Source organism: Micromonospora musae (assembly GCF_003626635.1).
GTDB classification, from domain to species: Bacteria; Actinomycetota; Actinomycetes; order Mycobacteriales; family Micromonosporaceae; genus Micromonospora; species Micromonospora musae.
The window spans coordinates 115,344-336,191 of record NZ_RAZT01000010.1; the positions used below are offsets into that span (position 1 = coordinate 115,344).

Genomic DNA, 220,848 nt, shown 5'->3' on the forward strand with positions numbered 1-220,848 from the left:
CTCGTCCCCCAGGCTGCGCCGCATCGCCTCCAGCTTCCACATCGTGTGCAGGGCGTTCTCGCGGGTCTCGCTCGCCGACAGCGGGCCCCCGCTCCACCCGCCCCGGCCGCAGCCGTCGTCCAACTCGCTGTAGCTGAAGTGGCGGGGTGTGCAGTCGTTGTCCTGGAGTTCGTAGAGCTTGGCGTACGTCTCGGGGCCGGCGATGCCGTCCACTCGCAGCCCGTACGCCTGCTGGAACCGCCGGACCGCAGCGTGGGTCTTGGGTCCGAAGATGCCGTCGAGCTCGACGATGTCCCGGTTGCCGGCCCAGCCGGCCACCCGGATCTGCAACTCGCGGACGTCGGAGCCGGACCGCCCCTGGTAGAGGTTGCGGTTCCACGTGTAGCAGCCGTCGGCATGGGCCGCTGGCGCGGCGACCACCGCGGCGATCGCAGCACCTGGCAGCGCCAGGGCGATAGCGACGGCAGCCCGCTTCAGGGTGTTTACGCGCACAGAAGTCCTCCCGATAGGAGCGTGAATGGGGTGGGCTTCGGGACATTGACCGGAGCGTCCCGCGATTTCCACCCTGGCAGCTATCCGGCCGGTTGGGGGCGATTAACGAGAATCGTCCTCATGATTTGCGGTTGCTGAGCAGTCGCTGTAAATGTCATGGATCCACGAATCAGCCATTTACGGCGTGAGATGCCGAGTGAAGCGGAAACGCGGCGAACCTCACGGAACGCCCCAGCGAGGGTGATGTTCTCCGGGGTTGGGTGAGCGGTAACGTCAGGCCCCGGGGGGCGACGCGCGGGGGAGGTGGACGTGGCGCGGGGAGGCATCTTCTGCGTCGAAGGTCAGTGGCACCGGGACCTCAACGAACGAGGATCGGTGCTGCCCACACTCGAACTGCTCGAGCGGCTGGGCAAGATCAGATTCATCCACAAGGACGCGGCGACCCGCGACGAGCTCTTCTACTTCCTCGACCGGTGGCTGCTCAAGCAGTACGCCGACCACCGGGTGGGATTCTTCGCCATGCACGGAGAACCGAGCCGGCTGCGCCTGACCGACTGGAACTCCGTCGAACTCGCCGACGTCGCCGAACTGATGGCCGGGCGCTGCGAGGGGCGGCGGCTCTACTTCGGCAGCTGCTCGGTGCTGCGCGCCTCGGACGCCGCGCTGCGCGAATTCCTCGAGATCACCGGAGCCGCTCTGATCTGCGGTTTCACCCGCGACGTCGACTGGGTCGAATCGGCGGCCTTCGAAACGGTACTGCTCGACGTGCTGGCCAACGGCCAGCGGCACAACGCCGCGGAGCTGCGGATGGGTTCGGCGCACTGGGCGCCCCTCGCCTCGTACCTGGGATTCCGGGTGATCTACGCCAACGGGCGCGCCTGGCGGCCCCCGGTACGGCCCCGCGTGCCGGCGCAGCAGGTCGCGGAGCGCACCGCCGCCCGCCCGCACTAGGGTCTGCCCGGACGCGCCCCGGGGCGGGCCTGGTAGAAACGACCCGTGGCACGCAGCATCGCGACGAACACCAAGGTCGACCGCGACGGCCTGATCGAGTTCCTCCGCCCCCGGCACCGCGTGGTGCTGATGACGACCCGGGCGGACGGGCGACCCCAGTCCTCACCGGTCACCGCGGGCGTCGACACCGCCGGCCGGCTGGTGGTCTCCACCTACCCGGAACGGGTCAAGGCGGCCAACGTACGCCGCGACCCGCGGGTCTCGGCCTGCGTGCTCTCCGACGACTGGAACGGGCCCTGGGTGCAGCTCGACGGCACGGCCGAGGTGCTGGACCTGCCGGAGGCGCTCGAACCGCTGGTGGAGTACTTCCGCTGCATCTCCGGCGAACACCCCGACTGGGACGAGTACCGCGCCGCCATGGTGCAGCAGGGCAAGTCCCTGATCCGGGTGACCATCGAGCGCTGGAGCCCCATCGCCACCGGCGGGTTCCCCGCCCGCCTCGCCGACTGACGCTCGCCGCCCCCGGCGCCCGTCGAGCTCAGTACGCGACGCTGAAGCGGGCGTTCACGTGCCGTGGGTCCTCGATCTCGTCGACGATCGCCACCGCGAGGTCCTCGTAGGTGAGCACCGAGCGGCCCTGATCGTCGGTGACCGGCTCGTCGGTGCCCGTGCGGTAGTGCCCGGTCCGCTCCCCGGGGTGGAACTCCAGCGGCGGCGGTGAGACGTACGTCCAGGTCACCCCGTCGGCCTGGGCGCGGTAGTAGGCGAGGGCGTCGGCCTGGCCCTGCGCCGAGTCGCGGTACTCCTCGGGGAAGTCCGGCTCGTCCAGGTACGACGTCCCCCTCGGGGTGAGCAGCGTCGACCCGCCGCCGAGGTGGATGATCCGCGGCGCGTCCGGCATCCTCCGCAGCGTGCTGACCAGCGCCCGCGCCGCGTCGAGCCACAGCTCCCGCTCGCCCCCGCCGATCGCGACCACCAGGACGTCCGCCTCCGGGGCCAGCTCCCGTACGCTGCGCTCGCTGGTGGCGTCCCCGGTGACCACCTGCACGCCCGCGGGCAGGTAGGAGGTGGCCTCCGGACGGCGCACCGCAGCGGTGACCCGGTGCCCGCGTGAGACCGCCTCGGCGCTGACCCGGGAGCCGGCGGTGCCACCCGCGCCGAACACCACGATGCTGCTCATGACCGCCTCCCGCCGGACGTGACCTCCGGCCCTCAAGGCTATTGACCGGCTCGCCCGCCGGTGGCGTTACCGCGAGAACCCCCGGCGGGGTTACCGCGAGAACCCGAAGCCTGTCACTCCACGAGCGCGGAGTAGACCAGCTGGCGCAGCTGCGACCGGATCGGGTACGTGCTGGAGGGCAGCAGCTGGGTGAAGAAGAGCGCCGTGATCTCCTCGGCCGGATCGACCCAGAACGCGGTGCTCGCCACGCCACCCCAGTAGTACTCGCCGACGCTGCTCGGCACCCGGCTCGGGATCGGGTCGTCGACCACCGCGAAGCCGAGCCCGAAACCGACCCCGTCGAGCAGGCTTTCGGCGAAGCCGCCGGTGGAGAGGGTGCCCAGGTCCTGACCGTCGGGCAGGTGGTTGCGGGTCATGAAGCGCACCGTGCGCGGGCCGAGCAGGCGTACGCCGTCCAGCTCGCCGCCGCGCACCAGCATCTGGGTGAACCGGTGGTAGTCCGCGGCGGAGCAGATCAGGCCACCGCCGCCGGAGTGCAGGATCGGCTTCCGGTACGCGAGCGCGCCGATCTGGTCGTAGCGCATGGCGTGTCCGGTGCTCGGGTCCGGCGCGTAGAGCGCGGCGAGGCGGTCGGCCTCGTCACTCTCGACGTACCAGCGGGCGTCGGTCATCCCGAGCGGCCGGAGGATCCGGTCGGTGAAGAACGCGTCGAGGCTCTGCCCGGAGACCACCTCGACCAGCCGGCCGAGCACGTCGGTGGCGACCGAGTAGCCCCAGGCCGTGCCGGGCTGGAAGAGCAGCGGAAGCCGGCCGAAGGCCGCGCAGGCGCCGGCCAGGTCGACGCCCGACGGTGGGTAGAGGTCGTAACCGGCGGCCCGGTAGAGGCCGTCGACCACCGAGGTCTGCATGAAGCCGTAGGTCAAACCGGCGGTGTGGGTGAGCAGGTGCCACACCCGGATCGGCTCCACCGCCGGCACCGTGTACGGCTTGAGCGTCGAACCCTTCGAGTAGACCCGCAGGTCGGCGAATTCGGGCAGCCAACGGCTGATCTCGTCGGTCAGCTCGAAACGCCCCTCCTCCCAGAGGATCATCGCGGCGACCGAGGTGATCGGCTTGGTCATCGAGTAGATCCGCCACAGGGTGTCCGCCTCGACCGGGAGCCCCGCCTCGCGGTCGCGCTGCCCGTACGTGGCCGAGTGGACCACCTCGCCGCGCCGGGTCACGATCGCCTGCCAGCCGGCGAGCCGGCCGTCGTCGACGTACCTGCCGAAGTGCTCGTCGATGCGCGCCAGGCGCGCCGGGTCGAAGCCGATCTGGTCCGGGTCGATGCTCCGCGCCACACTCACCTCGCCGAACCTACTCGGCGGTACTCCGGCCGGGAAGAGGCTCCGACCACACATGTCGGTGCCCGTGGGTAGCCTGGCCCGATGCCCGAGGTGACCGAGGACGAGACCTTCCGCAACGAGGACTGGTACGCCGAGGAGCTGGCGGACCGGCGCTTCGTCCGCTGCTCGTTCTTCGATGTCGACCTCACCGAGGCGGTCAGCCGGGGCGCGGTCTTCGACGGCTGCACCTTCGGCAACGTGAAGTTCAACGCCTCCCGGCACACCGACTCGGCCTTCACCCGGTGCGCCTTCCGGCGGTGCAACCTCTTCGAGGTCGAGTTCATCGGCTGCAAGCTGGTCGGCAGCACCTTCACCGAGTGTGACCTGCGGCCGTTGACGATCGCCGGGGGCGACTGGTCGTTCGTCGCGCTGCCCGGGGCTGACCTGCGCGGCGTGCGGATCACCGACGTACGGATGCGGGAGGTCGATCTCACCAAGGCCAACCTGACCGGCGCCACGGTCACCGGCGTCGACCTCTCCGCCGCGCAGCTGCACGGCTCGCGGCTCGCGGGCGCCGACCTGCGGGGCAGCGATCTGACCGCGCTCGACCCGACAGCCGTGGAGCGCGCGGGGGCGATCGTCGACGTCGGGCAGGCGGTGATGATCGCCCAGGCGCTCGGCTTCGAGGTCCGCTGACCGAGGCCGCCGGCGCCCGCTCCGGCGAAAGTCCCGTGGCGGATCCGCCGAGGGCGGTCCGAGATTCCGATCCGGATCGATCTCCGCTACCTTCCTTCCCGTACCAGCCGGGCGCGCGACCGTCCGGTGTGGAAGAGACGAACCGTCCGGAGCGCCCGCGTGGGTGGTGCGCGCCGGGTCGATGACGGCTGGCGGGACCGGGAGGGTCGGGGTGGCCGAGGAGGACGTGCCGCAGGCGGACGCGAGTTCGTCGGGTCGGGGGGCTGCCCACCGTGCGGCCCGCCCGCGCCGGCACCGCTCGACCGTCGGCTCCGAAGGCCGCGAGGTGCTGCGGCGGTGGCTCACCTCGATCCGCCGGCCCGGCCGGACGCCCGCCGGACCCGCCGCACCCCCCGGCCGCCGGTGGACGATCGCCGGGCTCGCCCTGCTGGCCTGCCTCGCGGCACTGGTCGGGTACGTCGGCAACCGCTCGGATCCGGAGCCGGCGCCACCGGGCGGGGTCACCGCGGAGGCGGTCCGACCGAGCGGCTTCCCCGCGGCGGAGGCGAACCGGACGGACACCGGCCCGGCCGTTCCGGGGCTGCGCCCCCGCCAGCGACCGACGGGCTCGCCCAGCCCGTCCGCCACCAGCCTCGCCGCGCCCGGGCCTCCGGTGCTCACGGTCAGCCAGGGCGAGATCCCGGCCGAGGTCGACCTGACCGCCGCCGGGCCGCGCGACTGGGTGCACTGGGGGCTGCGGGGCGGCGGGTCGACGGTCCGCAAGCAGAACGGCTCCGGCGAGATCGTCGATGCCGGTGGCGCCGGTACCCGTGGCGGCTGGGACGGTAACCAGGAGCTCTTCGGTTGGCGGGACGGGGGCTCGGTGCGCACGGTCGGCGCCACCGCGAACGGGGTCTACACCTGCGGCATCGGCAACGGCTTCAAGCTGGCCGTCGCGGGTAGCGGCGAGCTGCGCACCGTACGGCTCTACGCAGGGCTCTGGATGGCCCGTGGCCGGCTGGAGGCCCGGCTCTCCGTGGGTGGCCCCACGACGACCCTGCGGATGGAGGATCCGCACACCAGCCGCAGCGCGGAGTTCACCCTTCGCTTCCGCGCGCCGAAGGGGGCCCAGCTCCTGATCTCGTGGACCACCGAGGCGACCTTCTCGTACGACTGCGGCAACGTCGGCCTCCAGGCGGTCGCGCTGCGCTGAGCGGCGCGTACGTGGCCGACCGCCGGTGGTCGCCTCCGCAGCCAATCGCCTCCTTGGCCGGTCGCGAGCCGGAGGCCCCCGCCGGCGGTAGCGTGGGCCTCGGCCGTGAAAGATGCGAAGGGAGTCGCCCATGACCGCGAGCGAGGGCGTGCTGGACAGCCCCACGAGTTGGGTGGCCAGCCACATCCGTCAGTACCTGGAGACCGACGGGGCGGAGGGGCACGAGTGGCGGCCGGGGGTGTTCACGCTGCTGCTGACGACCCGGGGCCGACACAGCGGCAAGCTGCGCCGCACCGCGCTCATCTACGGGCGCGACGGCGAGAACTATCTGATCGTCGCCTCGCAGGGCGGCGCTCCGCAGCACCCGGCCTGGTACCTCAACCTGCTCTCCGAACCGCAGGTCGAGGTGCAGGTCGGCGCCGAGCGGTTCACCGCTCGGGCGCGGACCGCCACCGCCGAGGAGAGGCCCCGCGTGTGGGCGACGATGTCGAAGATCTGGCCCGCGTACGACGAGTACCAGACCAAGACCGAGCGGGAGATCCCGGTGGTGGTGCTGGAGCGCGTCTGATCCGCCGGACCTCCACCCGGGATGCGGGACAGTTTGTCCGTCGCCCTCGGTCGATGGCGTCGTAACTTTCTGCTGTCCCCGTCCGACCATCCTGTGTGGAGGATGCGCAGATGAGTACGAGCACCGCCCACCGTGTCCGTCCGACCGCCCCGGCCGGTGTCGCCGAGCCGCCCGACGAGACGCTCCGGGAGATTCCGCTGCCCCCGTACGTGACGGGCGAGGACGCGCAGTTCGCGGTCCGGGCGGTGGTGGTGCACGCACCTCGGCACTGGTCCGGCGGAACCATCTGCCGCAACGACGCGAATCCCCACCCCTGCCGCCTGCACCGGTGGGGCACCCGGGTGCTGGAGCTGCGCGGGCTGCGCGACGCCGACATCGCCGCGCTCATCGAGCGTGGCGACCCGACCGCGTCGCTCCCGCCCCGCCCGAGCGCCTGACGTGCCGGGCCCGCACCCGGGCCCGGCACGTCAGGCCGGCGGTCGACGGCTGCCGGAGTGCCGGCGGCCGGGGAGACCGGACGCCGGTCAGCAGGCGATCGGCTTGACCCAGGAACACTCCCAGCCCTCGGGCAACTGCGGCGCCTCGGGCGTCGTGGGCGGTGCGACCCGCGCCGGGCTCACCGTCTTTTCGCTGGGCCTGGCGAGCTTCTCGCTGTGCCCGGCGAGCGCGACCGCGATCTGGTCCTCCAGCCCCTTCACGGAGGAGGCCAGGTAGTTGTTCAGCAGGATCGAGAAGACCAGCACCCGGCCGTCCGCGTCGGTGACGTAGCCGGAGAGGCCGGACGCGCCCGTGAGGCTGCCCGTCTTGGCGTGCACGTTCCCCGCCGCCGCAGTGCCCTGCATGCGGCTGCGCAGGGTGCCGCCGACGAACCGTTCCGGCTCCCCGGCGATGGGCAGTGCCGCGTACCAGGCGTCGAACCAGGGTTCGGTGCGGACGGCGGCGAGCAGGTCGACGAACTCGCCGGCCGGGATCATGTTGCGCCGGGACAGGCCGGAGCCGTCCCGTTGCCGCAGCGCGCCGGTGTCCACGCCGGTGCCGGCCACCCAGCCGTCGATCGCGGCGATCCCCGCCGGCCAGCTGCCCGAGCCGGAGACGACCCGACCGATCTCCTTGGTGAGCACCTCGGCGTGCCCGTTGTTGGAGAGCTTGAGGAACGGCACCATCAGCTCGGCGAGCGTCATCGAGTCGTGGCGCGCCACGGTGGTCGCCCCGGCCGGCGTGGGCCGACCGGGCACCGTCGGGCCGAGCACCCGTACGCCGTGCCGCCGCAGCGCCTCGCGGAAGACGTCGGCCGCGTAGCCGGTCGGCTCCCAGACCGTCACCCAGTCGCTGGCCGGCTCGGCGCCCGCCGCGATCTGGCCGGTGACCACGATCGTGTTGCTGCCGTGCTCGCGCTCGAACGAGATCGACGTCTCGCCGTCGGCCACCGTCTTCGTCCGGTTGTCGAAGCGGAGGTAGCCCGTCTGCGGGGTGGTGGTGAGCACCGCCGCCGCGCCGGCCCGCTTGCCGGGTGCGGCGTGGACGATCACGGTGCCCGCGTCGTAGTCGGTGTCCGGTGCGACGGTCAGCGCGGAGACCTGCGCGGCGTAGTACCAGGGTTCGTCGTCCCAGGTCCAGTCCGGCCCGAGCCGGGTGTGGTCGAAGCGGGTGTCGTCGGCGACCAGTTCGCCGGTCACCACGCGTACGCCGGCCGCCGCGACCTGCGCCGCGAGCGCGTCGTAGTCGGCGGCGAGCAGGGTCGGGTCGCCGCCACCGCGCAGGTAGAGGTTGCCGGTGAGCACCGAGCCCCGGTGCTTGCCGCTGGTGCGTACCTCGGTGTTGAACCGGTGCTCGGGTCCGAGCAGCGCCAGCGCGGCCGTGGAGGTGAGCAGTTTGGTGTTGGAGGCGGGCACCAGTCGGCGGTCGCCGTTGCGGTTGTAGAGGGTCTCGCCGGTCTCCGCGTCCGCCACGACCACCGACGCCTGGGCTCCGTTCAGCCGGGGGTCGGCGAGGATCGTGTCGAGGGTCGCGTTGAGGCGGGTCAGGGCGGGGGCGGGGGCTTCGGCGGTGGCGCCGGGGGCGCCGGCGGTCGCGGCGGCGGCGACCAGCGCGACCAGGGCGAGCGTCCGGGGGAAGAGACGACGTTGCATGTGTCGATGCTGCCATGGAGATAATCGCCGGGAAAGTTCCAGCAGCGAAGGTTTTTGCCGAACGGGTTCAGTCGGCGAGCCGGGCGGCGGAGACCGTGGTCGCGTCCGCCTCCGGTGTCAGTACGGCCACGGCCCGGTCGACCAGGCCGTCGTCGACCAGCACCAGACGCTCGCAGCGGGGGTCGCCGGTGCGTTCCGGCAACCGGCCGGCCAGCGCGCGGACCTTGTCGGCGGAGGCGTCGTCGAGCACGAAGCTCTGCTCCCGCCACCGCCCGTCGACCGCGAAGAACGCCTTGCTGTCGCGCTCCAGGTCGCCGTTGAGCACCACCGTCGGGTCGTCGCCGCCGAGCTCGCTGGAGGACTCGTTCAACCCCCAGACCTGGTACGACGCGGTGCCCTCGCCCGGCGGGTCAGCCACCCCGACGCCCTCGCACCCGGTCAGCAGCAGCGCCAGCGCCACTCCCGGAATCAGCAACCGCCAGCCCTGCCGTCGCGCCATCACGCCTCCCCAGCCGCCACCCGGTACCGCCGGATCAGACTCCCCGGCCGGCCGGACGGTTCCGCGGCCGACGTCAGGCCGGTGGGGTTCCGGGGCCCGGCTCTTCGGTGCCCCCGAGTGCGGACGGTGGTGCGTACGGCTGGGTGAGCAGTGGCGCCACGAGCGCCGCCAGCACTCCACCGAGCAGTGGGAAGACGATGAACACCCACAACTGGCGCAGGGCGATCCCGCCCTCGAAGACGGCCGGGCCGAACGACCGGGCGGGGTTGACCGAGGTGCCGTCCAGCGCGACGCCGACCAGGTGTGCCACGGCGAGCGCCAGCCCGATGGCGACCCCGGCGACGGCGGTCTGCTCGGCGCGGCTCGTCACCACGAGCACCACCAGCACGAACAGGAAGGTCAGCACCGTCTCCAGCAGCGCCGCGCCGAAGCGGTTGATGTGCGCGCCGTAGCCGTTGGTGCCCAGCGCGCCGGTCTGGTCGGCGACGTCACCCCAGCGGGTGAGCACCCACAGCAGGAAGGCGGCGACGGTGGCGCCCGCGAACTGGGCGATCCAGTAGGCGACCGCGCCGAGGGGTGAGATCCTGCCGGACAGCAGCATCCCGAGGGTGACGGCCGGGTTCACGTGGCTGCCCGAGAGCGGTCCGATCGTGTAGACGAGGACCAGCATGACGAATCCGAAGGCGAGCGCGACAACCACGACGCCACCCTGGATCCGGGCGGCCACCGCGCTGCCCACGCCGACGAAGACCAGCAGCAGGGTGCCCAGGAACTCCGCAGCGCCGCGCTGCATGTCCGTCATGTCGGCATTTTATGGGCCCAGGCTCTCCGTCATCGTGAGGTTCCTGGGCGAGTCCGGCCCGCAAATGTGAGCGAAACGACGGCGTCGCGGGGCAGAGCGGACCGCCGCTCCCCGTTGCACGGTACGTGGACGCGCGCTCGGTCGACGTGATGGTGATCGGTGCCGGTCAGGCCGGCCTCTCCGCCGGGTACCACCTGCACCGGACCGGCTTCACCCCCGGAACCGGCTTCGTGATCCTGGACGCCGACGACGGCCCGGGTGGGGCATGGCGACACCGGTGGCCGACGTTGACGGTGGACCGGGTGCACGGCTTCCACGACCTGCCCGCCATGCCGTTCCCCGCCGCCGCACCGCAGCGACGGGCCTCCGAGGTGGTCAGCGGCTACTTCTCCGCCTACGAGCAGGAGTTCGACCTGCCGGTGGTGCGTCCGGTCCGGGTCGAGGCGGTCACTTCCCTGCCCGACGGACGGCTCGAGGTGCGTACGGATCGTGGCCGCTGGACCGCGCGGGCCCTGATCAACGCCACGGGCACCTGGAGTAGACCGTTCTGGCCGCACTACCCGGGTCGCGCCGAGTTCCGGGGCCGGCAGTTGCACACCGCCGACTACCGGGGGCCGGAGGAGTTCACCGATCAGCGGGTGGTGGTGGTCGGCGCGGGCACCTCGGCGGTCCAACTCCTCGGCGAGATCTCGCCGGTCGCGGCGAACACGACGTGGGTCACCCGCCGCCCACCGGACTTCCGCGACATCGACTTCACCCCCGAGCACGGCCGAGCCGCGGTCGCCCTGGTCGAGGCCCGGGTGCGGGCCGGTCGGCCGCCGAGCAGCGTGGTCGGGGTGACCGGGCTCCCCGTGACCCCCGAGGTCCGCCGGCTACGCGCGCAGGGCGTACTCGACCGGCTACCCATGTTCGAGCGGATCACGCCCGACGGGGTCGCCTGGTCCGACGGCCGATTCGTCGGCGCCGACATGATCCTCTGGTGCACCGGCTTCCGGGCCGCTCTGGACCATCTCGCCCCCCTGCACCTGCGGGCGGCGGGCGGTGGAATCGAGATGGACGGCACCCGGGTGATCGCCGACGAGCGGATTCACCTGATCGGGTACGGCCCCTCGGCGAGCACCGTCGGGGCCAACCGGGCGGGCCGCGCCGCCGTCACCGAAATCCGTGCGCTGCTCGCCCGCGCCGCCGTTCTCGACTGATCCGGGTCTATTTGACGGATCGCCCGACGGCGTGCAACGTAGGGGGTGACGGGGCTCTCACCTGCCCCGACGCGGTAGCGGCGATGGGAACGCCGCATGTGCTGGCGGCGACGAATCGTCGCGCGATCACCTCCCACGTGCCCCGGACGCGGGCCAATCACCGGTCTGCGCCGTTTCGACCGCGATCCGAGAGAATCCACGAGGAGTTCCACCATGCTCACCATGACCGACAACGCCGTCCTGGTCATCCGTGATCTCGCGAACCAGCAGGACGTCGGGGAGGACGGCGGGGTGCGCATCGCCGCCGACGCCACGGCGGGCTCGCTCACCGTCGAGCTGGTCGCCGGGCCGACGCAGGGCGACCACGTGGTCGACAACGAGGGGGCGCGGATCTTCCTCGACTCCGACGCCGCCTCGATCCTCGGCGACGCCTCGGTCGACGCGACCGTCGACGACCAGGGCATCGTTCAGTTCGGCTTCACCGAGAAGCCGTAACCCGCACGTCGCACCCCGCGGGCCTCGCGGCCGCGCGGGGTGTCGTCTGCGCTCCCACCTGGCCGGTCCCGCACGTCGTGGCACCCGTACGGTGTCACGACGTGGGGGAACCCGCCCGGCGGAACCGGGTCGGGTCAGTCGTCGTCGTCGCCATCGTCGTCGTCCTGCTCCTGCTCCGCCCGGAGCACCGCGCCGTTCTCGCGGTCGACGTCGATGTCGTGCTCGACACCGCCCGACACGATCTCGACGCTCCACACCGGTCGGCCGTGCTCCTGCTCGGCCTCGATCTCCTCGATCCGACCGCCGCCCGCCTTCGCCAGCGCGATCTCCCCGGCCCGTTGCGGACCGATGCGGTCACCGCCCGACGTGCCGGTGCTGCCCGACGGGGCGCTGCTGCTGGAGGGAGCGCCGCTCGGCGTACCGGCGGTGCTGCCCGGCGTACCGGCGGTGTTGCTCGGCGTGGCGCTGTCGTCCGGCGTGCCGCTGGTGGCGCTCTCATCCGGCGCGGTCGGTGCGGCGGTGACCGCGGCCAGCGTGGTGCCCCGGTCGCGCCGCTCGTCGGCCACGGCGGCGCCGATCGCCACGCCGGCCACCGCGAGTACGGCCGCCCCACCGGCCGACGCCAGGAGCATTGAACTGCGCTTCATCGTCTCCACCTCTCTCGCTTCCTGCCATCGAGAATGGGCCCGAGGCGGATAGGGCGGCGCTGTCGGAGGACTAAGGCCGGGTTAAGCCCGCCGGAGGTCGAGGTCGGGCGAGCCTCGGTGCAAGCGCATGCTCGTCGAGCCGCGCGACCGCCGCCGAATCTGGCTCTTGTGGGCTCGCCGTCGGCCGTTCAGGCACCCCGAACGGTGGCGGCCGGGAGCGCCGGTGGGCCGAGCCGGAGCAGCACCTCGGCACCGCCGCCCGCCGCCGTACGCAGCTCCAACCGTCCGCCCGCGGCCTGCGCCGCCCGGCGGGCGATGTCCAGACCGAGCCCCGTCGAACCGGCGGCGCTCGCGCCCCGGCGAGCCGCGTCGGCCGGCAGGCCCGGGCCCTCGTCGGCCACCGTCAGCACCGCCTGGCCGCCCGCATCGGCCAGCCGCACCGCGAAGGGTGTGCCGTCCGGGGTGTGCGCGAAGACGTTGCCGAGCAGCGCGTCCACCGCGGCCGCCAGCTCGTCGGCCGGCACGCCGACCGGCAGCGGACCGGAGGCGAGGTCCAGCGTCACCGGCCGGCCGGTGTCCTCGGCGAGCACCGACCAGAACGCCACCCGCTCGGCGACGATCGCCGCCGCGTCCGAGCCGGTCGGACCGGCCGCCGGGGTACGCCGCCAACGAGCCTGCCGGATCAGGCCGGTCACGGCCCGTTCGAGGCCGTCCACCGCGGCCGTGATCCGGGACGCGTCGTCCGGGTCGCGCAGGGACTCCGCCTCCAGCCGAAGCGCGGTCAGCGGGGTACGCAGCCGGTGGGACAGGTCGGCGACCTGCTCGCGTTCCTGCAACAGCAGCACCTGGATCCGTCCGGCCAGGTGGTTGAGCGCGCCGGCGACCTCCCGCAACTCCGGTGGCCCGGACGGGGTGACCCGGGCGTCGAGCTCGGCGTTGGCGAGGCGGTGCGAGACCGCCGACAGGTCCCCGATCGGCCGCACGAGGGTACGGGCCAGCCGATCCGCCACCACCAGCCCGATGAGCACCAGAAGCAGCCCCAGCAGGGCGAGCACGAGCCAGGCGAAGGTCACTCCGTCGGTCAGCTCGCCGCGCGGCACCGCGACCCGGATCACCCCCGTGCCGTCCGTCCGGCCCTGCACGGCGATCACGATCTCGCGGCCGGACGCGGACTCCCCGGTCAGGCTCTGGCCGCGGGCGGCCAGCGCGACCGCCGGCGTACGCGGCACGGGCGTGCCGAGCACGCTGCCGTCGGGCAGGTAGACGCTCACCGGCCGGCCGGAGTCGGCGGCCAGCTGCTCGACGGTCAGTCGGATGGTGGCCGTGTCGGCGGTGCCCACCACCGGAACCAGACTCTGCGCGTCGGCGGTGGCCCGTACGGTCGCCCGGTCCTCGGCGACGGTACGCACCAGCAGCGCGAGCGGCACCAGGAAGGCGACCAGGATGAGCACGCTCACCGCGGCGACCATGAGCACCAGTCGGCGCCTCATCCCGTCGCCCGCGGCGATTCCAGCCGCACCCCGACCCCCCGCACGGTGTGCAGGTAGCGCGGCTCCTGAGCGCTCTCGCCCAGCTTGCGGCGCAGCCACGACAGGTGCACGTCGACGGTCTTGTCGGCGCCCCCGTACGGGATCTGCCACACCTCGCTGAGCAGCTCACGTTTGGTGACCACCTGCCCGGGCCGGGCGGCGAGGTGGTGCAGCAGGTCGAACTCGCGAGGGGTCAGCTCAACCTGGGCTCCGTCCAGGGTGACCTGTCGGGACCGGGGATCGACCCGCAGTCCACCGACGACGAGCGTCGGGTCCGGGGTGCCGCCACCGGGCGCCCGGCGCAGCACCGCCCGGGCGCGGGCATCCAACTGCGCGGCGGTGAAGGGCTTGACCACGTAGTCGTCGGCACCGGCGTCCAACACCCGGACGATCTCCGTCTCGTCGTCCCGGGCGGTGGCCACGATCACCGGGACCGCGCTGACCGCGCGCAGCATCCGCAGCAGCTCACGACCGTCCAGATCGGGCAGCCCGAGGTCGAGCACGACGAGGTCGGGCCGGTCCTCGAGCGCGTCCCGCAACCCGGCCATCGCCGTCGAGGCGGCGGCCACCGCGTGCCCGCGTTCCCGCAACGCCCGGATCAGCGGGGTGCGGATGGTGAGATCGTCCTCGATGAGCAGCAGGCGGGCCACGCTGGCAGGCTAACCGGTGCCACCGAGTTCGGCCGGATCGTTAACCGTCTCTTAGCGTCGTGCCATGCCGCGGCCAACCTCCGGTCGGGCAGACTCGCAGCATGCGCCGCCGTTGGCTCCTCATCGTCGTCGGGTGGTTGGCCACCGCTGCCCTCGCCACCCTGATCGGCCTCGGCGCGATCCGGCTTGTCGGCGAGAGCCTGACCGGGACCCCGGGCGGCGTGCGGGGCGAGGACGAGATCGCCCGGGCGCTCTCCGCGGACCCGCCTCCGCTCACGCCGTCCGGCGCCCCCTCCGCCTCGTCGCCGTCGGGCGTCCCCGCGTCGCCGTCGAGCAGCTCGTCGGCGCGGCGCAGCTTCGCCACCGCGGGCGGCACCGCGGTGGCCGAGTGCACCCCGGAGGGGGTCCGGCTGGTCTCCTGGGCGCCGGCGCAGGGCTTCCGGGTGCGGGACGTCGACCGGGGCCCGGACGACGACGTCGAGGTCAAATTCGAGGGGACCGGCGGGGAGTACGAGCTGAAGCTGCGCTGCCTCGGCCGGGAGCCGGTCGCCGTCGAGGACGACTAGGGCGTGTGTCGAAGTCCTCGGTCGAGCCGAGGCGGAGTCCAGGCGGCGGTCCGGCAAGGCGGGGATTCGTTCGGATACCGGTGTTGTATCCGGACGAAGCGCCGACGCCGCCGGTCGTCGTCTGGGCCCGCCGCAGGCCGGCCAGGGACTTTGACACATGCCCTAAGCCCGTCGACCGGTACGCCACGCGAGACCGGGCGGGGACGAGCGCACGGCGCCGCCCGACCGAAAGTCGGAACGTCGCCGCGCTCTGGCCGTCTCCCACCGTCGCAGCCGTTCGGCGGTACGCCAGCGGGGACCTGGCTCAACCGACTGATCGCCGGTCTGAAACCTCAATCCCCGGCCGGTACGGCTCCAAACCTCGGCGAAGTGGGAAATTCCACCATCCGTCAGTCCCGGCGTGGCGCGGCCACGGAACGGGTATGGGGCCCGCCATGGAGCATTTCACGATCGCGACGGTCGCCGAGAAGAGTCCCGACTTCCGGCGGGTGCTGTGGACCGGACAGAACACGCAACTGGTCATCATGACGATCCCGCCGGGCGGTGAGATCGGCGAAGAGGTGCACGAGGGCATCGACCAGATCCTCACCTTCGTCAGCGGCACCGGTGAGGCGCGGGTGGCCGGTGAGAAGCGGGAGGTCGTACAGGGCGACCTGGTGGTCGTACCGGCGGGCACGAAGCACAACTTCGTCAACACCGGACCCAACCCGCTCGTGCTGTACACCGTCTACGGCCCGCCGGAGCACGCCGACCAGGCGGTGCACCACACCAAGGAGGAGGCGGACGCCGCGGAGGCCGCGGGCGACGACGAGCCACCGAACTGAAGGAGGCGGGACCGGCTCGTTGGATCCCGGTCGATCGGGGTACCCGGGGCGGGTGGAGCAGCCGGCGATCTCCGACTACGGATTCCTCTCCGACTGCCGCTCCGGCGCGCTGGTGAGCCGGGACGGCTCGATCGACTGGTGGTGCCCGGACCGCTTCGACGGCTCCGCCATCTTCGCCCGGGTGCTCGGGCCGCAGGCCGGCCACTTCCGGCTGGCGCCCGTCGGCGCGGGCGGGCCCGGGCACCGGGTCGAGCGGTCGTACCACCCCGACACCCTGGTCCTGCGCACCGTGCACCACACCCCCGACGGGAGCGTCGCGGTCACCGACGCGCTCGCCGCCGAGATCGGGGCGCGGGCGCACCAGCTCGGAATGGACTCCCCGGGTGTGCTGATCCGGGTGGTCGAAGGGCTGCGCGGCCGGGTCCGGATGGCGCTGGACTACGTGCCCCGCCCCGCACACGGCCTGCTCACGCCCTACCTGCACGAACAGCCGGACGGCAGCGTCCTCGCCACCGCCGGCCCGGTGGTGCTGGTGCTGGGCTGCAACGGGCCGCCGCTGAAGGCCGGACGGGACCGGGTGTACCAGGAGTTCGAGGTCTCCGGCGGGCAGTTCGTCGGCTTCGACCTCGCGTACGGCGAGGCCTACGGCAAGCCGCCGGTCCGGCTCGACCCGCTGACCACGCTCGCCGAGACCATCCAGGCGTGGGAGGCGTACCGGGAGACGCACAAGTACCCCGGCCGGTTCCCGGAACTGGTCCGCCCCAGCGCCACCGTGCTGACCGGCCTGACGTACGCGCGCAGCGGCGCCATCGCGGCGGCGGCGACGACCTCGCTCCCCGAGCAGCTCGGCGGTGAACGTAACTACGACTACCGCTACTCCTGGCTGCGCGACTTCTCGATGACCCTGCGCGCGCTCTGGGTGGCGGCCTGCCCGCACGAGGCGTCCCGCCTCTTCGCCTGGGTCACCCGCTCGATCGGACGCATCGGCGACAGGCCGGTGCCGGTGGTCTTCGGGCTGGAGGGGGAGCGGGACCTCACCGAGCACGAATGCCCACACCTGGCGGGCTACGCCGGCACCGGGCCGGTCCGCATCGGTAACGACGCCTGGTGCCAGCGGCAGCTCGACGTGCCGGGCGAGATCATGACCTCGGTCTGGCGGCTGCGCGACTACCTCGGGAACACGTTCGACGAGGAGCTGCGCGAGATGGTGCTGGGGTTGACCGAACAGGTGGCGTCGACCTGGCAGTTGCCGGACCGGGGGATGTGGGAGACGCGCGACGAGGAACGCCACTACCTGTCGTCGAAGGTGAACTGCTGGGTCGCCCTGGACCGGGCGGTCAAGCTGGCCGACCGGCTCGGCGAGCGGGCCGATCCGCGACGCTGGGCCGCGATCCGCGACGAGATCCGCGAAACCGTGCTGCGCGACGGCTGGAACGACCGGATCGGCGCGTTCACCGGCGCGTTCGGCTCCACCGAGCTGGACGCCTCGGCGCTCTTCCTGCCGGTGGTGCACTTCCTGCCGGCCGGCGAACCGCGGATGCGCGCGACCATCGCCGTCATCGAGCGCGACCTGAGCACGGAGGACGGCCTGATCCGGCGCTGGAACACCGACCCGGCCGGCTTCCTGCTCTGCTCGTTCTGGCTGGTCGAGTGCCTGGTGATGACCGGTGAGCAGCAGCGGGCCGAGGCGCTCTTCCAGCGGATGGCCGGGTACGCCAACGACGTCGGGCTGTTCAGCGAGCAGATCGACCTGACGACGGGGGCGCAGCTCGGCAACACCCCGCAGGCGTTGTCGCACATCGGGCTGATCAACGCGGCGTGGCGGTTGACCGACCCACGAGCGTTCTGACCGTTCCCGCCGCGTTCGCCCGCCTCAGGAGAGCACCGGCACGTCGGACACGTCCACCGTCTCCGGGTACTTGAGGCCCGCCCCGGTGTTGAGCACCACCACCCGCTCGCCGGCCCGGATCCAGCCGCCGGCCCGCAGCTGCCGGGCGGCGGTCAGGCAGGCCGCCCCCTCCGGACAGAGCAGCAGCCCCTCCTGCGCGGCGAAGGCCCGCAGGTCGGTCAGGATCTCCTCGTCGGGAACCGCCACCGCGGTGCCGGCGCTGTCCCGCAACGCGGTCAGGATCAGTTCGTCGCCGAGCGGCGCCGGCACGGTGATGCCGAAGGCGATGGTGTGCGCGTCCGCCCACGGCTGGGCGCGCTCCTCACCGGCCGCGAAGGCCCGCACGATCGGTGCGCAGCCCGTGGACTGCACCGCCACCAGCCGGGGCAACCGGTCGGAGATCCAGCCCAACTCGCGCATCTCGTGCAACGCCTTGTGAATGCCGATCAGCCCGACGCCACCGCCGGTCGGGTAGATGATCACGTCGGGTACCTGCCAGCCGAGCTGCTCGACGATCTCGTACCCCATGGTCTTCTTGCCCTCGAGCCGATACGGCTCGCGCAGCGTGCCCGCGTCGAAGATCGCGCCGTCGGAGTCGCCGACGAGCTGCGCCACCCGGCGGCCGGCGTCGCTGATCAGCCCGTCGATCAGGCTCAGGTCGGCGCCGGCGGCCACGCACTCGCGTCGACAGATGGTCGGGGCGTCGAGCGGCATCACGATGGTCGCGCCCATCCCCGCCCGGGCCGCGTAGGTGGCCCAGGCTGCGCCGGCGTTGCCGTTGGTGGGCATGGCGATCCGCTGCACGCCCAGCTCACGGGCCCGGCTGATGCCCACCGCCGCGCCGCGGGCCTTGAACGAGCCGGTGGGGATGAGGCCCTCATCCTTGATCAGGAGGTCGTCGACGCCGATCTCGGCGCCGTAGCCGGGAGCACGCAGCAGCGGCGTCCAGCCCTCACCGAGGCTGGTCACGTGGCGCAGGTCGGCGACCGGCAGCAGTTCGCGGTAACGCCACAGGTCCGCCGGGCGCAGCGGGAACTGTTCGGGGGTGACCGCCGCGGCCACGGCGGCGAGGTCGTAGCGGGCCAGCAGCGGCGAGCCACAGACGCAGAGGTTCTGCGGCCGGTCCGCCGGATGCTCCTTGCCGCAGCGCGGGCACTCCAGGTGGGTCAGGTACACGTCGCTCCTCGCCGTCAGCTCGCGTCGATGCTCAACCAGCGTCGGCTGCGTCGCCCCGGCTCGTAACCCGAGTCGAGGCGCTTCGCCACCACCCCCGGGAGCCCCTGCTCTCGGCTGGTTCGCAGGGCCTCGGCGCCGGTACCGGGGAACCACGGCGGAGTCTGCCAGTGCGCGCCCGCGAGCGCCAGACCGTCGAGCAGTTCGCGGCGCTGGGCGTACGGCAGGTCGACGCAGGTCGTGCCCTCCAGCCAGAGCAGGTCGATCAGGAGGTACTGCGCTCCGGCGGGCACCCGGGCGCCGGAGGTCGGCGCGGCGGGACGCACCCGGCCGCCGCCGTCGATGCGGACCAGCAGCCCATCGAGCACCGCCTCGGTCGGCGCCATCGCCTCGGCGAGGTCACGCAGCCACGAGTAGCCCCCGGTGATCTCCTCGTCGGTCCCGGAGAGCAGCCGCAGCCGCCCGCCCGACACGTAGGCCGTCGCGCGGGTCCCGTCCCACCGCAGCTCGTACCCCCAGTCGGCCTGGTCGCGGGGGAGGCGGGCGGCGGGGGTGGGACGCATCGGACGGACCAGCTCGGGCATGCTCGTCCAACCCTCCGGCGGCGGATCCATCCGCCGGACCATCCAGTCCCGGCCACCCTTGCCGCCGGTGGCGAAGAGGGCGTACCGCCCGGACGTCCGCTCCCCGTCGAGCACCACGATGACCTCGTCGTCGCGCCACTTCTCCCGCCGGTAGGTCCCGCGGTCGTGGATGGTCATCGTCCCGCCGCCGTACTCGCCGGCCGGGATCTCCCCGTGGAAGTCGAGGTACTCCATGGGGTGGTCCTCGGTGTGCACGGCGAGGTGGTTGCGGCCGGTGTCCCGGGGCAGGCCGCGCGGCACCGCCCAGGAGGCGAGCACGCCTTCGTGCTCCAGCCGCAGATCCCAGTGCAGGCTGCGCGCATGGTGCTGCTGGATGACGAACCGGCCGGTATCGTCGTCGCCGCGCCGCCGGTGGCGCCGCTTCTTCTCCGGCACCGGCTCGGGGGTGCGAGCCGCATCCCTCCGACGTCGGTACTCGTCAAGCCGGTCCGCCACATCCGCATTCTCCGGCAATCCGGGCGTCCCCGCTGGGCGGCTCGGTGCCGGGTTTCGCTCGCATGCCGGGGGTCAGTACGGGTAGAACGGTCGTCATGGACCATGACGATCAGCCCACCGTCCTCCTGCCGGGTGAGGTGCGGATGCCCCTGCTCGGCTTCGGCACCTGGCGGGCCACCGGGAAGGCCGGCTACGACGCCGTACTGGCCGCGCTCGACGCCGGCTACCGGCACCTCGACACCGCCACGGTGTACGGCAACGAGAAGGAGGTCGGCCGGGCGGTGCGGGAGAGCGACCTGCGCCGGGAGGACCTCTTCATCACCACGAAGCTGCCGCCGGATCGGGTGGGCCGGGAGCGGGAGACGCTGGAGGCGAGCCTGCGGGCGCTCGACACCGAGTACCTCGACCTGTGGCTGATCCACTGGACGCCGTCCGCGCCCGCGGACAGCATCCCGCTCTGGCGGGAGCTGCTCGCCGCGCGGGACGAGAACCTGGTCCGGGCGGTCGGGGTGAGCAACTACAGCACGCCGCAGATCGACGAGCTGATCCAGGCGACCGAGGAGAACCCGGCGGTCAACCAGATCCGGTGGAGCCCGTTCCTGTACGACCGGCAGCGGCACGCCGAGCACCGGGACCGTGGCGTCGTGCTCGAGGGGTACAGCCCGCTCGACACCAGCGACCTCTCGCATCCGGTGCTGGCCCGGATCGCGGCGGCGCACGACGTGTCGCCGGCTCAGGTGGTGCTCCGGTGGCACATCGACCACGAGATCGTGGTGATCCCGAAGAGCGTCACGCCGGAGCGGATCCAGGCCAACGCCGACGTCTTCCGCTTCTCGCTCACCGCGGAGGAGATGCGCGACCTCGACGCGCTCGGCTCGGCCTGACCGTTTGGCAACTTCCTTCAGCCGGACGGCTGGCATTGAAGGGTATCGACATCGACGTACGTGGGGCGGTAGCGTGCCGCCATCACGTACGTCGATACGTCGTGACCCTCTCCGCCTGCCGGACCTGCTGAAGGAGCCTCATGGTCACGTCCCGATCCCTCCGTCTTCGCCGCCGGAGCCTGCTCGGCGTCCCAGCCCTGATGGTCGCCGCGATCGCCACCGTCGTCGCCCGGCCGGGCGCGGCGGCGGCCGCGCCGCCCGCCGCACCGAAGCCCGAGTGCCTCGCCGACCTGCTCGGCGGTGCCTGATGGCCACCATTCCCTGGCTCGTGGACGTGCTCCGGGGCGCCGGCGTCCAGGTCGTCGTCGAAGGGGACTGGCTCAACCGGATGCGCCCCGGCAGCTTCGACCCGATCGGCGTGCTCTGGCACCACACCGCTGCCACCTCCAGCGCCACCAACCCGCATCCGGCGTTGAACATCTGCATCAACGGCCGACCCGACCTGGCAGGCCCGCTCTGCCAGGCCCTCGTCGACTACCACGGCGTCTTCCACGTCATCTCCGCCGGCCGCTGCAACCACGCCGGCGCCAGCCGAGGCAGCGGACCGATCCCGGCCGGCGACGGCAACACGCTGATGATCGGGTGGGAGATCGACTACAACGGCGTCGACCAGGAGATGACCGCGGCGCAGTACAACGCCTCGATCGCCGCGACCGCCGCCGTGCTCACCCGCCTGGGCAGGGACGCCAGCCACGCCCGCGGTCACCGCGAGACCAGCACCACCGGCAAGATCGATCCTTCGTTCATCGACCTGAACGTGATGCGCAGCGACGTCGCCGCGAAGATGGCCGGCGGCACCGCCTGGAGCTCCATCGTGGACAACTCGACCGCCGGGCGCTTCACCGCCAGCGCGAACTGGGGGATCTCCTCGTACTCCGGGCAGCGCTACGGCGCCGACTACCGCTACGCCGACCCGGTCGCCGCGAGCGACCCGGCCTGGTACCGGTTCAACGTCCCGGCCGCCGGCAACTACCGGGTCGACGCCTGGTGGCCGGCGAACTCCGGCTACAACAGCGCCGCGCCGTACATCGTCGCCACCACCACCGGGAACCGTACGGTCACCGTCGACCAGCGGGTCACCGGCGGCCAGTGGCGCACCCTCGGGACCTTCGCGCTGCCCGCCGGGGACGCCAACCGGGTGGCGGTGAGCCGCTGGACCACGGGCACCGGCCTGGTCATCGCCGACGCCGTGCGACTCACCCGGGTCTGACCTGACCTGACCGGCCGGTCCGCAGCCTGAACACCGGGGGCGCGGGCCGGCCGCCGCCGAGAACCGGCCGAGGTGTCGCCCTGCCCGCTTCGTCCTCTCTGCTTTACCCTAGGGATACCACGATCCTTGTCTAGAAATAGCGGAGGCGGGAGCCTTGGCGCGTTATTTCCTGCGCGGCTTTCGTCGGGTGCCATCTCGCCTTGGCTGGCCAGTCCCGTTGTCCGTCAAGGCGGTGTCGGCCGACCGCCTGCAGCAGCTCATTGATTTGGCTTCTTCTTCAGGGTTCAGCAGGAAAGGGGCTGGGATGCGGGTTTCACGCGAACTCCGATACATCCTCGTTCCCTATCATCCCGAGCCATCGCCGCAGCAATCATGGATGTGTGTGGTGGTCGGCTTCTCGAGAGCTGGCAGCCTTCGGGATGGACAGCGACCCACTGTGGAATACGCGACACTCGATGTAAGGGTGGAGGATTTTGCTGCCTTGCGACGAGTCAGCAGAAGCACGCGTGACGAGGTGCTTCATTGGATTGCGTTCGACGCTGCCCGCAGTCGTCGATCAGAGGCGACTGGGCAACCGTCCGAGTGAGTAGATGAAGGGCGTAGGCCTCGTGCTCACGCCCCTTCATTGGTTGGCCTCGTGGTCAGCAGAGGCGAGCCTCATGGATGGCCCAGCGGAACAGGCCGACGAGATTGAACGGGAAGTTGGCGCCCGACCGCGGTGGGGTGTCGGGGGCAGCAGAGGAGCTTGGCGAGGAATCTCCATCCCTTGACGGTGGCGACGGCACGTTCGCCGAAGGCCCGGATCGTGGCCCAGTGACGGTTGACGGCCAGTCGGTCCCTCGTTCATGAGCTGAGTCGGGCTGTTAGAGGTGCTCATGGCGACCGCCGCGCGCCGACTGTACGGTCGCGCGGTCCACGAACTCCAATGGCTGAGTCGGCGGTTGGTGAGCGTGGGATGCAAGACGTGCGCGTCGACGTAGCCCGGGGCTCAACCGAGCTGGGCTTCGTCACGCCCGATTAGGGTCGGCCTCTGCCGGCCACTGCCGTAGTACCTCGGTCTGTGCCGGTGCTGCCGGCCATACCTGTAGTCGGACTCGCTCGGTGGTGGCCTCGTCCTCGTCCGAGTACTCGCCCGCGTCCTTCGCGGCCTGAAGGTTGCTCTTCGAGACCCGTACCCGGACCGATCCTGGAGCCAGGTCGAATCGTGGGGCGTCGGGCGCGTAGTCGGAGCAGCCCACGACCACCAGACGGCCTGATGGCACATCCAGGCTGCCTTCCACGACGTGGTCGTACCGCCCCAGGTCGATCTGCGGCGGGTGCTCCAGCACCTCGACATCCACCAGCACGTCCGCGCTGCTCATCGTGACGACAACTGCGGCATCCCCGACGGCGGAGAACTGAGTGTGCTCGACCGTGTCGGTCCAGGCCTCCTCGATGTTCGCCGCTGATGCCTCGTCGAAGAGATGAAGCTGGCGGTAGTCGGCATAAAGCCTCAGCGTCCCGGTCATTGCGAAAGGGTGTCAGGTTCGGCTCGTGCCGCCGTTGAGCCTCCTGTTCCGCGTTCCTTGCCGTTAGTGGGTTGAACGGCCACCGACCCGACGGGGTCTCCCCCCAGCCGGATCGCGCGGCTGAGAGGCCAGACGGGCGGGCGGGCGGTCCTCCGGGTTGCTCGACAGCAGCGGAGAAGGGTGCCTGCGGGACCGATCAGCCCTGGTGTGCGCTGGTTGCAGCGAGTAGTGTCCTGTATCCGACGCGTGCCGAATCCCCTCCCGGAGGCGTACCGCACCATGCGTGGCTCCCCCCTGCGCATCCTCATCGTCGGCGCGGGCATCGCCGGCCTCGCCGTGGCCCGGGCGCTGCGGATGGCGGGCTTCCGCCCCGACGTCACCGACAAGCTGCCGCCGGGGGAGTCCCACGAGACCGGTCTCTACCTTCCCGGTAATGCCGCCCGCGCGCTGCACCGGCTCGACCTGCACGACCCGGTGCGGCCGCTCGGTCACGTCGTCCACCGGCAGCGCTTCCTGGACGCCGCCGGCGAGCCGCTCTGCGAGGTCGACCTGGACTCGCTCTGGGCCGGGGTCGGCGAGTGCCGGGCGCTGCCCCGGGCCGAACTGCACCGGGTGCTGCTCACCGGCGCCGGGGGAGCGGTGCGGCACGGCGCCGAGGTGCGCAGCCTCGACCTGCTGCCCGCCGGGATCGGCGTGACCTTCGTCGACGGCACCAGCGCCGAGTACGACCTCGTCATCGGCGCCGACGGGCCGCGCTCCTCGGTGCGTACGCTGGCGGCGCTCGGCGGCCCGCCCCGCCCCGCCGGCCAGGTGGTCTACCGCACGGTGCTGCGGGACGCCCCACCCGTCACCGAGTGGACCGCGCTGCTCGGTCAACGCTCCGGTTTCCTGATGGTGCCGATCGGCGCCGGGCGGCTGCACTGCTACGCCGACGAGGCCGGCACCGAGAAGCCGGCCGACCCGGTGGCCCGCTTACGGGAGGTCTTCGGCTCCTACGGCAGTCCGGTGCCGGAGGTGCTCGACGCGGTGCAGTGGGTGCATGTGGGCGTCACCGACGAGGTGGAGCTCGGGCGCTGGCACCGGGGGCGGGTACTGCTGGTCGGCGACGCCGCGCACGCCACCGCGCCGACGCTCTCCCAGGGCGCCGCGATGGCGCTGGAGGACGCCGTCGTGCTCGCCGAGTCGCTGACCGCCGCCGGCAGCGTCGAGGCGGCCCTGACGGCGTACGAGAGTCGTCGTCGCCCGCGTACCCGGTGGGTGAGCGACCGCACCCGCGACCGCAACCGGACCCGGGACGTCTCGCCGGCGCTGCGCGATCCCCTGCTACGCGGCCGGGGCGGCCGGATCTTCGGTGAGCACTACCGATTGCTGCTGGGTCCGCTCTGAGCCGGCCGGCGCGGCCGATGATCGTAGCTGGCCACCCCACGCGGCGCTGCCACCTGCCGGGGACTATCCTCCTTGCGGATGACGGCTCGCCAGTTCAGCGCGTGCCGAGCGGGACAACCGAGAACCGGAGGCCACTCGTGACCACCGTCGCACCCAAGCCGGTCGTGACCCGGCCCTGGCCGGTCCGAGAACCGGTCAAGGGGTCGGCCATCGCGCGGCTGTTGCGGACCACGGACGCGAAGCAGATCGGGATCATGTACATGGTCACCGCGTTCGCGTTCTTCATGATCGGTGGCCTGATGGCCCTGATCATGCGGGCCGAGCTGGCCCGTCCCGGGCTGCAGTTCCTGTCGCCGGAGCAGTACAACCAGCTCTTCACCATGCACGGCACGATCATGCTGTTGTTCTTCGCGACGCCGATCGTGTTCGCCTTCGCCAACTACATCGTGCCGATCCAGATCGGTGCGCCCGACGTCTCCTTCCCGCGGCTGAACAGCTTCGCCTACTGGCTGTACCTGTTCGGCGGCACGATGGCGACCGCCGGCTTCATCACCCCGGGTGGTGCCGCCGACTTCGGCTGGTTCGCGTACGCCCCGCTGAGCAGCGTCGAGCACTCCCCGGGCGTCGGCGCCAACATGTGGATCATGGGTCTGGCCATCTCCGGTCTGGGCACCATCCTCGGCGCGGTCAACATGATCACCACGGTGCTGACCCTGCGGGCGCCCGGCATGACCATGTTCCGGATGCCGATCTTCACGTGGAACATCCTGGTCACCAGCCTCCTGGTGATCCTGGTCTTCCCGCTGCTCGCCGCCGCGCTCTTCGCGCTCGCCGCGGACCGGCTGCTCGGCGCCCACGTGTACGACCCCGCAACCGGCGGGCCGATGCTGTGGCAACACCTCTTCTGGTTCTTCGGCCACCCCGAGGTGTACATCGTCGCGCTGCCGTTCTTCGGCATCATCAGCGAGATCATCCCGGTCTTCTCCCGTAAGCCGATCTTCGGCTACAAGGGCCTGGTGGCCGCGACCCTCGCGATCGCCGCGCTGTCGATGAGCGTGTGGGCGCACCACATGTTCGCCACCGGTCAGGTGCTGCTGCCGTTCTTCAGCTTCCTGAGCTTCCTGATCGCGGTGCCCACCGGTATGAAGTTCTTCAACTGGATCGGCACCATGTGGCGCGGCCAGGTGAGCTTCGAGACGCCGATGCTCTGGGCGGTCGGCTTCCTGGTGACGTTCCTCTTCGGCGGTCTCACCGGTGTGCTGCTGGCCAGCCCGCCGCTGGACTTCCACGTCTCCGACTCGTACTTCGTGGTGGCGCACTTCCACTACGTGCTCTTCGGCACCATCGTGTTCGCGGTCTTCGCCGGCATCTACTTCTGGTTCCCGAAGATGTTCGGCCGGATGCTCGACGAGCGGCTCGGCAAGGTGCACTTCTGGCTCACCATGATCGGCTTCCACACCACGTTCCTGGTGCAGCACTGGCTGGGCGCCGAGGGCTTCCCCCGCCGGTACGCCGACTACCAGCCCGACGACGGCTTCACGACGCTGAACACGGTCTCCACGATCGGCGCCTTCATCACCGGCATCTCGACGCTTCCGTTCATCTACAACTGCTGGAAGTCGTACCGGACCGGTCCGGTCGTCGAGGTCAACGACCCGTGGGGCCACGGCAACTCGCTGGAGTGGGCGACCAGCTCCCCGCCGCCGCTGCGGAACTTCGACCGGATGCCGCGGATCCGCTCCGAGCGGCCCGCGTTCGACATGAAGTTCCCCGAGCTGGCCGCCGGTGGCCAGAGCCTGGCCGGGCCGCCGGAGGGCGGTGCCAAGCCGCTGACCAGCGAGTCGGACGGCGGGGCCCGCTACACCGAGGACACCGCCAGCAACATCGACCGGGCCTGACCGCTCGGATCCCCGGCACCCACGACGGGCGCCGCTCCCCGGACCACCCGGGAGCGGCGCCCGTCGCCTTTCCAGTGTGTTTGGGCAGCCTCTCAACTGCCGGGCGGACGTGATCAACTCGACTTCACGGAAGTCGGGGCATCCCGGGTGCCGGGACAGGCCGACTTCCGTGAAGGCGAGTGGGTCACCTCGGTGGGCTGCTCATCGCGCGGGTTGAGCACCCGGAGAGTCGATCCGGCGACCCGGTGAGGCCGGGTCCGGCCTCGCGCGTTCGGTTCCGGCCGCAACAGGCCTACTAAGGCCCGTCCCGCCTCGGCCTGTTCCGGTCCGCCTTGCCTTGGTCCCCGCTCGGCCCGGCTCGGCCCGGCTCGGCCCGGCTCGGCCCGGCTCGGCCCGGCCCAACCCGGCCCAACCCGGCCCAACCCGGCCCAACCCGGCCGACCCGGGCCGGGCCCGACCCAACCCGGCCCAACCCGGCCGACCCGGGCCGGGCCCGACCCAACCCGGCCCAACCCGGCCCGACCCGGGCCGGGCCCGACCCGATCCGTACCTGACCCGCCTCGGCCCGGTCCCGGCTCGGCCCGACCCGGCCCGGCCCGTACCTGACCCGCCTCGGCCCGGTCCCGGCTCGGCCCGACCTGGCCCGACCCGATCCCGGGCCCGACCCGACCCGCCTCAGCCCAACCCGAGCCGGCTCGGGTCACTTCGCGCAGGTTCGTCCCCATGGTCCGGCCGAGACCGGGTTCTCGGCCGGTCGCGGCAGCCCTCGACGGCCGGGCGGACGTGATCCACTCGATTTCATGGAAGTCGGGGCATCCCGGCACCGGGACAGCCCGACTTCCTTGAGCGCGAGTGGATCATCGGACGGGTCGGGTCAACCCAGGCCGGTGGGGCCGGCCGCAAGGTGGGCGAGGGTCTCAGTGGTTGGCGGCGGCGTACGCCGGTTCGGCCTGGGCCGCGGCGGCGGCTCGGCGGTGCCGCAGCTGGATCGGGAGCACCGCGAGCGCCACGAGCGCGCCGATCACGCCGGTGACGGCGAAGCCCCACCACGGCGCCCGAGCGTCGATGACCGCGCCGGCGAGCGGGGCGCCGACGGCGAGTCCGATGGTGACCGCTGAGCCGTGCACGCCCATCGCCTCGCCGCGGACCTCGGCGGGTGCGAGTTTGCTGACCGCGTCGGCGGTCGCCGCGAGGGTGGGGGCGCAGAGCGCTCCGGCCGGGATCATCGCGAGGCAGAGCAGCCACCAGTGTGATCCACCCAGCCCGACCGGGATGGTGCAGAGGCTGAGCCCGGCCAGGAGGGCCAGCGGCGAGACCGCGCGGTGCGTCGCCCCGTAGGCGAAGCCGCCGACGAGGGACGCGACCGCCCACATGGCGAGGACGGCACCGGTCCAGCCGGCCTCCCCGCTCTCCCGCAGCACGGCCACCACGGCCACGTCGGTGCCGCCGAGCACCAGGGTGGCGGCGAGGCTGATCGCCAGCACGGCGAGCAGTCGGGGGGTGACCCACTCGCGTCGGCGTACCTGCCGCCGGGGCGTGTCGGGTTCCTGGCGGCCGTCGGCGGTCGGCGGGTTGAGCAGCCAGAACGCCACCCCGGCGGCGACGATGCCGGCTCCGACGAGGTAGAGGGTGTGTCGCGCCGAGATCGTCGTGGCCAGGGCCACCGCCAGCGCCGGTCCGATCATGAACGACAGCTCCACCGACATCGAGTCGAGGGCGTACGCGGGGCGGCGGCGGTCCTCGGGCACCAGCGCGGCGACGGACTGCCGGACCACCGAGAAGATCGGTAGGGCGAGTGAGCCGGCGATGAAGGCGGCCGGCAGCAGCAGGAGGTAGGGCAGCGACGGCGCGGTGGACCAGAAGATCGCCTCGACGATCCCGGTCAGTACGAGCACCGGCCGCAGCCCCCGGCGGTCGATCAGCCGGCCGAGCAGCGGACCGCCGATAGCCGCACCGACAGTGACCGCGGCGCCGACCAGCCCGGCCGCGCCGTAGCCCCGGCCCAGGTCCTGCACGACGTAGAAGGTCAGCGTCACCCCGGTCGCGGTGAGCGGAATGCGGGCCAGCACCGCCACGAGCAGCAACGACCGGAGACCGGGCAGGGCGAGCGCCTCCCGGTAAGGTTTCAAATTCACGACGGTCCGTACCTCCGGCGTCATCCTCGCCGGAGATACGGCGGTCGCCAACCGATTACCGGGTCATGCGGTCCTGATCACAGGTTCGCCGCGGAGGGTGACCCCGACGCCGTCCAGGGCCCGCAGTGCCACGTCGGTGGTCGCCGGGGCGACGGCCGCGGTGAGGTCCAGCAGCACGGTGGTGCTGAAGCCCTCCCGTGCGGCGTCCAGCGCGGTGGCCCGTACGCAGTGGTCGGTGGCGATGCCGACCAGCTCCACCGAGTCCACGTCGTGCCGGCGCAGCCAGTCGACCAGGCACTCGCCGTCGGCGGCGTGCCCCTCGAAGCCGGAGTACGCGGCCGCGTGCTCGCCCTTGTGGAAGATCTCCTCGATCCGCCCGGTCTCCAGCGCCGGGTGGAACTCCGAGCCGGGGGTGCCGACCACGCAGTGCCGGGGCCAGGTGTCCACGAAGTCCGGGGGATTGCCGAAGTGCGCCCCCGGGTCGACGTGGTAGTCCTTCGTCGCCACCACGTGGGCCCAGCGGCCCGGCTCGGCGGCGAGCAGCCGGGTGATGCCGGCCGCCACGTCCGCGCCGCCGTTGACGGCGAGCGAGCCGCCTTCGCAGAAGTCGTTCTGCACGTCCACGATGATCAGAGCGTTGCTCACCGGTGCCCCCTCCTGACGACTGCGGCCCTCCACCGGACCATGTCTACTCCGCGGGTACGACGGTGACCGGAATGGCCGGGTCGCCGCCGGAGAGCTTGAGCCCCTCCCAGGGGATGGAGATCAGGCACTCGCGCAGGTGCTCACGGGACTCCGGCAGGGTGGGCAGCTCGACCGGCTCGCCGGCGACCACGTACCGGCGCTGCAGCAGCCGGTCGTTGGCCTGCCGCTCCGGTACCCCCTGCGGGACGATCACCTCTTCGGTGGCCGTACCTGTCGGCTTGTGCCGCCGTACCGCCGTCTTCCGGCCGCCGATGGTGGCCTTCTGCTCCGAGCGTTTCACCACCGGCCGCCCCTCGACCTCGACCAGCTTGTAGACGAGCCCGACGGTCGGCGCCCCGGATCCGGTGACGACGGCGGTGCCGGCACCGTACATGTCGACCGGCTCGGCGGCGAGCGCGGCGATCGCGTACTCGTCCAGGTCACCCGAGACGATGATCTTCGTCTCGGTGGCGCCGAGCGAGTCGAGCAGCTCCCGGGACTGCTGGGCGATCACCGCGAGGTCGCCGGAGTCGATCCGGATCGCCCGCAGGTCCGGCCCGGCCACCGCGATCGCGTTGCGGATGCCCTGGCTGATGTCGTACGTGTCGACGAGCAGCGTGGTGTTCTTGCCCAGCTTGGCGACCTGCGAGGCGAACGCCGCCCGCTCGTCGTCGTGCAGCAGCGTGAAGGCGTGCGCGGCGGTGCCCGCGGTCGGGATGCCGTAGCGGCGGCCCGCCTCCAGGTTGGAGGTGAAGCTGAAGCCGGCCAGGTAGGCGGCGCGGGCGGCGGCCACCGCGGCGGCCTCGTGCGCCCGGCGGCCGCCCATCTCGATGAGGGTGCGGCCCCGGGCGGCGGTCACCATCCGGGCGGCGGCGGCCGCGACCGCGCTGTCGTGGTTGAGCACGGAGAGCACGAGCGTCTCCAGCACCACGCACTCGGCGAAGCCGCCGGAGACGGTGAGGACCGGGGAGTTCGGGAAGAAGAGCTCGCCCTCGGCGTACCCGTCGATGTCGCCGGTGAAGCGGTAGTCCCGCAGCCAGGCGGCGGCCTGCTCGTCGACCACCCCGGTGCGGAGCAGGAACTCCACCTCGGCCTCGTCGAAGCGGAACTCGCGGATCAGCTCGATCAGCCGTCCGGTGCCGGCGACCACCCCGTAGCGGCGCCCCGCCGGCAGGCGGCGGCTGAACACCTCGAAGACGCAGCGGCGGTCGGCGGTGCCGTCGCGCAGCGCCGCGCTGACCATGGTCAGCTCGTAGTGGTCGGTCAGCAGTGCGGTGCGAAGGGTGCTCACCGGCTCAGCCTAAGAGTTCAGTCGGCGTCGCCGCCCTCGTGCCCCGGGATCGCCCGCAGCGCCGCGTCCAGCTCGGTCCGGCTGGTCACGCCGAGCTTCGCGTAGATGCGCTGAAGGTGGTTCTCCACGGTGCGGGTGGAGAGGTAGAGCCGCTCGGCGATGGCCTTGCTGGTGGCCGACTGCGCGGCGAGGCGGGCCACCTCCCACTCCCGGTCGGTAAGCGTCGGTGTGCCGGCACGCAGTGCCGGGGTGTGGATCAGGTCACAACGGTTCAGCAGCGCGGCGAGGCGTTCCCGGGCCTCGCCGGCGGCGGCGGGCCGCTCCCGGCGCAGCCGGTGCAGGACGGCGGCGGTCGCCTCGGCGGCGAAGACGTTCAGGTCGCGCGCCGCGAACTCCTCGGCGACGGCCAGCAGCTCGGCGGGGGAGCCGGCGACCGCGGCGCGGGCGTGCCGGGCCAGCAGCGGCGGCAGGTCTCCGTCGACGCGTTCGGAGAGCTCGGTGAGGCGCTGCGCGACGGTGCGGCGGCCGCCGTCGGAGCAGATCGGCCCGACCAGGCCGGCCGCGTGGTCCAGCCGGACCAGGTCGTAGAGGACGTGCACCTCGTGGCCGGCGAAGCCGTCCGCGCGCAGCCGGTCGGCCAGGTCGGTCAGCTGTTTCACCGCCCCGGGTAGATCGCCCGCCGCGGCCAGCGTCGCTCCGCGCGCCTGCTCCAACCACGGGTAGAGCACCGCCATCCCGGGCGCCTGGGTGCGGTCCGCCTCGGCCATCGCCTCGGCGGCCTGCGTCGCGTCGCCACGCAGGGCGGCCGCCTGGGCCCGTTCGGCCTGCGCCAGCCCCGCGTAGACCCGGCTGGTGGCCAGCACCGCGCAGGCGCCGAGGCTGGTCCGCAGCGCCGCGTCGCTCTGACCGCGCAGCCGGGCCGCGTACGCCTGGAGGATGGCGAGGTAGCCGGTGCCGAGTCGGAAGTCTCCGGCCCCGGCGAGGTCGGCGAACTCGTCGGCCACGATCGCGTCGATGCCGGCCAGGTCGCCGGCGAGGGTGAGGCGGGTGCCGCGGGCCAGCTCCAGGGCGAGTTGCAGGTACGGCATGTCGGCACGCCAGCGGGCCGCCTCGGAGTGCACCTGGGCGATGGCCGTGCCGCTGCGCTTCAGCTGACCCTGCGCGGCCTGCAGGTAGGCGATGGTGGAGCGGGCCAGCTCGCGGGCGGCGACGCTGGCGGCGGGGCGGTCCAGCACGCCCTGGCTGAGTCGCAGGGCGGTGTCGGTGTCGAGCCGGTGCAGGCGCATGATCGCCTCGAAGGCGCGTATCCGGGCCTGGTCCGCCGAGTCGGTGAGGTTCATCGCCCGCGACGCGATCTCCTCCACCGTGGACTCCCGGCTGAGCCCCCAGTAGGTGACCATCCCGCGGACGGTGAGCCAGCGGGCGAACCGCTGGCTGTCGCCCGGGTCGGGGGAGACGGCGTCGAGCACCTCGATCGCCTCCTCGGGCCGGTCGGCGAACATCAGGATCGTGGCGAGCAGCTCGGCCGCGTCGAATCCGCCGCCGGTGTCGAGGGCCGCGCGGGCCAGCCGCGTCGCCAGCGGTACGTCGTACCGGCTGAACGCCTGCCCGGCCGCCTCGAGCAGCAGCTCCGCGTTCTGCGCGGTGCCGGAGTCGAGCCGCCAGACCGCCACCCGGAGCAGGTCGTCGCGGCGTCGCTTGCCGACCCGCTCGAGAAGTTCGGCGAGGCTGGCCTGCAGTCGCCGGGTACGGCTGACCGGGCAGCGCCGGCGCATCACCTCGCCGTAGAGGGGGTGTGCCAGCCGGACGTTGGTGCGCCGGTCGTGCTGGATGACCGTGATCAGTCCCCGCTCCTCGGCGATCTCCACGTCCTGCCGTTCGACCGCCTGGTCGAGCAGGTGCAGGCCGAGCGGTTCGCCGAACGCGACGAGCTCCACCACCGCCCGGACGCCGGGAGTGAGCTGGCCGATCCGGGTGTCGATCAGGTCGGTGAGGTTCGGCGCCAGCTCCAGCCGACCGGTCCACTTCCAGATCCCGTAGGTGCGGGTCAGCTCCTCGCTGCCGTTGGCGGCGTGCACCAGTTCGCGCAGGAGCAGCGGGTTGCCGGAGGAGAGGCGCCCCAGCCGGGCGGCGGAGCCGGCGTCGACCGGGCCGCCCAGGATCGCGGCGAGCAGCCCGGCGGTCTCCGCCGGCGCCATCGGGCTCAGCTCGGCCTTGTCGACCAGGTCGTCCGTCCAGAGTGCCCGGATCGGCAGGGGGATCTCCTCGCCGTCGCGCAGCGTGCCGATCACCGTGGCGTTCTCGGCGCGGGCGACGAGGTGCACCAGCGCGGCCGACGGCTGGTCGAGCAGGTGGGCGTCGTCGATGGCGAGCACGATGCGACGCCCGGCCGCCTGCTGCTGGAGCACGTCCAGGGCCCAGCGCAGGATGCCGGCCGGGGAGAGGCCCTGCGGCTGTTCGGCGGGCAGCACCTGCACCAGCCCACCGAAGGGCAGGCTGGCGGTGGTGGCGCTGGCCGCGATCGACCAGATGGCGTAGCGGTCGTTGGGCAGGGCCGCCACGCCTTCCCGGAGCAGCCGGCTCTTCCCGATGCCCGCGCTGCCGCTGTAGAAGAGCCCCCGCCCCTCCGTGCCGGTCACTGCCGACAGCAGACGGTCGAGCTCATCCGTTCGGCCGACGAAACTCCACCGACTCATCCCGGCAGCATATCCATCGAAATCGGTCCGCAGGCAGAGCGTCACGCAGCGAAGTTGAGTAATCTCGTGATTACTGCTGAGTATTCGAACTGTTCCGCCAGGACCCCGGGTCGCTCGTAGTCTTCCGGCATCCGGTTCGGTTCACCGGAGTTTCCACGCTGGCCGGCTGTCGCCGGTCCGCCCGCCATGGGAGGTCGCCCTGATGAAGCCGGGTCCTCTCCCCTCGGTCGACGTGCCCGGCGACCTCTCCGGACCGGGCGACATGCCCCGCTGCGCACCGCTGCCCACCCGGGTCGGGGTCACCAAGCCCGATCCGGAGGAGCCGCTCGGTGTGCTCGCGGTGGGCCCGGGCGGCGCCGGCCGCCGCGCCGTGCTCGCCGATCTGCTCGAACTCGACCCCACGCTGCTCGGCGTGCCCGACGGCAGTTGGCTGGTGCTGCGCCACGGCACCACCGCCACCCGGGTGGCCTACGTGCCGGGCTACCGCCAGCCGCACGCCTACGGCGCGGACCGTACGGCTGCCGGCCCGGCGTTGGCACGTCCGCCGCGCCGCGTCGAGCTGCACCTGTCCGACCCGCTGCTGCGCCACTTCAGCCTGGTCGACACGGCCGACACCGGCACGCTCGGCGTCGCCGGAGTGCCGGTGCTGCTGGACGCGGTCGGCCGAGCCGGCGCCCTGCTCTTCGTGGTCGCCGCCGATCAGGCGTTCACCGCCACGGAACTCACCCTGCTCGCCGAGACGGCCCGCGCCGACGTGCCGGTCTTCTTCGTGGTCACCCCGGGCTCGACCGGCTGGTCCGGGTCCGACAGCACGGCGCCGACGGAGGACGCGGGGGCGTCCGTCCCGCCGCCGGGGGCCGGGCTCCCCTCGCCCGGCCCCGCGGTCGATCCCGTCGCCGTGACGGTGGAAGCCCACCGTGCCGCCCTGCTCTCCGCTGTCCCCGGCCTCGTTGAGGCGCGCTGGTTCGCGCTGCACGGCGACGCCGCGGCCGACCTGCGCCGGGCCCTGGTCGGCTGGGCAGTCGACGAGGGGCTACGGCGGGCCAGCTCCGATCCGCCCATGCTGCCCGGCGAGCACGTGCGGGTGAACGTGGTGGCCGACCCGGGTGACTGGCCCGAGCAGCTGGAGCGGCAGACCCGCACCTGCGCCCAGCGGATCCGGCAGCACCTGGCGCTCGAACTGGCCAACATCCACCTGCGGGTCGTCCAGGAGATCGTCTTCGGTGTCGGCTGCGCCGGTCTGCCGCAGCTGCTCGACCGTGAGATGGAGGCGCTGTCGCTGCTCGCCACCGCGCAGTGCGACCGGGCGGTGCGCGGCATCCTCGACGACGCCCTCGGGCGGGTCTTCGGGGCGTCGCTGCCCGACGGCGTACGCCAGCGGGTCGTCAAGGCGGTCCGCTTCGGTCTCACCGAGTACCGGCTGGCCCGGGAGCTCGACCGGGTTCTGCTGGTGACCAGCACCGCCGGGGTGGCCGGTCTGGCCGGCGACGGGGCGATCCACGCCCTCGCCGGTTATCCCGGTGCCCCTCGGACCGAAATCCTCCCACCGGTGGCCGTCGCCCTCTCCGGCGGCTGCTGGCAGCAATGGCGCAGCCCCGGCAACAACGACGTCAACGAGGCCCGGGCCTGGGCGCAGCGGGCGCTGCGCGAGGTCGAGCTGGAGTTGGCCCGGGACGTCTCTCGACGCTTCGAGGTCGTCCGACTCGCTCTGGGTGCGGTGCTTTCCGATGCGGTCGACCACGGCATCCTGCTCGCCTGACGGCGACCCCGGCACCCGACCCGCCGGGCCCGCCCGCCCACCCCTCGGGCGCGGCACCGGCGGGTCGGGGCTGCCCGTGGAGGGCGATCCGGGCCGGTCCGGCGTTCCGGTTCCTCGCTTCCCGGAATCCGGTGGCACGATGGGGGGCATGGCGGCTCCGCAGGTTGCACCGGTCGAGACGCCGGCCACCGAAGAGGTGCCGGTCTCCGACCGGCCATGGGTGACGATCGTGTGGGACGATCCGGTCAATCTCATGACGTACGTGACCTGGGTCTTTCAGAAGCTCTTCGGCTACAGCCGGGAGAAGGCCGAGGAGTTGATGCTCGACGTGCACCACAAGGGTCGCGCCGTCGTCTCCTCGGGCGCCCGGGAACGGATGGAGCATGACGCGTCGCAGCTGCACGCGTACGGGCTCTGGGCGACGGTGGACCGCTCGTGAGCGCGCTGAGTGGGCCGGTGCCGCAAGCGCCACGATCGCGAACGGAGATGGCGCTGTGAGCATGTTCCGCCGCCAGAGCGGCCGCTACGTCGCCACGTTCGCCACCGACGAGGTGCGCGTGCTGCGCAAGGTCGCCTCCGAGGTGGTCGGCCTGCTCACCGACGGCTTCGACCACACCGACCCGGTGGTGGGCCGGCTCTTCCCCGACGCGTACCCGGACGACCGCCGCAGCACCGCCGAGTTCCGCCGTTACACCGAGGGCGACCTCAAGACCGGCAAGATCGACCAGGCGGGCGCCATCCTCGCCGCGCTGCCCGGTGAGACCGGCGGCGAGGTGCGGTTGGACGGCGAGGCGGCCGAGGCCTGGCTACGCGCGTTGAACGACGCGCGGCTCGCGATGGGCGTCCGGCTGGAGATCAAGGACGGCACCGACCTCGGCGAGGAGCTGGACGACGCGGTCGCCGAGGACCCCACCTCCAGCCGCGTGTTCCAACTGTCGGTCTACGCATACCTCGGCTATCTCCAGGAATCCCTGCTCAACGCCTTGATCGACGAGGCGTGACCGCGGCCACCCTCGCGGCTCACATCCGGCAGGCGTTAGGCTGGTTCGCGTGCTGAGCATCGACCGGTCGATCATCGACGCGATCGTGGCCCACGCGCGCCGGGACCACCCCGACGAGGCGTGCGGCGTGGTCGCCGGCCCCGCCGGCAGCGACACCCCGACCCGGCACATCCCGCTGGAGAATGCCGCCCGCTCCACGACCTTCTATCTGATCGACTCGATGGAGCATCTGCGGGTGTGGCGCGAGATGGACGACCGCGACGAGGAGGCGGTCGTCATCTACCACTCGCACACGGCGACCGAGGCCTACCCGTCCCGTACGGACATCACCCTCGCCGGGGAGCCGGGAGCGCACTACCTGCTGGTCTCGACCCGCGAGCCCGACACCGAGGAGATCCGTTCCTTCCGGATCGTGGACGGTGTGGTGACCGAGGAACCGGTGCGGATCGTGGACGCCGCGGTGGACCCGCACGCCGTGCAGTCCTACAAGTTCGGGCAGAGCCCGACGGCGGTCGACTACGAGTGTTCCGGCGCCTGAACCCGACGCCCTAGCACCCGTTCACGTCCCGTCACAGAGGCACACCCGAGAAGGAGCACGACATCATGGCCATCGAGGTTCGCATCCCCACCATCCTGCGCAGCTACACCGGCGGCGCGAAGGTCGTCGAAGGTTCCGGCGACAACCTGGGCGAGCTGCTCGCCGACCTGGACTCCCGGCACGGCGGCCTGAAGGGCCGTCTGGTCACCGAGGCCGGCGCACTGCACCGCTTCGTCAACGTCTACGTCAACGACGAGGACGTCCGCTTCCTCGGCGCGCTGGACGCCAAGCTCAACGACGGTGACAGCGTCACCATCCTGCCGGCGGTCGCCGGCGGCGCGTTCGGCTTCGCGGCGGCCGCGGCGATCGGCACCCACAAGCTGGCGGCGGCCACCGCGGAGTCCGGGCAGCCCGCCCCCGACGCCGCTCGCTGAGGCGAGCGCCATGGCACGGTACGAGAGCCTGCTCGACGCGTGCGGTGGCACGCCCCTGGTGGGGCTGCCCCGGCTGTCACCGACGGCGCCCGAGGGGGCGCCGCCGGTGCGGCTCTGGGCGAAGCTGGAGGACCGGAACCCGACGGGGAGTGTCAAGGACCGGGCCGCCCTGTTCATGGTCCGCGCGGCCGAGGAGGCCGGTCAGCTCCGACCGGGCGACACCATCCTCGAACCGACCAGCGGCAACACCGGGATCTCGCTGGCCATGGCCGCGAAGCTGCGCGGCTACCGGCTGGTCTGCGTGATGCCGGAGAACGTCTCGACCGAGCGGATCCAGCTCCTCCGGATGTACGGCGCGGAGATCATCTTCTCGCCGGCGGCCGGCGGGTCGAACCAGGCGGTCGCCACCGCGAAGCAGATCGCCGCCGAGCACCCCGACTGGGTGATGCTCTACCAGTACGGCAACGAGGCGAACGCCCGCGCGCACTACGAGACGACCGGGCCGGAGCTGCTGCACGACCTGCCGACCATCACCCACTTCGTGGCCGGCCTGGGCACCACGGGCACCCTCATGGGCACCGGACGCTACCTGCGGGAGAAGGTCGACGGCGTGCAGATCGTCGCCGCCGAGCCCCGTTACGGGGAGCTGGTCTACGGCCTGCGCAACATCGACGAGGGGTACGTCCCGGAGCTCTACGACGCGACGGTGCTGTCCCGGCGGTTCTCCGTGGGCACCCGGGACGCGGTCCTGCGTACCCGGCAGCTCGTCGAGGTGGAGGGGATCTTCGCGGGCTTCTCCACCGGCGCGATCCTGCACGCCGCCCTCGCGGTCGCGCACGAGGCGGTGCGCGCGGGTCGCCGCGCCGACGTGGCGTTCGTGGTCGCCGACGGCGGCTGGAAGTACCTCTCCACCGGGGCGTACGGCGGCACGTTGGCCGACGCCGAAGCGGCCCTGGAAGGGCAGCTCTGGGCCTGACCCGACGGGTGCCGCGCCCTCACGTAGCGCGACGGCCGGTGTCGCGAAGCTGTCCGAATTCGGTCACGCGATGCCGGCCGTTCCGGCGGTCGGTGTCACCTTGACGACAACTTTCAACGGATGATTCTTGCGCCCCCGCGTGCAAGCGTAGGCTGCGCTGCGTGGCGTACGCGTCGGTCGAGATCATGAGCCGAGCGATGACCGGCGTAGCGACTACGGAACGTGACAGCGAGACGACTCGATGCGACTGACCGTCCTGGGCTGCGCGGGAAGTTTCCCCGGACCGGAGTCCCCCTGCTCCGCCTACCTGGTCGAAGCCGACGGCTTCCGGCTGCTCATCGACTTCGGCTCCGGGTCGCTCTCCACCCTCCAGCGCTATGCGGGCCTGCACGCCCCGGACGCGATCCTCCTCACCCACCTGCACTGCGACCACGTCCTCGACGCGGTGACGTACGTCGTGGTCCGGCGGTACGCGCCCGACGGCCCGTACCCGCCCCTGCCGGTCTACGCGCCCTCCGGCGCCCCCGACCGGCTGATGGCCGCGTACGGCGACGACACCGGCATGGACGACGTCTACCAGTTCTACGGCCTGCAGCCCGGCACCTTCCCGATCGGCCCGTTCACCGTCACCGTCGACCGGGTCAACCACCCCGTCGAGACGTACGGGGTGCGGCTGGAACACGACGGCCGGGTGCTCTGCTACTCCTCCGACACGGCCCCCTGCGAGGCGCTGCTGCGCCTGGCCCAGGACGCCGACGTGTTCCTCTGCGAAGCGAGCTACCTCGACGGCGTGGAGAACCCTCCGGACCTGCACCTGACCGGCCGGGAGGCCGGCGAGGCAGCCACCAAGGCGGGCGCCCGGCGGCTGCTCCTCACCCACCTGGTGGCCGCCTGGGGCAGCGAGGCGCACACCGTCGAGTCGGCCGCCGCCGCGTACGCCGGCCCGCTCGAGGTGGTACGTCCCGGCGCGAGCTACGACATCTGACCTGCCGGACGGCGACCGCTCTTGCCGTACTGTTCGCCGGGCCGTCAGCGTCCGGTCGCCTCACGCACCCGTGACACCCGCACGGTGTGCACATGCGGATCGCCATCGTGACCGAGTCGTTCCCCCCGGACGTGAACGGCGTCGCCCACTCCGTCGTCCGGACGGCGGAACACCTGGTCGCCCGTGGCCACGAACCGTTGGTCATCGCGCCCGCCCCGCCCGGCGCCACGCGCCACGACACCACCGACTTCCCCTACCCGGTGGTGCGGATCCCCAGCGTGCCGATGCCGCGGTACCAGGGCTTCCGGCTGGGCGTGCCCACCACTCCCCGGCTGACCGGGGTGCTGCTGGATCACCGGCCCGACGTGGTCCACCTGGCCAGCCCGTTCGTACTCGGTGCCCGGGCCGCCACGCTGGCCGTTCGGCACGACCTGCCGACGGTGGCCGTCTACCAGACCGACGTCGCGTCGTATGCCCGCGCGTACCGGCTCAGCTGGGGGGAGACGGCCGCCTGGCGGCGACTTCGCGAGATCCACAACTCGGTCGGTCGCACCCTGGCCCCCTCCACTCGGGCCGCCGCGGACCTCATCGCGAACGGCGTGCAACGGATCTGGCTGTGGCGCCGTGGCGTGGACGCGGAGCGGTTCCAGCCTGCCAAGCGCTCCGCGGAGCTGCGCGCCCGCCTCGCCCCGAACGGTGAGCTGCTGGTCGGGTACGTCGGCCGGCTCGCCCCGGAGAAGCGGGTCGACCTGCTGGCGGCGACCGCCAAGCTCCCCGGCGTGCGGGTGGTGGTGGCCGGCGACGGCCCGGTCCGCCGGCAGCTGGTCCGGGCCCTGCCGGAGGTCGACTTCCTCGGCGTGCAGCAGGGCGAGGACCTGGCCCGGCTCTACGCCAGCCTGGACATCTTCGTGCACACCGGCCCGCACGAGACGTTCGGGCAGACCGTGCAGGAGGCGCTGGCCAGCGGGGTGCCCGTGGTGGCCCCCGCCGCCGGGGGTCCCGTGGACCTCGTGGAGTCCGGCGTCACCGGGCTGCTGGTGCCCCCCAACGACGCGGGCGCACTCGCCGCGGCGGTCGCCGTGCTCGGCGCGGACCCGGCACGCCGGGCCGCGTACGGGGAGGCCGCCCGGCGCGCAGTCCGCCGGCGGAGCTGGGCGACGGTGGGTGACGAGCTGATCGGGCACTACGAGGCGGTACGCGCCGGCTCGACGTCCGCCGCGCAGCTGCCCGCCGCCTCATGACCGCTGTGGCTGCCACCGGCCCGCTGCGGATCGTCCGGCTGGCCAATTTCGTCACCGCCCGCTCCGGCGGGCTGCGGACCGCGCTGTACCACCTCGGGGAGGGCTACCGCGCCGCCGGACACGAGCCGGTGCTCGTGGTGCCCGGCCGGCGCGACGCCGACGAGCAGCACCCCTGGGGACGGGTGATCACGCTGGCCGGCCCGCAGCTGCCGGGCACCGGAGGCTACCGGCTGCTCGTCGGGCGGCACCGGCTCACCCGGCTGCTCGCCGCGCTGGCGCCGGACCGGCTGGAGGTCTCCGACCGGTTCACGCTGCGCTGGACCGGCCGCTGGGCGCGGGCGAACGGTGTGCCGTCCGTGATGGTCTCGCACGAGTCGCTGACCGGCCTGCTCGGACAGTGGGGGGTGCCGGGCCGGCTGCGCCGCGGCGTCGCCGACCGGCTCAACCGGCGCAGCGCCGAGACGTACGACCGGATCGTCTGCACCACCCGGTGGGCGGCGGAGGAGTTCACCCGGATCGGCGTACCCAACCTGGACCTGGCCCCGCTCGGCGTGGACCTGGAGACCTTCCACCCCGACCGCTTCGACCCCGCCGTACGCGGGCGGTACGCCGAACGCGACGAGGTGCTGCTCGTGCACTGTGCCCGGTTGTCCCCGGAGAAACGGCCACAGTTGGCCGTCGACGCCGTCGCCGTGCTGCGTCGGGCGGGCGTACCGGCGGTGCTGGTGATGGCCGGGGACGGCCCGATGCGGGCCGCGCTGCGCCGCCGCGCGGCCGGACTGCCGGTGCACTTCACCGGTTTCCTGCCCGACCGGTCCGCCGTCGCCGCCCTGCTGGCCAGCGCCGACGTGGTGCTCGCTCCGGGACCGGTGGAGACCTTCGGCCTGGCCGGGCTGGAGGCGCTGGCCAGCGGCACGCCGGTGGTGGTCAACGCCGCGAGCGCGCTGCCGGAGGTCGTCGGCTCCGCCGGGCAGGCCGCGTACGGCCGACCGGAGGCCATGGCCGAGGCGGTGACCCGGCTGCTCGCCCGCCCCGACGTGCAGCGGCGTCGGGCGGCCCGGTCACGCGCCGAGGAGTACAGCTGGCCGGCGGCGGTGGCCGGCTTCCTGCGGGTGCAGGACGCCGAGCCGGTCGCCCGGTCCGTACCGGTCTGACCCTCGATCCGAGGTCTGCCCGGACGAGGCCGGGACGGGCCGACGCGGCCCCGGCCGGTGGCCCGCGCCGCAGGTGAGCGGGTCGGGGAGACCGCGGCGCGGACGGATCGGGGAACCGCATAGGGTGCAGGCATGGCGCGACCCGACGGGCGACGGCCCGACCAACTCCGACCGGTGACGCTGACCCGGGGGTGGAGCACTCATCCGGAGGGCTCCGTGCTCGTCGAGTTCGGCGCGACTCGGGTGCTCTGCACGGCGAGCGTGACCGAGGGGGTGCCCCGCTGGCGCAAGGGATCCGGCCTCGGCTGGGTCACCGCCGAGTACGCGATGCTGCCCCGGGCCACCAACACCCGATCCGACCGGGAGAGCGTGCGGGGGAAGGTCGGCGGGCGTACCCACGAGATCTCCCGGCTGATCGGCCGGAGCCTGCGCGCCAGCGTCGACCTCAAGGCGCTCGGTGAGAACTCGATCGTGCTCGACTGCGACGTGCTGCAGGCCGACGGCGGCACCCGGACGGCAGCCATCACCGGCGCCTACGTGGCGTTGTACGACGCGGTGAGCTGGCTCGCCGACCGCAAGGCGCTGGCCGGCAAGCCGGAGACGGTGATGCACCGCTCGGTGGCCGCGGTGAGCGTCGGCGTCATCGGCGGTGAGCCGCGCCTCGACCTCTGCTACGCCGAGGACGTCGCGGCCGACGTCGACATGAACGTGGTCTGCACCGGCACCGGCGACTTCGTCGAGGTGCAGGGCACCGGCGAGGCGGGGGTGTTCCCCCGCAGCCAGCTCGACGCCCTGCTCGACCTCGGCGTGGCGGGCTGCGCGGAGCTGGCCGAGATCCAGCGCAAGGCCCTCTCGTGAGCGCGAGGAGCGAGCTTGCGGCCCCCGCGGCCGCGAACAACGACCATCTCGTGAGCGCGTGCGGTGAGCTTGCGAGCCCGGTAGCCGCGAGCGAAGGCGGAGCGCTATGAACAAGGTCCTGCTGGCCACCCGTAACCAGAAGAAGCTGGTGGAGCTGCAGCGGATTCTCGACGGCGCGCTCGGCGCGCACCGGGTCGCGCTGCTCGGCCTCGACGACGTCGAGGAGTATCCGGAGCTGCCGGAGTCGGGTCTGACCTTCGGCGAGAACGCGCTGATCAAGGCGCGGGAGGGGTTCCGGCGTACCGGCCTGCCCACCGTCGCCGACGACTCGGGCCTGGCGGTCGACGCGATGGGCGGAATGCCCGGTGTCTTCAGCGCCCGCTGGTCCGGCCGGCACGGCGACGACCAGGCGAACCTCCAGCTGCTGCTCGACCAGGTCGCCGACCTGCCGGACGAGCACCGCACCGCCTCGTTCGTCTGCACCGTCGCCCTGGTGCTGCCGGGCGGCAAGGAGCACCTGGTCGACGGCCGGCAGCCCGGCCGGCTGCTGCGCGCCCCGCGGGGCGACGGCGGCTTCGGCTACGACCCGATCTTCGTGGGCGACGGGCAGACCCGGACCAACGCCGAGCTGACGCCGGAGGAGAAGGACGCGATCAGCCACCGCGGCAAGGCGCTGCGCGAGCTGGCCAAGCTGGTAGCCAAGCTCCTCCCCCCAACCACCTGACCCCGCACCCACCCCCGCCCCTGGCGGGGGCGCACTTTCACCGAAAGCGTGGCTATCCGACGAGGAATAGCCACGCTTTCCGTGAAAGAGGCCGCAGACGGGGTGGGGGGTTAGTGGAGGGGGCCCAGGTGGCGTTCGATGGCGGTGCGCAGGTCGGGGCCGCGGAGCACGTCGCGCGCGGCCTCCATGAGCGGGGCGAGGAACACGTCCGGGCCGGGCTCACCGGCCATGCCCCCGAGCGCCTCGACCGCGGCCCGACCGGCGGGCGACGGGGTGAGCGGGGCACGCAGCTGCAGGCCACGGACCGCGGCGAGCAACTCCACCGCGAGCACGCTGGTCAGGTTGTCCAGGACCGTGCGCAGCTTCTTGGCCGCCGCCCAGCCCATCGAGACGTGGTCCTCCTGCATGCCGCTGGTGGGCAGCGAGTCCACCGAGGCGGGCGCGGCGAGCCGGCGGTTCTCCGCGACGATCCCGGCCGCCGTGTACTGGGCGATCATCAGGCCGGAGTTCACCCCGGCGTCGGGGGAGAGGAACGCCGGCAGGTCCCGGGAGCGGGTGACGTCCAGCAGCCGGTCGACCCGCCGTTCGGCGATCGCCCCGACCTCGACCGCCGCGATGGCGAGGAAGTCCGCGGCGAAGCCGAGCGGCGCGCCGTGGAAGTTCCCGGTTGACTCGACCCGGCCGTCGGGCAGCACCACCGGGTTGTCCACCACCGAGATCAGCTCCCGGTCGGCCACCGTACGGGCGAAGTCCAGGGTGTCCCGGGCCGCGCCGGCCACCTGCGGCGCGCAGCGCATCGAGTAGGCGTCCTGGACCGCGTGCGCCAGGTCGTCGCGGTGCGAGTCCATCACCGCCGAGTTCTGCAGCAGCCGGTAGATGTTCGCCGCCGACGTCGTCTGGCCGGGGTGCGGACGGATGCTGTGCAGCTCGGGCAGGAACGGCCGCTCCGAACCGAGCATCGCCTCGATGGCGAGCGCGGCGGTCACGTCCGCCATGGTGAAGAGGTGGGCGGCGTCGTGCAGGGCGAGCAGCAGCATGCCCAGCATGCCGTCGGTGCCGTTGATCAGCGCCAGCCCCTCCTTGGCGGCCAGCTCGATCGGCGCCAGACCGGCCTGGCGCAGCGCGTCGGCCGCGTCGACCCGTTCGCCGGCCGGGCCGAGCACCCACCCCTCGCCGAGCAGCACCAGCGCGCAGTGCGCCAGCGGGGCGAGGTCACCGGAGGCGCCGAGCGAGCCGTGCTCCGGCACCCACGGGGTGATGTCGTGGTTGAGCAGGTCGACCAGCGCCTCGGCGACCAGCGGCCGGACCCCGGAGCGGCCCAGCGCGAGTGAGCGGACCCGCAGCAGCATCATCGCCCGGACCACCTCCCGCGGCATGGGCGCGCCCACCCCGGCGGCGTGCGAGCGGATCAACGCGTGCTGGAGCTCGGCGCGACGCTCCGGGGCGACGAAGGTGTTCGCCAGCGCCCCGAAGCCGGTGGAGACGCCGTAGACGGGTCGGCCGGCGGCCTCGATGCCGTCCACGATCGCCCGGCTGGTCGCCATCGCCTCCGTGGCGGCCGGGTCGAGCACGACCTTGGCGCCGCCGCGCGCCACGGCGAGGACGTCGGCGGGGGTGATCCCGGTGGGCTGGATGGTCACGGTCATGCCGTCGCCTCGCTTCGCTCACCGACGGCACGAGCCCCAGCCGGGCGGTGCCTGACGGTTCGTTCGAATTGCTCACTCACTGTGGTACTCCGTTGTGCAGGACCTGGCGGATCAGGGGCACACCCGGCCGGTAGGCCAGGTGCAGGTGGGAGGGGGCGTCGAGGACGATCAGGTCGGCCCGGGCACCGCGGCGCAGCACACCGACGTCGTCGCGGCGCAGCGCCCGCGCGCCACCGGCGGTCGCGGCCCAGACCGCCTCCGCCGGGGTCATCCGCATCTCGCGTACGGCGAGAGCGATGCAGAACGGCATCGACGAGGTGTACGACGAGCCGGGGTTGCAGTCGGTCGCCAGCGCCACGGTCACGCCCGCGTCGAGCAGCCGCCGCGCGTCCGGGTAGGGCGATCGGGTGGAGAACTCCGCCCCGGGCAGCAGGGTCGCGACGGTAGTGGTGTGCCGGCCGTCCGGGCACATGCAGCCGATCCGGTGCGACGCGAGCGCGTCGATGTCGGCGTCGGTCAGGTGGGTGCAGTGGTCCACGCTGGCCGCGCCCAGTTCGACACCGAGCTGCACGCCGGGGCCGGGACCGAGCTGGTTGGCGTGCACCCGTACGCCCAGCCCGACGGCCTGCCCGCAGGCGAGGATCGCGCGGGCGTGGTCCACGTCGAAGGCACCCCGCTCGCAGAACACGTCGATCCAGCGGGCGTACGGGGCGGCGGCGGCGAGCATCGGCCCGCACACCATCCCCACGTAGTCGTCGGGGCGGTCGGCGTACTCGGCCGGGACGACGTGCGCGCCGAGGAACGTGGTGTCCTCGCTGAACTCGGCGGCGATCCGCAGCGAGCGGGCCTCGTCGGCGACGGTGAGGCCGTACCCGCTCTTGATCTCGATGGTGGTGGTGCCCTGCCGCAGCGCCTCGTCGCGCAGCCGCCGCACGGTGCCGCGCAGCTCGCTGTCGGGGGCGGCGCGGGTGGCGCCGACGGTGGTGCGGATACCGCCGCCCGTGTACGGCTGGCCGGCCATCCGGGCGGCGAACTCGGCCGCCCGGTCCCCGGCGAAGACCAGGTGCGCGTGGCTGTCCACGAAGCCGGGCAGCACCGCGGCGCCGCCGGCGTCGATGCGCCGGTCGGCGGCCGGCGCGCTCCGGGCCGATCCCACCCAGGCGACCAGCCCGTCCTCGACGAGCAGGGCGGCGTTGCGGTGGATGCCCAGCGGCCCGCCCTCGCCGTTGCCGAAGGCGTTGGTGACCAGCTCCCCGATGTTGTCGACGAGCAGACTGCCGCTGTTGCGGACGGTCGGCCGCGCCGGGTCGCCCGGGCGTACCGGCCGGGTCGGCCAGAGGTCCGTGCTCACGAGGTCACCTCCGCGATGGCCGTACGCAACTCGGTGGGCACGTCGACGCTGCGGTGCCGGCCGCCGGCGACGATTGTCCGCCCGTCCACCACCACGGTGTCGACGTCGGCGGCGGTGGCCGCGAAGAACGCGCCGACCGCCGGCACGCCGGCGGTCCGGGCGCTGTCCAACCGCACGGTGACCAGGTCGGCGCGGGCCCCGACCGCGATCCGGCCGGCGTCGGTCCAGCCCAGCGCGGTGTGCCCGGCGACGGTCGCCGAGGTCAGCAGTTCGGCCGCCACGAAGTGGCCGCGCCGCTGGGTGCGCAGCCGCTCGTCCAACTCCACGGCACGCGCCTCCTCGAAGATGTCGATCACCGCGTGGCTGTCGCTGCCCAGGCTGAGCGGGATGCCGACGTCGGCCATCCGCCGAGCCGGTCCGATGCCGTCCGCCAGGTCCCGCTCGGTGGTGGGGCAGAGGCAGACGCCGACCCGGTGCTCGCCGAGCAGACCCAGGTCGGCGCGCGTCGGGTGGGTGGCGTGCACGGCGGTGGTGGCCGGGCCCAGCACCCCCCGGTCGGCGAGCAGCCCGGTCGGGGTGCGGCCGTGCACCGCCCGGCACGCGTCGTTCTCGGCCGGCTGCTCCGACAGGTGCACGTGCAGCGGGGCGTCCCGCTCGCGGGCCCACCGGGCGACCGTGTCGAGCTGCTCGGCCGGCACGGCCCGCACCGAGTGCACGGCCGCGCCGACCCGGGCGTGCCCGCCGGTCGGGGTGAACCCGGCCGCCCGCTCGCCCCACCGGGCCGCGTCGCCGTCGCCGAAGCGCAGCTGCGGCCCGGTCAGCGGCGCACCGTCCACCGACGCGGTCAGGTAGCAGGTGTCCAGCAGGCTGATCCGGATGCCGGCCTGGGCGGCCGCCTCGACCAGCGCCGCGCTCATCGCGTTCGGGTCGTCGTAGCGGCTGCCGCCCGGACCGTGGTGCAGGTAGTGGAACTCGCCCACGCAGGTGATCCCGGCCAGCGCCATCTCGGCGAACGTGGCCCGGGCCAGCGCCAGGTACGAGTCCGGATCGAGGCGGACGGTGAGCGCGTACATCTGGTCCCGCCAGGTCCAGAAGTCGCCCCGTCCGCCCTGGGTACGCCCGCGCAGCGCCCGGTGGAAGGCGTGCGAGTGCGCGTTGGCCAGCCCCGGCAGGGTCAGCCCGGGCAGCCGTACCACGTCGGTGAGGACGTCGACCCCGGCGGTCGGCACACCCGCGCGGGTCAACGGCGTGACGGTCGTGAAGCGGCCGTCCACCGCCTCGATCAGTACCTCGGGGACCGGCTCGGCGTGCTCGGGCAGCCAGGCGTACTCGGCCAGCCAGCGGGTGGCGGTCAGCACGTCAGCTCCCCCAGCACCCGGGCCAGGGCGGCCACGCCCGCGGCGCAGTCGACGTCGGTGGCGGACTCGGCGGGGGAGTGGGACACACCGGTCGGGTTGCGGACGAAGAGCATTGCCGTGGGCAGGTGCCCGGCGAGCACCCCGGCGTCGTGACCGGCCCCGGTCGGCAGCACCGGCGCGTCCAGCAGCGCGGCCAGCCGGTCGGCCAGCCCACCGTCGAAGGCGACCAGCGGCGTCGCCGACTCCTCCGTCAGCGTGACCCCGGTGCCGTCGCGTCGGGCCCGCTCGATCGCCTTGTCGTGCACCGCCTCCACCAGGCCGGTCAGGGTGTCCGGCTCGGCCGCCCGGGCGTCCAGCCACCCGGTCACCCGGGACGGGATCGCGTTGGTGGCGTTCGGCTCCACGGAGACCCGACCGACCGTGGCGTGTGCGCCCCGCAGCCGGGCCTCCTTGTTCGCGGCGAGCACCGTGAACGCGTACGTCAGCATCGGGTCGCGGCGGTCGGCCATCCGGGTCGTGCCGGCGTGGTTGCCCTCGCCGGCGAAGTCGAAGCGCCAGCGGCCGTGCGGCCAGATCGCACTGGCCACCGCCACCGCATCAGGGGTGTCGGCCAGCGCGCGGCCCTGCTCGACGTGCAGCTCCACGAAGGACCGGAACCGGCCCAGCAGCTCCGGGCGGGCGCCGGCCGGCGCGCCGCCGAGCGCCTCGGCGAAGCTCACCCCGTCGGCGTCGCGCAGCACCGCCGCGCGCTCCGCCGGCAGCGCGCCGGTGAGCAGCCGCGAGCCCAGGCACGGTACGCCGAACCGGGCGCCCTCCTCCTCGACGAACGCGCCGACGGCCAGCGGCCGGACCGGGGTGACTCCCGCGTCCCGCAGCTCGTCGACGGCGAGGAGCGCGCTCACGACGCCGAGCGGGCCGTCGTACGCCCCGCCGTGCGGCACCGAGTCGAAGTGGCTGCCGGTCAGCACGGCGTCGCCGGCCTCCGGGTCACCCCACCAGGCGAAGAGGTTGCCGTTGCCGTCCTCGGTGACCGGCATGCCACGCTGCTCGGCCTGGTCCCGGAACCAGTCGCGCAGCCGCAGCTCCGGCTCGGTCAGCGAGTACCGCAGGTAGCCGCCACTGCCGGCGTCCCGCCCGATCGGCGCGATCTCGTCCCAGAGCTTGCGGAACCGTGCCGCGAGGTCGCTCATGCGGTGCTCCTGTTGTTCGCGGCTGCGGGGCTCCGCTGCGCTGCACTCCTCGCGCTCACGCGTTGCCCTCTGCCATCGGGACGCGGACGCCGGTGCGTTCGGCTACCTCGCGGGCGGCGTCGTAGCCGGCGTCGACGTGCCGGATGACGCCCATCGCGGGGTCGTTGGTGAGCACCCGCTCGATCTTCTGGCCCGCCAGCGCGCTGCCGTCGGCCACGCACACCTGGCCGGCGTGGATCGAGCGACCCATACCCACGCCGCCGCCGTGGTGGATGGAGACCCAGGAGGCGCCGCTGGCCGTGTTGACCAGGGCGTTCAGCAGCGGCCAGTCGGCGATCGCGTCGGAGCCGTCGGCCATCGCCTCGGTCTCCCGGTACGGGCTCGCCACGCTGCCGGCGTCCAGGTGATCCCGGCCGATCACCACCGGGGCGGAGAGCTCACCCGAGGCGACCATCTCGTTGAACCGCACGCCCGCCTTGTCCCGCTCGCCGTAGCCGAGCCAGCAGATCCGTGCCGGCAGGCCCTGGAACGCGACCCGCTCGCCGGCCATCCGGATCCACCGGGCGAGGGACTCGTTCTCCGGGAACAGGTCGAGGATGGCCCGGTCGGTCGCGGCGATGTCCGCCGGGTCGCCGGAGAGGGCGGCCCACCGGAACGGGCCCTTGCCCTCGCAGAACAACGGCCGGATGTACGCCGGCACGAAGCCGGGGAAGTCGAAGGCCCGCTCGTAGCCGGCGAGCTGCGCCTCGCCCCGGATCGAGTTGCCGTAGTCGAAGACCTCCGCGCCGGCGTCGAGGAAGCCGACCATCGCCGCCACGTGCCGGGCCATCGACGCCCGCGCCCGGTCGGTGAACTCGGCCGGCTTCGCCGCCGCGTAGTCCCGCGCGTCGGCCAGCTCCACCCCGACCGGCAGGTACGACAGCGGGTCGTGCGCGCTGGTCTGGTCGGTGACGATGTCGATCTCGACGCCCCGGACCAGCAACTCGGGGAAGACGACGGCGGCGTTGCCCACCACGCCGATGCTCAGCGCACGACGGTCGCGCTTCGCGGCGAGCGCCCGCTCGACGGCGTCGTCCAGCGAGTCGGCGATCTCGTCCAGGTAGCGGTCGTGCGCCCGGCGCTCCAGCCGGGACCGGTCCACGTCCACGATCAGGCAGACGCCGTCGTTCATGGTGACCGCGAGGGGCTGCGCCCCGCCCATCCCGCCGCAGCCGGCGGTGAGCGTCAACGTGCCGGCGAGCGTGCCGCCGAACCGCTTGGCGGCGACCGCCGCGAACGTCTCGTACGTGCCCTGCAGGATGCCCTGGGTGCCGATGTAGATCCACGAGCCGGCGGTCATCTGCCCGTACATGGTGAGACCGAGCTGCTCCAGCCGACGGAACTCCGGCCAGGTCGCCCAGTCCCCGACGAGGTTGGAGTTGGCGAGCAGCACCCGCGGGGCCCACTCGTGGGTACGCAGCACACCGACCGGGCGCCCGGACTGCACCAGCATCGTCTCGTCGTCGCGCAGGTCGGTGAGGGTACGCACCAACGCGTGGTACGACGGCCAGTCCCGGGCGGCCTTGCCGGTGCCGCCGTAGACCACCAGGTCCTCGGGGCGCTCGGCGACCTCCGGGTCCAGGTTGTTCATCAGCATCCGCAGCGCGGCCTCCTGCGGCCAGCCGCGGGCGGTGCGCTCGGTGCCACGGGCGGCGCGGACGGGGTGGGACATCTCGGATCCCCTCTCAGTCGAGGAACAGCTGTCGGCGGGCGGCGGACGACTCGAACGCCTCCAGCCGACGCTGGGTGTCGGCGGGCGCGGCGTCGCAGATGGCCTGGAGCAGCACCATGGCCAGGGCCATCGGCGCGGTGTGCAGGTCGAAGACGAGGTCGGCGCCGACGGCGGCGGGCAGCAGCACGTCGGCGTGTTCGGTGGCCGGGCTGACCGGCGAGTCGGTGATCGCCACGACGGTGAGCCCCGCGGCGCGGGCCTCGCGGAGCGCGTCCAGCGTCTCCCGCGGGTAGCGGGGGAGCACGAAGGCGAGCAGGGCGCCCGCCCCGGCCGCGGCGGCCTGCTCCAGGCGGTCGGTGAGCAGGCTGCCGCCGTCGTCGAGCACCCGCACGTCCGGGTGCACCTTCGCGGCGAAGTACGCGAAGTACGCGGCCAGCGGCGCGGCGGCACGCAGGCCCAGGACCGGCAGCGGCCGGCTGGCGGCGAGCAGCTTCCCGGTGTCGGCGATCCGGTCGCGGTCGGCGAGTTCGCCGGCGAGCCGGTCCAGGTTGCCGATCTCGGCGCGTACGGCCTGTTGGAGTTCGTTGCCGCCGTCGGCCCGTCCGTCCGAGGCGCCGGCGGTCAGTTCACGGAGTCGGCGACGGAGCGCGGGGTAGCCGTCGTGGCCGAGCGCCACGGCGAACCGGGTGACCGAGGGTTGGCTCACCCCGGCCAGCTCGGCCACCTCGGCGGCGGAGAGGTAGGCCGTGGACGGAGCGTGCTGCACCAGGCAGTGCGCGATCCGGCGTTGGGTGGGGGTGAGCCGGACGCCGTGGAACAGGTCGAGCACGCGTTGCGTGGGCCCGGCGACGGCTCCTTCATTCACGCCGTGACTCTATGCATGAAAACTTTCAGAGGGCAACCCCGCCGCCCACCGGACGAGCTGTCGGTCGGCCGACCGGCGGGCGACCGGCCGGGCGCGCGCTCGGTAGGATCCCAGGGCGGTCGAGCAGAGGAGTGCACATGCAGTCGGTAGGCCCGTACCGGTTCACCCACATGTTGGGCATCTGCCCGGTGGGTAAGGCCTGGGCTGCAATTGACGGGCAGGGACGGTTCGTCACGGTGGCCGTACTCGACGCCGCCGCCGCGAACACACCGGGTTGGCGGGAGAGCTTCGCAGGCATCGCGAACAGCATGTCGCAGATGCCGGACGGCCTGACCTTCTCGTACGCCGACTTCGCCGCGGCCGAGCCGTGGGTGGCCTACCCGGCGGAGGTCGGCCCCGGCGCGGAGAAGCTGTTCCAGGCCCTGGGCCAGGAGTGCCAGCCGGTACCCACCGAGGAGGACGGGAAGCCGTCGCCGGTCTCCGGGGTGCCGCAGCAGGTCTCCGGTTCACCGGTGTCGGGCACCCCGCAGCAGGTCTCCGGCCCGCCGGTCTCCGGCGCCCCGCAGCCGACCTCCGGCGCGGGCGCGCCCTGGGCCATGCAGACCACCGCACTGCCCACCGTGCCGTCCGTCGAAGGCTGGGCACACCCGCCGGTGGCGCAACCCGCGCCGGCCGTCCCCCCGATCTCCACCCCGTCGGATCCGTTCGACACCTCCGGCGAGACCCGGATCGCCCCGGTCTCGCGGCCGCCCCGCAACCGGACCTGGCTCTGGATCGGCGCCGTCGTCCTGGCCGCGGTCCTGGCCGGCGGGGCCGGGCTCCTCGGCGGCGGGGCGCTCGGCGGCGAGACGCCGAACGACCCGTCGACCAGCGCCTCCCCGCCGCTCTACGAGGCGACCCAGCTCTCCCTGAACAAGGCCAAGTTCGACGCGGAACTCGCCCCGATCGCGGAGCCCTGGCTGCCCGAGCTCGGCGGATGCGCGCTCGACACGGAGGTCGGCGGCCCCGAGCTGCCAGCCGGCGAGAAGCGGCACGTCTTCTGCCGCTACCTCAGCCTGTCGGTGCACTTCGCCCTCTACGAGTCGCTGGACAAGAAGAACGCGGCGCGCACCCACCGCCAGCAGATGGGCGTCGTCAACCGTGCGCTCGCACCGGGGCTGCGTGAGGCGGCGAAGGCCACCGGCGGAGCCAGCGGGGCACCCGGCAGCTACGTCGAGTACGCGGGGAACGGGCACGACGGCCGCCCCGTCTGCGGTGTCTGGTGGGACCGCGACGACAGCGCGACCGCCGTCTACTTCGAGACTCCGTGCGCGGCCGGCATCGCCGGCAACTGGGACGCCCTGCGCGACGTGTGGAAGCGGACCAGCTGACCTCTCCGGTCGGCCGCCCCGCGCGACCGAACGCGGGTGGACGGTTTCCGCTCCACCCGCGTTCGACGCCCCAACCTTCACGTCGACCGCTAGCGGACGCCGCCGCCCCTCGGCGGCGGCACCAGGCAGACGTCGTCGCCCACGGCCGCGGTGCCGGTCAGGTCGAACCGCACCACCCGAGCGCCGCGGAACGTCCGCTCGGTGACGGCCGCCCCACCACTGCCCAGCCGTACGATGAGGTCCCGATTCTGCGGTTCGTCCCAGTCGGTCGCCTGGAACAGCCACACCCGTGACCGCCCGGCCAGCAGCGTCGACACGGGCTGCCCCGCACAGCCGGCGGGCTCGGCCGGGACCACGTAGCCGTCCGGCGGCGGGCCGTAGTAGGCCTGCGCGTTCCACGACACCGGAGTCGCGAGGACCAGGTCCCCGGGGCGAAGTTCGGCGCTCAGGTGACGCAGCGCGGACCGGTAGTCGGCCACATTGGCGCCGCCACCCTGATGGAACGCCCGCGCCGGGTTCGCCGTGACGACCACGTCCATCGCCAGCTGCGGTACCGCCACCGCGACGACCAGGGCCGCTCCCGCACCCCAGCCGACCCAGCCGAGGACCGGTTGCCGAGCCCGCGGCGACGCGACCGCGAAGCCGGCCAGCATCAACCACGACGGCACGGCGTAGAGCGCCAGCCGCCCGTTGAAGGGGTAGATCGACAGGGCGGCGCCGCCGAGACCGACCGCCAACGGGGCGAGCAGGATGAAGACGGCGAGCGGATTCAACCGGCGCCAGCACAGCACCGCGCCGACGACGACCAACGGAACGGCGACCCAGACCGACCAGACCACGAAGGGCACCGTGGCCAGGGTCCGGTAGGTCGCGCCGATCCAGTCCACGGTGGCGGGCACGTCGCTCAGCGGATGCGCCGGGTAGATCGACTTGCCCTGCCAGTAGGCCTTCAACTGCGGATCGCTCAAGCCGGGCCCGAGCAGGCGGACATAGACCCACACGGCGACGACGATCCAGGCCGGCGCGGGCGCGACGAAGCGCACCAGCTCCCGCAGCCGCTCTTCCCGGTCACGGCCCGGGCGGGCCAGCGCGTGAACGACGAGCAGCGCCGTGAGGGCGGCGACGACCGGGATGGCCAGCGTGCTCAGCACCAGCACGGCCAGCGACGTCGCCCAGAACACCACGCCGCCGCGCCAGGTCAGCTCGCGGCGGCTGAGCAGGAGGGCGATCCCGACGAGCAGCGTCACGCAGAAGGCGTCCGCGCTGTACTGCTTCAGTTCGTTCGAGTAGCCGACGAGGAAGGGCGCGATCGCGACGAGCAGCAGCGCGGCGAGCGCCGAGGGCGGTGGCATGAGCCGACGCCCGAAATACCCGACCAGTGGCAGCAACGCCAGCCCGAAGAGCAGCGGTACGAGCCGCAGCGAATGCTCGGAGGCGCCGAAGAGCTGGAGCGAGAGGCGCTCCAACCACAACCAGCCCGGCGGTGCCGTCTGACTGAACGCCAACGGCTCCAGCAGGTCGAGGTAGCCCCGGTCCCGGAGGTTGTGCACGACGTACAGCTCGTCGCCCCAGAAGCTGCGCGCGAACCACCACTGGCGCACCCGCAGCAGCACGCCGAGCGCGATGATCAGGGCGGCGAACGGCCAGTACGGCAACGGGGCCGGGCGGCTGCGCCGGACCGACCAGACCCTGCCGGACTTCGGCGGGGCACCGGCCGGCGAGGGCAGGATCGGCGGGAATGCGTCCGACGTGGATGCCACGGTGGTGGAAAGAGCCCAAGGCGGGCGCGTCTCGGACACGGCGCGACGCTACCAAAGAGCCGTCGACGTCAACGGCCCGCGCATCGCCCGCCCGACCCGGGCACCGCAGTGGCCCCAGGCCCTGCTTCACAAGACCGTGCCCGGCTCGCTCGGGCGAGCCTCATGACACAGGCCTCAGTCGACAGTCGGCCGCACCGGCGCGGGCGCCGGCTCGCCTCGCCGGGGGGCCGGGACGGGCGACACCGGCGAACCGATCAGGCGGGCCGCCTCCCGGTGGCGTCGGGAGGCCGGCGGCAGCCCCGTCAGGAACTCGGGGAACATGCCGAAGAAGGTCCGGGCGCTGCGCAACTCCAGCGTGTGAGCCCGCGACCAGCGGAACGAGTTCGTGGCCCGAGCCCAGTGGTGGGTCCAGCGGACGTCACCGATCAGCGCGACGGGGAGGCCCTTGCGCCAGGCGCGCAGCCCGAGCTCGTGGTCCTCGTAGTAGAGGAAGAAGCGTTCGTTCCAGCCGCCCAGGTCGAGAAAGTCCGCGGTCCGCGCCGCCACGGCCGCCCCCATCACCCAGGCCACCCAGAGCGCCTCACCGGAGGCGGCCGTCAGCCGGTACGAGGCGTGCATCCGGGCCAGCGGCCAGACCTTGCGGTTGCCCACCTTCGCCGTGGCGTAGGGAAAGCCGCGTCCGTTGGGCTGCGCGACGCCGTCCGAGGAGAGCAGCTGCGGCGCGGCCAGCCCGCCGTGCTGGTCGAGGTGGCGCGCCAGCACGTCGAAGCCGTCCGGACCGATCTCGAGGTCCGGGTTGGCGAAGAGGACGTACTCGCCCGCCGCCTGGCGCACCCCGACGTTGTTGGCCCGGGAGAACCCGACGTTCTCCGGCAGCCGGACGACCCGGGCGCCCAGCTCCTCGGCGACCGCCACCGAGTCGTCGGAGGACGCGTTGTCCACGACGATCCACTCGTACGGCTTCGCCTCGTCGCGCCAGCAGCGGCGCAGCGTCTCCGCCGAGTTGTAGGTGACGGTTACGACGCTCCAACGATGTCCTGCCATCACGCTCTCCGAACTGTGAGGTAGCCGTACAGGGATGCGAAGCCGAACCGGCGGCCCTTCCACTGCCGGCGAGCGGCCGGCCCGTCGAGCAGTCCACGCCCGACGCCGCGGAGGAAGGGCCGCAGCAGGCCCTGGCGGGCCCGGCGGGCGGCCAGCGCGAGGTGCGCCACCGCGAGTACGGGGATCGCCACGAGCATCAGCGGCCAGGTGAAGGTGCGGGCCGCGACGAGGAGCCGATTGCGGGCCAGCAGGAACGCGCGGAATCCCTGAAGCTTGTTGTCGCCCTCGACGCTGTGACCGCCGGCGTGCGGGAGCACGAGGTCCAGTGCCCGGGTGCGCGACCCACTGGCGTAGAGGCGGAGGGCGAGGTCGGCGTCCTCGCCCCAGGCGAAGAGGTGCTCGTAGAACCCGCCGAACCGGTGGAACAGCTCGGTGGGGAAGACGGCCGCGCCGCCCGACGGACCGAGTGCCGCTCGCGTGGCTGACGCGGGCCGGTCGATGAAGAGCGAGATGGGGTTGAGGCTGATGCCCACGTACTCGCCGCCGTGCATGGCCAGGCCGACCGCGATCGGCGTCTCGGGGTCCGCCGCGATGGCGGCGTGGATCCGGTCCAGGGCGTCGTCGGGCAGCCAGACGTCGGGATTCAGCAGCAGCACGTGGCTCGTGGTCGCGGCCGCGACCGCCCGGTTGCAGCCGGCCGCGAAGCCGGGATTCGACGAGTCGGGCAGGTACTCGTACCGCGCCTCGTCGAAGTGCTCCGCGATGACCTTCTCGCAGCCGTCCTGGGGCCAGTTGTCGGCGAAGACGAACCGCACCGGCAACTCCCCGGCGCTGCGGGCCCAGGTCGGTAGGGTCTGCGCCAACATCTCGCCGGAGCGGTAGAGGACGGTGACGATCGTGAGGCCCGTGAAGGGCGTCGTGTTCATGTCGCGGGTCTCCCCAGCCGGTGCAGGATCCAGAGCCCGGGCACCAGGCTCAGCCAGGTCGGATAGATGAGCGGGTAGAGCTCGTAGATGCCGAACAGGGCGAAGTACACGATGAAGCCCCGCCCCAGCTGCTCCGCAGGTGCCCTCGAGAACTCGAACCAGCGCTCGCTCGCCCCGACCGCCAGCCCCAACGCGGCGAAGAAGAACAGCGCGCCGACCGGGCCGTAGTCGAGCAGAGGGATGGCCGCGAAGGTCGCGGTGTTCATGAAGTACGGCTGGCTGAGCTGAGACGTCACGCCGTAGAGGTCGACCTCGCCGACCAGCGGCTGGACGCGGGCACCCAGGAAGGTCAGCGAATAGGCGCCGTACGCCGGGTCGAGGTGCTCCCGCTGCGACCAGAGCCGGCCGAACGTCTCGGTCGACGAGCTGAGTGACAGGTCGAGCGAGCCGGCGCTGCTGGCCAGGGCGTTGTTGCCGTACCGGGAGCGGAACTCGGTCTCGAAGGTGCCGGTGCCCGCGAGCGTACGTTGCCCGCCGAGATAGACGGCGGCCCCGAGCGCCACGGCGCCGATGAGCAGGACGACCGTCGTCTTCGGGACGGACTTCGCCGGGAGGAACCGGGCCGGCAGCAACCTGCGCGGCAGCAGCTTGCGGGGCAGCAGCCTCGCCATCCGCAGCGGTGGACGACGCACCGAGAGCGCGGTGATGAGCGCGGGAGCCACCCCGACGAGCACCGAGTTCTTGCTCGCGCCGAGGGCCGCGCCGACCGTGAAGACGCCGGCGAGAGCGTAGAAGACGAGCGAACCCCGTAGCGTCCCGGAGAGGGCGCGCAGCAACGAGATGGCCATGCCGAGCGTCCAGGCCTCGGAGAGCAACCCGATGACGATGTTGGACTGCTGCCGCAGCACCTGCCGCGCGGCGTCCGGGTTCTCGGCGAGCAGCGGCGGAAGCACCCCGCGGTACCGCACCGCCGCGGTCACGGCGGCGATGCCGAGCAGCACGAAGAGGTAGGTCAGCAGTCGCCGGTCGGACGGCCAGGACAGCTGCGGCCGACGCGTCGCGACGACGCGGAACGACGACCCGGTCACCCGTCGGCCGACGGACCATGCGACGAGGAAGACCGTCACGTACCCGGCGAGCACGGGCAGCACCGCGGTGCCGGCCCAGGAGTCGTACGGGCCGGGCAGGGCCCACACGGCCAGGAAGGCCGCGCTCCAGGCCGCCGCGCAGGCGGCCAGCGCCCACATCCGGCACCGGGCGGCCAGCAGCGCGCCGACCGCCAGCCCGAACGTGATCGCGACCCCGACGTTCTGCGTGGCGAGCAGGAGTAGCGCCCCGACGACGACGGGGATGCCGACGGACCAGAGCCGCCGCTCAGCGCCGGTCATCGGCGACCGTGCGGTAGAGCTGGAGCCAGTTCTCTACGCAGCGGGCGAAGGAGTACTCGGTCGCATACTCCCGCGCCAGCTCGCGACGCTGCTCCCGGTAGGCGGAGCGCTGCGTCGCCGCCCGAATGGCCGTCACCATCGCCGCCGCGTTCATCTCCGCCTGGTACGCGAGAACGCCGGTGGCCCGCCGGGTGATCTCCGCGAGCCCGCCGACTCCGGAGTGCACGACCGGCACCCCGAGGGACATCGCCTCCAGGGCGCTGCGTCCGAAGGACTCCACCCGGGACGGCACGAGCAGGCAGTCGACCTTCTGCAGGAAGGCCGCCGCGTCCACCCGCCCGACGAGCTCGACGTTCGGAGCCGACGCCACCGGAACGGTACCGGCGCCCGCGATCAGGAACTCGACCTCGGGCAGCGCGGCGGCGATCTCCGGCAGCAGGTCGGCGCCCTTCTCCTTCTCGATCCGGCCGAGGAAGCCGACCCGGACCGGCTCGTCCGGCCCGAGGGTGGGCGAGTCGTCGACGCTCGGCCACACCGCCGGCAGCGGGTTGTTGATGACGTGCACGTCGCGGACGTGTCCGCGTACCCTCAGCTCCTCGGCCTCGAAGGCGGAGACCGCGACGGTGGCGTGGGGCCGGAGCCGACGCGAGATCAGGTCGGTGCTGATGTTCGCCTGGACGGCGGCCTTCGCCCGCAGCGACTCCGCCGCGTCACGGTACTGCCAGAGGCTGTTGTGCAGGGCCACGACCACCGGCGTCCGGCGCGCCTGCACACCCAACCCCGCGCGGACGTGCATCGCCGCGGACAGCAGGTGAGCGCTCACCACGTCCGGGCGCAGCTCGTCGACGAGCCGCCGGATCCCCCGCGCGTAACCCAGATCGATCCGCCGCGTCGCACCGAGCGGAAGCCAGCGGATCCCGGACGCGCGCAGCGACTCGGCCACCTCGTCGTCGGGGGTCGCGGCGACGACCTCCACACCCTGGGCGGTCAGCGCCGGAAGCATCTCGATGAGGAAACGCTCGGCGCCGCCGAGCTGCCGCCGCCCCGACCCCCCGGTCGTGCAGACGAACAGAACCCTCATCGTGCGGTCATTCCCTCGATGGCGCCCTTGGCCACCGCGCGCCGGGCTGAGCCGCCACCGACCGCCGCCCGCAGGAGCACCCCGACCGTGTACGCGGAGCAGGCGATGCCGCCGCGCCAGCCGGCCAGTTCGCGGCTGGCCCGGATGAACTCCCGGGTCTGCCGGCGGGAGATCTCCTCCACCGCCCACTTGCGCTTGGCGCTCGCGTCGTCCTCGTGCGTCACCACGGCCTCCGGCACGTACGCCAGCCGCAGCCCCAGCCCCCGGACCGCCCAGCAGAGGCGCAGGTCCTCGGAGTAGAAGAAGGACGACTCGTCGACACCACCGATCTCGTCGAGGGTCTGCCGGCGGATGGCGACGAAGGGGCCAGAGAGCCAGTCCCCGTGCTCCGGGGTGGAGACGATCCGCAGCCGCGGGAAGAGCACGCTCAACCCGGTGGCGTGCCCGAGACCGGCGCCGACCGTCAGGAAGCGACCCGCGGCCGTCTGGTCCTTCCCGGTCGCGTCCAGCACCCTCGGGAAGGCGGCGCCCACCTTCGGGTCGTCGAGCCGCGCCATCAACTCCTCGATGGCGCCGGGCCGGACCACGATGTCGTTGTTCGACAGGATCACCCGCGAGCGGGTGCTGTGCCGCACGCCCAGGTTCATCCCCTTGGCGTAGCCCAGGTTCGTCTCCGACCGGACGTACTTGGCGCCGGTCTCGTCGCACATCGCGCGAAGCGCCGCGCCGATCTCGGCGGCGCTGCCGTTGTCCACGACGACGACCTCCGCACCCTCCGGCAGCGACCGCACGCAGCCGTTGGTCCGATCGAAATCTTCCCAGGTCAACACGATGATTGAGACGTCCACCGCTAAGCCATCCGATTGAGGAGAAGGTGCGAAGACCGGTGCAGGCTCTGCCGGGTCCGGAACGCGTACACCCCGTACGCGACGGACGAGGCCAGGGCGGCGCCGAACGCGCCGAGCCACGGAATGAGGAGAAAGTACAGGACGCCCGAGACGGACATCGTCACGAGGGCGACCCCGGTGGTGGCCCGCTCGCCACTTCGCTTGAGGAGGGCGGCGCTCCAGGTCTTACCGGCCGAGAGAGCCAGCGTTCCCGGCAGCAGCAGGAGGCCGAAGAGCCACGCGTGGCGGTAGTCGGGGGCCAGCAGGCCCAGGGCGGCGAGCCCGATCACGGCCAGGGACGCCACCGGCAGCGCCGACTTCACGACCTGTCTGCTCTGGTCCTGGATCGCGTCGGGATCCCGCTCGGCGAGAATCCGCTGTGACCTGACCACCGCCCCCGACTGGGCGAACTCCAGGGCGGCCACGGCGAGGGCGTAGACGCCGAGCGGACCCGCACCGGCGAACCGGGCCACCAGGATCTGACTCAGCCGGTACGTCAGCATCTGGGCGCAGACCCCGACGTGCAGCTGCCCGACGGCGACGGCGTCCGCGCGGTAGTCGGCGCGCCCGGCGGTCGCCGCGGGGATCGGGCGGAACCGCCGCGCCCAGACCAGGACGGCCATGGCGAGGACCGCCGCGGCGACGAGCTGCACGCCGAGCCAGAGGACGCTCCACAGACCGCCGTCGACCTCGCCGCGCAGGAAGAGGATCGCGTAGCCGGCCACCAGGACGGCGCCGCCGGCGGCGCGCATCGAGTACACGAACCAGAACCGCTTGAGCCGCAGACCCAGCGAGGCCGCCGTGTTGAAGACGGTGAGGCCGCAGGCCGCGCCGATGCCCACGGCGTAGCTGCCGATCCCGGCGAACGCGGTGAGCAGCGCCGCCACCGCAGCGGTGAGCACCAGCGACAGCCCGACGATCAGGAAGATCCAGCTCCGACCCCGGGAGAAGATCCAGCCGGCCGGGCGGGACAGCAGGAACGTGTCGAGGGAGAGGCCACCGAGCGCCGCGCCCATCGTGGCGCTCACCATGTTCGCGGCCAGTTCGCCGCGCTCCGTCGCGGGCAGCGTCACCGAGACGAGCGCGGCGAGGCCGGTGAGGCCCAGCGCGGCGATGTAGAGACGTTCGGGTGAGACGAAGCGCCGGAGCAGCCCTAGCACCCGCTGTCCCGGGCGGCCGTCGCGTCCAGGCCCGACCACGATCGAGCAGCGTCGACCAACGACACGCCTTCCACTCGTCTCCCCCGAAGATGCGGTAGATGTGCGGTACGACGAGTCCCCGTCGCTGGCACTTTCTACCCGAACCATGATCTGCCCCGCAATCGCCCGTAAGGCCGAGTGCGGTCGCCGTCGGTCGCGGCCGGGACCGCCCTGGCCCGGTCGGGCGCGTCGGCGCGAAAGGTAGTCTGGCGCTGTTCGAGGGCCGACCCGACCTGGAGCCGTATGTACCTCGCCCGCAACTTCGGCGCACATTGGATCACCATCGTCCTGCTGGCGCTGCTGGGTGGGGTCGGGACGGGCCTCCTGGCCGCACGTCAACCCCCCGGCTACCGATCCGAGGTGCAGCTGCTGGTCACGTTCGTGGCCGAAGGCGCCCAAGAGGGCCACAGCTCCCCACCGCCGGACGCCGGGAAGCTCATGCAGCGCCGCGTGAAGAGCTACGCCAGCATGATGAACACCTCCCGGCTGACCGTCCCGGTGATCGAATCGCTCCGCCTGCCGGACACCCCGGCGCAGCTGGCCGACGACATCGTGGCGTCCTCCTCGCTGGACAGCCTGGCGGTCGACGTCGCCGTCACGTACCGCGACGCCGAGACCGCCGCGCAGATCGCCGACGCGCTCGCCGTCGAACTGCAGCGGATCGCGGACCGGGACCTGCCGCCCGCCGGCCTCACCACCAAGGCGCAGGCCACCGTGATCAAGGCGCCCGCCGTCCCGGAACGCCCCGAGCCGGTGTCCTGGCCGCTGCACGCGGCCGCCGGAGCGCTGGGCGGGCTCTGTATCGGAGTGGGCGTGGCCCTCGCCCGCGCCTACCGGCGGGAGGGCACACCGATCGGCGCCGACGTGAGAACGGTCCGCGAGGCCACCCGCCAACGCTGGCACACGCTGCGCCAACGCTCCGGTGACGCCGCCACCCAGCCCGCCGTCGCCGGCCCGTCCGACTGAGCACCGCCGGCCGTTGAGGCCGGTCACCGGCCGGGGGCCGCCTCGGCGCCCCGGCCCGATGCGCAGAGCCCCGTGCCGGTGCCGCCCGTCAGGCCGTGCCGGCGCCCGAGGCCAGGCCGGCGGTGAACGCCCGGCAGGTCTCGTAATCCGGCAGCAGCCCCGACTCGCGGGCCTGCGCCAACGTCGGCGCGACCGAGTCACGGGCCGACAGCAGCGGCGTCTCGACCGGCCAGTCGATCGCCAACTGCGGATCGAGGGGGTGTACGGCGTGCTCGGCGGTCGGGTTGTAGGTGGTCGAGCAGACGTAGCTCAGGGTGGCGTCGTCGGTCAGCGCGCAGAAGCCGTGACCGAGCCCCTCGCCGAGGTACACCGCCCTGCGGTCGACGTCGTCGAGACGGACGGCCTCCCATCGGCCGAAGCTCGGCGAACCCAGCCGGAGGTCCACCACCACGTCGACGACGGCCCCGCGCACACAGCTGACGTACTTCGCCTGGCCGGGCGGGACGTCGGCGAAGTGGATGCCCCGGACCACCCCCCGCGCCGAGACCGAGAGGTTGCCCTGGGCCAGCCGGAGCGGATGACCCACGGCGGCGGCGAGCCGGTCGAAGCGGTACCACTCCATGAAGAGCCCACGGGGATCGCCGTGCTGCTGCGGAGTGATCTCCCAGGCGCCCTCGATGCTCAACTCCCGAATCTTCACCGGGTCACCGCGCCGCCGTACGCCGCATCCAGCAGGCCGAGCAGGTAGTCGCCGTACCCGCTCTTGGTCAACGGCCCGGCCAACGTCCGGAGCTGCTCGTCGTCGATCAGGCCGGCCCGCCAGGCGACCTCCTCGATGCAACCGATCTTCATGCCCTGCCGCTCCTCGATCACCCGCACGAACTCGGCGGCCTGCATCATGGCGGCGAACGTGCCGGTGTCCAGCCAGGCGGTGCCCCGGTCCAGCACGGTCACCGACAGCTCACCCGCCCTGAGGTACGCCTCGTTCACCGCGGTGATCTCCAGCTCGCCCCGTTCGCTCGGGGTGAGCCGACGGGCGATCTCCACCACCCGGTTGTCGTAGAAGTAGAGCCCCGGCACCGCGTAGCGCGACTTCGGCTTCTCCGGCTTCTCCTCGATCGAGAGCACCCGGCCGTCGGCGTCGAAGTCGACCACCCCGTACGCCGCCGGGTCGGCCACCGGGTAGGCGAAGACGCGCCCGCCGACCGGGTCACCGTCGACGGCGAGCTGTCGTCCCAGGCCGACGCCGTAGAAGATGTTGTCGCCCAGGATCAGCGCCACCGACTCGTCGCCGATGAACTCCGCGCCCAGGACGAACGCCTGCGCGATGCCCTCCGGGCGGGGCTGCGTGAGGTACTCGAGCCGCAGCCCCCACTGGCTTCCGTCGCCGAGCAGCCGCTGGAACTGACCCTGATCCTCCGGCGTGGTGATCACCAGAATCTCCCGCACCCCGGACATGACGAGAGTGGAGAGCGGGTAGTAGATCATCGGCTTGTCGAAGACCGGCATCAGCTGCTTGGACACCGCCCGGGTGATCGGCCAGAGCCGGGAGCCGGTGCCACCGGCGAGAAGGATTCCGCGCACACCGGGGAGGCTACCGGTACCGACTCCGGCCCGAGATCCCGTGCACCCTGCGCCGCGGCAATGCTGCGTAGACTCCTTGACTCGTGAGAATCCTCGTCACCGGCGGAGCCGGATTCATCGGGTCGGAGTACGTTCGCATGCTCCTCGGCGTTCCCGGGGGCAACGCGGCGGGTGTGCCCGCGCTCGAGCCGTCCGGCGTCACCGTGCTCGACGCGCTGACCTACTCGGGCAACCGGGCCAACCTCGCGCCGGTCGCCGGGGACAGCCGACTACGGTTCGTGCACGGCGACATCTGCGACGCCGCTCTCGTCGACGAGATCCTGCCCGGGCACGACGTGATCGTGCACTTCGCCGCCGAGTCCCACGTCGACCGGTCGATCGCCGGCGCCGCCCCGTTCGTCACCACGAACGTCCTCGGCACCCAGACCCTCCTCGACGCCGCGCTGCGCCACGGCGTCGGGCGCTTCGTGCACGTCTCCACCGACGAGGTGTACGGCTCGATCGACACCGGCTCGTGGACCGAGACCTGGCCGTTGGCGCCCAACTCGCCGTACTCGGCCTCCAAGGCCGGCTCCGACCTGCTCGCGTTGGCGTACCACCGCACCCACGGCATGGACGTCGTGGTCACTCGCTGCTCCAACAACTACGGCCCGTACCAGTTCCCGGAGAAGGTCATCCCGCTCTTCGTCACCAACCTCCTCGACGGCGGCACCGTGCCGCTCTACGGCGACGGCGGCAACGTGCGGGACTGGCTGCACGTGCACGACCACTGCCGGGGGATCGCCCTGGTGCAGCAGCGGGGTCGGGCCGGCGAGGTCTACAACATCGGTGGCGGCACCGAACTGACCAACAAGGAGCTCACCGGCCGGCTGCTGGAGTCGTGCGGCGCCGGGTGGGAGCGGGTCGTCCCGGTCGCCGACCGCAAGGGCCACGACCGCCGCTACTCGCTGGACATCACCAAGATCAACGAAGAGTTGGGGTACGTCCCCAGCATCGACCTGGAGCACGGCCTCGCCGCGACCGTGCGCTGGTACCGGGAGAACCGCCAGTGGTGGGAGCCGCTGAAGGCCGGCGGCAAGGCGGCGGTCGTCGCATGAGCCGGCTACTGGTCACCGGCGCCGGCGGGATGTTGGGCCGGGACCTGCAGGCGGTGCTCCGCACCCGCCGCGACCTCTCCGTCACGGCCACCACCCGCGCCGAGCTGGACGTGACCGACGCGGCGGCGGTAGGCGCCGCCGTCGACGGCCACGACGTCGTGATCAACGCGGCGGCGTGGACCGATGTGGACGGTGCCGAGACCCAGGAGGCGGCGGCCACCGCCGTCAACGGCGACGCCGTCGTGCACCTCGCCGACGCCTGCGCCGCGACCGGCGCTCGGATGATCCAGGTCTCCACCGACTACGTGTTCCGGGGCGACGCCACCGAACCGTACCCGGAGGACGCCGCGCCGTCCCCGCTCAACGCATACGGACGCGGCAAGCTCGTCGGGGAGCTCGCCGTGCGGCGGCTGCTGCCCGACGCCGGGTACGTCGTACGCACCGCCTGGCTCTACGGGGAACACGGCCCCAACTTCGTCGCCACGATGCTGCGGCTCGCCGGGGAGCGGGACACGTTGGACGTCGTCGACGACCAACGCGGGCAACCCACCTGGTCGTACGCGCTGGCGGAGCAGCTCGTCGCCCTGGCCGACGCGGCACTCGCGGGTCGCGCCGAACCCGGCACCTACCACGGCACCGCATCGGGTGAGACCACCTGGTACGGCCTGGCGCGCGCCGTGTTCAGCCTGCGCGGCCTCGACCCCGACCGCATCCGGCCGACCAGCAGCGAACACTACCGCCGGCCGGCCCCCCGCCCCGCCTACAGCGTCCTGGCGCACGAGCGCTGGGCGAAGGCGGGCCTGCGACCCATGGCCGACTGGCGGTCCGCCCTCGCCGAGTCGTTGGCCCGACCCTAGGGCTCAAGGCGTCAACGGCCGCCGGCGCGAAACACCTCCGCGACCGTACGCACCACGACCTTGATGTCGAGCCACAGCGACCAGTTCTCGATGTAGTAGTTGTCGAACCGTGCGCGGTCGGAGATGGGGGTGTCGCCCCGCAAGCCACTGACCTGCGCCAGGCCGGTGAGCCCGACTGGCACCCGATGCCGCATCGCGTAGTTCGGGTACTCCGCCGAGAACTTCTCGACGAAGTACGGCCGCTCCGGCCGCGGCCCGACGACGCTCATCTCACCGCGCAGGATGTTCCAGAGCTGGGGCAGCTCGTCCAGGGACGTGCGGCGCATGAACCGGCCGACCGGCCCGACCCGCTGGTCGTGCCCGATGGACCAGTTCGTCTGCGACTCGTGCTCGTTCGCCGGGCGCATGGAGCGGAACTTGATGACCTCGAACGGCCTGCCGTACCTGCCGATCCGCTCCTGGCGGAAGAAGATGCCGCGACCACCCTCGACGAAGGTCGCCACCGCGCAGAGCAGGAGCACCGGGCTCAGCAGGACCAGTGCCACGGTGGCGAAGAGAGCATCGGAGGCGCGCTTGATGGCCCAGCGCGGGCCGGAGAGCGTGGTGTCACCGATCTTCACGATCGGGATCGCGCCGATGTGGTCCGGGTAGCCGCCGAGCGACCGGGAGCCCCAGAGCCGCGGCACCGCCCACAGGTCGCAGCGTGAACTACCCGGCCGCAGGAGGATGTCCATCAGCGTCGACTCCGGACAATCCGGATCGGCGATGACCAGGACGTCGCACTCCAGCATCGTGGTGAGCTGCTCGAGATCGTCGAGCGTCCCGATGAGCGGAACCGATCCGGGGCCCTGCCGCGGGGCCGCGTCGACACAGCCGACGAAGCGGAGGCCGTAGCGCGGATAGCGGCGCAGCAGCCGGGCGAGCTCCATGCCGACCGGGCCGCTGCCGATGACGATGGCGTTGTGCTCCACCCACCGGCGCTTGCGCGCGGCGTTCGCCAGCAACCTGCTGATCGCCCGACCGACGATCACCAGGCCGGCGGAGATCGCGACCCCCCGCATGAAGCCGCCGACGTACGACACCGAATCGTGGCGCTCCGCCGCGATGATGGCCACCACCGCGGCGGAGGCCAACAAGCGTCCGCAGATGCTCGGCAGCTCGTCGAGGATGCCGATGTGCCGGCGCGCCCGGTAGAGCCCGCCGGTCGCGAAGATGGCCATCGTGAGAACCGCGTTGGCCAGGGTCCCGCGCCAGTAGTTCTGAGTCAGCAGCAGCGGCGCCAGGAGCGCGACGACGTCGAAGGGCGCCGTCAGCATCCAGGACCGCAGCCAGCGGGTGCGCTTGGACGCCCGCGAGCCGGCGTAGGGCAGGACGGTGGTCGCGTCGAGATTGGAGCGCTTCTCGACGACGTCCGACGACTCTCCCGCCAGTCGGACGGCGGTGACCACCGCTTCCTTGCCCTCGTCGCCGGTCCCGTCGCGCTGCGCCGTCACCGATCGATCCAGGGCGCTGTCGCGGTGCTCGGCGCGGACGGCCGGATCGCTAACCGCCGGTTGGCTTGACATGGTTGGTCCTCCCCCGTGAGGCCCCACGCCGTGCAAGCCGGCTTATGGGCGATCGCAGGATATGACCAGGTCAGCCGGACGGCTATAGCCAGTGGAACATTTCGACATCCTACTTTCCGGCGGCCAGGATCTCGGGTACCGCATCGTTGCGGACCGCGTTGAAGAGGACCTTGGCCTTCGCGGTGTCCGCGAACACCACGCTCTCGCTGCCCACCCGGCCCGTCCCCTTCGACGGGCAGGTGAAGAAGGCGAGGTTGCCGCCGCGCAGCCCGCGAAGCTCCATCGCGAAGTCCACGAGGGACATCGACTCGTCGACCGCCACCGCGCTCGCCGTGGCCTTGACGAACGAGTTGAGCTTGCCCGGGTTCGCCAGGACGCCACCCGTCGCGGCCTTGTCCAGGATCGCCTTGATGACCTGCTGCTGATGCCGGATACGGGCGAAGTCACCGTCGGCGAAGGCATGCCGCTCGCGCGCGTAGTCGAGTGCCGCGGCGCCGTCCATGGTCTGCGGACCCGCGGGGAACGTCCGGCTACCGCTCAGCGAGTACTTCGTGGTGAAACCCTTCTCGACATCGACCTCGATGCCACCGAGAGCGTCGACGATCTCCTTGAACCCGGCGAAGTCGACCATCGCCACGTGGTCGATGCGGACCGAGGTGAACTTCTCCACCGTCTGCACCATCAGCGGGACACCACCCCAGGCGTACGCCGCGTTGATCTTCGCGTCCCGGCCGCCGTGGCCGTTCTTCGACTTCGGCACGGGCACCCAGGTGTCCCGTGGGATCGAGATGAGCTGCGCGCTCGACCGGTCCTTCGGCAGGTGCGCCAGGATGATGGTGTCGCTGCGGGAGCCGCCGCTGCTCTCCGGATCGCGGGAGTCGCTGCCCAGAATCATGATGTTCATGGCGCCCTTGGCCACCGGCTCGGGACGGGACTCCACCGGTACGTCCTCGAACGCGTCGACCCGGTCGATGTCGGACTCCACGGAGCGCAGGTAGAGGCCGCCGGCGATCACCGCGCCACCACCGAGCAGGAGGACCACCACCAGACTGATCAGGGCGACCCGCCGCCAGCGGCGGCGTCGGCGCGGCTGCTCCGAGCCGTCGGTCGGCTCCGGAGCGGAGGTCACCACCGAACGCTCCGTGCCGAGATCTGTGGTCTGTTCATGTCGAGGCATGGCGCGATGCTACTGATTCAGGTAACGAACCGTGCACCCTCGTCCGGCCAGCACCGCCAACCGGCCGGTCCGATGCCGCTCACTCGATGAGCCCGTCCGCCCCGGAAACGGCTCGCACCCGCCCTCCGGCGATCGGTGCGAGACGGCGGCAGGCTCGACCGGGACCGGCTTTTCCCAGCCATCGATCAGCATTGGCTGCTATCAAGACAGCCGTGGATGCAACGAAGCTCCGTCGGGCCATCGCCCGCACCCCGCTCGCCCCGGTCGCCGCCTTCCCCAAGCGGCTGGCCCGGGTCGCCCGCCACGACGCCAAGGTGCTGCGCACCTCGGCCCGCTGGCTCGTCACCTCCCGAGAGCACCACAACTACACGTACGAGCTGACCAAGCTCAGCCGCCACCACCTGGCCTGGTTCGTCAGCGTCGTCTGCGACCGCCCCGTCGAACAGGTGCGCGGCTACCTCGCCGAGATCGAGTCCGACGACGCGCTGCGCCGGCACATCGAGCAGGCGACCGCCACCGCCGCCCGGCGCGGCCTCGCCGACAAACACGTCCGCTACGCCCGCCGCATCGGCTGGTACGCCATGGTCCGCGCAACCCGCCCCACGCACATCGTGGAGACCGGGGTGGACAAGGGACTGGGCAGCTGCGTGCTGGCCTCGGCCCTGCTGCGCAACACCGCCGAGGGCCACCCGGGGCGGCTGACCTCGCTCGACATCAACCCGGAAGCCGGCTACCTGGCCCGCACCGCCCCCTGGTCCCAGGTGGTCGACCTGGTGATCGGCGACTCGATCGCCTCGATCGCCGCACTGGAGCGACCCGTCGACTTCTTCCTGCACGACAGCGACCACAGCCGGGCCCACGAGAAACGCGAGTTCGAGAAGGTGGAGGGCAAGCTCGCCCCCGGCGCGATCCTGCTCACCGACAACGTCACCACCACCAACGTCCTCGCCGAACACGCCGAACGCACCGGCCGCCGGTTCCTCGCCTACCGCGAGACGCCCGCCAACCACTGGTACCCCGGCGACGGCATCGGCGTGGCATGGTAGCCGGATGCGGCTGAGCGCCATCCACACGTACCCGGTCAAGGGCTGTCACCGGCTCGACCACGACGGCGCGCAGGTGCTGCCGTGGGGCCTCGCCGGTGACCGGCGGTGGATGGTGGTCGACGCCGACGGCGTCGGCGTCACCCAGCGGGAGACCCAACGGCTCGTCGGGCTGCACGCCACGCTCCACGACGGTGGCCTGCTGCTACGGGCGGACGGTCGCCCAGACCTGCAGGTGCCCGAGCCGACCGGAGGCGAGCCGCTGCCGGTACGCACGTTCCGCAGCCGGAAACTACCCGTGCCGGCGCTGCCCGCCGGGCCGGCCGCCGACGACTGGCTCGGCGCCCTGCTCGACCGGCCCGTGCGGCTGGTCTTCCTGGCCCGACCCACCCGGCACCTCGCCGCCGACACGCGGACGCATGACACCGGCGACCAGGTCAGCTTCGCCGACGCCTACCCGCTGCTGCTGGCCAACACCGCCTCGCTCACCGCGCTCAACGACTGGCTCGCCGAGGCCGGCGAGGAGCCGGTGCCGATGAGTCGCTTCCGGCCCAACCTGGTAGTCGACGGCGCGCCGGCCTGGGCCGAGGACGACTGGGAAGGCCGCCCGCTGCGCATCGGCGAGGTGACGTTCCGCGCCGCCGGGTCGTGCGACCGCTGCGTGGTGACGACCACCGACCAGGAGACCGGGGTACGCCACCGGGAGCCGCTGCGCACCCTCGGCCGGTACCGCAACGTGCGGCAGAAGCTCCTCTTCGGACTGCACCTCGTCCCCACCGGCACCGGCCCACTGACCGTCGGCGAGCCGTTGACTCTGCTGGAACGCTGACGGCAGGCCCGCGGCCGACTCACGCCGGGCCGACGTGCGCCGCGAGCACCCGCCAGTCGCCCTCACCGTCGTAGATCCAGGTCCGGGTGTACCGCAGCCGCGCAGCGAACGGTGAACCCGCGAAGCTGCCCGCCACCCGCCCGACGAAGAACGTCACCCCGGTGAAGCCCTCGACCAGCAGCTCCACCTGCTCCTCGACAAGCTCGTCGAGCACGGACGTCCCGCTGTCGTGGGCGATGAGGTCGTCCTGCTTCGTGTACCTGCCGCCGTCCGGGCCGATGGCGATCAGGTGGTCGTCGAGCAGCCCGTCGAGCGCCACGACGTCCCCAGCCCGCTGCGCGGCCTGCAGGCGGCGCTCCGCGTCCAACAGGGCCGCCTCGAGTTCGCTGTCCGGCACGATGCCGCCCTCCTGACCTGCCATCCGCGGACATCCGGCGGGTCTGATTGTGGCAGGAGGCGGGTGGCCGGCGGGTCGGATCTACCGTCCGGCGTCCGGTGCGGTGACGGGCGACAGGTCGAGCCACATGAGGACCTCGTCCCGGTCGTCGCCGGGCGTCACCCGCAGCGCCCGGGGCAGCCGGCCGATCTCCCGGTAGCCGAGCCGGCCGTAGAAGTGGTCGAGCCCGAGCCCGTCCCGCAGGGTCACGTGCAGCGCCTCGAAACCCAGCGTCCGGCCGATCCGTTCGGCCTTCCGCATCAGCTCCGACCCGTACCCCTTGCCCTGGGTGTCGGGGTGGACCATCACCCGCTTCAGCACACACCAGTGCGCCTTGAGCGTGAACCGGTTGTCGGCGAAGATCAGCGCGGCGACGAGCCGTTCGCCCTCGTAACCGAGCAGCAGCCGGTCCGGCCCGCCGGTGATCCCCGCGAACGTCGGATCGGCGAGGGCGCGTACGTCGGAGGTGGTCACCGGCGGCACGAAGCCGACGGCACCGCCGGCGTTGCTGACCTCCGCCCAGAGCATCACGATCTGTTCGCGCAGCTCAGGGGTCAGCTCGGGGTCGAGGACGAAGCGCAGGCTCACACCCGCAATCCTCACTGCGTGAGGTGCCACCTGCCTCGCGTTCGTGATCTTCGCGACATCGTTGTGGTGCGGGAGGGGGGTTTCGAACCCCCACGTCCTCTCGGACACAGGCTCCTAAGGCCTGCGCGTCTGCCGTTCCGCCACTCCCGCCGACCCGATGAGTCTAGAGCGTCGCGCTGCGACGGTCTGCAGTCCCGCCCGCCGCAGCGCGTTCGACACCGTGCCGTGGCTGATCACGCATTCGCCGGCGGTGACCGCACTGATGAGGTCGGCGAGTTTGCGCGGGCCGAGCTCCGGGTTCGCGAGGGCGTGGTGCACGACGACATCGTCGAGAGTTGGTCTGCGCGATGACCCGGCCGCGGGTGCCAGAGTGCCCCGAGCGGCGAGCCGCGCGCGAAGGCGCGCGACGTGATTGCGGTGACATCCGATCCGCCGCGCGGCCTCTCCCGGGCCGAGAGCTCCCCGCTCCACCTGCCGGATGATGTCCTCCTTCTGTTCCGCCGACGGCCGACCCCAATCCGGTGGCGGTGGCGGTTCGACGGCCGGTAGGGATGCGGTGGACGGCCCGGAGGCGTTCTTGCTCCGGCCGGCGTACGTGTCGGTCTGGCTGTGGCAGTTGGGGCAGAGGATCCGCAGGTTGGGCGGCCGGTTGTCCAGGAAGTCGCCGTTGACGTGGTCGACGTGCAGGGTCAGTGGCTTGCCTCTCCACACCGGCCCGATGCCGCACTCCTCGCACTCCTCGGGCACGCCGATCTCGGCCAGCGCCCACTTCAGCCTGGTGCCGGGCGTGCGACGCGCGTCGGTTGGCAGCTGCACGAGCAGCTCCGACGAGCTGGTCCGCCGCGGGCTGCGGTGCCCCTTGTTGTGCGCTTGCCCGGTGAAGTGCGACGTGTCGATGCCGAAGCGTTTGAGCTGCCGGCTGATGTGCGCGTGCGAGCCACCACTGACCCGTACGCCGAGCAGCCGCATCACCTCGGTGATGCTGCGCGCGCCTGCCGCGGCCTCGGCGAGCGCCGCCGGAGAGTATTTGTATCGGACCACTCACGCAAGGTAGTGGTCCGATACGACACGTCAGTCGAGGCCGAGGTCGCGGCGGAGCTTGGCGACGTGTCCGGTGGCCTTGACGTTGTAGAGCGCCCGTTCGATCTTCCCGTCGGGGTCGATGACGAAGGTGGAGCGGATCACGCCGGTCACGGTCTTGCCGTAGAGCTGCTTCTCGCCGTACGCGCCGTAGGCGGTCAGCACGCTCTTGTCGGGGTCGGAGACGAGCGGGAAGGTGATGGCGTCCCGGTCGCGGAACTTGGCCAGCTTCTCCGGCTTGTCCGGCGAGATGCCGACCACCTCGAAGCCGGCGGCCTGGAGCGAGGCGAGCGAGTCACGGAAGTCACAGGCCTGCTTGGTGCAGCCGGGGGTCATCGCCGCCGGGTAGGCGTAGAGGATCACCCGGCGACCGTGTAGGTCGGCCAGGGAGAGCGTGTCGCCGGTGTCGGTGGGCAGGGCGAACTCGGGCGCCGGGTCACCGGGGGAGAGGCGGGAAGCGGTCATTGCCCGACCCTACCGCTGGGGGTGGTCGCCGGGCCGGTGCCGGCACCCGGCCGTTTGTTGATCAACACCGGGGCTTAATGCCAGCTCTTTGCAAGAGAAAGGTTCGGGAAATAGGCTGATCCAGCCGGCGCGGACGGGCCCGCCGACGCGTGGGAGGTCGCGTGGAAACCCTGGCGATGCACATCTCTAACGGGATCATCAACGGTCCCGTGGCCGCGATATTCGCGGCACTCGCACTGGCGACCCTGACCGCCTGCGTGCTGCGCGGGCGACGGGACCTCGACGACCGCCTCGCGCCGATGGCCGGGCTGGTCGCCGCGTTCATCTTCGCCGTGCAGATGCTCAACTTCCCGATCTTCACCGCCGGCGTCAGCGGCCACCTGCTCGGTGGGGCGCTCGCCGCGATGCTGGTCGGCCCCTGGGTCGGCGCGCTCTGCGTCTCGGTCGTGCTGGTCGTGCAGGCACTGGTCTTCGGTGACGGCGGCGTGGCGATGCTCGGTCTGAACATCACCAACATGGCGCTCATCGGCACCGCCGCGGGCTACCTGCTCATCGCGCTGCTGCTGCGGGTGCTGCCCCGTACGTCGGCCGGCCTGGCGGTGACCGCCTTCGTCTCCGCCCTGATGAGCGTGGTGGTCGCGTCGCAGGGCTTCATCCTGGAGTACTGGCTGGGCGGCACCACCGATCTCGGCAGCAACCTGGCGGGCCTGGCCGGCACGATGGCCGGCGCGCACCTGTTCATCGGCATCGGCGAGGGCCTGATCACCGCGACCACGGTGGTCACCGTCGCCAAGGTCCGTCCCGACCTCGTCTACGCGCTGCGCGGGCTGCGCCCCGCCGCCGCGCCCACCGTTGCGGCTGTCGGAGGTGTCCGGTGAGCAAGCGTCTCTGGGCTTTCATCGGCGGCGGCCTGCTGGTCGCCCTGGTACTGGCCGGCGTGGTCTGCAACTACGCCTCGTCCCACCCGGACGGGCTGGACTCCTCGCTGCTCAAGGGCTGCACCGTCGACGCCGACGACAACATCGTGGGCGGCAGCTGCCCGGCCCAGCAGGCCAAGGATCACGAGCTGGCCGACAGCCCGCTGGCCGACTACGGCGTACGCGGCGTCGAGAACGGCTTCCTCTCCACCGGCCTCTCCGGGGTGCTCGGCGTACTGCTGACCTTCGCCATCGGGGGCGGCGCCTTCTGGCTGCTGCGCCGCCGCTCGTCCGGTGCGACGGCGGAGACCGACGGGGAGCCCGGCGGCGACGCGACCGTCGACGGCGCGACGCCGACCCCGGCCGGGCGGAGCTGACTGCGGTGGGAGCCGGTCACTCGCACGTGCTGTACCGCGAGAGCGCGTCGCCGGTGCACCGGCTTCCGCCGGAGGTCAAGGTCGTGGCGATGGTGGTCTTCACCATCGCGGTGGTGGCCACCCCGCGCGAGGCGTTCTGGGCCTTCGGCGGGTACGCCCTGCTGGTGGCGGCGGTGGCGGCGCTGGCCCGGGTGGGCCCCCGCTGGCTGCTCGGCCGGGCCCTGATCGAGCTGCCGTTCGTGCTCTTCGCGATCGCGCTGCCGTTCCTCGGTTCGGGCGAGCGGATCACCGTCGTCGGGCTGCACCTCTCCGTGGACGGCCTCTACGGCAGCTGGAACATCCTGGCGAAGGGCACGCTCGGCGTCCTCGCGTCGCTGCTGCTCGCCGCGACCACCACCACCCGGGACCTGATCCTCGGTCTGGATCGGCTGCGCTGCCCGCAGCTGCTCACCCAGATCGCCAGCTTCATGCTGCGCTACCTCGACGTGCTGGTCGGTGAGGCGCGGCGGATGCGGGTGGCCCGGATCTCCCGGGGCGACGACCCGCGGTTCCTCTGGCAGCTGCGCGGCTTCGCCGCCGGCATCGGCGCGCTCTTCCTGCGGGCGTTCGAGCGGGGCGAGCGGGTGTATTTGGCGATGCTGTCGCGCGGCTACTCGGGCCGGATGCCGGCGGTCTGGCAGGGGGCGGGCGCGGCCACCGCTGGGCAGTGGCTCGTCGCGGCCACGGTGCCGGCGCTCGCGGCCTCGATCGCGGCGACCGCCCTGGTGCTGGGATGATTGGCGTCGTGCAGCCGACACCAGCCAGCCTGGACGTCCACGGCGTCCGTTACGCGTACCCCGACGGGCATGTGGCCCTGCACGGGGTGGATCTCACCGTGCCGCGCGGCGAACGGGTGGCCCTGCTCGGCCCGAACGGTGCCGGTAAGACCACGTTGGTGCTGCACCTGAACGGCATCCTCACCCCCACCGAGGGCAGCGTGAGCGTCGGCGGGCTGACCGTGACGCCGGACCGGCCCACCCTCGCCGAGGTGCGGCGTCGGGTGGGCATCGTCTTTCAGGACCCGGACGACCAGCTCTTCCTGCCCACCGTCGCGGAGGACGTGGCGTTCGGCCCGGCGAACCTGGGGTTGCGGGGGGCGGAGTTGGCCGCGCGGGTCGACGAGGCGCTCGCCGCGGTCGGCATGGCCGAGCATCGGGATCGCGCCCCGCACCACCTCTCGTTCGGGCAGCGCCGCCGGGTGGCGGTGGCCACCGTGCTCGCGATGCGTCCGGAGATCCTGGTGCTCGACGAGCCGTCGTCGAACCTCGACCCGGCGGCCCGGCGCGAGCTGGCGGAGATCCTCCGCACGCTGCCGGTGACGATGCTCATGGTGACCCACGACCTGCCGTACGCCGCTGAGCTCTGCGACCGCGCGGTGATCCTCGACGCCGGGCGGATCGTCGCCGACGCCCCCACCGCCGAACTGCTCGCCGACGCCGACCGGCTGGCCCGGCACCGCCTGGAGCTGCCCTACGGCTTCGACCCCCGGGCCGCCGCCCGCTCCTGACCTCCGGCGCCCGCGGTCGCGCCCGAAGCGGCGACGGCTGTGGCGGTGCCGGGCTCTGCGGCGGCGGCGCTTCCCGCCTCCGCGTCGGGGCTGGTCGCCCCGGCCGCCGATCCCGGCCGGGGCGTGGAGCTGCGTGCCGCGTGCAGGCGCAGGACCCCGGCGGCCGTGGCGCCTACCCCGGTGATCAGGACGGTTGCGACGAGCACTCGTGCGAACGTGGCCGACCAGGGGGCCGGGGCGATGGCGCGGGCGAAGACGGTGGCGTTCGCCGCCCCGGCGAAGAGCGCCAGGCAGGCGCCGGCGAGCGCCACGGCGAAGTCGGCGGCGGGCCTTCGGGCCAGGGCGTACGCGCCGGTCACGATCGCGCCGAGGCCGGTGAGCAGCGCCCAGAGCTGCCCGCTGAGCAGCCCGAGCAGCAGTCCGCCGAACCCCTCGGCGCCGGCGTCCAGCGCACGACCCACGGTGTACGCCACCGCTGCCGTACCGCCGGCGACCAGCAGCGCGCCCAGGCCGGCGATCGCTCGCCCGCCGGGTACGGAGGCGGCCGCGAGCAGCCCGAGCGCACCGACCGCGAGCAGGCCGACGATCGTCGCGGCCCACCAGCTGTACGCGTCGGGCGGCGGTACCCAGTCGAGCGTGCCGTGGATCTCCATCGGCTCCGCCCCGTCGCGCAGCGGCACCGACCAGTCCCGGACCCGGTGTTCCCGGTCGGGGGCGGCGAGCGCGGCGGGCGGCGGCGCGGCTTCCTGGTACAACGCGCGCTGGTCGTGCCAGCGCACGCTCGGCTCGTCGGAGACCCGTCGCCAGGACGGCTCGGCGGCCGGGTCGGCCTCCGGCGGCAGCTTGGTCTCCCCGCTGATGGTGCGGTTGAGGTAGGTCGCGGGGGAGTGGGTGTTCTCGTAGACCCCGTCGGGGCCGACGCGCAGGTACGGCTCGCCGGAGTAGCCGATCACCTCGACGGGTCGGCCGGTGTGGTTGGTCAGTTCGAGCCGGGCGCCCGCCTCGACCGTCCTGATCTCCAGCCCGTCGCGGGCCGGGGTGATGCCGGTGACGGTGGTCCGGTAGTCGGTGCCGTCGGGCGCGTCGGCGCCGTGCGCGGCGGCCGGTGCGGCGGTGGCGAGGGTCGCGGTGAGCGCGGCGGCGGCGACCAACCCGGCCCGCGTCAGCTGGGTGCGGATCACTTGCCGGCCGCCTCCACGGCCGCCCGGAGCCCGTCCGGGCTGCGGTCGGCGACCTGCTCCCCGTCGATGATCACGGTGGGTGTGCCGGTGACGTTGTTGCGGCTCGCAGTGTCGGTGACGTGCTCGGTCCAGGCCTTGAAGGTGCTGTCGCGGACGCAGGAGCCGAAGTCGTCGCGGTTCAGCCCCACGCCCGCGCCGATGTCGATCAGCTCGTCGTCGGTGAGCCCGGCGCTGCCCTCGGGCGGCTGCCGTTGGTAGAGCGCCTTGGCGTACTCGGCGAACCTGCCCTCGTCGGCCGCGCAGCCGGAGGCGGCGGAGGAGCGGGTGGAGTACTCGGTGGTGGAGAAGCGGTTGAGGTACGCCACCGGGTGGTAGACGGCGCGGATCCGGCCCTCGTTGATCAGCTGGTCGACGGTGGCGCCCGTGGTGTCCTGGAACTGCTTGCAGACCGGGCAGAGGAAGTCCTCGTAGATGTCGACGGTCACCGGGCCGGAGCCGACCACCACGCCGGTGCCGCCCTCGGCGGTGTTCTTCGGGGCGGTGAAGTCGTCCGACTTCTGGCTGGACCAGACGCCCCAGCCGATCAGCCCGGCGATGAGCACGACGGCCACCGCGGTCACCGAGACCCAGATGGTGCGGCGGCGTCGGCGTTCCCGGGCGAGCTGCTGCTGGACGACCTTGGCGGCGGCGCCCTTCTGTCCTCTGCGACTACTCATCCTCGTCCTCCACGACGGGTTCTCCCGTCAGCCAGCCGTCCACCGAGACGGGCGTACGGGGCCAGATCAGTAGGAATCCCGCCATCACCAGGAATCCCAGGTCCCGAAGGATCTCCGGGAGGTAGCTCGGCGCCTGCCCCTCGGCGAGCTGCCCGCCGCTGCCGAAGCAGCCGCAGTCGATGGCGAGCCCCCTTGCCCAGGCCGACGCGATGCCCGTGATGAAGATCACCAGAAGGGCTGCGGAGATCCCCGCGGTGAGCCGGGTCGCCAGGCCCAACAGCAGGAGCACCCCCAGGGCCAGCTCGACGAAGGGCAGCGCGGCGCCGACCACTGTCGCCACGTCGTACGGCAGGACCTGGTAGGCGTTCACCGCCCGGCCGGAGGCGGCGAGGTCGTCGACCTTCGACGCGCCGGCGAGCAGCCACACGGCCGCCAGGCCGAGGCGGGCTGCCGTGCCCAACCAGGGCCGGACGGTGGGCCACCGCACGCCCCGGGTGCTCGGTGCTGTCACGGTCATTAGTCGTCCCGCCTCCACCGGAAGTTCCGCGCCCGGTCAGCCGGCCAGGGCGTCGCCGGCCGCCTCGACCAGGTCGTCACGGGCCCGGGCCACCCGGGAGCGGATGGTGCCCACCGGCACTCCCTCCACGGCGGCGGCCTCGGCGTAGGAGAGGCCGAGCAGCTGGGTGAGCACGAACGCGCCACGGCGCTCGGTGGGCAGCCGGCGCACCAGGTCCACCGCACCGAGCTGCCCCGCCGGGTCCGGGTACGGGCGGGCGGTGTGCGCGTCGGCGGCCAGCCGGGCATCGAGGCGCCGGCGGCGCACCACCACGCGCAGATGGTCGGCGCAGGTGCGGCGGGCGATGCCGAGCAGCCAGGTGCGGGCGCTGGAGCGCCCCTCGAAGGCCGGCAGCGAGCGGAACGCCCGCAGGTAGGTCTCCTGGGTCAGGTCGTCCGCGCTGTCCGGATCCACCAGAGCCGCCGCGAACCGCCACACCTCGACCTGGGTGAGCCGGACGAAGGCGGCCTGGGCGGCCGGGTCGCCGCCGCGCGCGGCCAGTGCCCACTCGGTCGCCGGATCCCGGGCAGCGCCGGCCAGCTCGGCGGGGCCGGCGGAGGCGTCGCGCGGGGCGGGGATCACGTCAAACCAGGTTACGCGGCACGTGACGGGCGGCGGGCAGGCTTGGACTCATCCATGGTCTGCACCACGCCGGGAACTTTCTCCGCGTTCGGGCCGACTACCCGCTCGTGACATGCGACCACGTGACCGCGGCGCTGTCGGCACGGCCGGGCGGGGAGGATCCGCAGGCGGAGCCGGCGGTGCTGGACGGGCACCTGCCCAGGTACGCGGGCTGCCGGGCCCGGCGGGCCCGCTCTTCGGGGCGCGGGTGAAGCGGGGTGGCCGCCGACCGCCGACTTCGGCGAGCATGGCCGACATGATCTCAGCCCCTCGCCGCTGGTTCGCCCGGTTCGCCGCCGCCGCCGGACTCCTCGTCGCCGTCGTCGCCCTCCTGATCGCCCCGGCCACCCCCGCGAGCGCGCACGCGGTGCTCTCCAGCTCCGCTCCCGCCGCGTCGGCGGTGGTGCCGACCGGGCCCTCGGAGGTGGTGCTCACCTTCAGCGAGTCGGTGCGGAAGGTGCCCGACAAGGTCCGCGTGATCGCGCCGGACGGCTCCCGTGCCGACCGTGGCGAGCCCACCTTCGAGGGCGCGGTGGTGAAGATCCCGGTGGACCCGGCCGGCGCGAACGGCACCTACCTGGTCAGCTACCGGGTGATCTCGGCCGACAGCCATCCGGTCTCCGGCGCGTTCACCTACTCGGTCGGCGCTCCGTCGCCGCCCCCGCAGGACACCGGCGACAACAGTCGGGCGAACCCGGTGGTCGGCAACGCGGTCAAGGTCGCCAAGTTCTTCGGCTACGCGGGCCTCGCGCTGCTCATCGGGCCGGCGCTGGTGCTGGCGGCGTTGTGGCCGCGGCGCCTCGACCGGCGCGGTCCGGCCCGGCTGGCCTGGAGCGGTCTCGGTCTGGTGACCCTCGCCACCGTCGCGGACCTGTGGTTGCAGGTGCCGTACACCGCCGGTGGTGGGCTCTTCGACGTCACCGGTGAAGGCATCAGCACCGTGCTGGGCGGCGCCTTCGGCGCGGCACACCTGGTCCGCCTCGGCCTGATCGCCGCGGCCGCCTTCCTGCTCCGCCCGCTCTTCACCGGGTCGGCCGGTCGAGCCGACGCGATCATCCTGGCGGTGCTCGGCGTGGCCGGTCTGGTGACCTGGCCGCTGGCCGGGCACCCGGCGGCGTCACCGGCCCCGGCCGTCTCCGTGGTCGTCGACACCGTGCACCTGGGCAGCATGGCGGTCTGGCTCGGCGGACTGCTGATGCTCGCCGTCTTCCTGCTGCGCCGCGCCGACGAGCGGGAACTCGGTGCGATCATGCCGATCTGGTCCCGTTGGGCGGCGCTGGCCGTCTCCGCCCTGCTCCTCGCCGGCGTCGTGCAGGGTCTGATCGAGGTGGCCACGCCGAGCGCCCTGGTCAACACCGCCTACGGTCAGCTGCTGCTCGTCAAGATCGGGCTGTTCGCGCTGGTGATGGGGGTGGCCGCGTACTCGCGGCAGCTGGTGCGCCGGCGGATCGCCGAGCAGCGCCCAGGGGCGGTGCGCCGGGCTGTCTGGGTGGAGCTGGCGATCACCGCGGTCGTGCTCGGCGTGACCGCGACGCTGGTGCAGACCCCACCGGCCCGTACCGCCGCCGAGACGGCCGGCGTCGAGGCCGGCTACTTCAGCAGCACGCTCACCAGCACGCTGCTCAACATCCAGGTCGAGCTGGATCCGGCCGAGCGCGGCAACAACAGCCTGCACCTCTACGCGTACACCAAGGACAACCGGCCGCAGCCGGTGGTGGAGTGGAAGGCCACGGCCGCCCTGCCGTCGGCCGGGATCGAGCCGATCGAGATCCCGCTGCTGCCGTTGAGCGACAGCCACGCCACCGGCGAGATCAACCTGCCCGCGTCCGGGGACTGGCAGCTGAAGCTGACCGCCCGCACGTCCGACATCGACCAGGCCACGGTGACCGCCACCGTGCCGATCCGTTAGAGAGAGGTCCCGATCCCATGACCCGTACCCGCCGTTCTCTGGCCGGCGCCGCGGCACTGGCCGTCGGTGTCGTCGCCACCGCCGTGCTCGGGTTCGCCGCGCCGGCGTCGGCCCACGTCACGGTGAACCCGAAGGAGGCGACCCAGGGCGGCTACGGCCGGATCGCGTTCCGGGTGCCGAACGAGAGCGACACCGCCTCCACCGTGAAGCTGGAGGTGACGCTGCCGGAGAACGCGCCGGTCGGGTCGGTCTCCACGATGCCGGTGCCGGGTTGGACGGTGGCGGTGGAGAAGCGGAAGGTGGATCCGCCGCTCGAGGTGCACGGCAGCCAGATCACCGAGGCGGTGGCGAAGCTGACCTGGACGGCGACGGGCGACGCCGGGGTCAAGCCGGGGCAGTTCCAGGAGTTCCCGGTCTCCCTCGGGCCGCTGCCGCAGGTCGACAAGATGGTCTTCAAGACGCTGCAGACGTACTCGGACGGCAACATCTCGCGGTGGATCGAGGAGCCGACGCCGGGCGCGGAGGAGCCGGAGAACCCGGCGCCGGTGCTCACCCTGGCCGCCGCGTCCGACTCCGCCTCCGCGTCGGCGGCTCCGGTCGCGAACAACGCGCAGGCCACCGGCGGCGACGGCGAGGAGGACGAGGGGAACGGGCTCGCCACCGGGCTGGGCATCGCCGGGCTGGTCGCCGGGCTCGCCGGCCTGGTGCTCGGTGGGCTCGCGTTCAGCCGCAGCCGGCAGGAGCCGGCCGCGAAGGCCTGACCCCTACCGCGTCGCGCGGGCCCGCCGGATCTCCGGCGGGCCCGCGCGCTTTCCGCCGATCGCGTGCCGTGGATATCCGCTGATCGGCGGGCCGACGTCGGTAAGGTCGACCGGGTGTCTGGCTACGGAGGGGGACGGAACGGATGCGGTTCGTGCGCGCGTTCGCCGGAATGCTGCTGCTGATCATCGGTCTGCCGGCGTTGCTCGCCGGTGGTCTGCTCTGGCAGGTCACCCGGCACGCCGACCCGAGTGGCGCGTTCACCGCCCGCTTCGAGACCGTGCAGACCTCCGGCCACGCGGTCGTGGTGACCGACCTGGACCGGCTGCTCCGGCAGGAGGCTCCGTTCACCCGGTTCGGGCAGGCGCGGCTGCGCCTGGAGGCCCGGACGCCGGACGGCCCCGCGCTGCTCGGCCTGGCCCCGGCCGACGAGGTGCGGCGCTGGTCCGAGCCCGTACCGCACGCCACGGTGCGGCGGGTGGCGCTGGCCCGCGGTCCGCTGCCGGTCCGGCTGGAGCCGGCGGGCGCGTCGGTGGCCACCAGCGACCGGGGTGCAGGGGCCATCGGGCACCCCGACTGGGTACGGGAGGGCGTCGGCGAGTTGGCGTGGACCTCGGACGAGTTGGCGGGTCGGCCGTTGAGCCTGGTGGTGATGCGCCCCGACGGCCGCGCGGACCTCACTCTGGAGCTGCGGGCCGAAGTGGACCTCGGGTGGACGGCCCCGGCGATGTGGGGGCTCCTCGCCGGTGGGGTGCTGCTGGTGACGTTCGCCGTACTGCTGCTGTTCCGCCCGGTGCGGCCCCGGGAGGTGGTCTTCGTGGTCGAGCCGGACCAGGTCCCGGTGCTCGCCGGCCGCCTCGGGGTCACCTCGCTCACTGCTCTGGGCGCCCAGCCGAGCGGCGGTGACGACCGGATGGCCCGGGTCCAGCGGCAACTCGTGGCGGTCGGTTCGGGCAGTGTCGAGCGGTCCGCGATCGGCGCGCTGCCCGCCCACCGGCCGGCCAGCCTCGCGGACGTCGTCGAGCGCGGGCGCCCCCACGGTGCGGACGTCGGCCCTCAGTCGGCCGCTGTCGGTCCGCGGTCGTCGACCGCGACCGCCGAACGCCCGCCGGCGGTGTCACTCACCCTCGCCTGGCCGCCCGGGCAGCCGGAGCGCACGGTCCGACCGACACCGCCGGCAGGTCCGGGGCGGGCCCAGGTGTCGACGGAGGAGACCGGAGAGCGGCCCTGAGCGCCGTCCGTCCGCGCCGGCGTGCTCGGCCGGCTCGGGTGGGCTTCGACGGGGGCTCATCGGCGGCACGGCCTCGAACGGCGAGTGGCCCTCCGCGCTGCCGACGCGGAGGGCCACCCTCACCGGGGGATCGGTGCCGCTACCCGAGTTGTCCATGAGGTAGTTGAGGTCAGATTAGCGCTGATCGTCGCTACTCGGGGCCTCTGTCCATTTGGTGCAATTTCTCGGGTGCGGCGGCCGGCCGGGACGGCTCCGGTCGCGGCACGTACGGCCGGGCCGGCAGGGTGACCAGCAGCAGCAGGCTGAGCAGCACGTACGTGTTGCGGATCAGGAACTGGCCCGGGGTGTCCGTGATGACCGGCGCGACGCCCCAGTCGTAGAACGTGACGACGCCGTAGACGATCACCGCGGTGGTGGCGACCGCCAGCGCGGCCAGCCAGCGCCGTCGACCGGCGTCGTCGGCCGGACCGGTGGCCGGGAGGCCGTCCAGGCTCGACGGGCGGCCGCCCAGCGCCGCGTTGGCGAGGACCACCACCGCCGGGACGAACCAGTAGAGGTGGTGGGTCCAGGTGATCGGGCTGACCAGCCCGCCGACGAGCCCGGTCAGGGTCAGGCCGGCGAGTTGGTCTCCGATCCGCGCGGCCCGGGCCGCCCGCCACAGCCCGTACCCGGCCACCACCGCGACCAGCAGCAGCCAGAGCAGCCGGTCCGGCTTCTCCGGCGCGGTGAACCGGCTGAGCAGGCCGAAGAGCGACTGGTTGCCGGTGTAGTCGGTGCGGCCCACCCGGTCGGTGGCCCAGAGCTCGTGCGTCCAGAACCGCCACGAGTCGTTCGGTGCGACCGCCGCCGCCAGCAGCGTCGCCGCCGCGGCGGTCGCGCTGGCCACTGCCGCCGCCCACCACCGGCGGCAGACGAGCAGGTAGACGATGAAGATGCCGGGAAAGAGCTTCAGCGCCGTCGCCAGCCCCACGCCGACCCCGGCCCACCGCCGACCCTGCGGTACGGCGAAGAGCAGGTCCGCGAGGATCAGTACGACCAGGAGCATGTTGATCTGGCCGAAGGTGATGGTCTCGCGGGTGCTCTCCACGGCCAGCACCAGCAGCACCGCCGCGGTGACGACGAACACCCTGGGCAGGCCGTGCTGGGCGATCATCGGGCGGACCAGCCAGCGGGTGGTCGCCACCACTCCCAGCACGGTGAGGATCGTGAAGATGGTGATGGTGGCGCCGAGCGGGATCAGCGCGAACGGCCGCAGCAGCAGCGCGCTGAACGGTGGGTAGGTGAAGTAGAGCTCGCCCTGGACCCGGTCCGGCTGGGCGTAGTCGTAGAGCGGATTGCCGTCCGCCCACCACCGCATCGCCCGCATGTAGATCTTCAGATCGAAGAAGTCGTGTACCCGCCCCGGCAGGTAGAGCGCCGGCAGCACCGCGGCCAGCGCGACGACTGTGACGAGGCGGCGGACCGTACGGCCGCCGGGGTCGTCGTCGGTGACGGCGCGCGGTGCGACGGATTCGGGTGGCACGGGGAAACCCTAGCGGGCTGGTCCCCGTGGAGCCCGCAACCGCGGCCCGTGGGCTGCGCGTAGTCTGTGCCGGTGGCTGATCTTCTCGTCTGGATCGACTGTGAGATGACCGGGCTCGACCTCGGCAGGGACAAGCTGATCGAGGTGGCGGCGCTGGTGACCGACCCCGATCTGAACGTCCTCGGTGATGGCGTCGACGTGGTGATCCACGCGGACGACGCGGCGCTGGACGCGATGCCGGAGATCGTTCGCACGATGCACGCCAAGTCCGGGCTGACCGAGGAGGTCCGCCGCTCGAAGGTCAGCCTGACCGAGGCGGAGGAGATGGTGCTCGACTACGTCAGCACCTACGTGAAGGATCCGCGTACCGCCCCGCTCTGCGGCAACTCGATCGCCACCGACCGCGGCTTCATCGCCCGGGACATGCCCCGGCTCGACCACCACCTCCACTACCGGATGATCGACGTCTCCTCGATCAAGGAGCTCTGCCGCCGGTGGTATCCGCGGGTTTACTTCGGCCAGCCGGCCAAGGGTCTGGCGCACCGGGCGCTGGCGGACGTCCGGGAGAGCATCCGGGAGCTGGAGTACTACCGGCGGACCGTCTTCGTGCCGCTGCCCGGGCCCGACGTGGAGAGCGCCAAGGCGATCGCCGCGCAGCTCTGAGCCCTGCTCCGGGCGCCCGCCGGTAGCGCCGAGGCGTCCGGTGCAACCCGCTGGACGCGGTCGCCGGGTGGGAGGCTATTATTGGTCCGCGCCCGCCCGGGGCGGTAAACCGGGCGCGGAGGCATGGTGGCTGTAGCTCAGTTGGCAGAGCACCGGGTTGTGGTCCCGGTTGTCGTGGGTTCAATTCCCATCAGTCACCCCAGCGAATACGTCAGGCCCCCTCTCCGGAGGGGGCCTGACGCGTTTTAGAGGACGTTCGGCGGGCTGCCGCCGGGGTGCGGGGCCGGGTGGGCGGTTGATCGACTCGACTTCAGGGAAGTCGCGGTAACCCAGCGCCGGGACACCCCGACATCAAGGAAGTCGAGTCGATCAACCGTCGCCGCCTCGACCGTCCCCGTCAGGCCGGCGGATGCTCGGTGACGAAGCTGCCCTTTCCCTGGTGCGTCTCGATCCAGCCCCGCTCATCCAGGATCCGCAACGCATACCGGATCGGTGTCGCGCTTGCGTCGTACTGGGCGCACAGCTCCGCGATGCTCGGCAACTTGTCGCCCGGTTTCAGCTGGCCGGACCGAATCGACGCCGTCACATCGTCGATCACCTGTTCGTACACCGGTTGTCTGGGCATGGGCGGGGCCACCTCTCGTCAGCCCCCCGATCGTGACACCCCACGTAGCACTCTCTGCATCCTTGGTTGACTGTGCATACTTTGCACTCTAAGTTCGAACCCAGGCACTCTCGTCAGCAACGGAGCGCCCGGCCGGGTGAGGCTGGCTCGATCGCCCGATCACCACCTTCGCCCGGTCCTTTGTCGCCGCAGGAGGCACGCGATGGTCGAGCGGTACGAAGAAGGGCCACTCCCGCCGGCACGCCCGGTTCAGGATGGCCGCCCGCCGCTGGTCGACGGGCAGATCATCGCCCGGTCGCCAGCGCTGCTCCCGTCGTGTGACCTTCGCCGTGCCCGGCTCACCGGCGCCTTGGTCGCCCTCGTGGGCCTAGCTGGCGTCGTCATCGGAGTGTTGCGGTGAGCCGGCTCGATGAGCCCGTCGACCGGGCGTCCGTCTTCCACTCCGCTCGACTGACAGTCGAGGCGCACGACGCGGGGCGGCGCTGCTGCCTCGACTGCCCCGGTCAGGCGTGCCGCCAGGACGAGTGGGCACAGAAGGTTCTCAGCCTCCGATTCACCGCGCCCAGCGACCGGCCGCGACCCGCGGCCGGCGACCGGAAGGAGAAGACCGTGGAGAAGCTTCAGTGGCGGACGCTGCGCTGCGACAACAGCGGACCCAACTGCCCCGAGATAGCCGAGCGGGACAACCAGGTGTTCCTGCGCAGCAGTAAGCGGCCCGAGCGCGTCGCCGTCCTCGACGCCGCCGAGTTCGAAACGCTCAAGCAGAAGATCCTCGACGGTGAGCTCTGACCTCACCACTTCGGGGCCGGCTCCACCGGTGGGGCCGGCCCCGGCCGTGCCGGAGTCGCTCTGCATGGGCTGCACCGGGCACCGAATCATGATCAGGGAGCACGATTGCGGCGGCCGTCGGATCCAGGGCTGGCGGTGCGGGTGCCCGGAGCCGGAGTGCCGGCGTCGCCAAGCGGGCGAGTTCCCGCCGCACCTGAACAGCCGGCAGGAGCGTGGAGCGGGTGGGAAATCCACTAACCGGCGACGCTGATGGGCTCTCTGGGCACCCTTCGAACGCGAACGCCCCCTCCGTGTGGAGGGGGCGTTCGTCGTCTTCCGGGACGTTCAGTCGGCCGTCGGGGTGACGTCCGGGTCCGGCGTCGCGTCGGTCGACGGCTGCGTCGCCGGCTCGTACGGCACGGCGCTGCCCTTGACGTACTCGCTCCAGCTCATGTTCCAGTCGGTCCAGCCGTTGCCGTTCTGGAGCTTGCGCTCGGTGCCCTTCACCGTGATGGGGTCACCGATGCGGGTGTTGGTGAAGAGCCACGCGCCCATTGCCATCGACACGTTCACGCATCCGTGCGACACGTTCACGCTGCCCTGCTGCCCTTCCGACCAGGGCGCGGCGTGGATGAACTCGCCACCCCAGGTGAGCCGCTGGGCATAGTCGATCTTCGTACGGTAGCCCTCCTCGGGGCCGAGCTCCTCGAAGGTGTCGAAGACCGTCTTGCGCAGCTTCTCGATCACCACCATCGTGCCGCTCGACGACGGAGTGCTCTTCTTGCCGAGGCTGACCGGGAGCGTCTTGATCACCTTGCCGTCGCGGGTGACGGTCATCCGCTTGGTCTTGTTGTCCACGGTCATGATCAGCGACGGGCCGATGTTGATGTCGACGGTGAGATCGGCCCGCCCGTACCAGCCGTCGGCCATCGGCAGACCGCCGGCCTGCACTCGGTACGAGACCTTGCTGTTGGCCTTCCAGAACTGCTTCGGCCGGTAGCGGATCTCGGTGGGGCTCACCCAGTGCCAGATGCCCTCCTGCGCCGGCACCGACGTCACCGTCATCCGGCGCTGCACGTCGTCGCGGTAGTCCTCCGGAATCTCCCGGCTGAACTTGACGATCAGCGGCATGCCGACGCCGACGGTCTGGCCGTCGCCGAGGAAGCTGCTCACCCGGATCTGCTTGCTGGGCTGGGCCATGGTGGTGAAGTTGCTGGTCGCGGTGGCAGGCCGGCCGTCGTCACCGGTCGCGGTCACGGTCGCCGTGTAGGTCTCGCCGTACTTGAGCGCGCCGCCCGGCAGCCAGCTCTTGCCATCTTCGGCGAGCTTGCCCTTGACCGCCTTGCCGGCGGAGTCCTTGAGCTCGAACTTCGTCTCCAGGGCCTCCGTGGTGCTGAAGGCGATGGCGGTGGACGCGGGCACGTCCTTGGCGTCGGCCTTCGGCTCGCTGATGGTGGCTGCCGCCTTCGGGGCGGGGGTCTCCGCGCCGCCCTGCCACGACGACGGTTTGCCGCCGTCGCCGCTGGTGCAGGCGGAGGTGAGCGCCAGCGCGGCGGTGATCAGCCCCGCGGCGAGAGCTCGGCGTCGACCGACGTGCCGGCCGCCGGGCCGGCGGTCCAGCTGCTCCTGGTCAGCTCGCATGATTTCCTCACAGTCGTGATCCCTCGCACCAGCCATCGTCTCTTACAGACGCGCGAGAACTGGTACCCGTTGCCTGGGGTGAAACGAAACACCCCGAGAACTTTTGCCCGGGTTGTTGCTAGAATTCGCTGTTCGCGAAGGGGACTCGATATCCGACGGGTCCGATCCCGTCCATCGATTCGACAGCGTACGCGACCCCGCGCCGGCTCGACGGTGCGAGCCGGCGCCGCGGATGGCGTCAGACGGCCGGGCCGGCCCCACCCTCAGGGACCGGTAGGGCGCTGCCCTTGACGAACTGTGACCAGCTCAAACTCCAGGCGGTCCAGCCGTTGCCGGCGGCCAGCTTGCGCTCGGTGCCCTTGATCGTGATCGGGTCGCCGACCCTCGACTGCTCGAAGAGCCAGCGGGCGTTGGCGGTGGAGACGTTCACGCACCCGTGCGACACGTTCTGCCGCCCCTGCACGTGCTCCGACCAGGGCGCGGCGTGGATGTACTCGCCGCCCCAGGTGATCCGCTGGGCGAACTCGATGTCGGTGACGTAGCGGTTGGCGGGATCGGGATCGTCCCGGGTGTCGAAGACCGTCTTCTCCTTCTTCTCCATCACGACCATCGTGCCGCTGGAGGAGGGGGTGCTCTTCTTGCCGAGGCTCACCGGCATGGTCCGAACCAGCTTGCCGCCCTCGTACACCGTCATCTGCTTCGTGGCGTTGTCCACCTTCATCACGAAGGACCGGCCGATCTTGCCGGTGGCCTTCCGGTCGACGTCGCCGTAGCGGCCGTTGCTCAGCGGGATGCCGGCCAACGCGATCCGGACGTTGAGCGTCGTGCCCGGCTTCCAGTACTCCGGTGCCCGGTAGTAGGCCTGGGTGCCGTTCTCCACCCAGTGCCAGGCGCCCGGCTGCGGCGGATCGGTGCGGACGAACATGCGCTTCTGTACGGCCGCCCGGTCCTTCTTCGGGATGCCCGGATGGAACTCGGTCACCACCGGCATCGCCACGCCGTACGTCTTGTCGTCGAAGAGGTAGAGCCCTGAGCCGATGGTCGACTTCGGCTTCTTCATGGTGGTGAAGGTGCTGCTGCCCTGACGAGCGGTTCCGTCGGCGGCGGTGGCGCTGACGGTCGCGGTGTACGTGGTGCCGTACTTCAGGGGAGCGTTCGGCACCCACGACGAGCCGTCGGTGCGCATCTTGCCCTGGACCCCATCGCCGGCCGCGTTGGTCAGCGTGACCTTGGTGACCTTGGCGCCGTCCGGCAGGTCGGCGCTGATCTCGGTGCTGACCGGCTTGTTCTTCGTCCCGTTCCCCGGGCTGAGCGGCAACGGCGGCCCGGCCGGGGCGGAGGGTGTCGACGTGTCGCCGGTCGCCGCACCCGGGCTGCCGCCCGATGCCGATCCGCCGACGAACGACGGTTTCTGCTGCTCGTCGCCGCAACCCGTCAGCGCCAGCGATGCCGCCAAAGCCAGGGCGCCCACCAACGCCCCGGCCCGCGTGAACGTGACCATCCCCACCTCTGTTCTCGCGTACCTGGCGGACATGGTGCCGTATCCGGCGCTGTCGCCAGGACCCGCGCGCGGGGAATCCAGGATGTTTGATGCTTTTGCCCGTTAAGCTCGCCCGAAGGGTGGAGCCGGGTATCGGATTGGAACCCCGCTCAGAGCCCGTGCTAATGTTCTCCCCGTTGCCACCGAGCGCCGCTAGCTCAACTGGCAGAGCAGCGGACTCTTAATCCGCGGGTTCGGGGTTCGAGTCCCTGGCGGCGCACAGCTGGTGAAGGCTCTGGCCTGATGTTCTACATCGGGTCGGAGCCTTTTCGCATTCCGGCGCGGAGTATCGGGCGCTCGACGGGCCGAGCAGAATGACGCCATGCGAGCCGCGTACATCGAGCGTCCCGGGCCCGCCGCGGACATCCTGATCGGCGACCTGCCGGCACCACGCCCCGGCCCGACCGACGTCCTGGTGGACGTGCTCGCCACGACCGTGAACCCCGTCGACACCTTCGTACGCTCCGGGGCCTATCGCACGGCGCTGCCGCTGCCCTTCGTGGTCGGCCGCGACCTCGTGGGCCGGGTGGCCGAGGCCGGGCCGGGCGTGACCGGCTTCCGCGCCGGGGAACTGGTCTGGTGCAACAGCCTGGGGCACGACGGCCGGCAGGGCAGCGCCGCCGAGCGGGCCGTGGTGCCGGTCGACCGGCTGTACCGGCTGCCCGCCGGGGTCGACCCGGCCACCGCGGTGACCGTGCTCCACCCCGCCGCCACGGCGTACCTCGCGCTCTTCGTCCACGGCCGGCTCCGGCCTGGGGAGACGGTCGTCGTGGCGGGCGGCGCCGGAAACGTCGGCACCTCCCTGGTCGCGCTCGCCGCCACGGCCGGGGCGCGCGTCGTGGCGACCGCGTCGGCGGCCGACGCCGACCGCTGTCGACGCAACGGCGCCGCCGAGGTGCTCGACTACCGGACCTCTGACCTCGTCGACCGGTTGAGATCGACCTGCCCCGACGGCGTCGATGTGTACCTCGACACGGCCGGCCGTAACGAGCTGGAACCGGTGATCGACCTGCTCGCCCCGCGCGGCCGGGTGGTGCTGCTCACCGGGGGCGCTGCCCGGCCCGTGCTGCCCGTCGGCGCGCTCTACCAGAACGATCGCGCCGTGATCGGCTTCGTCATCTCCCGCGCCACCGTCGACGAGCTGGCCGAGGCCGCCAGGACAGTGAACCGGATGCTCGCCGCCGGGCGGCTGGCCCCGCGTGAGACGCTGCCGCTGCCGTTGTCGGCGATGGGGGAGGCGCACCGGATGCTCGAACAGGGGGAGCTGCGCGGCCGGCGCGTGGTGATCCACCCGTAGGCCATCCCTCCCGCACGGGGTGTCCCGGCGGCCTGTTAATGTCTCTCCCCGTTGTCAGCGAGCGCCGCTAGCTCAACTGGCAGAGCAGCGGACTCTTAATCCGCGGGTTCGGGGTTCGAGTCCCTGGCGGCGCACCAACGAGATAGGCCCTGGCCTGGTGGTTCACACCGGGTCAGGGCCTTTTGGTACGGGACGATGGCGATCGGCAGTTGCCTGCCGATCAACTCGGCGACCGAGGTCACGGCGTTGTCGACTGGCTGAGGGCGATCTTGTTGACCGGTGAGGGCCGACCCGGCTGGCACAACTGGAACGAGAAGACGTAGCCCGCCGGCTGGCGACACGATCGACGCGCGGGGTGGCGTGCCTGCCCTGGGTCCGGACCGGTTGAAGAGACATGCGTACGACCACCGTGGGCGACGTGACGATCCTCCTGCCCGACCTTGACCCGGAAGGCCTTCACCAGATCACCGACCTACCCGACGACGATCTCCACGACGGCCTCATGCAGGACGCCTCCTGGCGAGGTCAGCAGGTCGCGGACCGGAACTTCCGAGGCTGCCGGATCACGGAAGCGGATCTTGGTGAGATCAACTGGGAGGGCGGCGCCCTCTACGGGTGCGAGATCGTCCGGACGGACCTGTCCGGAGCGGCCCTCACGGGCGTCAACATCGAGCGGTGCTCAGTCACCGGCTCTCGCCTCACCGGAAGCAGACTCATCGACGTCCGCCTGAAGGACGTCCTGTTCGGCAACTGCCGGTTCGACTACGCCACTCTGAACCGTGTCAGCGCCGCCGGTTCGGTGGCCTTCACCGACTGCACCCTCGTCCACGGCACCTGGTCATCCTGTCGGCTCTCCGGCGTCGCACTGCGGTCGTGCGACCTGAGCGACTTGGAATTGGAATCCTGCCGCCTCGACGGCGCCGACCTGCGGGGCAACCGGCTGCACGCCTTCGCGGCACCGCTGGACAACTTGCCGGGCGTGGCCCTTACCGAGAACCACCTTCCCGAGCTGGCCCGGATGGCCGTCGACGCTCTGAACATCGACGTCCGCGCAGATGCGTCGCGCGGCCACGGCCGCTGACGCGGCCACGGCCGATCGCGGCAATCGCCGTGGCGACCCGTCGAGTTGGCCGGGCTCCAATCCGGTTCGACCACCTGTCGATGGAGTCGACTCCGATTTCCCGATGGGCGACGATTGGCGACGAGGAGGCGCCGTGTCCGTTGAGCCCGTCCGCGCCGGCAGTTCGGACACGATCCTCGTCTGCATCCGGGGCAATTCCGGATCGGGCAAGAGCAGCATCGCCCGGGAGCTACGGCACCGGCACGGCCGGGGCTGTGCCCTGGTAGAGCGGGACTACCTGCGGCGCATCCTGCTGCGGGAGCGCGACAAGCCCGGCGCGCGGCACCCACCCTGATCGCGCAGACCGTCCGGTTCGCGCTCGACCACGGCTACCACGTGGTGTTGGAAGGCATCATGCACGCGAGTCGTTACCGGAGCATGCTGACCGCTCTGCGTGCAGGCCACCGAGGACGAACGCTCTTCTGCTACCTGGACGTGTCGTTGCCCGAGACCCTGCGGCGGCACCTCACCCGCCCACAGGTCGACGAGTTCACCGCCGAGCAGATGAGCGGCTGGTATGCCGCCGGCGATGTTCTGGGCTGGCCGGACGAACTGGTCCTCCCGGAGACGGTCTCCTTCGAGGAGGCAGTCGAGGTCATCGCCGTGGCGGCCGGACTACCTCAGACCGGACGAGACGACGACCTCCTTCCGTTCGATCGATGAATAGGGCCGAAGGGACGGGAAACGAGGTCGCTCACCGGGTAGACACGGGGTGTGATCCGACTACCTCGCGATCAGAAGCGGCTCGGCGAGCTGGCGGCGGCAGAGTTGACGTACGCCGAGCCTGGTGCCACTCGCCACCGGCTGCCGCCGGGTTACCGGCCGGCGAGCCGGGACGCCCGCCTGGGGGTCGGCCGTACCGTCTTCGACCGGGCGGTCGACGGGCTGCTCTCCTGGGAGATGCATCGCGGCGCCGGCCTGGCCGTGACGGCCTCGGGGCCGAGCGCCGTCGACGGTGCCGTGGTGCTGCTGCGCTGGGGGATCCGCCCGCTCGGTTTCCTAGGGCCCTGCCGGGTGGTTTACCAGGTCGACGAGCCGGACCGGCGGGGCTTCGCCTACGGGACGCTGCCCGGTCACCCGGTGCGAGGCGAGGAGTTGTTCGTCGTCCGGATCGGGCCCGACGGGGAGGCCCGCCTCGCCATCACAGCCTTCTCGCGTCCCGCGTCGCTGGCGGCCCGCCTTGGTGGCCCGGCGGGCCGGAAGGTGCAGGCCATCGTCACCGACCGCTACGTACGAGCGTTGCAGCGCATCGCCGCGGGTGGGGCGCGATGACGACGAAGAGGCGCGCGTGAACGGGCCGACACCGCGGGTCGTACGGGCGGAGGAACTCGCCGCCTTCACCGCCGCCCAGTTGCTGGATATGACGAAGGCCGTCATGGCGATCCTGGCCCTGCCGCAGCCAGCGGCCGACCGTGTCGACGCGCTCGTCGTACCCACCGGTCAGGGGGAGGAGTGGCGCCTCACCCACGCCATCCGGCGCTGGCAGGCCAACCGGAACATCCGGCACCTGCTGGTCGCGAACGGTAACCCGGCGGAGGAGACGTACCAGGAGATCGACCTGCCCTACCTGCGTGGCCTCGGCCTTCGTCGACTCGACGGGGTTCGGCTCCAGGCCGAGCCGGCGCCCAACACGGGCCTGCAGGCCGCCTGGATCGCCGCCCACGTAGAAGAGCTCGATATCGCGAGTCTCGCGCTCGCTGTCTCCGCTTACCACCTGCCCCGGGTCTACCTGACGGTCCTCAAGGCGCTCAGCCGCGGTGGAATCCGCATTCCCCTCGTCCCGGACCCGGTGCCGGTCGCACCCGACGCTGCCGCCCCGGAAACCCGAGCGACCGCCTACGACCTACTGCCGGGCGAAGTGGAGCGAATTCTGAGGTATGCGGAGAAGGGGTGGGTTGCCACGTTCGAGGAGCTGCGGGTGTACCTGCGCTGGCTGTGGGGCGAACACGGCACGCTCCTGACCGGAACTTCGGCCTAGCGTTCCGGTTCGCTCGCCGACCTGCTTCGCAGCTGACGCCGCACCACGACGACGGCCGAGATCAGCAGGGTCGCCGACAGCGCGCCGACCGCCTGGGCCACCCGGTCGATGCGCTCAGTGGTGCAGATCCGGTGTGCCATCTCCCAGTAGTACCGCTTGTCCTCGGAGTTCGGGGCGTTCGCCCACGGGCTGAGGTCCATGCTCAGGGCGTTGCCGCAACTCGCGTACTTCTCGTGGTCGCCGGGCCCGATGCGGATGGGCGAGATCAGCAGGAACGCGACCACGATGGTGCCGAGCAGTACGAGGAGCGGGCTCAGCCAGGTGGCGCTGTGTCTCGGCCCGGCCGCGACGGATCTGATCGCCATCGGGCGATGGTAGACAACCGGAGAGTGCTCGTCGATCGACTCGTGTTCCTGGAAGTCGGGGCATCACACGGTGTGGGACGGCCCGACTTCCAGGAAACCGAGTCGATCAAGCAGGGTGGCCGCGGCCTAGGTGAAGTGGCGTACCTCGGCGGCCCGCCCGGAGTACCCGGGCCAGCCCTGGGCGGTCAGCGCCTCGGCACCGCCGGAGGCGAACGACAACCAGGCCGAGCGGATCGGCGCGCCGCGATCGGACAACTCGCTCCAGGTCAGGCCGGCGAGCATCGGGGCGTCCGCCCAGGCGAGTTCGTCGCCGAAGAGCAGGGGCAGGTCGCTGGTGTGGCAGGCGCGGTACGGCGAGGTCGACGCCGGATCGTCGATGCGGTACACGAAGACCCGCGCGCCGGCTCGGGCGAGCAGCCGGCCGAAGCGGAGGGTGGGCCGGGCGAAGACCGTCCGCGTCACCGCGTCGATGAGCCCATCCTCGACGGCGCGCCCGACCAGCGGCACCCGCCGGGAGATCGGACCGGCGGCCAGGTAGTAGGCGATCTCGCGGCGGGTGGTGCCGAGCACCACCTCCAGGCCCTCGGCGCCCGCCTGGGCGGCGGCTCGCCAGCCCGGGACGTCCGGCAGCGGATCCACGCCGGCGACCGGCCCGTAGACCGGGGCCATGCCGAATCCGGCGCGGCCCGACATGTCCCGCTCACTCGACTGCTGCGCGGCGAGCACCTCGGCCGTGGACGCCTCCCACGGATCCCGTCCCAGCCGGGTGAGGAAACGTTCGGCCACCCGTGCGGCCAGCGCGGGGTTGCCCAGTCCCAGGCCCAGCGGCGGGCTCTGCAGCACGGCCCGGCGCAGTAGCGGGCGCGCCTGCGCCACACCCAGCAGGCAGGCCACCGAGTGGGCGCCCGACGACTGTCCCACCACCGTCACGTTCTCCGGGTCGCCGCCCAGGTCGGCCGCGTTGTCGCGTACCCAGCGCAGCGCCTCGATCTGGTCGAGCAGGCCGAGGTTGCCGGGGGAGACGCCGGGCGCGCGCAGGTAGCCGAGCGCACCGAGCCGGTAGTTGACGCTCACCACGACCACGTCGCCCTCCCGGACGAGCCGGTCGGTGCGGTAGCGATCCCAGGATCCGGCGCCGGAGCGGTACGACCCGCCGTGCAGCCAGACCAGCACCGGCCGCCGCGCCGAATCGGCAGCTGGCGTCACGATCGTCAGGTTCAGGCAGTCCTCCGACTGCGCGCTCACCTCGGACCTGCCGGCGGGCTTCACGGACCGGTCCGCCGGCTGCGGGCTGGCGCCGCCGTGTTCCCGCGCGTCGCGTACCCCGGACCAGGGCTTCTCCGGCAAGGGTGGGGCGAAGCGCTCCGCGGTCGCGTACCGGACGCCGCGCAGGATCGTCAGCCCGTTCTCGCGTACGCCACGCAGGGTGCCGCCGCGCACGGTGACCAGCACGTCCTGCGGGGTCGGCGATGTCTCGGCGGGTACGACGTCGACGCCGGCGCCGTCCCGCGTGACCGGCTCGGACGTCACTGCGACCCGCCCCTCTCGCCGACGATGCCACTGCCGGGGCGGGCCGGACGGCGACGACCCACCGGGAAGACGGCGCAACGGTAGCCCCACGGTCGGGCAGGCGACGATGGCGTACGTCTCCACGAGACGTACGCCATCAGCGGTGTGGGTCAGGCGGGTGCCTTCTTCGCGCTTCGGCGCAGCCCGAAGAGCGCGATGGCGGCGAGCAGGATGATGGCGACGCTGTACTCGTCGGCGGTCATCGGCAGGCCGCCGCCGTAGACCACGAGGAAGCCCGCGATGACCGCGGGCAGGCCGAAGCCCACGTAGCAGACGACGTAGAGCAGGGAGAGGACGCTGGCGCGTTCGTGCGCCTCGACCAGGGGCAGGACGGTCTTGAGGCTGCCCTGGAAGCCGCCGCCGAAGCCGACGCCGCCCAGCGCGACGCCGACGAAGAAGCCGGCGACGAGGTCCATCATGACCGACACCAGCGTGACGATCATGCCCAGGATGAGGGCGCTGATGCCGGTGAGCATGATGGTGCGGGCGGGGGCGTTGCGCAGCAGGAACACGGTGATCGACGAGAGGCTGGCGAAGACGAAGAGGGCCACCCCACCGACCACGATCGAGGTGGGCCCGAGGGTGCGGACGAGGGCGGGGCCGAGCGCGCCGTAGAAACCGGCGAGCGCCCAGGCGGCGAAGAGCACCGGGACGACGGCGAGCACCGGCCCGCGTACGGCGTGCGGCAGCGTGATCTCCGGCCGGATGCTCCGCAGCGCCCCCCTCATCGGCGTGACGGTCTCCGACATCAGCACGATCCCGACGCCCTGGATCAGCAGGATCACCAGCAGGACGATGTACACGAGCCGGGTCGGCGCGGGCAGGAACTGGATGAACAGCGCCGACAGCAGCGCCCCGGTGCCGGTTCCGATGCCAGGCGCGAACGAGTTGGCGAGCGTGCCACGGGAGCGGTTGATGTCGAGCATGGCGGCGCCGATGGCGCCCGTGGCGGCGCCGGCCGCGAGCCCCTGCACCACTCGGGCGGCGAGAAGCGTGGGTACGCCGTTCGCGAAGACGAAGATGAGCAACGAGATCATCTGCACGGTGATCGCGGAGAGCAGGATCGGCCGGCGACCGACGTAGTCGGAGAGCTTGCCGAAGGTGAGCAGGGTGCCGAGCACCGCCACGGCGTAGACGGCGAACACCACGGTGGTGGTGATCGGTGAGAAGTGCCAGTGCTCCTGGTAGATCCCGTAGAGCGGGGTCGGGGCCGCCGAGGCGGCCAGGAAGGAGACCAGGATCGAGGCGAGCAGCACCAGGGAGGCGTTCGGTGAGAGGCGCGCCCCGGCGTTGCTCATGCTGCCTGCTCCTCCGGTGCCCACGGGTTGCCCGCCCGACCGACCTGCACCCCAGGTCACGCCCGGCGGATACCCGCTGCGCCCCGCCGCACTCCGGGCGGCCCGGCCGGGGCGTGCCGACGGTCAGAAGAGGGTCGGCGGCTCGACCGGGAGCGTAAGCGGGAGCGGGACCGGCAGGGGCGCGAGCTCGGGTATCCGAGCCCGTACCTCGTCGTGGAAACGCCGGGCGAGCAGCGGTGCGTCCGCGTTGTCCGGGGTGTGCACGAAGATCGTGGGGAAGCGGCCCTCCCGCAGCCACCCGGCGACGACCTCGACCCAGTGCTGCCAGCCCTCGACCGTCCGTTCGGTGTCGTCGCGCCCGAGGTAGCGCACGATCGGCCGGTCGGTCAGCGCGGCGGATCGCAGCGCCACCCGGGGCTTCTTCACCCAGGCGTCCCGTTCCGCGTCGCTGGTGGGCGGGCTCGAGAAGAAGGCGGTGGTGTCGAACGGGACCCACTCGGCGGTCACGGTGGCGAGCGTCTGCTCGAGGAGGCGTGCCGCTCGCGGGTCGTCGAAGAACGCGGGGTGGCGGACCTCCACGGCGTACCGGTGGGCGGTGGGGAGGCGGCGCAGGAAACGGGCGAGCACGGGCACGTCGGTGGGGCCGAACGAGCCCGGCAACTGGATCCAGAGGGCGTGGGCCCGTGGGCCGAGCGGCTCGATCGCGTCGAGGAACCCGTGCAGCGCGTCGTCGGCGTCGCGGAGTCGACGTTCGTGCGTGATGAGCTTCGGCAGCTTGACCACGAACCGGAAGTCCGGGCCGGTCTGCTCGGCCCACGACGCCACGGTCTCCCGGGCCGGGGTCGCGTAGAAGGTGGTGTTCCCTTCGACGGCGTCGCACCAGCCGGCGTAGTGCCGTAGCCGCTCGTCGGCGGGGAGCGGGTGCGCCAGGAATCGGCCCTGCCAGGCCCGGTGCGACCACATCGCGCAGCCCACGTGGAGACGCACCACTTCCCACCCTCCGACGGACCGACCGCGACCGGCCGCCCGATCCGGGGAGGCGTCGGCGGTCGCCGGAAACGGTATCCCGGCGCCGGTGCCGGCGTGGGGGTCGGTCGCCGGTCGCCGTTTGCCGTCGAGGGCTGTGGGTAGCCACGCATCTCCGGATCGGGAAGGACGGGTCATGGCCGAGCTGAGCTTCTTCGACAAGGTGGCGGACCGGGCCGGCGTCCCGGAGGTGACCGCCCGAGCCCTCACCGAGGCCACCCTACTTACGCTCGCCGAGCGGATCAGCGGCGGCGAGGCGGGGGTTCTGGCCGGTCATGTGGCGCACGAGCTTCGGCCGCTGCTGGCCCGGACGGCGCCGGAGGAGCCCGAGGTGTTCGGGTACGACGAGTTCCTGCGCCGGGTCACCGAGCGCGCCCAGGTGAGCCCTCTCATCGCCGAGCGGGGCGCGGGGGCCGTTCTGCAGACCCTGCACCGCGTCGTGGGCCACCGGGAGTTCCTTGAGGCGCTGGCGCAGTTGCCGACGGAGATCCAGGCGCTGGCCGAGCCGGTGCCGCACACGCCCTGACCGTTCCGTTCGCCGTCGGGCCGAAGCGTCAACTCTGGGTTGACGATCCGGGTGCGTCAACCTAGAGTTGACGCATGACTGATGCTTCCCCGACCAACAACCCGGTACGCCTGGACGACCTGATCCAGGCGATCAAGAAGGCCCGCAGCGAGCCGCTGGAGCAGCTCAGCGACGCCGTCCTCGTGGGAGACCACCTCGGTGAGGTGGCCGATCACCTCATCGGACACTTCGTGGACCAGGCCCGCCGCGCGGGTGCCTCCTGGACGGACATCGGCCGCAGCATGGGCGTCAGCAAGCAGGCGGCACAGAAGCGGTTCGTCGCCAAGGACGCGCCGCTCGACCCGCAGCAGGGCTTCCACCGCTACACCCCGCGGGCCCGCAACGTGGTGGTGATGTCGCAGAACGAGACGCGCGCCAGCGGGCACGCCGAGATCCGGCCGGAGCACATCGTGCTGGGGCTGCTCGGCGAGCCGGAGGCGCTCGCCGCGAAGGCGATCGTCGCCCAGGGCGTCACCCTGGAGCAGGTACGCGAGGCGGCCGTCGCCGCGCTGCCGACGCCCCCGGCCGAGGAGCCGCCCGCCCTCATCCCCTTCGACGCGCAGGCCAAGAAGGCGCTGGAGCTGACCTTCCGCGAGGCGCTGCGGCTCGGGCACAACTACGTCGGCACCGAGCACATCCTGCTCGCGCTGTTGGAGATGGAGAACGGCAGCGGCGTGCTGGCCGGCCTCGGCGTCGACAAGGCCGCCGCCGAGGCCGACATCGTCGCCGCGCTCGAGGAGATCGTGCGGAACCGGGCCTGACCCGGCCGGGTCAGGAAGCGGTGGGGAAGCCGTACCGGGCCGCGTGCTCGGGGTCGGCCGGGTCGATCTGGCGGATGCCGGCGTCGGCGAGGCGCTTGTTGACCTCGTCGAGCTGCTCCCGCACCAACCGGGCCTCCTCCTCGGTCACTCGACCCCGGTGCGGCTTCCCGGCGTGCTCGACGGTGCCGTAGTCGATCCGCTCCGCGGCCTTGCGCGCCTTCGGCGGACGCACCCGCTCGGCGGTCTTGAGCAGCTGCGCCATCGGCGTGTCGGTGGCCAGCGAGTCGAACTCGCTGGCCGTGAGCACCACCCGGCGCGGCTCACCGTCGGGCTGGTCGTAGACCTCGACCACCGCCACGTCCAGCGCGGCGTCGTCGATGCTCTCCACCTCCAGTGGGGTGGCCTCCAGCTGCACGGGCCCGGCGACCAGGTCGGGGTGCTCCAACACCACGATGCGGACCACCTCGTCCTCCGCCTGCAGAACTGTGCCGCTGAAGTCGGAGACGCGGATCGTCTTCTTGCCCATGCGCGGAGCTACTCCTGTCGTCGGCCGGATTCGGGACCAGAAGACGTTACCCGACAGGTGTGCGAAAACCTGGAGTGGACGGGCCCGTGTGTCGCCGCTCGCGCCGTCAGCGGCCGCCGCGCCCGTGCCGCGCGGACGCCCCGGCGGGCAGCTTGTTCAGCTCGGCCCAGCCCAGGGCCCGATCCGGGTCAGCGCAGGCCCGGACACCGCGGTACGGCGGCTGCGCCGGGAAGCGGGCGGCGATCCGGTTGCGCCAGCGGCGCTCGATCTCCTGCTGGTGCCGGTCGTTCGGCTGATTCGGCATGACGTTCACCGTCCCAGAGAAAGGTGTACATGTATGGAAATGGATGTGACGTGGGGATACGGCACCTGGTTCCCTTGCGCGGTAAGCAATCCGGAGCCGAGTCCCGCTACCCACGCCATCGGCTGAGCTGACCGCGCCGATCGACCGGACGTCGCCGCCGGCACCGCGTCCGCCCGTGGGTCGCCGGCCCGGTGCGGCTCGGGAGAGGCCGGTCCGCCCAACCCCGGGCGTCCGCTCGGCGTACGGTGATCGGCGACGAGACCCGCTGGCCGGGGTGCCGAGACGGTGAGCCGGACGCCACCGGGGGCGGGACGGTTCACGGAGGTGGTGGCGTGCTCGACCGGCGACTCCACCTGCACCTGGCGACCTGGCTCGGGCAGTGGCCGGCCGGGCCCGGTCTGCACGTGGTCTCGTCGCACCGGCGCGCCCGCCCGGCCTGGGACGGCCGGCTGCGGCCCGCGCTCGCGGTCGGCACCGCGCACGGCGCCGTGCTCTCCGTACCGCCGGACCGGGTCACGGCCGTGCGGGCGCTCACCGACCTTCCGCTGGATCGGCTGATCCCGGCCCTGCCCGCCGCCGTCGGCCTGCCCGACTGGACCACGCACGACGGCCCGTTCCGGTGGAGCCTGGCGCCCGCGCCACTACCCGACGTGGGGGAGTGGATTCCGCCCACTGCGCCCGGGCTGCCGCCCTGGCTGCGACTCTTCGACTCCGACGTGCTGGTGGTACGCGCCCCGGACGGCCGCTACCTGGCCGGAGCGGGGGTGAAGCGGCACGACGCGTACGGTCACGAGCTGGCCGTCGGTACCGCGCCGGAGGCCCGGGGTCGGGGGGTGGCCCGGCGGCTCGTCGCCCAGGCCGCCCGTCGGGTGCTCGACGAGGGGGCGGTCCCCACCTACCTGCACGGGCGGGGCAACCAGGCGTCGGCCCGGGTGGCCGAGGCCGCCGGGTTTCCCGACCGTGGCTGGCGCTCGTTCGGGGTGTACCCGCGCTGAACTCCGAGGTCGGTGCGGTGCCGAGTCGGGGATCGCCGCACGGTGGGCGCCGAGCGTGGCACCGGCGGCGAACCGGGACGGCTTCGGTGGCCGCGTACAGCGCGGACCGTGGATCCCGGGCCGGATCCACGGTCCGCAGCCTCCCCCCAGGTCCCCGTGGGCGCGACCCACACACGTGCGGCCGCGTCTTCCGCTGATCACGCTACGTATCGAACGCCCCCGGAGCAAGACGCCTCGCGCCGGTTCGACGTGTCGAATAGTGGACTTGACCTGGGGAGGAGGCTGGTCGGCCGGCGCGCCACCCTCGTGACGCAGGGTGCGGGCTGAGCCTTTCAGCCGGCGAGGCCGAGCGCCTCGGCGGCCGCGCGGCCGTTGGCGTGGCTCGCCCCGTACGTGGTGACGAAGGCCCGCACTCCGGCCGGACGCCACTGGGCGGGCCAGCCCATCTCGACCACCGTGACCGGATGCGCCGCGGCCAGCGCGGTGACCAGCTCCGGCCCGCCGGGGAGCTGGTGCAGGCGGCGTCCGACCAGCACGATCGGCCGGTCCCCGGCGAGCCGGCGCAGGGCCGCCGGATCGGCCTCACCGGCGACCACGCGGACCTCCTCGGCGTCGGCCAGATGCGGGCCGAGTCCCCAGGGCACCCGCCCCTCGGCCATGCTCGACGCGGCGTGCAGCTGCACCACCAGCGGTCGCTTCAGGTCGGTGAGCACCCCGTCGATCTTCACGGCCCGGCGCGCCGCCGCGTACCCCAGGTCGGTGCCGCCGCCGGTCGGCTCGCGGCGCGCGGCCCGGGTCCAGGCGGCGAGCGTCGCGGCACGACCGGCCGCCTCCTCGACCCGGCGCCGCTCCAGCCGGCCGTCGCCGATCGCCTCGACGATCGCGCCAGCGACCTCTTCGACGAGGTCGGCGTCGACCTTCGCGCCGATGCAGAGCAGGTCCGCGCCGGCGGCGAGGGCCCGTACGGCTGCCGGGCCGACGCCGCCGGCCGCGACCGAGGCGCCCTTCATCTCCAGCGCGTCGGTGACGACCGCGCCGGTGAAGCCGTACTCGGTGCGGAGCAGGTCGACCAGGACCGCGCGGCTGAAGGTGGCCGGCCCGGGGCCGGTCAACGCCGGCACGCGGATGTGCGCGGTCATGACGGCCTGCGCGCCCGCGGCGATCACGGCGGCGAACGGTGGCAGGTCCCGGCGGCGCAGCACGTCGACCGGCACGTCGACGGTGGGCAGCTCGTGGTGCGAGTCGGCGACCGTCGCCCCGTGCCCCGGGAAGTGCTTGGCGCAGGCCGCCACCCCGACGGCCTGGAGCCCGGCCACGGCGGCGGCGGAGTGCGCCGCCACCCGGAGCGGGTCCGCGCCGAACGAGCGGGTGCCGATCACCGGGTTCTCGTCGGCGGTGTTCACGTCGACCGTGGGCGCGAGGTTGACGGTGATGCCGAGCTCCGCCAGTTCCGCGCCGATCGCCTCGTAGACCCGCCGGGTCAGCGCGACGTCACCGATCGCGCCGAGCGCCGCGTTTCCCGGATACGGGCTGCCGGTGGCGTGCGCCAGGCGGGTGACGTCGCCGCCCTCCTCGTCGATCGCGATCAGCACGTCCGCCCGCCCCACGCGCAGCGCCGCAGTGGTCGCCGCGAGCTGCGCCGGGTCGTGCACGTTGGTGCCGAAGAGGGTGTGCCCGGCGAGCCCCTCGGCCAGCAGGTCGACCGCCCAGTCGGGCGGGACCGGTCCCGGGTACGCGGCCAGCAGCGTGCCGAGCGCGAGCCGGCGTAGTCCTGGATCCAGCCCCACAGGTTTCCCCCTTCGGTGCCGCACGGCACGCAAGTCGTACCCGGAGCTTCCGGCCGTCCCGCCCGCGCAGCCCTGCCGGGTCGACCGAGTACTCCGGGTCGGGGTGGCCGATACGCTACGGCTACCCATTTCCAAGTCGGTTTACAGTTAGCAAACTTTACTAAACCTTGAGGACGCGGCATGAGTGCGACCCGGCTGCCCGGCACCCCCCGCCTGTTGCGGGCGCTCAACGACCGTGCGGCGCTGGAACTGCTGCTCGAGCGGGGCCCGTTGACCCGCGCCCGGCTCGGTGAACTCACCGGGCTGTCGAAGGTGACCGCTTCGCAGCTGGTCGAGCGCCTGGAGGAGCGCGGGTTGGTCGCCCGGGTCGGCGAGCAGGCCGGCGGCCGGGGACCGAACGCCCAGCTCTACGCCGTACGGCCGGGCAGCGCACACGTGATCGGCGTGGACGTCGGCCCGGACCGGGTGGTGGCCGCCTGCGCCGACATCACCGGAGCGGTCATCGGCCGGGTCGAGCAGTCCACCCGGGACACCGACGACCCGGTGGGCGTGGTGCACAACGCCGTCGTCCAGGCGGCCGGCAGTGCCCAGGCGCAGCTGTCGAGCGTCCGCCGGGTGGTGCTCGGCACGCCGGGTCTGGTCGACCCGGGCACCGGGGACATCACCTTCGCCTTCAACCTGCCGCGCTGGCACCGCGGGCTGCTCGCCGCCCTCCGCGAGGACCTGCACACCCCGGTCGTCTTCGAGAACGACGTGAACCTCGCCGCGGTCGCCGAGGCCCAGTCCGGCGCCGCCCAGGGCCTGTCGGACTTCGTCCTGGTCTGGATCGGCGCGGGCGTCGGTCAGGCGATCATGCTCGGCGGGCGGCTGCACCACGGCAGCAGCGGCGCGGCCGGCGAGATCGGCTACCTCCCGGTGCCCGGCGTTCCCATTCCGCGCGACGTCTCCCGGCGGGCCAAGCCCGCGTTCCAGCGGCTGGTCGACGCGGCGGCGGTCTGCGCCGTGGCACGCGAGAACGGCTTCGCGGCCGACAACGCCACCGACGCGGTACGCGCCGCGATCGAGGCCGGCGCCGACGGCGGCCCGGTGCTCGACGAACTGGCCCGCCGGCTCGCGCTCGGCGTGGCCAGCACCTGCGTGGTGCTCGACCCCCCGCTCGTGGTCCTCGCCGGTGAGGTCGGCCAGGCCGGCGGGTCGGCCCTCGCCGACCGGGTGCAGCAGGAGGTCGCCGACATCTCGCTGGTGCGCCCCCGGGTGGTGCCGACCGGGTTGACCGAGGAGCCGATCCTGCGGGGCGCGCTGCGCACCGCGCTGGACGCCGTCCGCGACGAGGTCTTCGGCTCCACGGTGGGCTGACCTCCGGCGTGACCCCGCCCGTCCGGGTGGGGCCACACCGACGCCGATCATGTGAAGGAATTCTTCACGATCCGTTCAGCGCCTGCAAGGCGTCGCCTCATGCCGCCGCCTCCCGCCGCCGCAGCTCAGATCAGGTCCCGGCGGCGGAACACCAGGAACGCGGCCGTGGCCAGCACCGCGGTCAGGCCGAGCAGAACAGCCAGCGCGGGCTGCCAGGTCAGCGCGTAGACCCGATCGCAGAAGCCGGTGGCGGTGGCGCAGGCGGTCGCGTCCCAGAACTCGACCCGGCCGGTGAGCCAGGCACCCACATGGCTGGAGAGCATGAACCGGTCCGGATGGGCGGTGTCCACGATCTCCATCACCAGGCGAGCGCCGAGTTCCCAGACCACCAGGTACGCAGCCGCCGTGCCCAGCGCGGCCGAGGTGTGCCGGCCCAGCGTGGCGAGCGCGAACCCGAGCACGGTGGTGAGCAGCACCAGCACCAACCCACGCCCGTGCACCGAGCCGAGGTCACGCCAGAACACCCCGTCGAGATGGCCGGGGAACCCGGCCGCCTGCCCGATCACCCAGAACGTGGCGAGGTACGCCACCGAGGCCAGCAGCGACAACCCGAGCACGCCGCCGAGCAGCGTGCCCAGCTTCGCGCCGAGCACGGTCATCCGCTTCGGCCGCCAGAGCAGCAGGTTCACCACGCCGCCCGAGTTCAGGTCGGCGCCGATGTACGACGCGCCGACCAGGAACCCGAAGAGCACCAGGAAGGCGATGAGGAAGTAGAGCAGCGACTCGGCCTGCTGCGAGAAGACGAACACCCCGGAGAGGAAGTCGGTCGCCACCGGCAGCCGCTCCTGGCGTACCGGGTCGACCTCACTGCAGTCGGCCGGAAAGTACTCCTCCTCCGCGCCGGGCGGAAGATTCCCGTTCACCCGGTCCACGCAGCGCTGGTAGACGTCGTCCATCTGCCGCCGGGACTCGGCCGCCTGGTTCCGGGCCTCGATCAGCTCGGCGGCGGTGGGTTGGTGCGAGCCGGCGAGGGTCGTCGACGCGGTGACCCCGAAGGCCAGCACCAGCAGGACGAGCATGAGTTGGACGAAGCGGCGGGCCCCCAGCCGCTCCAACTCGGCACGGACCAGCTTCACGCGTCGCCCCCTCTGCCTTCGCCGACCCCGGTGTCCAGCTCGATCACCCTGTCCCGGGCACCCGAGTCGACCTGACGAGGCACCTCCGGGTGCGCGCCCTCGCCGGTCAGCTCCAGGAAGACGCTCTCCAGGTCGGGCCGGAGCGGCGTCAGCTCGCGTACCCACAGCCCCTGCTCACCGAGCAGCCGGCTGATCGTCGTCGGGTCGTCCACCTGACCGACCACGAGATGGTCGGGGTGCGCGACCGCCGGCAACCCGCCGGCGTGCAGCAGCTCCGCGGCGCGCTCCGGCTCGGCCACCCGAACCAGGAACTCGTGCTGGTCGAAGCCGGCGAGCACCTCCTCCACCCGGCCCGCCGCCACCCGCCGCCCTCGCGAGATGATCGTGACGTGATCGCAGATCAGCTGGATCTCGGCGAGGATGTGGCTGGAGATCAGCACGGTCACCCCGGCGTCGGCCAGCGACCGCATCAGATCCCGCATCTCCCGGATGCCGGCCGGGTCGAGCCCGTTGGCCGGCTCGTCGAGGATGAGCAGCTCCGGGTTCTTCAGCAGCGCCGAGGCGACCGCCAGCCGCTGCTTCATACCGAGCGAGTAGCCCTTCACCCGCTCGTCACCCCGGTCGTGCAGGCCCACCTGCTCCAGCACCTCGTCCACGCGGCTCACCGGCACTCCGCCGGCGAGGGCGAGCAGCCGTAGCGTCCGGTATCCGGTGAAGTTGCCGAAGAACTGCGGGCTCTCCACGATCGCCCCGACCCGCCCGGCCACCTGCGACAGGTGCGTGGGCGACGGCGCGCCGAGCACGTTCATCCACCCGCCGTCGGCCCGTACCAGCCCGAGGAGGGCACGCAGGGTGGTGGTCTTGCCCGACCCGTTCGGGCCGAGGAAGCCGTGCACCTCACCCGCGCCGACCGTCAGGTCGAAGCCGTCCACCGCCACCCGGCGGCCGTTGCGCACACTGTTGAAGGTCTTACGCAGACCCTCGATCTCGATGACCGCGCTCACCCGCGCGATTCCCTGCTTCGAGCCGGCATCGACCGTCCTTCGGCATCGGTGACCAACGACACGGCGTCCCACCCTAGAGCCGGCCGGCCGCCCGTGGGGGGCGCCACGGCTGTGCGTGGTTGGATGGACGGGTGACTGGTGACCTGATCCCCGGCGCCACCGGCGCCAACCCCGCCACCGCTCCCGTGGACCCGGATCTGGTGGTCAGCCTCGACGGCGTCGGCGTACGCCGCTCCGGCACCGCCCTGGTACAGGATCTGACCTGGCGGGTCGAGCTGGACGAGCGCTGGGTTGTGCTCGGCCCGAACGGGGCCGGCAAGACGACCCTGCTCAACCTCGCGTCCGGTCGGCTGCATCCCACCAACGGCACCGCCCACGTGCTCGGTGAGCGGATCGGCCGGACCGACGTCAACGAACTGCGCACCCGTATCGGCCTCACCACCGCCGCCGTGGCGGAGCGGGTACCGGCCGACGAGCGGGTCAGCGACGTGGTCGTCACCGCCGCCTGGTCGGTGGTGGGCCGTTGGCGGGAGAGCTACGACCGCACCGACGAGGCCCGGGCCCGCGCGCTGCTCGGGCAGCTCGGTGTGGGCGGCCTCGCCGACCGCGCGTACGGCACCCTCTCCGACGGCGAGCGCAAGCGGGTGCAGATCGCTCGTGCGCTCATGACCGACCCGGAGCTGCTGCTGCTCGACGAGCCGGCCGCCGGGCTCGACCTGGGCGGGCGCGAGGACCTGGTCGCGCGCCTCTCCGAGCTGGCGTACGACCCGGACGCGCCGGCGATGGTGCTGGTCACGCACCACGTCGAGGAGATTCCGCCGGGCTTCACGCACGCGCTGCTGCTGCGCGAGGGGACCGTGGTGGCGCAGGGGCTGATCGAGGAGACGCTCACCGGCGACAACCTCTCCAAGACCTTCGGCCTGCCGCTGATCGTCCAGCGCTCCGGCGACCGCTACACCGCCCGCGCCGCCTGACGGCCCGCCCCCGCATCCCGCCGAGTCGAGACAGGAGACGCCGGTGGCGCAGACCCGGGTGGCCGTGGTCGGCAGCGCGAACATGGACCTGGTCGCGATGGCCCCGGCCCTGCCCCGGACCGGGGAGACCATGCTCGGCACCGACTTCGTGATGGTGCCGGGCGGCAAGGGCGCCAACCAGGCCATCGCCGCCGCCCGAGCGGGCGCGTCCTGCACCTTCCTCGGCGCGATCGGCTCCGACTCGTTCGGGGTGACGCTGAAGGCGCGGATCGGCGCGGCCGGTGTGGACACCGGACACCTGCGGGTGGTCTACGGCACCTCCGGCGTCGCACTGGTGATGGTCAACGCCGAGGGCGAGAACGCGATCCTGGTGACCCCGGGCGCCAACGGCGCGCTGACGAGCCTCACCGAGGCGGAGCTGAACACCGTACGCTCCGCCGACGTGCTCGTGGCCCAGCTGGAGATCCCGGTGGAGACGGTGACCGAGGCGGCGATGGTCGCCCGCGCCGCCGGCACCCGGGTCGTCCTCAACGCCGCGCCGGCCCGGCCCCTCCCCGACGAGCTGCTGGCCGCCCTGGACGTGCTGGTGGTGAACGAACGCGAGGCGCACGCGCTGACCGGCCGGGGCCGGGAGGCGCCGCAGGCGTTGCTGGAGCTCACGCCCCGCGCGGTGCTCACCCTCGGCGCCGAGGGGGTCTGGTACGGCGACCGGGACGGCACGGCCGTGCACGTGCCTTCGGTCAAGGTGGAGACCGTGGACTCGACGGCCGCCGGTGACGCGTTCACGGCGGCGTTGGCGGTGGGCTGGGGCGAGGGGCGGGACCTGGTGGACGCCGTGCGCTGGGCGGCGGCCGCGGGAGCGGCGTGCGCCCGCCGGCTCGGCGCCTCCGTGGCGCTGCCCTACCGGGCCGAGATCGACGAGCTCTACGCCTCCGCCTGAACCGAGCCACCGTTGTCGCTCAACGGCGCCGCGACGGCGCGGAACGCCCGCCGGTACGCCGACGGAGAGGTAAGCATGGCCCGGCCGAAGTGGTGGCGGTAGGTGACCGGCGAGTCGAAGCCGACCGCCGCGGCGATCTCCTCGACCGGTGCGTCCGTCGTCTCGAGCAGCGCCAGGCTGGCCCGAACCCGCTGGTCGATCAGCCACCGGATCGGGCTCGTGCCGGTGGCCCGCCCGAAGTGCCGCAGGTAGGTGCGGGTCGACATGTGCGCCTGCCCGGCCAGCCGGGCGACGGTCAGCGGCTCGCTCAGATGGGCCAGCGCCCAGGTGAGGCTGCCGGCGATCCGGTCGTCGCCCGGGTCGGGCGGCACCGGGGCCTCGATGAACTGGGCCTGCCCGCCGTCGCGGTGGGGGAGGATGACCAGCCGACGGGCGACCGCGTTGGCGATCGCCGCGCCGTGGTCGAGCCGGACCAGGTGCACGCAGAGGTCCAGGCCCGCCGCACTGCCGGCGCTGGTGAGCAGGTCACCCTCGTCGAGGTAGAGCACGTCCGGATGCACCTCGACGGCCGGATACCTGCGGGCGAGCAGGTCCGCGTACCGCCAGTGGGTGGTGGCCCGCCGCCCGTCGAGCAGCCCGGCGCCGGCCAGCGCGAACGCGCCCGAGCAGATCGACACGACCCGGGCGCCCCGCCGGTGCGCCCGGCGCAGCGCGGCGACCAGCTCCGGCGACGGGTCCGCGGTGACGTCCGGTACCCCGGGCACGATCACCGTTCCGGCCCCCGCCAGCACGTCCAGGCCGTACGGGGTGTGCAGCGTGGCCCCGCCGACCAACGGCACCGCGCCGGGCCGCTCGGCGCAGACCCGCAGGTCGTACCAGTCGACGCCGAGTTCGGGTCTGGGCAGCCCGAACACCTCGGTCACGATGCCCGTCTCGAAGACCGACATGCCCGGGTACGCGAGGACCGCCACGCTCTGCTCGATGGCGGGATGTTAGCGCAGGACGGCGTTGTCGCCACTCGTCCCCCGCGCCGTCGCTGAGCAGGATCGGTGTCATGACGAACACCTTCGCCGTCCCGGCGGCCGACCCCACCACCGCCACCACTCACTTCCTCGCCCGGCTCAGCTTCGAGACCGATGTCAGCGACGTGTACGCGGATCTCACCGCGCGGACCCCCGGTCTGGTGGTGGTCGACTCCCGAGGGACGACCGCGTGGGGGCAGGGGCACCTGCCGGGCGCCGTGCACCTGCCGACCGCCGAGATCGGCGCGCTCGCCGCCGAGGTCGTGCCGGCCGGCTCCACGGTCGTCACCTACTGCTGGGGTCCCGGCTGCAACGGCGCCACCCGCGCCGCCCTGGAGTTCGCCCGACTCGGCTACCCGGTCAAGGAGATGCTCGGTGGCTACGAGTACTGGGTGCGGGAGGGGCTGCCGGTGATGACGGACACCGGGCTGACCCAGCGGCCCGCCGACGAGCTGACCGCGCCCCGGTCCACGATCAGCTGTGACTGCTAGCCGGCCTGGTCCGCCTCGTCGGTGAGCTTCTCACCCCGGCGGCGCAGCATGCCCAGCCCGGGAATGCCGGCGACGGCGAGCTTGAGGTCGCGGGTCACCTCGAGCAGGTCGTGCAGGTCCGGGCCGACCCGGTCGAGGGTGGCCAGGATCGGCAGGACGTCCGAGGTCAGGTGCTCGCGCAGCTTCGGCAACTCGTCCACGAGCCGGATGGCGGCGGTGACCTCCTCGTGGCTGAGCTGCTCGACGAAGCGCGTCGCCATGGGTGCGGCCCGGCGCAGCGCCGGTTCGTACGTCGTCATCAACTCGGCAGCGGTGGCCGCCGTCTCCGCCCCGGTGGTCACCGCGGCCGCCGCCCGCGCCGCCACCGCGTCCGCCTCGGTCACCACCGTGGTTGCCTTGCGGGCGACCTGCTCCGCCTGCCCGACCACCACGGCGGCGCTGCCGGCCACCTCGGTCGCGGTCTCGAGCACGTGGTCCGTGCGGTCCAGGGTCTGCTCGATCCGGTCCACCACCCCGTTGATCCGGGTCAGCAGCGCCTCGACGCCGTCGAGCACGGCGAACGCGCGGGCGGGCACGGCCGCGAACGAGGTGGCCGAATCGCGGGCCTGGTCGAGGGCGGAGCGCGTGAGGCCGATGACGGACGACGGCCGGGGCAGGGGGATCACCATGGCAACCAGTGTGCGTCGCGGGTGCCCGTACCGCCGCCGGCCGAGCCCCGTGACCCGCCGGTCAACGCCGGTCGGTGTGCTGCTCGACGGCTCGCTGCACGGCCCGGTAGATCTGGCCGAACCGCAGCGCGTCGGGGGTGCGCACCAGCAGCTCCTCCTGCCCGTGGTGCTGCACCCAGAGCTCGTGGACCTGACTGCCCCGTTCGTACGAGCGGTCCAGCCAGCTCAGCGGAACCTCCAGGAACGGGGTCAGCGCGAGCGCGGCGACCACGCAGCCGGCGAGGATGAGCAGGGCCAGCTTCCACTCACCGCGCTCCTGCGCGGACCAGACCAGCGACACGACGCAGAGCAGCGCCACCAGCGGCGGCAGGGAGAGCAGCAGGACCAGGATGCCCCGCCCGAGCACCCGACCCCGTACGGCGAGCGTCGCCCGGCCCCGGGCGTGCCAGACGTACGTGACGTCGGCGAGCGCGATGACGCGACCACCCGAGCGGATCGACTCGGAGGTCACCTGCACCGCGCCGTCCCGGTAATAGACCGTCATCACTCAGCCTAACCACGCCCCGGCAAGCCGCCGCGTCCCGCCGTCGGGCAGTGTGGGGTGTGGTGTTCGGACGCTTTGGAACTGAGCCGTTGGCGACATCAGCGCCGAGGGGCGCGGGCCGCCACCGGGACGAATCGCCGCACCTCGCTGGCCGGCGATGTCGTCCCAGTCGGACCGGGGACGGCGACCAGCCGACCCGCCGGGCCCGCGCTCGGGGCCGACGTTCCGGTGCCGTGCCCGTGTCAGGGTCTCGCGCTTGGAGCGGGGCGGTGCGTGTTGGGCGCGCGGAACCGGGGCTGAGTCATTCAGGTCATCAGTTCCAAAGCATTCGAGGTAGAGGTCCATTCCGCCGAGGCCCGCCGGTGCTGCGCCGTCGTTCCGCCTGAGACCCCACTAGTCTCGCCGTTCGCGGCCGCGCGCCGGGCGGCCGGCGGTCCGGGCGGCTGTCGGGGGCGGCGCCTGTTCGACCGCCCGCTGCACGGCGCGGTAGATCTGGCCGAACCGGAGTGCGTCACCGCTGCGCAGCAGCAGGACGTGCCGGCCCTGCCAGCGCACCCAGAGCTCCCGTTGGCGGCTGCCCCGGGCGTAGGAGCGGTCCAGGAGCTCGAAGAGGAAATCGGCGACCGGCCCGACCGCGAGCCCGATCAGCACCGACGCGCCGACGATCGCGATGGTGACGGTGGGGGAGCGGTCCAGCCAGATCGCCAGCCCGACCCCGAGGACGGCCGCCACCAGCGGGCCGGCCAGCGCCGCGCCGAGCGCGCCCCGGCCCGCGAGGACCCGCCAGGAGCGGCTGCCCCGGCGGTGCCAGACCATGCTGATCTCGGCGAGTGGGTAGCTGCGGTCGTCCACCCGGATGACGGTCGAGGTGACCTGCACCGACCTGTCGTCGTAATAAATCGTCATCGCTGGACTCCCGGCCCCGGGGCTGATACCAGACTACGTTCCTCAACGAGCTTGGCCGTATGGTTGGCACGCGACTTCGACGAGGAAGTGAGGGGCGGCGTGAGCGAGTTCGTGCGGCTGGAGATCAAGGACGGCATCGGCACCATCCGACTGGATCGGCCGCCGATGAACGCACTGAACAAGCAGGTCCAGGAGGAGCTGCGCGCCGCCGCGACCGAGGCCTCCGCCGATCCCGAGGTCCACGCCGTGATCGTGTACGGCGGGGAGAAGGTCTTCGCCGCCGGCGCGGACATCAAGGAGATGGCCGACATGTCCTACGTGGACATGGCGGCGCGGGCCGCGGACCTCTCCAGCGCCCTCGGTGTCTTCGCCCGGATCCCCAAGCCGGTGGTCGCCGCGATCACCGGCTACGCGCTCGGGGGCGGCTGCGAGCTGGCCCTGGCCTGCGACTGGCGGATCGTCGCCGAGGACGCGAAGCTCGGCCAGCCGGAGATCAAGCTGGGCATCATTCCGGGTGCCGGTGGCACCCAGCGGCTCGCCCGCCTCGTCGGCCCGGCCCGCGCCAAGGACCTCATCATGTCCGGCCGGATGGTCGACGCCCAGGAGGCGCTGCGGATCGGCCTCGCCGACCGGGTGGTGCCGGCCGCCGAGGTCTACTCGGCCGCCGTCGAGCTGGTCCGCCCGTACGTCGGCGGTCCGACCCAGGCGCTGCGCGCCGCGAAGCTCGCCGTCGACGCGGGCCTGGACATGGATCTGAACTCCGGTCTGGCCTGGGAGAGTCAGCTCTTCGCCGCGCTCTTCGCCACCGACGACCGGCGCGAGGGCATGGCGGCCTTCGTCGAGAAGCGCAAGCCGGGCTTCACCGGCCGCTGACCAGCGCGGTGGCCGGGCCGGGTCCGGCGAACGGGCCGCGGCTGGTCGTGCCGGTCAGACCCAGCCGCGGCGGACGGCCTCCATGCCGGCCTGGAACCGGGTCTCGGCGCCGACCATCGCCATGATCCGGTGTACGTGCCGGTGCACCGTCCGTACGCTCCAGCCGAGGGTGCGGGCGATCCGCTCGTCGGTGGCGCCGCCGGCCAGCAGGCCGATCAGCTCCACGTCCCGGTCGGCGAGCTGGTCCGGGTGCCCCTCGTCGGCCAGTTCGACGGCGTCGGGCTGGTCGGCGCTGCCCCGGTTGACCGCGCGGTTGATGGCGACGGCTCGTTCCCAGAGCGCCTCGAAGAGCTCGCAGACCGCGTCCAGCAGGGACGACGGGTGGATCAGGTACGCGGCGTCGGCCAGCTCCCCGCCCGTCATCACGGGGATCATCGCGAGGCGGTCGTCGCTCACGATCATCTTCATCGGCACGTTGCTGGCGACCCGGGCGCGTTCGCCGCTCTGGATGCCGCGCCAGATCTCCGCCATCCGCCCGGGGATCGCCAGCGCCGACCGGTCGTAGATCACCCGGTAGGTGAGCCCCCGGTCGGCGAGCTGATGGGCCTCCTCGGTGTTGCCGCTCACCGGATTGTCCAGGTACGGCGGGCGGTCCAGCCCGCGGATCTGCACGCGTGCCTCCCGTTGGAGGCGGACGAGGGTGGCGCGCAGGTTGGCCGCGCCTTCGATCACCTCGACGAGCTCCGCCGGATGGCGGCCGGTGCCGTCGTGTCGTCGTAGCTCCTTGGCCAGTTGGTTCGCGTGGGTACGCAGCCGGAGCAGGTCACGTTCCCGTTCGGCGATGAGCACCGTGGCCACCTGGTCGGGGGGTGTCGCCGCGTAGCGTGTGGGACGGCCGGAGAGGCGGCTGACCAGCCCTCTGTCGACCAGCCGGCCGAGCGTACGGGTCAGCTGCGCCCGGGAGAGCGCGACGTCGCCGAGCAGATCCGTTGCCGTCGCCTGTCGGCGTCGGGCCAGCGCCTCGTAGACGCGCTCGTCGGGCTCCGCGACGCCCACCACATGCCACATCCGAAGCCTCCGTCGGGAACCGGCCAGCTGTCCGGAACATGAACGTCCCCGGACATTGTCCGTGCTCTTCCGCCCGTGCCAAGATCGCCCGTCAACGTGTGTCCCATTCGTGTCCAGGACCGTGTCCGTCCTGGCGGGAGGATGCGCGGGCCTCACTGACGAGGCGTGTCCGTGGCATCACCGGTAAGGAGTAATGGATGTCCCTGCCCTTACGGCGGAGACGGGCCCGCAGTGGCCTTCTCGGCGGGCTGACCGCAGTCCTCACCCTGTCACTGCTCGCCCTGAGCCCGCTGCCCGCCACCCCGGCACAGGCCGCGCCGAAGGCCGACCCGTCGGCCGCGCCCGCGGACTGGGAGGCCCTGCGCTACAAGCCGGCAGGCTGCAACACCACCACCGCCAAGGAGATCGGCGAGGGCGGACCGTGGGCGCGCTGCTTCGCGGTCGGGCTCGCCGAGGACGCCCAACGACGGACGACGCTCGCCGGCCCGCCCGCCGACGCCCTCGGGCCCGCGGACATCAAGTCCGCCTACCGGCTTCCCGACGGCGGCGAGGGCCAGATTGTCGCCATCGTCGGCGCGTTCGGGTACGAGGCCGCCGAGGCCGACCTGGCCGTCTTCCGCACCCACTACGGCCTGCCGCCGTGCACCACGGCGAACGGCTGTTTCCGCAAGGTCGACCAGCGGGGCGGAACCGACTACCCGATCGAGAGCCCGGACTGGTCGATCGAGGCCGCCCTGGACCTGGACGCCGTCTCGTCGGCGTGCCCGAAGTGCGACATCCTGCTGGTGCAGGCCGACAACAACTCGATGGGCAGCCTCGGCCACGCCGTCGACACGGCCGCCCGGCTCGGCGCCGACGCGATCTCCAACTCGTACGGCGTCGCCGGTGAGTCGGACACCCAGTACGCGAGCCACGCCCACTACGACCACCCCGGCATCGTCATCACGGTCTCCAGCGGCGACATCGGCAACGTGCAGAGCTACCCGGCGACCCACCCGGACGTGCTGTCGGTCGGCGGCACGCTGCTGACCCGGGACGGGTCGACGCCGCGCGGCTGGTCGGAGACCGCCTGGGAGGCGGCGGGCAGCGGCTGCTCGTACTACGAGCTGCGCCCGTCGTACCAGGCCGACATCGACACGCACTGCGGGGACAAGCGGGCCAACGCCGACATCTCCGCCACGGCCGCCCCGGAGTCCGGGCTGGCCGTCTACAACACCCTCGGTCAGGACGGCTGGGCGCGTTGGGGCGGCACCTCGCTCTCCGCCCCGCTCGTCGCCGGGATGTACGCCCTCGCCGGCGACGCGGTTCCCGGGACCTACCCGGTGACCTACCCCTACCGCAAGGGCGCCGACGCCGGGCTCTTCGACATCACCGAGGGCTCGAACGGGTGGTGCGGCGACCTGCTCTGCACCGCCGGACCGGGCTGGGACGGGCCGACCGGATTGGGCTCCCCCAACGGTGTCTCGGCGCTGACCCTCGGCCGGACCGGACAGGTCAGCGGGGCGGTCACCAGCGGCAAGAACCCGCACGGCAAGAAGCAGGGCGTACTCGCCGGGGTGACGGTCACCGCCACGGACACCGCCGGCAACACCTACCACGCGGTGACCGGCGACAAGGGCACCTATCAGTTGGCCGTCCCGGCCGGCACGTACGGCGTCGTGGCCGCCGAGTTCGGCTACCAGGCGCCACCGCCGGTCCGGGTCGTGGTCGCCGCCGACGCGAAGCTGACCCGTGACATCAGGATGACGGCGATCGCGACCCGTACGCTCACCGGCGCCGTCACCGACGGTTCGGGACACGGCTGGCCGGTCTACGCGAAGGTCGCCATCGACGGCTACCCGACGGACGCGGTCTACACCGATCCCTACACGGGGCGTTACTCCGTCGAGCTTCCCGTCGGCGCCGACTACACCCTGCGCGTGTCACCGGTCGACCTGCCCGGATACGTCACCAGCACCGCCACCGTCACCGTCGCGCCACAGCCGAAGGGCCGGCCGAGCGACGTGCGGCGGGACGTGCAGCTCGCCACCGACACGTCCTGCGCCACCGCCCCCGGTTACACCTGGCGGTACCAGGGCCTCGGCACCGACTTCACCGGCTGGTCCGACGGGCCGAAGGACGGCTGGCAGGTCACCGACGAGTCCGGCGCCGGGCAGACCTGGCGCTTCGACGACCCCGGCGCCCAGGGCAACCTGACCGGCGGAGCGGGCGGCTTCGCCGCCGTCAACACCTGGGTCCAGGCCGGTGACCTCGACACGAACCTGGTCAGCCCGCCGGTCGACCTGACCGGCGTCACCGCCCCGGTGATCGGCTTCGACAGCGACTACCCCACCCCGCTCTTCGGCAGCCAGGAGGCGTTCATCGACCTCAGCCTGGACAACGGGGCCACCTGGAGCGAGGTCTACCGCCTGCCGAAGGCCGAGGTCCGGGGGCACCAGGAGATCCCGATCCCGCAGGCGGCCGGGACGTCCGGCGTGCAGGTCCGCTTCCGCTACCAGGGGCAGTACGCCTACTGGTGGCAGCTCGACAACGTCTTCGTGGGCAGCCGGACGTGCGCCGTCGTGCCGGGCGGAATCATCGCCGGGCAGATCCGGGACGGCAACACCGGCGGCGCCGTCCTCGGGGCCACCGTCTCCGCCGGCACCGACCGGGCGGCCGTGGCCACCAGCCGGGCCACCGCCGACGACGCCGCGCTCGACGACGGCTACTACTGGTTCTTCGCCAAGGGCGACGGCACCGCCGCGGTGACCGTGAGCGGCCTGCGTTACGCCGACGCCACCGCGAAGGTGCACGTCGCGCGGGACCGGGTCGTCCGGCAGGACTGGAAGCTGGAGTCGGGGCGGCTGAAGGTCCACCCGGCCGACCTGTCGCTGGGCGTACGACCCGGCCGCACCGCCACCGGTCGGGTCCGGCTCACCAACGACGGTGACCGGCCGCTGCGGGTCAAGCTGGTCGAGCAGGACCGTGGGTACACCCCGGACCGGATCCGGGTCGCCGCAGACGCCGCCCGCTCGTCGCAGGCGCCGCCGCAGCAGGGCGCGGACGGCCGCGCGTGGGTCGACCTGCCCGACCTTCCGCTGCCGCTGGTCGACAACGTGGTCGCCGACAACGACGGCACGGTCTACTCGGTCGGCGGCGACTCCTACGGCTACGTCATGAACGAGGGGTACGTCTTCGATCCGCAGGCGCGGGCCTGGGAGCGGATCGCCGATCTGCCCGAGGCGCGAGCCGGCGCGGCGGGTGGCTTCATCGACGGCAAGCTGTACGTGACCGGTGGTCTCAACGGTTCGGGGATCCCCGCCACGCAGACCTGGGCCTACGACCCGATGACCGACAAGTGGTCGCGCCGGGCCGACCTGCCGGCCGGGGTGGCGAACGCCGCGGCCACCACCGTCGGCGGCCAGCTCTACGTGGTCGCGGGCTGCCCCGACGGGGCCTGCCCGGACCCTACGGCGCGGGCGTACCGCTACGACGCCGCCGCGGACCGCTGGACCCGTCTCGCCGACTACCCGCGCACCGTCGCCTACCACGCCTGCGGCGCGGCCGGTGACGGCGTGGTCTGCACGGGCGGGTACATCCCGCGTCAGTACGACGCCGTGCTGGAGAGCTACCGGTACTTCCCCGAGTCCGACACCTGGGTGCAGACGACCGGGCTGCCCGTCTCGGCCTACGGCATGGCGTACGCCACGGTCGGCGGCAAGCTGCGGATCATCGGCGGCACCGTCGGCGGTTCGCTCAGCCGGCAGGTGCTGGAGTACGACTCGGCGACCGCGGTCTGGTCGAAGCTGCCGGACGCGGTGAACGCGCGGCACCGCGGCGGTGCCGCCTGCGGCACGTACCAGGTCGGTGGCCTCTCGGATGGCAGCACGGAGACCGGTTCGGCGCAGCAGCTGCCGGGCATCGAGTCCTGCGTCCGGGGCAGCGACGTGTCCTGGTTGTCGACCGACCGCACCGAGCTGACCATCCCCGCCGGGCGGTCGGTGACGGTGACGGTGACGGTGGCCGCTCCGGTCCACTCGGGACACGGTCAGTACCAGGCGCGGCTGGCGTTCGAGACGGACAGCCCGTACCGGACCGAGCCGCTCGGCGTGGTGATGAAGCTGCGCTGAGCCACCCCGCCGACCCGGGCCCGCCCGGTGCAGACCCCCGCACCGGGCGGGCCCGGGCCGGCGACGCCCCGGCCGACGGTGGTGCGAACCGCCGGCCGGGGCGCGCTCGCCCGAGCGGAGTGACCGGTGGGTAACCTGTGACCCCGGCCACGGACGAGGGGAGCGACCATGACGGAACGGATCGAAGGTCACGGTGGGGAGCTGGCGCTCGCGGCGCTACGGGCGCACGGCGTGCGGGAGATGTTCACCCTCTCCGGCGGGCACGTCTTCCCGCTCTACGACGCTGCCCACAAGACCGGTTTCCCGATCTACGACGTCCGGCACGAGCAGTCCGCGGTCTTCGCGGCCGAGGCGGTGGCGAAGCTCCAGCGCCGTCCCGGCCTGGCCGTCCTCACCGCCGGTCCCGGTGTCACCAACGGCATCTCGGGCCTGACCAGCGCCTACTTCAACGCCTCCCCGGTGCTGGTGCTGGGCGGCCGCGCACCGGCCTTCCGCTGGGGTTCGGGCAGCCTGCAGGAGATGGACCACCTGCCGCTGGTCGCCCCGGTCACCAAGCACGCCGAGACCGTCTTCAGCACCGACGACGTCCCGCGCGCCGTGACCGCCGCGCTGACCACCGCCCTCACCCCGCACCGGGGGCCGGTCTTCCTCGACTTCCCGCTGGAGACCGTCTTCTCCGTCTCCGACGCGGAGCTGCCCGCGCCGGCCGGGATCGCTCCGGTCGAGCCCGACCCCGAGGAGGTCGCCCGGGCGGCCGGCCTGATCGCCGCCGCCGAGCGGCCGGTCATCATCGCCGGCTCGGACGTCTACGCCGGCGACGCGACCGCGGCGCTGCGCGAAGCCGCCGAGGCGTTGCAGGTGCCGGTCTTCACCAACGGCATGGGGCGCGGCTCGCTCCCGCCGGAGCACCCGCTCGCCTTCGCCAAGGCCCGTCGGGCCGCGCTCTCCGGCGCCGACGTCGTCGTGGTGGTCGGCACCCCACTGGACTTCCGGCTCAACTTCGGCGACTTCGGCGACGCCAAGGTCGTGCACGTCGTCGACGCGCCGAGCCAGCGCGCCGGGCACGTCCAGCCGGCCGCCGCCCCCGCCGGTGACCTGCGGCTGATCCTCTCGGCGCTGGCCGATCACCCGGGTGACCGGACGGACCACACCGGGTGGATCGCCGACCTGCGGGCCGCCGAGGACGCCGCGAGCGCCCGCTACGCCGAGGAGATGGCCGCCGAGACCGACCCGATCCGCCCGGCCCGGATCTACGGCGAGCTGCGCAGGGTGCTGGCCCGCGACGCCATCACCATCGGCGACGGTGGCGACTTCGTCTCCTACGCCGGGCGCTACCTCGAACCGGCGCAGCCCGGCACCTGGCTGGACCCCGGCCCGTACGGCTGCCTCGGCACCGGCCTGGGCTACGCGATGGGCGCCCGGATCAGCCACCCGGACCGGCAGATCTGCGTGCTGATGGGAGACGGCGCGGCCGGCTTCTCGCTGATGGACGTGGAGTCGCTGGCCCGGCAGAAGCTGCCGGTCGTCATCGTGGTCGGCAACAACGGCATCTGGGGGTTGGAGAAGCACCCGATGCGCGCCATGTACGGCTACGACGTCGCCGCCGACCTGCAGCCGGAGCTCCGCTACGACCAGGTGGTGAGCGCGCTCGGCGGGGCGGGCGAGACGGTCGCGAAGGCCACCGACCTCGGGCCGGCCCTGCAGCGGGCCTTCGACGCCGGGGTGCCGTACCTGGTGAACGTGATCACCGATCCGGGCGACGCGTACCCCCGCTCGTCGAACCTCGCCTGAGCCGACACCCGCCGCCGTCGCCGCACTCCGGCGACGGCGGCGGGTTCCGCCACCAGCTAAATCAGCGGAATGTCAGCGCCTGTCGTCGTAACGTCAGCGCCGGATCGACGGAGTGTCAGCGCCGTCGTTCATGGTGGTGGCACCAGTGAGGACGACAGGAGTTGCGATGGACTACGCGATCCGCGCCGAGGGACTGGTGCGACGCTTCGGCGCCACCACCGCCCTCGCCGGAGTTGATCTGGCGGTCCCGACCGGGACCGTCTTCGGGCTGCTCGGGCCGAACGGCGCCGGGAAGACCACCGCGGTGCGGGTGCTCGCCACCCTGCTGCGCGCCGACGAGGGACGGGCCACCGTCGGCGGCTACGACGTCGTCCGCGACGCCCACCAGGTACGCCAGCTGATCGGCCTGACCGGTCAGTACGCCTCGGTGGACGAGACCCTGACCGGCACCGAGAACCTGCTGCTCATCGGCCGGCTGCTCGGCCTCAGCCGGGCCGATTCGCGGGCCCGCGCCGGTCAGCTGCTGACCGACTTCCAGCTCACCGACGCGGGTGACCGGGCGGCCAAGACCTACTCCGGCGGCATGCGCCGGCGGCTCGACCTCGCCGCCAGCCTGGTCGGTCGGCCCCAGGTGCTCTTCCTCGACGAGCCGACCACCGGCCTCGACCCGCGCAGCCGTAACGAGCTCTGGGACATCGTCCGGTCGTTGGTGGCCGACGGGGTGACCGTGTTGCTCACCACCCAGTACCTGGAGGAGGCCGACCAGTTGGCCGGCGAGATCGCGGTGGTCGACCACGGCCGGGTGATCGCGCAGGGCACCCCGGAGGAGCTGAAGGCCAAGACCGGCGGGCAGAGCCTGGCGGTGCGCCCGGCCGACGTCGTCGACCTGCCCACCGTGGTGAGCATCGTCGGGGCGGTGGCCGGCGTCGCCCCGGAGGTCGCCCAGAACACCGTCACCGTGCCGGTGAACGACCAACGGGTGATGCCCGCCGTCGTGCGCCGCCTCGACGAGGCCGGGATCGTCGTGGCCGAACTGGCGTTGCGCGGTTCCAGCCTGGACGAGGTCTTCCTGTCGCTGACCGGCCACCGGGCCGAGGACGACCCGGCCGCCGCCAACCTGGAAGGGAGCGTGGCATGACCAGCGCCACCCTGACCGCCCCGCTCGCCCCGGCCCGCCGACTCGGCGTCGGCGCCGGTCTGCGGCACACCCTCACGCTCGCCTGGCGCAGCCTGGTGCAGATCAAGCACAACCCGATGGAGCTGCTCGACCTGAGCATCCAGCCGGTGATGTTCGTGCTGCTCTTCACGTACGTCTTCGGCGGGGCGATCTCCGGCTCGCCGGGCGACTACCTGAAGTTCGCGCTCCCCGGGATCATCGTGCAGAACGCCTTCTTCGCCACGATGACCACCGGCTTCGGGCTGAACAACGACCTCACCAAGGGCGTCTTCGACCGGCTGCGCGCGCTGCCGATCGCCCGTTGGTCGCCGCTGGCCGGGCGGATCCTCGCCGACACCGTCAAGCAGGCGTGGTCGGTGGCGCTGCTGATCGGGGTCGGCATGATCCTCGGTTTCCGGCTCGGCAACGGCCCGCTCGGGCTGCTCGGCGCGTTCGCCCTGCTGCTCGCCTTCTCCCTCGCCGCAGCCTGGATCTCGGTGCTGGTCGGGGTGCTGGTGAGCGAGCCCGACAAGGTGCAGATCTTCGGTTTCATGGTGATCTTCCCGCTCACCTTCACCAGCAACGCGTTCGTGCCCACCGAGACGATGCCGGGCTGGCTGCAGAGCTGGGTCGAGGTCAACCCGGTCACCGTGCTGGCCGACGCGCTACGCGGCCTGCTGGTCGACGGACCGGTGGCCGGTCCGGTGGTGCAGTCGCTGATCTGGGCGGCCGCCATCGCAGTGATCTTCGCGCCGCTGGCGGTGCGCGGGCTCAGGCGTCGAGTGTGACCCGGAGCAGTTCGCGCGCCTGATCGAGCCGGGTGCCCCGGCCGCCCGCGTACGCCTCGGCGAACTCCGGTTCACCGAGCGCCGCGCGGGCGGCCCGGGTCACCCGGACGGCGTCCAGGGCACTGCGGTCGGTGCCGCCGCGGACGCCGTCCGCCCCGCCGAGCAGGGTGGCCGCCACCACCGGCCGTTCCGCCCGCAGCGCCAGGTCCGCGTACCCGACCAACACCAGTGAGACCACGGGCGCATCCGTCGACTCGATCGCCAGGTCCATGGCCCGTTCCAGGTGCGCCCGGGACCCGGTCAGGTCGCCCGCGGCAGCCGCCACGTGACCGAGCGCCGTGGCCACCATGGCCCGCCACTGCGGGGCCACGTTGCGCCGGCCCACCACGTCCGCGGCGCGCTCGGCCCACCGGGCCGCGGCCGGCCAGTCCCCGGCGTCGCGCAGCAACTCGCTCCAGGCGAACGCCACCCCGGCCCGGGGCTCGTCCGCACCGAGCCGCTCCGCGTCCGCGTACGCCTCGTCGAGCAGCCGCCGGGCCTGCTCCCGGTCACCGGCCTGCCACCACAGGTGCGCGAGCTGGGCCCGCATCTGCGGCAGGTCCTCGGCCGCTCCCAGCAGCTCCACGTCGTACAGGGCGTCCCGCAGGTATTCGATGGCCGCGCTCCGGTCCCCGGTGCGGTTGGCCAGTTCGGCGAGGGAGAACCGGCAGGTGGAGATGCCCCACCGGTCCCCGGCCGTCTCGAACAGGTCGAGTGCGGTGCGGAAGTCGCCGTGCGCCTCCTCGGCCGGTGATCCGCTGTTGAGCAACATGTGCCCGTGCATCAGCCGGGCCACTGCGGCCGCCCACGGATCCGGGTCGGCGAAGAGCTTCTGCAGCCCGACCAGGCCGACCGGGTGGTCGGCCGGGTCGATCATCGTGGACATGGGCCCGATGAGGCGCAGCATGACGTGCTCCGAGGCGTCGTCGGCCCATTCGGCGGCCCGTTCCATCCAGGCGCGGGTCCCGTCCAGGTCGGCGTGCCCGGCCATCAGGTTCATCGCGCCGACCGCGTAGGCGGTGGCCAGCATCGCGACCGGGAGTGGCCGGTCGGTCCGCTCGGCCAGGGCGAGCACCTCCCGGCTGAGGTCCGCGCCCTCGGCCCGCTGACCGCGTAGCCACCAGTACCAGCCGAGCGAGGCGGTGAACCGGACAGCCGTCTCGGCCTGCCCGGCGCTGACCGCCCAGCGCAGCGCCGCGTGCAGATTGTCCTGCTCAGCCCGCAGCCGCGCGATCCACCGCAGCTGCTCCGGCCCCCGAAGCTCCGGGTCGGCCCGCTCGGCCAACGCGAGGAAGTGGGCGGCGTGCGCCTGCCGCAGCCGGTCCGCCTCGCCTGCCTCGACGAGCCGGTCCAGGCCGTACTCGCGGATCGTCTCCAGCATCCGGTACCGGGGCTCACCGTCGCCGACGACGATCACGAGGGACTTCTCCACCAGCGCGGAGAGCCGCTCGAACACCTCGTCCGGTGCCAGTTCGCCGCCGGCGCAGACCCGCTCCACCGTCTCCGCGGTGACCCCACCGGTGAAGACGGCCAGCCGCCGCCAGAGCGCCTGCTCGGCGGCGTCGAGCAGGTCCCAGCTCCAGTCCACCACCGCGCGCAGCGTCTGGTGCCGCGGCAACGCGGTGCGGCTGCCGCCGGTGAGCAGCCGGAACCGGTCGTCCAGCCGGGTCGCGACCTGTGCCGCGGTCATCGATCGCAGCCGGGCGGCGGCGAGTTCGATGGCGAGCGGCATGCCGTCCAGCGACCGGCAGATCCCCACCAGCGCCGCCACGCTGCCGGCGTCCACCACGAAGTCGGGGCGTGCGGCGGCGGCCCGGTCCGCGAACAGCCGCACCGACGGGTACGCCAGGGCCGTGACGGCGTCGGCGCCCACCGGCGGGAGCGCGAGCGACTCGACCGCGTGCAGGGCCTCGCCGGTGATGCCGAGGGGTTCCCGGCTGGTGGCCAGCACCCGCAGGTCGGGGCAGGCGCCGAGCAGCCGGTCGGCCAGCGCGGCGGCGTCGAGCAGGTGCTCGCAGTTGTCCAGCACCAGCAGCGCGCACCGGGTGGCCAGCGCGTCGACCAGCCGGGCGGTCGGTTCGGTGGCCTCCCCGGCCGGTACGCGCGACCGGCCGGCCGCGATCAGCGCCTGCTCGCGCAGCCCGAGCAGGGTCAGCAGGGCCTGCGGCACCTCGGCCGGGTCGGTGATCGGGGCCAGCTCGACGAGCCAGACGCCGTCCGGGAACCGGCCGGCGACCGCCCGGCCGGACTCGACGGCCAGCCTCGTCTTGCCCGCCCCTCCCGGCCCGGTCAGGGTGACGAGCCGAGAGCCGGCCAGCAGGTCGTCGACCCGGTCGACGGCCGCCTCCCGCCCGACGAAGCTGGTGAGGGCGGCCGGCAGCCCGCCGCGGCCGCGGACCGCCCTGCCCGGGACGGTTGCCGGGGCGGCAGAGGGTGGCGTTGCCCGGTTCGGCACGGCTCCGCCGTCAGGTGGCGGCGTTCCGGGTGGCTGACCCGGAGGGACCTCGACGAGCGGACCGGCCGGTGCGTCCGGCTGCTCGCCACGCAGCACCGCCAGGTACAGGGCGGCGAGTTCCGGCCCTGGATCCGCGCCCAGCGTCTCGGCGAGGGTGCGCCGCAGCCGGTCGTACTCGGCGAGCGCCTCGGCCGGCCGCCCGGCCCGCTGCAGCGCCCGCATGAGCTGACCCACCAGCCGTTCCCTCAGCGGATGCGCGGCCACCAGTTCCCGGAGCCGGGGCAGCAGGGCGGCGGGTTCCTCGGTGGCCGCGCGGGCCGCGATCAGGTCCTCGATGGCGGCGAGCCGCAGCTCGTCGAGCCGGGCGACCGGGGCGCGGGCGAAATCGGTGTCGGCGACGTCGGCCAGCGCCGGCCCGCGCCAGAGTGCCAACGCCGAGTCCAGCCGCCGTGCGGCGCCGGCCGGGTCGGTGGCGAGCAGGGTCCGCCCGGCCGCCAGCGCGTCCTCGAACCGGTACAGGTCCACCGCGGTCCGGTCCACTGCCAGCCGGTAGCCGGCGGGGACGGCCTCGACCGGCAGGCCGGGCGCGGCCCGGCGCAGCCGGGAGACCAGCGCCTGGAGGGCGTTCGCCGCACCGGCTGGCGGCGACCCGTCCCAGACAGCGTCCACCAGCGCGCCGGTGGTGACCGGGCGGCCGGGATCGAGCGCGAGCACGATCAGCAGCCGGCGCAGCCGGGCGCCGCCGACCTCGACCGGCGTACCGGTGTCGGCGCGAACCTCCAGCGGCCCGAGCAGGCAGATCTGCACGGCGTCGATTCTGCCGCGCCCGTGCCCGCCGTCGAGCACCTACACCTCCGGCCGGTCCTCCTCGCGCGGCGGATCGCCCTCGCGGGGGCGCAGCGGCTCCCCGCGCCCCGGCGGATCGTCCGGCGTGACCTCGCGGCGGCGGAGGTCCTCCTCGCGCCGGCGCAGGTCCTCCTCCCAGCGGCGGAACAGCTCCTGGTCGTCGCGGCGGGACCGCTCGGCGATGGACTTGAGGAACTCGGGGTCGTCGTCCGGGGCGAGCGGCTTCGGGCGCTCCCGGGTGGGCGTCCGACGCGCCCCGCCACCGGCCGCCGGACCGGGCTTCTTCTCCCGGCCGGCGAGGAACCAGGCGATCGAGCCGACCAGCGGGAAGAACAGGATGATCAGCGCCCAGCCGATCCGGGGCAGGGCGCGGATCTCGCCCTCCTCGGCGGAGAGGCAGCTGATCAGCGCGCAGACGGCGAGGACGATCTGCGCGACGAAGAGGAGGACGTACAGCCGGAGCATGCGTCCATCATCGCGCACCCGGCCACTCGTCACAGCCCGCGCAACACCAGCACCACCCCGAGTGCGGCGAGCACCGTCGCGCCGAGGGCGACCGCCGGGAGCGAGCGCCCGTCGAGGGGAGCCGGCCCGGTTCCGGTGCCACGCCGCCAGTAGATCGGCAGCGCCGCGCCCCAGCCGGCCAGGGCCGCGCCCGCGAGCAGCAGGCCGCCCAGGTCACCGCTGAGCGCCTGCCGGACGGTGAGCGCGGTCACCACGGTCAGGGTGAGCGCGGTCCGTCGCCACGCCAACCGGGTCCGCTCCGGCTGCAGGCCGGGGTCGCGCGGCGACCCGCCGCCGCTCCCGCCGTCCGGGTCGGGGTAGGGCCTCCGGGCGGGCTCGGCGGGGCCGGGCCGGTCCGTCATCGACCGCCTACCGCGTCGACCAGCACCGCGGCCACCAGCAGCAGCGCGCCGAGGCCGACGGTGAGGGCGAGTACGGCGGGGAACCGGGACGCGGGCAGCTCCTCGCCGAGCCGGATCGCCCGCTCGGTACGGGCCCAGTGGTCGACCGCGCGGACCGCCACGGCGCCGCCGAGCAGCAGCAGGACGACCGCGATCGCCTCGCGCAGGTGCCGTAGTGGCAGCGGCGGCAGGAACTGGGCGACGGCCAGCCCACCGCCCACCAGCGCCAGCCCGGTACGCAGCCAGGCGAGGAAGGTCCGCTCGTTGGCCAGCGAGAACCGGTAGTCGGGGGTGCTGCCGACCGAGCGCAGCTCCCGCGGGTCGAACCAACGCCTGATCGCCTGCCACACGTCGTCGATTATCCGCTGGTCACCGGCCGTAGCCTGAAGCGATGACAGATCTTGATGCCGCCACCCTGCGCGCCGCGTACGACGCCCAGCTCCGACCCGAGCTGCCCGATCCCGTGCCGGCGGGGGTGACCGTCGAGCAGGACGGACCGCTGTACCGGGTGCTCGGCCTCGATCACGGCGGTTTCCTCACCTACCGCGACCTGGGCGGTCTGACGGGTGCGGCGCTCGACGAGTTGATCGCCCGGCAGGTCGAGCTGTTCCGGCAGCGGGGCGAGCGGGTGGAGTGGAAGCTCGCCGGCCACGACGAGCCGGCGGACCTCGCCGATCGGCTCCGCTCGGCCGGGTTCGTGGCGGAGGAGCGGGAGACCGTCGTGATCGGACCGGTCGCGCCGCTGGCGGCGGCCCTTCCGGTGGTGCCCGAGGGGATACGCCTGCGGGAGGTGACCGCCCGCGCCGACCTGGACCGGATCGTGGCGATGGAGGAGGAGGTCTGGGAGGCCGACCGCAGCCACCTCGGGACGGCCCTGGAGCGGGAGATCGCGACGGACCCGCAGTCGATCACCGTCGTGGTGGCCGAGGCGGGGGAGACCGTGGTGAGCGCGGGCTGGATCCGCTACCTGCCGGGCAGCGGCTTCGCCTCGCTCTGGGGCGGCTCGACCCTGCCGCAGTGGCGGCGCCGGGGCATCTACCGGGCGTTGGTGGTCCACCGGGCCCGGCTTGCCGCGCAGCGGGAGCGGACCCTGCTCCAGGTCGACGCCTCCGACGACAGTCGGCCCATCCTCGAGCGGCTCGGCCTCGTCGCGGTCACCACGACGACTCCCTACGTCTACACTCCGTGATCATGGTCCAGGAGTTGACGGACGAGGAGCGGTTGACGCTCAAGACCGGCGCGTTCGGCGCGGTCTTCCTGGTGTCGAACGTGGACCCGGGCATGCTCTCGGTGCTGAAGGAGAGCATGGCGGCGTCGGAGGTGTTCGCTGACGCGTCCGGTGTGGTCCGGGCGGCGCTCACCACCGGTCCGCTGCCGAGGCTGCCGCGTGAGTCGCCGCCGGAGATCGAGGCGACGGTGCTGCCGGCGCTCGGTCGGGCGGTGCGGATCCTGCGCGAGAAGTCCCCGGCGGACGTGGCGGTGTACCGCGAGGTGGTGCTCGCCGCCGCGGACCGGGTGGCCCGGGCGCACGCCGGGGTGGCCCCGGCCGAGGCGGCGGTGATCGAACGGATCAGAGCGGCGCTGGCCGAGGTGGGGTGATCGGAGCACCCGTGGGCGGTTTGCGTGGTGGCCTGTGTCACTCTGGTCCCCCGGGGCCGATAACTTACCGGCAGGTAACATAGCGCCGTGGGCAACCGCACAGCGGCCCGCAGTTGACCGATCGTTAAGTCACGCGGGAGGCTGCGGCCCAGACCGGGCGAGCGATTTCGCATCACCACACAGGAGGGGTCGTCGAAGCGCGATGAACATCGTCGTACTCGTCAAGCAGGTGCCCGATTCGGGCGCGGACCGCAACCTGCGCACTGACGACAACACCGTCGACCGCGGTTCGGCGAACAACGTCATCAACGAGATGGACGAGTACGCCATCGAAGAGGCGTTGAAGATCAAGGAGGCGCACGGCGGCGAGGTGACCATCCTGACCATGGGTCCGGACCGGGCGACCGAGTCGATCCGCAAGGCGCTCTCCATGGGCCCGGACAAGGCCGTGCACGTCGTGGACGACGCGCTCCACGGCTCCTGCGCCGTGACCACCTCGAAGGTGCTCGCCGCGGCGCTGGGCACCCTCGGCGCCGACCTGGTGATCTGCGGCGCCGAGTCGACCGACGGTCGGGTCCAGGTCATGCCGCACATGATCGCCGAGCGGCTGGGCGTGGCGGCGCTGACCGGCGCCCGCAAGCTCACCGTCGACGGCGGCACGCTCACCATCGAGCGGCAGACCGAGGAGGGCTACGAGGTCGTCACCGCCTCCACCCCGGCCGTGGTCTCCGTCTGGGACACCATCAACGAGCCGCGCTACCCGTCCTTCAAGGGCATCATGGCGGCCAAGAAGAAGCCGGTGCAGACCCTCTCCCTGGGTGACCTCGGCGTCGCCCCGGCCGAGGTGGGCTTCGAGGGCGCCACCAGCGCCGTCGTGGAGCACAGCAAGCGTCCGCCGCGCTCCGGCGGCGCGAAGGTCACCGACGAGGGCGAGGGCGGCGTCAAGCTGGTCGAGTTCCTCGCCACCGAGAAGTTCGTGTGAGGGGTCCGGACATGTCTGAGGTTCTCGTCGTCGTCGAAGCCACCCGCGAATTCGGCGTCAAGAAGGTCACCCTGGAGATGCTCACCCTCGCCCGTCAGCTCGGCACGCCCAGCGCGGTCGTGCTCGGCGGCCCCGGCGCCGCCGAGGCGCTCAGCGTCAAGCTGGGCGAGTACGGCGCGGCGAAGATCTACGCCGCCGAGGGTGAGGAGATCGACGGCTACCTGGTGGCCCCGAAGGCCGGCGTCCTGGCCGACCTGGTCCGCCGCGTCCAGCCCGCCGCCGTGCTGCTCGCCGGCTCCCAGGAGGGCAAGGAGATCGCCGCCCGGCTCGCGGTCAAGCTGGACAACGGCATCCTGACCGACGTCGTCGCGCTGGACGCCGACGGCACCGCCACCCAGGTGGCGTTCGCCGGCTCCACGATCGTGAAGTCCAAGGTCACCCGCGGCCTGCCGCTGGTCACCCTCCGGCCGAACTCGGTCAACCCCGAGCCGGCCGCCGCCGAGCCGGCGGTCGAGCAGCTCGCCGTCGCCGTCGCCGACACCGACAAGCTGGCCAAGGTGGTGCAGCGGGTCGCCGAGCAGAAGGGGTCGCGCCCGGAGCTGACCGAGGCGTCGGTGGTCGTCTCCGGCGGCCGTGGCGTCGGCAACGCGGACAACTTCAAGCTGGTCGAGGAGCTGGCCGACCTGCTCGGCGGCGCGGTCGGCGCGTCCCGCGCGGCCGTCGACTCCGGCTTCTACCCGCACCAGTTCCAGGTCGGCCAGACCGGTAAGACGGTCTCCCCGCAGCTCTACGTCGCGCTCGGCATCTCCGGGGCGATCCAGCACCGGGCCGGCATGCAGACCTCGAAGACGATCGTCGCGGTGAACAAGGACGCCGAGGCGCCGATCTTCGAGCTCTCCGACTTCGGCGTGGTCGGCGACCTCTTCAAGGTCGTGCCGCAGGCCGCCGAGGAGATCCGCAAGCGGAAGTAACCCGACCCTCCGGGCACCGCACCCCGCCCGCCGCGAGCGGGCCACCCCGCGCCGCCCGCCGCGAGCAAATACAGTGAAAGAGTGGCCATTCCGCCGTGAATGGCCACTCTTTCACTGTTCTTGTCTGCCGGTGTCCGGACGGCGGGTGGGGGCGGTGACTGATGGGAGCTGATCGGCGGGCCGGGGAGCTGAACCGGCCCGCCGATCAGCCCGTCAGGGGCCCGGCGTGCGGTCGCCGGGCACGCCGGGCAACGTCGGCGCGGGACATCGACATCGAGTATGCCTGATCTGCACGGGTTCGACACCGCCCGAGGCGATGATCCCCTGTCGGTCGACTCGGAATCCCAGGTACCCCGAAATCGCCCCGGAGATGCGTGCCCGCCCCCGGTCGATCAGCGCGGGCGCCTCGCGACGTACGTGCCGGTGCCCTCGACCGTCGAGCATCCGTCCGACCGCCGTAGGCTGAGTGGTGATGGCTTACCTGGATCACGCGGCGACCACTCCGATGCTCGACGAGGCACTGGAGGCGTACGTCGCCACCGCTCGCGAGCTCGGCAACGCGTCGGCGCTGCACGCCGCCGGTCGGCAGGCCCGCCGACGGGTCGAGGAGTCCCGCGAACGGGTGGCCGCCGCCCTGGGTGCCCGGCCCTCCGAGGTGATCTTCACGGGCGGCGGTACGGAGAGCGACAACCTCGCCGTCAAGGGCATCTTCTGGGCCCGCCGGACGAGCGCGGCGCAGCGACGTCGGCTGGTCTCCAGCGCGGTCGAGCACCACGCGGTGCTGGACGCCGTGGACTGGCTCGGCGGGCACGAGGGCGCGGAGGTCGACTGGTTGCCGGTCGACAGCGCCGGTCGCCTCGATCCCGCCGCGCTCCGCACCGAGCTGGCGGCCCACGGCGATCGGGTCGCGTTCGTGACCGCGATGTGGGCCAACAACGAGGTCGGCACCGTGCAACCGATCGGCGAGCTGGCCGCGGTCGCCGCCGAGTACGGTGTGCCCTTCCACACCGACGCGGTCCAGGCGGTCGGGCAGGTGCCCGTCGACTTCGCCGCCAGCGGGGTCTCCGCGCTGACCGTGACCGGACACAAACTCGGCGGGCCGGTGGGCGTTGGCGCCCTGCTGCTCGGCCGGGACGTGGCGGCCACCCCACTGCTGCACGGCGGCGGGCAGGAACGCGACGTCCGCTCCGGCACGCTGGACACCGCCGGCATCGTGGCCTTCGCCGTCGCCGTGGAGGCGGCCGTCAAGAGCCAGCAGGAGTACGCGGCACGGGTCGCCGAGCTCCGCGACGACCTGGTCGAGCGGGTCCGCCAGGCCGTGCCCGACGTCGTCTACAACGGCGATCCGGTCGACCGGCTCCCCGGCAACGCGCACTTCTCCTTCCCCGGCTGCGAGGGCGATGCCCTGCTGCTGCTCCTCGATGCCCAGGGCATCGCCTGCTCCACCGGGTCGGCCTGCTCGGCAGGGGTGGCCCAGCCCTCGCACGTACTGCTGGCGATGGGCGCCGACGACGCGCGGGCCCGTTCGTCGCTGCGCTTCACCCTCGGGCACACCTCGTCGCAGGAGGAGGTCGACGCGCTCGTCGCCGCCCTCCCCGGCGCGGTCGAACGCGCCCGGCGCGCCGCCGCGTACCGCACGCCCCGCTGATCGGAGCCCTGTCGGTGCGGGGCGGACGGGCCGGGCAGGGCGGTCGGCCGGAACGGGCGGTTAGGGTTGTGGGGCGGAAGGGAGTGAATCGGTGAGGGTATTGGCGGCGATGTCCGGCGGGGTCGACTCGGCGGTCGCGGCGGCGCGGGCGGTCGACGCCGGGCACGACGTCACCGGCGTGCACCTGGCGCTCTCCCGCAATCCGCAGACATACCGCACCGGCGCGCGGGGCTGCTGCACGCTGGAGGACTCGCGCGACGCGCGACGCGCCGCCGACGTGATCGGCATCCCGTTCTACGTGTGGGACATGGCCGACCGGTTCCACGAGGACGTGGTCGACGACTTCGTCGCCGAGTACGCGGCCGGTCGTACCCCGAACCCGTGCCTGCGCTGCAACGAGAAGATCAAGTTCGCCGCGGTGCTGGACCGGGCGGTCGCCCTCGGCTTCGACGCGGTCGTCACCGGCCACCACGCCCGGCTCGGCGCGGACGGTCTGCTGCGCCGCAGCGTCGACGTGGCCAAGGACCAGTCGTACGTGCTGGCGGTGCTCACCCGGGAGCAGCTGGACCGGTCGGTCTTCCCTCTCGGTGACTCGACGAAGGCGCAGGTCCGGGCCGAGGCGGCGCAGCGTGGGCTGGCGGTCGCCGAGAAGCCCGACTCGCACGACATCTGCTTCATCGCCGACGGCGACACCCGTGGCTTCCTCGCCCAGCGGCTCGGCGAGCAGCCGGGCGACGTGGTCGACGCCACCACCGGCGCGGTCGTCGGCAGCCACGCCGGCGCGTACGCGTACACCGTCGGCCAGCGGCGCGGGCTGCACCTGGACCGGCCTGCCCCGGACGGCCGGCCCCGCTACGTGCTCTCCATCACTCCGAAGACCAACACCGTGACCGTCGGCCCGGCCGAGGCGCTGGAGGTGTCCCAGGTGCGCGCGAACCGGCCGATCTGGACCGGCGGCGCGCGCCCGGACGGCCCGATCGAATGCGAGGTGCAGCTGCGCGCCCACGGCGACGTGGTGCCCGCCACCGTCGCGCTGGACGGCGAGACGCTCCACGCCGAGCTGCGCCGTCCGATGCGGGGAGTCGCCGCCGGCCAGGCGGTGGTGGCGTACCGGCCGGACCCGGCCGGCGACGTCGTGCTCGGCTCCGCCACCATCGTCGGCTGAGTACCCGCCACCGGGCGGTTCGGCGGGATCCACCGGATACCCTTCGGCGGTGACAGATCAGGCGTGGCCCTGGCCGGCCGGCGCAGCGACCGGCATCGGATCGCTGCCCGGCACCGACATCGCCGAGGCGCAGCGGATCGTCCTCGGTGAACTACCCGACCTGCCGCACCTGCCGGAGCTGCCGGCCCGTGGGCCGGGCGCCGAGCTGATCGGCCGCACCGCCGGCCTGCTGGTCGAGCTGCCCGTGGAGCTGTACGCGGGGCGCTGGCGGATCGCTCAGCGCCCCGGCCGGGAGCTGCGCCGCGCGCGGGACCTCATGGAGCGTGACCTCGATCAGCTCGCCGAGCAGGCCGATGAGTACGCCGGGCCGGTCAAGCTGCAGGCCGGCGGGCCGTTCACCCTCGCCGCCGCCCTCGAACTGCCGATCGGCGGCCGGATGCTGCGCGATCCGGGCGCGGTACGGGACCTGACCGGCTCCCTCGCCGAGGGGCTGCGCGAGCACGTCGCGGCGGTGGCCCGGCGGCTGCCCCGTGCGTCGGTGCTGCTCCAACTCGACGAGCCGTCGCTGCCCGCGGTGCTCGCCGGAAGGGTGCGCACCGAGAGCGGGCTCGGCACGTACCCGGCTGCGGAGCCCGAGGTCGTGGCGGGCCTGCTGCGCTCGCTCATCGAGGCGGTGGGGGTGCCGACCGTGGTGCACTGTTGCGCGCCGGAGGTGCCGGTGGAGCTGATCCGCTCCACCGGAGCCGTCGGCCTGGCCCTCGACCTGTCCCTGGTCACCGATCTGGACCCGCTCGGCGAGGCGATCGACGCCGGGCTCGGGCTGCTCGCCGGCGCCGCGCCCACCCGCCCGCCGTCGACCGGTCGGGCGCCGACCTCCGCGGAGGTGGCCGACCGGGTACGCACGCTCTGGGACCGCCTCGGCTTCCCCCGCGCCCGCCTGGCCGAGCAGGTCGTGGTCACCCCCGCCTGCGGGTTGGCGGGCGCCCCGGCGGAGTACGCCCGGGCCGTGCTGAAGGCCTGCTACGACGCCGGCCGGCGGCTCGCCGAGGACTGAGTTTCCCTGTCGTACCCGCTGGGCAGAATCACCGGCATGATTGGACAGCTGCGTTCGACGGTGATCGACTGCCCGGATCCGCACGCCCTGGCCACGTTCTACTCGGAGCTGCTCGGCCTGCCCGTGACGCATGCCGACGAGGACGACTGGGTGGTGCTCGGCGGCCCGCCCGGCCAGCATCCGCGCGTGGCGTTCCAGAAGGCGCCCGACCTGCGCCCGCCGACGTGGCCGGCTCCGGAGGTCCCGCAGCAGCTCCACCTCGACGTGACGGTGACCGACATCGAGGCCGCCGAGAAGGCGGCGCTCGCGCTGGGGGCCCGGCGGCTGCCCGGCGAGGGCGAGGGCTTCCGGGTCTACGCCGACCCCGCCGGCCACCCGTTCTGCCTCTGCTGGGACTGACGAGCCCGCCGCGCCGCCGCCTGGCGGTGGTCGCACCCGACGGGCATGATCACCGGCATGATCGATTCCTCGCGCGACCGGGTGGCCGGATCACTCTTCGGGCTCGCCTACGGTGACGCCCTCGGCAAGGAGACCGAGTTCCTGCCGGTCGCCGAGATCGTCCGGCGGCACGGGCCGACCGGCCCGCGGGAGCTGGTCGGCGACCCGGCGCTGGTCACCGACGACACCCAGATGGCACTGGCCGTGGCCTGGGCGCTGCGTACCGCCCCCGAGCTGACGCCGGCGGCGGTGGAGCCGGCGCTGCGCCGGCGGTTCCTCGACTGGGCGGCGAGCCCGGAGAACAACCGGGCGCCGGGGATGACCTGCCTGCGGGCCTGCGGCGACCTGGCCCGGGGGCTGCGCTGGCAGGAGGCGACCGTGGCCGGCTCGAAGGGCTGCGGGGCGAACATGCGGGTCACCCCGGTCGGGCTGCTCGACGTCGATCTGGACACTCTCGCCGGGCTCGCCCAGCTTCAGGCCGGTCTCACCCACGGGCATCCGACCGGGCTGGCCGCGAGCGAGCTGACCGCGTACGCCGTGCGGCTGCTGCGCGACGGCGCCGCCGTCGACCAGCTGCCCGACCTGCTCACCGACCGGGCACGGGAGCAGCGCCACCGCTACCGCGCCGAGTGGCTGGGCGACCTGTGGCAGCGCTCCGGCTCGACGGACCCGGCGCAGTTCATCGCCCGGGGCTGGGACGAGTGCCTCGCCGTGCTGGGTCGGCTGACCGACGCGCTGGCCCGGCCGGATGACGGTGGCGACCCGTGCCGACTGACCGGCGAGGGCTGGGTGGCCGAGGAGGCGCTCGCCACCGCCCTGTACTGCGCGCTGCGGCACGCCGACGACCCGGTCGGCGCGCTGGCCCGGGGCGCCACCACCGCCGGTGACTCGGACTCCATCGCGGCGCTGGCCGGCGCGTTCGTGGGCGCGGCCGTGGGCATGTCCGCCTGGCCGGCCGACTGGGCCACCCGCATCGAGTACGCCGACCAACTAACCACCCTCACCACCCCCTAACCCCCCGGCCCCCGCTCCGCGCGTCGATCATGAAGTTGTTGTCGACCGAAGCGGCGTGTCGCGGCAACAACTTCATGATCAACGGGTGGGGCGGGCCGGCGGGTGGGTGGTTGTCGTATCCGCCGGTTACCGTGCCCGGGTAGCGTGATCAGGGAGGTCAAGCGGTGTCCGAAGGTGGCGGCGTGTCCGAGGAGCGGATCGACCAGCAGGTCAGCCCGGCGCAGGAGGCGGCGGCGGGCGGCGAGCCGACCCCCGAGGCGCGGGAGCGGCACACCACGCTGAGCCGTGAGCTGACCGAGCATCAGTACCGCTACTACGTGCTCGACTCGCCCACCATCACCGACGCCGAGTTCGACCGCCAGCTGCGCGAGCTGGAGGCGTTGGAGGCGGAGTTCCCGGCGCTGCGCACGCCCGATTCGCCCACCCAGCGCGTCGGCGGGACCTTCTCCACCGACTTCACCCCGGTCCAGCACGCCGAGCGGATGATGTCGCTCGACAACGCGTTCGCCGACGAGGAGCTCGCGGCCTGGGCCGAGCGGGTCGAGCGTGACGCCGGCGGTCCGGTGCCCTACCTCTGCGAGCTGAAGGTCGACGGGCTCGCGATCAACCTCACCTACGAGCGTGGCCGGCTGGTCCGGGCGGCGACCCGCGGCGACAGCCGCACCGGTGAGGACGTGACCGCCAACGTGCGCAGCATCCGGGACGTGCCGGGTCAGCTCACCCCGTCACCCGAGTTCCCCGACGTGCCCGAGTTCCTCGAGGTCCGGGGCGAGATCTACTTCCCGGTGGCGGCCTTCGCCGACCTCAACGCGGGCCTGGTGGAGCAGGGCAAGCCGCCGTTCGCCAACCCGCGTAACGCCGCCGCCGGCAGCCTTCGCCAGAAGGATCCGCGGATCACCGCGTCCCGGCCGCTGCGCCTGGTGGTGCACGGCATCGGCGCCCGGCGCGGCTTCCAACCGGTCGCGCAGTCGGAGTCGTACACGGCGCTGAAGGCGTGGGGCCTGCCGACCAGCGACCGGTGGCGGGTCGTGCCCGACCTCTCCGGCGTCGCCGAATACATCGCCTACTACGCCGAGCACCGGCACGACGTCGAGCACGAGATCGACGGCGTCGTCGTCAAGGTCGACCCGGTCGCCATCCAGGGCCGGCTCGGCTCGACCAGTCGCGCCCCCCGCTGGGCGATCGCCTTCAAGTACCCGCCGGAGGAGGTCAACACCAAGCTGCTCGACATCGACGTCGAGGTCGGGCGCACCGGCCGGGTCACCCCGCGCGCGGTCCTCCAGCCGGTCAAGGTGGCCGGCTCCACGGTCGCGTACGCCACCCTGCACAACGGACGCGAGGTGGAACGCAAGGGCGTGCTGATCGGGGACACGGTGGTGATCCGCAAGGCCGGCGACGTGATCCCCGAGGTCCTCGGCCCGGTCGTCGATCTGCGACCCGCCGACGCCCGGCCGTTCGTGATGCCCATCCACTGCCCCGCCTGCGGCACCCCGCTCGCCCCCGCCAAGGAAGGCGACGTCGACATCCGCTGCCCGAACACCCGCGGCTGCCCGGCGCAGTTGCGGGAGCGGGTCTTCCACCTCGCCGGACGCGGGGCTTTCGACATCGAGGTGCTCGGCTACAAGGGCGCGGCGGCCCTGCTCGACGCGGAGATCATCCGCGACGAGGGTGATCTCTTCCAACTCGACGCCGAGCAGCTCACCCGGTCGCCGTTCTTCGTCAACAAGGACGGCAGCCTCGGCAGCAACGCGGTGAAGCTGCTCGACAACCTGGCCGTCGCCAAGGAGCGGGAGCTCTGGCGGGTGCTCGTCGCGCTCTCCATCCGGCACGTCGGCCCGACGGCCGCCCGGGCACTGGCCCAGCACTTCCGCTCCGTCGAGGCGATCGACGAGGCCAGCGAGGAGGAGCTCTCCTCCGTCGACGGCGTCGGCCCCACCATCGCCGCCAGCATCCGCGAGTGGTTCGCCGTGGACTGGCACCGCGAGGTGGTCCGCAAGTGGGCCGAGGCCGGCGTACGGATGGCCGAGGAGGCGGCCGACGAGGGCCCGCGTCCGTTGGAGGGGCTCACCGTCGTGGTCACCGGCACGCTCGCCGGCTTCTCCCGCGACCAGGCCGCGGAGGCGGTGCAGAGCCGGGGCGGCAAGGTCAGCGGCTCGGTCTCGAAGAAGACGGGCTTCGTGGTGGTCGGCGAGAACCCGGGGTCCAAGGCGGAGAAGGCGGCCGGCCTCAAGGTGCCGATCCTCGACGAGGACGGTTTCCGTCTCCTCCTCGACCAGGGGCCGGACGCCGCTCGCGAAGTGGCCCGCGTCGAGGGCTGAGGCTCGCTTCCGCGACCGCGGGTGAACCGGCGAGCCGCCGGCCGGGAAGTCCGGGAACGCCGCGCGCCTGCGCCGGCTGGGGCGTATACCAAGTTAATTACGACTACGACCGATTCGTGACTGTCATACCGGGAAAGCCGGCACCGAGGGCGTTTCATTGGTGCACGGCGTGTGAAGGTCCACGCCGACCGCTGTCCGGGAGGTGCGATGGAGGTCGCGGACCCGCGCAACGTCGTTCCGCCGGGACGCGTGGCGCCGTTTCTCGCCTTCATCGGCGCCATCCTCGCCCTGGCGTTGCTGGTCGCGGCCGGTCCACTGGTGACACTGCCGGATCAACTGCCCGACCTGCCGGTGGCGTTCTGGACGATGGCGGCGCTCGCGGTGGTCTGCGACGCCCGCCCGTTCGTACCGCCCGGCCGGCGGCAGTCGTCGGCGGTCTTCCCGTCCACCTGCTTCACCTTCGCCATCCTGCTCGGCTGGGGACTGGGACCGGCGGTGGCGGTGCAGGCGGTGGCCGTGATCGTCTCCGGCTGGCGGCTACGGCACGCCATCTGGCGTACGGCGTTCAACGTCGGGCAGTACGCCTGCGCCCTCGCCGCCGCGTACGCGGTCACCCGACTCGGGCCGGGCACCGTCTTCTCCGGCGGTGTGCTGCACACCTCCGACGTCGTGGTGGTGGGCAGCGCGACGCTCGTCTGGTTCCTGGTCAACTACGTGTTGGTCAGCACGGCGGTACGGCTGCGCTTCGGCGGCCGCTGGTGGCCGAGCTTCCGGCAGGGCCTCGGCTTCGAGCTGCTCTCCACCGGTTCGCTGCTGCTGCTCGCCCCGGTGCTGGTCGCCGCGGCCCGCACCAGCGCCGCGCTGATCCCACTGGTGCTGGTGCCGCTCTTCGCCGTCTACCGGATGGCCCGGCTCACCGTCGAGCAGCAGCAGCTCGCCTCCCTGGACCCGTTGACCGGCCTGCCGAACCGCAAGGCGCTGCTGGCCGAGGTCGCCGAGCAGGTGCACCTGCACGCCGAGCGGTCGGGGCGGGGCGAGCCCGACGCTCACCTCGCGCTGCTGCTGATCGACCTCGATCGGTTCAAGAACGTCAACGACGCCCTCGGCCACGCGGTGGGGGACCGGCTGCTGGTCGAGGTCAGCCAGCGGCTGACCGCGCTGGTCGGTGGGCGCGACATGGTGGCCCGGCTGGGCGGCGACGAGTTCGCCATCGTGATGACCGGGCTCACGACGGTCGCCGAGGCTCGTGAACTCGCCGACCGGGTGGTCCGGACGCTCGCCGAGCCGGTGCCGCTGGACGGGCTGCCGCTGGACGTCGGCGGGTCGATCGGCATCGCACTCTTCCCGGAGCACGGCGAGGACTTCGCCACCCTGATGCGCCACGCCGACGTCGCCATGTACGACGCGAAGCACCGCAACGACACGATCGCCGTCTACACCGCCGAGTCCGACCACAACTCTCCCGAGCGGCTCGGGCTCCTGGCGGATCTGCGCCGGGTGCTGGAGGCCGGCCCGGCCGTCGACGAGCCGGCCGACACCGACGAGCCGGCCGACGGCGGAGCCGGTGACTCGGCCGACGTCGCGGAGGTCCCCCTCGGCGCCGGCGGGACGCGGGGCGGGGACGGCGCGGCCCTCGCCACCGCCGCCGATCAGTCCGGCGGCGGGGTGCCGAGCGCGGAGGCGGAGGTCGGTCCCGCGTTGACCGGGGAGGTGACCGGCGTGCGGGCGAGGCGGTGGTGGTCCCGGCAGCGGGAGCGCCGCACCGACGTGCTGCCCGAGGACGAGCTGATCAGCCGGATCGTGACCGGCGCCGACCCGACCCGCCGCCGCGGCGGCCGTACCGGGGCGGAGCTGGTCGACCGGGGCGCGGTCGTCGACCGTGGGACGCGCAACGGTCGCGAGCCGGGTACCGAGCCGGATGTGCCCGGACTCGGCGGCGCTCCCGAGGCGGTCGAGCGGGCGGCCAGCCCGGCCGCCGCGACGGGGACCGGTGGCGCCGGTCGGCACCGGCTCCGGCCGGCCGAGGCCGATCCGGCCGTCGACGTCGGCGAGATCACGATGTACTACCAGCCGCAGATCGCCATCGCCACCGGTGAGGTGGTGGGTGTCGAGGCGTTGTTGCGCTGGCGGCATCCACGACGCGGAATGGTCGATCCGGAGGAGCTGATCCGGGTCGCCGAGCAGAGCGCCGTGATGCGGCTGCTCACCCGCCGGGTCGTCGACGACGTGGTGGAGCAGCTCGCGAAGTGGTCGGCCACCGGGGTCGGCCTGCGGGCCGCGCTCAACGTGAGCGTGCGCGACCTGCACACCGGTGAGATCGCCGACCAGATCGCCGACCGGCTGACCCGCTACGGCGTACCGCCCGAACGGCTGCAACTGGAGATCACCGAGGGTGCGCTGATGGCCGACCCGCGACGGGTGCTGGCGACCATCTCCCGGCTGCACCGGATCGGGGTGGCGATCTCGCTGGACGACTTCGGCACCGGGTACTCGTCCCTGCAGCACCTGCGCCGGTTGCCGCTCTCCGAGGTGAAGGTGGACCGCAGCTTCGTGCTCGGCATGGCCGACGACCCCGACGACGCGGCGATCGTACGGTCGATGATCGAGCTGGCGGGCGCTCTCGGCCTGCGGGTGGTCGCCGAGGGGGTCGAGGACGAACGGACCTGGCGGATGCTGCACGCCGCCGGCTGCGACGCCGCCCAGGGCTGGTTCTACGCCCGGCCGATGCCCGCCCAGGAGTTGGTCACCTGGCTGGCCCGGTACCGCCCGGTGCGCCCCACCGGCGGTCCGGACCCGGACCTGCGCCGCCGGCCCGCCCGCTGAACCCGCCCCGGCCCGCCCGGTGGTCCCGCCCCGGCCCGCCCGGCGCTCGCCCCGGCCCGCGCGGTGGTCCCGTCCCCGTCGGCTTGGCGCCCGGCACCGGCCCTCGCCCCGCCTTGGGTGATCGACACCGACCTCCTTGAAGTCGCGTTAACCGATCGCCGGGACACCCCGACCTCCCGGCAACCCGAGTCGATCATGCGATCGCCGGTGATCGGGTGGACCGGGATCGGGCGCCACGACGGCGCGGAGGGGGAGTGGGGGGACGTCACGCCGGCACGGAACAATAGACTCGCTCCGGTCACCGCGCGTCACTCCGCACAGCTCGCGCGGTCGCAGACCGGCCGGACACAGGACCGTCACGAAGGGGGCACGATGGCCGCCATCTCCCGCGAGGAGGTCGCGCACCTGGCGCGCCTGTCGCGGCTCGCCGTAACCGAGGAGGAGCTGGACACGTTCGCCGGCCAGCTCGACGTGATCCTCCAGGCGGTCGCCCAGGTCGGCAAGGTCGCCGCCGCGGACATCCCACCGACCTCGCACTCGGTGCCGCTGACGAACGTCCTGCGTGAGGACGTCGAGACGCCGTGCCTGACGCCCGAGGAGGCGTTGTCGGGCGCGCCGGACGCCGAGCAGCAGCGGTTCCGCGTCCCCCGGATCCTGAACGAGGACTTGGCGTCATGAGCGAGCGAATCAGCATCATCAGCGCGCGGCGGTGCGCCGGCGAGCGAAGCGAGGCGGCGGCATGAGCGATCTGACCAGGAAGACCGCGGCGGAGATCGCCGCGCTGGTGGCCGGCGGGGAGACCTCCGCCGTCGAGGTCACCCAGGCCCACCTCGACCGGATCGCGGCGGTCGACGACCAGGTGCACGCGTTCCTGCACGTCGACACCGAGGGCGCGCTCGCCGCGGCCCGGGCGGTCGACGAGCGCCGCGCGGCCGGTGAGCCGCTCGGCCCGCTGGCCGGGGTGCCGGTGGCGGTCAAGGACGTGCTCGCCACCAAGGGGGTGCCGACCACCGTCGGGTCGAAGATCCTGGAGGGCTGGCGCCCGCCGTACGACGCGACGATCGTCGAGCGGCTGCGCGCGGCCGGCACGGTGATGCTCGGCAAGACGAACATGGACGAGTTCGCGATGGGCTCCTCCACCGAGTACTCGGCGTACGGCGCGACCCGCAACCCGTGGGACCTGAGCCGGATCCCGGGTGGCTCGGGCGGCGGCAGCTCGGCGGCGCTGGCCGCGTACGAGGCGCCGCTGGCGATCGGCTCGGACACCGGCGGCTCGATCCGCCAGCCGGGCGCGGTCACCGGCACCGTCGGGGCGAAGCCGACCTACGGCGGCACCTCGCGCTATGGGCTCGTCGCCTTCTCCTCGTCGCTGGACACGCCCGGCCCGTGCGCCCGTACGGTGCTCGACGCCGCGCTGCTGCACGAGGCGATCGCCGGGCACGACCCGCGTGACTCCACCTCGATCCCGCAGCCGGTGCCGAACGTGGTGGCCGCCGCGAAGCTCGGCGCCACCGGCGACCTGACCGGCGTGAAGCTCGGCATCGTGACCGAGTTCGTCGGCGAGGGCGCCGAGCCGGGCGTGATGGCGGTGTTCCGGGAGGCGGTCGACGCGCTGACCAAGCTGGGCGCCGAGATCGTCGAGGTCTCCTGCCCGAACTTCACCTACGCGCTGCCGGCGTACTACCTCATCGCGCCGAGCGAGTGCTCCTCCAACCTGGCCCGGTTCGACGGCGTCCGGTTCGGCCTGCGGGTCGGCGACGACGGCAGCCGGTCGCTGGAGGAGGTCATGTCGCTGACCCGGGAGGCCGGCTTCGGCCCGGAGGTCAAGCGCCGCATCATGCTCGGCACGTACGCGCTCTCGTCGGGCTACTACGACGCCTACTACGGGCAGGCCCAGAAGGTCCGTACGCTCATCACCCGGGACTTCACCGCGGCGTTCGAGCAGGTGGACGCGCTGATCTCGCCGACCACCCCGTTCGTGGCGTTCCCGATCGGCGAGCGCACCGCCGACCCGTACCAGATGTACCTGGCCGACCTGTTCACCATCCCGACCAACCTCTACGGCGGGCCCGGCATCTCGGTGCCGTGCGGGCTCTCCGACGGTCTGCCGGTCGGTCTTCAGGTGATGGCCCCGACGATGGCCGACGACCGGATGTACCGGGTCGCCGCCGCGTTGGAGAGCGCCGTCGGCACGTTCACCCCACCGGCACTGTGAGGCAGGAGCTCCGATGACCACGACACTGCCCTCGTACGACGACGTCGTCGCGCGCTACGAACCGGTGATCGGCCTGGAGACCCACGTCGAGCTCGGCACCCGCACGAAGATGTTCTGCGGCTGCCGGACCGACTTCGGCGGCGAGCCGAACACCCGGGTCTGCCCGGTCTGCCTCGGCCTGCCCGGCTCGCTGCCGGTGGTCAACAAGGCGGCCGTCGAGGCGACGATCCGGATCGGTCTCGCGCTGAACTGCTCGATCGCGGACTGGTGCCGGTTCGCCCGGAAGAACTACTTCTATCCGGACATGCCGAAGAACTTCCAGATCAGCCAGTACGACGAGCCGATCTGCGTCGACGGCTACCTGGACGTCGAGGTGAACGGCGAGACGGTGCGCATCGGCATCGAGCGGGTGCACATGGAGGAGGACACCGGTAAGACGCTGCACGTCGGCGGCGCCACCGGCCGGATCCACGGCGCAACCGAGTCGCTGGTGGACTACAACCGGGCCGGCATCCCCCTCGTGGAGATCGTCACCAAGCCGATCCCCGGCACCGGCAGTCTCGCACCCGACATCGCCCGGGCGTACGTCAACGAACTGCGGGAAGTGATCCGCTCGCTCGGCGTCTCCGACGTCCGGATGGAGGAGGGTTCGCTGCGCTGCGACGTGAACACGTCGCTGAACCTGCCCGGTCAGGAGTGGGGCACCCGGACCGAGACGAAGAACGTCAACTCGCTGCGTTCGGTGGAGCGGGCCGTCCGCTCCGAGATGCTGCGGCAGGCGTCGGTGCTCGACGCGGGGGGCCGGATCACCCAGGAGACCCGGCACTTCCACGAGGACACCGGGGACACCACCCCGGGCCGCTCGAAGGAGACCGCGACCGACTACCGGTACTTCCCGGAGCCGGACCTCGTGCCGATCGCGCCGGACCGGGCCTGGGTGGCCGAGCTGAAGGCGGCCCTGCCGGAGCTGCCCCGGGTGCACCGCCGGCGGCTCCAGGAGCAGTGGGGCCTGTCGGACCTGGACATGCAGTCGGTGCTCAACGCCGGTGCGGTCGAGCTGATCGAGCAGACCGTGGCCGCCGGCGCCACTCCGGCCGCGGCCCGCAAGTGGTGGCTCGGTGAGCTGTCCCGGCGGGCCAACGAGACCGGCGTGGAGCTGGTCGACGTGGGCGCCACCCCGGAGCAGGTCGCGGAGCTGCAGGGCCTGGTCGACGCCGGCAAGCTCAACGACAAGCTGGCCCGGACGGTGCTCGAGGGCGTGGTGGCCGGCGAGGGTTCGCCGACCGAGATCATGACGAGCCGGAACCTGGAGGTGGTCTCCGACACCGGCGCGCTCACCGCCGCGGTGGACGAGGCGATCGCCGCCAACCCGGAGATCGCCGACAAGATCCGCAGTGGCAAGGTCGCGGCGGCCGGTGCGCTGGTCGGCGCGGTCATGAAGACCACCCGTGGCCAGGCCGACGCGAAGACCGTCCGGGAGCTGATCCTGGCCCGGCTGAACGTCGAAGCCTGACCCTTCCCTCCCCTTCCGCGCCGAACCGATGATCATGAGGTGGGCGGCGGCCGCCGACTCCGGGGCCGCCGTCAACCTTGTGATCACCGGGTGATGGACGGCGCTTCCCCCGCACGTGGGCGTCAACGGCGACGCCCGGATGGAGTTCCCGTGAACCAGCACGACCTGGACGTCCTCGACGAGATTCAGCGGCGGGTGCTCTGGCTCGCCACCCGGATCGTGGACGCCGCCAACCACGACCGCGACGCCGGCGACGGCGTGAAGGTCGGCGGGCACCAGGCGTCGAGCGCCTCGCTGGTCACCGCGATGACCGCGCTCTGGTTCGCGCACCTGGACGCCGCGGACCGGGTGTCGGTGAAGCCGCACGCCTCGCCGGTCTACCACGCCATCCAGTACCTGCTGGGCAACCTCGACCGCTCGTACCTGCCCCGGCTGCGGGCGCGCGGCGGTCTCCAGTCCTACCCGTCGCGCACCAAGGACCCGGACGGGGTCGACTTCTCCACCGGCTCGGTCGGCCTCGGCGCGGCGGCGCCGCTCTTCGCCGCCGCCACCCGCCGTTACGTGGACGCGCACTTCGGCCCCCGGCCCCGGTCCCGGTTCGTCGCGCTGATCGGTGACGCCGAACTGGACGAGGGGAACATCTGGGAGGCCGTCGCCGACCCGGCCACCACCGGGCTGGGCAACGTCATGTGGCTGGTCGACTTCAACCGCCAGTCACTCGACCGGGTGGTCCCCGGCGTGCGGATCAACCAGTGGCGGGGCCAGTTCGAGGCGGCCGGTTGGCACGTGGTGGAGGTCAAGTACGGTCGCCGGCTCGCCGCCGCGTACGAGCGCCCGGGCGGGGAGGCGCTGCGGAACTGGATCGACGCGATGCCCAACGAGCAGTACCAGTCGCTCTTCGGGCTCGCCGGGCCGGAGCTGCGCCTGCAGTTCCTCGACGGCGCCCCCGAGGCGGTCGCCACGTTCATCGCGGACGTTCCCGACGACGAGCTGGGTCCGCTCGTCACCGACCTCGGCGGGCACGATCTCACGGCGCTGCTCGACGCGTACGCCCAGTGCGACGCCGTCACGGACCGACCCAGCGTGGTCTTCGCGTACACGGTGAAGGGCTGGGGTCTGCCCATCGCCGGCAACCCGCGCAACCACTCGGCGCTGCTCACCCCGCAGCAGGTCGAGGCGCTGCGCGCCGCCCACGGCCTGACCGAGGAGACGGAGTGGGACCGGCTCGACCCGGCGTCGCCGGCCGGCATCCGGGCCGGGGAGCGCCGGGAGGCGCTGGCCCGACCGCCGCGCGAGCGTGCGCTGGGGGTCACCGTCCCGGAGACCACGAAGGTACGCGCCAACAAGCCGATCTCCACGCAGGAGGTGTTCGGCCGGGTCCTGGTGGACCTGGCCCGGGACCCGGAGCTGGGGCGGTACCTGGTGACCACCGCGCCCGACGTGGCCACCTCCACCAACCTCGCCGGTTTCATCAACAAGACCGGCGTCTTCGCGCCGACCGCCCAGCGCTCCTGGACCGAGGACCGGATGCTGCGCTGGACCGAGAGCCCCGCCGGCCAGCACATCGAGCTGGGCATCTCGGAGATGAACCTGTTCCTGCTGCTGGGGCAGCTCGGCCTGGCGTGGGACCTCTCCGGCCAGCCCCTGCTGCCGGTGGGCACGGTGTACGACCCGTTCGTGCTCCGTGGCCTGGACGCGTTCCTCTACGGGACGTACTCGGGTTCCCGCTTCGTGGTCGCCGGCACCCCGTCCGGGATCACCCTCGCCCCCGAGGGGGGTGCGCACCAGTCGACCATCACCGCCTCGGTCGGGCTGGAGCTGCCGGGGGTGACCTTCATCGAGCCGGCGTACGCGGTCACCCTGGACTGGCTGCTCTGCGACGCCCTCGGTCAGGTGGCGGGTGGGGCGGCGCCGTCGGTGACGGCGGCACCGGCCGAGGACGGGGCGTACTACTTCCGCCTCAGCACCCGCCCCGTCGACCAGGCGCCGTTCGAGGCGGCGCGGGCCCGGCTCGGCGACGCGGTGCTGCGTCGGCAGGTGGTCGCCGGGGCGTACCGGCTGGTCGACGCCCACCAGGCGTACCCGCACCTGGCGGACGCGCCGGTGGTGCAGCTGGCCGCGTCGGGCGCGGTGCTGCCCGAGGTGCTGACCGCCGCCGCCGAGCTGGCCGACGAGGGCATCGCCGCGCACGTCGTGGACATCACCTCGCTGGACCGGATCTACCGGGCCTGGCAGCGCACCCTGCGGCAGGGCGTGCGGACGGCGACCGTACCGAGCGTGCCCGGCGCGCTCCGCTCGGCCTTCGACGACCGCGCGCCGGTGGTGACCGTGCACGACGCGGCCTCGCACGCGATGGCCTGGCTCGGCTCGGCCCTGGGGGTGCCGACGGTGCCGCTCGGGGTGGACGAGTTCGGCCAGTCCGGCAGCGTCGCCGAGCTGTACGAGCTGCACGACCTGCTTCCCGGCAGCATCGTCAACGCCGCGCTGGCCGCGCTCTCCCTCCGCCGCTGACCCGCCGCCGCCCGCGACCCCGCCCGTCACCGCCGGCAGCGGCCGGGCGGGTCCGGGTCGGCGCGACTGAAAGTCACCACCGGACGGGGCTCAGCGGGTGGGCGTCGGGCTGACCGGAACCTGCTCGCCCGCCTTGGGGTCCTGGATCACATGACGTTCCAGGTTCACCTGGGCCTCGCCGGTGCCGCCGACGGTGATGTCGTCGTGCGCCTGCAGCAGCTTGTCCCGGTCGAAGTAGAGCACGCTCATCGACAGCGGAGTGGGCTTCTCACCCTCCAACCCGCGCAGCCCGGCGCCGCCGGTGGAGCCCTCCACCAGCAGCTGCGTCGCCATCCGCCCCGGCTGCTCAGGCAGCTTCGAGACCTGCCGGGCGTGGGTGTGCCCGGCCAGCACCAGCGGACAGGTGCCGGAGAGCGGCCCGGCCGACGCCGGATCGTGGACCAGCGCGATGTTCACCGGGCGCGGCGACCTGCCGATCGTCTGGGCGAGCTGCTCGCCGGCCCCGATGACCTGATCGGCCACCTGCTGGGTCAGCCCACTGCCCGCCGGCGAGGTGTTCTTGTCCGGGGTGAACCGCGGGTCGCCGATGCCGGCGATGGTCAGCCCGGCGACCGTGGTGATCGAGTTGTTCAGCACGATCGCGTTCGGCTGCCGGGCGACGGCTGCGGCGGTCCGGGCCGAGTCGTGATTGCCCCGGATGTAGACGTAGGGCTTGCGCAGCACCCCGATCGAGCCCACGAAGGACGCCTCGGGCTCACTGCCCCAGTCGGTGATGTCCCCGGTGTCGATCACCACGTCGATGTCGAACTGCTCCACCACCGTCCTGATCAGCTGCCATCCGGTCGGATTGAGGTGCATGTCGGAGACGTGCAGCACCCGGGTGGACTCGGGTGCCGGCTCGAAGACCGGCAGTGCCGACACGGTCGTGTAGAGCTGGCTGACGTTGCCCACCAGGCGCTGGAGCTGCTCGGCGTACCGGCTGTAGTCGTTGGCTATCCGCCGCGCGTCACCGACGATCGCCGGCGCGTTGACCAGCAGCCCCTCGTACCGTGGCTCCTCGATCGCCTGCGGACGCAGCGTCGCCGCGGCCGCGCCCAGGGTGCTGAGGGTGACGCCCAACGCGAGCGCGCCGGCCACCGCGGTGCGGCGCACGTTCCGGAAGACCAACGCGGCCAGCAGTAGGGTCGCCAGCACCGCGGAGGCGACGGTACGCAGACCGAGCCGCATCACCCCGGAGCGGACGTCCTCCACCGCCGAGATGCTGGCCCGCTGGATGCTCGCCGGGTCGTCGATCAACGCCTCGGTACGTCCCTGGTCGAGCGCGCCGAGCCGGACGGTCAGGTGGGTCGGCCCGTCGTGGCTGTCCAGCAGCAGGGCGCCGAGCGGTGGAATGTCGACGGTGGTCCCGCCGGAGGTGTCCGGCGTCAGGGTGAGGGTCGCCTGGAACGGGCCGATGTCCGTGTCGACCCGGCCGCCGGCGAGCACGCCGAGCGTGACCCCGGCGAGGGTGACCAGCAGCACCGCCAGGGTCACCCCGGCCATCCGCAGCGGAGTGCGCCGACCGGTCCGGTCGGTGCCGCGCCGCAGCGGCCAACGCCGGCGGGCCGCCGGGGCCTTCCCGTCGGTGGCCTGCGGCTCGTGCTGTTCGCCGTCCATGTTGGAAATGTCGACCCTCCGGGTCAGCTCCGCCCGGCTCCGCCGTCGGCGAAGACCAGCCGCAGCAGGCGATCGTCCTCCGGCACCGGGTCGCCCCGCCCGTCATGGTTGGAGGTGGAGACCCAGACCGACCCGTCGGGCGCGGCGGCCACGGCCCGAAGGCGCCCGTAACGGTTGCCGAGCAGCTCCTGCGGCTGGCCGAGCGTGGTGCCCGTGTCGGTCAGCTCGACCACCCAGAGCCGCTTGCCGCGCAGGCAGGCGGTGACCAGGAGTCGGTCCACCGCGGCCAGCCCCGAGCAGGAGGCGTCGGAGGTCGGCCACTGGGTGATCGGGTTGACGTAGCGCTTGTCGTCGCCGCGCCCCTCGACCACCGGCCAACCGTAGTTCTTCCCCGCGACGATCTGGTTGATCTCGTCCCAGGTGTTCTGGCCGAACTCCACCGCGTACATCCGCTTGGCGGCGTCCCAGGCGAAGCCCTGCACGTTGCGGTGCCCCAACGACCACACCGGCGAGTTGGGGAAGGGGTTGCCCGCCGCCGGTCTGCCCTCCCGGGTGATCCGCAGGATCTTGCCGCCGAGGCTCTTCACGTCCTGCGCGTTCGGGCGTTCCCCGGCGTCGCCGGTGCTCGCGTAGAGCTGGCCGTCCGGCCCGAACCCGAGCCCGCCCCCGTTGTGGACGGAGGCCTTCGGGATGCCGGTCACGATGGGCGTCGGCTCGCCGCCGAGCTGGAGCCGGGCGATCCGGTTGTCCTGCTCCGTCGTGTAGTAGACGAAGAGCGTCCGGTCCCGTTGGTAGTCCGGGGAGACGGCGATGCCCAGCAGCCCGCCCTCGCCGGCCGCGGCCACGCCGGGGACGGTCTGCGCGACCGTCACCCGCAGCCCGTCCGGCCCGGACTCCGGGCCGACCTTCAGGATCCGGCCGCTGTCCCGTTCGGTGACCAGGGCGCCGCCGTCGGGCAGGAACCCGATCGCCCACGGCACCCGCAGGCCCTTGGCCAGCACCGTGGCGACCGCCTGCCGGCCGGCCCCGCCCGGGCTGGTCGAGGTGGAGGGGGTGGGGAAGTTCGGCGGTTCGCCCGCCGGGTCGGGGTCCGGCTCGCCGAAACTGCATCCGGTGGCCGCCAGCAGCAGAGCCGCGCAACACGCCGCGAGTGCCCCACGGGCGCGGCGGACGCGGGGGGACGGGGGACGGGCGCTCACCCGGCCCAGGGTATCCCGCCAGGCGGCTGCGGGCGCGCTGTGTGGCGCTTCGCCGTGGACGGTCGCACGAACGCGCCGGGTGGTGGAGGCGCCGGGTGCGGGTGCCGGCGGCGGACGTGGTCACCGGCGAGGCTATCGTCGGCGGGCGTGAAGGTATGGATTCCGCACGAGGCCGGGCTGTCGCTCCTCGGCGAGCTGCCCCCGGAGATCACCGTCGAGGTCGCCGAGCAACCGGAGAAGCTTCCGTCCGAGCCGGCCGGCGTCCGGTTCTGGGTGCCGCCCTTCCTCTCCGGCGGGGACGCCGCGGCGTTCCTGAACGAGCTGCCCGACCTCGAGGTGGTGCAGCTGCTCTCCGCCGGCGCGGACGCCTGGGTGGACCGGACGCCCGAGGGTGTGACGCTCTGCGACGCCCGTGGGGTGCACGACCCGTCGACGGCCGAGTGGGTGGTCACCGCGATCCTCACCCAGCTGCGGTCGTTCCCCGCGTTCGTCCGGGCGCAGGCCCGCCGGGAGTGGGCGTACGGCGAGGTGACCCCGACCGATGAGCTGACCGGCAAGCGGGTGCTCATCGTCGGCGCCGGTTCGATCGGCACGGCGGTACGCGACCGGCTCGCCCCGTTCGGGGTCAGCTTCACGCTGGTGGCCCGCACGGCCCGGCCCGAGCAGGGCGTGCACTCGGTCGACGAGCTGCCGCAGCTGCTGCCCGAGGCCGACGTGGTGGTGGTCCTGGTGCCGCTCACCGAGCGGACCCGGGGGCTGATCGACGCGAAGTTCCTGGCTTCGATGCGGGACGGCGCGCTGCTGGTCAACGCCGCGCGGGGGCCGGTGGCCCGGACCGACGATCTGACCGCCGAACTCGCCACCGGGCGGCTCCACGCCGCGTTGGACGTCACCGATCCGGAGCCGCTGCCCGCCGATCATCCGCTGTGGGAGATGCCCAACGTGCTGATCACCCCGCACGTCGCCGGGTCGGTGCGGGGCCTGCTGCCCCGGGCGTACCGGCTCGTCGGGGATCAGGTGCGGCGGTTCGCGGCCGGCCAGCCGCTGATCAACACGGTGGTCGACGGGTACTGAGCCGGCCGCCGAGGTCGTACCGCCGTCGCGTGGTGACTCAGCCGGCCGCGTCGGGAAGGGTCTGGCCGGTGGCCGAGACCAACCGGGGCAGGTCGGCGCCGCGTACCGCGGGCAGGACGATCTGCTGGCCGTCGTCGAGTCGGGCCACCGCCCGCCCGCGCGGGTCGGTGGCCAGCTCGACCACCTTGTCCCAGGCGATCCGACGCTGACCGGCCAGCGCGCGCACGCTCAGCCCCCGAGCGTCCGCGTCGGTGCCCGCCCGCCACGCCCAGACGCCGACGGCGAGCGGGATGAGCAGCACCGGCAGCAGGTACGCCCGGACGTCGGCCAGCGGCAGGGCGCCGAAGAAGGCGATGATCGCCGCGGCCAGGAGTGCCTGGTTGTGCCGGAAGCGGACGGTGGCGGGCTTGGTCACCCTCCGATGATCCCACCTCCGCCGGCAGGTTCGCGCGTCGGGCGGCATCTCGGCGGCCGACGCACGCAAATAGTGACATGAGTCACTGATCTGGTCGGCGTTCCGCGCGTAACCGCTGCCCCAGGCGGCTCGTTTCCGAACAATGGGCAGTGGACTCGCCGTCCGATGCCCGCACCGCCGCACCGCCCCCGTGCCCCCTCACGAAGGCGACCGCCGTGCCCCTCGCCGCCCCGCTCCGCGCCCCTCTCCTCCGTCGAACGGTGCCGGAGGGCGCCGTGCTCGCGGCGGTCGTGCTGCTCCTGTTCGCCGGCACCACCCGACTGCTCCCGGCCGCGGCGGTGGTCGCCCTCGCCGCCGGTGCGGGCGCCACGCTCGCCGGGGTGCGGCTCACCCGGCTCGCCGTCCGCCTCCCCGGTCGCGAGCCGCGTCCGCCGGCCGGAGCCGCCGTCGAGGCGCGCTCGACACCGAGCGCTACCGCCCACCGACGCCCCGCCGTCCTGCTGCTCGACGCCGCCGTGGTGGCGGCCGGGCTCACCGCGGCGGTGCTGCCGTTGCTGGGCCCGCAGCGGCGGGCGGCGACCGCCGCCGGCCTGGTCGTGGTCGCGGTGCTCGGTCTGCTCGGTCTGCGCGGCCTGCCCGGACGCTCGCGGCCACCGGCCCGGGTCCGGCTGCGCCGGCTCGCCGACGCGGGCGCCCCGGCGGCCGGGCTGGTCCTCGCCGGCTGGCTGCTGCTGTCCCCGGCGACCGGTTCGGCACCGGAGCGGCTCGCCGCGGCCGCCCTGCTCGGCGTACTCGGCGTCGCCGGACTCACCGCGCTGACCGGAGCGCATCGCCGTCCGGGCGCGGCGACCTGCCGGGGCGGGCTGCACCTCACCCTGCTCGGGCTGGTGCTGCTCGCCGTCTTCGACCCGGCGGCGCAGTGGCCGCTGCTGCTTGCCGTACCGCCGCTGCTGGTGGGGATGCTGCTCTTAGCCGCCGGCGCGGCCCGGGCGGTCGCCGCCGAGCCCGCGGCCCTCCACCCGGCCCCGGGCTGGCTCCGGGCGGTGGTGCCGGCGGTGGCGCTGCTGCCGGCCGTGGGTGGGCAGCTCGACGCCGGTCTGCCGACGGACCGGACCGCCGTGCTGCTCGCCCTGGCGGCCGTCCCGCCCCTCGTGCTCCGCGAGCTGCTCCGCGCCGGGGAGGCGCGCCCGGAACGTCAGCGCGGTGAACCGACCGGGGTCGCCGCCCCGGCCGGCGAGTCGCCGTCGCCGGCCACCGCGGCCGCTCCGGCGAGCCTCGTGGCCGCCCCGCTGCCGCAGCCGCTCGACGGGCTCGCCGACGGGCCCGCGCTGCTGCGGGCCCTCACCGTGCTCGGCGGGAACCCGATGCCCGTCGGGGCGCTGCTCGTGGTGGAGCTGCACCTGCCGGACGGCGCCGGGCTACCGGCGCGGCGGGCCGGTGTGCTCGCCGAGGCGGTGCGGCGCGCCCGCGCGGTGGTCGACCGGCGGGACCTGCTGGCGCAGGTGGGTGATGCCGGGTTCGCGGTGGTCACCGAGGCGGGACCGATGCGGGCGTACGCGCTGGGCGAGCGCCTGCTCGCCGCGCTCACCCAGCCCTACCAGCTCGGCGGAGCGGCGCTCCAGGTGCCGGCGAGCATCGGCCTCGCCGAGGTCGCCACCGGTTCGCCGCAGGACGTGCTGCGGCAGGCCGACCTGGCCCGGCGGCGGGCCGTCCAGCTCGGCCGGGACCGGGTCGAGTGGTACGACGCGTTCCTGGAGGAGCAGCTGGTCCGCCGGCTCGACCTGGAGCGGGAGCTGCCGGGTGCGGTCGCCCGGGGCGAGCTGGACCTGGTCTACCAGCCGGTGCTGCGGCTGGACGACCGGCAGCCGGTCGGTACCGAGGCGTTCCTGCGCTGGCGTAGCCCGGTGCTCGGCACGGTGCTCCCCGACGAGCTGTTCCCCGTCGCCCGGGACCTCGACATCGTGGGGGAGCTGGAGTGGTGGGTGCTGGACCGGGCGTGCCGGCAGCTCGCCGAGTGGTCCGCGAACAGCCGCCAGCTCTGGATGTCGATAAACGTGACCACGAGCGAGCTGACCACTCCGGACTACGTGCAGCGCACGGCGGCGGTGCTGGCCGCGTACGGCGTGCCGCCCGAGCAGCTGGTCGTCGAGGTGGCCGAGCCGCGGATCGTGGGCGAACTGTCGACTGTGGTCGCCCGGCTGGCGGGGCTGCGGTCGCTCGGCGTGCGTACCGCCCTGGACCAATTCCGCCCCGAGCACGCCTCGCTGGCCCAGCTGCGGCGGCTGCCGATCGACCTGTTGAAGGTCGGTGCCGGCCTGGTCGATCCGGCGCCGGACGCGCAGCGGCCCCTCATCGACGTGGTGGTGAACGTCGGTGACCGGCTCGGGGTCGAGATCGTGGCGGAGGAGCTGGAGTCGTCCGCCCAGGTGCAGGGCGCGCGGCGGGCCGGCTGCCGGTACGGGCAGGGCTTCGCGCTCGCCCGACCGGCGACGGCGGAGCGGGTCGAGGCGTACCTCGAGGAGTTCCCCTCCGCGTCTCGGTGACGGGTAGGCCCCGCCGTACCCTGGACCGTCCGGAGATCAGGGGAAGGCGCGGTGAGATCGTGAGCCAGCAACCGCTGCACGAGGGTTGGGTACTGCGGGCGGTACCGGGGTCGCAGGTACCGCCGGAGGTCGCCGACCGGGAGATCCCGGCGACGGTGCCCGGCTGCGTGCACACCGATCTGCTCGACGCCGGCCTGATCGCCGACCCGTTCCTCGACGACAACGAGTCCAGGTTGACCTGGATCGGGCGCACCGACTGGGTCTACGAGACCACCTTCCGGCACGAGCCGGACGGCGCCGACTGGATCGACCTGGTCTGCGCCGGGCTCGACACGGTCGCCACGCTCGCCGTCAACGGGGTCGAGGTCGGCCGCACCGAGAACATGCACCGCGGCTACCGCTTCGACCTCCGGTCGCTGCTGCGGGCCGGCGACAACACCCTGACCGTACGGTTCGACTCCGCCTACCGGTACGCGCAGGCGCAGCAGGAGAGGCTCGGCGACCGGCCGAACGCCTATCCGGAGCCGTTCCACTTCATCCGGAAGATGGCCTGCAACTTCGGTTGGGACTGGGGGCCGACCCTGGTCACGGCGGGCATCTGGCAGGAGATCACGCTGCACGCCTGGTCGACCGCGCGGCTGGCGAGCGTACGCCCGCTGGTGACCCTCGACGGCGCCGACGGACGGGTCGAGGTGCACGTGGAGGTCGAGCGGGCCGGCGACGAACCGTTGACGGTGCGCGCCGAGGTGGCCGGGGTGGTGGCGGCGGTGACGATCCCCGCGGGGGAGCGCGCGGCGGTGCTCACCCTCACCGTCGACGAGCCGGCCCGGTGGTGGCCGCGCGGGCACGGCGAACCGACCCGGTACCCGTTGGTGGTGACCCTGCTCGACCAGGCCGGCTCCACCCTCGACGACTGGACGCGGCGGATCGGCTTCCGCTCGGTGCGCCTGGACACCGCGCCGGACGCGCACGGCTCCGCGTTCACCCTGCACGTCAACGACATCCCCGTCTTCGTCCGCGGGGTCAACTGGATCCCCGACGACACCTTTCCCACCCGGATCACCCGCGATCGGCTCGCCGAGCGCTTCGGCCAGGCCATCGAGGCGAACGTCAACCTGCTGCGCGTCTGGGGCGGCGGCCGGTACGAGTCCACGGACTTCTACGACCTCGCCGACGAGCTGGGGCTGCTGGTGCAGCAGGACTTCCTCTTCGCCTGCGCCGCCTACCCGGAGGAGGAGCCGTTCCGCACCGAGGTCGAGGCGGAGGCGCGGGAGCAGGTCACCCGGCTGACCGGGCACCCGTCGCTGGTGCTCTGGACCGGCAACAACGAGAACATCTGGGGCTGGCACGACTGGGACTGGCAGGAGCCGCTCGCCGGGCGCACGTGGGGGCGCGGCTACTACCTGGAGCTGCTGCCCAGCGTGGTGGCCGAGCTGGACCCGACCCGGCCGTACTGGCCGGGCAGCCCGTGGTCGGGGCGGGAGGACCTGCACCCGAACGACCCGGCGCACGGCACCACGCACATCTGGGACGTCTGGAACACCGACGACTACACGAAGTACCGCGCCTACACGCCGCGCTTCGTGGCCGAGTTCGGCTACCAGGCGCCGCCCGCGTACGCCACGCTGCGCCGGGCGCTCTCCGACGAGCCGCTCGCGCCCGACTCGCCGGGCATGGCCCACCACCAGAAGGCGACCGGCGGTGACGCCAAGCTCCAGCGCGGCCTGGACGCGCACCTGCCGGCGCCCCGCGACTTCGACGACTGGCACTTCCTGACCCAGCTCAACCAGGCCCGCGCGATCCAGCTCGGCGTCGAGCACTTCCGGTCGCTGCGCCCGGTCTGCATGGGCACGATCGTCTGGCAGCTCAACGACTGCTGGCCGGTCACCTCCTGGTCGGCGGTGGACGGCGACGGCCGGCGCAAGCCGCTCTGGCACGCGCTGCGCCGCGCGTACGCCGACCGGCTGCTCACCGTCCAGCCCCGCGACGGCGGGCTGGTCCTGGTCGCCGTCAACGACGGCGGGACCCCGTGGCGGGCCACCGTCTCCGTGGACCGGGTGAGCCTGACCGGCGAGCCACGGGCGAAGGCGACGATGCCGCTGGACGTCCCCGCGTACGGCACGGTGACGCTGGCGCTGCCGGCGGAGCTGGCCCGGCCGGACGACGCCCGGCGGGAGTTGGTCGTCGCCGACGCGGGAGACGGCACCGCGCGGGCCTTCTGGTTCTTCGCGGAGGACCGGGACATCGACTGGCCGGCTGCGGAGTGGGAGGCGGTCGTCGAGCCGGCCGAGGGCGGGCACCGGGTGCGGGTCACCGCCGGCACGGTCCTGCGCGACCTCAGCCTCTTCCCGGACCGCCTCGACCCGGCGGCCGAGGTGGACGAGGTCCTGGTCACCCTGCTGCCCGGCGAGTCGGCGACGTTCCACGTGCGCACCCCGCACGCGCTGGACCCGGCGGCCCTGACGAGCCGCCCGGTGCTGCGCTGCGTGAACGACATCTGAGCGCAGGGGCTCCTTCCCAGACCCGAGGTGGAGGGGCCCCGCCGACCCCACCGACTTGAAGAATTTTGCAACTGCTAAAGTCTTCAGGGTCGTCCAGAGGGGGGTGGGGATGTCGGTACCGCTGTACCAGGCCAAGGCGGAGCTGTTCCGTACGCTCGGGCACCCGGTGCGGATCCGGGTGCTGGAGCTGCTCCAAGACGGACCGAAGCCGGTACGCGACCTCCTCGCCGCGATCGACGTCGAGGCGTCCAACCTCTCCCAGCAGCTCGCGGTGCTGCGCCGCGCCGGCATGGTCAGCACCTGGCGGGACGGTCCGCTCGTTATGTACCAGCTCAGCACCCCGGACGTGGCCGACCTGCTCGCTGCCGGGCGACGCATCCTCGGCGCCGTCCTCAGCGACCGGGACGCCCTCCTCGACGAACTGCGCACCGGCCCGCCGGGTGAGTGACGTGTTCCGGTCGATCCGCGACCGCTTACTCGGCCTCCTGCCGCAGCGCGAGGACTGGGGGGCCCTACGCCGGTCACCCCGCCGTGACGTGATCGCCGGGCTGACCGTGGCGGTGGTGGCCCTCCCACTCGCCCTGGCCTTCGGGGTCACCTCCGGCCTGGGCGCGGAGGCGGGGCTGGTCACCGCGGTGATCGCCGGCGCGGTGGCGGCGGTCTTCGGCGGCTCCAACCTCCAGGTCTCCGGCCCGACCGGCGCGATGACCGTGGTGCTGGTACCGGTGGTCCAGCGCTTCGGTGCCAGTGGTGTGCTGACGGTCGGCGTGCTGGCCGGGCTGCTGCTGATCATCCTCGCGGTCGCCCGCCTCGGTCGATACGTCCGCTACCTCCCCGTGCCGGTGATCGAGGGCTTCACCGCCGGCATCGCCGTGGTGATCGCACTCCAGCAGGTGCCGGCCGTGCTGGGCGTCGAGGACGCAGAGGGCGAGCGGGTGTGGGCGGTCGCCGTCGACGCCGTGGTCCGCTTCGCGGCCCACCCGCACCCGGCTCCGCTCACGCTGGCGCTGGCGGTCGCCGCGCTGATGCTGCTCGGTGCCCGGTGGCGGCCCGGCTGGCCGCTCTCGCTCGCCGCGGTCGCCCTCGCCACCGGCCTGGCCGAGGTCCTCCCGGTGGATCTGGCGCGGATCGGCGCGCTGCCCACCGGGCTGCCCGCGCCGTCGTTGGACTTCCTCGACCTGGGCGCCATGGGAATGCTCCTCCCGTCCGCTCTGGCCGTGGCCGCGCTCGCCGCGCTGGAGAGCCTGCTCAGTGCGACCGTCGCTGACGGGATGACCACCGGCCAACGCCACGACCCGGACCGGGAACTCTTCGGGCAGGGCCTGGCCAACCTGGCCGCACCGGTGTTCGGCGGGGTACCGGCGACCGCCGCCATCGCCCGTACGGCGGTGAACGTCCGCGCCGGCGGCCGCTCGAAGCTCGCCGCGCTGACCCATGCCGTCGCGCTCGCCGGGATCGTGCTGGTCGCCGCGCCGGTGGTGGGGCGGATCCCGCTCGCCGCGCTGGCCGGCGTCCTGCTCGCCACCACCGTGCGCATGGTCGAAACCGGTTCGATCCGGGCACTGGCCCGGGCGACCCGCGGCGACGCCCTGGTGCTCATGCTCACCTTCGCGGTGACCGTGGCGCTCGACCTCGTCACCGCCGTCGCGGTCGGGGTCGGCGTGGCGATCATCATCGCGCTGCGCGCGGTGACCCGGGCCGCGCGGGTGGAGCAGGTGCCGTTCGACCGCGGCGCGCACAGCGCCGAGGAGCACGCGCTCCTCACCGAGCACATTGTGGTGTACCGGCTGGACGGCCCACTCTTCTTCGCTGCGGCACACAACTTCCTACGGCAGCTCTCCGACGTCGCCGACGTCCGCGTGGTCATCCTGCGGATGTCCCGGGTGTCCACGATCGATGCCACTGGTGCGCAGGTCCTCGGCGACGCCGTGCTACGGCTGCAGGGCCGCGGGATCACCGTGCTGCTCTCCGGAATCGCTCCCCGTCACGACGAGGTTCTCACCGCCCTCGGTGTCGCCGAGCAACTCCGCCGCGACGGTCTGGTCTTTCCGGACGCCTCGAGCGCGGTCCGCTACGCCCGGACCGTCGCGCTCGGCGGGGCCCAGCCGTGGGCCCCCGTCGCCGCACACTGAGCCCGACGGTCTTCGACGCCGACACCAGTCGCACCTTCCGGCCCGGGCCCGTGCCGTCGCGGTGAGCGCGGTCGTCGCGATCGGTACGGCACGGTGCTTCTCGTCGGCGCGCTGTCGTTTCTCCTCATCGCCCTGGTCGGGTACTGAGACGCGGCACGACTATCTCACCTGCTGATGAGGCCCCCTGCCACGCGATGCGACGGCAGGGGGCCCCACCGGCTACTCCGGGACGCGCCGGTAGGCGCCGTCGCTGGCCGAGGTGGCCATCGAGGCGTACGCCCGCAGTGCGGCCGAGACCGGCCGCTGCCGGTCGGCCGGCGTGTACGGGCGGTCGCGCTTCTCCTCGGCGACGCGGCGGGCCTGGAGCACGTCCTCGGGAACGTTCAGCTCGATCGACCGGCCCGGGATGTCGATCACGATCTCGTCGCCCTCCTGGACCAGCGCGATCAGCCCGCCGGAGGCCGCCTCGGGGGAGGCGTGCCCGATGGAGAGGCCGGAGGTGCCGCCCGAGAACCGGCCGTCGGTGAGCAGCGCACAGGCCCGGCCGAGCCCGCGACCCTTGAGGAACGAGGTGGGGTAGAGCATCTCCTGCATCCCGGGACCGCCCTTCGGCCCCTCGTACCGGATCACCACAACGTCACCGGCGACGACCTCCTTGGCCAGGATCGCGGTGACCGCGTCGTCCTGCGACTCGTAGACCTTCGCGGGGCCGCGGAAGGTCAGGCACTCCTCGGGCACCCCGGCGGTCTTCACCACGCAGCCGTCCGGCGCGAGGTTGCCGTGCAGGATGGCCAGCCCGCCGTCGGCGGAGTACGCGTGCGCCGCGTCCCGGATGCAGCCGCCGGCCCCGTCGGTGTCCAGGGACGACCAGCGGTTGGTGGTGGAGAACGCCTCGGTGGTGCGCACCCCGCCCGGTGCGGCGTGGAACAGCTCCAGCGCCTCCGGTCGGGCCGAGCCGCCCCGGACGTCCCAGTCGGCCAGCCACTGCGGAAGCGAGGGCGAGTGCACGGAGTGGACGTCGCGGTGGAGCAGGCCGGCCCGGTCCAGCTCGCCGAGGATCGCCGGGATTCCGCCGGCGCGGTGCACGTCCTCCATGTGGTACTGGGGCGAGTTCGGGGCGACCTTCGCCAGGCAGGGGACCCGGCGGGAGATGGCGTCGATGTCGGCCACGCCGAAGTCCAGCTCGGCCTCGCGGGCGGCCGCGAGCAGGTGCAGCACCGTGTTGGTGGAGCCGCCCATCGCGACGTCCAGCGCGACCGCGTTCTCGAAAGCCGGCCGGGAGGCGATCGACCGGGGCAGCACCGAGGCGTCGTCCTGGTCGTACCACCGCTTGGCGATCTCGACGACCGTGCGGCCGGCCTCGACGAAGAGCGACTTCCGCGCGGCGTGGGTGGCCAGGGTCGAGCCGTTGCCCGGCAGGGCCAGCCCGATCGCCTCGGTGAGGCAATTCATCGAGTTGGCGGTGAACATCCCGGAGCACGAGCCGCAGGTCGGGCAGGCGGAGCGTTCGATCTCGCCGAGTTGGTCGTCGGTGACCGCCTCGTTCGACGAGGCGATCATCGCGTCGATCAGGTCGATCTTGCTGTGCACGATGCCCTCGATCGCCACCGTCTTGCCGGCCTCCATCGGGCCGCCGGAGACGAAGACGGTCGGGATGTTGAGCCGGAGCGCGGCGAGCAGCATGCCCGGGGTGATCTTGTCGCAGTTCGAGATGCAGACCAGCGCGTCCGCGCAGTGCGCGTTGACCATGTACTCCACGGCGTCGGCGATGAGCTCCCGGCTGGGCAGCGAGTAGAGCATCCCGCCGTGGCCCATCGCGATGCCGTCGTCGACGGCGATGGTGTTGAACTCCCGTCCGACGCCGCCGGCCTCGGCCACCGCGTCGGCGACGAGGCCACCGAGCTCCTTGAGGTGGACGTGACCCGGTACGAACTGGGTGAAACTGTTGGCGATGGCGACGATCGGCTTGCCGAAGTCGTCGTCGGTCATCCCGGTGGCCCGCCAGAGGGCCCGGGCACCGGCCATCGTCCGACCGTGCGTGGAGGTCTTCGACCGCAGCTCAGGCATGCGTACCAGTCTTGCACCGGGCCAGCGCAGGCCCCCCGACCGCGTACGCCGTGTCCCAACAGATGCACATCCGGGGCCCCACGGAGAGCGCTCATCCGGCACAGTTAGCGGCGTGCATCTCCCCCCGGGCGTGGCCACCGCCGCGGCGTTGAGCTGGCTGGTCGCCGCCTCGGCCACCGCGCTGCTCACGGTCGGTCTCCGGCGGCGTCCGGGGCCGCACCGACCGGCGCTGGCGCTGCTCGCGGTGGCCGCCGGGATCGCCCTGGTCGGCCTCGTGAGCGGGCTCGCCGCGACACTCGTCTCGATGCCGCACTGGGCGCACGAACAGGGGCAGCGCACCGGCTGGGCGACCGTCGTCTCGGTCGGCACGGCGGCGAGCGGGCTGATCTTCCTGGTCGGGCTCTTCCGGCTGCCCGGGGTGGTGGCCTCGACGGCCGCCACGGCGCGGCTGCTCCTCGACGGCCTGATGATGGCCGCCGCCATCTGGTTCGTCGGCTGGATGCTCGTCAGCGAGCCGACCCGGATCCTCGGCGGCGCCACCCCGACGGTCTGCGTGCCGATCCTGCTCGCCACGGCGAGCGCCGCGCTGACCGCCGGCATCGGCCCACTGGCCGTCTGCCGGGGCGTCGCCACCCGCGGTCGCCTGCTTCTGCTCGCCGCGGCCATCGCCACCGTGACCGCCGGCGGGCTCGGCGTCGCCGTCGGGCTCTGCCGGTCCGGACCGACCCTGGTGCTGGTCGGCGCGGGGCTCTCCTCGGTCGGCCTGCTCGCCGTGGCGCTCTCGGCGCTGCGGCTCGACCCGGCGGCGCGGTTCGAACCGGACGGCGTCGACCGCAGCGGCGAGAACGCTCTCATCCCGATGCTCGCCATGACCGTGTCGGCGACGTACCACCTCGTCCAGGGCGGCCGGTTCACCCCGCTCAGCGTCGGAGTCTGCGCCGTCGAGGGCTTCGCCCTGGTGGCCCGCCAGTACCTCGCGGTGCGTGACGTGCGGGCGTACGCGGCCCGGCTGGCCGAGCGCGAGGCGCACTTCCGTGAGCTGGCGCACACCGACGCCCTGACCGGGCTGGCGAACCGGCGCGGGCTGCTGCGGACCCTGCACCGGCGGGCCGCGGCCGGGATCCCGTGCGTGCTGCTCGGCCTCGACCTCGACGGGTTCAAGCACGTCAACGACGTGCGCGGCCACGACGCGGGTGACGCGGTGCTCGCCGAGGTGGGACGCCGGCTGCGCGAGACGCTGGGACCCGACGACGTGGCGGCCCGATTGGGTGGGGACGAGTTCGCGGTGCTGCTCTCCGGCCGCGCCCGCGAGGCCGACCAGGTCGCCGAGCAGCTGCTGGCCGTGCTGGGCCGGGCGCACGAGCAGCCGGAGGGGCCGGTCTTCCTCTCCGTCAGCATCGGGGTGGCGGGCTGCGACGGGGAGCCCGAGGTGGAGATGCTGCTGCGCCACGCCGACCTGGCGCTGCGCTACGCCAAGCAGCGCGGGAAGAGCCGGATCGAGCGCTACGACGCCGCCTACGACCAGCTGCTGCGTCGCCGGACGACGCTGGAGCACGAGCTGCGCGGCGCGATCGGCCGGGACGAGCTGCGGCTGGTCTTCCAACCGGTCGCGTCGCTGCCGTCGGTACGCCCGGTCGGCGCCGAGGCGCTGCTGCGCTGGCGTCACCCTGAGCTGGGCAACGTCCGCCCGGACGAGTTCATCCCGCTCGCCGAGGAGTGCGGGATGATCGCCACGCTCGGCGCGTGGGTGCTCAACCAGGCCTGCCGGCAGCTCTCCCGCTGGCTCGCCGACGGGCACGACGTCTGGGTCTCGGTGAACGTCTCTCCCCGGGAGCTGCACGACCCGGAGTACGTGGTGCTGGTCGCCGACGCGCTGCGCAGGCACGGCGTGCCACCGCAGCGGCTGGTGCTGGAGGTGACCGAGCACGCCGTCGCCACCGACCTCGACGAGCTGATCCGGCGGCTGGCCGCGCTGCGCCGGACCGGGGTGCGGATCGCCCTCGACGACTTCGGCGCGGGTTACTCGTCGCTGGGGCAGCTGCGCCGGTTGCCGATCGACATTCTCAAGATCGACCATGGCCTGGTGGCCGAGCACGAGCCGGTCCGTCCCGAGGGGCAGGACGGGCCCGCGTTCGCGCCGATGGTCGACATCGTGATGCGCCTCGGCCACCAGCTCGGCCTGGAGGTCATCGCCGAGGGCGTCACCACGCCCACCGAACTGGCCGCGGTGGTCGCCGCCGGCTGCCGGTTCGGGCAGGGGGCGCTCTGCGGCTGGGGGGTGCCGGCCGAACACCTGGAGGCGATGCTCGAGGCGGCCACCTCGCCGGCGGCCCGGCCGGCGGGCGCCGCGTCGGGCAACCGGTCCTCGGGCCATGCCGGCCGCGCGGCGGAGGCCGATTCCCGGCCCCCGACACTGCCGCCGTCGCGCCTTCCGCAGAGCGCGTCCGGGCAGCTCACGCCGGGCGTCGCGGGCGCGTCGCGGGGCGACGCGCCGACGCCCGTGAACCAACATGTGGGATCAGTTGACTCATCGCGTGAGATGCGTCAGGCTTGAGCGCATGTCGTCTCACTGGTCGCTGCGAGTACTTATCTGAGCGCACTCTCCCTGATCGAGAGTGCGCTGGCCCCGTGCATCTGCACGAGGGCCGTTTTTATTGCCATCGGACCCAAGCGGAACGCCCGCGTTCCATCCGCACCACACGCCGCACCCACTCCAGCCGAAGGCCTGAACCGCCATGACGAGACCCACGCCAGAGACCCTCGCCCACTCCGCACGTAGAGCCCGCGCGGCCGCCTCGACGGCGACCGACGCCGAACCCGTCGCCCGGGCCGCCGCCGGTCCGGCCGCTCCGGCGGTGCGGACACCCGCCCCGGCCGAGGTCTCCGGGGCCGGCTCGCTCGTGCGGTCGCTGGAGGCGCTCGGCGTCGACGTCGTCTTCGGTATTCCGGGCGGCGCGATCCTGCCGGCGTACGACCCGCTCTACGACTCCACGGTCCGGCACATCCTCGTCCGGCACGAGCAGGGCGCGGGGCACGCGGCCACCGGCTACGCGCAGGCGACCGGGCGGGTCGGGGTCTGCATGGCCACCTCCGGCCCGGGCGCGACCAACCTGGTCACCCCGATCGCCGACGCGTACATGGACTCGGTGCCGATGGTCGCCATCACCGGCCAGGTCGCCCGCCCGGCGATCGGTACGGACGCCTTCCAGGAGGCGGACATCCAGGGCATCACCCTGCCGGTCACGAAGCACAACTTCCTGGTGCAGCACGCCGAGGAGATCCCGCAGGTGCTGGCCGAGGCGTTCCACCTGGCGAGCACCGGCCGGCCCGGCCCGGTGCTGGTCGACATCCCGAAGGACGTGTTGCAGGCCAGCACCACCTTCACCTGGCCACCGACGCTCGACCTGCCCGGCTACCGGCCGACCCTGCACCCGCACGGCAAGCAGATCCGCGAGGCGGCCCGGCTGATGGCGAGCGCCCGCCGGCCGGTCTTCTACGTCGGCGGCGGGGTGCTCAAGGCCGGCGCCACCGACGGGCTGCGGCAGCTCGCCGAGCTGACCGGGATCCCGGTGGTGACCACGCTGATGGCGCTCGGCGCGTTCCCGGACTCGCACCGGCAGCACCTCGGCATGCCGGGCATGCACGGCACGGTCGCCGCGGTCTACGGGCTGCAGAAGGCCGACCTGATCGTGGCGCTCGGCGCCCGCTTCGACGACCGGGTCACCGGTCGGGTGGAGTCGTTCGCCCCGGACGCCACAGTCGTGCACGCCGACATCGACCCGGCGGAGATCGGCAAGAACCGGCACGCGGACGTGCCGATCGTCGGCGACGCCCGGCACGTGATCGACGAGCTGATCGCCGCGGTCACCGCCGAACGGGCGGCCGGACACAGCACGGACCTCGACGACTGGTGGCACCAGCTCGACGACCTGCGCGAGCGTTACCCGCTGGGGTACGAGGAGCCGGCCGACGGCACCCTCTCCCCGCAGTACGTGATCAAGCGGCTGGGCGAGATCGCCGGCTCGGACGCCATCTACGTGGCCGGCGTCGGTCAGCACCAGATGTGGGCCTCACAGTTCATCTCGTACGAGAAGCCGTACACCTGGTTGAACTCCGGCGGCCTCGGCACGATGGGTTACGCGGTGCCCGCCGCGATGGGCGCGAAGGTCGGCAAGCCGGACGTGGTGGTCTGGGCGATCGACGGCGACGGCTGCTTCCAGATGACCAACCAGGAGCTGGCGACCTGCGCTCTGGAAGGCATCCCGGTCAAGATCGCCGTGATCAACAACGGCAATCTCGGCATGGTCCGCCAGTGGCAGACGCTCTTCTACGGGGAGCGTTACTCGAACACCGACCTCGGCACCCACAAGCACCGCATCCCCGACTTCGTGAAGCTGGCCGAGGCGCTCGGCTGCGTCGGTCTGCGGTGCGAGACCGCCGAGGACGTCGACAAGACCATCGCGGCGGCCATGGAGATCAACGACGCGCCCGTGGTCATCGACTTCGTGGTCGGCAAGGACGCGATGGTGTGGCCGATGGTGCCCGCCGGCACCAGCAACGACGAGATCATGTTCGCCCGCGGCGTTCGCCCGGCGTTCGACGAGGATGACATCTGAGATGAGTGAGCGAAGCGAGGTCACGGCATGACGATGCACACGCTGAGCGTGCTCGTGGAGAACAAGCCGGGTGTCCTGGCCCGGGTCTCCGGGCTCTTCTCCCGCCGCGGGTTCAACATCGACAGTCTGGCGGTCGGCGAGACCGAGAACCCGGACGTCTCCCGCATCACCATCGTGGTCAACGCGGAGTCGTCCCCGCTGGAGCAGGTCACCAAGCAGCTCAACAAGCTGGTCAACGTGCTCAAGATCGTTGAACTCGACCCGCAGGTCTCGGTCGCCCGGGAGCTGCTGCTGGTCAAGGTTCGGGCGGACCGGTCCAGCCGCAGCCAGGTGCTGGACACGGTAGGCCTCTTCCGGGCCCGGGTGGTCGACGTCGCGCCGGACACGTTGACCATCGAGGCCACCGGCACCCCGGACAAGCTGGACGCGTTGCTGCGCGACCTCGAGCCCTTCGGCATCAAGGAGATGGTCCAGTCGGGACTCGTGGCGATCGGGCGTGGTTCTCGTTCGATCACCGCCGGCCCCGCCCTGCGAGCCGCCTGAGCCACCGGCGGGGGCGGCACCGGGCCGCCCCCGCACACCACCGGACACATCCGCACAACCACGACGGGCCAGCCGGGCCGCCGTACGAAAGGGAAAGTTCCAATGAGCGTTGAGGTGTACTACGACGACGACGCCGACCTGGGCCTGATCCAGGCCAAGAAGGTCGCCGTCATCGGTTACGGCAGCCAGGGCCACGCCCACGCCCTGTCGCTGCGCGACTCGGGTGTCGACGTCGTGATCGGTCTGCCGACGGGCTCGAAGAGCCGGCCGAAGGCCGAGGAGCAGGGCCTGCGGGTGCTCACCCCGGCCGAGGCGGCCGCCGAGGCCGACGTGATCATGATCCTCGCGCCGGACACCGCGCAGCGTAGCCTGTACGCGGAGTCGGTCGCCCCGAACCTGGCCCCGGGCAAGGCGCTGCTCTTCGGCCACGGCTTCAACATCCGCTACGACCTGATCAAGCCGCCGGCCGACATCGACGTGGCGATGATCGCGCCGAAGGGCCCGGGTCACCTGGTGCGCCGCCAGTACGTCGACGGCAAGGGCGTGCCGGTGCTGGTCGCCGTCGAGCAGGACGCCACGGGCAACGCCTTCGCCCTGGCGCTGTCGTACGCCAAGGGCATCGGCGGCACCCGGGCCGGCGCCATCCGCACCACCTTCACCGAGGAGACCGAGACCGACCTCTTCGGTGAGCAGGCGGTGCTGGCCGGCGGCGCGACCGCGCTGGTGCAGACCGGGTTCGAGGTGCTCACCGAGGCGGGCTACGCGCCGGAGATCGCCTACTTCGAGTGCCTGCACGAGCTGAAGCTCATCGTCGACCTGATGTACGAGGGCGGCATCGCCCGGATGCGTTACAGCATCTCGGACACCGCCGAGTACGGCGATCTCTCCCGTGGCCCGCGCGTCATCGACGGCCGGGTCAAGGACGAGATGCGCAAGATCCTGTCCGAGATCCAGTCCGGCGAGTTCGCCCGCGAGTGGATCGGTGAGGACGACGCGGGCCGCCCGAACTTCGCCAAGTGGCGGGCCGAGGGCGCGGCGCACCCGATCGAGGAGACCGGGCGGAAGCTGCGCGGCATGATGAGCTGGGTCGACCGGCCGATCACCGAGACCGCCTGAGAGGGTGTTTGCGGAGGCCCGCCCGTAGCGAGCCGGGTGCCATGCGGCGTCCGGCAAGGCGGAGGTTCGCCCGGATACCGGTGTTGTATCCGAGCGGACCGACAACGCCGCCGGGCGTCGCCTGGGGCCGGCGCTGTAGGGCATGGCCTTCGCAAACAACACCCTCTGAAAGCCTTCTCCTCCGGCCGCCCGTCGGGTATGCCCCGGGCGGCCCACCGACGGCCCCGACGTGGCGCTCTCCCCAGCGCCGCGCCGGGGCCGTCGGCCATCGACGGACGGGACCGGCAGGTCTCGTCGCGAGGTGCCCCCACGATCGTCGGCGGTCGCCGATCGACCAGCTCACCGGGTCGACGCCAGGTGAACGGGGGATTAGCGCGCTACGACAACTCCGTGTGAGGGCCCTCACCTCGATGTCCGGGACACGTGGGGCAATGCGCCCCCTACCATCGCTCATAGGTGCGCGAAGCCGGCACCTGACGGCCATGATCCGGTTCGGCGCAGGGCGCAGTGCGGCGTCCGACGGCCCGGCCGACCGCTCTGACTACAGCTACGAGGACCGATGAATCCTGTCGTACTGATCGCCGAAGAACTCGCCCCCGCCGCCATCGAGGTACTCGCGCACGACTTCGACGTCCGTCACGTCGACGGCACCGACCGTGCCGCGCTGCTCTCCGCCCTCGCCGAGGCCGACGCCGTCATCGTGCGCAGCGCCACCCAGATCGACGCCGAGGCGATCGCCGCCGCCCCGCGGCTCAAGGTGGTCGCCCGCGCCGGCGTGGGTCTGGACAACGTGGAGGTGCCGGCCGCCACCGCGCGAGGCGTCATGGTCGTCAACGCGCCCACCTCCAACATCGTCTCCGCCGCCGAGCAGGCCGTCGCACTGCTGCTCGCCGTCGCCCGCAACACCGCCAGCGCCAGCGCGGCGCTCAAGGCGGGGGAGTGGAAGCGGTCGAAGTACACCGGCGTCGAGATCCAGGGCAAGACGGTGGGCGTCGTCGGCCTCGGCCGCATCGGGGTGCTCTTCGCGTCTCGGATCGCGGCCTTCGGCACCCGGCTCATCGCGTACGACCCGTACATCCAGCCGGCCCGTGCCGCGCAGCTCGGCGTACGCCTGGTCGGCTTGGAGGAGCTGCTGCGGGAGAGCGACTTCATCTCCATCCACCTGCCGAAGACCCCCGAGACGGTCGGTCTGATCGGTGAGAAGGAGCTGGCCGTCGTCAAGCCGGGGGTACGCATCGTCAACGCCGCGCGCGGTGGGCTCGTCGACGAGCAGGCCCTCGCCGACGCGATCGCCGAGGGGCGGGTCGCCGGCGCGGGCGTGGACGTCTACGCGAAGGAGCCGTGCACCTCGTCGCCGCTCTTCGCCTTCGACAACGTGGTGGCCACCCCGCACCTGGGCGCGTCGACCCACGAGGCGCAGGACAAGGCCGGCCTGGCCGTGGCGAAGAGCGTGAAGCTGGCGTTGCAGGGCGAGTTCGTGCCGGACGCGGTGAACGTGCAGGCGGGTGGCGTCGTCGCCGAGGACGTACGCCCGTTGCTGCCGCTGGCCGAGAAGCTCGGCCGGGCGTTCACCGCGGTCGCCGGTGGGATCGCCGCCAGCGTGACCGTCGAGGTGCGCGGCGAGATCGTCGAGCACGACGTCTCGGTGCTCAAGCTCGCCGCCACCAAGGGCCTGTTCAGCTCGGTGGTCGAGGAGCAGGTGACCTACGTCAACGCGCCGCACCTGGCCGCCGAGCGGGGCGTCGAGGTCACCCTGGCCGCCCAGGCCGAGACGGTCGAGCACCCGAACCTCGTCACCGTTCGCGGCGCCCTGCCCGACGGCCGTACGGTCAGCGTCTCCGGCACGGCGACCAGCGCCGGCACCCGCGACGTGCTCAAGCTGACCGAAGTGGACGGTTTCGACGTGGAGATCGGCGCGGAGGGCATCCTGGTCTTCCTCCGCTACGCCGACCGGCCCGGCGTGGTCGGCACCGTCGGCACCCTGCTCGGTGAGGCGGGCGTCAACATCGCCGCGATGCAGGTGGCGCGCCGCGAGGCCGGCGGTGAGACGCTGATGACGCTCACCGTCGACCAGGCCCTCGGCGCCGATCTGCTCACCTCGGCCGCCGACTCGATCGGCGCGACCGCGGCGAGCGCCGCTGACCTGCGCGACGAGTGACCTGAACGCAGCACGACGGGGGGCCCGGCGGATCCGCCGGGCCCCCCGTCGTGCTGCAGCGGTAGCCGGTGCCGGGGCTCAGTGAGGTACGCGGGCCGGCGGCGGGTAGACCGAGCCGTCCTGCGCGTCGAAGAGCATGAGCCGGTGCTCACCGGCGAGCCGCTCGATGTCGAGCAGCACCTGGTCCTCGCAGGCGGGGTTCAGGTTCATCTCGATGTGGTCGGCGGCCGCGTGCAGCGGCGCGACCTCCCACGGGGTGCCCTGCGCCGCCGGACGATCCGGGTAGCTGGCGGTGATCGCACGGTAGAAGGCGACCAGTCGGTGATCCGGCTGGCGCTTGGCGTGTTCTCCCTGCCGGCACCGCTGCACCGCTGCTCGTACGTCCTCGGGCGTCGCCCCGTCCATCAGGGCCCACACGCTCAGATCGAAACTCACGGCGCACAGAGTGCCATTCAACGTTCACCATGTCGAAACTGCCCCGCCGCAGGCCAGCCGTCTGGTTCCCGTCATCCCGCCGGGACGGTCCGCTGTGGAGACTCTTGCGTCGAGTTGCGTCGATTCGCTAGCGTACCGGTGCGGTCACCGGCCGGGCACCGCGACGTCGACCCGTCTTCGGGTGGCGCGGTCGACCCCGGCCCGACCGGCCCGCACCCCTCGAATGCGCGAGCCACGCGCACTCGTCGCTGACCGGCCCCCACGGTCGTTGCCGCGGGCGTGGGGGCCGATCGCCGACCCGCGTATCGCAGATCCTCAACGACGGTCGGCGAAGAGCGCCCGGTAGTCCGAGGCCTCCTTGAACCAGGCCAGCCCCGCCGGGCCGGCCGCGTAGAGCGCCGTGGCGTACGCGTCGGCGACCGTCAGGTCCGGGCCCACCACCGTCGCGGCGAGCAGTTGTTCGGCCGGCTGCCCGGTGTGCGGGTCGACGACGTGTCCCTGCCGGCCGCTCACCCCGGAGGTGCCGACCGCGCCCGCGGTCATCTCCAGCACCAGCGGCTGACGATCGTGCTCGACCGGGTGGTGCACGGCGATCCGCCAGGGCCCACCGTGCGGGGCGTGTCCGCGTACGACCAGGTCGGCGCCGCAGACCACGGCGTAGTCGTGGACCCCGTTGGCGCGTAGCCGGGCGGCCGCGCGCTCCACCGCCCAGCCGCCGAGCAGGCCGCCCGGGTCGAAGCCGCCGGGGACCGCCCAGGCGTCGAACCAGCCGTCGGTCGCCGCGCGCATGGCGGCGCAGCGATCCACGAGGTCGGCGAGGGGCGGGTAGGACTCGGCGCCGATCTCGCCCCGACGCAGCCGGGAGACGAGGCTGTCCGGCCGGGTCGGGCCGTAGGTGAGGTCGATCGCACGCAGTTCGGCCACCGCGTCCCGCAGTGCCTCGCCGACGGCCCGGCGGCCCAGCCAGGTCGGCGCGTTGAGCAGCAGCGTGTACTCGGCGGTGGTCGTCCGGACGGTGTGCTGTACCGCGATCAGGTCGGGCCGGACCGAGGGGGAGCGGTCGACGCGGCGGGCGGGGCTCCCGAGCCGCAGGTCGGGTCGGCGGTGCCGGAAGGCAGCCGGGTCGGGCCAGCGGGTCCGTGGCTGCTCGTCGATGCGCATGGCGAATCGCCCCCTTGCGAGTGGTGGCAGCGACGGCGCGGCCACCGGCGCGGGCCCCCGTCGACCCACCCACGACCAGGCTAGGCAGCGAAGATGACTGCTTCATGAAACTCAGCTGGGAGGGTCCTGTGCATCGGCACGTCTCATGATATGGACTCCGCGTACCGGAAGGCGGGACGTCCGCGTACCGTGGGCCGAAACGGCGAGCAGAGGAGCGCAGGCGTGGCACGGATCGCGGTGGTGGCCGGGGACGGAATCGGTCCCGAGGTGGTCGCGCAGGCCCGCAAGGTCCTCGACGCGGTGCTCCCCGGCGTGCAGGCCACCGAGTACGACCTCGGCGCGGCTCGCTGGCACCGGACCGCAGAGGTGCTGCCGGACTCGGTCCTGACCGAGCTGGCACAGCACGACGCGATTCTGCTCGGCGCGGTCGGCGACCCGACCGTGCCCCCCGGGGTGCTGGAACGTGGCCTGCTGCTCAAGCTCCGGTTCGCCTTCGACCAGTACGTCAACCTCCGGCCGTCCCGGCTCTGGCCCGGAGTGCCCGGCCCGCTCGCCACCGTGAAGCCCGGCGAGGTCGACCTGGTCGTGGTGCGGGAGGGCACCGAGGGGCTCTACGCCGGGGCCGGCGGGACGCTGCACCGCGACACCCCCGCCGAGGTCGCCACCGAGGAGAGCCTCAACACCCGGCACGGGGTGGAGCGGGTGATCCGCGACGCGTTCGCCCGCGCCGGCCGTCGGGAACGCCGCAAGGTCACCCTGGTGCACAAGACCAACGTGCTCACCCACGCCGGCTCGCTCTGGTCGCGCACCTTCGAGGCGGTCGCCGCCGAGCACCCCGACGTCAGCACCGAGTACCAGCACGTCGACGCCGCCGCGATGTTCCTGGTCACCCAGCCGCAGCGCTACGACGTGGTGGTCACCGACAACCTCTTCGGCGACATCCTCACCGACATCGCCGCCGCCGTGACGGGCGGCATCGGGCTGGCGGCCAGCGGCTGCATCAACCCGGAGGGGACGTACCCCTCGATGTTCGAGCCGGTGCACGGCTCCGCGCCGGACATCGCCGGCCAGGGCGTGGCCGATCCGGTCGCCGCCGTGCTCTCCGCCGCCCTCCTGCTCGACCAGCTCGGGCACGCCGACGCCGCGACCCGGGTCAGCGCCGCCGTCGCCACCGAACTGGCCAACCGAGCGCCGGGCGTACCCGTACGCACCGCCGAGGTGGGCGACCGGCTCGCGGCCCTCGCGGCGGGCTGAACCGGCGGGTGGTGGCGACCGGCCGAGCGCGGACTCGGCCGGCAGGCTAACGGCGGCCGTCAGCGGTGGTCCCGGTGCCGGTCGAACCGGCCGGGGCTGCCGAAGCGGAGCACGCTTGCGACGCCTGCACCGGGCCCCGGTACCGTTCTTTCGGCGCAGCTCGGCGAGCCGGGCGGCGCTTTCCCCTGAACGAACGTTCGGGGTAAGTTTCTGGGCACCACATCGTCGGCGTGCGGTCGCGCATGCCGTTGTCCGGTAGGGAGGTCAGCGCGATGAGCGGTGGTGACAAGCTCGACTTCGAGACCCGTCCGAATCCCGCACCGGTATCCGCCGCGGATCGGGCCGCCATGCTGGCCAATCCCGGCTTCGGCCGGATCTTCACCGATCACATGGTGACCATCCGCTACGCCGACGGCAAGGGCTGGTACGACGCCCGGGTCGAGGCGCGCGCGCCGATCCCGATGGACCCGGCCGCCGCCGTCCTGCACTACGCGCAGGAGATCTTCGAAGGGATGAAGGCGTACCGCACCAGGGACGGTGGGGTGACCTTGTTCCGTCCGGAGGCGAACGCGGCCCGGTTCGCCGTCTCCGCGAAGCGGATGGCGATGCCGGTGCTGCCGCCGGAGACCTTCGTCGACTCGCTGCGGCGGCTCATCGAGATCGACCGGGACTGGATCCCGACCGACCCGGAGGGCAGCCTCTACCTGCGGCCGTTCATGTTCGCCAGCGAGGTCTTCCTCGGCGTCCGCCCGGCCACCGAGTACCTCTACGTGGCGATCGCCTCGCCCGTGGGGGCGTACTTCAGCGGCGGGGTGAAGCCCGTCTCGGTCTGGGCGACCCCGGACTACACCCGCGCCGCCCCGGGCGGCACCGGCGCCGCGAAGTGCGGCGGCAACTACGCCGCCTCGCTGGTCGCCCAGGCGGAGGCGATCGAGCACGGCTGTGACCAGGTGGTCTTCCTCGACGCGGTGGAGCGCCGCTACGTCGACGAGCTGGGCGGCATGAACGTCTTCTTCGTCTACGACGACGGGAGCGTGGTGACGCCGCCGCTGACCGGCGCGATCCTGCCCGGCATCATCCGGGAGTCGGTGCTCACGCTCGCCGCGCAGGCGGGGCACCGGGTGGAGGAGCGCCCGGTCAGCTTCGACGACTGGCAGGCGGACGCGACCAGCGGTCGGCTGCGGGAGGCCTTCGCCTGCGGCACCGCCGCCGTCGTCACCCCGATCGGCCAGGTGAAGTCCCCGGACGGCGAGTTCCTGATCGGTGGCGGTGAGCCGGGGCAGGTCACCATGGCGCTGCGTCAGCAGCTGGTCGACATCCAGCGCGGCGACGCCCCCGACCCGCACGGCTGGGTCACCCGGCTGCTCTGAGCGGAGCGGGCCCCTTCCCGACCGAGCCGGTCGAGAAGGGGCTCGCGCCAGACGTCGTACGCCACCGCGCGGAATCCGCCGGCGCCGCCGCAGGTCACTCCAGCAGATGGTCGCGGAGTGCGGCGAGCTGGGCGTCGGTCACCCCGGCGTGCCGCAGGTAGCCCTCGACGGAGCCGTACCCCTCCCGCAGCTCGGCGAGGAAGAGCAGCATCGTGTCGGAGGGCGAGGCCAGGAACGGCGGCGGCAGCTCCTCGGCGGCCGGCGTCGTGGCGGCCAACCAGGCGCTGAACCGCTCCGACGCCGCGCTGCTCAGGGCGTAGTCCGCGGCGATCTCGTCGTCGGCGACACCGAGTACGGCCAGGGTCAGCGCGCAGACGATGCCGGTGCGGTCCTTGCCGGCCACGCAGTGCACCACGACCGGCCCGCTGGTGGCGTCGGAGATCAGCCCGAGCGCCTCGGCCAGCCCGGCCGTGCCGGTCTGCGCCAGGTCGGCGTAGCGGTCGGCGAGGTAGCGCGCCAGGCTCGTGCCCGACTCGTACGGCACCTGCCCCCACTCCGCGTGCTCCGGGTGGATGTGCCGGTAGGTGAGGCCCGGCCAGTCCGGCACCCGGCCGTCGCGCTCCACCTCGTGCGAGCGGCGCAGGTCGATGACCGTCCGGATGCCGAGGGCGGTGAACGCGTCCCGGTCGTCCTCGTTCAGCCGGTGCAGGGAGTCGGAGCGGTAGAGCCGGCCCCGGCGTACGGTGCGTCCGTCGTGACCGGCGTAGCCGCCGGCGTCGCGGAAGTTGAAGATCGTGCCGAAGGGGATGTGTCGATCGACCTCGGTGGCGTCCACGCCTGACACGTTACCGGCCGGCGGGGCGGTACCCCACCGGCCGATAGGAACAGGAACAACCGTTTACCGAGCGGTACCCGGCGGGATGGCCGAGTACGTGTCGCTGTAGTAACCACCGAGCTTCTCCCGGTAGGCCGGGTCGGTGTCGGCGGTCTCGTCGAACTCGGGCGCGGCCTTGATCTGGTCCTTGCTCCGGTCGACGTAGACCTTCCGCTCGTCGTGGTCGACGTGGTTGACGGTTCCGGCGGGAACCATGACCTTCTTGCCGAAGATCCACGGACCGGTGTCCACCACCAGGTAGCTGGAGCTCACCTCGTGGCTGGACCGGTCCACCTTGCCGATGCCACCGTCGTTCGCCTCCACCTTGTAGCCCACCAGGTCGACGCCGGAGACCCCGGCGTCGTCCCGGTATCGCCACGGGTCGAAGGTGCCGCCGGGTGTGCCACCCGGGAAGGCGCTGCTGTCACCGGGTACGAGCGGGTCCGGCGTCCCGTGGGTCGTTCGAGGGTCGAGCCGCTCCATGGCGTTTCACTCCTCTTCTCGACTGATCGGGGGGTGGTGCCCTGTCTGTCCCATGTCCTACCCGCCGTCGAGATCGCTACACCCGGGCCGACGCGGAAATGGGTCGGGGCGGGCCGGCGGCCTTTCAGGCCAGCGCGGACTCCGTGTCGTACGCGACGGCGGTGGCCTGCACCACGGCGGCGATCCGGAGCCCCTCGTTCACCTGGTCCGGGCCGATGCCCGCGGCGCGCAGCTTCTGCTCGTGCGACTCCAGGCAGACCTCGCAGCCGTTGATCGCGGAGACGGCGAGGCACCAGAGCTCGAAGTCCACCTTCGGCACGCCCGGCCGGGCGACGATCTGCATCCGCAGCCGGCCGTGGATCGACAGGTACTCCTCGTCGAGCATGTGCTTCGCCCGGTAGTAGACGTTGCTCATCGCCATGATGGTGGCGGCGCCCTTGGCCGCCTCGATCGCCTCCGGGGCGAGATGTTCGGCCGCCTCGGCGGCGATCTCCCGCAGCACCACGGGGTTGCGGGCCGCCACCGCGCACGCCAGCGCGGTGCCCCAGACCTGGGTCGGGGTGAGCGGGGAGTCCTGGATGGTCGACCGGAGGTTCTGGCCGACGTCCCTGGCGTACTCGGGCAGACCCGCCTTGACCGCGTCCACTCCCATGTCAGGCTCCGGCGGGGTCGTAGGCGGGGAAGTGGTCACCGGCAGTGAGCACGGCTCCTCCTGGGCAGCGGCGAACGGGCCGGGTACATCCTCCACCCGGGGGTGGCCCGGCAGCGTGTGAAGCAGCTCACGGAAGCGCTGTTCTGCCTCGTGGTGGCCGGTCCTCGCGGTGTCGGGAGGCTCCGCCGCTGTCCCGGGATGTGGATTCCGCTTCCCAAAATCAACTGACGGGTGGAAGAGTACCGAACGTGACCAGCTCCGCCCTGATTCTTAGCAACTAGCGCGCCCGGCTCCCCGCCGAGCGCGCAGACCTCCCGCGTCAGCGGGGGGTCTTTTTGTTGCCGGGGCGGCCCGCGCGGCCGCGACCACCGCTCGTTCGTTCCCGCACCTCGGTCCAGAAAGGCACGTCATGACGTTCCAGGTCTACGACACGACGTTGCGCGACGGTGCGCAGCGTGAGGGGCTCAGCTACTCGGTGGTCGACAAGCTGGCCGTGGCGCGGCTGCTCGACGAGTTCGGCGTCGGGTTCATCGAGGGCGGCTGGCCCGGTGCGGTGCCGAAGGACACCGAGTTCTTCCGGCGCGCGACCAAGGAGCTCGACCTGCGGCACGCACTGCTCGTCGCGTTCGGCGCCACCCGCCGGGCCGGCGTCCCGGTCGCCGAGGACCCGCAGGTCCGCGCCCTGCTCGACGCGGAGACGCCGGCGGTGACCCTGGTCGCCAAGGCCGACCTGCGACACGTCGAACGGGCGCTGCGCACCACCCCGGCCGAGAACCTCGCGATGATCCACGACACGGTGGCGTACCTGGTCGCCGAGGGTCGTCGGCTCTTCGTCGACGGCGAGCACTTCTTCGACGGCTACCGGCAGGACGCCGAGTACGGCGCCGCGGTGGTGGAGACCGCGCTGGCCGCCGGAGCCGAGGCGTTCGTCCTCTGCGACACCAACGGTGGGATGCTCCCGTCCCAGGTGACCGCCGTGATCGCCGACCTGACCGCCCGGCTCGGCGTCGGCCCCGAACGGCTCGGCATCCACTGCCAGAACGACACTGCCTGCGCGGTGGCGAACACCGTCGCCGCCGTCGAGGCCGGGGTACGGCACTTCCAGGGCACCGCGAACGGCTACGGCGAACGGCCGGGCAACGCCGACCTCTTCGCGGTGGTCGCCAACCTCCAACTCAAGCTCGGGCTGCCCGTCCTACCAGCGGGCTGCCTGGAACAGATGGTGCGGGTCTCGCACGCCATCGCCGAGATCGCCAACATCGCCCCGGACACCCATCAGGCGTACGTCGGGGCTGCTGCCTTCGCCCACAAGGCCGGGCTGCACGCGAGCGCGATCAAGGTCGACCCGTTGCTCTACAACCACGTGGACCCGTCCGTAGTGGGCAACGACATGCGGATCCTGGTAACCGAGATGGCCGGCCGGGCCAGCGTCGAGCTCAAGAGTCGCGAGCTCGGGCTGGACCTGGCCGGTCATCCGGAGACCCTGTCCCGGGTGACCCGGCGGGTCAAGGAGCTGGAGGCCGGCGGTTGGTCGTTCGAGGCGGCGGACGCCTCGTTCGAGCTGCTGGTCCGCTCCGAGCTGCCCGACGGCGCCCCGCCCCGGCCGTTCGCCCTCGAGTCGTACCGGGTCCTCGTGGAGCACCGCGAGGACGGCGCGGTGGTCTCCGAGGCCACCGTCAAGATCCGCGTACGCGGCGAACGGGTGATCGCCACCGCCGAGGGGAACGGCCCGGTCAACGCCCTGGACGAGGCGCTCCGGGTCGGTCTGGTTCGGCACTACCCGGAGCTGCGCGAGTTCGAGCTCGCCGACTACAAGGTGCGCATCCTCGACGGCAGCAGCGGCACGGACGCGGTGACCCGCGTACTGCTGGAGACGGCCGACGGCGCGGGCCGGGACTGGACCACTGTCGGTGTGCACCCCAACGTGGTCGAGGCGAGCTGGCACGCCCTCGTCGACGCGCTCACCTACGGGCTGGCCCGCAGCCGGGTCTGAACCCGGGGCGCGTGACCGGTCACGAAGCGGGCAGGCTCAGGGTGGCCAGCACCGCCCGGTGGTCGCTGCCCGGCAGGCCGAACACCTCGACCGAACGGGCGGCGATCCGGCGGTCGACCAGGACGTGGTCGATGGCGACCGGAGGGATCAGGTCCCCGTCGTACGGGCCCCACGTGCCGACCAGCCCCTGGCCGGTGGCGTCGGCGGCGTCGACGTAGCCGGTGTGCAGCAGAGCACGCAACGGGCCGTGATCGAGGGTCGCGTTGAAGTCCCCGGCGAGGATCCGCAGCATCCCGTCGGGGGTGGCCGGTGGCTGGGCCGCCAGGTCGGTGCGCCAGAAGTCGACCTGGTCGATCGCGTACGGGGCGGACGGGTGCGCGGACTCCACCCGCACCGGCGGCGCGCCGGGAACGGCGATCGTGCCGTACGCCTGGGTGAAGCCCCAACCGCCGCGGTTGTGGCGTACGCCCGCGTCGCTGATCGGGAAGCGTGAGTAGAGGCCGGAGCCGGGCGTCCCGTCGACCGCGTTGAGCTGTCGGTACGGCAGCAGCCGGTCGAGTCCGAGCCGGTCGAGGTCGGCCTGGGCAGCGGGGGTGAACTCCTGCACGACCAGCACGTCGACCCGGTTCGCCCGGACCAGTTCGGCCAGGGTGTGCGGATCCGCGGCGCCCGCGAGCAGGTTGGCGGTGAGCAGTCGTACCGCCGGACCGGCCACCGGTAGCGGCGTCGAGGAGAGCGCCCGGGGCGCCACCACCCCGACGAGCGCGACGGTGGTCACGGCGGCGACCAGCGCGGGCCAGTGGCGGCGCAGCGCGAGCGTGAGGACCAGGGGCAGGAGGCTCCCGGCCGCGACGTACGGGGTGAAGGCCAGCGCCTGCACGAGCGGCCCCCGGTCCAGCCCGATGAGCCGTATTGCCGTCCAGGTGGCGCCCGGCAGCACGGCGAGCCAGCAGAGTACGGCGATCCAGCGGCGCTGTGGGTGGCCGACCGCTCGCCGCTCCGGAACCTCGACGATCATGTCGGAAACCTATCCCGGCGTGCCCGCCGATGGTGGCCCGACGGATCCCGCAGCCCGTTTTCGTGAATGCTGCTGGATTCGTCTTTCACAATTTTTGCGATCGGCGTAGGGCGATTTTCCAGATGGCTTCCGCTATTGACTCCCTACTTTTTGCGGTGCTACGTTCCACCTGGTCGGAGCGCCGCCACGGTGAGTAGTAATAGCTGCTCAGAGTGGGTGCAGTCATCGGGAAAACGATATTGAAGGTGCGCTGGATCTTATTTCTCGGTGATGTGTGGCGAGGTGCCCGACAGTTAGCAGGGCACTAACCGTCCCGCCTCGCGGGTCGGCCGAATTCGCACGGTCACACAAGGGAGACCTGTCATGACCACACCATTCCGACGTAAGGCGATCGCGGTCGTGTTCGCCGTTCTCGGGCTCACCCTCGCCGGGGGCGGGATCGCCATCGCCCAGCCCGCGGCACAGGCGCCCGGCCAGCCGGCGGCCCGCGCGAGCAGCACCCAGCCGGCGGTGACGGCGGAGTCGACCCGCTCGGCCCGGGCCGCCCTCAAGGCCGGCGTGGGCACGCTCGCGGCGAGCAACGTCGGCACCGTCGTCAACGCCAACGGCACCAAGGCGCGCGGCAGCGGCGTCGTGATCAAGTACGGAACCGGCCAGTACGAGGTCCAGTACGGCTACGTCGTCAGCTCCGCGGTCTACCAGGCCACCATCGGCCGCCCGGACGCCTGCTGCATCCCGCCGGGCGGGGAGGTCGTGGTGGCTCCGCGGCTGAGCACGCCGAACGGGGTCTTCATCCAGACCCGCAACTCCGCCGGCACCCCGGTCGACCTGCCGTTCCACCTGGTCGTCCACAGCTACTGACGGCACCGCCACGCGACCCCCGCGCGATCGCCCGCGCGGGGGTCGCGTCGTTCACTTCGACCGTTTTGGCCCCGGGACTGCCGGCTCGGGGTCTGCCTTGGCCGTCCGGGTGAATCGTCCCGCTCCGGTCGTCGAAGGGTCGGCCAGGGCCGCACAATCCGACGTTTGTCGCCCGGTCGCCCGGGAAGCATGCACCGTGACGGACATCTCGGACACCCTGGCCAGCGTGCCCAGCCCGGTCGAAGACGAACCGACAGCCGCCGAGCTGGAACAGACCCTCTCCGAGGTCAAACGCGTGATCGTCGGGCAGGACCGGCTCGTCGAACGCCTGCTCGTCGCCCTCGTCGCCGACGGGCACTGCCTCCTGGAGGGGGTACCCGGCGTGGCCAAGACGCTGGCCGCGCAGACCCTCGCCACCGTGGTCGGCGGCACCTTCTCCCGGATCCAGTTCACCCCCGACCTCGTACCGTCGGACATCGTGGGCACCCGGATCTACCGGGCCTCCCAGGAGAGCTTCGACATCGAGTTGGGCCCGGTGATGGCGAACCTGGTGCTCGCCGACGAGATCAACCGTGCCCCCGCGAAGGTGCAGTCCGCGCTCCTGGAGGCGATGGCGGAGCGGCAGGTCTCCATCGGCGGGCGCAGCCACCCCGTACCGTCGCCGTTCCTGGTGCTGGCCACCCAGAACCCGATCGAGTCGGAGGGGGTCTACCAGCTGCCGGAGGCGCAGCGGGACCGCTTCCTCATGAAGGTCGTGGTCGACTACCCGAGCGACACCGACGAACTGGCGATCCTGTACCGGATGAGCACCGATCGCCCCAAGGCCCGGCAGGTGCTCGACCCGGACCGGCTGCGCCGCCTGCAGAGCCACGCGGAGCGGATCTTCGTCCACCACGCCGTCGCCGAGTACGTGGTCCGGCTCATCCTGGCCACCCGGGATCCGGGACGGTTCGGGCTCACCGAGATCGAGCCGATGCTGGCGTACGGGGCGAGCCCCCGCGCCACCCTCGGCCTGGTCTCCGCCGCCCGGGCGCAGGCGCTGCTGCGCGGCCGGGGGTACGTGCTGCCCGAGGACGTCCGTGAACTGGCCGTCGACGTGCTCGCCCACCGGCTGGTGCTGACCTTCGACGCGGTCGCCGACGGCGTCACCGCCGAGTCGGTGGTACGCCGACTGGTCGAGGTGGTGCCCCCGCCACGACTCGCGCCCCAGCCCGAGCAGGCGTCGGACCTGGCGGCGGCATGAGGCGCACGGGCCGGGGGCCCGCGGCCGTTCCGGCCGGTCCACGCCTCGCCGACCTCGCCCCCGACCAGCGTCTGCGCCGGCTGGAACTGACCGTCACCCGGCGGCTCGACGGGCTGCTGCACGGGCAGTACCGCGGCCTGCTGCCCGGACCCGGCAGCGAGCCGGCGGGCAGCCGCGAGTACCGGCCGGGCGAGGACGAGGTGCGCCGGATGGACTGGGCCGTCACCGCGCGCACCACGGTGCCGCACGTGCGAGTGGTCGACGCCGACCGGGAACTGACCACGTGGCTGCTGGTGGACGCCAGCGCCAGCATGGAGTTCGGCACCGCGGAGCTGGACAAGCGGGAGCTCTCCGTGGCGGCGGTGGCCGCCGTCGGTTTCCTCACCGCCGGAGTCGGCAACCGGCTCGGCGCCCTGCTGGCCGCGCCGACGGGGCTGCGCCGCTTCCCGGCCCAGAGCGGTCGCACCCACCTGCTCGGCCTGCTCCGCGCCCTGCTGGCCGCGCCGCGCACCGCCGACCACGACGGGGCGCCCGGCGGGCTCGAGCCGCCGGACCTCACCGACGCCCTGCGCTCCGCGGAACGGGTCGCCACCCGGCGCGGGCTCGTGGTGGTGGTCTCGGACTTCCTCGACGGACTGCCCGACGACCCCGACCAGCCTCCACCCTGGGAGCGCGGCCTGCGCCGACTGGCGGTACGGCACCAGGTGCTCGCCGTGGAGGTGACCGACCCGCGGGAGCTGGAGCTGCCCGACGTCGGGCTGATCACTCTGATCGACCCGGAGACCGGCCGCCGCCGCGAGGTGTGCACCTCGGACCGGCGGCTGCGGGAACGGTACGCCGCCGCCGCGGCCGCCCAACGCGACCAGGTACGCCACGCGTTGCGCCGCAGCGGGGCCACCCATCTGCCGTTGCGCACCGACTCGGACTGGTGCGCCGACATCGCGCGGCACGTGCAGTCGCAGCGTCGGCTGGCGGCGGCGCCGGCCGGCTCGGCATCGGGAGGTGCGGCGTGATCTGGCTCTCGCCCACCCGCCTCTGGCTGCTGCTCGGTGTGCTCGCCCTCGCGGTGGGCTACCTGCTCGTGCAGCGACGGCGCAGCCGGTACGCCGTCCGCTTCACCAACCTGCGGCTGCTCGACCGGATCGCGCCGGAGCGTCCCGCATGGCGTCGGCACGTGCCCGCCGGGCTCTTCCTGGCCATGCTGGCGCTGCTGGTGGTCGGCTTCGCGCGGCCCACCGCCGAGGTGCGGGTGCCCCGCGAACGGGCCACCGTCATGGTGGCGGTGGACGTCTCCACCTCGATGCTCGCCACCGATGTGGACCCGGACCGGCTCGCCGCCGCCAAGGGCGCGGCGAAGCGCTTCGTGGACGGGCTGCCCGAAGAGTTCAACGTGGGCCTGGTCGCCTTCGCGGGGAGCGCGGCGGTCCTCGTGCCGCCCGGCACCGATCGCGAGGCGTTGCACGACGGGATCGGTCGGCTCGCCGACGGGATCACCGGCGTGCAGGGGACCGCGATCGGCGAGGCGATCAACACCTCCCTCGGCGCGGTGAAGGGTCTGGACAGCGAGGCGGCGAAGGAGCCCCCGCCGGCTCGGATCGTGCTCCTCTCCGACGGGGCGAACACGTCCGGCCTGGACCCGATGGAGGCCGCCGTCGAGGCGGTCGCCGCGAAGGTGCCCGTGCACACCATCTCGTTCGGCACCCCCGGCGGCTTCGTCGACCAGGGCGGCCGGCCGATACAGGTGCCGGTGGACGGGAAGACCCTCGAGGCGGTGGCGCAGGAGACCGGCGGGATGTTCCACGAGGCCAGCACCAGCGACGAACTGCGCGCGGTCTACGAGGACATCGGTACCTCGGTCGGCTACCGCACCGAGCGGCAGGACGTCTCGGCCCGCTTCATCGGACTCGGTCTGGTGTTCGCGATGGGCGCGGCGGCGGGCTCGATGCGCTGGTTCTCCCGCCTGCCCTGAGTGGGCGTCGGCGGGCCGGTCCCCGCAGGACTTTCCGTGAGGAGTACGCATGGCAGTACAGACCGGACTCGGTGAGCCCCGCGGTCCGTGGTTCGTCTCGCCGGAGCTGGACCCGGAGGGGCGGGCCCGACGGGAGGCGGAGGCGGCGGCACGCGACGGCGCCGCCCGGCGCTGGCGCGGCCGGTTGCTGACCGCGTTCGCGGTGATCGCCCTCTCCACCGTCTCCGGTGCCGCGGCGGGTGGCTGGGTGGCCAGCCGCGGTGGCGCCCCGGGGGAGTCGGCGGCCTCCGCCGCCCCGGTCCCGGCGGAGCTGGTCACCGCCGCCGAACGAACCGTTCCGGGGGTGGTCTCCGTGCTGGCCGGCGGCGCGGGGACCGGCGGCGGGGCCACCGGCTCCGGCTTCGCCATCGACGACCAGCAGCACATCATCACCAACGACCACATCCTGGCCAAGGGAGGTGGTGGTTCGGTGACCGTCGAGCTGCCCGACGGTCGGCGCTACACCGCCGAGGTGGTGGGCCGGGAGCCGAGCAGCGACCTGGCCGTGCTCCGGGTGCCGCCGTCCGCCGGCTTGTCGCCGCTGCCGCTCGCCAAGCCGGGCACCACCCGCGTCGGCGAGCCTGTGCTCGCGGTCGGCTCTCCGCTCGGTTTGGCCGGCACCGTCACGGCCGGGATCGTGAGCGCCGTCGACCGGCAGGTACGGCTGGGCCAGAACCGGCACACCGCGGTACAGACCGACGCCTCGATCAATCCGGGTAACTCGGGTGGCCCGCTGGTCAACGCACGAGGCGAGGTGGTCGGGGTGAACACCGCGATCGCCACGATCGACGGCAACGGCTCGATCGGCATCGGCTTCGCCATCCCGATCGAGCAGGTGCAACAGACCGCCGACACCATCATCGGCAAGGGCGGCTGACCGGCTGCCACCGCCGTCCGCCCACACGATCGCGCCCGGCCGGGTGGCTCGACCTGCGCCGTGCTGACACCATGCCGTCCATGACGGGGGACGTGGCACGGCAGCGCAGCACCCACGAGGCTGGATTCCGTCGATGGTCCACGTGGTGGCAGGTGCTGCGGGTCGTGCTGCTCGTGCTCTGGATCTGCTGGGCGGCGTCGAGTTGGTGGTCGGCGCCACGTCAGGCGAGCACGGCACGGGCCCGAGCGGACCTCTCCGCCGGGCGGATGGTGTCCTACCAATGGGCCGCCGGGTGGGACAACACTGCCGACTGGAGCTGGGCAGAGGATCGGGGGTTGTGGCTCAGCGGCCGTGCCGGGCCGCTCTTCGTCTGGCGTACGGGTGACTGGCGGGTGCACTACGCCGAGTTCGATCGCGACTTCACCGGCCCCACCGAGCCCGGCTCCTTCGACGCGACGCAGTACTCCGGCGCGGAGGCCGCCGCCTTCGACCAGCTCCTGCAATCCGCCGAGCTGGATCGGCGGTGGCAGGGGGTGGATTCCCCACCTCCGCTGGGGAACCTGGCGGCGCTGCTCATGCTCGGCCTCCTGACGGTGCTGGTGCTCGGGCCCGCTCCCGCCCGAGGCACCCGCTGGTTCTGGTTCTGGGTGCTCACCGGGGTTCCGTTCGGCCTCGGACTGATCTGGTGGCTCGGTCGGGAACGTCCCTGGCACCCCGCCGAGCCAGCACCACCGACCGCGGTCGGCCGCGACCCCCGGGACCGGTGGTACGCCGGCCTGCTCATCGGGATAGCGACCTCCATCGCGGCGAGCCTGCTGCTGTACGGACTGCGACAGGTGCTCGGCGAGTGGTACGTACCCCACGACGCCGGCAGTTGACGTTCCGTCTCTCGCGGGCGATCGGCGGAATCCGCCGTTGCCGGGGCGACCGAGGTCGGCGCGTTGCCGCTGGTGGGAAGGTGCCCACTGTCGGATATCCGGCGCGGGACCATCGGCCGATGGAAATATTACGCTGGGTATGGATTACTGGCGTGGGTGGAAGGTCCTCTCATCGCGGTCCTCCTGCTGGTGGGCCTGCTCATCGGAAGTGGTGTGGGGTCGGCGTACACGCGCGCGCGGCGCGGCTGGGCCGACTACCAGACGGTCAAGAAAACTGTGCCGACCGCGCGTAAGACGGCCTGGCTGCTGATCCGTGGCGTCACCACGAAGGTCGGTGTGGTCGCCCTGCTGCTGATCGGCGCCGTGGCCTACGCCGCCGTCGCCCCGGACGACGACGAGTCGGCCGGGCCGGCGCCGAGTCCGTCCGCGACCTCGAGCGAGCGGCCGGGACGCTAGTGCGGTGTCCAGAAACGTTCACCGGGCCGCGCCGGGTCCAGACGACGACCGGCGGCGTTGGAGTCGGGCCTGGATACAACACCGGGATCCAGGCCCGGCTCCGCCTTGCCGGATCGCCGCCTGGACCTCGCCGCGACACCGCCAACGTTCCTGGACAACGCACTAGCCTCAGGGTGTGGATGGCGATGTGCGGGTGACCGACAGGTGGACAGTCCCCGCCGCCGAGCTGCGGGAGCGCTTCTCCCGGTCGTCCGGCCCGGGCGGGCAGGGTGTCAACACCGCCGACACCCGGGTCGAGCTGAGCTTCGACCTGGCCGGCTCGGCCAGCCTGCCCGAGTCGTTGCGGACCCGGGCGCTGGAGCGGCTCGCCGGGCGGCTCGTGGACGGCGTGCTGACCATCACCGCCAGCGAGCACCGGGCGCAGCTGGCCAACCGTGAGGCGGCTCGGGAGCGACTCGCCGGGCTGCTGCGTGAGGCGATCGCGCCACCGCCCCCGCCCCGCCGGCCGACCCGTCCGTCCCGAGGGGCGAAGGAACGCCGCCTGGCCGAGAAGAAGCGCCAGTCCCAGCGCAAACGGGACCGCCGCGTCGACGGCGAGTAGCCGCCGCCGGGGCCGGCCGAGCACACCGTCCGGCGCACAACGGCACCGATCCGGGACGCCTCACCCGTGCGTTGTGAGCGCCGGCCCCTCGCACTCCGCGATGAGGCGCGCCCGCAGCGGCGCCGCGCGCTCCGCGAACGAGCGCTGCGCCTGCACGTACTCGTGCCTGCCCTCGACCGTCTCCACCCGCACCGGCGGGTAGCCCAGGTCGGCGAGGTCGTACGGCGACGCCCGCATGTCCAGCGTGCGGATGTCCCGGGCCAGCGCGAAGGCGTCGGCGACCAGCTCGCTCGGGACCAGCGGGGAGAGCTTGTACGCCCACTTGTAGAGATCCATGTTGGCGTGCAGGCAGCCCGGCTGCTCCAGCGCGGGCTGGGCCTCCCGGGACGGGGCGAGCAGGTTCAACGGCCGGGCCGGCGCCGTGAAGAACCGGTACGCGTCGAAGTGGCTGCACCGGATCCGGTTCGCCTCCACCGTCCGCGCGGTCTCCTCCGGGCTGAGCCGCAGCGGCCAGGCGTTGTGCCGTACCTCCGCCTGGGTCTGCCGGTAGACCATCGCCCACTCGTGCATTCCGAAGCAGCCGAGGTGCGGTTGGCGGCCGGCGGTCGCCGCGAGGAGCGTACGGATCCAGTCGATCGACTCGGCGCGCCGGGCGCGCACCGCGGCCGTGTCGAGCATCACCCCGGCGCCGCTCGCCCGGTAGTCGCGGCCGAACTCGGCCGGATCCGCGCCGCTCAGCAGCACGCCCGGACCGGGATGCCAGCGACGTAGCTGCGCCGGACGGTGCGAGTAGTAGGTGAAGAGGAAGTCCTCCACCGGGTGCTTCTCGCCCCGACGCCGTCGTGCCAGGTGCGAGGTGAGCCAGCCGTCGACCCGCTCCTCGTGGGCGTGCCGTCGCGCCCGCCAGTCGGCCGCGTCGAGCACGGCTGACGGGGTGAGGGCGGCGGTCACCGCACCAGCGTACGACCGCCGTCCGCTCCGCCGATCAGGGCACGTCGACCCGCACACCGGGGGAGAAGACCCCGCTGCGCAGCTCCAGCTGCTTCGGCGGCTCCCGCCCGTCGACGCTGAAGACCAGCGGCAGGACCACCCGGCTCCCGGCCTCCAGCGGCTGGGCGAAGATGTCCCGGCCGAGGTTGGCCATCCGGGTCGCCGGCTCGTCGGTCGTCACGAACCGGCCACCCGGCAGGTATGCCCGTTGCAGCTCGCCGTGCCACGCCTGATGCTCCGGGGTCAGGTTGCGCACCCCGACGGTGGCCTGACACTGACGTCGGCCGACGTCGGCCGGTCCGGCGCAGGCGACCCGGTACACGGTGAACTCGAAGGCCGCCTCGCGCAGTGGCACCCCCATCGGCCCGGCGACGCCCTTGCCGTGCCACGCGCCGCTCGTCGGCTGGCTGTCGGTGTCGATCGAGGTGACCTGACGGGTGGCCGTCCAGCCGGCGACCCCGATCACGCCGGCGAGCACCGCCACGGCCGAGGTGACGAGTAGCCAGACGGGCGGCTTGCGCCGTCGCGCCGTCGCCCGGGGCGCCGCCGGGCGCGGATAGATGGTGCCGCGGCCGTGCCGAGGGTCCCGGGCGGGCTCCGGGTCGCCGTCGCCGTCGGCCAGGGCGGAGGCGACCGTCCGTCGCCGTCGCCGCCACAGCCACCAGCCCGTCGCCGCGCCGAGCAGCACCACGGCGATCGGCACGCCGATCAGCACCGGCCGTTGCCACGCCGGGGTCGCCGTCTCCTTCGCCGACGGACCCGCCGCCGCGTTCCAGGTGGCGGTGGCGCAGTCGTACGGCCGCCTGCCGTCGCTGGTGAAGGCGCAGGCGGGTGCGGTCATCGGCTGACCCGTCGGCGCCTGCGCCAGCGAGGTGTTCAAGGTGGTGACGCTGTTCGCCGGCAGCTTGAGGCGCCAGGTCACCTCGCTCGCCGACTGGCCGGCGACGCGGCTGGCCTGGCCGCCGGCGGAGATGATCGAGGGCGCGGCACCGGGAGGCAACTCCTGCCGGACCGTGGTGTCCACCGGCGTGCCGCCGGTGTTGCGCACGTGGATCCGGTAGGCCGGGGCCGGCGTGGGTGCCGGGGCCACCGCCACGGTGACCGGCGGCTTCGGTGGCGGTGGCAGCGCCCGGGTGGGCGTGGGGACCGCCGGTGGCGCCGCGGGCATGCCCGGCTGCTGGGACGGCGACGGCGAAGACCCCGAGGACGAGGGCTCCGGCGCCACCGCCGGTCGTGGCCGTGCGGCGGCCGGATCGGGCAGCACCGCGGGCAGGGCCGGCACGGCGGCGAGGATTCCCAGGCAGTGTACGAACACCGCGAGGGCCTTCTGGTGTCGTGTCGATGCAGGCATACGAACGAACCTCCGGAGCCGACGCTAGGGGCGGGGACACGTCGTGCGGGTATGACTTGCCGAAACCCGCCCCGGCGCCCGCCGAGTCGCGTACGCTCCGCGGCCCGGTCCCTCGGACGGGCGTTCCGCGCTGGCCGTCGAGCGGTGTGCCGGAGCGCGGGGTGTCCCGTCCGCCGGCCCCGTCCGCCGAGCCCATTCGGCCCCGCCCGCCGACCCGTGCCGGCCCCGCCCGGCTTCCGACGGGCCCCGCCTGTGGCGTCGACGGTGGCGGCGACGGTGGCCGGGCTAGATTTGCCGGGTGCGTATCGTTCGTTTCGCTCATGCCAAGGGATTTTCGTTCGGGGTCGCCGAGGGCGAGATGTCGGCTGGGCTGGAGGGCCTGACCGTCGCCGAGATCGAGGGGCACCCCTTCGGCGAGATCAAGTTCACCGGTGCCCGCTGGGCCCTCTCCGACGTGCGGCTGCTCTCGCCGATCCTGCCGAGCAAGGTCGTCTGTGTCGGCCGCAACTACGCCGAGCACGCCGCGGAGCACGGCAGCGAGGTGCCGAAGGAGCCGTTGCTCTTCCTCAAACCCTCCACCTCGGTGATCGGTCCGCGCGACGCGATCCGGCTGCCGATCTTCTCGAAGCAGGTCGAGCACGAGGCGGAGCTCGCGGTGGTGATCGGGGCGACGGGTGCCCGCCGGGCCGACCGGGCCACCGCGGAGCGGGCGATCTTCGGCTACACCTGTGCCAACGACGTGACCGCCCGGGACCTGCAGCGCTCCGACGGCCAGTGGACCCGGGCGAAGGGCTTCGACTCGTTCTGCCCCATCGGTCCCTGGATCACGACCGGGCTGGACGTCTCCGACCTGGAGGTCCGGTGCGAGGTGGGTTCCGACCCGAACGCCATGGAGGTGCGCCAGCTGGGCCGTACCCGGGACATGGTCTTCGACGTGCCGGCGCTCGTCTCGTACATCTCGCACGTGATGACGCTGCTGCCCGGCGACGTCGTCCTGACCGGCACCCCGGCGGGGGTTAGCCCGCTCACCGACGGGGATACGGTCACGGTGCGGATCGAGGGGATCGGCGAGCTCACCAACCCGGTGCTGCCGGTCGCCTGATCCGGCTCCGACGCCCTGAAACCACAGGTCAAGCTGGGTTTGGGGGGTTGGATTTGGCCTGCTGGCGGCGTCAGGGTAAAGTTCATTCCCGGCACCGCAAGGGGCCAATGGGGTATGGGGTAATTGGCAGCCCGACTGATTCTGGTTCAGTTAGTCTAGGTTCGAGTCCTGGTACCCCAGCAACCGGTGTTCGCGAGAACGCCGGTCGCTGGATTCTGAAGTCCGCGCTCTGTCCCTCCGGGGGCGGGTGAGTGTCTGATAGGGTTCAGCGGCGCCGCTCGCACGAGCGGTTAGGGAAGGTTCTGGCCCCGTCGTCTAGCGGCCCAGGACGCCGCCCTCTCAAGGCGGTAGCGCCGGTTCGAATCCGGTCGGGGCTACATCGGGTACGGCCCGTCTCGTTTCGGCGAGGCGGGCCGTTCGCTTCTGCGCGGTCTACCCCCGCGGACCCGGTCCACACCCCTGGGCGGGGCGTCGCTAGACTACAGCGGCACCGCCCAAGCGGGTGGATGTAAGTACGAAAAGCGCCTGGCCCCGTCGTCTAGCGGCCCAGGACGCCGCCCTCTCAAGGCGGTAGCGCCGGTTCGAATCCGGTCGGGGCTACAACAGCGAAAAGGCCCGTCTCGCTTCGCGAGACGGGCCTTTTCGTGTTCCGGCGGCGTCCCGCCCCGTTGATCAAGAGGTTCGCGTCAGCTCAGGGCCCGTTCCTGACGCAAACCTCTTGATCAACGGGGCGATAAGGGGGCAGGGGGGGAGGGAGGGGGATGGGGGGGGTTAGAGGCCGGAGAGGCGTTGGCCGGCGCGGACCACGGCCATCGCGTGGCGCTCGCCGGGGCGGCGGCCGAGGCGCTCGATCGGGCCGGAGATGCTGACCGCCGCGATCACCCGGCCGGTCCGGTCGCGGATCGGCGCCGAGACGCTCGCCACACCCGCCTCCCGCTCGGCGACGCTCTGCGCCCAGCCGCGCCGGCGCACCTCGGCCAGCGTGCGCCCGGTGAACTTGGCCCGCGGCAGCAGCGGCATCACCGCCTCCGGCGGCTCCCAGGCGAGCAGGATCTGGGCGGCCGAACCCGCCGTCATGGGCAGCACCGACCCGACCGGAACGGTGTCGCGCAATCCGCTGGCCCGCTCCGCGGCGGCCACGCAGATCCGCTCGTCCGCCCGGCGCAGATAGAGCTGAGCGCTCTCGCCGGTGGCGTCGCGCAGCGCGGAGAGCAGGGGCTCCGCCGCGGTCAGCAGTACGTCCGGCGCCGCGTTGGCCAGCTCGCCGAGCCGGGGCCCCGGCCGCCAGCGGCCCTGGGTGTCCCGGACCAGCATCCGGTGGATCTCGAGCGCCTGCGCGAGCCGGTGCGCGGTGGCCCGGGGCAGCTTGGTGCGCTCGACGAGTTCGGCCAGGCTGGCGCCGTCCACGCAGGCGGCCAGGATGACCACCGCCTTGTCGAGAACGCCGACACCGCTCATACTGTGTCCCACAAGCCGAAACATACCTCCCAGAATTTAGGATGTCCAGATGGTGGGAGTCACTGCTGAGCCGAGGACCCTGGCCGAGAAGGTCTGGGACGCGCACGTCGTACGGGCCGCCGCCGGTGAACCGGATCTGCTCTACATCGACCTGCACCTCCTGCACGAGGTGACCAGCCCGCAGGCGTTCGACGGACTGCGTCTCGCCGGCCGCCGGGTGCGCCGCACCGACCTGACGATCGCGACCGAGGATCACAACACCCCGACCGGTTACGCCGACCCGGCCTTCCGTCGGCGCCGCGGCGACCTGCTCACCGTCGCCGACCCGACCTCGCGGACGCAGCTGGAGACGCTGCGCGCCAACTGCGCCGAGTTCGGGGTCCGGCTGCACCCGCTCGGGGACGAGAACCAGGGCATCGTGCACGTCATCGGTCCGCAGCTCGGGCTCACCCAGCCCGGCATGACCATCGTCTGCGGCGACTCGCACACCGCCACCCACGGCGCCTTCGGTGCGCTCGCCTTCGGTATCGGTACCAGCGAGGTCGAGCACGTCCTGGCCACCCAGACGTTGCCGCAGGGCCGGCCCAGGACGATGGCCGTGAACGTGACCGGACGGCTCGCCCCCGGCGTCACCGCCAAGGACCTGGTGCTCGCGCTGATCGCGCAGGTGGGCACCGGCGGCGGACGCGGGCACATCGTCGAGTACCGCGGCGAGGCCATCCGTGCTCTCTCCATGGAGGGCCGCATGACCATCGCCAACATGTCCATCGAGTGGGGCGCCAAGGCCGGCATGATCGCGCCCGACGAGACGACCTTCGCGTACCTCGAGGGGCGGCCGAACGCGCCCCAGGGCGCCGACTGGGACGCGGCAGTCGCCTACTGGCGGACGCTGCCCACCGACGAGGGGGCGGCCTTCGACAAGGAGGTGACCCTGGACGCCAGCCAGGTGACCCCCTTCGTCACCTGGGGCACCAACCCGGGCCAGGGCGCCCCGCTCAGCGCGCGGGTGCCGGATCCGGAGCAGTTCGGCACGGACTCCGAGCGGGCCGCGGCCCGGCGGGCGCTGGAGTACATGGACCTGCGCCCCGGCACGTCGCTGCGGGACCTGCCGATCGACGTGGTGTTCGTCGGCTCGTGCACCAACGGCCGGATCGAGGACCTGCGCGCCGCCGCCGACGTGCTGCGCGGGCGGAAGGTGGCCGGCGGCGTGCGGATGCTCGTGGTGCCCGGCTCCGCGGCCGTTCGGGAGGCGGCCGAATCGGAGGGGCTGGACAAGGTCTTCGCCGACGCCGGCGCCGAGTGGCGCTTCGCCGGATGCTCCATGTGTCTGGGCATGAATCCCGACACGTTGAAGCCGGGCGAGCGGTCCGCCTCCACCTCCAACCGCAACTTCGAGGGCCGCCAGGGTCGGGGCGGGCGCACCCACCTGGTCTCCCCGCCGGTAGCCGCCGCCACCGCCGTGGCGGGCCGGCTGGCCGCCCCCGCCGACCTGTGAAGGGATCACGCTGATGGAGAGCTTCACCACCCACACCGGTACCGCGGTTCCGCTCCGGCGTTCCAATGTGGATACCGATCAGATCATTCCGGCCGTGTACCTCAAGCGGGTGACCCGGACCGGTTTCGCCGACGGTCTCTTCAGCGCCTGGCGGGAAGATCCGGAATTCGTGCTCAACGATCAAACGTATTCCGGTGCGTCGATTCTCGTGGCCGGTCCGGAGTTCGGCACCGGCTCCTCCCGAGAGCACGCGGTCTGGGCGCTGCGCGACTGGGGGTTCCGTGCGGTGATCTCCCCACGCTTCGGTGACATCTTCCGGGGCAACGCTCTCAAGGAGGGCCTGTTGCCGGTCGAGTTGGAATTGAAGGCGGTCGAGGAGTTGTGGGATCTCGTCGAGTCGGAACCGGGTACCCCGGTCACCGTCGACCTGACTGCCCGGGAGGTCCGTGCCGGGGACGCCACCTGGTCGTTCCCGCTGGACGACTTCAGCCGCTGGCGGCTCATGGAGGGCTTGGATGACATTGGACTCACCCTCCGGCACGGGGGCGAGATCGATGCCTACGAGGCGTCCCGGCCGCCGTTCCTGCCGTCCGTGGCGTAGCCGCAGATCCGAGGCGTAGAAGCGATTCGCCCCCACCGGCCCGGCCGGTGGGGGCGAATTCGTTGCGACACAAGGGCTTTTTTCGACCGAATGTTTGTGTCCAGGCAGCACAGGGCATACCGTGCGCGCAGAATGGCTCGCGTCGAGTCAGTTGCACAATCGGGAGGAAGTCGTGAACAAGGCCGAGCTCATCGAGGCGCTCGCCGTTCGCCTGGGAGACCGGAAGATGGCGACGGCCGCGCTCGACGCGGTCCTCGCTGAGGTCCAGGCGGCGGTCACCAAGGGCGAGAAGGTGGCGATCACCGGTTTCGGAGCGTTCGAAAAGCGCGTACGGGGCGCGCGAACAGCCCGGAACCCCCGGACCGGCGAGGCGGTGAAGGTCAAGAAGACATCCGTCCCGACCTTCCGCGCCGGCGCCGGCTTCAAGGAGATGGTGGCCAGCGGCAAGGTGCCGAAGGCCACGGCCGCAGCCAAGAAGACCACCACGGCCGCCAAGACCACCGGGACCAAGGCCACCAAGGCCACCAAGGCCACCACCGCCAAGGCCACCACCGCCAAGGCCACCCGCGCCAAGGCGACCGGGACCAAGACCACCGCGGCGGCGAAGAAGACCACGGCGGCGAAGAAGACCGCGACCAAGGCCACCAAGACCACGGCGGCCACCAAGAAGGCCACGCCGGCGCGGAAGACCGCAGCGGCGGGCCGTACGGCCGCGGCGAAGAAGACCACCGCGGCGGCCAAGAGCACGACGGCGAAGAAGGCGCCGGCGAAGAAAACGGCGGCCAAGAAGGCCCCGGCCAAGAAGGCAGCCAGCCGGCGCTGACCGGTCGGCACGAAGGGCGTCCACCCCGGTGGTGGGCGCCCTTCGGCATACCTGGGGCCCGGCGCGGCGGCGCCCGAAGCCCCGGAAGTCAGAGCGGCTCGGCGGCGAGCAGTGCGTCGCCCGCGAACGCCAGCAGCCAGCCGCCGCCCTTCGGGGTGGTGAAGTCCGCCCCGACGCGTCCGGTGAGCTGCTCCAGGGCCCCCGGAATCACCTTGCCCTGGCTGCACACCGCCGCATTCCCGCCGCCGCCCGCCAGGTCCAGCAGACGGGCGGCGAGGGCGAGGGAACGCTCGTCGCGCTGTTGGCCGGCCCGCGGCTCGTCCAGGTCGCCGCAGACCTCGATCGGCAGATCCAGCCGGGTGGCTGCCGGATCCAGGGTCTGCACGCAGCGCCGGGGCGAGGCGGAGAGCAGCCGTTGCGGGCGGACGAGCGCCACCAGCTCGGCCAGCGCGTACGCCTGAGCCCAGCCCTCGGCGTCGAGCGGGCGCGCGGTGTCCGGGCCAATTCCGGTGCCCCGCCTGCCCGCGTGGCCGTGCCGGACCAGCAGCACGGTCGCGGTCACCGGCGGAAGCGCCGCGAACGCGGCCAGCACCTCGGCGTCGTGCGGATAGCTGACCAGCCGGGCCGCCTCGTCCACCGGCAGCCAACGCACCTCGTCGACCTCGGTGTCGGGCTGGAAACCGCCGCTCGCCGCCGCCCGCATCGACCAGTAGTCGACGACCTTGGGACGCCCCTCGCTGCGGTAGTGCGCGGATGGCAGCCGGACCTGCGGCACCCCCCGCACATCCGACTCCTCGGCCACCTCGCGAACCGCGGCGGCGAGCGGGTGCTCGGTCGGCTCCAGCTTTCCCTTCGGCAGCGTCCAGTCGCCGTAGCGCGGCCGGTGCACGATGCACACCTCGGTCCCGCCGGGACGCGGTCGCCACGGAACCCCGCCGGCCGCACGGATCTCGGTCATCGCGGCCCGCCGGCCCGCGTGGACCCGGCCCGTGGTCGCACCCGCGAAGTCACGACGGACGGCGTACGGTGCTGGCCCATTCCGTCAGCCTATGCCCCGCCGCGGTCAGCCCGGGGCGCCACCAGCCCGCTCCAGCAGCAGTTCCTGGAGATGGGTCAGCGGTTCGGCAGGGGTGCCCGTCCGGTGCGTCCAGGTGCCGTCGCCGGCCAGCTCGAACGCGTCCAGCTCCGGGCTCATCGCGGCGCTCAGTACGTGGTCCAGCTCGGCCCGGGCGACCGGGTCGGTCACCTTCACCAGCGCCTCGACGCGCCGGTCCAGGTTCCGGTGCATCAGGTCCGCCGAACCGATCCAGAACTCGGCGTCGCCGTTGTTGCCGAACCGGAAGACCCGGGAATGCTCCAGGAAACGGCCGAGGATCGAACGGACCCGGATGTTCTCCGACAGCCCCGGCACCCCGGGCCGCAGCGTGCACATCCCACGGATCAGCAGGTCGACGTGGACGCCGGCCTGGGAGGCGCGGTAGAGCGCGTCGGTGATGGCCTCGTCGACCAGCGCGTTCACCTTGAACTGGACCAGTCCGGGCATGCCCAGCCGGACGTGGGCGATCTCCCGCTCGATCCGTTCGATGAGCCCGCGGCGGATCCCCTGCGGCGCCACCAGCAGCCGGCGGTACGCGGTCTGCCGGCTGTAGCCGGTCAGGACGTTGAACAGGTCGGTCAGGTCGGCACCGATCTCCGGGTCGGCGGTGAGCATGCCGAAGTCCTCGTAGAGCCGGGCCGTCTTCGGGTGGTAGTTGCCGGTGCCGATGTGGCAGTAGCGGCGGATCTGGTTGCCCTCCTGCCGCACCACCAGCGCGGTCTTGCAGTGCGTCTTGAGCCCCACCAGGCCGTAGACGACGTGGCAGCCGGCCCGCTCCAGCGTCCGCGCCCACCCGATGTTCGCCACCTCGTCGAAGCGGGCCTTCACCTCCACCAGCACCACCACCTGCTTGCCCGCCGCCGCGGCGTCGACCAGGGCGTCGACGATGGGGGAGTCGCCGCTGGTGCGGTAGAGGGTCTGCTTGATGGCCAGCACGTTCGGGTCGGCGGCGGCCTGCTCGATGAAGCGCTGCACGCTGGTGGCGAACGAGTGGTACGGGTGGTGCACCAGCACGTCCCCGTCGCGCAGGGTGGCGAAGACGCTGCGCGGCACCTCGCCCTCGGTGAGCCGCGGATGGGTGGCCGGCACGAACGGCTTCTCCTTCAGGTCCGGCCGATCCGCCTCCTCGTAGAGCTGCCAGAGCGCGGAGAGGTCGAGCAGGCCGGGCACCCGCAGCACGTCCTGCTCGTCCATGTCCAGTTCGCGTACGAGCAGGTCGAGCATGTTGTCGCTGATCGAGGCGGCGGCCTCCAGCCGTACCGGCGGACCGAACCGCCGCCGCGCCAGCTCCCGCTCCAGCGCCTGGAGCAGGTCCTCGTCCCGGTCCTCGTCGACCTCCACCTCGGCGTTGCGGGTCACCCGGAACAGGTGGCACTCGACCACCTGCATGCCGGAGAAGAGCTGGCCGAGGTGCACCGAGATCAGGTCCTCCACCGGCAGCATCCGTACGCCCGGCTCGTTGCGCTGCACCCGGACGAAGCGGGGCACGTTGTTCGGCACCTTCACCCGGGCGAAGAGCTCCGACCCGCCGTCCGGGTCACGGACCGCCACGGCCAGGTTCAGGGAGCGGCCCGAGATGTACGGGAACGGGTGCGCGGGGTCGACCGCCAGCGGCGTGAGCACCGGAAAGATCTGCTCCCGGAAGTACGCGCGCAGCCGGTCCCGCTCCGTGTCACCCAGCTCGCTCCAGCGCATCACGCGGATGTTCTCGTCCGCGAGCTTCGGCAGCACGTCGTCGACGAAGGTCGCGGCGTGCCGAGCCGCCAGGCTCGAACTCGCCTCGGCGATCGTCGCCAACTGGGTGCGCAGTGGCATCCGGTCGCCGCCGCGAACCGGCAGCCCGGCCTGCAGGCGGCGCTTCAGCCCGGCGACCCGGACCATGTAGAACTCGTCCAGGTTGCTGGCGAAGATGGCCAGGAACTTCGCGCGTTCCAGCAGCGGGGTGCGCGGGTCCTCGGCGAGGGCGAGCACCCGGGCGTTGAAGTCGAGCCAGGAGAGCTCCCGGTTGAGGAACCGGTCCTCGGGCAGCGGTGGCGCCGCCGGAGGATCCTGCCGGGGCGCCGTGGCGTCCACCGGCCCCGGGGTGGAGACCGGGTCGAGCACCTCCTCCAACCCGCTCGACGCGGCCGCCGCGTCCGCCTCGGGCGTCTCGGCCTGGGCGTACTCGGCGGGACGTCCGGGCCGGAAGCGGCCGTCGACGCCGCGCAGACGGGCACCGTTGCGGGCCACGGCCTCATCGGTGGCGGGCGGGTCGGTCTCCTCGCGAGGGGTGCTCACCTGCTCATAATCACCCGATTCGGGTGAACGCAAAATGAACTTGGCGACGACTGGTCAGATCATCGTCGGCAACGTCACCCGTACCACCGCGCCGGACGCATCGGTCTCCACCCGGACCCGCTGACCCAGGCGGAGCAGGCGCAGCCCGGAGGCGTCGAAGGCGCGCGCCGGGAAGGGCAGCTCGGTGCCGTCGTCGAGGAGCAGCAGGCCGCTGCGGGTCGACGCGTCGTAGGTGGCCACCGTGCCCTGCATGCGAGCACCGTACACCGGGGTGGCCGTCAACCGGCCGCGGCGGCGTGGTCGACGGTGAGCGCGGCGGTGCGCGGTCCCAGCCCGAGCCGGGCCGCGGCCGCGAGGTCCGCGGGCGTGTCCACGTCGCGTCGCAGGCTCGGCCACCCGCCGGTCAGCGGCAACGCCCCGCTCGCGGCGTGCGCCGCCGCCGAGCGCACCCCGAAGCGGGGCTCCAACGCCAGGCCCGGCGGCGCGGTGAGCAGCACCGTCCCGTCGCCCGGCGCGTCGGCCACGTAGCGCCGAACCGGCGGGCCGTCCTGCGCGACACGCAGCGCGTCGGCCAGTTCGGCCGGGCGCAACGCCGGCAGGTCGGCGGTGAGGCCGGCCACCCAACCCGGGCCGGCGATGTCCGCCCCGTAGCTGAATGCGGCGTTCAGCCCGGCGGCCGGCAGATCCGGCAGCACCCGCGCGCCCAGTTCCCGGGCGAGCGCGCCGACCCGGACGTCGTCGGTGACGAGGAGCACGTCGGCGACGAGCGGGCAGGCCCGCGCCGCGCGGACCGTGTCGGCCGCCAGGGCCAGCGCCAGCTCCTCGTGCGGTACGCCCGGCAGCGCCCCCCGCAGGCGACTCTTCGCCGCCGTCAGGGGCTTCGCCGGCACCACCAGGGCCCACTTCGGCTGACTCACGCCACAATCCTGCCAGCTGGTTGTCGGCACCCTCGCTGGCCCGCACCACGGGGGAGCAGGCATGATTTCGCTGCGGGTAGCGCCGGCGGTCCGGTGCGCGGTCCCGAGAGCGGCACGAGGAGGCGCGGGTGGCACGGCGGAGACTGGGATTCTGGCCACGGTTGGCCGCGGTGCTGGTGAAGCCCACCCTGACGGTCTGGACCCGGCGGACCTGGCGGGGCATGGAGCACCTGCCCCGCGAGGGCGGTGTGATCATCGTGGCGAACCACCTGTCGCACGCCGACCCGCTGGTCTCCGCGCACTTCATCTTCGACTCCGGCCGCTGGCCGCAGTACCTGGCGAAGGCCAGCCTGTTCCGGATCCCGGTGGTCGGGTGGATCCTGCACCGGTGCCGGCAGATCCCGGTGGAGCGCGGCACCGTGGACGCGGCGCGTTCGCTCGCGACGCTGGTCAAGGCGGTCGAGGCCGGCGGCGCCGTGGTCATCTACCCGGAGGGCACCACCAGTCGGGAACCGGAGCTGTGGCCGATGCGGGGCAAGACCGGCGCGGCCCGGCTCGCGCTGGCCACCGGCGCCCCGGTCGTCCCGATCGCCATGTGGGGTCCGGAGCAGATGTTCGATCCGCGGACCAGCAAGGTCGGGCTGCGGCCGCGGATTCCGGTGACCGTGGTGGCGGGCCCGCCGATCGACCTGAGCCGGTGGAGCGGCGCCGCTCCCAGCCGCACCACCCTCGAAGAGGTCAGCGACACGATCATGCTGCGCCTGCGGGACATGCTCGCCGAGATCCGTGGCGGCACACCGCCGCCGCTCTGGGAGCGGTCGCCCCGTGCGCAGCGCCAGCAGCAGGGCGGGGCGGCGTGAGCGAGCGCAGCGAGCGAACCATCAGGCACAGCAGCGGGGCGCCTCGCGCCGCCGCGAAGCGGAGCGGAGCGGCGGCGTGAGCGAGCGGAGCGGACATGTCGCGGTGCTCGGGGCGGGCTCCTGGGGCACCGCGTTCGCCAAGATCCTCGCCGACGCCGGCCGTGAAGTGACCATCTGGGCGCGGCGGCAGCCGGTCGCCGACACGCTGCGGACGCAGCGGCGCAACCCGGAGTACCTGCCGCACCTGGTCCTGCCCGAGCGGGTGACCGCGACCACTGACGCGGCCGAGGCGATCACCGGCGCCGAGCTGGTCGTGCTCGCCGTGCCGTCCCAGACGTTGCGCGCCAACCTCGCCGAGTGGGCCGGGCACGTGCACCCCGACGCCACGTTGGTGTCGTTGATGAAGGGCATCGAGCTCGGCACCACCAAGCGGATGAGCGAGGTGATCGTCGAGGCCGCCGGGGTGCCGGCGCACCGGGTCGTGGTCGTCTCCGGCCCCAATCTCGCGCCGGAGATCGCCGCCGAGCAGCCGGCCGCGACCGTGGTGGCCGGTACGGACGGCGGGCGTACCGCGCTCGTGCAGTCGTCGATCCGGACGCCGTACCTGCGCCCCTACACGAACGACGACGTGGTCGGCTGCGAGCTGGGCGGGGCGGTGAAGAACGTGATCGCACTGTCGTACGGCATCGCCACCGCGATGGGCTTCGGCGACAACACCCGGGCGATGCTGATGACCCGGGGCCTCGCCGAGACCGCCCGGCTGGGCGTGGCCCTCGGGGCGGACCCGATCACCTTCGCGGGCCTCGCCGGCATGGGTGACCTGGTCGCCTCCTGCTCCTCGCCGCTGGCCCGCAACCGGACCTTCGGCGAGCACCTGGGGCGGGGCGAGACGTTGGAGCAGGCGCAGGCCGCAACCCGGCAGACCGCCGAGGGTGTGAAGAGCTGCCTCTCGATCCGCGACCTGGCCCGGGCGCACGGGGTGGAGATGCCGATCACCGAGCAGGTCGAGCGGATCTGCCACGAGGGGATGGACCCGCGGATCGCCGTGGACACGCTGATGAGCCGCACCGCCAAGCCCGAGTCGTACGAGTGAGGGTCGGATGAGCGAACTGGGGGACGGCACCCGCTGCGTGCACGCCGGGCTGCCCGAGCCGGCGCCGGGGCAGCCCTTCCTGCCCGGGCCGGTCTTCGCCGCGCCGTACCACCTCGATCCGTGGCAGGGCCCGGAGGGCGCACCGAACGGTTACGGCCGCCCGGACAACCCGACCCGGCGGCTGCTGGAGGCCGCGGTGGGGGAGCTGGAGGGGGGCGACTGCCGGGTCTTCGCCAGCGGGCAGGCCGCGATCACCGGTCTGCTGCTCACCGTGCTGCGCCCGGGTGACACGGTGCTGCTGCCGGCCGATGGGTACTTCCCGGTCCGGGCCTTCGCCACCGACACGCTGGAGGCCGTCGGCGTACGGGTGCTGTTCGTGCCGACGGCGGGGCCGTACCCGTCGCTCGACGGGGTCCGGCTCGTGCTGGTGGAGACCCCGGCGAACCCGGGGCTGGACGTGGTCGACGTGGCGGCTCTGGCCGACCGGGCGCGGGCTGCGGGCGCGCTGCTGGCGGTGGACAACACCACCGCCACGCCGCTCGGCCAGCGGCCGCTGGAGCTCGGCGCGGACGTGGTGGTGGCCTCGGGCACGAAGGCGCTCACCGGCCACTCCGACCTGCTCCTCGGCTACGTGGCCAGTCGGTCGACCGAGCTGATCGAGGCGGTCACGAAGTGGCGTACCACCACCGGGGCGATTCCGGGCGCCTTCGACGCGTGGCTGGCGCACCGGTCTCTGGCGACCATGGATCTGCGGCTGGGCCGGCAGTCCGCCAACGCCGAGGCGGTCGCCGCGCTGCTCGCCGGCCGCCCGGACGTTACCGGCCTGCGCTGGCCGGGGCGGCCGGAGGACCCGGCGTACCCGGTGGCGTCGACGCAGATGCGCCGGATGCCGGGGGTGCTCTCCTTCGACCTCGGGGACGCCGACCGGGTGGCCCGGTTCGTCGACGCCGCCCGGCTGGTCGTCGCGGCCACCTCCTTCGGCGGTCTGCACACCACCGCGGACCGGCGGGCGCAGTGGGGGGACGACACCTCCGCGGGCTTCGTCCGGCTCTCCTGCGGCGTGGAGGACACCGCCGATCTGGTGGCCGACATCGCGGCCGCGCTGGACGCGGCGGGCCCGACCGGCTGAGCGAGGCCGGGGCGGGTTATCGTTCCGGGTGGCCCGTGCCGGGCCCCGATCCGAGGAGGTGAGTCCGATCCGACCGTCAGCAGGACCGGCGCTCCCCTCCGAGCCCACGCCGCACCGTTAGCGGCCACCGGGGGCGCCGACGAGCATCCCCGGAGGTTCCCATGACCGTGCCCTTCCACGTCGATCGTTCCGCCCTGGTACGGCAGCTGCGTGCCGCCGGCTGCGTCTACGCCGAGGACGAGGCGCGACTGCTGCTCGACGCCGCCGATTCCCCGTCCGCGCTCGCCGACCTCGTCGCCCGCCGGATCGCCGGTGAGCCGTTGGAGCATCTGCTCGGCTGGGCCGAGTTCTGCGGGCTGCGGGTCGCCGTCGACCCCGGGGTGTTCGTGCCCCGTGGGCGTACCGCCCTGCTGGTGGACGTGGCGGCGGAGCTGGCCGGCCCGTCCGCCTCCGTGGTGGATCTCTGCTGCGGCTCGGGGGCGACCACGCTCGCGTTGGCGCGGCGGCTCGCCCCACGCCGGCTCGCCGCCGTCGACATCGATCCGGGGGCGGTGGCCTGCGCCCGACGTAACCTCGCCGGCCTGGCCGTCCCGGTGTTCGCGGGCGACCTGTTCGCACCGTTGCCGCCGCAGTGGCAGGGCCGGCTGGACCTGGTCGTGGCGAACGCCCCGTACGTGCCGACGTCGGCGGTGGCGCTGATGCCGCAGGAGGCGCGCCTGCACGAGGTGCCGGTGGCGCTCGACGGCGGTCCGGACGGGCTCTCCGTGCTGCGCCGGGTGGCGGCCGGTGCGGCCCGCTGGCTCGCACCCGGTGGGCACCTGGTGGTGGAGGCCGCCGAGGGGCAGGTCGAGGAGCTCGGCGCGCAGTTCCGGGCGGCCGGGCTGGTGCCACGGGTGTGGCAGGACGAGGAACGGGACGCCACGGCGGTGTCCGGCCGCCGCCCGGACTGAGCCCGCACCCGCCGGGGTGTCTCGGTCGTCCGACCTGGCAGGGGGCGTCCGGCGTCTGGTGGGCCGTTCGAGATCGAACTAGCCTCTGATCAGGTTTCGCTGGGGGAGGGGTGGGCGTGGGTAGCGCAGGGGTGCCGGTGGTGGTCGGGCTGGACAACGGTGGGAGCAACAACAACGCCACAGTCCTGACCGCGGACGGTCGGTTCCTGGTGGACGAGCTGGTGGAGATACCGAGCGAGGTGCACGCCGGGCCGGAGGCGGCGATCGAGGCGCTGGCCCGCGCGCTGGACGGCGTACTGGCCCACACCGGGGTGCCGCGCGAGCTGGTGCGCGCGGTGGGGCTGGACACTCCCGGCCCGGCCAGCGCGACCGGTGTGATCTCCTCACGCGGGTCGACCAACTTCTCCGAACCGGCCTGGCGGGGCTTCGACGTGCGCGGGGCGCTCGAACGGCGGCTCGGCCTGCCGGTGACGTACCACAACGACGGCAACGCCGCCGCGCTCTACGCGCATCACGTCCACTTCGGAGCCGACGCGATGCTCCGGTCGTCGGTCTCCGCGATCGTGGGGACCGGTCTCGGCGGGGGCGTGGTGGAGAGCGGTCGGGTGGTGGCCGGGGCGGCCGGGATGGCGGGCGAGCTGGGCCACGTGCACATCCCGCTCACCGGGCTGCTCGCCCCGGATCAGCCCGTGCCGGCCTGTGCCTGCGGGTTCGACGGGGACGTGGAGAGCGTCGCCTCGCTGACCGCCATCGAGCGCAACCTGCTGCCGTACTGGCTGGGCCGGTATCCCGATCACCCGCTGGCCGGCGAGTCGCCGGGTCGGGCGGCACGGCTGGTCCGCGGCTACGGCGAGCGGGGTGACGAGCTGGCTCGCGCCATCTTCACCCAGCAGGCGATGGCCATCGGCCGGCTCTTCACCATCGCCGCCAACTTCACCGACCCCCACGCGTACTTCGTGGGTGGTGGCGTGGTGGAGGCGGCGCCGGAGTTCCGGGACTGGTTCCTGGCGACCGTTCGTGAGCACACCACGTTGCGTGCGGAGCAGGCCGCCGTGGCCACCTTCGCCCTGGTGCCGGAGCGGGACATGGCGGGCGCGCGGGGCGTGGCAATCGCCGCCCTGGAGGCGTTGCGGGGCGGGCCCGCTCCCGCGCCGGTGATGGCCTGAGGTGGTGCCGGCCGGCCGCCGCCCACCGGCGGCCGGCCCGGCCCACCTGAGGGTGTGCTGGCCGGCCACCGCCCACCGGCGGCCGGCCCGGCCCACCTGAGGGTGTGCTGGCCGGCCACCGCTCACCGGCGGCCGGCCCGGCCCACCTGAGGGTGTGCTGGCCGGCCACCGCCCACCGGCGGCCGGCCCGGCCCACCTAAGGGTGTGCTGGCCGGCCACCGCCCACCGGCGGCCGGCCCGGCCCATGGGTCCCGGCCACCGCCCACCGGTGGCCGGACGCTCAGGGTCAGCGCCGCGGCGGCGCCTGGGCGAACGTGGCCCAGGCCGTCGGCGAGAAGAGCAGCGCCGGGCCGTGCGGGTCCTTGGAGTCGCGTACGGCGACCAGTTCAGGGATCACCGCCACCTCCACGCAGGCGCCCTCGTCGCCGCTGCGGCTGCTCTTGTGCCAGCCGGCCGCGGCCAGGGCCGCGCTGATCGTCGGTGTCATCCGTCCTACCGTCCCTTCAGGAGTTGGAAGAGCTTGGCGCGGCTGTCCGCGGGGCTGAGCGCGACCGTCCGCAGGTGTTCCATGATCTTGGTGCAGGTGCGCAGGTCACCGGGGCCGTCGAGGATCATCTGACCGGCCACCGTCTCCACGGAGGCGATGATCGGGTCCTCCGGGTCGGGGAACTCCAGGATGTGCAGCGATCCCCGGGTGCCCCGGTGGTAGCCGGCGGCGAGGGGGATCACCTGGACGGTGATGTTCGGCAGTTCGGCCATCTTCACCAGGTGCTGTAGCTGGCCCTCCATCGCCGACCGGTCGCCGACCGGTCGCAGCAGCGCACCTTCGTCGATGATGGCGTCGAAGATCGGCGGGGTGTCGGCGGTGAGCCGTTGCTGACGGTCGAGGCGTAGCTTGACGCGCTGCTCGACCTGCTCGTCGCTGAGGGTGTGCGGGCCGCCGCGCATCACGCCGCGGATGTAGTCGGAGGTCTGGAGCAGACCGGGCACCACCGAGGGTTCGAAGTTGGCGATGCCGGTCGCCTCGGCCTCCAGCGCGATGAAGTCGATGGTGCGGCGGTCCAGGAGGTACGAGTAGGACACCCACCAGCCGGGCTTACGCGCGTCCTTGGCCAGCTGCACCGCTGCGGCGATCTCGTCCGGTGCCACGCCGTAGAGCGTGAGCAGGGCGCGCACGGTGGCGGGCTTCACCGGTGACTGGGCGTTCTCGTAGCGCGAGAGCGTGCTGCGGGTGCTGCTGATCTCGTCGGCCGCCGCTTCCAGCGTCAGGCCGGCGGCCTCCCGATGGGTGCGCAGGGCGAGGCCGAGACGGCGGGCGCGAGCGGTCTTCGGAGCCATGCATCGATGGTTGCACACATTGCTGGGAATCGGTACATGAGAGAACGTCGGTGAGAGTTGCATTCACGCCTGTACACCTGTCAATCTGTTACAGCGTCCTCACCGCCGGTTGTCGTGGCGACGGTGGTGGTGAGCGACCGGAGGGGATGGGGCGCGCGGCGGTCGGGTTTCTCCCCCGTACCCGATCGCCGCGTGCCGCGCCGTCCCTGCCTGCCTGGCGGAGGGAGTGAACGTGCGTACCGGTCCGCGAGTCCACCCCGACCACCCCGGGAGTCGGCGATGACCCGCTTCCTGGTGGTGCTGACCGACGTGCGGCCGTCCGAGGTGAGCGGCCGCAACGAGCGGACCTCCCCGGAGCGACGACGTCAGGTCGTCGGCGCCAGCAGCCGTGAGGCGGCCGACCGGATCGCCGGCGCGTTCATGGCGCTGGGCATGGTACGAGCCGGCCGACAGCGGGTGAAGGTGATAGCCGTCGGTCGGCGGCGCTCCCGCGACTGACCACGCCGGACCCGCCGCGGCCCGCGCCCAACCGGAAGCAGGCCGCTCGGTCCACCGGTCAGAGCAGCTTGCGCTGCTTGAGGTACGCGACCAGATCGTCGTAGACGCCGCCCTCGTTGGCGAACATCGCGACGTTGCGCGCGGTGGCCATCCAGGGCCGGGTCGACGGGCGGACCTCCTTCACGGCGCGGTCGAAGTCCCGCTGCTCGATCATGCGCACCTCGCCGCTGCGGACCGAGTCCGCCATCGCGTACTCGGCCGCGGTCTCGCAGAGGTGCGCCAGGTCCGCGCCCGAGTAGTCCTCGGTCGCCGCCACGATCCGGCGCAGGTCGATGCCGGCGATCGGCCGCTCCCGCAGGTGGTACTCGAGCACGGCCGCGCGGGCCTCCGCGTCCGGCGGCAGCACCAGCACGACCCGGTCGAGCCGGCCGGGGCGGCGCAGCGCCGGGTCGACGTCCCACGGGGTGTTCGTGGCGGCCAGCACGAAGACTCCCTCGTTGTTGCCCTCCATGCCGTCCAGCTCGGCGAGGAGCTGATTGCCGAGCGTCCGCATGGAGCTGGAGCTGACCTGCGAACGCTTGTGCCCCAGCGCGTCGATCTCGTCGAGGAAGAGCACGCACGGCGCGTTGCGGCGGGCCGCCTGGAACAGCTCGTGCAGGTTGCGCTCCGAGTTGCCCAACCACATGTCGAGCACGTCCACGATGGAGAGCGAGACGAACTTGGCACCCATCTCGCCGGCCACCGCGCGGGCCAGGAACGTCTTGCCGCAGCCGGGCGGCCCGTAGAGCATCAGCCCGCCGCGCAGGCTCTTGCCGTACATCTTCCGTAGCTGCGGGTTGCGCAGCGGGCCGAGGAAGGCCAGCTCCAGCCGCTCCTTGACGGCCGTCATTCCACCCACGTCGGCCAGCCGGACCGCCGAGGTCTCCACGTCGTACACCCGGTCGTGCTCACCGCCGACCGGCTCCGGCTCGTCGCCGGCCGGGGCGAACCGCGGCGGTACGACGTCGGCCAGTTCCCGCTCGTACTCGGCGAGCGGATTGCTCGCGGCGTCGCCGGAGGCCGGCCGCGTCGACGGCGGTGGCGCGGCCGCCGGCGAGGCTCCGGCTCCGGGCGCCGCGTCCGGGGCGGGCCTCGGCGACGGTACGGAGGACCCGAGCGCGCGTTGCATCAACGCCTGAGCCTCCTCGTTGCCCGGGTCACGGGCGAGCGCCTGACCGGCCTCCGCGATCGCCTCGCCGCCCCGGCCGGCCGCCAGCAGCAGGGTGGCGAGGTGCAGGCGCAGCGGGAGGTCGTCCGGACGGGCGTCGAGGGCGGTCCGCAGGCTGTCGATGAGGGCGTCGGAGCTCACAGCGCAGCAGCGTAGTGGGGTGGCCGGAGGTACGCGCACCCGTGCCGACGCACGACCACTCTGAGTGATTACTCACCGTAAGCGTCAGCTGACCGGATTCGGCGATCACTGCGGCTCGTCCGGTATCACCCGCAGCTCCCCACCACGCACAGTAAGGTCACCGGTGAGCCACCAGCGCCGCCGACCGGAGAGGTGACCCAGTGACCACCCCTGGCAAGACCCGCGTGGCCGTCGTCTTCGGCGGTCGCAGCCCGGAGCACGGCATCTCCTGCGTCAGCGCCGGTGGCGTCATCGGCGCGCTCGACCCGGACGAGTACGAGGTGGTGCCGGTCGGCATCACCCGGGCCGGGCAGTGGGTGCTCACCGGCGGCGACCCGGAACACCTCGCCATCCAGGCCCGGCAGCTGCCGGAGATCACCGCGGAGTCCGGCGTCGACCTGGTGCTGCGCGCCGACCCCACCGGGAACGGGCTGATGGTGCTCGACCAGGCCGAGGGGCCCCGGGCGCTCGCCGACGTGGACGTGGTCTTCCCCGTCCTGCACGGCGCGTACGGCGAGGACGGCACCATCCAGGGCCTGCTGGAGATGGCGGGCATCCCGTACGTCGGGGCGAACGTCTTCGCCTCGGCCGCCGCCATGGACAAGGAGTTCACCAAGAAGCTCTGTGCCGCCGAGGGCATCCCGATCGGCCCGTACGCGGTGCTGCGCAACGGGATGACGTTGAGCGAGGCCGACAAGGAACGGCTGGGCCTGCCGGTCTTCGTCAAGCCGTCGCGGGCCGGGTCGTCCTTCGGCGTCAGCAAGGTGAACGACTGGTCCGAACTGGACGCCGCGGTCGCCGTCGCCCGGGAGATCGACCCGAAGGTGCTCGTCGAGGGTGCCATCGTCGGGCGTGAGGTCGAGTGCGGTGTGCTGGAGGGGGAGGCCGGCGGCAGCCCGGAGGCGTCGGTGCCCGCTGAGGTCCGGCTCGTCGCCGACCACGAGTTCTACGACTTCGAGGCGAAGTACATCGACTCCGCGCAGTCCTGCGAGTACTACGTCCCGGCCGACCTGCCGGAGCGGGTCACCCGCCAGGTCCAGGAGTACGCGATCCGTTCCTTCACCGCGCTCGACTGCTCCGGGCTGGCCCGGGCCGACTTCTTCGTCACGCCGGAGCTGGAGGTCTACCTCAACGAGGTCAACACCATGCCGGGCTTCACCCCGACGTCGATGTTCCCGCAGATGTGGGCCGCGTCGGGGCTGGAGTACCCGAAGCTGGTCGACCGCCTCGTCCGCACCGCCCTCGCCCGGGGCGTCGGCCTGCGCTGACCCTGGCTACCTCCGAGCTCGCGCCACCCCCACCCGTCGGGCACTCGGCCCGGGAGAGGTCAGCGGCTGCAGCCGGCGGGGATGTCGCCGCCGGAGGGCACCGCAGCGACGATCGTGTCCGAGATCGGCGGCACCCACTGCAGCGCCGCCCCGTACTCGCGCGGCACCCGCACCACGATCGCGGTCTCCCGGTCGACGGTGGTGAGCACCGTCGCGTCCGGCTGCTCGTCCGCGTACCAGCAGACCTTGTTGACCGAGTAGACGTCGGAGGTGGGCGGCAGGGCCGGCTCGGTGCCCCCGCAGGCCAGGGAGATGGCCGGGTCGCCGTACGCGGCGTTCTGCTCCGGCCCGGCGGTCACCGGGCGCTGCGGCAGGTCACGGACGGTCGGTGGCAGCTGGGAGAGCAGCGCCCGGCAGAGCGTGGCCGGCCGGGCGGCCAGCGCCGGGGCGGCCATCTCGACCGGTGCGGTCGACTGCGGCCGGGCGGCGGTGGCCGACGGGCTCGGCTCGGGGGCCGGAGCGTCCGGGGCGAGCTGGACGAGGACGAGCACAGCCACCAACAGCGTGACCGGCAGCGCGATCACCGTCGCGATCAGGGCGGCCCGCCGGTTCGTGCCCTCCGGGCCACGCGGGGCGTCCGCGGGCGCCTCGTCGGGCTGCTCGTCGGCGGGGTCCTCGACCGGAGACCGAGTGATCCTGTCCACTTACAGCCGCACCACGGAGCAGGTGAGGGTGCGGGTGATGCCGGGCACCATCTGCACCTTGCTGACGATCAGCTTGCCGAGTTCGTCGACGGTGTTCGCCTCGGTGAGGACGACCACGTCGTACGGGCCGGTGACAGCGTCGACGCGGACCACGCCGGCGAGGTCCGCGATCCGGCCGGCCACGTCACGCGCGCGGCCGACCTCGGTCTGAATGAGGATGTACGCCTGAACCACGACTCGACCTCCCTCCGTCGCCGCGTCGAGCGGCCCGAAGGGTGAAACTACCCTACGGTGCAGGTCCGATCCCTATCGGTGGTCGAGGAGAAGCGTTGGGCGAGCACGGCAGGGCCGGGCAGCAGGAGCGGAACGAGGATGGCGGAGTGAGCGTCGCGGCGGTCGGTGAGTTCGGGTTGATCGAGCGGGTGACCGCCCGCCTGCCGGTCGGGCCGGCCACCCTGCTGGGCCCCGGTGACGACGGGGCGGTGATCGCCGCGCCGGACGCCCGGGTGGTCGCGTCGACCGACGTGCTGGTCGAGGGGCGGCACTTCCGGCGGGACTGGGGCAGCGCCCGGGACATCGGGCACCGGGCGGCGGCGGCGAACCTGGCCGACATCGCGGCGATGGGAGCCGCCCCCACCGCGCTGCTGGTCGCCCTCTGCATGCCCCCGGAGCTGGAGCTGAGCTGGGCGGAGGAGCTGGCCGACGGGCTGGCCGCCGAGGCGGGTGCGATCGGCGCGAGCGTGGTGGGCGGCGACATGTCGGCCAGTCCCACGCTCACCATCGCCGTGACGGCCCTCGGCGACCTGGGGGGACGGGCGCCGGTACGCCGCGGTGGTGCTCGTCCCGGCGACGTCGTCGCCCTCGCCGGCCGGACGGGTCACGCCGCCGCCGGGCTGACCGTGCTCTCCCGCGGCTTCCGCACCCCCCGGCTGCTGGTCGAGGCGTACCGCCGGCCCGAGGTGCCCTACGCGGCGGGGCCACAGGCCGCCGGGCTGGGCGCCACCTCCATGATCGACGTCTCCGACGGGCTCCTCGCCGACCTGGGGCACGTGGCGAAGGCCAGCGGGGTCGCCGTCGACGTCCGGCGGGACGCCTTCGAGGTGCCTCCGCAGATGCGCGACGCGGCGCAGGCGCTCGGTGCCGACCCGTACGACTGGCTGCTCGGCGGTGGCGAGGACCACGCGCTGGCGGCCACCTTCCCGCCTGACGTGGAGCTGCCCGCGCAGTGGCGGCAGATCGGCGTGGTGACGGCCGGTTCGGGGGTGACGGTCGACGGGGCCGAGTACGCCGGCTCGCCTGGCTGGGACCATTTCCGCTGATGGTCGTACCCTTTGCCGGTGAGTGAGATCGACATCCGCACCGTGCCGTTCGACTCCCCGGTGGCGCAGCAGCTCATCCGGGCGGTCCTGGCCGACCTGGCCGAACGTTACGGCGGCAGCGGCGACGAGACGCCGGTGGACCCGGCCGAGTTCGTTCTGCCGGACGGCGCGTTCCTCGTCGCCCACCTCGACGGGGCGCCGGTCGGCTGCGGCGGCTGGCGCAGCCATGGCGAGGAGGGCGACACGGCCGAGCTGAAGCGGATGTACACCGCACCGGAGGCGCGGGGGCGCGGGGTGGCCCGGACGGTGCTGGCGGCGGTCGAGCGCTCGGCCCACGACCAAGGGCGCAAGCGGATGATCCTGGAGTGCGGCGACCAGCAGCCCGAGGCGATCGCCATGTACACCGCGGCCGGTTACCAGCGCATCCCGAACTTCGGCTTCTACCGGGACTCGCCGAACTGCATCTCGTTCGGCCGTACCCTCTGATCGCGGTCGATCCGACGCCGTAGCCGATCCGAGGCCGCGGCCTGCTGGCGGCGCCGGTGGGCCCCCGGCTCAGCCGGTGACGATCTGGATCTGCTCGGCGGCCTTGGCGGCCGCCGAGGTGGCCTCGGTGGGGTCGACGCCCCAGGCCATCACGTGCCCGCTGCGGGCCAGCGAGTTGGTCACCTCGCCGACCGACGCGCCGACCGTGACGTCGAACTGCACGTTGAGCACCCCGGCGACCCGCCGGGCCGCCCGTACGCCCTCGATGGTGTTGACGGTGCCCGGCGGGGCGACCAGGAACTCCACCGCCGCCCCGCCGGTCGTCCGGGTGGGGAGGGTGGGCCGTTCGCCGCGCAGCGTCCGCAGGTACGCCTCGATGAACCCGCACTCGTAGGCGATCGAGATCAGCGCGGTGATCATGTCGCCGGGGAGTCGCGCGGCGCACTCGACGAGGGTCGGCACGCCGTCGACCATGATCCACTCGCTGTGCAGTACGCCGGTGCGGAAGCCGGCGGCCCGGCCCAGCCGGGTGGCCGCGTCGAGCAGCGCCTGCCGGGCGTCGTCGGGCAGGAGGGTCGGCACGGTGTGCCCCGACTCCACCGGTCGCCGTCCGAGCAGCACCCGCTTGTCCGTCACGTTGCCGAAGAACACCTCGCCGTCGGCGACCAGCAGCTCGACGCTGTGCTCCCGACCGTCGAGCACCTGCTCGACCAGGACGGCGGTGGGCAGCCCGCGATCGACCACCTCCGGGGTGTCCGCCGGGTCGGCGGTCTCCGCCCAGGCGTCGGCGACGTCCTGCGGATCGTCGAGGATCTGCACGCCGAGGCTGCCCGAGCGGCGGGTCGGCTTCAGCACGCAGCGGCCGCCGTGGCGGCGGGCGAACGCGGCAGCCGCGGCCGGGTCGTCGACCAGCTCGAATGCCGGATTGGCGAGACCGACCTCGGCGGCCAGCAGCCGCATCCGGTGCTTGTCCGTGAAGATGTCGGCGGCGGCGCTTCCGGCGCCGGGCAGGCCGAGCGCGTCGGCCAGCCGGGCGGTCGCGCCCACCGCCCACTCCGTGCCGGGCATCACCAGCCGGGCGGCGGCGAGCCCGGGCTCGCGCGCGATCAGCGCGTCGGCGTCCAGGCCCGTCTGGTACTCGGCGGCGACGAGTCGGGAGATGAAGGGCATCTGCTCGGCGAGGCGATCGACGTCCCGGCGGCCGATCACGTCGGGTTCCTCGATGAGCACGACGCTGTCGGCGGGTAGATCGTCGGCGAACCAGCGCAGCATGCCGTGCGAGGCGCCGATGATGATCATGTGCTCCCGGCCCAGGTCCTGCACGGCCCGTCCCTCCCCGTGGGCGCCGCGCCGGACGATCCGGCGCTCGGCGCAGGGAGACCTTAACCGGACGCACGGCATCGGTCTATGCGTCGTCAGCTACCTGTCAGACCGCGCGAACACGACAAGGCCGGCGGACCAAAGTCCGCCGGCTGGTCGTGATCAGGTGTGGTCGGCTACCGCCGAATCAGGCGCGGGTCACCTTGCCGGCCTTGATGCACGAGGTGCAGACCTGCAGCTTCTTGGTGGTGCCGCCACCGGCCGGGGTACGCACCGACTGGATGTTCGGGTTCCAGCGGCGGTTGGTCCGCCGGTGCGAGTGGGACACGTTGTGGCCGAAGCCCGGTCCCTTGCCACAGACGTCGCACACGCTAGCCACGGGATACTCCTGAGATTGAAACGTTCATGAGGTCGCCGGTTGTAGGTGCTGCCCGGGCAACCTGGTCAGGTTACCCGATGACCGGCGGGCCTGCCCAACCGGGCCGCGCGCGACGAGCGCCGCCACCCGGCCTGGCCGGAGCCGCCGACCAGGATAGCGGGCGGCCGGGGACACGCCGGACGAGCCCGGCGGCTGTCCGACTCCGCCAGTAGGCTTCTCGCCGTGCTGGACACCCTCGACGCCGCCGCGGTCCGCCGCTGGTGCGCGGACGGGTTGGCCGCGCTCAAGCGGCACCAGACCGAGATCGACCGGCTGAACGTCTACCCGGTGCCCGACGGCGACACCGGCACGAACATGGTCCTCACGTTGACCTCGGCCCAGCAGGCGCTCGCCATGGACCTCGACACGCTCCCCGACGGCGAGGTCACGCCGCACGGGCACGCGCTGCGGCTGATGGCCCGGGGTGCCCTGCTCGGCGCCCGGGGCAACTCCGGAGTGATCCTCTCGCAGATCCTCCGCGGTCTCGCCGACGCGGCCGGTGCGGAGCCGGTGGTGCGGGGGCATGCGCTGACCTCGGCGCTGCGGGACGCGACCGCCGCCGCCTACCGGGCGGTGGCCCGGCCGGTGGAGGGAACCCTGCTCAGCGTGGTCGCCGCGGCGGCCGCCGGGGCCGAGCGCGCGGAGACCGACGACCTGTGTGCCGTGGCCGCGGCGGCGGCCGAGGAGGCCGCCGTGGCGCTGGCGCGTACCCCCGAGCAGCTGCCGGCGCTGGCCCGGGCCGGCGTGGTCGACGCGGGCGGCCGCGGGCTGTGCCTGCTGCTGGACGCCCTGGTCGAGGTGGTCACCGGGGAGCGTCCGGCCCGGTCGACGCCCGCGCCACGGGCGGCCGCGCGGCCCGCCACCGCCGTCCGCGAGACCGGTTCCGACCAGTACGGCTACGAGGTGCAGTTCCTGCTCGACGCCGACCCGGAGGCCGTCGACCGGCTGCGCGACGCACTCGACGCGCTGGGCGACTCCCTCGTGATCGTCGGGGACGGTGTCGCCGGTACCGGCACCTGGAACGTGCACGTGCACGTCAACGACGTGGGCGCGGCGATCGAGGCGGGGGTGGTCGCCGGTCGGCCGCACGGGATCTCGGTGACCCGGTTCGCCGACCAGAGTGCGCCGATGGTGCCCGCGACGACCGACCAGAGCGCAGCGACGGCGCCCGCGACGGCGGGCCGGTCGGCGGTGGTGGTGGCGCCCGGGGCCGGGATCGCCGAGCTGTTCCGCGGCGAGGGCGCCACCGTGGTGCCGGGCAACCCGTCCACCGGTGAGCTGCTGGACGCGATCCGGGCCAGCGGGGCCGCTCGGGTCGTGGTGCTGCCCAACGACGCGAACACCGAGGCGGTGGCGAGCGCCGCCGCGAAGGAGGCACACCGGCTCGGGGTCAAGGTCAGCGTGGTGCCCACCCGCTCCCCGGTGCAGGCCCTCGCCGCCCTGGCGGTCCGCGACCCGGGACGCCGCTTCGAGGACGACGTCATCGCCATGGCCGAGGCGGCGGGCGCCTGCCGCTACGCCGAGGTCTGCCACGCCAGTCGGGAGGCGCTCACGGTGGCCGGGCCGTGTCAGCCCGGCGACGTCCTGGCCCTGGTCGAGGGGGAGGTGCATCTGATCGGCGTCGATCTGGTCGACACCTGTGTCGCGATGGTCGACCGGATGCTCGGTGGCGGCGGTGAGCTGGTCACCCTGATCTCCGGTGCCGACGCCCCGGACGGGCTGGTCGACGCGGTGCGCGCGCACGTCGGGCGGCGCTGGCCGTTCGTGGAGGTGCAGGCGTACCCGGGCGGCCAACCGCACTATCCGCTCCTGGTGGGGGTCGAATGAGCGAGCGAAACGTCAGGTTCGGTGTGGAGGTGCCGCATGAGTGAACCGGCCACGGTGGACACGCCGCTGAAGAAGCTGGTCGGGGAGAAGACGGCCAAGGCTCTGGCGACCCACCTCGACCTGCACACCGCCGGCGACCTCGTCTACCACTTCCCGCGCCGCTACGACGAGCGCGGCGAGCACACCGACATCCGGTCCCTGGACGTCGGTGAGGACGTGACGGTGCTGGCGCAGGTGCAGCGCACCGCGGTGCGGCCGATGCGCCAGCGCCGGGGCAATCTCCTCGAGGTGACCGTCGGCGACGGCTCCGGCGGCGTCCTCACCCTCACCTTCTTCGGCAACCAGGCGTGGCGCGAGCGGGAGCTGCGCCCCGGGCGATGGGGGCTCTTCGCCGGCAAGGTCACCGAGTTCCGGGGCAAGCGGCAGCTCAACGGCCCGGATTACGTCCTGCTCGGCGAGGGCGGCGAGGGCGAGGCGGCGGCGAACGAGGAGGTCGAGGAGTTCGCCGGCGCGCTGATCCCGGTCTACCCGGCCGCCGCGGCGCTGCCGACCTGGGTGATCGCCCGGTGCGTCCGGGTCGTCCTGGACACGTTCACCCCGCCGGAGGATCCGCTACCGGCGACCGTGCGGGCGAGCCGCAACCTGGTGGGCATCGGGCCCGCGCTGCGGGAGATCCACCGGCCCTCCAGCAAGGAGGAGCTCTACCGGGCCCGGCGTCGGCTCAAGTGGGACGAGGCGTTCGCCGTGCAGCTGACGCTGGTGCAGCGCAAGCACCGCGCCGCCGACTGGCCGGCGAAGGCCCGGGCGCCGCGCGCCGGTGGGCTGCTGGACGCCTTCGACGCCCGCCTGCCGTACGAGCTGACCTCGGGGCAGCAGACCGTCGGCCGGGAGATCGCCGCCGACCTGGCCACCGCCCACCCGATGCACCGGCTGCTGCAGGGCGAGGTCGGTTCGGGCAAGACAGTGGTCGCGCTGCGCGCGATGCTCCAGGTGGTCGACTCCGGCGGGCAGGCCGCGCTGCTCGCGCCGACCGAGGTGCTGGCCGCCCAGCACTACCGGGGCATCCTCGAACTGCTCGGCCCGCTCGGTCGGGCCGGCGAGCTGGACGCCGCACCCGACGCGACCGGGGTGGAGCTGGTCACCGGCTCGCTCGGCGCGGCCGCGCGGCGGCGGGCGCTCACCGAGGTGGCGCAGGGGCGCGCCGGCATCGTGATCGGCACCCACGCCCTGCTCTACGAAGGGGTCGACTTCGCCGACCTGGGGCTGGTGGTCGTCGACGAGCAGCACCGCTTCGGGGTGGAGCAGCGGGACGCGTTGCGCGCCAAGGCCGACCAGCCGCCGCACGTGCTGGTCATGACGGCCACCCCGATTCCGCGCACCGTGGCGATGACGGTCTACGGCGATCTGGAGATCTCCACCCTCTCCCAGCTGCCGCAGGGGCGTTCGCCGATCGCCTCGCACGTGGTGCCGGCCGCCGAGAAGCCGGCCTTCCTCGACCGGGCCTGGCGCCGGCTGCGCGAGGAGGTCGCCGCCGGGCACCAGGCGTACGTGGTCTGCCCGCGAATAGGCGAAGGGCCGCAGAGCGACGAGGAGGCGCCCCGGGAGGACGACTCCGGACGGCGTCCACCGCTCGCGGTGACCGAGGTCGCGCCGCTGCTGGCCGAGGGGCCGCTGCACGGGCTGCGGATCGGCGTGCTGCACGGCCGGCTGCCGGCCGACGAGAAGGACGCGGTGATGCGCTCCTTCGCCGCCGGGCAGATCGACGTGCTGGTCGCCACCACGGTGGTAGAGGTCGGGGTCAACGTGCCGAACGCGACAGTGATGGTGGTGCTGGACGCCGACCGGTTCGGCGTGTCCCAGCTGCACCAGCTGCGGGGGCGGGTCGGTCGGGGTTCGGCGGCGGGGCTGTGCCTGCTGGTGAGCGAGGCGTTGGAGGGCAGCCCGGCCCGGGAGCGGCTCGACGCGGTGGCCTCCACCACCGACGGTTTCAAGCTCGCCGAACTCGACCTGGAGCAGCGCCGCGAGGGCGACGTGCTCGGCGCGACCCAGTCCGGGCGCCGCTCGCACCTGCGCCTGCTCTCCCTGCTGCGCGACACGGACCTGATCCGCGACGCGCGGGCCGAGGCCATCGCCCTGGTCGAGGAGGACCCGGAGTTGGTGGGGCACCCGGCGTTGGCCGCGTCGGTGGCCGCCCTGGTCGACGAGGAGCGGGCCGAGTACCTGGAGAAGGGCTGACCGGCCCGCTCTCCGGCTCGTAGACGTGGGTGAGGTGCCCGCACCGGGGATGGTGTGCCGGTACGCCGAGGGCGCGCCGACCTGATGGTCGACGCGCCCTCGGTTCGATTCAGTTCAGTTCAGCGATGCTCAGGCGGTGAAGCGCAGCTTGCGACGACGCGCCACCAGGAACAGCACCACACCGGCGGCCAGCAGCACGGCCGCACCGGCGATGATGGCGCTGGTGGCGGCACCGGTCACGGGCAGGCCCGGCTCCTCGCCGCCGCCACCGCCGCCGCCGCAGTCACCCTCGGGGGCGTAGACGGCCTCCAGCTGCAGGTCGAGTTCGGGGAGCGCGACCGTGGCCTTCTCGTCCTTGCCGGCCTTGAAGGTCACCGTCTCCGACTTGCCCGGGGCGACGGTACGGGTCTCGGTCTTGTCGCCGTAGCTGAACTCCACCTTGACCGGCAGGCCACCCTCGGGGTTGGTCGCGGTCAGCGCGAAGTTCTCGCAGTCCGCCTTGGTGGTGATGGCCGGCAGCGGGCAGTCCTCGGGGCGCTCCCACGAGTACGTGCCGTTCTCGATCACCTTGCCGTCGACCAGCACCTCGATCTTGCCGGCGTTCTCGGCGGGCACCACGGTGCCGTTGTCGGCCTTGCCGGACTCGACGGTGACCTTCTTGGACCAGCCGTCCTCGCCCTTGACCTCGAACTCCACCGGGTACTTGCTGGTCTTGCCGTCGTTGGTCAGCGAGACCGTGACGGTGCCGTCGCAGTTGGACGCGAAGGTCGTGGCCGGGGTGGTGCAGCTCTTGTCGCCGCCGTTGTACCAGCCCTGCGGGCCCTTCGACCGGTTGCCCGGCGCGCCCGGGGAGCCGAGCTTGATGTTGCCGTACCGCTCGCCGTCCTCGACCAGCGGGTCGATGACCTCGTCCACGCCGCCCCAGAGCAGGTCGACCTGGGTGTGGCAGTTCGGGATCTCGACGTTCAGCTCGATCTCGGTCTGGGTGCCGCCGATCCAGTCACTGTCCGGCGTGCCGTAGACGTACTGCGGGGTGGCGAACTGCGGCCGCGGCGCGAAGTACGAGACCAGCGTGAACCACTGCTTGCTGTCCTCGCAGAGCGGCAGGTCACCGTCGAGCTTGACGGTGGCGGTGCCCTTCGGCCCGTCGAAGGTGTGGCTGTAGTTCGCCTTGCTGGCGTCCACACACTTCGGAGCCGGGTTGCAGGGCTGGTCGACCGGCAGGTTGATGCTGCCGTCGTTGTCGGCCTCCTGGCCGTTCGCCTCCCAGAGGCCGTGCACGGCGAGCTTGGCGGTCTTGGTGTCGCTGGGCACCCGCTGTACGGCCTCGATGGTGCCGGCGTTGCCGACGACGGCGCCCTGGAGCGGCTTGGTCTCGTCCGTCTTCAGGTTGACCGGGGTGTTCGGCTCGGCGGTGACCCGCTGGAGCGTGACGGCCTTGTTGCGCTCGCTGTTCTCGACGCTCCAGGTGATCACTCGCTCGCCGGAGAGCTGGTCACAGTCGACGGTGGCCTTGATGGTCGTGTGGTGTGCGCTGGCCGGGGCGGCCACCGCGACGGTCCCGATGAGGCCGAGCAGGGCGGCTCCCAGGACAGCCAGCGGCCGCCGCAGCGACAGCTTGGGACGAATCACGCGTACTCCCGGGGTGAAAAAGAGTTCGGGGGTGTCGGCGCGGAGGATGGTCGGACGGTCGCTGACGAGCGACGCACGTCCGGTTGACGGGCCTCCCCATTTGCGCCGTGGCCGGTGCATTACCGGCACCGCCGAGACCCTAGCGAGATCGTCGCCTGGGTTACAGCGCACAGCATCCGTTAAGACCGATGTTATGGATTTGAGATCGTTGATGTACGACAAGTGATCTTGCCGTCACTCTGGCGCGGTCGGCGGTCGGTCCCGCCGCTTCCCGGTCGTCGCGTAGCGTCGTGGGTATGGACAGGGAGAGGCCGTGACCCGGATCGTGGCGGGGACGTTCGGTGGACGACGGCTCGCCGCACCGCCCGGCTCCGGTACCCGACCCACCTCCGACCGGGTGCGCGAGGCCCTGTTCAGCGCGGTGCAGACCGAGATCGATCTGGTCGGAGCGCGCGTCGCCGATCTCTACGCCGGCTCCGGAGCCGTCGGCCTGGAGGCGCTCTCCCGGGGCGCGGAGCACGTCCTGCTGGTGGAGGCCGACGCCCGGGCCTCCCGAGTGATCAGGGAGAACGTCGCCGCCCTCGGCGCCGGCCCCGCGGCCCGCCTGGTCACCGGCCGGGTGGCCACGGTGCTCGCCGGTGGGCCGGAGGGTGAGCCGTACGACGTGGTCTTCGCCGACCCCCCGTACGCCGTCACGGACGAGGAGATCACCGCCATGCTGGCCGCGCTCGTGGAGCACGGCTGGCTGGCCCCCGACGCGCTCGTGGTGGTGGAGCGGTCCAGCCGGGGCGCCGCGCTGGGCTGGGTGCCGGGGGTCACCGGCGAGCGCAGCCGCCGTTACGGCGAGACCACTCTTTGGTACGGTCGCCGATCATGAGACGTGCGGTGTGTCCCGGTTCCTTCGATCCGGTCACGAACGGACACCTCGACATCATCGGCCGGGCGAGCCGCCTCTTCGACGAGGTGATCGTCGGAGTGTTGATGAACCAGTCGAAGAGTGGTCTGTTCACCGTCGAGGAGCGGATCGACATGCTCCGCGAGGTGACCGCCTCGTACGGCAACGTCCGCGTCGAGTCCTTCCGCGGGTTGCTCGTCGACTTCTGCCGGGCCCAGCAGGCGAGCGTGCTGGTCAAGGGCCTGCGGGCGGTCAGCGACTTCGACTACGAGCTGCAGATGGCGCAGATGAACATGGGGCTGGCCGGCGTCGAGACGCTCTTCATGCCCACCAACCCGCTCTACTCGTTCCTCTCCTCCAGCCTGGTGAAGGACGTGGCCAAGTGGGGCGGCGACGTCTCGCCGCACGTGCCCGACCGGGTTCGCACCGAGCTGCTGACCCGACTCTCCCCGCCCACGCGTTCCTGACCCCGCCCGGCCCGGGCGGCCTCTGCGGTGATTCGCCCCGGTTCGGGGTTTCCGGTCGGCCCGGCCAGCCGGGAGAACGGCGGCACGGCGCGCCGAGCCGCCGGGGAGAGCGGTCCGGCCGTGCCGCGCGCGATGATGGGTGGAGCGGGAAACTGGCCGTAGCCCGCATCATGTAGATCGGCCGACGAACGACAGGAGTGAGGTACCGGTGGACCCGCTCGATCGCATCGACGAACTGATCGCCATGGTGGAGACGGCGCGGTCCGTCCCGATGTCGCGGAACAACTGCATGGTCGACCGCGGCGAGATGATCGCCGCCCTGGACGAGATGCGCGCCGAACTCCCCGCCGACCTGCGTCGCGCCGCCGCGTTGTTGGACGAGCGCGACAAGATCATGGAGGCCGGAAAGCGAGAGGCCGACCGGATCATCAGCGAGGGTGAGGCGGAACACGCCCGCCTGGTCTCGGTGAACGAGATCACGGTCTCCGCCGAGCACGAGGGCGCGCGGATCATCGCCGAGGCGCGGGCCGAGGCCCAGCGGCTGCGTGAGGAGGTCGACGACTACGTCGACACCGCCCTGGCCAACTTCGAGCAGTTCCTGACCAGGGCGCTCGCCTCCATCGAGCGTGGCCGCGACAAGATGCACGCGCTGCGTGAGATCGGCACCTTCGCGGGTGACGAGGCGGAGCGGCCGCTACCCTTCTGAGCGGCACCACAGCCGGCCGACAGGTGAGGTGGGCGTCGCCCCCGGTTCGACGGTCCGGCGGTCGCCCAGGTAACCTCGTTTGTCGGCCTCGTACGGCCGGAGTCTAACTATGCCTAAACACACGCCAAGCACACTCGACCCCAGGTCGCCGCTGGTCCTCGACACGAGGGACCTGCCGCGTCGGCCTGGCGCGTTGCGTACGGTCAAGCGGGTGGTGCCGGCACCGGAAGACCTCGGCGTGGAGCTGATCGGCGTGCCGGAGGGCGCGGACCTCGACCTCGATCTGAGGTTGGAGTCGGTGTCCGAGGGTGTGCTCGTCTCCGGGACCGTCAGCGGTCCCCTCCGCGGCGAGTGCAGCCGCTGCCTGCGCGAGATCAACGACTCGATGGCCGTGACGATCCAGGAGCTGTACGCGTACGAGAACAGCACCACGGACACCACGACCGACGAGGACGAGGTGGGCCGGATGCAGGGCGATCTGATCGACCTGGAACCGGCGTTGCGGGACGCGGTGGTGCTCACGCTGCCGACCAACCCGCTCTGCCGGGAGGACTGCCCAGGCCTGTGCCCCGAGTGCGGGGTGCAGTGGGACGATCTGCCGGCCGACCACAGCCACCAGCAGATCGACCCGCGATGGGCGAGCCTGTCGCAACTGACCCGTAAAGAGGAGTAAGAACCGTGGCCGTCCCCAAGCGCAAGATGTCGCGCAGCAACACCCGGTCCCGCCGGGCGCAGTGGAAGACCGCGGCGGTCGCGACCGTGGCGTGCCCGCAGTGCAAGTCGCCGAAGCTGCCGCACGCCGCCTGCTCCGTCTGCGGCACGTACAACGGCCGTCAGGTCCTCGAGGTCTGACCGGACGCCGAGTGACGCCCCCGACCCCCGGTCGGGCGGCGCGCGCACCCTGGCAAACGCCCGGTGCCCCGGCTCCCTCCGACGCCGGCCGGTCCGTTCCGGCCGGCGTTCCGACGGAGCCGGGCACCGTGCGGATCGCCGTTGACCTCCTCGGCGGGGATGACGCTCCCGACGTCGTGGTTGACGGCGCTCTGCGGGCAGTACGCGCTGATCCGGACCTGCATCTGCTGCTCGTCGGTCCCTCCGAGGCCGCCGACGTGGTGCTCGCTGCCCTGGACCCGGTGAACCGGGCCCGGATAGCGGTGCGCCCGGTCCGTGCCGCGGTCCGGATGTCGGACCACCCCAGCGCCGCCCGCGACGCGAGCACGGTACGCGACGCCGTCGCCGCGGTACGCGATGGAACCGCCGACGCCCTGGTCTCCGCCGGCTCCACCGGCGCCACCGTCACCGCCGCGGCGCTCGGTCTCGGTCGCTGGCCGGGAATTCGTCACCCCGCCCTCGTCGCGACCCTGCCGGCGCTCACCGGTCCCGTCGTGCTGCTCGACGTGGGCGGCTCCCTGGAGCCCCGCGCGGGGGTGCTCGCCCGGCACGCCGTGCTCGGCGCCGCGTACGCCGCAGTGGCACACGCGGTCGACGCGCCCCGGGTCGGACTCCTCTCCGTGGGCACCGAGGCGGGCAAGGGCGACCGTGTCCGGCGGGCCGCCGATCCCGTGCTCGCCGCCGAGCCGCTGCCCCGCAATGCCCGCTACGTCGGACTCGTCGAGGGGTACGACGTCTCCTCCGGCGCGCGCGCCGACGTGGTGGTCACCGACGGGTTCACCGGTAACGTGCTGCTCAAGGCGGTCGAGGGCGCGTATGCGATGGCCGGCGGTCCCCCGGCCGGCGGTGGCGCTCCCCGGGCCGCGGCTCTGCTCGGCGTCGCCGGCACGGTGGTGGTCTGCCACGGCGCCGCCACCGCCGACGACGTCGCCTCCGGCATCGCGCTCGCCGCTCACCTGTGGCGCCAACGCGCCGCCGACCAGGTGGCCGCATTGCTCGCCGGGCACGCCCTGAAGGGCCATGATCACATCAACGACACCGAGGTAACCACACCATGAGCAACGACAAGCGGCGACGGGCGCCCGTCGGTCACCTCGAGGCCGCGTTCGGCATCTCGTTGGACCCGGAGCTGCTGGAGCGCGCCCTGACGCACCGCTCGTACGCGTACGAGAACGGCGGCCTGCCCACGAACGAGCGGCTGGAGTTCCTCGGCGACTCGGTCCTCGGCGTGGTGATCACCACGGCGCTCTTCCACAACCATCCCGACCTGCCCGAGGGGCAGCTGGCCAAGCTTCGGGCCAGCGTGGTCAACATGCGGGCCCTGGCCGACGTGGCCCGGGGCCTCGGCCCAGAGGGGCTGGGGGCCTACCTGCTGCTCGGCAAGGGCGAGGAGACCACCGGCGGCCGGGACAAGGCGAGCATCCTCGCCGACACGCTGGAGGCGCTGCTCGGCGCGATCTACCTCCAGTACGGCCTGGACACCGCCGCCACCGTGATCCACAAGCTCTTCGACCCGCTCATGGCGGAGTCGGCCGGACGGGGCGCCGCGCTGGACTGGAAGACCAGCCTGCAGGAGCTCACCGCGGCGCTCGGGCTGGGTGTGCCGGAGTACCGGATCGAGGGCACCGGGCCGGACCACCTGAAGACGTTCACCGCCTGGGTGGTGGTCGCGGGCAACCGGTACGGCGGCGCCGAGGGGCGGAGCAAGAAG

The 220,848-nt window shown here is 72.8% G+C and carries 204 protein-coding genes, 7 tRNA genes and 1 pseudogene (1 of these 212 cut by a window edge); 123 read left to right on the forward strand and 89 right to left on the reverse strand.

Annotation, left to right across the window (positions count from 1 at the left end; translation table 11 throughout):
* A protein-coding gene (locus D7044_RS20535; protein ID WP_120689942.1) for a M15 family metallopeptidase crosses the window boundary here: on the reverse strand, positions 1-492 show its 5' portion. The gene continues 285 nt to the left of window position 1, outside the view; 492 of the gene's 777 nt are visible here — the first part of the coding sequence; it begins with the start codon at positions 490-492; its stop codon lies beyond the left edge, outside the window.
* 309 nt (positions 493-801) lie between these two features.
* Between D7044_RS20535 and D7044_RS20540 the strand changes: the two genes are divergently transcribed.
* Both D7044_RS20540 and D7044_RS20545 read left to right on the forward strand, forming a co-directional pair.
* On the forward strand, positions 802-1,443 hold the full coding sequence (locus D7044_RS20540) for a DUF6642 family protein (RefSeq protein ID WP_120677874.1): 642 nt from the start codon (positions 802-804) through the stop codon (positions 1,441-1,443).
* A 45-nt stretch (positions 1,444-1,488) separates the two neighbouring features.
* A complete protein-coding gene (locus tag D7044_RS20545; RefSeq protein ID WP_120677660.1) occupies positions 1,489-1,953 on the forward strand; it encodes a PPOX class F420-dependent oxidoreductase in 465 nt (154 codons plus the stop codon).
* Positions 1,954-1,981: 28 nt separating this feature from the next.
* On the opposite strand, the gene D7044_RS20550 is transcribed toward D7044_RS20545, so the two are convergent.
* Both D7044_RS20550 and D7044_RS20555 read right to left on the reverse strand, forming a co-directional pair.
* Positions 1,982-2,623, reverse strand: a complete 642-nt coding sequence (locus D7044_RS20550; protein WP_120689943.1) for an NAD(P)-dependent oxidoreductase — start codon at positions 2,621-2,623, stop codon at positions 1,982-1,984.
* Between the two features lie 113 nt (positions 2,624-2,736).
* Positions 2,737-3,969 (reverse strand): serine hydrolase domain-containing protein, encoded by a 1,233-nt coding sequence (locus D7044_RS20555; RefSeq protein WP_120689944.1) that lies wholly within the window; start codon positions 3,967-3,969, stop codon positions 2,737-2,739.
* 81 nt (positions 3,970-4,050) lie between these two features.
* Here D7044_RS20555 and D7044_RS20560 point away from each other — a divergent pair, with 81 nt between their 5' ends.
* The 4 genes from D7044_RS20560 to D7044_RS20575 all read left to right on the forward strand — a co-directional run bounded on the left by D7044_RS20560 (position 4,051) and on the right by D7044_RS20575 (position 6,841).
* Entirely contained in the window at positions 4,051-4,644 is a 594-nt protein-coding gene (locus D7044_RS20560; protein ID WP_120689945.1) for a pentapeptide repeat-containing protein, read from the forward strand.
* Positions 4,645-4,855: 211 nt separating this feature from the next.
* Positions 4,856-5,836: a hypothetical protein gene (locus D7044_RS20565; protein WP_233565067.1), complete on the forward strand. Its 981-nt coding sequence runs from the start codon at positions 4,856-4,858 to the stop codon at positions 5,834-5,836.
* A 130-nt stretch (positions 5,837-5,966) separates the two neighbouring features.
* Positions 5,967-6,404: a nitroreductase family deazaflavin-dependent oxidoreductase gene (locus D7044_RS20570; RefSeq protein WP_120689946.1), complete on the forward strand. Its 438-nt coding sequence runs from the start codon at positions 5,967-5,969 to the stop codon at positions 6,402-6,404.
* A gap of 110 nt (positions 6,405-6,514) precedes the next feature.
* On the forward strand, positions 6,515-6,841 hold the full coding sequence (locus D7044_RS20575; protein ID WP_120677652.1) for a hypothetical protein: 327 nt from the start codon (positions 6,515-6,517) through the stop codon (positions 6,839-6,841).
* An 87-nt stretch (positions 6,842-6,928) separates the two neighbouring features.
* Here D7044_RS20575 and dacB read toward each other — a convergent pair whose 3' ends face one another.
* The 3 genes from dacB to D7044_RS20590 all read right to left on the reverse strand — a co-directional run bounded on the left by dacB (position 6,929) and on the right by D7044_RS20590 (position 9,834).
* The gene (dacB, locus tag D7044_RS20580; protein WP_120689947.1) at positions 6,929-8,533 is read right to left on the reverse strand and encodes a D-alanyl-D-alanine carboxypeptidase/D-alanyl-D-alanine endopeptidase; all 1,605 of its coding nucleotides are present in this window, start codon (positions 8,531-8,533) and stop codon (positions 6,929-6,931) included.
* Between the two features lie 67 nt (positions 8,534-8,600).
* A complete protein-coding gene (locus D7044_RS20585; RefSeq protein WP_147434700.1) occupies positions 8,601-9,032 on the reverse strand; it encodes a hypothetical protein in 432 nt (143 codons plus the stop codon).
* Between the two features lie 73 nt (positions 9,033-9,105).
* The gene (locus D7044_RS20590; protein ID WP_120689948.1) at positions 9,106-9,834 is read right to left on the reverse strand and encodes an MIP/aquaporin family protein; all 729 of its coding nucleotides are present in this window, start codon (positions 9,832-9,834) and stop codon (positions 9,106-9,108) included.
* A 125-nt stretch (positions 9,835-9,959) separates the two neighbouring features.
* Between D7044_RS20590 and D7044_RS20595 the strand changes: the two genes are divergently transcribed.
* Both D7044_RS20595 and D7044_RS20600 read left to right on the forward strand, forming a co-directional pair.
* Positions 9,960-11,033 (forward strand): NAD(P)-binding domain-containing protein, encoded by a 1,074-nt coding sequence (locus D7044_RS20595; protein WP_233565068.1) that lies wholly within the window; start codon positions 9,960-9,962, stop codon positions 11,031-11,033.
* Positions 11,034-11,246: 213 nt separating this feature from the next.
* Positions 11,247-11,528 (forward strand): adhesin, encoded by a 282-nt coding sequence (locus D7044_RS20600; RefSeq protein ID WP_120677644.1) that lies wholly within the window; start codon positions 11,247-11,249, stop codon positions 11,526-11,528.
* Between the two features lie 134 nt (positions 11,529-11,662).
* Here D7044_RS20600 and D7044_RS20605 read toward each other — a convergent pair whose 3' ends face one another.
* The 3 genes from D7044_RS20605 to D7044_RS20615 all read right to left on the reverse strand — a co-directional run bounded on the left by D7044_RS20605 (position 11,663) and on the right by D7044_RS20615 (position 14,354).
* Positions 11,663-12,175: a PepSY domain-containing protein gene (locus tag D7044_RS20605; RefSeq protein WP_233565069.1), complete on the reverse strand. Its 513-nt coding sequence runs from the start codon at positions 12,173-12,175 to the stop codon at positions 11,663-11,665.
* 188 nt (positions 12,176-12,363) lie between these two features.
* Positions 12,364-13,665 carry a HAMP domain-containing sensor histidine kinase gene (locus D7044_RS20610; protein ID WP_120677642.1) on the reverse strand — a complete coding sequence of 434 codons (1,302 nt, stop codon included), beginning with the start codon at positions 13,663-13,665 and terminating at the stop codon, positions 12,364-12,366.
* Positions 13,662-14,354: a response regulator transcription factor gene (locus D7044_RS20615; RefSeq protein WP_120689950.1), complete on the reverse strand. Its 693-nt coding sequence runs from the start codon at positions 14,352-14,354 to the stop codon at positions 13,662-13,664. Before D7044_RS20615 ends, D7044_RS20610 begins: the two co-directional genes overlap by 4 nt.
* Positions 14,355-14,455: 101 nt before the next feature.
* Here D7044_RS20615 and D7044_RS20620 point away from each other — a divergent pair, with 101 nt between their 5' ends.
* The 3 genes from D7044_RS20620 (at position 14,456) to D7044_RS20630 (ending at position 17,593) form a co-directional block, all read left to right on the forward strand.
* Entirely contained in the window at positions 14,456-14,920 is a 465-nt protein-coding gene (locus D7044_RS20620; protein WP_120677638.1) for a septum formation initiator, read from the forward strand.
* 434 nt (positions 14,921-15,354) lie between these two features.
* Entirely contained in the window at positions 15,355-15,744 is a 390-nt protein-coding gene (locus tag D7044_RS20625) for a cupin domain-containing protein (protein WP_120677867.1), read from the forward strand.
* Positions 15,745-15,796: 52 nt separating this feature from the next.
* A complete protein-coding gene (locus tag D7044_RS20630; RefSeq protein ID WP_120689951.1) occupies positions 15,797-17,593 on the forward strand; it encodes a glycoside hydrolase family 15 protein in 1,797 nt (598 codons plus the stop codon).
* 24 nt (positions 17,594-17,617) lie between these two features.
* On the opposite strand, the gene D7044_RS20635 is transcribed toward D7044_RS20630, so the two are convergent.
* Together D7044_RS20635 and D7044_RS20640 are read right to left on the reverse strand one after the other, a co-directional pair.
* Positions 17,618-18,808, reverse strand: a complete 1,191-nt coding sequence (locus D7044_RS20635) for a threonine synthase (RefSeq protein WP_120677634.1) — start codon at positions 18,806-18,808, stop codon at positions 17,618-17,620.
* Positions 18,809-18,822: 14 nt separating this feature from the next.
* A complete protein-coding gene (locus D7044_RS20640; RefSeq protein ID WP_120677632.1) occupies positions 18,823-19,884 on the reverse strand; it encodes a DNA polymerase ligase N-terminal domain-containing protein in 1,062 nt (353 codons plus the stop codon).
* Positions 19,885-19,979: 95 nt separating this feature from the next.
* Between D7044_RS20640 and D7044_RS20645 the strand changes: the two genes are divergently transcribed.
* The 3 genes from D7044_RS20645 to D7044_RS20650 all read left to right on the forward strand — a co-directional run bounded on the left by D7044_RS20645 (position 19,980) and on the right by D7044_RS20650 (position 22,038).
* Positions 19,980-20,768: an aldo/keto reductase gene (locus D7044_RS20645; protein ID WP_120677630.1), complete on the forward strand. Its 789-nt coding sequence runs from the start codon at positions 19,980-19,982 to the stop codon at positions 20,766-20,768.
* Positions 20,769-20,908: 140 nt separating this feature from the next.
* A complete protein-coding gene (locus D7044_RS32690; protein ID WP_187398604.1) occupies positions 20,909-21,076 on the forward strand; it encodes a hypothetical protein in 168 nt (55 codons plus the stop codon).
* The gene (locus D7044_RS20650; RefSeq protein WP_120677628.1) at positions 21,076-22,038 is read left to right on the forward strand and encodes a golvesin C-terminal-like domain-containing protein; all 963 of its coding nucleotides are present in this window, start codon (positions 21,076-21,078) and stop codon (positions 22,036-22,038) included. Before D7044_RS32690 ends, D7044_RS20650 begins: the two co-directional genes overlap by 1 nt.
* A 1,007-nt stretch (positions 22,039-23,045) precedes the next feature.
* Here D7044_RS20650 and D7044_RS20655 read toward each other — a convergent pair.
* Entirely contained in the window at positions 23,046-23,546 is a 501-nt protein-coding gene (locus tag D7044_RS20655; protein WP_120677626.1) for a hypothetical protein, read from the reverse strand.
* A 279-nt stretch (positions 23,547-23,825) separates the two neighbouring features.
* Between D7044_RS20655 and D7044_RS20660 the strand changes: the two genes are divergently transcribed.
* Both D7044_RS20660 and ctaD read left to right on the forward strand, forming a co-directional pair.
* Positions 23,826-24,932, forward strand: coding sequence for an FAD-dependent monooxygenase (locus D7044_RS20660; protein WP_120690042.1), 1,107 nt, complete (start codon positions 23,826-23,828; stop codon positions 24,930-24,932).
* A gap of 137 nt (positions 24,933-25,069) precedes the next feature.
* On the forward strand, positions 25,070-26,830 hold the full coding sequence (gene ctaD / locus D7044_RS20665; RefSeq protein ID WP_120689952.1) for an aa3-type cytochrome oxidase subunit I: 1,761 nt from the start codon (positions 25,070-25,072) through the stop codon (positions 26,828-26,830).
* A gap of 917 nt (positions 26,831-27,747) precedes the next feature.
* Here the strand turns inward: ctaD and D7044_RS20670 are convergent.
* From D7044_RS20670 to D7044_RS20685, 4 genes are read right to left on the reverse strand one after another with little or no spacing between them, the layout of a single operon-like run.
* On the reverse strand, positions 27,748-28,989 hold the full coding sequence (locus tag D7044_RS20670) for an MFS transporter (protein WP_120677622.1): 1,242 nt from the start codon (positions 28,987-28,989) through the stop codon (positions 27,748-27,750).
* 39 nt (positions 28,990-29,028) lie between these two features.
* The gene (locus D7044_RS20675; RefSeq protein ID WP_120689953.1) at positions 29,029-29,610 is read right to left on the reverse strand and encodes an isochorismatase family protein; all 582 of its coding nucleotides are present in this window, start codon (positions 29,608-29,610) and stop codon (positions 29,029-29,031) included.
* A gap of 43 nt (positions 29,611-29,653) precedes the next feature.
* Positions 29,654-30,940 (reverse strand): nicotinate phosphoribosyltransferase, encoded by a 1,287-nt coding sequence (locus tag D7044_RS20680; RefSeq protein ID WP_120677617.1) that lies wholly within the window; start codon positions 30,938-30,940, stop codon positions 29,654-29,656.
* A gap of 17 nt (positions 30,941-30,957) precedes the next feature.
* On the reverse strand, positions 30,958-33,636 hold the full coding sequence (locus D7044_RS20685) for a LuxR C-terminal-related transcriptional regulator (RefSeq protein WP_120689954.1): 2,679 nt from the start codon (positions 33,634-33,636) through the stop codon (positions 30,958-30,960).
* Between the two features lie 202 nt (positions 33,637-33,838).
* Between D7044_RS20685 and D7044_RS20690 the strand changes: the two genes are divergently transcribed.
* The 11 genes from D7044_RS20690 to rdgB all read left to right on the forward strand — a co-directional run bounded on the left by D7044_RS20690 (position 33,839) and on the right by rdgB (position 43,306).
* Entirely contained in the window at positions 33,839-35,395 is a 1,557-nt protein-coding gene (locus D7044_RS20690) for a P-loop NTPase family protein (RefSeq protein WP_120689955.1), read from the forward strand.
* 148 nt (positions 35,396-35,543) lie between these two features.
* Positions 35,544-35,834 (forward strand): ATP-dependent Clp protease adapter ClpS, encoded by a 291-nt coding sequence (clpS, locus tag D7044_RS20695; RefSeq protein ID WP_120677612.1) that lies wholly within the window; start codon positions 35,544-35,546, stop codon positions 35,832-35,834.
* A gap of 61 nt (positions 35,835-35,895) precedes the next feature.
* Entirely contained in the window at positions 35,896-36,396 is a 501-nt protein-coding gene (locus tag D7044_RS20700; RefSeq protein WP_187398612.1) for a DUF2017 domain-containing protein, read from the forward strand.
* 49 nt (positions 36,397-36,445) lie between these two features.
* Complete coding sequence (locus tag D7044_RS20705) at positions 36,446-36,934, forward strand: M67 family metallopeptidase (RefSeq protein WP_120677608.1); 489 nt, start codon at positions 36,446-36,448, stop codon at positions 36,932-36,934.
* Between the two features lie 65 nt (positions 36,935-36,999).
* Positions 37,000-37,368, forward strand: coding sequence for a MoaD family protein (locus D7044_RS20710; protein WP_120689956.1), 369 nt, complete (start codon positions 37,000-37,002; stop codon positions 37,366-37,368).
* A gap of 10 nt (positions 37,369-37,378) precedes the next feature.
* Positions 37,379-38,344 (forward strand): PLP-dependent cysteine synthase family protein, encoded by a 966-nt coding sequence (locus D7044_RS20715; protein WP_120677604.1) that lies wholly within the window; start codon positions 37,379-37,381, stop codon positions 38,342-38,344.
* Positions 38,345-38,585: 241 nt separating this feature from the next.
* On the forward strand, positions 38,586-39,329 hold the full coding sequence (locus tag D7044_RS20720; protein ID WP_120689957.1) for an MBL fold metallo-hydrolase: 744 nt from the start codon (positions 38,586-38,588) through the stop codon (positions 39,327-39,329).
* Positions 39,330-39,421: 92 nt separating this feature from the next.
* Complete coding sequence (locus D7044_RS20725) at positions 39,422-40,570, forward strand: glycosyltransferase family 4 protein (RefSeq protein ID WP_120689958.1); 1,149 nt, start codon at positions 39,422-39,424, stop codon at positions 40,568-40,570.
* A complete protein-coding gene (locus D7044_RS20730) occupies positions 40,567-41,724 on the forward strand; it encodes a glycosyltransferase (protein ID WP_120689959.1) in 1,158 nt (385 codons plus the stop codon). The genes D7044_RS20725 and D7044_RS20730 overlap by 4 nt, the downstream gene beginning before the upstream one ends.
* 132 nt (positions 41,725-41,856) lie before the next feature.
* Entirely contained in the window at positions 41,857-42,582 is a 726-nt protein-coding gene (gene rph / locus D7044_RS20735) for a ribonuclease PH (RefSeq protein ID WP_120677596.1), read from the forward strand.
* A 106-nt stretch (positions 42,583-42,688) separates the two neighbouring features.
* A complete protein-coding gene (rdgB, locus tag D7044_RS20740) occupies positions 42,689-43,306 on the forward strand; it encodes an RdgB/HAM1 family non-canonical purine NTP pyrophosphatase (protein ID WP_120689960.1) in 618 nt (205 codons plus the stop codon).
* 110 nt (positions 43,307-43,416) lie between these two features.
* Here the strand turns inward: rdgB and hutH are convergent, their stop codons facing one another.
* The 6 genes from hutH to D7044_RS20770 form a co-directional block, all read right to left on the reverse strand.
* Positions 43,417-44,952, reverse strand: coding sequence for a histidine ammonia-lyase (gene hutH / locus D7044_RS20745; protein ID WP_120677592.1), 1,536 nt, complete (start codon positions 44,950-44,952; stop codon positions 43,417-43,419).
* A gap of 76 nt (positions 44,953-45,028) precedes the next feature.
* Entirely contained in the window at positions 45,029-46,225 is a 1,197-nt protein-coding gene (hutI, locus tag D7044_RS20750; RefSeq protein ID WP_120677863.1) for an imidazolonepropionase, read from the reverse strand.
* A 74-nt stretch (positions 46,226-46,299) separates the two neighbouring features.
* On the reverse strand, positions 46,300-47,658 hold the full coding sequence (locus D7044_RS20755) for a formimidoylglutamate deiminase (RefSeq protein WP_120677861.1): 1,359 nt from the start codon (positions 47,656-47,658) through the stop codon (positions 46,300-46,302).
* Entirely contained in the window at positions 47,655-48,851 is a 1,197-nt protein-coding gene (locus D7044_RS20760; protein ID WP_120689961.1) for an allantoate amidohydrolase, read from the reverse strand. Before D7044_RS20760 ends, D7044_RS20755 begins: the two co-directional genes overlap by 4 nt.
* A gap of 55 nt (positions 48,852-48,906) precedes the next feature.
* Positions 48,907-50,562, reverse strand: a complete 1,656-nt coding sequence (hutU, locus tag D7044_RS20765; RefSeq protein WP_120689962.1) for a urocanate hydratase — start codon at positions 50,560-50,562, stop codon at positions 48,907-48,909.
* A gap of 13 nt (positions 50,563-50,575) precedes the next feature.
* A complete protein-coding gene (locus D7044_RS20770; RefSeq protein WP_120677587.1) occupies positions 50,576-51,427 on the reverse strand; it encodes a MurR/RpiR family transcriptional regulator in 852 nt (283 codons plus the stop codon).
* A 137-nt stretch (positions 51,428-51,564) separates the two neighbouring features.
* Between D7044_RS20770 and D7044_RS20775 the strand changes: the two genes are divergently transcribed.
* Positions 51,565-52,797, forward strand: coding sequence for a hypothetical protein (locus D7044_RS20775; protein WP_120689963.1), 1,233 nt, complete (start codon positions 51,565-51,567; stop codon positions 52,795-52,797).
* 89 nt (positions 52,798-52,886) lie between these two features.
* Here D7044_RS20775 and D7044_RS20780 read toward each other — a convergent pair whose 3' ends face one another.
* The 7 genes from D7044_RS20780 to D7044_RS20810 all read right to left on the reverse strand — a co-directional run bounded on the left by D7044_RS20780 (position 52,887) and on the right by D7044_RS20810 (position 61,043).
* Entirely contained in the window at positions 52,887-54,596 is a 1,710-nt protein-coding gene (locus D7044_RS20780) for a glycosyltransferase family 39 protein (protein ID WP_233565070.1), read from the reverse strand.
* Between the two features lie 135 nt (positions 54,597-54,731).
* Entirely contained in the window at positions 54,732-55,601 is an 870-nt protein-coding gene (locus D7044_RS20785; RefSeq protein WP_120689964.1) for a glycosyltransferase family 2 protein, read from the reverse strand.
* Positions 55,601-56,527 carry a glycosyltransferase family 2 protein gene (locus D7044_RS20790; protein ID WP_120689965.1) on the reverse strand — a complete coding sequence of 309 codons (927 nt, stop codon included), beginning with the start codon at positions 56,525-56,527 and terminating at the stop codon, positions 55,601-55,603. Before D7044_RS20790 ends, D7044_RS20785 begins: the two co-directional genes overlap by 1 nt.
* Positions 56,524-57,915: a hypothetical protein gene (locus D7044_RS20795; protein ID WP_120689966.1), complete on the reverse strand. Its 1,392-nt coding sequence runs from the start codon at positions 57,913-57,915 to the stop codon at positions 56,524-56,526. The genes D7044_RS20790 and D7044_RS20795 overlap by 4 nt, the downstream gene beginning before the upstream one ends.
* Positions 57,902-58,996: a glycosyltransferase family 4 protein gene (locus D7044_RS20800; protein ID WP_120677577.1), complete on the reverse strand. Its 1,095-nt coding sequence runs from the start codon at positions 58,994-58,996 to the stop codon at positions 57,902-57,904. Before D7044_RS20800 ends, D7044_RS20795 begins: the two co-directional genes overlap by 14 nt.
* Positions 58,993-59,844 (reverse strand): glycosyltransferase, encoded by an 852-nt coding sequence (locus D7044_RS20805; protein WP_120677575.1) that lies wholly within the window; start codon positions 59,842-59,844, stop codon positions 58,993-58,995. The genes D7044_RS20800 and D7044_RS20805 overlap by 4 nt, the downstream gene beginning before the upstream one ends.
* A gap of 2 nt (positions 59,845-59,846) precedes the next feature.
* Positions 59,847-61,043: a polysaccharide biosynthesis protein gene (locus D7044_RS20810; RefSeq protein ID WP_233563130.1), complete on the reverse strand. Its 1,197-nt coding sequence runs from the start codon at positions 61,041-61,043 to the stop codon at positions 59,847-59,849.
* A 282-nt stretch (positions 61,044-61,325) separates the two neighbouring features.
* On the opposite strand from D7044_RS20810, the gene D7044_RS20815 reads away from it, so the two are divergent.
* A complete protein-coding gene (locus D7044_RS20815; RefSeq protein ID WP_120689967.1) occupies positions 61,326-62,048 on the forward strand; it encodes a YveK family protein in 723 nt (240 codons plus the stop codon).
* Positions 62,049-62,136: 88 nt separating this feature from the next.
* Here D7044_RS20815 and rfbC read toward each other — a convergent pair whose 3' ends face one another.
* Both rfbC and rfbA read right to left on the reverse strand, forming a co-directional pair.
* The gene (gene rfbC / locus D7044_RS20820; RefSeq protein WP_120677569.1) at positions 62,137-62,748 is read right to left on the reverse strand and encodes a dTDP-4-dehydrorhamnose 3,5-epimerase; all 612 of its coding nucleotides are present in this window, start codon (positions 62,746-62,748) and stop codon (positions 62,137-62,139) included.
* Positions 62,745-63,632: a glucose-1-phosphate thymidylyltransferase RfbA gene (rfbA, locus tag D7044_RS20825; protein ID WP_120689968.1), complete on the reverse strand. Its 888-nt coding sequence runs from the start codon at positions 63,630-63,632 to the stop codon at positions 62,745-62,747. Before rfbA ends, rfbC begins: the two co-directional genes overlap by 4 nt.
* Positions 63,633-63,715: 83 nt before the next feature.
* On the opposite strand from rfbA, the gene rfbB reads away from it, so the two are divergent.
* Both rfbB and rfbD read left to right on the forward strand, forming a co-directional pair.
* Entirely contained in the window at positions 63,716-64,729 is a 1,014-nt protein-coding gene (rfbB, locus tag D7044_RS20830; protein WP_120689969.1) for a dTDP-glucose 4,6-dehydratase, read from the forward strand.
* Positions 64,726-65,586: a dTDP-4-dehydrorhamnose reductase gene (gene rfbD / locus D7044_RS20835; RefSeq protein WP_120689970.1), complete on the forward strand. Its 861-nt coding sequence runs from the start codon at positions 64,726-64,728 to the stop codon at positions 65,584-65,586. Before rfbB ends, rfbD begins: the two co-directional genes overlap by 4 nt.
* An 11-nt stretch (positions 65,587-65,597) precedes the next feature.
* Here rfbD and D7044_RS20840 read toward each other — a convergent pair whose 3' ends face one another.
* Positions 65,598-67,151: a sugar transferase gene (locus D7044_RS20840; RefSeq protein ID WP_120689971.1), complete on the reverse strand. Its 1,554-nt coding sequence runs from the start codon at positions 67,149-67,151 to the stop codon at positions 65,598-65,600.
* Between the two features lie 109 nt (positions 67,152-67,260).
* Positions 67,261-68,328 (reverse strand): LCP family protein, encoded by a 1,068-nt coding sequence (locus D7044_RS20845; RefSeq protein ID WP_120689972.1) that lies wholly within the window; start codon positions 68,326-68,328, stop codon positions 67,261-67,263.
* 212 nt (positions 68,329-68,540) lie between these two features.
* Here D7044_RS20845 and D7044_RS20850 point away from each other — a divergent pair, with 212 nt between their 5' ends.
* Together D7044_RS20850 and D7044_RS20855 are read left to right on the forward strand one after the other, a co-directional pair.
* Positions 68,541-69,374 carry an O-methyltransferase gene (locus D7044_RS20850; protein ID WP_120677557.1) on the forward strand — a complete coding sequence of 278 codons (834 nt, stop codon included), beginning with the start codon at positions 68,541-68,543 and terminating at the stop codon, positions 69,372-69,374.
* A 4-nt stretch (positions 69,375-69,378) separates the two neighbouring features.
* Positions 69,379-70,200, forward strand: coding sequence for an MOSC domain-containing protein (locus D7044_RS20855; RefSeq protein ID WP_120689973.1), 822 nt, complete (start codon positions 69,379-69,381; stop codon positions 70,198-70,200).
* A 19-nt stretch (positions 70,201-70,219) separates the two neighbouring features.
* Here the strand turns inward: D7044_RS20855 and D7044_RS20860 are convergent, their stop codons facing one another.
* From D7044_RS20860 to bcp, 5 genes are all read right to left on the reverse strand, one after another.
* Positions 70,220-70,621, reverse strand: coding sequence for a nuclear transport factor 2 family protein (locus D7044_RS20860; RefSeq protein ID WP_233563129.1), 402 nt, complete (start codon positions 70,619-70,621; stop codon positions 70,220-70,222).
* 57 nt (positions 70,622-70,678) lie between these two features.
* Complete coding sequence (locus D7044_RS20865) at positions 70,679-71,233, reverse strand: GNAT family N-acetyltransferase (protein ID WP_411710993.1); 555 nt, start codon at positions 71,231-71,233, stop codon at positions 70,679-70,681.
* Between the two features lie 55 nt (positions 71,234-71,288).
* Positions 71,289-71,374, reverse strand: a tRNA-Leu gene (locus D7044_RS20870).
* Positions 71,339-72,265, reverse strand: a complete 927-nt coding sequence (locus D7044_RS32450; RefSeq protein WP_199716709.1) for an HNH endonuclease signature motif containing protein — start codon at positions 72,263-72,265, stop codon at positions 71,339-71,341. Before D7044_RS32450 ends, D7044_RS20870 begins: the two co-directional genes overlap by 36 nt.
* 30 nt (positions 72,266-72,295) lie before the next feature.
* A complete protein-coding gene (gene bcp / locus D7044_RS20880; RefSeq protein WP_120677551.1) occupies positions 72,296-72,769 on the reverse strand; it encodes a thioredoxin-dependent thiol peroxidase in 474 nt (157 codons plus the stop codon).
* A gap of 161 nt (positions 72,770-72,930) precedes the next feature.
* Between bcp and D7044_RS20885 the strand changes: the two genes are divergently transcribed.
* Genes D7044_RS20885 through D7044_RS20900 form a run of 4 tightly spaced genes read left to right on the forward strand, consistent with a single transcriptional unit; the run spans position 72,931 to position 75,609 of the window.
* Positions 72,931-73,647 (forward strand): energy-coupling factor ABC transporter permease, encoded by a 717-nt coding sequence (locus tag D7044_RS20885; protein ID WP_120677549.1) that lies wholly within the window; start codon positions 72,931-72,933, stop codon positions 73,645-73,647.
* On the forward strand, positions 73,644-74,063 hold the full coding sequence (locus tag D7044_RS20890) for a PDGLE domain-containing protein (protein WP_120689975.1): 420 nt from the start codon (positions 73,644-73,646) through the stop codon (positions 74,061-74,063). The genes D7044_RS20885 and D7044_RS20890 overlap by 4 nt, the downstream gene beginning before the upstream one ends.
* A gap of 5 nt (positions 74,064-74,068) precedes the next feature.
* Positions 74,069-74,839, forward strand: coding sequence for a cobalt ECF transporter T component CbiQ (gene cbiQ / locus D7044_RS20895; RefSeq protein WP_120689976.1), 771 nt, complete (start codon positions 74,069-74,071; stop codon positions 74,837-74,839).
* Positions 74,836-75,609 (forward strand): energy-coupling factor ABC transporter ATP-binding protein, encoded by a 774-nt coding sequence (locus D7044_RS20900; protein WP_120677543.1) that lies wholly within the window; start codon positions 74,836-74,838, stop codon positions 75,607-75,609. The genes cbiQ and D7044_RS20900 overlap by 4 nt, the downstream gene beginning before the upstream one ends.
* Here the strand turns inward: D7044_RS20900 and D7044_RS20905 are convergent.
* The 4 genes from D7044_RS20905 to D7044_RS20920 are packed head-to-tail and all read right to left on the reverse strand — an operon-like array spanning position 75,573 to position 78,644.
* Entirely contained in the window at positions 75,573-76,790 is a 1,218-nt protein-coding gene (locus D7044_RS20905) for a hypothetical protein (protein ID WP_233565071.1), read from the reverse strand. The genes D7044_RS20900 and D7044_RS20905 overlap by 37 nt on opposite strands.
* Positions 76,787-77,506, reverse strand: a complete 720-nt coding sequence (locus tag D7044_RS20910; RefSeq protein ID WP_120689977.1) for a DsbA family protein — start codon at positions 77,504-77,506, stop codon at positions 76,787-76,789. The genes D7044_RS20905 and D7044_RS20910 overlap by 4 nt, the downstream gene beginning before the upstream one ends.
* On the reverse strand, positions 77,499-78,023 hold the full coding sequence (locus tag D7044_RS20915) for a MauE/DoxX family redox-associated membrane protein (RefSeq protein WP_120677539.1): 525 nt from the start codon (positions 78,021-78,023) through the stop codon (positions 77,499-77,501). The genes D7044_RS20910 and D7044_RS20915 overlap by 8 nt, the downstream gene beginning before the upstream one ends.
* Positions 78,024-78,059: 36 nt before the next feature.
* Positions 78,060-78,644, reverse strand: a complete 585-nt coding sequence (locus D7044_RS20920; RefSeq protein WP_120689978.1) for a sigma-70 family RNA polymerase sigma factor — start codon at positions 78,642-78,644, stop codon at positions 78,060-78,062.
* Positions 78,645-78,939: 295 nt separating this feature from the next.
* Between D7044_RS20920 and D7044_RS20925 the strand changes: the two genes are divergently transcribed.
* The 3 genes from D7044_RS20925 to D7044_RS20935 all read left to right on the forward strand — a co-directional run bounded on the left by D7044_RS20925 (position 78,940) and on the right by D7044_RS20935 (position 82,582).
* Entirely contained in the window at positions 78,940-80,592 is a 1,653-nt protein-coding gene (locus D7044_RS20925) for a copper resistance CopC/CopD family protein (protein ID WP_199716710.1), read from the forward strand.
* Positions 80,593-80,609: 17 nt separating this feature from the next.
* Positions 80,610-81,353, forward strand: a complete 744-nt coding sequence (locus D7044_RS20930) for a YcnI family copper-binding membrane protein (protein ID WP_120677531.1) — start codon at positions 80,610-80,612, stop codon at positions 81,351-81,353.
* Positions 81,354-81,496: 143 nt separating this feature from the next.
* Entirely contained in the window at positions 81,497-82,582 is a 1,086-nt protein-coding gene (locus tag D7044_RS20935) for a hypothetical protein (protein WP_233565072.1), read from the forward strand.
* Between the two features lie 190 nt (positions 82,583-82,772).
* On the opposite strand, the gene D7044_RS20940 is transcribed toward D7044_RS20935, so the two are convergent.
* Positions 82,773-84,104 (reverse strand): glycosyltransferase 87 family protein, encoded by a 1,332-nt coding sequence (locus D7044_RS20940; protein WP_120689980.1) that lies wholly within the window; start codon positions 84,102-84,104, stop codon positions 82,773-82,775.
* A gap of 66 nt (positions 84,105-84,170) precedes the next feature.
* Between D7044_RS20940 and orn the strand changes: the two genes are divergently transcribed.
* Complete coding sequence (orn, locus tag D7044_RS20945) at positions 84,171-84,767, forward strand: oligoribonuclease (protein ID WP_120677527.1); 597 nt, start codon at positions 84,171-84,173, stop codon at positions 84,765-84,767.
* Positions 84,768-84,893: 126 nt separating this feature from the next.
* A tRNA-His gene (locus D7044_RS20950) sits at positions 84,894-84,969 on the forward strand.
* A gap of 195 nt (positions 84,970-85,164) precedes the next feature.
* Here D7044_RS20950 and D7044_RS20955 read toward each other — a convergent pair.
* On the reverse strand, positions 85,165-85,392 hold the full coding sequence (locus D7044_RS20955; protein ID WP_120677525.1) for a winged helix-turn-helix domain-containing protein: 228 nt from the start codon (positions 85,390-85,392) through the stop codon (positions 85,165-85,167).
* 396 nt (positions 85,393-85,788) lie between these two features.
* On the opposite strand from D7044_RS20955, the gene D7044_RS32695 reads away from it, so the two are divergent.
* The gene (locus D7044_RS32695; RefSeq protein ID WP_199716711.1) at positions 85,789-86,181 is read left to right on the forward strand and encodes a hypothetical protein; all 393 of its coding nucleotides are present in this window, start codon (positions 85,789-85,791) and stop codon (positions 86,179-86,181) included.
* Between the two features lie 324 nt (positions 86,182-86,505).
* Here D7044_RS32695 and D7044_RS20970 read toward each other — a convergent pair whose 3' ends face one another.
* Both D7044_RS20970 and D7044_RS20975 read right to left on the reverse strand, forming a co-directional pair.
* The gene (locus D7044_RS20970; RefSeq protein ID WP_120677521.1) at positions 86,506-87,801 is read right to left on the reverse strand and encodes a L,D-transpeptidase; all 1,296 of its coding nucleotides are present in this window, start codon (positions 87,799-87,801) and stop codon (positions 86,506-86,508) included.
* A 238-nt stretch (positions 87,802-88,039) separates the two neighbouring features.
* Positions 88,040-89,302: a L,D-transpeptidase gene (locus D7044_RS20975; protein WP_120677519.1), complete on the reverse strand. Its 1,263-nt coding sequence runs from the start codon at positions 89,300-89,302 to the stop codon at positions 88,040-88,042.
* A 186-nt stretch (positions 89,303-89,488) separates the two neighbouring features.
* Here D7044_RS20975 and D7044_RS20980 point away from each other — a divergent pair.
* The 7 genes and pseudogenes from D7044_RS20980 (at position 89,489) to D7044_RS21010 (ending at position 93,736) form a co-directional block, all read left to right on the forward strand.
* Positions 89,489-89,561, forward strand: a tRNA-Lys gene (locus D7044_RS20980).
* Between the two features lie 102 nt (positions 89,562-89,663).
* Entirely contained in the window at positions 89,664-90,638 is a 975-nt protein-coding gene (locus D7044_RS20985; RefSeq protein WP_120689981.1) for an NADPH:quinone reductase, read from the forward strand.
* Positions 90,639-90,699: 61 nt separating this feature from the next.
* Positions 90,700-90,775, forward strand: a tRNA-Lys gene (locus tag D7044_RS20990).
* Between the two features lie 257 nt (positions 90,776-91,032).
* A complete protein-coding gene (locus D7044_RS20995) occupies positions 91,033-91,719 on the forward strand; it encodes a pentapeptide repeat-containing protein (protein ID WP_120689982.1) in 687 nt (228 codons plus the stop codon).
* A 103-nt stretch (positions 91,720-91,822) separates the two neighbouring features.
* Positions 91,823-92,421 (forward strand): annotated as a pseudogene (locus D7044_RS21000) (kinase).
* A gap of 51 nt (positions 92,422-92,472) precedes the next feature.
* A complete protein-coding gene (locus D7044_RS21005; RefSeq protein ID WP_233565073.1) occupies positions 92,473-93,030 on the forward strand; it encodes a DUF1990 family protein in 558 nt (185 codons plus the stop codon).
* A gap of 88 nt (positions 93,031-93,118) precedes the next feature.
* Positions 93,119-93,736 carry a YdcF family protein gene (locus D7044_RS21010; protein WP_233565079.1) on the forward strand — a complete coding sequence of 206 codons (618 nt, stop codon included), beginning with the start codon at positions 93,119-93,121 and terminating at the stop codon, positions 93,734-93,736.
* Here the strand turns inward: D7044_RS21010 and D7044_RS21015 are convergent.
* From D7044_RS21015 to D7044_RS21035, 4 genes are all read right to left on the reverse strand, one after another.
* Positions 93,733-94,101 (reverse strand): hypothetical protein, encoded by a 369-nt coding sequence (locus D7044_RS21015; protein ID WP_120677511.1) that lies wholly within the window; start codon positions 94,099-94,101, stop codon positions 93,733-93,735. The genes D7044_RS21010 and D7044_RS21015 overlap by 4 nt on opposite strands.
* Before the next feature lie 126 nt (positions 94,102-94,227).
* Positions 94,228-95,631: a carboxylesterase family protein gene (locus tag D7044_RS21025; protein WP_158610021.1), complete on the reverse strand. Its 1,404-nt coding sequence runs from the start codon at positions 95,629-95,631 to the stop codon at positions 94,228-94,230.
* Positions 95,632-95,780: 149 nt separating this feature from the next.
* Positions 95,781-96,968, reverse strand: coding sequence for an MFS transporter (locus tag D7044_RS21030; protein ID WP_120689983.1), 1,188 nt, complete (start codon positions 96,966-96,968; stop codon positions 95,781-95,783).
* 123 nt (positions 96,969-97,091) lie between these two features.
* Positions 97,092-97,931: a DUF72 domain-containing protein gene (locus tag D7044_RS21035; protein WP_199716723.1), complete on the reverse strand. Its 840-nt coding sequence runs from the start codon at positions 97,929-97,931 to the stop codon at positions 97,092-97,094.
* A 199-nt stretch (positions 97,932-98,130) separates the two neighbouring features.
* Between D7044_RS21035 and D7044_RS21040 the strand changes: the two genes are divergently transcribed.
* Entirely contained in the window at positions 98,131-98,520 is a 390-nt protein-coding gene (locus D7044_RS21040; RefSeq protein WP_120677505.1) for a DUF2267 domain-containing protein, read from the forward strand.
* A gap of 74 nt (positions 98,521-98,594) precedes the next feature.
* Positions 98,595-99,320, forward strand: coding sequence for a Clp protease N-terminal domain-containing protein (locus D7044_RS21045; protein WP_120677504.1), 726 nt, complete (start codon positions 98,595-98,597; stop codon positions 99,318-99,320).
* Positions 99,321-99,330: 10 nt separating this feature from the next.
* On the opposite strand, the gene D7044_RS21050 is transcribed toward D7044_RS21045, so the two are convergent.
* Complete coding sequence (locus D7044_RS21050; RefSeq protein WP_120677502.1) at positions 99,331-99,846, reverse strand: hypothetical protein; 516 nt, start codon at positions 99,844-99,846, stop codon at positions 99,331-99,333.
* 106 nt (positions 99,847-99,952) lie between these two features.
* Positions 99,953-100,150 (reverse strand): DNA repair protein, encoded by a 198-nt coding sequence (locus D7044_RS21055; protein WP_120677849.1) that lies wholly within the window; start codon positions 100,148-100,150, stop codon positions 99,953-99,955.
* A gap of 332 nt (positions 100,151-100,482) precedes the next feature.
* Between D7044_RS21055 and D7044_RS21060 the strand changes: the two genes are divergently transcribed.
* Positions 100,483-101,145 carry a GNAT family N-acetyltransferase gene (locus D7044_RS21060; RefSeq protein WP_120689984.1) on the forward strand — a complete coding sequence of 221 codons (663 nt, stop codon included), beginning with the start codon at positions 100,483-100,485 and terminating at the stop codon, positions 101,143-101,145.
* Positions 101,146-101,477: 332 nt separating this feature from the next.
* Here the strand turns inward: D7044_RS21060 and D7044_RS21065 are convergent, their stop codons facing one another.
* Positions 101,478-102,932, reverse strand: coding sequence for a glycoside hydrolase family 3 N-terminal domain-containing protein (locus tag D7044_RS21065; protein WP_120677497.1), 1,455 nt, complete (start codon positions 102,930-102,932; stop codon positions 101,478-101,480).
* Between the two features lie 180 nt (positions 102,933-103,112).
* Here D7044_RS21065 and D7044_RS21070 point away from each other — a divergent pair, with 180 nt between their 5' ends.
* Positions 103,113-104,288 carry an ROK family transcriptional regulator gene (locus tag D7044_RS21070; protein WP_120689985.1) on the forward strand — a complete coding sequence of 392 codons (1,176 nt, stop codon included), beginning with the start codon at positions 103,113-103,115 and terminating at the stop codon, positions 104,286-104,288.
* A 125-nt stretch (positions 104,289-104,413) separates the two neighbouring features.
* Here D7044_RS21070 and D7044_RS21075 read toward each other — a convergent pair whose 3' ends face one another.
* Positions 104,414-105,424, reverse strand: coding sequence for an ABC transporter permease subunit (locus tag D7044_RS21075; RefSeq protein WP_120689986.1), 1,011 nt, complete (start codon positions 105,422-105,424; stop codon positions 104,414-104,416).
* Complete coding sequence (locus D7044_RS21080) at positions 105,421-106,428, reverse strand: ABC transporter ATP-binding protein (RefSeq protein WP_120677491.1); 1,008 nt, start codon at positions 106,426-106,428, stop codon at positions 105,421-105,423. The genes D7044_RS21075 and D7044_RS21080 overlap by 4 nt, the downstream gene beginning before the upstream one ends.
* Positions 106,429-106,559: 131 nt before the next feature.
* Here D7044_RS21080 and D7044_RS21085 point away from each other — a divergent pair, with 131 nt between their 5' ends.
* Positions 106,560-107,402 carry an ABC transporter ATP-binding protein gene (locus tag D7044_RS21085; RefSeq protein WP_120677489.1) on the forward strand — a complete coding sequence of 281 codons (843 nt, stop codon included), beginning with the start codon at positions 106,560-106,562 and terminating at the stop codon, positions 107,400-107,402.
* Between the two features lie 43 nt (positions 107,403-107,445).
* Positions 107,446-108,342 carry a ribokinase gene (locus D7044_RS21090; protein ID WP_120689987.1) on the forward strand — a complete coding sequence of 299 codons (897 nt, stop codon included), beginning with the start codon at positions 107,446-107,448 and terminating at the stop codon, positions 108,340-108,342.
* Here the strand turns inward: D7044_RS21090 and D7044_RS21095 are convergent.
* The gene (locus D7044_RS21095; protein ID WP_120690047.1) at positions 108,327-109,289 is read right to left on the reverse strand and encodes a helix-turn-helix domain-containing protein; all 963 of its coding nucleotides are present in this window, start codon (positions 109,287-109,289) and stop codon (positions 108,327-108,329) included. The genes D7044_RS21090 and D7044_RS21095 overlap by 16 nt on opposite strands.
* A 107-nt stretch (positions 109,290-109,396) precedes the next feature.
* Between D7044_RS21095 and D7044_RS21100 the strand changes: the two genes are divergently transcribed.
* Positions 109,397-109,855 (forward strand): rhodanese-like domain-containing protein, encoded by a 459-nt coding sequence (locus D7044_RS21100; RefSeq protein WP_199716713.1) that lies wholly within the window; start codon positions 109,397-109,399, stop codon positions 109,853-109,855.
* Here D7044_RS21100 and D7044_RS21105 read toward each other — a convergent pair.
* The 3 genes from D7044_RS21105 to D7044_RS21115 all read right to left on the reverse strand — a co-directional run bounded on the left by D7044_RS21105 (position 109,852) and on the right by D7044_RS21115 (position 111,973).
* Positions 109,852-110,523 carry a hypothetical protein gene (locus D7044_RS21105; RefSeq protein WP_120689989.1) on the reverse strand — a complete coding sequence of 224 codons (672 nt, stop codon included), beginning with the start codon at positions 110,521-110,523 and terminating at the stop codon, positions 109,852-109,854. The genes D7044_RS21100 and D7044_RS21105 overlap by 4 nt on opposite strands.
* A 61-nt stretch (positions 110,524-110,584) precedes the next feature.
* Positions 110,585-111,067: a DUF6232 family protein gene (locus D7044_RS21110; protein ID WP_120677481.1), complete on the reverse strand. Its 483-nt coding sequence runs from the start codon at positions 111,065-111,067 to the stop codon at positions 110,585-110,587.
* A gap of 393 nt (positions 111,068-111,460) precedes the next feature.
* Entirely contained in the window at positions 111,461-111,973 is a 513-nt protein-coding gene (locus D7044_RS21115) for a DUF6232 family protein (RefSeq protein ID WP_233563125.1), read from the reverse strand.
* Positions 111,974-112,072: 99 nt separating this feature from the next.
* Here D7044_RS21115 and D7044_RS21120 point away from each other — a divergent pair, with 99 nt between their 5' ends.
* Entirely contained in the window at positions 112,073-112,846 is a 774-nt protein-coding gene (locus D7044_RS21120; RefSeq protein ID WP_120677479.1) for an enoyl-CoA hydratase/isomerase family protein, read from the forward strand.
* 54 nt (positions 112,847-112,900) lie between these two features.
* Here the strand turns inward: D7044_RS21120 and D7044_RS21125 are convergent, their stop codons facing one another.
* The gene (locus D7044_RS21125) at positions 112,901-113,914 is read right to left on the reverse strand and encodes a helix-turn-helix transcriptional regulator (RefSeq protein WP_120677477.1); all 1,014 of its coding nucleotides are present in this window, start codon (positions 113,912-113,914) and stop codon (positions 112,901-112,903) included.
* A 197-nt stretch (positions 113,915-114,111) separates the two neighbouring features.
* Here D7044_RS21125 and D7044_RS21130 point away from each other — a divergent pair, with 197 nt between their 5' ends.
* From D7044_RS21130 to D7044_RS21145, 4 genes are all read left to right on the forward strand, one after another.
* Positions 114,112-118,023 (forward strand): Kelch repeat-containing protein, encoded by a 3,912-nt coding sequence (locus D7044_RS21130; protein ID WP_120689990.1) that lies wholly within the window; start codon positions 114,112-114,114, stop codon positions 118,021-118,023.
* Positions 118,024-118,191: 168 nt separating this feature from the next.
* Entirely contained in the window at positions 118,192-119,814 is a 1,623-nt protein-coding gene (locus D7044_RS21135) for an acetolactate synthase (protein WP_120689991.1), read from the forward strand.
* Positions 119,815-119,980: 166 nt separating this feature from the next.
* Positions 119,981-120,952 (forward strand): ATP-binding cassette domain-containing protein, encoded by a 972-nt coding sequence (locus D7044_RS21140; RefSeq protein ID WP_120689992.1) that lies wholly within the window; start codon positions 119,981-119,983, stop codon positions 120,950-120,952.
* Positions 120,949-121,758, forward strand: a complete 810-nt coding sequence (locus tag D7044_RS21145) for an ABC transporter permease (RefSeq protein ID WP_120677469.1) — start codon at positions 120,949-120,951, stop codon at positions 121,756-121,758. Before D7044_RS21140 ends, D7044_RS21145 begins: the two co-directional genes overlap by 4 nt.
* On the opposite strand, the gene D7044_RS21150 is transcribed toward D7044_RS21145, so the two are convergent.
* From D7044_RS21150 to D7044_RS21165, 4 genes are read right to left on the reverse strand one after another with little or no spacing between them, the layout of a single operon-like run.
* Positions 121,742-125,059, reverse strand: a complete 3,318-nt coding sequence (locus D7044_RS21150; protein ID WP_158610022.1) for an AfsR/SARP family transcriptional regulator — start codon at positions 125,057-125,059, stop codon at positions 121,742-121,744. The genes D7044_RS21145 and D7044_RS21150 overlap by 17 nt on opposite strands.
* Positions 125,060-125,098: 39 nt before the next feature.
* Complete coding sequence (locus D7044_RS21155) at positions 125,099-125,563, reverse strand: PLD nuclease N-terminal domain-containing protein (RefSeq protein WP_120689994.1); 465 nt, start codon at positions 125,561-125,563, stop codon at positions 125,099-125,101.
* 29 nt (positions 125,564-125,592) lie between these two features.
* Positions 125,593-125,964 (reverse strand): DUF202 domain-containing protein, encoded by a 372-nt coding sequence (locus D7044_RS21160; RefSeq protein WP_120689995.1) that lies wholly within the window; start codon positions 125,962-125,964, stop codon positions 125,593-125,595.
* On the reverse strand, positions 125,961-126,353 hold the full coding sequence (locus D7044_RS21165; protein ID WP_120689996.1) for a YidH family protein: 393 nt from the start codon (positions 126,351-126,353) through the stop codon (positions 125,961-125,963). Before D7044_RS21165 ends, D7044_RS21160 begins: the two co-directional genes overlap by 4 nt.
* Positions 126,354-126,394: 41 nt before the next feature.
* Between D7044_RS21165 and D7044_RS21170 the strand changes: the two genes are divergently transcribed.
* From D7044_RS21170 to D7044_RS21240, 15 genes are all read left to right on the forward strand, one after another.
* Positions 126,395-127,192 carry a GNAT family N-acetyltransferase gene (locus D7044_RS21170; RefSeq protein ID WP_120689997.1) on the forward strand — a complete coding sequence of 266 codons (798 nt, stop codon included), beginning with the start codon at positions 126,395-126,397 and terminating at the stop codon, positions 127,190-127,192.
* 2 nt (positions 127,193-127,194) lie between these two features.
* Positions 127,195-127,602: a hypothetical protein gene (locus D7044_RS21175; RefSeq protein ID WP_199716714.1), complete on the forward strand. Its 408-nt coding sequence runs from the start codon at positions 127,195-127,197 to the stop codon at positions 127,600-127,602.
* 202 nt (positions 127,603-127,804) lie between these two features.
* Complete coding sequence (locus tag D7044_RS21180) at positions 127,805-128,584, forward strand: electron transfer flavoprotein subunit beta/FixA family protein (protein ID WP_120689999.1); 780 nt, start codon at positions 127,805-127,807, stop codon at positions 128,582-128,584.
* Between the two features lie 11 nt (positions 128,585-128,595).
* Entirely contained in the window at positions 128,596-129,555 is a 960-nt protein-coding gene (locus D7044_RS21185; protein WP_120690000.1) for an electron transfer flavoprotein subunit alpha/FixB family protein, read from the forward strand.
* Positions 129,556-130,027: 472 nt separating this feature from the next.
* Positions 130,028-131,203 (forward strand): cysteine desulfurase family protein, encoded by a 1,176-nt coding sequence (locus D7044_RS21190; RefSeq protein ID WP_120690001.1) that lies wholly within the window; start codon positions 130,028-130,030, stop codon positions 131,201-131,203.
* 91 nt (positions 131,204-131,294) lie between these two features.
* A complete protein-coding gene (gene mnmA, locus D7044_RS21195; RefSeq protein ID WP_199716715.1) occupies positions 131,295-132,368 on the forward strand; it encodes a tRNA 2-thiouridine(34) synthase MnmA in 1,074 nt (357 codons plus the stop codon).
* Between the two features lie 49 nt (positions 132,369-132,417).
* A complete protein-coding gene (locus D7044_RS21200; RefSeq protein WP_120690002.1) occupies positions 132,418-133,422 on the forward strand; it encodes a uroporphyrinogen decarboxylase/cobalamine-independent methonine synthase family protein in 1,005 nt (334 codons plus the stop codon).
* 36 nt (positions 133,423-133,458) lie between these two features.
* Positions 133,459-133,821, forward strand: a complete 363-nt coding sequence (locus D7044_RS21205; protein ID WP_199716716.1) for a VOC family protein — start codon at positions 133,459-133,461, stop codon at positions 133,819-133,821.
* 57 nt (positions 133,822-133,878) lie between these two features.
* Positions 133,879-134,874: an ADP-ribosylglycohydrolase family protein gene (locus tag D7044_RS21210; RefSeq protein WP_120690048.1), complete on the forward strand. Its 996-nt coding sequence runs from the start codon at positions 133,879-133,881 to the stop codon at positions 134,872-134,874.
* 182 nt (positions 134,875-135,056) lie between these two features.
* Complete coding sequence (ligA, locus tag D7044_RS21215; protein WP_120690004.1) at positions 135,057-137,192, forward strand: NAD-dependent DNA ligase LigA; 2,136 nt, start codon at positions 135,057-135,059, stop codon at positions 137,190-137,192.
* Between the two features lie 207 nt (positions 137,193-137,399).
* Entirely contained in the window at positions 137,400-140,015 is a 2,616-nt protein-coding gene (locus tag D7044_RS21220; protein ID WP_120690005.1) for a putative bifunctional diguanylate cyclase/phosphodiesterase, read from the forward strand.
* 372 nt (positions 140,016-140,387) lie between these two features.
* Entirely contained in the window at positions 140,388-140,693 is a 306-nt protein-coding gene (gene gatC, locus D7044_RS21225; protein WP_120328591.1) for an Asp-tRNA(Asn)/Glu-tRNA(Gln) amidotransferase subunit GatC, read from the forward strand.
* 61 nt (positions 140,694-140,754) lie between these two features.
* Positions 140,755-142,230: an Asp-tRNA(Asn)/Glu-tRNA(Gln) amidotransferase subunit GatA gene (gene gatA, locus D7044_RS21230; RefSeq protein ID WP_120677442.1), complete on the forward strand. Its 1,476-nt coding sequence runs from the start codon at positions 140,755-140,757 to the stop codon at positions 142,228-142,230.
* A gap of 13 nt (positions 142,231-142,243) precedes the next feature.
* Positions 142,244-143,743 carry an Asp-tRNA(Asn)/Glu-tRNA(Gln) amidotransferase subunit GatB gene (gatB, locus tag D7044_RS21235; protein ID WP_120677440.1) on the forward strand — a complete coding sequence of 500 codons (1,500 nt, stop codon included), beginning with the start codon at positions 142,244-142,246 and terminating at the stop codon, positions 143,741-143,743.
* 150 nt (positions 143,744-143,893) lie between these two features.
* Positions 143,894-146,254: a transketolase-like TK C-terminal-containing protein gene (locus D7044_RS21240; RefSeq protein WP_120677438.1), complete on the forward strand. Its 2,361-nt coding sequence runs from the start codon at positions 143,894-143,896 to the stop codon at positions 146,252-146,254.
* A 90-nt stretch (positions 146,255-146,344) separates the two neighbouring features.
* On the opposite strand, the gene D7044_RS21245 is transcribed toward D7044_RS21240, so the two are convergent.
* On the reverse strand, positions 146,345-147,910 hold the full coding sequence (locus D7044_RS21245) for a metallophosphoesterase (RefSeq protein WP_120690006.1): 1,566 nt from the start codon (positions 147,908-147,910) through the stop codon (positions 146,345-146,347).
* A gap of 23 nt (positions 147,911-147,933) precedes the next feature.
* Complete coding sequence (locus D7044_RS21250) at positions 147,934-149,109, reverse strand: PQQ-dependent sugar dehydrogenase (RefSeq protein WP_120690007.1); 1,176 nt, start codon at positions 149,107-149,109, stop codon at positions 147,934-147,936.
* A gap of 147 nt (positions 149,110-149,256) precedes the next feature.
* On the opposite strand from D7044_RS21250, the gene D7044_RS21255 reads away from it, so the two are divergent.
* Complete coding sequence (locus tag D7044_RS21255) at positions 149,257-150,183, forward strand: 2-hydroxyacid dehydrogenase (RefSeq protein ID WP_120690008.1); 927 nt, start codon at positions 149,257-149,259, stop codon at positions 150,181-150,183.
* A gap of 37 nt (positions 150,184-150,220) precedes the next feature.
* Here the strand turns inward: D7044_RS21255 and D7044_RS21260 are convergent, their stop codons facing one another.
* On the reverse strand, positions 150,221-150,598 hold the full coding sequence (locus D7044_RS21260) for a PH domain-containing protein (RefSeq protein ID WP_120677430.1): 378 nt from the start codon (positions 150,596-150,598) through the stop codon (positions 150,221-150,223).
* A 260-nt stretch (positions 150,599-150,858) separates the two neighbouring features.
* Here D7044_RS21260 and D7044_RS21265 point away from each other — a divergent pair, with 260 nt between their 5' ends.
* The 4 genes from D7044_RS21265 (at position 150,859) to D7044_RS21280 (ending at position 157,774) form a co-directional block, all read left to right on the forward strand.
* Positions 150,859-153,141: a GGDEF domain-containing phosphodiesterase gene (locus D7044_RS21265; RefSeq protein ID WP_233565074.1), complete on the forward strand. Its 2,283-nt coding sequence runs from the start codon at positions 150,859-150,861 to the stop codon at positions 153,139-153,141.
* A 59-nt stretch (positions 153,142-153,200) separates the two neighbouring features.
* Positions 153,201-155,642 carry a glycoside hydrolase family 2 protein gene (locus tag D7044_RS21270; RefSeq protein ID WP_120690010.1) on the forward strand — a complete coding sequence of 814 codons (2,442 nt, stop codon included), beginning with the start codon at positions 153,201-153,203 and terminating at the stop codon, positions 155,640-155,642.
* Between the two features lie 109 nt (positions 155,643-155,751).
* Positions 155,752-156,090, forward strand: a complete 339-nt coding sequence (locus D7044_RS21275) for an ArsR/SmtB family transcription factor (protein WP_120690011.1) — start codon at positions 155,752-155,754, stop codon at positions 156,088-156,090.
* Between the two features lies 1 nt (position 156,091).
* Positions 156,092-157,774 (forward strand): SulP family inorganic anion transporter, encoded by a 1,683-nt coding sequence (locus D7044_RS21280; RefSeq protein WP_407663341.1) that lies wholly within the window; start codon positions 156,092-156,094, stop codon positions 157,772-157,774.
* Between the two features lie 219 nt (positions 157,775-157,993).
* Here the strand turns inward: D7044_RS21280 and ilvD are convergent, their stop codons facing one another.
* Complete coding sequence (gene ilvD, locus D7044_RS21285) at positions 157,994-159,841, reverse strand: dihydroxy-acid dehydratase (protein WP_120677420.1); 1,848 nt, start codon at positions 159,839-159,841, stop codon at positions 157,994-157,996.
* A gap of 112 nt (positions 159,842-159,953) precedes the next feature.
* On the opposite strand from ilvD, the gene D7044_RS21290 reads away from it, so the two are divergent.
* From D7044_RS21290 to serA, 5 genes are all read left to right on the forward strand, one after another.
* On the forward strand, positions 159,954-162,395 hold the full coding sequence (locus D7044_RS21290; protein ID WP_407663340.1) for a putative bifunctional diguanylate cyclase/phosphodiesterase: 2,442 nt from the start codon (positions 159,954-159,956) through the stop codon (positions 162,393-162,395).
* 181 nt (positions 162,396-162,576) lie between these two features.
* Positions 162,577-164,457, forward strand: a complete 1,881-nt coding sequence (locus D7044_RS21295) for an acetolactate synthase large subunit (RefSeq protein WP_120677416.1) — start codon at positions 162,577-162,579, stop codon at positions 164,455-164,457.
* 27 nt (positions 164,458-164,484) lie between these two features.
* A complete protein-coding gene (gene ilvN, locus D7044_RS21300) occupies positions 164,485-165,000 on the forward strand; it encodes an acetolactate synthase small subunit (RefSeq protein WP_120677414.1) in 516 nt (171 codons plus the stop codon).
* A 102-nt stretch (positions 165,001-165,102) separates the two neighbouring features.
* Positions 165,103-166,116: a ketol-acid reductoisomerase gene (gene ilvC / locus D7044_RS21305; protein WP_120677412.1), complete on the forward strand. Its 1,014-nt coding sequence runs from the start codon at positions 165,103-165,105 to the stop codon at positions 166,114-166,116.
* Between the two features lie 559 nt (positions 166,117-166,675).
* The gene (serA, locus tag D7044_RS21310) at positions 166,676-168,274 is read left to right on the forward strand and encodes a phosphoglycerate dehydrogenase (RefSeq protein WP_120677410.1); all 1,599 of its coding nucleotides are present in this window, start codon (positions 166,676-166,678) and stop codon (positions 168,272-168,274) included.
* A 78-nt stretch (positions 168,275-168,352) separates the two neighbouring features.
* Here serA and D7044_RS21315 read toward each other — a convergent pair whose 3' ends face one another.
* Both D7044_RS21315 and D7044_RS21320 read right to left on the reverse strand, forming a co-directional pair.
* On the reverse strand, positions 168,353-168,709 hold the full coding sequence (locus D7044_RS21315) for a hypothetical protein (protein ID WP_120677408.1): 357 nt from the start codon (positions 168,707-168,709) through the stop codon (positions 168,353-168,355).
* Positions 168,710-169,024: 315 nt separating this feature from the next.
* Positions 169,025-169,870 (reverse strand): FAD:protein FMN transferase, encoded by an 846-nt coding sequence (locus tag D7044_RS21320; RefSeq protein ID WP_120690012.1) that lies wholly within the window; start codon positions 169,868-169,870, stop codon positions 169,025-169,027.
* 222 nt (positions 169,871-170,092) lie between these two features.
* Here D7044_RS21320 and D7044_RS21325 point away from each other — a divergent pair, with 222 nt between their 5' ends.
* On the forward strand, positions 170,093-171,124 hold the full coding sequence (locus D7044_RS21325) for a 3-isopropylmalate dehydrogenase (protein ID WP_120677404.1): 1,032 nt from the start codon (positions 170,093-170,095) through the stop codon (positions 171,122-171,124).
* Positions 171,125-171,396: 272 nt separating this feature from the next.
* Positions 171,397-172,494, forward strand: coding sequence for a branched-chain amino acid aminotransferase (locus tag D7044_RS21330; RefSeq protein WP_120690013.1), 1,098 nt, complete (start codon positions 171,397-171,399; stop codon positions 172,492-172,494).
* A gap of 94 nt (positions 172,495-172,588) precedes the next feature.
* Here D7044_RS21330 and D7044_RS21335 read toward each other — a convergent pair whose 3' ends face one another.
* The 3 genes from D7044_RS21335 to D7044_RS21345 form a co-directional block, all read right to left on the reverse strand.
* Positions 172,589-173,338 carry a tyrosine-protein phosphatase gene (locus D7044_RS21335; RefSeq protein ID WP_407663339.1) on the reverse strand — a complete coding sequence of 250 codons (750 nt, stop codon included), beginning with the start codon at positions 173,336-173,338 and terminating at the stop codon, positions 172,589-172,591.
* A gap of 54 nt (positions 173,339-173,392) precedes the next feature.
* Entirely contained in the window at positions 173,393-173,851 is a 459-nt protein-coding gene (locus tag D7044_RS21340) for a PRC-barrel domain-containing protein (protein ID WP_120677398.1), read from the reverse strand.
* 124 nt (positions 173,852-173,975) lie between these two features.
* On the reverse strand, positions 173,976-174,503 hold the full coding sequence (locus tag D7044_RS21345) for a carboxymuconolactone decarboxylase family protein (RefSeq protein WP_120690014.1): 528 nt from the start codon (positions 174,501-174,503) through the stop codon (positions 173,976-173,978).
* 409 nt (positions 174,504-174,912) lie between these two features.
* On the opposite strand from D7044_RS21345, the gene cimA reads away from it, so the two are divergent.
* Positions 174,913-176,496 carry a citramalate synthase gene (gene cimA / locus D7044_RS21350; protein WP_120677394.1) on the forward strand — a complete coding sequence of 528 codons (1,584 nt, stop codon included), beginning with the start codon at positions 174,913-174,915 and terminating at the stop codon, positions 176,494-176,496.
* A 19-nt stretch (positions 176,497-176,515) separates the two neighbouring features.
* Here the strand turns inward: cimA and D7044_RS21355 are convergent, their stop codons facing one another.
* Complete coding sequence (locus D7044_RS21355) at positions 176,516-177,514, reverse strand: endonuclease/exonuclease/phosphatase family protein (protein ID WP_120690015.1); 999 nt, start codon at positions 177,512-177,514, stop codon at positions 176,516-176,518.
* Positions 177,515-177,877: 363 nt separating this feature from the next.
* On the opposite strand from D7044_RS21355, the gene D7044_RS21360 reads away from it, so the two are divergent.
* The 8 genes from D7044_RS21360 (at position 177,878) to arfB (ending at position 184,438) form a co-directional block, all read left to right on the forward strand.
* Positions 177,878-178,375, forward strand: a complete 498-nt coding sequence (locus tag D7044_RS21360; RefSeq protein WP_120677390.1) for a hypothetical protein — start codon at positions 177,878-177,880, stop codon at positions 178,373-178,375.
* A gap of 196 nt (positions 178,376-178,571) precedes the next feature.
* Positions 178,572-179,618 (forward strand): AAA family ATPase, encoded by a 1,047-nt coding sequence (locus D7044_RS21365; protein WP_120677388.1) that lies wholly within the window; start codon positions 178,572-178,574, stop codon positions 179,616-179,618.
* Entirely contained in the window at positions 179,615-180,631 is a 1,017-nt protein-coding gene (locus D7044_RS21370) for a DUF58 domain-containing protein (RefSeq protein WP_120690016.1), read from the forward strand. Before D7044_RS21365 ends, D7044_RS21370 begins: the two co-directional genes overlap by 4 nt.
* Complete coding sequence (locus tag D7044_RS21375; RefSeq protein ID WP_120690017.1) at positions 180,628-181,587, forward strand: VWA domain-containing protein; 960 nt, start codon at positions 180,628-180,630, stop codon at positions 181,585-181,587. The genes D7044_RS21370 and D7044_RS21375 overlap by 4 nt, the downstream gene beginning before the upstream one ends.
* A gap of 49 nt (positions 181,588-181,636) precedes the next feature.
* Positions 181,637-182,503 carry a S1C family serine protease gene (locus D7044_RS21380; RefSeq protein ID WP_120690018.1) on the forward strand — a complete coding sequence of 289 codons (867 nt, stop codon included), beginning with the start codon at positions 181,637-181,639 and terminating at the stop codon, positions 182,501-182,503.
* Between the two features lie 80 nt (positions 182,504-182,583).
* Positions 182,584-183,381: a hypothetical protein gene (locus D7044_RS21385; RefSeq protein ID WP_147434701.1), complete on the forward strand. Its 798-nt coding sequence runs from the start codon at positions 182,584-182,586 to the stop codon at positions 183,379-183,381.
* 156 nt (positions 183,382-183,537) lie between these two features.
* Positions 183,538-183,837: a hypothetical protein gene (locus D7044_RS21390; protein WP_120690020.1), complete on the forward strand. Its 300-nt coding sequence runs from the start codon at positions 183,538-183,540 to the stop codon at positions 183,835-183,837.
* A 175-nt stretch (positions 183,838-184,012) separates the two neighbouring features.
* Complete coding sequence (arfB, locus tag D7044_RS21395; RefSeq protein WP_120677375.1) at positions 184,013-184,438, forward strand: alternative ribosome rescue aminoacyl-tRNA hydrolase ArfB; 426 nt, start codon at positions 184,013-184,015, stop codon at positions 184,436-184,438.
* Between the two features lie 60 nt (positions 184,439-184,498).
* Here arfB and D7044_RS21400 read toward each other — a convergent pair whose 3' ends face one another.
* The gene (locus D7044_RS21400; RefSeq protein WP_120690021.1) at positions 184,499-185,389 is read right to left on the reverse strand and encodes a 3-methyladenine DNA glycosylase; all 891 of its coding nucleotides are present in this window, start codon (positions 185,387-185,389) and stop codon (positions 184,499-184,501) included.
* A gap of 34 nt (positions 185,390-185,423) precedes the next feature.
* Positions 185,424-186,779, reverse strand: a complete 1,356-nt coding sequence (locus D7044_RS21405; RefSeq protein ID WP_120677371.1) for a hypothetical protein — start codon at positions 186,777-186,779, stop codon at positions 185,424-185,426.
* Positions 186,780-187,077: 298 nt separating this feature from the next.
* Here D7044_RS21405 and D7044_RS21410 point away from each other — a divergent pair, with 298 nt between their 5' ends.
* The 4 genes from D7044_RS21410 to D7044_RS21425 all read left to right on the forward strand — a co-directional run bounded on the left by D7044_RS21410 (position 187,078) and on the right by D7044_RS21425 (position 188,481).
* Positions 187,078-187,881, forward strand: a complete 804-nt coding sequence (locus D7044_RS21410) for a fumarylacetoacetate hydrolase family protein (RefSeq protein ID WP_120677369.1) — start codon at positions 187,078-187,080, stop codon at positions 187,879-187,881.
* A 108-nt stretch (positions 187,882-187,989) separates the two neighbouring features.
* A tRNA-Gln gene (locus D7044_RS21415) sits at positions 187,990-188,061 on the forward strand.
* A 124-nt stretch (positions 188,062-188,185) separates the two neighbouring features.
* Positions 188,186-188,258 (forward strand) — tRNA-Glu (locus D7044_RS21420).
* Between the two features lie 150 nt (positions 188,259-188,408).
* Positions 188,409-188,481: transfer RNA gene (locus D7044_RS21425), tRNA-Glu, on the forward strand.
* Positions 188,482-188,652: 171 nt separating this feature from the next.
* On the opposite strand, the gene D7044_RS21430 is transcribed toward D7044_RS21425, so the two are convergent.
* Positions 188,653-189,339: an IclR family transcriptional regulator gene (locus tag D7044_RS21430; RefSeq protein ID WP_120677367.1), complete on the reverse strand. Its 687-nt coding sequence runs from the start codon at positions 189,337-189,339 to the stop codon at positions 188,653-188,655.
* A gap of 49 nt (positions 189,340-189,388) precedes the next feature.
* On the opposite strand from D7044_RS21430, the gene leuC reads away from it, so the two are divergent.
* The 3 genes from leuC (at position 189,389) to D7044_RS21445 (ending at position 192,258) form a co-directional block, all read left to right on the forward strand.
* On the forward strand, positions 189,389-190,834 hold the full coding sequence (gene leuC / locus D7044_RS21435; RefSeq protein ID WP_120677365.1) for a 3-isopropylmalate dehydratase large subunit: 1,446 nt from the start codon (positions 189,389-189,391) through the stop codon (positions 190,832-190,834).
* A 13-nt stretch (positions 190,835-190,847) separates the two neighbouring features.
* Positions 190,848-191,435, forward strand: a complete 588-nt coding sequence (gene leuD / locus D7044_RS21440; RefSeq protein WP_120677363.1) for a 3-isopropylmalate dehydratase small subunit — start codon at positions 190,848-190,850, stop codon at positions 191,433-191,435.
* 172 nt (positions 191,436-191,607) lie between these two features.
* On the forward strand, positions 191,608-192,258 hold the full coding sequence (locus D7044_RS21445; RefSeq protein WP_199716717.1) for an HU family DNA-binding protein: 651 nt from the start codon (positions 191,608-191,610) through the stop codon (positions 192,256-192,258).
* 88 nt (positions 192,259-192,346) lie between these two features.
* On the opposite strand, the gene D7044_RS21450 is transcribed toward D7044_RS21445, so the two are convergent.
* The 4 genes from D7044_RS21450 to cofC form a co-directional block, all read right to left on the reverse strand.
* Positions 192,347-193,216 (reverse strand): NUDIX hydrolase, encoded by an 870-nt coding sequence (locus D7044_RS21450; RefSeq protein WP_120677359.1) that lies wholly within the window; start codon positions 193,214-193,216, stop codon positions 192,347-192,349.
* Between the two features lie 105 nt (positions 193,217-193,321).
* Complete coding sequence (locus tag D7044_RS21455) at positions 193,322-195,631, reverse strand: RNA degradosome polyphosphate kinase (protein ID WP_120677357.1); 2,310 nt, start codon at positions 195,629-195,631, stop codon at positions 193,322-193,324.
* A 54-nt stretch (positions 195,632-195,685) separates the two neighbouring features.
* Complete coding sequence (locus D7044_RS21460; RefSeq protein ID WP_120677355.1) at positions 195,686-195,883, reverse strand: cold-shock protein; 198 nt, start codon at positions 195,881-195,883, stop codon at positions 195,686-195,688.
* A gap of 26 nt (positions 195,884-195,909) precedes the next feature.
* The gene (cofC, locus tag D7044_RS21465) at positions 195,910-196,548 is read right to left on the reverse strand and encodes a 2-phospho-L-lactate guanylyltransferase (RefSeq protein ID WP_233565075.1); all 639 of its coding nucleotides are present in this window, start codon (positions 196,546-196,548) and stop codon (positions 195,910-195,912) included.
* Positions 196,549-196,676: 128 nt separating this feature from the next.
* Between cofC and D7044_RS21470 the strand changes: the two genes are divergently transcribed.
* The 5 genes from D7044_RS21470 to D7044_RS21490 all read left to right on the forward strand — a co-directional run bounded on the left by D7044_RS21470 (position 196,677) and on the right by D7044_RS21490 (position 201,746).
* A complete protein-coding gene (locus tag D7044_RS21470; RefSeq protein ID WP_120677351.1) occupies positions 196,677-197,408 on the forward strand; it encodes a lysophospholipid acyltransferase family protein in 732 nt (243 codons plus the stop codon).
* 76 nt (positions 197,409-197,484) lie between these two features.
* Positions 197,485-198,501 (forward strand): NAD(P)H-dependent glycerol-3-phosphate dehydrogenase, encoded by a 1,017-nt coding sequence (locus tag D7044_RS21475; RefSeq protein ID WP_120690024.1) that lies wholly within the window; start codon positions 197,485-197,487, stop codon positions 198,499-198,501.
* 7 nt (positions 198,502-198,508) lie between these two features.
* Entirely contained in the window at positions 198,509-199,630 is a 1,122-nt protein-coding gene (locus D7044_RS21480; RefSeq protein ID WP_120690025.1) for a cystathionine gamma-lyase, read from the forward strand.
* A gap of 161 nt (positions 199,631-199,791) precedes the next feature.
* The gene (locus tag D7044_RS21485; RefSeq protein WP_120690026.1) at positions 199,792-200,580 is read left to right on the forward strand and encodes a putative protein N(5)-glutamine methyltransferase; all 789 of its coding nucleotides are present in this window, start codon (positions 199,792-199,794) and stop codon (positions 200,578-200,580) included.
* A gap of 116 nt (positions 200,581-200,696) precedes the next feature.
* Positions 200,697-201,746, forward strand: coding sequence for an ROK family protein (locus tag D7044_RS21490; protein WP_120677841.1), 1,050 nt, complete (start codon positions 200,697-200,699; stop codon positions 201,744-201,746).
* Between the two features lie 286 nt (positions 201,747-202,032).
* Here the strand turns inward: D7044_RS21490 and D7044_RS21495 are convergent, their stop codons facing one another.
* Both D7044_RS21495 and D7044_RS21500 read right to left on the reverse strand, forming a co-directional pair.
* Positions 202,033-202,233: a DUF397 domain-containing protein gene (locus D7044_RS21495; protein ID WP_120677343.1), complete on the reverse strand. Its 201-nt coding sequence runs from the start codon at positions 202,231-202,233 to the stop codon at positions 202,033-202,035.
* 5 nt (positions 202,234-202,238) lie between these two features.
* Complete coding sequence (locus tag D7044_RS21500; protein ID WP_120677341.1) at positions 202,239-203,084, reverse strand: helix-turn-helix domain-containing protein; 846 nt, start codon at positions 203,082-203,084, stop codon at positions 202,239-202,241.
* Positions 203,085-203,363: 279 nt separating this feature from the next.
* Here D7044_RS21500 and D7044_RS21505 point away from each other — a divergent pair, with 279 nt between their 5' ends.
* Positions 203,364-203,582 carry a hypothetical protein gene (locus tag D7044_RS21505; protein WP_120677339.1) on the forward strand — a complete coding sequence of 73 codons (219 nt, stop codon included), beginning with the start codon at positions 203,364-203,366 and terminating at the stop codon, positions 203,580-203,582.
* A 58-nt stretch (positions 203,583-203,640) separates the two neighbouring features.
* On the opposite strand, the gene D7044_RS21510 is transcribed toward D7044_RS21505, so the two are convergent.
* Positions 203,641-204,930, reverse strand: coding sequence for an ATP-binding protein (locus D7044_RS21510; protein WP_120677337.1), 1,290 nt, complete (start codon positions 204,928-204,930; stop codon positions 203,641-203,643).
* A gap of 200 nt (positions 204,931-205,130) precedes the next feature.
* Here D7044_RS21510 and D7044_RS21515 point away from each other — a divergent pair, with 200 nt between their 5' ends.
* On the forward strand, positions 205,131-206,237 hold the full coding sequence (locus D7044_RS21515; protein WP_120677335.1) for a D-alanine--D-alanine ligase family protein: 1,107 nt from the start codon (positions 205,131-205,133) through the stop codon (positions 206,235-206,237).
* Positions 206,238-206,296: 59 nt separating this feature from the next.
* Here D7044_RS21515 and D7044_RS21520 read toward each other — a convergent pair whose 3' ends face one another.
* Both D7044_RS21520 and D7044_RS21525 read right to left on the reverse strand, forming a co-directional pair.
* Entirely contained in the window at positions 206,297-206,932 is a 636-nt protein-coding gene (locus D7044_RS21520; protein ID WP_233565080.1) for a DUF3515 family protein, read from the reverse strand.
* A 9-nt stretch (positions 206,933-206,941) separates the two neighbouring features.
* Positions 206,942-207,175 carry an Lrp/AsnC ligand binding domain-containing protein gene (locus tag D7044_RS21525; RefSeq protein WP_120328532.1) on the reverse strand — a complete coding sequence of 78 codons (234 nt, stop codon included), beginning with the start codon at positions 207,173-207,175 and terminating at the stop codon, positions 206,942-206,944.
* Positions 207,176-207,321: 146 nt separating this feature from the next.
* On the opposite strand from D7044_RS21525, the gene D7044_RS21530 reads away from it, so the two are divergent.
* Together D7044_RS21530 and D7044_RS21535 are read left to right on the forward strand one after the other, a co-directional pair.
* Positions 207,322-208,260 (forward strand): thiamine-phosphate kinase, encoded by a 939-nt coding sequence (locus tag D7044_RS21530; RefSeq protein WP_120690028.1) that lies wholly within the window; start codon positions 207,322-207,324, stop codon positions 208,258-208,260.
* Positions 208,261-208,278: 18 nt separating this feature from the next.
* Positions 208,279-208,746, forward strand: coding sequence for a GNAT family N-acetyltransferase (locus D7044_RS21535; protein WP_120690029.1), 468 nt, complete (start codon positions 208,279-208,281; stop codon positions 208,744-208,746).
* Between the two features lie 69 nt (positions 208,747-208,815).
* On the opposite strand, the gene D7044_RS21540 is transcribed toward D7044_RS21535, so the two are convergent.
* Both D7044_RS21540 and rpmB read right to left on the reverse strand, forming a co-directional pair.
* Positions 208,816-210,069: an ATP-grasp domain-containing protein gene (locus D7044_RS21540; protein ID WP_233565076.1), complete on the reverse strand. Its 1,254-nt coding sequence runs from the start codon at positions 210,067-210,069 to the stop codon at positions 208,816-208,818.
* Positions 210,070-210,253: 184 nt separating this feature from the next.
* Positions 210,254-210,445, reverse strand: coding sequence for a 50S ribosomal protein L28 (gene rpmB / locus D7044_RS21545; protein ID WP_013284551.1), 192 nt, complete (start codon positions 210,443-210,445; stop codon positions 210,254-210,256).
* A gap of 222 nt (positions 210,446-210,667) precedes the next feature.
* Here rpmB and D7044_RS21550 point away from each other — a divergent pair, with 222 nt between their 5' ends.
* Complete coding sequence (locus D7044_RS21550; RefSeq protein ID WP_120690031.1) at positions 210,668-212,311, forward strand: DAK2 domain-containing protein; 1,644 nt, start codon at positions 210,668-210,670, stop codon at positions 212,309-212,311.
* Positions 212,312-212,347: 36 nt separating this feature from the next.
* Positions 212,348-214,546: an ATP-dependent DNA helicase RecG gene (recG, locus tag D7044_RS21555; RefSeq protein ID WP_120677323.1), complete on the forward strand. Its 2,199-nt coding sequence runs from the start codon at positions 212,348-212,350 to the stop codon at positions 214,544-214,546.
* 129 nt (positions 214,547-214,675) lie between these two features.
* Here recG and D7044_RS21560 read toward each other — a convergent pair whose 3' ends face one another.
* On the reverse strand, positions 214,676-216,178 hold the full coding sequence (locus D7044_RS21560; RefSeq protein WP_120677321.1) for an LPXTG cell wall anchor domain-containing protein: 1,503 nt from the start codon (positions 216,176-216,178) through the stop codon (positions 214,676-214,678).
* 313 nt (positions 216,179-216,491) lie between these two features.
* Between D7044_RS21560 and rsmD the strand changes: the two genes are divergently transcribed.
* The 7 genes from rsmD to rnc all read left to right on the forward strand — a co-directional run.
* Positions 216,492-217,055, forward strand: coding sequence for a 16S rRNA (guanine(966)-N(2))-methyltransferase RsmD (gene rsmD / locus D7044_RS21565; RefSeq protein WP_120690032.1), 564 nt, complete (start codon positions 216,492-216,494; stop codon positions 217,053-217,055).
* Positions 217,052-217,540 (forward strand): pantetheine-phosphate adenylyltransferase, encoded by a 489-nt coding sequence (gene coaD / locus D7044_RS21570; RefSeq protein WP_120677317.1) that lies wholly within the window; start codon positions 217,052-217,054, stop codon positions 217,538-217,540. The genes rsmD and coaD overlap by 4 nt, the downstream gene beginning before the upstream one ends.
* Before the next feature lie 208 nt (positions 217,541-217,748).
* Positions 217,749-218,246 (forward strand): SPFH domain-containing protein, encoded by a 498-nt coding sequence (locus D7044_RS21575; protein WP_120677315.1) that lies wholly within the window; start codon positions 217,749-217,751, stop codon positions 218,244-218,246.
* A gap of 109 nt (positions 218,247-218,355) precedes the next feature.
* Entirely contained in the window at positions 218,356-218,919 is a 564-nt protein-coding gene (locus tag D7044_RS21580; RefSeq protein WP_120677313.1) for a YceD family protein, read from the forward strand.
* A gap of 5 nt (positions 218,920-218,924) precedes the next feature.
* Positions 218,925-219,098, forward strand: a complete 174-nt coding sequence (rpmF, locus tag D7044_RS21585; RefSeq protein ID WP_076470490.1) for a 50S ribosomal protein L32 — start codon at positions 218,925-218,927, stop codon at positions 219,096-219,098.
* 128 nt (positions 219,099-219,226) lie between these two features.
* Positions 219,227-220,195, forward strand: a complete 969-nt coding sequence (locus D7044_RS21590) for a phosphate acyltransferase PlsX (RefSeq protein ID WP_233563121.1) — start codon at positions 219,227-219,229, stop codon at positions 220,193-220,195.
* The coding region (rnc, locus tag D7044_RS21595) for a ribonuclease III (protein ID WP_120690033.1) at positions 220,192-220,848 on the forward strand (657 nt) is incomplete at its 3' end. The genes D7044_RS21590 and rnc, both read left to right, overlap by 4 nt.

Excerpts from the sequence above, each read along its gene's own strand:
- hutH (WP_120677592.1), bottom strand. The coding sequence starts at position 44,952 with ATGACCGTGACCATCCAGCCCACCGGGATCACCCCCGCCGACGTCCTC.
- D7044_RS20715 (WP_120677604.1), top strand. The coding sequence starts at position 37,379 with ATGGCACGGTACGAGAGCCTGCTCGACGCGTGCGGTGGCACGCCCCTG.
- D7044_RS21295 (WP_120677416.1), top strand. The coding sequence starts at position 162,577 with ATGACGAGACCCACGCCAGAGACCCTCGCCCACTCCGCACGTAGAGCC.
- D7044_RS21330 (WP_120690013.1), top strand. The coding sequence starts at position 171,397 with ATGAGCGGTGGTGACAAGCTCGACTTCGAGACCCGTCCGAATCCCGCA.
- D7044_RS20710 (WP_120689956.1), top strand. The coding sequence starts at position 37,000 with ATGGCCATCGAGGTTCGCATCCCCACCATCCTGCGCAGCTACACCGGC.
- D7044_RS21070 (WP_120689985.1), top strand. The coding sequence starts at position 103,113 with ATGAGTGCGACCCGGCTGCCCGGCACCCCCCGCCTGTTGCGGGCGCTC.
- D7044_RS21055 (WP_120677849.1), bottom strand. The coding sequence starts at position 100,150 with ATGCCGAATCAGCCGAACGACCGGCACCAGCAGGAGATCGAGCGCCGC.
- ilvD (WP_120677420.1), bottom strand. The coding sequence starts at position 159,841 with ATGCCTGAGCTGCGGTCGAAGACCTCCACGCACGGTCGGACGATGGCC.
- gatB (WP_120677440.1), top strand. The coding sequence starts at position 142,244 with ATGACCACGACACTGCCCTCGTACGACGACGTCGTCGCGCGCTACGAA.
- D7044_RS21340 (WP_120677398.1), bottom strand. The coding sequence starts at position 173,851 with ATGGAGCGGCTCGACCCTCGAACGACCCACGGGACGCCGGACCCGCTC.
- D7044_RS20685 (WP_120689954.1), bottom strand. The coding sequence starts at position 33,636 with ATGAGTCGGTGGAGTTTCGTCGGCCGAACGGATGAGCTCGACCGTCTG.
- D7044_RS21125 (WP_120677477.1), bottom strand. The coding sequence starts at position 113,914 with ATGTGGCATGTGGTGGGCGTCGCGGAGCCCGACGAGCGCGTCTACGAG.
- D7044_RS20915 (WP_120677539.1), bottom strand. The coding sequence starts at position 78,023 with ATGACCGTGACAGCACCGAGCACCCGGGGCGTGCGGTGGCCCACCGTC.
- D7044_RS21030 (WP_120689983.1), bottom strand. The coding sequence starts at position 96,968 with ATGAGCAACGCCGGGGCGCGCCTCTCACCGAACGCCTCCCTGGTGCTG.
- D7044_RS20670 (WP_120677622.1), bottom strand. The coding sequence starts at position 28,989 with ATGACGCCGGAGGTACGGACCGTCGTGAATTTGAAACCTTACCGGGAG.
- D7044_RS20560 (WP_120689945.1), top strand. The coding sequence starts at position 4,051 with ATGCCCGAGGTGACCGAGGACGAGACCTTCCGCAACGAGGACTGGTAC.
- recG (WP_120677323.1), top strand. The coding sequence starts at position 212,348 with ATGAGTGAACCGGCCACGGTGGACACGCCGCTGAAGAAGCTGGTCGGG.
- D7044_RS21095 (WP_120690047.1), bottom strand. The coding sequence starts at position 109,289 with ATGTCGGTCTTCGAGACGGGCATCGTGACCGAGGTGTTCGGGCTGCCC.
- D7044_RS21010 (WP_233565079.1), top strand. The coding sequence starts at position 93,119 with ATGACGAAGGCCGTCATGGCGATCCTGGCCCTGCCGCAGCCAGCGGCC.
- D7044_RS21485 (WP_120690026.1), top strand. The coding sequence starts at position 199,792 with ATGACCGTGCCCTTCCACGTCGATCGTTCCGCCCTGGTACGGCAGCTG.
- D7044_RS20840 (WP_120689971.1), bottom strand. The coding sequence starts at position 67,151 with ATGTCAAGCCAACCGGCGGTTAGCGATCCGGCCGTCCGCGCCGAGCAC.
- D7044_RS21170 (WP_120689997.1), top strand. The coding sequence starts at position 126,395 with ATGACAGATCTTGATGCCGCCACCCTGCGCGCCGCGTACGACGCCCAG.
- D7044_RS20660 (WP_120690042.1), top strand. The coding sequence starts at position 23,826 with ATGCGTGGCTCCCCCCTGCGCATCCTCATCGTCGGCGCGGGCATCGCC.
- D7044_RS21380 (WP_120690018.1), top strand. The coding sequence starts at position 181,637 with ATGGCAGTACAGACCGGACTCGGTGAGCCCCGCGGTCCGTGGTTCGTC.
- D7044_RS21345 (WP_120690014.1), bottom strand. The coding sequence starts at position 174,503 with ATGGGAGTGGACGCGGTCAAGGCGGGTCTGCCCGAGTACGCCAGGGAC.
- D7044_RS20975 (WP_120677519.1), bottom strand. The coding sequence starts at position 89,302 with ATGGTCACGTTCACGCGGGCCGGGGCGTTGGTGGGCGCCCTGGCTTTG.
- D7044_RS20795 (WP_120689966.1), bottom strand. The coding sequence starts at position 57,915 with ATGACCGGCGCTGAGCGGCGGCTCTGGTCCGTCGGCATCCCCGTCGTC.
- D7044_RS21275 (WP_120690011.1), top strand. The coding sequence starts at position 155,752 with ATGTCGGTACCGCTGTACCAGGCCAAGGCGGAGCTGTTCCGTACGCTC.
- D7044_RS21495 (WP_120677343.1), bottom strand. The coding sequence starts at position 202,233 with ATGACACCGACGATCAGCGCGGCCCTGGCCGCGGCCGGCTGGCACAAG.
- D7044_RS20620 (WP_120677638.1), top strand. The coding sequence starts at position 14,456 with ATGCGCCGCCGTTGGCTCCTCATCGTCGTCGGGTGGTTGGCCACCGCT.
- D7044_RS21040 (WP_120677505.1), top strand. The coding sequence starts at position 98,131 with ATGGCCGAGCTGAGCTTCTTCGACAAGGTGGCGGACCGGGCCGGCGTC.
- D7044_RS20650 (WP_120677628.1), top strand. The coding sequence starts at position 21,076 with ATGGCCACCATTCCCTGGCTCGTGGACGTGCTCCGGGGCGCCGGCGTC.
- D7044_RS20970 (WP_120677521.1), bottom strand. The coding sequence starts at position 87,801 with ATGCGAGCTGACCAGGAGCAGCTGGACCGCCGGCCCGGCGGCCGGCAC.
- D7044_RS21035 (WP_199716723.1), bottom strand. The coding sequence starts at position 97,931 with ATGTGGTCGCACCGGGCCTGGCAGGGCCGATTCCTGGCGCACCCGCTC.
- D7044_RS21175 (WP_199716714.1), top strand. The coding sequence starts at position 127,195 with ATGGTCCAGGAGTTGACGGACGAGGAGCGGTTGACGCTCAAGACCGGC.
- D7044_RS20900 (WP_120677543.1), top strand. The coding sequence starts at position 74,836 with ATGATTGGCGTCGTGCAGCCGACACCAGCCAGCCTGGACGTCCACGGC.
- D7044_RS21480 (WP_120690025.1), top strand. The coding sequence starts at position 198,509 with ATGAGCGAACTGGGGGACGGCACCCGCTGCGTGCACGCCGGGCTGCCC.
- D7044_RS20775 (WP_120689963.1), top strand. The coding sequence starts at position 51,565 with ATGCAGTCGGTAGGCCCGTACCGGTTCACCCACATGTTGGGCATCTGC.
- D7044_RS20910 (WP_120689977.1), bottom strand. The coding sequence starts at position 77,506 with ATGAGTAGTCGCAGAGGACAGAAGGGCGCCGCCGCCAAGGTCGTCCAG.
- D7044_RS21205 (WP_199716716.1), top strand. The coding sequence starts at position 133,459 with ATGATTGGACAGCTGCGTTCGACGGTGATCGACTGCCCGGATCCGCAC.
- D7044_RS21405 (WP_120677371.1), bottom strand. The coding sequence starts at position 186,779 with ATGCCTGCATCGACACGACACCAGAAGGCCCTCGCGGTGTTCGTACAC.
- D7044_RS21460 (WP_120677355.1), bottom strand. The coding sequence starts at position 195,883 with ATGCAGGGCACGGTGGCCACCTACGACGCGTCGACCCGCAGCGGCCTG.
- D7044_RS20625 (WP_120677867.1), top strand. The coding sequence starts at position 15,355 with ATGGAGCATTTCACGATCGCGACGGTCGCCGAGAAGAGTCCCGACTTC.
- D7044_RS21050 (WP_120677502.1), bottom strand. The coding sequence starts at position 99,846 with ATGGGCAAGAAGACGATCCGCGTCTCCGACTTCAGCGGCACAGTTCTG.
- D7044_RS20995 (WP_120689982.1), top strand. The coding sequence starts at position 91,033 with ATGCGTACGACCACCGTGGGCGACGTGACGATCCTCCTGCCCGACCTT.
- D7044_RS20855 (WP_120689973.1), top strand. The coding sequence starts at position 69,379 with ATGCGGCTGAGCGCCATCCACACGTACCCGGTCAAGGGCTGTCACCGG.
- rph (WP_120677596.1), top strand. The coding sequence starts at position 41,857 with ATGGCGCGACCCGACGGGCGACGGCCCGACCAACTCCGACCGGTGACG.
- D7044_RS21045 (WP_120677504.1), top strand. The coding sequence starts at position 98,595 with ATGACTGATGCTTCCCCGACCAACAACCCGGTACGCCTGGACGACCTG.
- D7044_RS21385 (WP_147434701.1), top strand. The coding sequence starts at position 182,584 with ATGACGGGGGACGTGGCACGGCAGCGCAGCACCCACGAGGCTGGATTC.
- D7044_RS20845 (WP_120689972.1), bottom strand. The coding sequence starts at position 68,328 with ATGCCTCGACATGAACAGACCACAGATCTCGGCACGGAGCGTTCGGTG.
- D7044_RS20785 (WP_120689964.1), bottom strand. The coding sequence starts at position 55,601 with ATGGCAGGACATCGTTGGAGCGTCGTAACCGTCACCTACAACTCGGCG.
- D7044_RS21450 (WP_120677359.1), bottom strand. The coding sequence starts at position 193,216 with ATGACCGAGATCCGTGCGGCCGGCGGGGTTCCGTGGCGACCGCGTCCC.
- leuC (WP_120677365.1), top strand. The coding sequence starts at position 189,389 with ATGGTGGGAGTCACTGCTGAGCCGAGGACCCTGGCCGAGAAGGTCTGG.
- D7044_RS20925 (WP_199716710.1), top strand. The coding sequence starts at position 78,940 with ATGATCTCAGCCCCTCGCCGCTGGTTCGCCCGGTTCGCCGCCGCCGCC.
- D7044_RS21190 (WP_120690001.1), top strand. The coding sequence starts at position 130,028 with ATGGCTTACCTGGATCACGCGGCGACCACTCCGATGCTCGACGAGGCA.
- D7044_RS20655 (WP_120677626.1), bottom strand. The coding sequence starts at position 23,546 with ATGACCGGGACGCTGAGGCTTTATGCCGACTACCGCCAGCTTCATCTC.
- D7044_RS21185 (WP_120690000.1), top strand. The coding sequence starts at position 128,596 with ATGTCTGAGGTTCTCGTCGTCGTCGAAGCCACCCGCGAATTCGGCGTC.
- D7044_RS21220 (WP_120690005.1), top strand. The coding sequence starts at position 137,400 with ATGGAGGTCGCGGACCCGCGCAACGTCGTTCCGCCGGGACGCGTGGCG.
- D7044_RS21505 (WP_120677339.1), top strand. The coding sequence starts at position 203,364 with ATGACCCGCTTCCTGGTGGTGCTGACCGACGTGCGGCCGTCCGAGGTG.
- rfbD (WP_120689970.1), top strand. The coding sequence starts at position 64,726 with ATGAGCCGGCTACTGGTCACCGGCGCCGGCGGGATGTTGGGCCGGGAC.
- D7044_RS21580 (WP_120677313.1), top strand. The coding sequence starts at position 218,356 with ATGCCTAAACACACGCCAAGCACACTCGACCCCAGGTCGCCGCTGGTC.
- D7044_RS21140 (WP_120689992.1), top strand. The coding sequence starts at position 119,981 with ATGGACTACGCGATCCGCGCCGAGGGACTGGTGCGACGCTTCGGCGCC.
- gatA (WP_120677442.1), top strand. The coding sequence starts at position 140,755 with ATGAGCGATCTGACCAGGAAGACCGCGGCGGAGATCGCCGCGCTGGTG.
- D7044_RS21430 (WP_120677367.1), bottom strand. The coding sequence starts at position 189,339 with ATGAGCGGTGTCGGCGTTCTCGACAAGGCGGTGGTCATCCTGGCCGCC.
- D7044_RS20605 (WP_233565069.1), bottom strand. The coding sequence starts at position 12,175 with ATGAAGCGCAGTTCAATGCTCCTGGCGTCGGCCGGTGGGGCGGCCGTA.
- D7044_RS21160 (WP_120689995.1), bottom strand. The coding sequence starts at position 125,964 with ATGACGGACCGGCCCGGCCCCGCCGAGCCCGCCCGGAGGCCCTACCCC.
- coaD (WP_120677317.1), top strand. The coding sequence starts at position 217,052 with ATGAGACGTGCGGTGTGTCCCGGTTCCTTCGATCCGGTCACGAACGGA.
- D7044_RS20645 (WP_120677630.1), top strand. The coding sequence starts at position 19,980 with ATGGACCATGACGATCAGCCCACCGTCCTCCTGCCGGGTGAGGTGCGG.
- D7044_RS20760 (WP_120689961.1), bottom strand. The coding sequence starts at position 48,851 with ATGAGCGACCTCGCGGCACGGTTCCGCAAGCTCTGGGACGAGATCGCG.
- D7044_RS20690 (WP_120689955.1), top strand. The coding sequence starts at position 33,839 with ATGAAGCCGGGTCCTCTCCCCTCGGTCGACGTGCCCGGCGACCTCTCC.
- D7044_RS21370 (WP_120690016.1), top strand. The coding sequence starts at position 179,615 with ATGAGGCGCACGGGCCGGGGGCCCGCGGCCGTTCCGGCCGGTCCACGC.
- rdgB (WP_120689960.1), top strand. The coding sequence starts at position 42,689 with ATGAACAAGGTCCTGCTGGCCACCCGTAACCAGAAGAAGCTGGTGGAG.
- D7044_RS21355 (WP_120690015.1), bottom strand. The coding sequence starts at position 177,514 with ATGATCGTCGAGGTTCCGGAGCGGCGAGCGGTCGGCCACCCACAGCGC.
- D7044_RS21130 (WP_120689990.1), top strand. The coding sequence starts at position 114,112 with ATGTCCCTGCCCTTACGGCGGAGACGGGCCCGCAGTGGCCTTCTCGGC.
- D7044_RS20935 (WP_233565072.1), top strand. The coding sequence starts at position 81,497 with ATGCGGTTCGTGCGCGCGTTCGCCGGAATGCTGCTGCTGATCATCGGT.
- cimA (WP_120677394.1), top strand. The coding sequence starts at position 174,913 with ATGACGTTCCAGGTCTACGACACGACGTTGCGCGACGGTGCGCAGCGT.
- ilvC (WP_120677412.1), top strand. The coding sequence starts at position 165,103 with ATGAGCGTTGAGGTGTACTACGACGACGACGCCGACCTGGGCCTGATC.
- D7044_RS20955 (WP_120677525.1), bottom strand. The coding sequence starts at position 85,392 with ATGCCCAGACAACCGGTGTACGAACAGGTGATCGACGATGTGACGGCG.
- D7044_RS21210 (WP_120690048.1), top strand. The coding sequence starts at position 133,879 with ATGATCGATTCCTCGCGCGACCGGGTGGCCGGATCACTCTTCGGGCTC.
- D7044_RS20985 (WP_120689981.1), top strand. The coding sequence starts at position 89,664 with ATGCGAGCCGCGTACATCGAGCGTCCCGGGCCCGCCGCGGACATCCTG.
- D7044_RS21135 (WP_120689991.1), top strand. The coding sequence starts at position 118,192 with ATGACGGAACGGATCGAAGGTCACGGTGGGGAGCTGGCGCTCGCGGCG.
- D7044_RS21360 (WP_120677390.1), top strand. The coding sequence starts at position 177,878 with ATGACCACACCATTCCGACGTAAGGCGATCGCGGTCGTGTTCGCCGTT.
- hutU (WP_120689962.1), bottom strand. The coding sequence starts at position 50,562 with ATGTCCCACCCCGTCCGCGCCGCCCGTGGCACCGAGCGCACCGCCCGC.
- D7044_RS20800 (WP_120677577.1), bottom strand. The coding sequence starts at position 58,996 with ATGAGGGTTCTGTTCGTCTGCACGACCGGGGGGTCGGGGCGGCGGCAG.
- D7044_RS20790 (WP_120689965.1), bottom strand. The coding sequence starts at position 56,527 with ATGAACACGACGCCCTTCACGGGCCTCACGATCGTCACCGTCCTCTAC.
- dacB (WP_120689947.1), bottom strand. The coding sequence starts at position 8,533 with ATGCAACGTCGTCTCTTCCCCCGGACGCTCGCCCTGGTCGCGCTGGTC.
- leuD (WP_120677363.1), top strand. The coding sequence starts at position 190,848 with ATGGAGAGCTTCACCACCCACACCGGTACCGCGGTTCCGCTCCGGCGT.
- D7044_RS32690 (WP_187398604.1), top strand. The coding sequence starts at position 20,909 with ATGGTCACGTCCCGATCCCTCCGTCTTCGCCGCCGGAGCCTGCTCGGC.
- D7044_RS21015 (WP_120677511.1), bottom strand. The coding sequence starts at position 94,101 with ATGGCGATCAGATCCGTCGCGGCCGGGCCGAGACACAGCGCCACCTGG.
- ilvN (WP_120677414.1), top strand. The coding sequence starts at position 164,485 with ATGACGATGCACACGCTGAGCGTGCTCGTGGAGAACAAGCCGGGTGTC.
- D7044_RS21180 (WP_120689999.1), top strand. The coding sequence starts at position 127,805 with ATGAACATCGTCGTACTCGTCAAGCAGGTGCCCGATTCGGGCGCGGAC.
- D7044_RS20590 (WP_120689948.1), bottom strand. The coding sequence starts at position 9,834 with ATGACGGACATGCAGCGCGGCGCTGCGGAGTTCCTGGGCACCCTGCTG.
- D7044_RS20550 (WP_120689943.1), bottom strand. The coding sequence starts at position 2,623 with ATGAGCAGCATCGTGGTGTTCGGCGCGGGTGGCACCGCCGGCTCCCGG.
- D7044_RS20700 (WP_187398612.1), top strand. The coding sequence starts at position 35,896 with ATGTTCCGCCGCCAGAGCGGCCGCTACGTCGCCACGTTCGCCACCGAC.
- clpS (WP_120677612.1), top strand. The coding sequence starts at position 35,544 with ATGGCGGCTCCGCAGGTTGCACCGGTCGAGACGCCGGCCACCGAAGAG.
- D7044_RS20725 (WP_120689958.1), top strand. The coding sequence starts at position 39,422 with ATGCGGATCGCCATCGTGACCGAGTCGTTCCCCCCGGACGTGAACGGC.
- D7044_RS21320 (WP_120690012.1), bottom strand. The coding sequence starts at position 169,870 with ATGCGCATCGACGAGCAGCCACGGACCCGCTGGCCCGACCCGGCTGCC.
- D7044_RS21500 (WP_120677341.1), bottom strand. The coding sequence starts at position 203,084 with ATGGCTCCGAAGACCGCTCGCGCCCGCCGTCTCGGCCTCGCCCTGCGC.
- D7044_RS20570 (WP_120689946.1), top strand. The coding sequence starts at position 5,967 with ATGACCGCGAGCGAGGGCGTGCTGGACAGCCCCACGAGTTGGGTGGCC.
- D7044_RS21145 (WP_120677469.1), top strand. The coding sequence starts at position 120,949 with ATGACCAGCGCCACCCTGACCGCCCCGCTCGCCCCGGCCCGCCGACTC.
- D7044_RS20600 (WP_120677644.1), top strand. The coding sequence starts at position 11,247 with ATGCTCACCATGACCGACAACGCCGTCCTGGTCATCCGTGATCTCGCG.
- D7044_RS20720 (WP_120689957.1), top strand. The coding sequence starts at position 38,586 with ATGCGACTGACCGTCCTGGGCTGCGCGGGAAGTTTCCCCGGACCGGAG.
- serA (WP_120677410.1), top strand. The coding sequence starts at position 166,676 with ATGAATCCTGTCGTACTGATCGCCGAAGAACTCGCCCCCGCCGCCATC.
- D7044_RS20610 (WP_120677642.1), bottom strand. The coding sequence starts at position 13,665 with ATGAGGCGCCGACTGGTGCTCATGGTCGCCGCGGTGAGCGTGCTCATC.
- gatC (WP_120328591.1), top strand. The coding sequence starts at position 140,388 with ATGGCCGCCATCTCCCGCGAGGAGGTCGCGCACCTGGCGCGCCTGTCG.
- D7044_RS20585 (WP_147434700.1), bottom strand. The coding sequence starts at position 9,032 with ATGGCGCGACGGCAGGGCTGGCGGTTGCTGATTCCGGGAGTGGCGCTG.
- D7044_RS20815 (WP_120689967.1), top strand. The coding sequence starts at position 61,326 with ATGTACCTCGCCCGCAACTTCGGCGCACATTGGATCACCATCGTCCTG.
- D7044_RS20575 (WP_120677652.1), top strand. The coding sequence starts at position 6,515 with ATGAGTACGAGCACCGCCCACCGTGTCCGTCCGACCGCCCCGGCCGGT.
- D7044_RS21105 (WP_120689989.1), bottom strand. The coding sequence starts at position 110,523 with ATGGTGATCCCCCTGCCCCGGCCGTCGTCCGTCATCGGCCTCACGCGC.
- D7044_RS21100 (WP_199716713.1), top strand. The coding sequence starts at position 109,397 with ATGACGAACACCTTCGCCGTCCCGGCGGCCGACCCCACCACCGCCACC.
- D7044_RS21110 (WP_120677481.1), bottom strand. The coding sequence starts at position 111,067 with ATGACGGTCTATTACCGGGACGGCGCGGTGCAGGTGACCTCCGAGTCG.
- bcp (WP_120677551.1), bottom strand. The coding sequence starts at position 72,769 with ATGACCGCTTCCCGCCTCTCCCCCGGTGACCCGGCGCCCGAGTTCGCC.
- D7044_RS21155 (WP_120689994.1), bottom strand. The coding sequence starts at position 125,563 with ATGCTCCGGCTGTACGTCCTCCTCTTCGTCGCGCAGATCGTCCTCGCC.
- D7044_RS21115 (WP_233563125.1), bottom strand. The coding sequence starts at position 111,973 with ATGACGATTTATTACGACGACAGGTCGGTGCAGGTCACCTCGACCGTC.
- D7044_RS20730 (WP_120689959.1), top strand. The coding sequence starts at position 40,567 with ATGACCGCTGTGGCTGCCACCGGCCCGCTGCGGATCGTCCGGCTGGCC.
- D7044_RS20860 (WP_233563129.1), bottom strand. The coding sequence starts at position 70,621 with ATGGCAGGTCAGGAGGGCGGCATCGTGCCGGACAGCGAACTCGAGGCG.
- D7044_RS20930 (WP_120677531.1), top strand. The coding sequence starts at position 80,610 with ATGACCCGTACCCGCCGTTCTCTGGCCGGCGCCGCGGCACTGGCCGTC.
- D7044_RS21245 (WP_120690006.1), bottom strand. The coding sequence starts at position 147,910 with ATGGACGGCGAACAGCACGAGCCGCAGGCCACCGACGGGAAGGCCCCG.